This window comes from Micromonospora sp. AKA38 (assembly GCF_027925725.1).
Lineage (GTDB): Bacteria > Actinomycetota > Actinomycetes > Mycobacteriales > Micromonosporaceae > Micromonospora.
Genome location: NZ_BNEI01000005.1, coordinates 1,760,245 through 1,990,168 on the forward strand (window position 1 = coordinate 1,760,245; position 229,924 = coordinate 1,990,168).

Genomic DNA, 229,924 nt, shown 5'->3' on the forward strand with positions numbered 1-229,924 from the left:
TTCCAGGCCCGCATCCGCTCCGGGTAGCCGGTGCGGGCCGCCTCGTAGAGCGGCACCGCGTGCCGTTGGGCGATCTTGCCGGCGACCCGGGGCGAGCCGGTGCGGCGGCGGATCCACTCCCCGTCGTGGGCGATGGCGACCACCGTGGTGTCGGTGGCGGTGGTCTCCGGTTCCAGATAGAACTCGACCCCGCGCCGGCTGGCCACGAACGCCTCCAGCTGCGCCAGATCCTCCCGGTTCGCCTCGCGGTCGAGCTTCGTCGGCGTTGTCGGCTCGGCGGCCCGTCGGCTGAACCAGCCCATGCCCGCCTCCTCTCCTCGGCGTCGGAGTCCAGTGCAGCACGCGCGCCTGGAGGGGGCCTGGGAGCGCAGTGGGAGTCGGCTGAGCCGCTCAGCGGGCCGGCCGGTCCGCTCCGGCCGGCGCACGCAGCACCGGCACCAGCGCCAGCGTGGGCAGCAGGAGCAGCGGCACCAGGCCGAGCGCGTTCAGCACGCCGAGGTGGTCGCCGAGGAAGCCGAGCAGCGGCGGCCCGGCGAGGAACGCGGTGTAGCCGATCACCGCGACCACGCTGACCCGGGCCGGGGCCTTCTCCTCGTCGTCGGCGGCGGCGCTCATCCCGACCGGGAAGCCGAGCGACGCGCCGATCCCCCACAACGCCACGCCGACCACGGCCAGCGGACCGGAGCCGGCCAGCACGGCCAGGGCGGCGCCGACGGCGGCGAGCCCGATGGTGCCGAACAGCACCGGCACCCGTCCCCAACGGTCGATGGCGATCGTGCCGAGGGTCCGGCCCAGCGTCATACCGACCACGAACACGCCGAACACCGCGGCGCCGACCGCCTCGTCGACGCCGTACCCGTCGACGAACGCGACCGCCAGCCAGTCGTTGGCGCTGCCCTCGGTGAACGCCATGACCAGCACCAGCAGGCCGACCAGCAGGGTGCGCGGCTCCCGCCAGGCGGTCAGCAGCGCCCGCCGCCGGGCCGCCGGCTCACCCGCGCCCGTCGACTCGGCCGGCGCGGACAGGAACGCCCGCGCCCCGAGCAGCGTGCCGGTCAGGATCAGCACCGCCAGGACCGGCAAATGCACCTCGATCGGCACGCCGAGCCGGGCCGCCCCCGCGCCGAGCCCGGCCCCGGCCACCGAGCCGAGACTCCAGGCGGCGTGGAAGCGGGGCATGATCGTCCGGCCGATCCGCCTCTCCACGACCGCGCCCTCGACGTTCATCGCCACGTCGCACAGACCGGAGCCGAAGCCGAACGCGGCGATCCCGAGCCCGACGCCGACCGCCCAGCCGGCCAGGCCGGTGGCGAGACCGGCCACCGTCATGCCGAGCGCGACCAGCACGGTCGCCACGACCACCGTGCGGGCCGGGCCGATCCGCTGGGTGACCAGACCGGCGGCGGGCATGGCCAGCAGCGCGCCGACCGACATGCAGAGCAGCAGCAGGCCGAGCCGGCTCGGGCTGAGGCCGAGCGCCTCCCGGACCGCCGGCACCCGGGAGAACCAGCTGGCCATCGCGAGCCCGTTGAGGGCGAAGACGACGGCGACGCCGTTGCGGGCGGCCAGCACCGGCCGGAAGGCCGGTGGCCGTGACGCGGCCGGCGCGTCGAGGGCGTTGCTCACGGTGCGGTAGTCCCTTCCCCGAATGGTTCCCGACGACCATCGCACACCTGAGAGCGCTACCACCACAAGCGCTCCCACCCCTTACCATGCCCGGTCCGGACCGGGCATGATGCGCACATGGGTACGCCGACCGCACGACCCGCCACGCTCGACGACGTGGCCCGGGCCGCCGGGGTGTCCCGGGCCACCGCCTCGCGGGTGCTCGGTGGCTACGGGTTCGCCTCGGCGCAGGCCCGGGCCCGGGTGGGCGCCGCCGCCGACCAGCTCGGCTACGTGCCGGACGTCACCGCCCGGGCGCTGGTGCGCGGCGCCGGCGTCCGGCTGGTGGTGGCCGTGGTGGGCCGGACCGACGCGGTCTTCGACGACCCGTACGTGCACCGGGTGGTGAGCGCCGCGTCGCGGGTGTGCGCGCCGCACGGGATCGGGGTGGCGCTGGAGTGGCTGCCGCTCGGCGACCCGTCCGGCCTGGGCCGGCTCGGCGCGGACCGGGGCGTCTGCGGGGTGATCCTGGTCAACACCACGCGGGCGGCGCTGGACGCGGTGCCGGCCCGGCTGCGCGGCCGGGTCGTCTCGATCGGCCAGGGCTCGGCGACCGTGCCGTCGTTCGACGTGGACAACGCGGCCGGCGCCGGCGCGGTGCTGCGCCACCTGTACGCCACCGGCCGCCGCCGCATCGCCATGGTGACCGGCCCGCGCTGGTTGACCTGCGCGGAGCGGTCGGTGACCGCGTACCGGGAGCTGATGCGGGAGGCGGGGTCGCCGGAGCGGCTGGTGACCGGTGACTTCACCGCGGCGCGGGGCGGCGCGGCGGCGCTGGCGGCGCTACGCCGGTGGCCGGACCTGGACGCGGTCTTCGCGGCCAGCGACGCCACCGCGTTCGGGGTGATCGCCGCGTTGCGTGGGCACGGGTTGGGGGTGCCGCACGACGTGGCGGTCGGCGGTTTCGACGACCTGCCGTACGCGGCGATGAGCAGTCCGGCGCTGACCACCGCGACCCACCCGGTCGACCGGATCGCCACCGCCGCGGCCACCGCCGTGCTGACCCGGGCGCCGGTCGCGCCGAGCACCGCTTTCGCGTCCACGCTGGTGACCCGGGAGAGCGCCTGAGCGGCGACGGTCAGCGGCCGGTCCCGCCGTTCCGGGCCACCCGCCGCCGGCGGCACCCTCAGCGCTCCGGCCCGGTGACCGCCGCGTCGACCCGGCTGAGCACCGTCGCGTCGTCGTCCACGCCCACGCCGCGCAGCAGGTCGATGGCGGTGGCCCGGACCGGCCCGATGACCAGCGCGAGCGGCAGCGTCGGGCCGGCGGCGAAGAGCCGGCCGACCGACCGTACCGCCGCCAGCGCCGCCGCGTCCGCCCGGGCGGCGTGCCCGTCGGCGGTCTCCTCCGCACCGTTGAGGTCGGCGGCGAGCGCGTCGCCGGCCGCGCGGACGGCGGCGGCCAGCGTGCGTACGGCGGCGCCCAGGTCGGTCGGGACGGGCGCGTCGCCGCGGGTGACCGTGACCGCGGCCCGGGCCAGCACGCGCACGTTGCGCACCGCGTAGTCGATCTGCCGGATCGAACCGGTCACGGAGCGCAGTCGGCCGAGGTGCCGGCGACGCCGGACGTTGAGCCGGAGCGCCTCGCCGGCGGCCTGGACCGCGTCCCGCAGTCGTTCCACCCCGGCGTCGGCGTGCCGGGCCCGGTCCAGCGCGGCCAGGGCGGCCTCGTCGTCGGCGTGGTCGAGCGCGTCGGCGATCTCGTCGAGCACGCCGGCCAGCTCCGTGAACGTGTGCCGGAACTCGGCCACCAGCGGGGCGAGCGGCCGGCGGGCGTCGACGAGCTGACTGGCGACCACCGCCACCGCGCCGCCGATCAGCGCGTCGACGAACCGGAACGGGATCAGCGACTCGGTCGGGGGCGAGACCACCACCAGGTAGAGCGCGGAGACCGCGGCCTGCACCACGGTGACCGAGCTGGCGCCGACCGCCACCGCCAGCGCGACGGTGAGCAGGATGACGGTGAACACGGTCCAGGTGGTGCGCGGACCCAGCGCCTGGACCACCAGGTCGGCCACGAGCACGCCGGCGGCCACGCCGAGCACCACCTCCACCGCCCGGCGGATCCGCTGGCCCCGCGCCTGACCGAGCACGATCAGCGCGGCGGCGGGCGCGAAGAACGGCTGTGGGTGCCCGACCAGCCGGGTGGCGAGCATCCAGGCGACGGTGGCGGCGAGCGTCGCCTCGACCACCGGCAGCCAGCCCCGCCGCAGCCGCCCGGCCGCCGTCCGTACCGCCGGGCCGACCCGCCGCCGGCCCTCGCGTACCCCGCTCATCCCCGCCTCCCGTTCCACCCGGCCCTATCCTGCGGGACCGGCCCGCACCCCGCGCGCGATCTTGCGGTTCCGGCCCGCGCTTCGGGTGGTTCAGCCGCTTTGTCGGGGCAGGAACCGCAAGATCGGCGCGTCGGGTGCCGATCGACCCTGGTCGTCGCCGTCCGCGCCGGTCCGGTGGAGATGGACGGAGAGGAAGGGGACAGCTCATGCGTACGGGGCTGTGGCGACGGCACGTGCGGTGGATGTACCGGGGCGGCCGGCCGAACCGGCTCGCCCGGGTGTGGAACAGGCTCGCCGCCCGGCAGCACGCCGCCGGGCTCGGCCCCCCGGACCTGGGTGACGCTGGAAGTGGCCGCCGGCATTCCGGTCTTCCGGATCACGTCGGCGGAGCCGGTGCCGGGAAAGGCGGAGTGACAACCTTTCAGGATATCGATCGCGTACGTTCCCGGGGTCGTCCGAATGGGAGAGGTGGCCGGTAAGATCGGCGACAAAGCGGCGGCTGATCGCTGACTGCCGGCCACGGCGCGACCGCGCACACTGGGACCATGAATACGAGACTCCGCCGCAGCCGGGCATTCCGCCTCGCGGTGTGTCTCGCCCTTGTGGCGACGCTGAGCGGCTGCATGCAGCTCAACCTCGGGCTGACCGTGAACCCCGACGACACGGTCTCCGGCCAGCTCCTGCTGACCGCCCAGAAGTCCGTGCTCAAGCAGCGCAACCCGGACGTCGCGGCGGCCTTCGCCGAACTCCGGCAGAACATTCCCACGCTCCCCGTCGGCACCGAGAGCCGGTACGAGGACGCCACCTCCTACGGCATTCAGATCGCCTACCGAAAAACACCGCTGTCACAATTCACCAGCGAGAGTGTGAATCTTGTCCGGGATGGCGATCTCTATCGCTTCTCCCTTCCGCTGGACCCGAAGAAATACGGCGGAAAGGTGGCCGAGCAAGATCCCCGGAATCAGCAGGCGTTCATGACCCTGATGGCGTTCGAGATCTCCGTGACGTTCCCCGGCCGGGTGCTGGACAGCAACGGGACGGTCAACGGGCGCTCGGTGAGCTGGCAGGTCGTCGCCAATCAGCCCAAGCCGGCCGAGTTGCGGGCCGTCGCCGAGGCCCCACCCACGCCATCCGCCAGCGCGGTCGCCGCCGTGACCGGGGGTGGCTCCTTCCCCTGGCTGCCGGTCGTCGGCGGAGCGGTCGGGCTGCTGGTGGTCGCCGCGGTGGTGGTGGTCGTCCTGCTGCGGCGCCGCTCCCGGGGCGGCCCGGCCGGGGCGCCGCCCGCGTCCTCGACGACCCCCGCGCCCACCGCGACCCCCGCGCCGACGCCCCCGGCCGACCGGCCGACCTGAGTGCCACCGACCGCACCGGCCATCGACCTTCCGACCCCAGGCCACCGGCCACCGACGCCCCGCTTCGACCCCGGCCACCCGGCCTCTGCCCCGACCTGGGTCACCGACGCCCCGGCCCCGGCCACAGCTTTTCCGCCGCACCGGCGGCGAACCGCCGGTCCCCCACCGCGCACCGGGCGCAACCCGTGGACGCCATCCCCGGGCCGCCGCACCACCGAACCCCGACCGCACCACCGCACCGTCGAAAAGGGGGATCGCCGTGAACGATCTCTTCACCTGGGCCGCCCTGGGCAGCCTGACCGGCGCCAGCGCCGCCACCCTGCTCGCCACCAACGTCATCGGCGGCCTGATCGGGCCGAGCGGCGACAAGGCGCGCAAGTGGATCGCGCTGGGCGTCGCGCTCCTGCTGTCGTACCTGACCGCCGCGTTCGCCGACGACGCCGGTCCGGAGAAGTGGATCATCGCGTTCTTCAACGGCCTGGTCATCTTCTCCGCCGCGCTCGGCATCAACCAGTTGCCCCCGGGCAACCGGCAGGCGACGCAGGCGTCGCCGACCCAGCTCGCCCAGGGGCACGAGCCCCGCTTCGTCCGCTCCTGGGTCTGAGGGAGGTGTCCGCCATGGTCTTCGGCATTCTCAGCGCCGCCGCGCAGATCGTCCTCGGCGCGGTGCTCGGGCAGGCCGCCGCCGGCACCGTCGGCCTGCTGGTCGGCGCCGTCGTCGGGCTGCTCGTCGGCGCGCCCTTCGGCTGGGCGACCGCCTCGGCCGGCACCTACGGCGCCGACGCGAAGGGCATCCTCCGCTTCGTGGTCGACCACACGTGGAGCCTGCTCAACACGTTCGCCGGCGCGCTCTACCTGGCCCTGCACCTGGTCGTCGGCCACCAGCTCGACCGGGTCGTCTCGGCCGGCAGCGGCCGGGTCAACGTGGTCGAGGGCGTCTCACCCCGGTACGCCACCACCATCGGCACGGTCTGCGCCGGGTCCAGCCCCGGCATCCAACGGCACGAGGACGTGCACGTGTTCCAGGCCCGGCTGCTCGGCCCGTTCTACCTGCCGCTGGTCGCGCTCAACTACGTGCTGTTCACCGTCGCCCCGGTGTGGCTGCTCTGGCACGACCACACCAACGCGCCGATCAACAGGTTCACCCGCTACTTCGAGATCGGCGTCTACCCGCACGTCTGGAACGAGGCCATCGCGTACCGGATCCAGGGGACGCCGCCGCGATGACCGGCGCCATCGAGGCGGCCGTCGCGGACGTCGCGGCCTGGCTGACCGGGACGGCGGGTGAGCCCGTCCCGGTCGGCCCGCCCCGCGACGACCCGACCGGCGGGCTCACGGTCTGGCCGCTGGAGCTGCGGCCGGCCCGGCAGACCGCGGCCGGTGGCGCGGCGCGCGAGCCGTACCGCTTCGTGGTCCGGCTGCTGGTCAGCGGCGGCGGGCCGGCGGCGGTGCCGGCGCTGGACCGGGTGCTCGCCGCCGCCACGAGCGGGGGCGGCCGGGCGGAGCTGGTGCTGGCCGCCGGCGACCCGGCGCTGTGGCGGGCGTTCGGCGTGCCGCCCCGGCCGGCGCTGCTGCTCGACGTGCCGGCCCGGATCGACCGGCCGGCGCCGACCGCGCCGCCGGTGCGCCAGCCGCTGCGGCTACGGCAGCTCGGCATGCGCACGCTCGACGGCCGGGTGGTCGGGCCGCAGGACCAGCCGCTCGCCGCGATGCGGGTGGAGCTGGTCGGCACCGCGCAGGCCACCGAGACCGACGCCACCGGCCGGTTCCGGCTGGTCGGCGTGCCGCACGACCCCGACGCCCCGGACCGTCCGGTACGGATCCGGCTGGTCGGTCGGGGGCGCGTGCACACCGCCGAGCTCGACCCGGCCGCCGACGACCTGATCGTCGTGCCCGCCCCCGACTGACTCCCCGAGGAGGACCGATGCCCACCTACTTCTCCCCCGGCATCTACGTCGAGGAGGTGCCCTCCGGGGCCCGCCCCATCGGCCCGGTCGGCACCAGCACGGCCGCCTTCGTCGGGGTCGCGCCGGACCGCACCGCCCACGTCGACCGGCCGATGGCGGTCAACAGCTGGACCGAGTTCCTGCGTCTCTACGCCGACGGCGAGCACCTGGAGAGCACCCCGCTGGCCCGGGCCGTCTTCGGCTTCCTCGACAACGGCGGCACCCGGTGCTGGGTGGTCAACGTCGGCGAGGGCGGCCAACTCACCGGCACCGGTGGGCGGCGCGGGGGCCTGCAACTGCTGGAGGCGATCGACGAGATCGCCATCCTGGCCGCGCCCGGCTACCACGACCCGGTGTCGCACGAGGCGCTGATCAGCACCGCCGAGCGGCTGCGCACCATGGTGGCGATCTGCGACCCGCCGCCCGAGGTCACCGACGTCTCCCGGCTCACCCGGGTCGCCACACCCGGCAAGCCCACCACCGGCAAACCCGCCGAGGGTACGCCGAAGGACGGCGACGACGACGCGCCCGGCACCGGCGGCGACCGGCCCCGGCAGTCCGACTTCGCCACCTTCTACTTCCCCTGGATCCGGGTCCGCGACCCGCTCGGCGGCGACCTGGTGCTCACCCCGCCGAGCGGGCACGTGGCTGGCATCTGGGCCCGCACCGACGCGCTGCGCGGCGTGCACAAGGCGCCGGCCAACGAGCCGGTACGCGGCGCGGTCGACCTGGCGTACCGGGTCACCCGGCCGGAGCACGACGTGCTCAATCCCAAGGGCGTCAACGTGATCCGGTTCTTCGCCGGCGAGGGCATCCGGCTCTGGGGCGCCCGGACGCTCGCCGCCGAGGCCAGCGAGTGGCGCTACCTCAACGTACGGCGCCTCGCCATCTCCATCGAGCAGGCCATCGCCAACGGCACCCGGTGGATGGTGTTCGAGCCGAACGACTTCACGCTGTGGCGCTCGATCCGGCGCGACATCGGTGCGTTCCTGACCCGGGTGTGGCGTGACGGCGCGCTGCTCGGCCGTACGCCCGAGGAGGCGTTCTTCGTCAAGTGCGACGAGGAGACCAACCCGGCCGACGTGCGCGACGCCGGGATGGTGGTGGCGCACATCGGCATCGCGGTGGTCAAGCCCGCGGAGTTCGTGGTGTTCAAGCTGAGCCAGTGGGCCGGCGGCACCGAGACCGAGACGATCGGAGGCTGACATGCCGACCACGGCCACCCCGCAGCCGGGCGCGCCCGTCGACCCGTACCGGGCGTACCACTTCAAGCTGCTCATCAACGGCATCACCAACGGGCACTTCACCGAGGTCAGCGGCTTCGAGGTGGCGATACCGTCGCTGGCGTACCGGGAGGCCGGCAACGAACGCATCCGTGCCGTGCCCGGGCAGGTCGAGTACGCGCCGGTGACGCTCCACTTCGGCCTGACCAACGCCCGGGAGCTGTGGGACTGGGTGAACGCGGCGGCGAAGGGCACGGTCAACCGGCGCAACGTCTCGGTGGTGCTGCTCGACCCGGCCGGCACCGCCGAGGTGCTGCGCTGGAACATGATCAACGCCTGGCCGACCCGGTGGCGGGGCGCCCACCTGAACACCCTCTCCCAGGAGATCGCCATCGAGGCGCTGACCCTGGCGTACGAGGGGCTGGAGCTGGAGTCCGGCAGTGCGACCGCCCCGGCGACCGCGTGACCGGCTGGCCCGCGCGTTGCGGGCCACCGCCGACCGTCTGACGGACCCGTCACCCGACGCCCACCGGCCTCCCGGCGTGCCGTCGGCGGCCCTGCCGCCGCGTCGCCCCGGCGAACCTCCCGAACACTGGCTCCGCCTGGTGGCCGCCCACGCCCCCGGCCTCCTCCGGGACCTCCCCCACCCCGCGCCCGTCGGCGATGACCAAGGAGTGGGCGTCGGCTCTGACCCCGTCGCCGACACGAACTCCTTGATCACCGGGCGTTCCGCGCGGGCCGGGGCGGGATGGGGCCGGGTGGGACGGCTGTGGCGTGGGTGGAGAGCGCGCCCGACCGATGGCGTCGGCGGGGCCCGGCGGCTCGGCTCGCCGAGATCTTGGTACGAAAGGGCCCCCCAAGGGGCCGCTTCCTACCAAGATCTTCACCAGCGCCCGAGCGTTGGGACGAGTGTCCCGTCCAGTGGTAGCGAGGAGGGCGGTGGAGGGGGGCGGCCCGGCGGGCCGGATGCGGCGGCGGTGACCGGCTCCGACCTGGACGGCGGGGCGGCGTGGATCGACTCGGAGTGGCGCCCGGGTCCGAGGGAGGCGGGTGCCGGACCGACCCGGGTGCCGACAGGATGGGATCCGGGCGGCACGGCACCGGTAGGCCGGGGCATGCCGCCGGCCTGGGCCGACCCGACGGGGGCAGCATCCGGGGCGATGTCCCCCGGCCCTCGGACCAATGCCGGCTCCCGCTCTACCGGATCACCGACCGCCGGATCACCGACCGCCGGATCACCGACCGCCGGATCACCGGCTGCCGGATCACCGGCGCCTGACGCAGCGGCTTCCGGAGTCTCCGCGGCATCCGCTGGCGGCGCCACGAGGCACCACGGCACACCGAGGCGGAACGATCCCGCGGAACCGGCCGACACGGGGTGGCCGGCCGACACCGGACGGCCAGGCGACACCCGATCGCCGAGCGACACCCGACGGCCCGACCAGGGCGCGGACCGGGTGGACGTACCCGGTGGAGCCGGACCGGACCGGGCGGGGACGCCGGGCCGACACGCGGCGGCCGACTCCCGTCGTGGCGGCCGGGACGGGCGCCGGGCCGACGCCACCGCCGGGCCGACGCGCGCCGGGGCGGACGGGTGGTCGGTCCGGGAGTCCGTGCTTCCGCTCTCGTTCGGACCCGCGCCACGGGGATCGGTCGACGGGCCTGACCGGGCCGGGCCCGAACGGGCCGGACACGACGGACCCGACCGGGTGCAAGGCGGCGGGTTTGCGGTGCCGCCGTCGTGGCGGCGACCACTCCCGTCGGCGTCGACGGAGCACGACGGAGGCCGGCATCGTCCGGTCGAACCGTGGCCGGCCCTGCCCGATGAGACCGGCACGGGTCGGGCCTGCGGCGCGGGGCGACCGTTCGGAGCGGGACAACCGACGGGCGCGAACGGGACGACGGAGCCGGGCACGGCGCACCGGGACCCGTGGCCGGCGCTGCCGGACGAGCCGTCGCCCCGGGCGTCGGCCGCGCGGGGCGCCCGGTTCCGGGACGCCCTGCTGGACCGGGAACAGGCGGGTGGCTGATGGAACGCGTCGCCTTCCTCGTGGACGAGTCGGGCACCCGGGTCGACTGCCTGCTCAATCCGGAGACCGTGCAGGTCACCCGGCTGGCCGGGATACGCCCGCGCGGCGGACCGGACGGGTCGCTCACCGGCGCCGGCCTCGCCGACGACCCGTTGGTCTTCACCGGCGGCGGGCGCACCGAACTGGTGCTGGACCTGCTCTTCGACATCGACTTCGTGGAGTCCCCGGCCCGCCCCGACGACGTCCGCGCGCTGACCCGTCCGCTGTGGATGCTCGCCGAGAACTCGACCGTCGAGCACGGCTGGCCGCGTCCGCCGCTGGTCCGGCTGGTCTGGGGCAAGACCTGGAACGTGCCGGGCGTGATCGCGGCGATCGCGGAACGCTTCGACGCGTTCACGCTCACCGGCACGCCCCGGCGTTCCTGGCTGCGGCTACGGCTGGTCCGGGTGGCGGAGAGCGCCGAGGCGGCCCAGGCCGGCTTCGAGGCGGAGCTGGCCGCGGCGAGCACCCCGACCGTGACGCCCGGCTCGGCGGTGGTGGCCGCCGCGGACGGCGCGGCCGAGCCGGGCTGGTCGGGTGTGCGCTTCGACCTGCTCGCCCACGACGCGTTGGGTTCCCCGCTGCGCTGGCGGCTGCTCGCCGAACACAACCGGATCGCCGACCCGCTCACGGTTCCGGCCGGCACCGCGCTGGCGGTGCCGGCGTCCGTCCTCGCCACGCCTCCGCTCGACGCCACCACCACGACGGGAGGTACGCCGTGACCGCATCCGACCCGCCCGCGCCGGTGGCGCGCGGCGGCCACCCCGCCGGCCGCCTGCCGGGGGCGCACCACGCGACGACCGGAGACGTGCGGTGAACCGGGCGGCGGCGGTCCGCGTGGACGGCCGGCCGCTGGCCGACCCGACGCGGCTGCGCGGGGTCCGGGTCGCCGCCCGGCTGGACCGGCCGACGCAGTGCGAGCTGGCGCTGGCCACCGCGCCCGGCCCGGGTGCCCTCGACCCACCGGTACGCCCCGGCGCGGCGCTCGACGTCCGCCTCGACGGGCACCCGGACGCGTTGTTCACCGGCGAGGTGACCGCCGTCGAGGTGGAGTACGCGGGCGACGGCGCTGCGCTGCTGCGGATCCGGGCGTACGACCCGCTGCACCGGCTGCGCAAGCGGCAGGAACTGCGGGTGTTCGAGTCGGTGACGGCCGCCGAGCTGGCCGGGGAGCTGTGCGCCGGGCTGGGGCTGGCGGTGGTCGCCGAGGTCGACGGGCCGCGCCTGGACCGGCTGCTCCAGCACCGGCACACCGACCTGGAACTGCTGTGCGAGGTGGCCGGCCGGGCCGGGCTGCACCTGGGCGTGGACGGGGACCGGCTGCGGCTGCTCACCCTCGACGGGCACGGCGAGCCGGTGCCGTTGACGCTCGGCGGGACCGTGCACGCGCTGCGGATCGTCGAGAACCTGGACCGGGCCGGGGCGGAGTGCGCGGCGCTGGGCTGGCACCCGCAGCGCGCCGAGCCGCTCGGGCAGCGGGCCGGCGAGGCGCGCAGCGGGCGGCGGATCCCGCTGCGCCCGGAGCCGGGCGACGTCGGCGCGGACGGGGTGCGTACCGCGGTGGACCAGCCGGGGCGCAGCGACGACGAGCTGGCCGCGCTGGCCCAGGCCGGGCTGGACGCGCGGGTCGCCGCGCTGGTCACGGTCGAGGGCACGGCCGAGGGCGACCCGGCGTTGCGACCGGGCCGGCGGATCGCGCTGGCCGGCGTCCCGGAGCCGGTGGCCGGCGTGTACGTGCTGACCGAGGTGGTGCACACGGTGGACGCGGACGGCCACCTGACCCGGTTCTCCACCGCCCCGCCCGAGCCGCCGCCGGTCGCGGCGCCGCCGGCGGCGACCGTCACGCTCGGCACGGTCACCGCCGTCGACGACCCGGACGGGCTGGGCCGGGCCCGGGTGACGCTGCCGGCGTACGGGGACCTGGACGCCGGCTGGCTCGCCGTGCTGTGTCCGGGGGCGGGCCGGGGCAAGGGGATCGTCGCGCTGCCCGACCCGGAGGACACCGTGCTGGTGGCGTTGCCCGGCGGCGAGCCGACCTCGGGCGTGGTGCTCGGCTCGCTGTTCGGCGCCGTCGAGCCGTACGACGCGGGGATCGTCTCCGGCCGGTCCCGCCGCTGGTCGATGCGGACCGGCACCGGCCAGTCCATCGTGATCGACGACGACGGGCGCACGCTGCGGCTGGCCACCGACGCGGGCAGCTTCGTCGAGCTGCGTCCCGAACTGACCACCGTGCACGCCGCCGGTGACCTGGTGCTCTCCGCGCCCGGTCGGGCCATGGTGGTGCGCGCGAAGACCGTCGACTTCCTGCACGCCCCGGCGGCCGAGGACGCGCAGACCGCCGCCGCCCAGGCCCGTACGCTCGCCCGTTCCTCCGGAGGTGGCTGATGCGCTGGATCCACCGCGACTCGTTGATCACCTGCGGCCACGACGGGCGGGTGACGAACCGCCCGTCGCAGCACTGGGTCACCGTGCGGGGCGTGCCGGCGCTGGTGCGGCCCGACCCGGTGGGACGTGACGTCACCGCCTGCCCGAACTACGGCCCGACGGTCAAACCCTGCCTGCACACGATGACCGTGACGGTCGGCTACAGCGCCTGGGTGCGGGTGGACCGGCAGCCGGTGGTGCTGTCGCACCTGGACGGCCTCACCGACGGCACGCCGCCGGGCACCGTGCACCACCAGGTCCGCGACCCGCGGCAGATGTTCCTGGGGGCGGACCGATGAGGGCCTTCCGCTTCGTCGGCGCCGGCTTCGACGCCGGCCGCGCCGGCGGCCTGGCGTTGACCGCGGCCGGCGGGCTCGCCATGACCGAGGGCGACGAGACGGTACGCCAGGCGCTGTGCCTGCTGCTGTCCACCACGCCGGGCGAGCGGTTGATGCGTCCCGGGTACGGGTCGCGGCTGCACCGGTTGGTCTTCGCGCCGAACGACGACACCACCGCCGGGCTGGCCATCCACTATGTGCGGCAGGCGATCCGGCGCTGGGAGCCGCGGGTGGAGGTGCTCGACGTGGACGCCGGCCCGGACCCGGACGACCCGTGGCGCCTGGTGATCCGGCTGGACTACCGGGTGCGGGCCAGCCTCTCCCCCGGCCAGCTCGTCTTCTCCGTCGACCTGCTGCCGCCCGACGACGAGCCCGACGACCCGGGCGACGACCCGGGCGACCGGCCCGGCGGCAGCTCCGCCGGCCGGCCCGGTGAGGAGGCCACGCCATGACGCTGCCGGTGCCGCACCTGGACGACCGCGCCTTCCTCGACCTGGTCACCGAGGCCCGGGAACGGATCCGCCGCTCCTGCCCGGACTGGACGGACCTGTCCGCGCACGACCCGGGGATGGCGTTGCTGGAGGCGTTCGCCTACCTGACCGAGGTGATGATCTACCGGCTGAACCAGTTGCCGGAGAAGGCGTACGTGGCGTTCCTGAACCTGCTCGGCGCGACCCGGCACCCGCCGGCGGCGGCCTGGGCGGACGTGCGCCTGACCCGCACCGGCCCCGACCGCGGCCCGGTGCGGGTGCCGGCCGGCACCCGGATCGCCGCGGCCCGCGGCGCCGACCCCCGGCCGGTCGTCTTCGTGACCACCGAACCGGCCCTGCTGCCCGCCGGCGAGACCGAGACGACGGTACGCGTGCACCACTGCGAGCCGGTCGACGCGGAGCTGCTGGGCACCGGCACCGGCCAGCCCGGCCAGACGTTCCGGGCCGCCCGCGCGCCGCTGACCCGCACCACCGAGGCGCTGGACCTACTGCTCGGCGTGGAGGTGCCGGCCGGCTCGGTGGAGCTGGGCGCCGCGGCCCGCGAGCACGAGGGACGCACGTACGAGATCTGGCGGCCGGTGGACAGCTTCGCCGGCGTCGGCCCGCAGGCCAGGGTCTACCTGGTCGACCGCGCCTCCGGGGTGGTCACGTTCGCGCCCGCGCTGGACCTGCGCCCGGCCACCGGCGCCGGGAGCGGGCCGGACGCCGGGCGCGGCACCGGGAGCGCCCCGGCCGACGAGGGGACAGCCGGGGTGACCACGGTGGCGGCGGTGCCGCCGGCCGGGCGGCAGGTGCGGCTCTGGTACCGGTGCGGCGGCGGGCCGGCCGGGAACGTGGCCGCCGGCGTGCTGACCAGCCTGCGCGACCCGCTGCCGGGGTTGCGGGTGGCGAACCCGCTGCCGGCCACCGGCGGCCGGGAACTGGAGTCGCTGGAGTCGGTGCTGGCCCGCGGGCCGTACGAGTTCTTCGCCCAGCAGCGCGCGGTCACCGCCCGCGACTTCGAGGTCCTCGCCACCGGCTCCGGCGCGGTGGCGCGGGCGCGGGCGTTCACCCGGGCCGCCGTCTACAGCTTCGCCCGGCCGGGCGAGGTGGAGGTGGTGCTGGTGCCGTACGTGCCGGAGGCGGCCCGCCCCGGCGGCCGGCTGCCGGTGGCGGTGCTGCGCGAGCACGAGGTCGAGGAGGCGCGCCGCCGGGTCGAGGCCGACCTGGAACGCCGCCGCGCGCTGGGCACGGCGGTGCGGGCCGGCTGGGCCCGCTACAAGGCGGTCTCGGTCCGGGCCCGGGTGGTGGTGCGCCGCGAGGAGGACGTGGACGCGGTCCGCCGGCGCATCCACGACCGGCTGCACCAGACGCTCAGCCCGCTGCCCACGACGCTCAACCCGACCGGCTGGGCGTTCGGCGAGCCGCTGCGCGCGTCGAACGTCTACCGGATGCTGGAGCACGCCGAGCCGGGCGTGCGGTACGTCGAGTCGGTGCGGTTCGTGGTCGACGAGGCGCCGGACGCGCAGGTGCGGACCGTCGCGGTGGACCAGTACCAGCCGGACACCTGGTACGCCGGGCGCGGGCCGGTGCTGTTCCGCTCGACCGACGCGGGCGCGGGCTGGGAGCCGGCCGGCCGGTTCGACGACGAGACGGTGGTCCGGGTGGCGCCCGCGCCCGCCCCGACCCGCCCCGGCGTGGTGCCCCGGGCCGGTTCGGTGGCCGTGGTGACCGCCCGCGACGCCGGCGGCTCCCGGGTGCGGCTGAGCACCGACCTGGGCGAGACATGGACGCTGCTCACCGACCTCGACTCCGGCGTGCGGGACCTGGCCTGGATCGACCGGGACGGCACCGGCGCGCTGCTGCTGGCCACCGACGCCGGCCTGTACGAGGTGCCGCTGCTGCCCGGCGCGGTGCCGTTGCAGATCCTGGTCGACCCGGCCGACGCCGACCGCGGGTTCTACGCGGTGCGGTCGTTCGTCTCCGAGCGCGGCGCGCCCGGCGTGGCGGTCGCCGCGCAGGCCGGCTTCGGCGTCTACCTGTCCGTCGCGGCCGGCCGCCCCGGCACGTTCAGCCACGTCGGCCTGGCCAACGTGGACAACCGGGTCCTCGCGGTGCAGTACGACGGCCCGGCCACGCTGCTGTGGTGCGGCGCGGGCGAGCCGGACCCGAAGAAACCCGGCCAGGGCGCGCACCGCACCCGGCTGTTCGAGTCCGACGTGCAGTGGCAGTCGATGGCCGCCGGCTGGATCGGCGGCACCTGCCGGGACCTGGCGTTCAGCGGGCCGCTGGCGCTGGCGGCCACGCAGAGCGGCGGCGTGGTCCGGCTGGACACCCTCGCCGGGCAGCCGCAGTGGCGGCCGGTGATGGTCAACTGCGGGCTGCCGCTGCGGGACCGGACCCGGTTCTCGCCTGTCGACGCCATCGCCGCCACCGCGCCGGCCGACCCGTCCGGCGCCGGTCGGCTGGTGCTGGCCGGCGGCGAGCGCGGCGTGTACCGCAGCGGTGACGGCGAGGACTGGACGGCCAGCGCCAACCAGGCCACCGCCGACGTGGTCACCGTCCCCGGCACCTGGCTGCTCTGCTCCGGCGAGCACGACATCGAGGTGGTGCGGCAGGATGCGCCGAACCGCGATTGAGCGGCTGCTGCCGGCCGCGTACCAGCGGGCCGCCGGCCCGGGCAGCGTGCTGGGCGCGCTGCTGGACGTGATGGAGGCGCTGCACGAACCGGACGAGGCGGTGCTCGCCGACGTCGACGCGTTGTTCGGGCCGTACCGGACACCGGACGGGTTCGTGGCGTACCTGACCCGCTGGGTGGCGATGGACCACGTGGTCGCCGCGCCGCGCGCCGACGCGCCACCGCCGCTGCCGCTGGGCCGGCTGCGGGACCTGGTCGCGCACGGCGCGCTGCTGGCCCGCTGGCGCGGCACCCCGTACGGGATGCGCACCGCGCTGGAGCTGGCCACCGGGGTGACCGGGTTCGTGCTGGACGAACCGGCCGACCGGCCGTTCCACCTGGTGGTGCGCGTGCCGGCGGCCGCCGCGGACCGGCTGGCGCTGATCGGCCGGATCGTCGAGGCGGAGAAACCGGCAGCGGTCACCGTCGAGGTGGTCGCCGCCCCGGCCGGCCCGCCCCACGACCCACCCGCCGGCCCGGCCGACGACCCGCCCCCGCCCGGGCCGGTACGCGCGGTCGGCCGGGCGCCCGTGCCCCCACCCCTGCCCCACGAGCCGCCGGAGGAGTCGTCATGACCACCGAATGGACCGTCGTCGCCGCCGCCGAACAGTTCACCCTGGACGCCCGCAACGCCGGGGAGTTGACCTTCACCGTGTCCAACCCGGGCCCGGCGCCGGACACCGTGGTGTTCGACGTGGCGCCCGGCGAGGGCAGCCAGCGGGCCTGGTTCACGGTCACCGAACCGCAGCGGGTGGTGCCCGGCCAGGGCTCGGTGTCGGTGCTGGTCCGCCTCGCCGTGCCGGCCGGCACCCCGCCCCGGCGGTACGACATGACCGGGTTCGCGTACTCGGCGAACACCGCCCCGGAGGAGAGTTCCCGGTCCAGCGGCCGGGTGACGTACGACGTGCGGGCGGTCGCGCCGCCGAAGCGTACGCCGTGGCCGTGGCTGGCCGCCGCGGCGGTGCTGCTGCTGGTGGTGACCGGCGTGGCGGTCTGGCTGGTGACCCGCCCGGAGCAGCCGTCGCCGCCTCGGCCGGCGGCGGTGACCGTGGAGGCGGAGACGCTGGTGGCCGCCGCCGAGGTCCGGTCCACCACGGCCGCGAAGGCCGAGGTGGTGGCGCAGGACAACTGCTGCGACGTGACGTGGTCCGGCGACTCGCAACTGTTCTTCCTGGGCCGGGCGGTCGGTGACCGGGTGACCGTGCCGGTGGACGTGCCGGCGGACGGCGCCTGGCGGTTCTCCACCGTGCGCACCACCTCGTTCGACTACGCGAACACCATCTGGCTGGTCGACGGCCGGCAGGTGGGCGACACGTTCCTCGGCTTCACGCCGACCGTGGTGCGCACCGACGACGTGGAGGTGGGCACGCTGGAGCTGACCCGGGGCACGCACAGGCTGACGCTGGTGGTGGTGAGCCGGACCCAGGGCACCGACCGCTACTTCGCCGGCGTCGACCAGATCCGGTTCACCCCGGTCGGCCAACCATGAGTGGTCGGCAGAAGCTGCTGGTGGTCGCGCTGGCCGGGCTGCTGGTGGTGCTCTACGTGGTGGCGGTGGCCGGGCGGCACGACGGCCCGGGTGACCCGGCCGCCGGGCCGGGACCACTGGCCTGGCTGGGACGCGGCGTCGGCACGGTGGACCCGGCGACGGTGGGCGTGGCGTGCGTGCCGCCGGCCACCGCCCCGACCGCCACCGCCGACGGGGTGGTGGTCGCGTTCGGCGCCACCTGCCGGCTGCGCGTCGCCGACCCGGGTGCGCTGCGCACGCTGGTGCTGCGCGGCGCGACGCCGTTCGAGGTGACCGCCCGCGCGCCCGGCGACGCGGACGTCACGGTCACCGACGAGGTCACGCCCGGCCCGGACGGGGCGACGGTGGCGAAGGTGGCGGTGGACCGGGAGACCGAGGTGCTCCTGCGGTGCCCGGGAGGTGGCGGGTGCACGGTCACGCTCGCCCGGTCCTGACCGGGCCCGACTGCGGGGAGGCGCGACATGGGTGAGCTGCGGAAGCCGTTCCTGCTGCTGGCGCTGCTGGCGGTGGCGCTGGTGGTGGGCGTGGAGCTGGGCGCGGCGGCGCTGACCGGCGGCGGGGACGCGGGCGCCGCGCTGCGGGACAGCGCCGGCGGGCTCGGCGTCGAGCTGGGCGACGTCGGCGCGGTGGCCGAGCCGTCCGGTCGGGGCACCGGCTACCTGGCGCTGATCGACGTGGTGGCGCTCTGGACCACCGGGCTGTTCGCGCTGAGCCTGGTGCTGCCGGACCGGGTCCAGGGCCGGGTGCAGGGCGCGGCCACGCTGGTCTTCTCGGTGGTGCTGCTGGTGGTGTCGCTGGTGCTGCTGGTCGTCGCGTTCGTCGAGCTGACGGTGATGGTCTCGCTGTTCCTGGCGGTCCCGTTCGGCACGCTGGCGTACCTCGCGGTGTGGGGGTTCTTCCCGGTCGGCGACGCGGCCGTGCTGCTCGGGCTGGCGCTGCTGCTCAAGCTGGTCTGGGCCGGGCTGCTGCTGGCCGCGCAGCCGCGCTTCCTGCGCAACAAGGGGCTGGTGCTGCTGGCGTCGACCACGCTGCTGTGCACCGTGGTGTTGCAGTTCCTGCACGGCCTGGTGCCGGTGATCCTGGTCAGTGTCGTCGACGACCTGGGCGCGGTGGTCTTCGCGGTGGTCGCGGTCATCTGGGCGCTGGTGCTGCTGGTCGGCTCGATCCCGGCGATCGTCAAGGCGGTGCGGACCACCGCGACGACGTCCGGCCGCACCGTCAGCTGACCGGGTCGCCGGTGGCGAGCGCCGCCAGGCGCGGGAGCTGCGCCGGGTCGGTGAGCGCCGAGCCGACCGCCACCACGCGTACGCCGGCGGCCAGGAAGTCGCCCGCGTTGCCGGCGTCGATGCCGCCGGTGGCCACGAAGCGTGCCTCCGGCAACGGCCCGGCGACCGCCCGGAACCAGGCCGGGCCGAGACTGACCGCCGGGAACGCCTTGAGCCAGACCAGGCCGTGGTCGAGCGCCCGCTGCGCCTCGGTCGGGGTGGCCACGCCGGGCAGGTGCGGGATGCCGTAGCCGCGCGCCGTGTCCGCGACGACCAGGTCCAGGCCGGGGGCGACGGTGAACGCCGCGCCGGCGCTCATCGCCTGGCGGACCTGCGCCGGGGTGCGGACCGTGCCGGCGCCGACGAGCCGGTCCCGGCGACGTCCGGCGGTGACCGCGGCGCTCAGCGCGGGCACCGCCGCGGGGGTACGGATCGGGACCTCCACCACGTCGATCCCGAGATCCCAGGCCAGCTCCGCGAGCCGGACCGTCTCCTCCGGCGGCAGGTCGCGCAGGATCACCATGACCCGCCCGTCGCCGAACAGCGGGGCGAAGTCGTGCTCGGTCATGTGCCGCTCCCTTCGTCGCGGCGCCTCGCCGGCGCCGCCCATTCCCGGTCCGTCAGCGCCAGCGCCCGGGCGATCCCGGCCGGATCGGGCGGCGACGCGGTGTCGCCCGGCGTGGCCAGCACCGGCGCGGCGGTGAGATGCCCCATCCGCAGGCAGGCGCACAGGTCGAGGTCGCGCAGCAGCCCGGCGAGGAAGCCGGCGGCGAACGCGTCCCCGGCGCCGACCGGCTCCACCACGTCGACCGGGGGCGTCGGCACGAAGACCGCCGGCCCGCTACGCGGCAGCGCGGTCGCGCCGACCGGCCCGTCCTTGACCACCACCAGCTCCGGCCCGGGCAGCAAGTCGCGGACGGCGGCCGGGTCGGCGCTGCCCCACAGCGTCGCCGCCTCGTCCAGCCCGACGAGCACCACGTCGGCGCGGTCGGCCAGGTCGCGCAGCGCCGGCGCGGCCCGGTCGGCGGGCCAGAGCGCCGGACGGTGGTTCACGTCGAACGTGGTCCGGGCCCCGGGCAGCGCCCGCCCGGTCAGCGCGTGCGCGAGCAACTCCCGGCAGGAGTCGGAGAGCGCGGCGGTGATCCCGGACAGGTGCAGCAGCCGCACCCCGGCCAGCCGCGGGTCGGCCAGGTCCGACGCGCCGAGGCGGCTCGCCGCGGACCCGGCGCGGTGGTAGTGCACGCGGGTGCCGGCCGGGCCGGGGTCCTTGAGGTAGACGCCGGTCGGGGCGGCCGGGTCGACCGTGACCGTGCGGACGTCCACCCCGGCGGCGGCGATCTCGGCGACCACCCGGCGGCCGAACGGGTCGTCGCCGACCCGGCTGACCCAGGCGGCGCGGTGGCCGAGCCGGGCCAGGCCCATGGCCACGTTGGACTCCGCGCCGCCGACGCCGACCGCCAGCCGGTCGGCGTGCTCCAGCGGCCCGCCGTCGTCGGGCGCGAGCACCACCATGGTCTCCCCCACGCAGGCGACCTCCGGGCCGGTCAAGGTGTGTCCTTTGTGCGCGACTGCGGGGCTCGCAACCCCGGCTCACTCCTCGCGCTCACGGGAGCCGCCATCCGTTCCGCGACCTCGGCCCGGTCCAGGTGGCCGTCGACGACGAGGACCCGGTGCCGGTTGCGGCGCGGCCGGTCGGCGGCGACCACCGCCGGGCGGTCGAACGCGTACGCGACGCAGACGCCCGGGTACATCGCGGTGCGGACGAACCACCTGTCGCCCGGCCCGAGCCCGCTGAACACCAACGTGTACGCGGCGCCGCCGGGCGCGGTGCCGGACAGCGCCAGCCAGGGCGCGGCCGAGCCGTTGACCGCCTCCTCGCCGACCGCGTCCACGGTGCACACCCGGGGTTCCGGGCCGGCGACCGCCCGCCAGAAGAAGCCGCCGTAGCCGGCGCCGCCGGGGCGACCGTTGGTGGCCGGGCTGCCCAGGTGGACGTCGGCGCCGGTGGCGGACGTGAACGTGGCGGACAGGTCGAGCCACCAGGCGTCGTCCCCGGCCGGCGCGGCGGTGAGCCGGCGGTGCTCGCGCAGCAGCGTCCGGCCGTCGGCGTCCCGCCAGTCGAGGTCGTGGTCGAGCCGGTCGGCGGCCCGCTCCCGCCAGCCGGTGTGGGCGATGACGCCGTGGTCGTCCCGCCAGGTGTAGCCGGTGCCGCGCACGTACGTCCGGCCGCCCCAGAAGTTGGCGCCGGCCACGTCCGGCACGGTGAGGGACGCGCCGAGGTGCCAGAGGTGGTCGGCCGGGAGCGCGTCGGTGACCGGGGTGCCGGCGCGGGTGCGCACCGGATGCAGGTAGGGCCGGGGGCCGTGGCGCGGGTCGAGGTCGGGGCGGACCAGGTAGCGGGCCACCTCGACCCCGGCCACGACCAGCCGCTCCTCGCCGGGACCGGCGGTCACGACGCCTCCGGCCCGAGCGCGGCGGAGTGGGCGCGCGCCCGGCGTCGGGCGTCGACCGCGTGCAGCGCGGCGAGGGCGTACCCGCCGAGGATCGGCACCGCCACCGGGGTGACGAGCGCGGCGAGCAGCGCGGCGAGCCCGCCGATCCCGGCCGCGGCGGCCCAGCCGCCGGGGTGTCGGGTGCAGACGCGGGCCACCTCGCGGGCGGCGCGGCGCCAGCCCCGGCCTCCGGTGCGCCCGACCGCGACGGCGACCAGGCCGGCGTACCCGAGCAGGGCCGCGACCACGACGGCGGTGACCGCCAGGGCGGGCCCCCCGCCGGGGACCCGGCCGGTGGCCAGCGCCCACATGTCGACGGTGAGCAGCGCGGCGACCGCGAGCGCGACGGCGCTGACCGCCGTGCCGGCGGGCACGGCGCGGCCGAACCGGGTCAGGCTGGTCCGGGCCGGCGGCCAGCTCCCGGTGCCGGACCGGTCGTGCAGCGCGGCGGAGGCGGTGGCGACGGCCGGGGCGAGCGTGAGCACCGGCAGCGACGCCGCCGCCACCGCGAGCCCGAGCAGCGCCAGGTCGGCCGCCTCGGCCACGGTGTCCCGCCAGTCCCGGCGGGGGGCCTCGGCGCTCATCCCTTCAGCCCGCTGGTGTTGATGCCCTCGACCAGCATCCGCTGGAAGGCGAGGAAGAACAGGAACACCGGCAGCAGCGACAGCACCGACATGGCGAACATCGGGCCGACCGCGCTCTGGCTGGTCGAGTCGATGAACAGCGTCAGCGCCACCGGGACGGTGTAGTCCTCCAGCGTGGACAGGAAGACCAGTTGGCGGAAGAAGTCGTTCCAGGTCCAGATGAACGAGAAGATCGCGGTGGTGACCAGCGCGGGGCGGCTCAGCGGCAGGATCACGTGCCGGAAGACGCCGTACGGCGACGCGCCGTCGATCTTGGCGGCCTCGTCCAGTTCGCGGGGGATGCCGCGCATGAACTGCACCATGAGGAAGACGAAGAACGCCTCGGTGGCCAGGAAGTGCGGGATGAGCAGTGGCAGGTACGGCCAGTCGCCGCCGACCAGGTCGAGGCTGCGGAACAGGATGTACTGCGGCACGATCAGCACGTGCCCGGGCAGCAGCAGGGTGCCGATCATGACGGTGAACCACGCCTTGCGGAACCGGAACCGCAACCGCCCGAGGGCGTACGCGGCCAGCAGGCAGGACAGCGCGTTGCCGACCACGGTGAGCAGGCTGACCATGGCGCTGTTGAGGAAGAACCGGCCGAAGCTGACGTCGAAGTTCGTCCAGCCCTCGGCGTAGTTGCCGGGGGTGAACTCCTTCGGCAGCAGGCCGATGTTGTTGACGATCTCGGCCGGCGACTTGACCGAGGTGCCGAGCATCCAGATCAGCGGGTAGAGCACCACCGCCACGATCGCCACGAGCACCACCAGGCGCAGCGCCTGCCGGTTGCGCGGGCGGCGGCGGCCGGCGACGGCGGTCACCGCGGTCATGAGTCGTCCCCTCCGTCCGAGTAGTGCACCCAGAACCGGCCGGTGCTGAAGAACACGGCCGTGATGAGCGCGATGGCCAGCAGGAACACCCAGGCCATCGCCGAGGCGTAGCCCATCTCCAGGTCGGTGAAGCCGGAGATGTAGAGCTTGAGCGTGTACATCAGGGTGGAGTCGACCGGGCCGCCGGTGCCGTTGCTGAGCACGAACGCGGCGGTGAAGCCCTGGAAGCCGTGGATGGTCTCCAGCACCAGGTTGAAGAAGATCACCGGGGAGAGCATGGGCAGGGTGACCGCGCGGAACCGTCGCCAGGTGCCGGCGCCGTCCACGGCCGCCGCCTCGTACAGCTCGACCGGGACCTGCTTGAGCCCGGCCAGGAAGATCACCATGGGCGCGCCGAACTGCCAGATCGCCAGCACCATCAGCGTCTGGAGCGCCCAGTCCGGGTCGGCGACCCAGGGCAGCCCCTCGATGCCGAAGAGCGCGAGGAACGAGTTGAACGCGCCGTCCCGGTTGAACATGTTGACCCAGACGATGGCCAGCGCGACGCTGCCGCCGAGCAGCGACGGCAGGTAGAACAGGCCGCGGAACAGCCCGACGCCGCGCCAGGTGCGGTTGAGCAGCAGCGCCACGCCGAGCGCGGCGGCGAGCTTCAGCGGCACGGCGACCAGCGCGAACGTCAGCGTGACGCGCACCGCGTGCCAGTACGACGGGTCGGCGGTGAACATCCGCTCGTAGTTGGCCAGCCCGACCCAGCGCACCTCGGACAGCGGGGTGAGGATGTCGTAGTCGGTGAAGCTCAGCCAGAGCGAGAGCAGCATGGGGATCGCCGTGACGCCCATCAGTCCGATGAGCCAGGGCGAGAGGAAGACGTACCCTGCCAGGCCCTCGCCGAGCCGGGCCCGGCCGGCCCCGCGCCGCGTGGGGCGGGGGCCGACCGGTCCGGTTCGCGGGCTCCGGCCGGGCGCCGTGGTGAGGGCCACGGGTCCGGTTCCTTTCCGTCGAGGGGTCAGGCGATCGCGGCTTTGCAGGCGGTGACGAACTGCTCCGCCGCCTGGGCCGGGGTGGCGCGGCCGTACTGGGCGTTCTCGGCGGCCTTGGTCAGCTCCGACTTGACCTTGCTGTGGCCCTTGATCGGGACCTGCGGGGACGGCCCGAACTTCTGCGCCAGCTCGGACTCGACCTGGATGGACTGCTTCATGGCCGGGTCGGTGGCGGTCTCACTGACCTTGGCCCGCAGGTCCATGTTGGAGGGCAGGCCGCGGTCGGTGCCGAGCAGCGCCACCGCCTCCGGGTCGTTGTTCAGGAAGTTGATCACGTCGACCGCGACGTCGCGGTGCTTGCTGCCCTTGAACACCGACCAGTACATGGAGGCGCGGGCCCACTGGGCGCTCGGGTCACCGGGGTAGGCGACCACGCCCAGCTCGTCCTTGGTGTTCTTCTTCAGGTCCGGCATCTGGTTGGCCCAGACCCAGGAGGTGGCCGCCTTGCCGGTGACCACGAGCTGCTTGGTGATGTCGGTGGCGTTGCCCTGGTGGATGACGTCCGCGGTCGGGGTGGCGCCGGAGTCCCGGGCGCCCTTCCACAGCTCGAACCACTTCGTCACGTCCTCGACCGTGAAGCCGAGTTCCTTGCCCTTGTACAGGTCCTTGCCCTGCTGGCGCAGCCAGACCCAGAGCGCCTTGTAGTCGGCGCTGGGGTCCTGGGTGCCGGGCACCTTCGTCTTCTTCGCCACCTGCTCGGCCCAGGCGATGTGCTCCTCCCAGCTCATCCCGGTGGTCGGCTCCGGCAGCCCGTTCTTCGTCAGCAGCGTCTTGTTGTAGACCAGGCCCTGGGTGTTCTCCCCGGCGGCCACCCCGGCGAGCTTGCCGTCGACCACGCCGTACTCCAGCAGGCTCTTCGGGAACTTCGACACGTCGAGCTTGCCGGAGTCGCGGTAGCTGCCCAGGTCGAGCGTGGTGCTGCGGGCGGCGTACTCGGCCAGGTAGTTGTCGTCGATCTGGAACAGGTCGGGCGGGTTGCCGCCGGCGGTCAGCGTGGCGAGCTTGTCGAAGTAGCCCTGGTTGGCCTGCCAGGTCTTCTCGAACGTCACGTCGGGGTGCTTCTTCGTGTAGAGGGCCAGGGCGTCCTCGGTGAGCTTGGCCCGGGCCTCGCCGCCCCACCAGAAGACGGAGAGCTTGACCGGGCCGCCGTCGCCGGCGGCGTCGTCGTCGCCGCAGCCGGCCGCGCCCAGCGCGAGCGGCGCGGCCAACGCGACGACGGCCAGGCCGCGGACGAATCGACGTCGGGACAGGGGGGTACGGTGATCCCGCCCGGCGGGTGCGCCGGCGGTGGGGGGCGTTGCGGGGTGCATCTGCGCTCACTCCTCGGCTGTGGGAGGCGACGACGTCACCGGCGGCCGTCCACGGGTCGCCCGGGTCCGCACCGCTATGCGGGCCCGGGCCACCTGCTCAGGCCCCGGTGCCGTCCCGACCGGGAACGGGCCCGGTCGAGTCGCGGACGACCAGTACGGTCTGGAGCATTACCTGTGCGGTGGTGCGACGGTCGCCGGCCGACGCGCCCCGGCCCCGCACGCCACGCGGCGCGTCGGAGTCGAGTTGCAGCAGCATGTCGACGGCCGTCCGGCCGGCGGCCGCGGTCGGCGTGGCCACCGTCGTCAACTTGGGGCGGGTGAGCCGGCTCAGCGCGATGTCGTCGACGCCGACCACGCTGACGTCCTGCGGCACCCGCAGCCCCAGCGCGTCCAGCCCTTCGATCAGGCCGATCGCCATCAGGTCGTTGTAGGCGAGCACGGCGGTGACGCCGCTGCGGCGTACCTGGTCGGCGAGCGCGCCGCCGCCAGTCTCGGTGGGTTGGTTGGGCCCGAGCAGGGTCAGCTCGGCGCCGCCGCCCCGGGCGGCCGCCGAGGCGGCCCGGCGCATCTCCCGGGCGGTCCAGGAGCCGCGCGGGCCGCCGAGCAACGCGATCCGCCGGTGACCGAGGCCGAGCAGATGCTCGATCGCGGAACGGGCGCCCTGCCCGACGTCCATCATCACGCAGGGCAGGCCGGCGACCTGGCGGTTTATCACCACCACCGGGACCTCGCGGCTGACCTGCTCGATCAGGCTGTTGCTCATCCGGGGGCTGCACAGCAGCACGCCGTCGACCTGTTTGGCGAGCGCGTGGACCAGGTCCTCCTCGGCGGCCACGTCCTCGTTGGTGTCGGCCACGAACACGTGGTAGTCGCGGTGCCGGGCCTGTCCCTCCGCGGCCTTGATCAGCGGCGGGAAGAACGGGTTGGCGATGTCGGCCACGATCAGGCCGATGTTGTGGGTCCGGCCGGTGATCAGGGCCCGGGCGGCCCGGTTGGGCCGGTAGCCGAGGTCCTCCGCACAGGCCAGCACCCGGACCCGGGTCTCCGGGTTGACCAGGTGCGGGGCCGAGAACGTGCGGGAGACGGTGGAGATGTGCACGCCGGAGGCCCGGGCGACGTCCCGGATGGTGGCTGGCACGGCGGGCTCCCTCGTCCGATGTGGTGGGGGTCACGGGGTGTCGCCAATTAATGCAAACGGTTGCGCCGGTGTCAACGGTCCATTGTTACGTCTCGATTGCGGTACCGCTCCCGGTGGGCGCACAAAAACGTACTAATATGGATTCATAGGGCGGGATGTTCATCGACCGTTGACGACGTCTCGGCCGACGTGGTTTCTTCGGCTGCAAACCTTTGCAGAACCGCGGGAGGCCGACGTCATGTCACCACCGGCCCGGAAACGGGTCCGCCACGCCCTGGTCGGCGCCGGGGCGCGCGCCGAGATGTTCGTCCGCGCGCTCGCGCTCGACCACGCCGACACCGCCGAGCTGGTCGCCCTGGCCGACGTCAACCAGGCCCGGATGGACGCGCACAACCGCTGGCTCGCCGACCTCGGCCACCCGCCGGTGCCCACCTACGCCGCCGCCGACTTCGCCACCATGCTGGCGCAGGAGCGGGTCGACGTGGTGCTGGTGACAAGCGTCGACGTCACCCACGACGAGTACGTGACCGCCGCGCTGCGGGCCGGCTGCGACGTGGTCACCGAGAAGCCGATGACCGTCGACGCGCCGCGCTGCCGGCGCGTCCTGGACGCGGTCGCGGAGACCGGCCGGCAGGTCACCGTCGCGTTCAACTACCGCTACAACCCGCTGCACGAGCAGCTCCGCCGGCTGCTCGCCGACGGCGCGGTGGGCGAGATCGGCTCGGTGCACTTCGAGTGGCTGCTGGACGTGCGGCACGGCGCCGACTACTTCCGCCGCTGGCACCGGGACAAGGCCACCTCCGGCGGCCTGCTCGTGCACAAGGCCAGCCACCACTTCGACCTGGTCAACTGGTGGCTGGACGCCCGACCGGTCGAGGTGTACGCGGCCGGCCGGCTGTTCTTCTACGGCGAGACCGGCCGCCGGCACGGCTACGCCCGCGACTACGACCGGGCGCACGGCGCCCCCGCCGCCGCCGACGACCCGTTCGCGCTGCGACTGGCCGAGCACCCCCGGCTGCGTGAGCTGTACCTCGACGCCGAGGCCGAGGACGGCTACCACCGGGACCGCAACGTGTTCGCCCCCGGCGTGACCATCGAGGACGACCTCGCGGTGCTGGCCCGCTACTCCACCGGCGCGACCATGACCTACCACCTCACCGCGTACGCGCCCTGGGAGGGCTACCGGGTGATGGTGAACGGCAGCCGGGGCCGCCTCGAACTGGAGGTCACCGAGAGCGACCACGTCAGCCCCGGCGGCGCGTCCGCGCTCAAGGGCGCCGCGCTGCACGGCGACGAGGCCGCGGTGGAACGCGGCGCGGCCCGGCTCACGCTGCGCCCGTTCTGGGCGCCGCCGGTGGAGATCGCAGTGGAGGGCTGGACCCGGCGCGGGCACGGCGGCGCGGACGCCCGGATGACCCGGGTGCTGCTCGGCGGCGAACCCGACCCGCTCGGCCGCGCCGCCGCCGCGTACGACGGCGCGCTCGCGCTGCTCACCGGCCTGGCCGCCAACCGCTCGCTGGAGACCGGCGCGCCCGTCCGGGTCGCCGACCTGCTCACCCTGCCCTGACCGAGGAGACCGCTTCCGTGCCGATCATCTCCCCCAGCGATCTGCTGCTGCCCGCCGAGCCCGGCCAACGCGCGCTGGCCCGCGAGCTGTACGCCCTGGCGGCCACGCAGCCGATCATCTCCCCGCACGGGCACGTCGACCCGGCGCTGCTGGCCGAGGACCGCCCGTTTCCCGACCCGGCCCGGCTGCTGATCGTGCCCGACCACTACCTGACCCGGATGCTGCTCAGCCAGGGCGTGCCGCCGGCCGACCTGGGCGTGCCGAGCGTCGACGGCAGCCCGGTCGAGACGGACGGGCGGACCATCTGGCGGCGCTTCGCCGCGCACTGGCACCTGTTCCGGGGCACGCCGTCGCGGCTGTGGCTGGAACAGACGTTCCGGAACGTGTTCGACGTGCACACGCCGCTCTCCCCGGCCACGGCCGACACGGTCTACGACGCGCTCGCCGCCCGCCTCGCCGAGCCGGCGTTCCGGCCCCGGGAGCTGTTCACCCGCTTCGGCATCGAGGTGCTCGCCACCACCGAGTCGCCCCTGGACGACCTGGGCCGGCACGCCAAGCTCGCCGCCGACGGCTGGGGCGGGCCGGGCGGGCGGGTGGTCACCACGTTCCGCCCGGACGACGTGGTGGACATGGAGTTCGACGGCTGGGCGGCCAACGTGGACCGGCTCGCCGACGTCTCCGGCGAGGACACCGGCACGTACGCCGGCTACCTGGCCGCGCTGCGGCAGCGCCGGGCGGCGTTCGTCGCGGCCGGCGCGACCTCCACCGACCACGGGCACCCCACCGCCCGTACCCTCGATCTCGACCCGGCGCAGGCGGCGGCGCTGTACGACAAGGGCCGGCGCGGCCTCGCCGACCCGGGCGACGCGGAGGCGTTCCGGGCGCACATGCTGCTGGAGTTCGCCCGGATGTCACTCGACGACGGCCTGGTGATGCAACTGCACCCGGGCGCGGTGCGCAACCACAACCGCTGGCTGCACGCCCGGCACGGCCGCGACGTCGGCGGCGACGTGCCGCAGGCCACCGACTACGTGCACGGCCTGGCCCCGCTGCTGGACGCGCACGGCAACGACCCGCGGCTGACCGTGGTGCTGTACACGCTCGACGAGGACACCTTCACCCGGGAACTGGCACCCCTCGCGGGCGGCTACGCGGCGCTGCGGCTCGGCGCGCCGTGGTGGTTCCTCGACTCGCCGGAGGTGCTGCGCCGGTTCCGGGAGGCGGTCACCGAGACCGCCGGCTTCTACAACACCGCCGGGTTCGTCGACGACACCCGCGCGTTCTGCTCCATCCCGGTCCGCCACGACGTGGCCCGCCGGGTCGACGCCGGTTTCCTGGCCCGCCTGGTCGCCGAGCACCGCCTCGACGCCGACGAGGCCGCCGAGACCATCGTCGACCTGGCGTACCGGCTGCCCAAGCAGGTCTTCAAGTTCTCCGGAGGGCGCTCATGACCAGGATCGTCGACGTCGAGGTGCACGACGTGCGCTTCCCCACCGCCGCCAGCGGCGACGGCTCCGACGCGATCAACCGGGGCGACTACTCGGCCACCTACGTGGAGCTGACCACCGACGGCGGGCCGACCGGCACCGGGTTCACGTTCACCAACGGCCGGGGCAACGAGATCACCTGCGCGGCGGTCCGCGCGCTCGCCCACCACGTACGGGGGCGCACGGTCGCCGAGATCGCCGCCGAGCCGGTGGCGTTCTGGCGGTCGCTCACCGCCGACGTGCAACTGCGCTGGCTCGGGCCGGAGAAGGGAGTGATCCACATGGCCACCGGCGCGCTTGTCAACGCGGTCTGGGACCTGCGCGCGAAGCTGGCCGGCAAGCCGATGTGGCGGTTCCTCGCCGAGCTGCCCACCGACGAGCTGGTGGCCACCGTCGACTTCCACCACATCACCGACGCGCTCACCCCGGACGAGGCGGCGGCCATCCTGGACAAGGGACGCGACGGGCTCGGCGAGCGGCTGGCCGGGCTGGAACGCGACGGCTTCCCCTCGTACACCACGTCGGTGGGCTGGCTCGGCTACCCGGACGAGCAGGTGCGCGCGCTGACCCGCGACGCGTACGCGGCGGGGTGGCGGGCGATGAAGATGAAGGTCGGTGGGCGGCTCGACGACGACCTGCGCCGGGGGAGGATCATCCGGGCCGAGATCGGCCCGGACGCGTTGCTGATGATGGACGCCAACCAGGTATGGGACGTGGACGAGGCGATCGCCGCGATGAGCGTGCTGGTCGAGGTCGACCCGTACTGGATCGAGGAGCCCACCCACGCCGACGACGTGCTCGGGCACGCCCGGATCGCCCGCGCGGTGACCGAGCTGTCCGGCGGCCGGTGCCGGGTCGCCACCGGCGAGGTCGCGGCCAACCGGGTCATCTTCAAGCAGTTGCTCCAGGCCGAGGCGATCGGCGTGATGCAGGTCGACGCGTGCCGGGTCGGCGGCGTCGACGAGGTGCTCGCCGAGCTGCTGCTGGCCGCGAAGTTCGGGGTGCCGGTCTGCCCGCACGCCGGCGGCGTCGGGCTGTGTGAGTACGTCCAGCACCTCGCGGTCTTCGACCACCTGCGGGTGAGCACCGGCCTGGACGGCCGGATGGTCGAGTACGTGGACCACCTGCACGAGCACTTCGTCGACCCGGTCCGCACCCGCGGCGGGCGCTACCTGCTGCCCACCGCGCCCGGCTACAGCGCCACCATGCGGCCGGAGTCGATCGCGGAGTTCCGCTTCCCGGAGGGACCGGCATGGCGCTGACCGTCGACACCGACCGGCTCGGCCTGGCCACGCTGCGCCGGCTGCCCGAGGAGAGCCGGCCGCTGGTGCGCCCCGGCACCGTGCCGGCCGGCATCGTCCACCTCGGGCTCGGCGCGTTCCACCGCGCCCACCAGGCCGTGCACACCGAGGCGGCGGTCGGCGCCGCCGGCGGCGACTGGGGCATCGTCGGCATCGCGCCGCGCAGCACCGACGTGGTCGAGGCCCTCGCTGCGCAGGACGCGCTGTTCAGCGTCACCACGCTCGCCCCCGACGGCGCGTCGACCCGGGTCATCGGCGCGCTGGCCGGGGTGCGGCACGCCGCCGCCGACCCGGACGCGGTGGTACGCCTGCTCGCCGACCCGGCGATCCGGGTGGTCACGCTGACCGTCACCGAGAAGGCGTACCAGCTCGATCCGGTGACCGGCGCGCTGGCCGCCGACGCGGAACTGACCGCCGACCTGACCACCGACCGGCCGCCGCGCACCGTACCCGGGCTGCTGGTCCGCGGGCTGCTCGCCCGGGCCGCCGCCGACGCCGGGCCGCTGGCGCTGGTGAGCTGCGACAACCTGCCGGCCAACGGGCGCCGGCTGCGCAGCCTGGTCGACCAGTGCCTGGCGCTGGCCCGGGTGCCCGACGCGACGCTGGACCGGGTGACGGCGCAGGTCACCTGCCCCGGCACCATGGTCGACCGGATCGTGCCGGCCAGCACCGACGAGACCCGGGAGACCGCGCGGCGCGCGCTCGGCGTGACCGACCTGGCGGCGGTCGCGGCCGAACCGTGGTCGCAGTGGGTGATCGAGGACGACTTCCCGGGCGGCCGACCCGCCTGGGAGCGGGCCGGCGCGGTCCTCACCGACGACGCCGGCCCGTGGGAACGGCTGAAGCTGCGCGCGCTCAACGGCGTGCACTCCGCCACCGCGTACCTCGGCGCCCTCGCGGGCGCGGAGACGGTGCTCGACGCGCTGGCGCTGCCGCACCTGGACGCGGTGCTGCGCCGGCTGGTCGCCGAGGAGATCGCGCCGAGCTTCACCCCGCCGCCCGGCGTCTCCGTGCCGGACTACGGGGAGCAGGTGCTCGCCCGCTTCGCCAACCCGGCGATCCGCTACCGCACCGCGCAGGTCGCCTCGGACGGCTCGCAGAAGCTGCCGCAGCGGGTGCTGCACACGGCCGTCGACCTGCGGGCGGCCGGCCGGTCCGCGCGGTGGAGCGCGCTGGTGGTGGCCGCCTGGCTGCGGTTCCTGCACGGACACGCCGACGACGGCCGGCCGCTGCCGCTGGACGACCCGCTCGCCGACCGGCTGCGCGCGGCGCTGGCCGACGGCCGGCACACCCCGGCCGGCGTGGTCGACGCGGTGTTCGCGGTCCGCGAGGTCTTCCCCGCCGAGCTGGCCGCCGACGAGGAGTTCCGGACGACCGTGACCGGCTGGCTGACCGCACTGGACCGGCACGGCGTCCGGGCCACCCTGGCCGGCGCCCGGTGACCGTTGGTGCGCCGCCGCGGGTGGCGCTGGTCGGCGCGAACGGGCACGGCCGCTGGCACCGGCGGGTGATCGCCGCGCTGCACGGCGCCGGCCGGCTGCGGCTGGTCGCGCTTGTCGACGTGCGGCCCCCGGAGGAGGAACCGGACGCGCCGACGCCGCCCGGAACCGGGACCTTCACCGACCACCGGGCGATGCTGGCCGCGGCCCGGCCGGACGTGGTGGTGGTGTGCACGCCGCCGCACACCCACCTGCCGATCGCGCGCGACGTGCTCGCCGCCGGCGCGGACCTGCTGCTGGAGAAGCCGCCCGTGCTCGACCTGGCCGAGCACCGGGCGCTTGTCGACGCCGCCACCGCCGCCGGGCGGGCGGTGCAGGTCAACTTCCAGGCGCTCGGCTCGGCGGCGCTGGCCGAGCTGACCGCCGCGCTGGCCGCGGGGCGGCTCGGCCCGGTCACCGGCATCGCCACCGTCGCGGCCTGGCAGCGTCCCGACGCCTACTACGCCCGTTCCCCGTGGGCCGGCCGGCGCTCGATGGACGGCCGGCCGGCGCTGGACGGCGCGCTGGCCAACCCGCTCGCGCACGCGCTGATGCAGTGCCTGGCGGTGGCCGGGGCGGTGGCCGGCGAGCCGGTGCGACCGGCCCGGATCGAGGTGGAGCGCTACCGGGTCCGCCCGATCGAGGTGGACGACACCACGGTGCTGCGGCTGACCCCTGAGGTCGGGCCGCCGGTGCTGGCCGCGCTCACGCTGGCCGCCGAGGAGCACGTCGCCGGGGACGTGCTGGTCACCGGCGAACGGGGACGGGCGGTGCTGGAGTACCCGACCGACCGGCTGCGCCTGCCCGGTGACGCCCGCCCGCGCGCCGTGCCCGGCCGGGTCGGGCTGCTGGCGAACCTGCTGGACCACCGCGCCGCCGGCGTGCCGCTGATCGCGCCGCTGGCGCGTACCGGGCCGTTCACCGAGGTGCTGGACGCGTTGCGGGACGCGCCCGAACCGACGCTGCTCGACGGTGACCTGGTGCGCACCGTGGGCGACGGACCGGAGCGGGTCCGGGTGCTCCGGGGCGTCAACGCGGTGCTGCGGGACGCGGCGGAGACCGGCGTGCTGCCGTCCGAGGCGGGCGTGCCGTGGGCGGTCCGGCCGTACCTGGTGGACCTCGGCGTCGACATCCCCGACAGACAGGACGGAACACATCATGCGTAGACGAACGGTCACCGCCGCGATCCTCGCCGCCGCGCTCGCGGCCACCACCGCCGCCCCGGCGTCAGCCGCGCCGACCGGGCAGCGGTCGTCCCGCGCGGCTGAGCCGATCGGCCGCCAGGAGCCGGCGACGAAGCTGCTCGGCCGCCAGGCGCTGCCGGCGAACGACGGCTGGGCCGCCGAGGGCGTCGGCACCACCGGCGGCGGGGCCGCCACCATCGACCGGGTACGCGTGGTGCGGACCCGCGCCGAGCTGGTCGCCGCGCTCGGCGGCGACAACGCCACGAACGCGGCCGACGCCACCCCCAAGATCGTGTACGTCGCCGGCCCGATCGACGGCTTCGAGGGGCCCGACGGCACGCCGCTGGACTGCGCCGACCTGGCCGACCCGGAGTACTCGCTGCCGGCCTACCTGGCCGCGTACGATCCGGCGGTCTGGGGCCGGGTGGACCCGAGCGGCCCGCTGGAGGCGGCCCGGGTCCGGTCGGTGGCCGCCCAGACCCGGCAGACGCAGATCAACGTCGGTTCCAACACCACGATCGTCGGGCTGCGTGGCGCCCGGCTCACCGGGCTGACCCTGATGATCGACCGGGTCGCCAACGTGATCGTGCGCAACCTGGAACTGGCCGATGCCCGGGACTGCTTCCCGGCCTGGTCCCCCACCGACGGCGACGCCGGCAACTGGAACTCGCAGTACGACCAGATCTCGGTGCGGCGCAGCGAGCACGTCTGGGTGGACCACAACACGTTCACCGACGGCGACAACCCGGACCGCGCGCAGCCGAGCTACTTCGGCCGGCCCTACCAGGTGCACGACGGCTCGCTCGACGTCACGCACACCGCCAGCCTGGTCACCGCGTCCTGGAACCGGTTCGTCGGGCGGGACAAGCTGATGCTGATCGGCTCCTCCAACACGGTCGGCCCGGATGTCGACCGGCTGAAGGTCAGCGTGCACCACAACCTGTTCGACGGGGACCTCCAGCGGCTGCCCCGGGTGCGGTTCGGCCAGGTGGACGTGCACGAGAACCACTACCGGCTCGGCGGCCTCGGCTTCGAGTACGCGCTCGGCGTCGGCGTCCGGTCCGCCATCGTCGCGGAGCACAACTTCTTCACGCTCGCCGACGACGTCGACCCGGCGGACCTCATCCGCGACTGGGGCGGCACCGCGCTCACCGAGCGCGGAAGCTGGGTGCGGCAGGGCGACGGCCGGGCCCGGCCGGTGGACCTGCTGGCCGCGTACAACGCCGTGCACGACCCCGACCTCGGCGGCGACGCCGGCTGGACGCCCACGCTGCGCGCCGCGCCGCCGCTGCCGACGCCGCTGGTGCCGCTGGTCGTCGGCGCCTGGGCGGGAGCCGGCCGGCTCCCGCTCTGACCGCTGACCCACCGCGCTCCGGGCCGGCGTCCGCACCCGACGGACGCCGGCCCGGCGGCGTCCGTCGGGGTGTCGGCTGACACGCCGGCCCCGATGCGCGATGATCACCTTTGACGGGACCCGCCGTCGGTGGCATGAATCGGCGGTCACCGGGGACAAGAGGGTGAGAACCGGGCGGTGACAGCGCGAGTGGATGCCCAGGCCCGGAGACGGGCACGGGACGGAGGCCGGACGTGACGGGTGGGACATCCGGCCGGGTCCTCACCATCGACCTGCCCGCCGACCCCGGCCGGCTCGCGCCCACCCGGGAGCGGCTGCGCGGCTGGCTGCACGCGCACGGCATCGGCGAGTGGGACGTCGAGACGGTGCTGATCGCCACCGGGGAGGCCTGCGCCAACGCGATCGAGCACGGCTACCGCTTCGCCCCCGACGGGATCACCACGCTCCGGGTCGAACTGCGCGACGACCGGCTGGAGATCGAGGTACGCGACCACGGCGCCTGGCGGCCGGCCGACGGCGGCGACGAGAGCGACCGCGGCCGGGGGCGGCTGATCATGGCGCGGGTGATGGACGAGGCGACCATCGTCGGCACGCCGGAGGGCACCTGCGTACGCCTGGTCAAGCGGCTCACCCCGGCCGGCTGACGCCAACCGGGGTGCCTGTCGCCTGTCCCCGGCGAGCGAAGATCAGCTATAAGGGACGTATGGAGTTCCCCGCGCACCTCGCCACCATGCCGATGCACGCGATCACCGAGATCCATGGTGAACCCGGCCTGCTGGCCCGTTTCCGGCTGGAGGTCGCCGCGTTCGACGACGCGGCCCGCGACCGGTTGACCGAGGCGCTGGACCTCGCCGCCGAGCTGCACCGCGACGACCGGCGGGTCCGGGAGCCGTACCTGAACCACCTGCTGCGGGTGGCGATCCGGCTGATGCACCACTACCAGGTGCGGGACGTGGACGTGATCGTGGCGGGGCTGCTGCACGACGCGGTGGAGGACCATCCGGTCGAGCTGGCCGGACCAACGGTCGACGGGGACGGGGACGTGACGACGGCGGCGCTGGCCACGCTCGCCGCGCGGTTCGGCCCGCGGGTGGCGCGGCTGGTCGCGGCGGTCACCAACCCGGAGTACGACCCGGGTCGGGACCGGGACGCGCAGTACCGGGAGCACGTGGCGAGCAGTCTGGACCGGGAGCCCTGGGCGCGGGTGATCAAGGTCTCCGACTTCACCGACAACGGCGTCGGCGTGATCCACGCGGTGGGCCCGAAGGTGGCCCGCGCGGCCACCAAGTACCGCCCGCTGGTGCCGGTCTTCCGCGAGCTGGTCGCCCGCCCCGACACGCCCCTGTCGGCACCGGTCAAGCAGCACATCTTCGCCCAGCTCGACCTCGCCGAGGAGCGCTTCAGCGCCATCCTCGACCTTCCGAACTGACCCACCCCACCCCCACCCTTTCCACCCCAGGCGGCCGCTTTCCGTGCAACAGCGGCCAGGGGTGGGGCACGGAGGGGCGGCGGGTGTTCAGGCGGGGTCGGGGGCGCCCAGGGCGGCGGCGACCCTGGCGCGCAGCGCGGGCAGCCGTTCCGGGTGCTCGCGCAGCACCACCCGCAGGGTGGCGTGTCCGCCGGCGGCTGCCGCGCCGAGCACGTCGAGCAGCGTGCCGAGCTGGGCGGGCGGCTCGTCGGCGAGCAGGTTCGCCGCGTCGCGCACGACGAGGGTGAGCGGCCCTTCCAAGATCCGGTCGTTGAGGACGTCGGCGAGCGCGTCCCAGTTGCGGCCGTACCAGTCGGGCAGCGGCAGCGCCCCGGCCAGCGTCTCGTGCAGGGCCGCCCGGGTGCGGGTGGCCGGGCCGGGGACCGGCACGCCGGCCGGCTCGGGCGCCGAGTCGGCGTCGAGCGTGAGCCAGGCCGGCGGCTGGGGGGACGCTGCGCCCATGGGATCTGTCCTTTCCGACCGTCGGCGCCGGCCGGGGAGGCCGGCGCCGACAGAACTCAGAGCCGGTAGAAGTTGGCGTAGTGGTCGGGTGAGAACCAGGTCGCCCCGGTGCTCTTGTTCACCACGATCCGGTACGCGTCGCGGGCGGCGTTGCAGGCGCGCGGGTAGACGTCGTACTCGTAGTAGGTGGCGTTGGTGGGCAGTTGGCCCTCGCGGTTGTAGAACTGGCCGCCGGCGAAGTTGCACTGTCCGCCGCTCCACGAGTACCAGCCCCGGCTGGTCGGGAAGCTCTTCGCCGACCAGCCGGAGCGGGCCGTCCGGGCGTCCGCGCAGCGCGACAGCGTGCAGGAGCTGTAGACGGCCGCCTCGGCGGGCTCGGCGAGTCGGGTGGAGACCGTGGCGGGGGCCACCAGCGCGGCGGCGGCCACGGCGGTGACCAGGGCGGACGCGGCCAGGGCGCGGCGTACGCGGGTGACGACGGCGCGGAACGGGGTCAAGGGATCCTCCTTGAGCGAGCCGACAGAACATCGACCGACATCGTTGGCCGGTCGGCGCTCAGTCTGCCCAGGATCCTGCCCGGCGTACAGCCCTCACCCGGCGACCGTGCCCCGAATCCCGGGTGAACAGGCGGTGGCGGGTGCGGACGGACCGAGCCGCCCGCACCCGCCGTGTGCTCAGCGCGCGAACGCCTGGAACTCGGCGATCCGCACGTTCTGCGCCTGCGGGCTGGCCGTCGCGCAGTCGGTCGCCGCCCGGGGGTCGGCGTCCTGCTCACCGGCGTAGTCCGGCGCGCCGGTGCACTGGTTGGTCAACACCTCGACGCGCAGGTGGGTGGCCCGGGTCCGGGGGATGTCGAACGAGCGCAGGATCAGCTCCGGCGCCCGGGGGCGCGGCGCCACCGCCGGGAACGCGTCCGGCCGGCTCGTGAACACCGGCCGGAAGTCGGCCGCGTCGGCGCAGCTCACCGTGCCGCCGGCGGTGCACGCCAGGACCCGGAACTGCCGCACCGCGGAGTACCGGCTCTGGGTGCCGGCGTCCGGGTCCCCGGTCACCGGCGGGCGCAGCATCGCGCTGACCTGCACCCGGCGTACCTGCTGGGGGCCGCCGGCCAGGTCGACGGTGACCTGCCGCCCGGCCACCGGCGCGCCGAGCGAGGCCCAGTTGGTGGCCTCGTCGTCGTCCGCGACCGACGCCAGGTTGATGCCGTCGCCGGCGACCGTCGCGCCCGCCGTCGTCGACGCCAGGTTGGGCCGCAGCACCACCGGCAGCGTCCGGCTCTGGCCGGCCCGCACCGTCACCGGGCCGATCCGGGTGTGCCCGTACCCGGGCGCCCGGACCACGAACTCGTACGTGCCGGGCACCAGGTCCACCCGGTCGGTGAGCGGGGTGGCCGCGTCGGTGTCCGCGACCGGCACCGCCCGCGCCTGGTAGCGCCCGACGAACAGCTGCGCGCCGGCCACCGGCCCGCGGTCACCGAGCGGCAGCAGCCGCAGCGAGCCCTCCTCCGCGTACGGGGAGGTGAAGCCCGGCGTCGGATCGGGGTCGGCGTTGCCGACGCTGGCCGCGGTCTCGCCGAGGCCCCGCGCGGCGAACGCGTTCCAGAGCAGGTCCTGGTTGGCCCCGCCGAAGCGGATCCGGTCGGCGGCGAGCATCGCGTCCCGGGCGTCGACCATGCTGACCTGGCTGACCGCCATCAGCAGGAACGAGTCGACGACGAGCTGGATCCAGCGCCGGTTGCCCGGGCAGGCCGTCACGTCGCGGGCCCCGGTCGCGCACGCCTTCTGCACGGCCGGCGTGCCGGCGCCCCAGCGGCGCATCATGGCCGCCCGGATGTCGGTGTTGGTGGCGCTCCACACCTCGCCGGACGCGTGCACCTGGAGGCCTGTCACGTCGTAGTCGACCGACGAGTAGTTGAGCGGACTGTCGCTCATGTTGTAGTTGCGGATGCCCGCGTTCGGGTCCTGGGTGGTGTACTCGCCGATGGTGAAGCCACGCCGGCCGGGCGCGGCGTACCCGTGCTCGAACAGGTACTCCATGGCGAGCTGGTCGGACCAGCTCTCGCTCATGCCCTGCGGCGAGCTGACGCCCGCGCTCGGGCCGGCGATCATGCGGTTGGTGACCGCGTGGCCGTACTCGTGGGCGATCACCGACATGTCGAAGTCGCCGTCCACGCAGGGCGCGTAGAACGAGCCGGCGACCGGCTGCCACAGGTACATGTTGGTGGTCGGCGCGACGCCGTCCGGCGGGGTGATCTGGTTGGCGTTGTTGCGGGCCGGGAACGTCGGCGGGCCGCCGCTGACGCCGCCGGCCTGCGCGTTGCCCTGCTCGGCGTCGCCGCCGAGACCGCCCCGGCCGAGGTTGTCCTGTTGCAGGTTCCAGGTCTCCTCGGTGAAGCCCAGGTGGTAGGTCCAGTCGTGCATCCGGTTGTGCATCCCGAACAGGTTCGCGCGGGCCGCGTCGATGTCGTTGGCCTGCGGCGAGGTGAACACCTCCGGGTCGCAGCGCCGCTCCTGCCACTGGTTGGTCCACGGGTACGCGTAGCCGCGGTCCGGTCGCGGCGTGGCGGTCTCGGTGCCGACGCTGAACGGGTCGTTGCTGAACCAGTTCTGCACCGCGACCGCGTTGTTGCCCTTCGTGGTGGTGGTGGACACCCCGGTGGCCGGGTCCACGTCCCACGCCGGGTGCCCCGGCACGCCGACCACCTCGCGGCAGTCGGCCGCCGGCACGGCGCACCAGCGCACCCGGGTGTCGGCCGAGGACCTGTCGACGCGCGGCGAGTTCGGGAACACGTCCCAGGACGGATTGTCCTCCGCGTGGTCGATCAGGTCCTCGCGGACCAGCACGCCGCCGTCGCGGGCGTCCACGTAGGTGGAGTAGGCGGCCGGGTCCGCGCCGGTGGTGTCCGCGCCCAGCACCACCTCCCAGGCCGCGCGCGGCCCGCGGTCCGCGGTGGGCACCGCGACCAGCGAGGTACGCAGGACCTGCGCGTCGGCGCGGCCGGCGTCGGCGACGGCGACCTTGCGGGCCTGCGCGGCGTCGACCGTGGCCGGCGCCGGCGTGCCGGCGTCGCGGGCCAGTGACGAGCTGACGTGCCAGACCGCCCCGTCGCGTACGCCGATCGCCAGCATGCCGTCGACGGCGGCCGGCAGGTCCCCGAAGCGCTGCCGGAACAGCACTGTCGCGCCCGGCCCCATCGGCGCCACGGTCAGCTGTTCCAGCGCGGCGGCGCCCTCGGCGGTCAGCCCGAGCACGTCGGAGTTCGCCGTCACGTAGGCGCGCGCGGCGGCGGCCGGGTCGGCGGGCAGCCCGGTGGCGAGCGGCTTCCCGGTCGAGGTGAGCGTGGCCGGCGTACCGAAGTCGGTCCAGCGGACCCGCGCGCCCAGCGCGGCGACCCGGTCCCGCTGCCGCGCGCTGGCGGCGACGCGGCCCTTGCGGTTGTCCTTGGCCCGGGTGTCGTGCCGGTCCCCCGGCAGGTGGTCGGGTACGGCCCCGGTGCGGGCCTGATCCCGGGGTGCGGCCTGACCGCCGGCTCCGGCGGTCAGGACCATGCCGGCTGCCATGAGCAGCGCGGTGGTCCCCGTCAACGCACGGGATGGTGTGCGCACGGTCCCTCCTGTCATCGTCGAACGGCGATGTCCGTGCCGCCATCCGACCAGGATGATCGACCGGCCGACACCCGCCGAACATCCATTAATGACAGTGCGTCGATGCCTTGGGACGCCCGTCAGTGCGGCTGCTGGCCGATCAGGGCGCAGACCGCCAGGTACACCTCCCGACGGCGGATCTGGTCCTTCCGCTCGACCACGAACACGAGGTCGCCCCGGCGGGTGCGCAACAGGACACCCGGGAGCATGTTGGACGCCCCCAGGAGGCGGCTCACCGGATGCCGGACGTTGCGGTCGGCGACGGCTCCCGCGAGACCCGTCATGTGGAACTCGTCCTCGCGCGCCGACAGGATGTCGCCGGCGGCGAGCCGGTCGGTCACCAGCCGTCCGCCGGCCATCAGGCTGCGCGTCACGACGAGGTGGTCGGCGAAGACCCGCATCACCGCGTGGATCCGGCTGGCGTCGGCGCGAGCGCCGAGGCCGGCGGTGAACCCCTCGAACGTCACGAGCGGCGCGGCGTCCCCACCCGTGGGGGCGGTGCGCAGTCTCCGCTTGCCGCGACGGGCCGCCATGACGCCGAGCAGGAGCGGAGCACCCCCGATCAGCAGACACAGCAGGAAGCCGAGCGCGGGACTGTTCCGGCTCATGGGTGTTTCCTTCCCTCGACGGCGGAGCGGACCTTGATCCGACCACGAGGGACGGTCGGCGGGATCGGTTGCCGGGCCGCAATCAACGGCGCGGTCGCGGGCCACCGCGCCTGATCGGCCGAATCGACCGGCCTCGACGGCGACTCGGGCCGCCCGATCAGGCGGCCCTCACTTGGAACAGGTCCCGGCCCGGACGCCCGCGACCATCAGGCAGTCGGACGGGGTCGGTCGTTCGGGTCCGCCGTCCGGCCGGGGGTTCCATCCCGCGGGCTGCGGGGCGCCAGCGCCGCCGGTCCCGACCGGCCAGTCCCCGGGAGCAGATGTCTCACCTGCTCCACCGAACCGCCTCGCACCCCCAGGCTCTCCCGGGCGGCTCGGTAGAACCGGTCACGTCCCACGTCGGCCCGATGGACCATTCCGGGCACGTCCGTCGGCGGCCGGGGCAGGTCCCGGGCCGCCGACTCGATGTCGCGGACCGCGTGCCGCCACTCGGCGGCGGCCCGGACCGTCGCCTCGTCACCGAGCAGCAGCACCGACTCCCACGCCAACGTGTGCCGGACGTCCGCCTCGGCCAGTCGCGCCACTCCCTCGGTGTGGTCGAGCGCCGGCCGCCGCGCACCGGGACGGTGCTCGCCGAGCATCTGGGTCGCCACGGCGTGGATCTCCTTGACCGCCTTCGTCAGCTCCACGTACGCGTCGAGACGCCGCTCGTCCCACCGGACGGTCTGGCTCCGGCGCCACCGGGTCCGCTCGTTCAGGCCCGTGGCGAACATCGTGCCCACCGTCCCGATCAGGACGCCGAGCAGAGCCGGTAGTTGCGTCCCGAGGTTTCCCAGCACGCTCATCGACTCCACCTCACCCGTCCGTCCGCGCGGTCACACGCTATCGCGCGCCAGGAAGGCGGTCACCGCGTGGCGGAAGCCCTGCGGATCCCCGACCCAGGGCAGGTGACCGGCCGTTCAGAGCGCGGCACCGCGCGACCATGTCAGCGTCCCGCAATTCTCGCTTCACCCCGGCGTTGCTGTCCGGTTGCAGCCCCGGTTGACGCTCAGCCGCGGTCCGCGTCAACGAACGGGATGCTATACGCACGACTCCTCCTGTCATTGCCGAACAGCAATGTCCCTCGCAACCGCCGACCTAGAATGATAGGGCCGTCGGCGCCTCGAAGATCCGTTAGCGGCAGTACCTCGATGTGTCAGGTCGAGTCAGCCCAGGTGTGTCACGCGCACCCGCTCGCCGAGGACCGCCTCCGCGGCCGGGACGTCGGCGAGCCGGGTGGCCAGGGTCGCCACGGCAAGGCGGGGTGGCAGTGCGGCGCTGAACTTCAGACCGTTGACGGCGGCGTCGTCGACGACCGGCAGGCATACCCGTCCGGCGGTCGCGGCGAGCCCGGAACGGAGTTCGTCCCGGCTCAGGCCGGCCCGCAGCCGGATCGACGCGTCGTCGGGGCGCTGGGTCGGGTCCGTCAGCCCACTGAGTGTGGAGATCAGGGTGGCGTTGGCCCGGTAGCCCGCCCAGGTCCACCATCGCGCCTCGCCGTCACGATCTTGCACCACCAACGTGCCGCCCGGATGGACCAGCGACGAGTGTTCCTCGCGCAGACCGGCCAGCCGGCTCGCGGCCCGCCCGGTCATGGCGACCGGCGGGTCAACGCCGAGCAGGACATCCCGCATGGCGCGCAGCATCGGGAACGATCGCCCCGTCGGGGTTCCGCCGGTCATCCACAGCGCCTTGCCCCCGCTCTCCGCCGGCTCCACGAAGCATCGATGACGTTTCCAGTCGATGTGGGTGACCCGCCAACTGCGTCCGGCGAGCAGCAACAGTCGCGGTCCCTGCACCCTCGCGGTCAGCAGCGCCGGATCCGTGCGGCCGATCTCGGAGCGTCCCGACATCACCGTGAACTGGGGCGGCGCCGTGAACACCGCCAGCATGTCCATGAAGTGCCGCCGACCGAAACGCCGTTCCGCCTCCGGACCGACGAAGAGCATCCCGGAGTCGGAGTCGAGGTATCCGTGGTCGACGAGGTGCCGCACGATGACCTCGGCGTTCCCGTCGAACGGGGGCAGGTCGTTCCATCCGTGCCGCCAGAGCCGGTCGCCGATCCGGTGCTCCTGCAACGCGAGCGCGAGCACCTGCTGGGCGACGATGTGTCGAGGCTCGGGCGGCGGGACGACCTCCTCGACCCACCACTGGCCCCAGAGGTGGAGCAGCCCGGTCGCCTGAAGCAGCCCGTCGCCGTCGAGCGCCAGGAACAGGCAGTTCCGGTTGGTTCCCGGCCGACGACCGGTCCGACCCAGCCGTTGCAGGAAGGCGGCGACGCTGCGTGGCGCGTCGATCTGGACGACCCGGTCGAGGTCACCGACGTCGATGCCGAGTTCGAGTGTGCTGGTGGCGACGATGACGCAGTCGCGTTCCTGGGCGAACGCCTCCTCGGCGCGACGCCGCTCCTCCGCCGACAACGAGGCGTGCGACAGGAAGGTCGTCACCCCGAGCGCGCGGAGCCGCTGCCCGAACTCCTCGACCAACGCACGGGACTCACAGAACACCAAACGCTTCTCTCCCCGGTGCAACGCGGCCAGCACCTTGGCCGCGTTGTGCACCGAGCCCACATAGTCGACCTCCACGTCGCCCGGTGGCCGGCCGGTGAGCCCGGCGGAGGCCGGCCGCACGTCGGGCGCGACGACGCGACCGGGCTCGCGGTCCCGGCCGGCCCCCTGCAACCAGGTCAGCAGGGTCTCGGGATTGCCGACCGTGGCGGAGAGGCCAACGCGCTGCACGGGTCGACCGGCGACGCGGCTGAGCCGTTCCAGCAGGGCCAGCAGGTGCCAGCCCCGGTCGTCGCCGGCGAACGCGTGCACCTCGTCCACCACGACCGCCCGAAGCCCTCGGAAGAACTCGTCGTGATCGACAGTGACGCTGACCAGCATCGACTCCAGTGACTCCGGAGTGGTCAGCAGGACGTCCGGCCGCTCCCGGAGGATCCTGCGTCGTCTTCCCGCGGTCACGTCACCGTGCCAGAGCGCGGCCCGACGCCCCAACCAGCCGGTGTAGGTCTCGATGCGAGGCAGCAGATTGTTGAGCAGGGCCTTGAGCGGACAGACGTAGAGCACCGACGTGCCGGACCATTCCTCCCGCGCCATCCGGGACAGCAGCGGGAACATGGCCGCCTCCGTCTTGCCGCCGGCGGTGGGTGCGAGAAGCAGCGCATGCTCGCCGTCGAGAAGCGGTCGCACGGCTGCCTCCTGCATGGGTCGGAGGGCCGGCCACTGCAGCGAGTTCACCACGTGGTGCAGGACCACCGGGTGCAGCAGCTCGGCGTCCGTCGACATTCCGCTCCCTAGAGGTCCAGATCGACGTCGGCGGCGCTGGTGACGTTGCGTTCCACGTCGGTCATCTCCGCCGGCGACAGGGTCAGCGCGTAGTGGCGCCGTGGGTCGAACTCGGCGAACTGGTCCACCCGGTCGAGCACGTCGGCCACCAGTTTCTTGAGGAACAGCCGCGGTGCCACGCCCACCTTGCCGCCCAGCCCACCGGCGACGGCCCGGGCGAGGTCACCGAGGTAGGCGTCGTCCACACGGGTGCACAGCCGATCCGGCGCGGTCGACCCGTCCGCGTACAGATCCCGCACGCGACCGCCCAGTTCGACAAGCGAGTCGACGGTGAAGCCGGGCAGCCGGACCTGGACCGCGCGCGGGTTGTCGAAGCGCGGGTCCGTGGTGAAGTCGACCGCGAGCCGCTGCGCAAGGGGTGCGAGCCGCTGGACTCCCTGCGGGCCCTCGTAGAAGGCCGGGGTTCCGGTGATCACCAGATACAGGCCGGGAAATCGGCCTGAGTGCACCTCGTCGATGAGCTGACGCAGCGCGTTCAGGGCCTTGTCCCGCGCGTCCGATCGGACCCGCTGCAGCGTTTCGACCTCGTCCAGGACCAGGAGCAGACCCGGATGGCCGCTGTCGCGCAGCACGGTCAGCATCCCCTGAAGGAAGCTGAGCGCGGCGAAGTGGTCGAGGTCGCCCCGGACGCCCGCAACGCGGCGGGCCGACGCGGCGACGTGCGGCTGGCCACCGAGCCAGGCGAGCACTGCGTCAGCCGTGGCCGGGTCGTTGTCGAGACCGGCGCTGCGGTAGCCGCGTAGAGCGGCCGCGAAGGCGGGCGCGCCCCGGCTGACGGCGGCCAGTCGCTGCTCCAGCAGCGCCGTCACGGCCCGGTCGAACGCACCCCCGTCCTCCGGCGAGACCTCCCCGGTCGCGAGCACGTCCTCCTCGAGCGCGTAGAACCAGCTGTCGACCACCGGCCGCAGCGCGCTGGGCGGAAACGTAGCAGTGCTCAGGCGCTCGGTGAGCCGTCGGTAGACCGTCTCCAGCTTGTGCAGCGGTGTCTCGTTCTCGGAGATCTGCACTTCGGCGGCGGCCAGGTTGGCGCGTTTCGCCCGCTCGGCGATCCAGCGGGTGAAGAACGTCTTGCCGGAGCCGTACTCACCGCGGACCGCCTTGAACACCGATCCTCCGGCGGCGACCGTTTCCAGATCCTCGCTCACCGAGGTCAGGAAACGGTCCAGGCCGACAGCCAGAAGGTCCAGGCCGGCCGACGGCACGGCGCCACGCCGCAGGGCGTCGATCACCTCCCGCCGCCGGGCCGGGCTGACCGTGGTCACGGCGCACCTGGCGGCAGGCCGAACTGGGTCCGCAGCAACGAGATGTCCAGACGGACGGTGCGTCCCTCGTCGATCAGGGACAACACCGGATAGTTGTCGACGTTGAAGATCCGCTGCAGGGTGGCGAGGAAGCCGGACGCCCGTACGGGCAGTTCCCCCGCCCGCTGGGCCAGGACGGCCAGCGCCAGCACACCCCGGGCCTCGACGAGCGCCCGCAGTGCGGCCTCGACCTTGCGAAGGTCGAGCCTCCGTGGGGTCAGGCCATGCTGCGCACGGAAAATGTCCGAGCCCAGAAGGATCGTTACCAGGTCACTCTCGGCCGCCACAGGTGTCGACGCCACCTCCGGCAGGTCGAACAGCGCGGGCTCGCCCGACTTCGCCTGCGGCTTGCGGCGAGGTCTCGGTGCCGCCACCGGCGGCGGCGAGGTCTGCGCTGCCGAAGTTTCGTCCGTCTCCCACCAGTGAGGGCGGTCCGCGGCCAGGGGCACCCACCCGTCGGGGATCTCGTCGGCGTTGGGCAGCAGGAAGGTCAACAGCGGGATCGTCACCTCGCCCAGTGACGCTCCACCGTGGTAACCGGCCTTGGTGGGACGGTAGCGCCGCAGCGGATCCCAGAGCGCGATGATCCGGTTTCCCTCGGCCACGACCCGAGGACCGGTGAGTTCCACCTCCCCGTCGCCGGCGGGCCGGGCGCCCGTCCGGTGCCGGGCCGAGGCTGCATCATCGGCCTTGACCAGCTCGCCACCCCGCTCCAGCACGTGCCCGTGGTCGCTGGTGATCACGACGATCCGGCCAGACGACCGCGCGAGGTCGAGCAGGCTGCCGAGGAAGCCAAGGTCACTGAGTTGCCAACCTGCCTCGCTTCCTTCCCTGCCGTGGGACAGTGAATCGTCGACGGTATTGATCACCACGGCGACGAGGCGTGCGGTGCTCGCCAACGCGTCCGCCAGTTCGCCCGCGAGCACCTCTCCCGCGCCGCCACGAGCCGGCCCCTTGTGAAAGATCCGGGCATCGTCACCCCACCGGCGCTTGCCGAAGATCTGCTCCTCGGTGGATTGGGTGCCGGAACGAAGCGCGCCGGCGAACAGTGAGGTCCGGGACACCGCCGTCAGAGTGGGCAACGCCGCCGCGATGCCGCGCCGCCGGGCGGTACCACTGCCGGCGAGGGCGTCGTATTCCACCCACTGGTGCGACAGCACGGCGGCGAGATCGACCGAGACCGCCGCGCTCATGCCGTCGAGCACCACCAGGAGCACCTGCCGGTGCGCGCGGATCAGCGGATCGACGACCCGTGGCAGGAGGTTCTCGACCGTCAGGAGGTCACCGTCGTTGCTCGGGCCGGCGGTCGCCCACGCCGCGAGCCGGCTCGCGAACGCCCGGTCGAGATCACGGCGCCGCTGGTACGCCCGTTCATGGATGGCACCGAACGCACGTTGCAGCTCCGGGTGGACGTCCTCGCCGGCCCAGACATGGTTCAGCGCCAAGTCGACCCAGCCCCACTCCGCGACCTGCCGCTGCACGCCGTCAGCGACACTGGCTGGCGGCTCGACCGGAACGCCCAGCCATCGGACCAGCCGCTGGGCCATCCTTACCCGCCGGACGCGTTCCGTCTCCTCCCCAGCCAACCGGTGCGTGGCGAGCCGGTCCACCTGAGGCTCCAGATCAGGGGCGTCCGCATTTCCCAGCGCGGAAAGAAGGGCCGCGGCGACGTCTTCGATCCGCTTGGACAAACCGGTGCGGAGGATCTGACTGTGGCCGGCGCTGCCCACGGCGTTGAACTGGATGAGTAGCTGTTCGGCCCGGTCCAGGACGGCTTGCCCTTGCCGCCGCACCGCCGGATCCCGATCGGTCAGCATCCCGCCGACCACACCGACGGTGGCGTCGGCGACCCCGCGTACCGTGGCATCGTCGTCGAGACCGCCGAAGTACTGCTCGATCCGGCCCCGCGCGCGAAGCGCCTCGGGCGTGTCGACGGTCCACAGGGCATCACACACCAGGCCCAGTGGTAGCGCGTCCGTACCTCGCCCCACACCGACGAGGGCGAACAGGGCTTGGGCCGGACGCCGGAACTCGTCCACCAACCACTGGGTGAGGCCGGCCTGCTCGTCTCGGGTCAACAACGTGAACGCCTCCACCGCTGCGGGTTCGACGCTCCACCTCAACAGGGTTCGCACGTCGAGCGCGTCCGGGTCGTCCCCTCGCCGGGTCAGGCCGAGCCGCACCGCCGCGAGGTGCCGCAACGCGATGTCCCGGCTGAGCACCTTCGTGGCGACCCGGGGCCACCCGCCGGGCGGCATTGCGTCGAGCAACGCCTGCCCCGCCCACTCCTCCCGCTCCAACGCGGAGTCAGGCACGCGGGCACCGAACGCGTCGACCACGAGGTCCCACGGCTCGACGGTGAGCACCCGCTGCCGGAAGACCTGGCTGAGGATGCCCGGCCCGAGCTTCGACTCAGCAGCGGCGGTGAGCAGCACCAGCACCTCCGGCCCGCGCTCAGCGACGAGCTGCTCCCAGATCCCCAGCGGCGAGACGCACGGGACGACCCGGATCCGACGTCCGTCGGGCAGCGGCAACGTGGGATCGTGCGGCCAGTCCGGCTCCGCTGCCACCACCATGACCGGGTACGCGTCGCCGTTGCGATGCCGGCCGAGCTCCTGAGCCACCTTCTGGGCAAGAGCCGCCGGGCTGATCCGCAACACCAGGGAGGCAACGGTTGCCTGAGTCATCGCACGATTCTCCAGGTCACCTCGATGGTCGCCGCAGGGTGCGCGTCGGCGAACCGACGAAGATCAGCCAGTGCTCCATCGAGGCCGCTTGCCGGCACACGTCGGGCACCGGCTGCCGTGTCACCACCCGGATAACCCGAGGGGGTCCCGGCGGAGCCGCCTCCGCTGCCGGCGCCGGCTCCCGTGTCACCGCCAGTCCCGCCACCTGAGCCCGAGCCGACCGCAACCTCGCGGAGCAGCGCGGTGGCTTCGGTCTGCGCGCGACGGAGGGCCGGTGCCAGCGGGGCGGTGAGCTCATCAGCCTGCGCGACCCGGCGAAGTTCGGCCAGGATCGCGGTCGCCCTTGGGGCGTGCTTGCCGGTGAGACCGGCGACGATCTCGAAGTTGTCCCAGGGAGCAGACCTCAGGGCCAGCGACACGTCACTCGCGCTGCGGATGCTCCTGCCCAGGCGGTCCGCCGGGCCGGCCAGCTCCATCCGCGCCAGCCGCTCGACCGTTTCCTTAGCCGAGCCGACTCTCGTCAGTGCCTCGACGAGATCAGCCGCTGCGCGAGCCGTCCGCAGCCGGCCCGCCTCCCGGTGAAGCGTCAGCCGGTCCGCCCGCTGCTCGAGCTGACTCACCAGCGCACCGACGTCGTTCCCGTAACGAAGTGCCGCCGCCTTCAGGTCCCGGCCGAACAGGGCGACCAGGCGGCCTCGCCGCAGGGCGAGGGGCTGGAATCCGAAGATGGCAGCGGCCCGAGCGCGCGCCTGTTCCCAGTCTTCCTCGCTCGGCAGGCTCTCCTCGCGTAGGGAATGGTCGGCGGTGATCCGCCCGATCTCCGGTGCCGGCATGATCTGACTGCCGTGCAGATAGAACGCCCGGTCGGTCTGCTCGGCGAAGGCGGCCACCACGAGCTGCGCCACGATCGGGTCCAGGCCGCGTGGTTTTGGCTCGTCGATCCAGCGCAGCAGGTCGGCGACCCGAAGCTCGCCGGTGATGCCCTCGCTGGCGGCCTTCTGGTGGAAGTGCTGCGCCCACTCCCCCTCGGCGACGAAGGCGGCCTCGTGCATCGTGCCGAGCCGCAGCGGGTTGGCGATCCGCCGCACGGTCAGCCGGTGGGCACGCTCCACCTCTACCCGGCCTTCCGGGGACTCCACCGCCTGTTGGACGTAGCCGAACACCGTCCTGACCTCGGGAAGTCGCAGCGGTTCGCCCTTGCGGTCCGGGTCGAAGTCCGGGTGCCCCGGATACTGCTGGCTGAGCATCTGGTCGCCGAGGCTGCGCAGGGCGTCGTTGAAGGTGGCGCCCATCGGCAACGTGGGTTCCAACGCCCGGGTCAACGACTGGAGATGGTCGTCGAAGCCGAGCTGGACGTCGGACGACTGCTTGGTGGCCAGCCCGTAGGCCTGGCGCAGCACGCCCTGCATCTTGGCCAGCAGCGCGCTGCGCTGGTTGGTCAGCGCGCCGTGCGCGCGGCGGCGGTCGTCGGGGTTGAGGTGCTCGGCGTGACTGTCGAATCGTTGCCCCTCGAGCAGCTTGTCGATGATGACGAGCTTGCCCAGCTCGTTGCGCCGTTCCACGGTGAGGGCCGCCGGGATCCAGCAGATCGTCCGCGCGGTGGTGCGACTGAGCAGGTTCTGTACCCGCTGCCGATCGTCGGCCGGCCCGTGGGTGCCGTCGTCGAAGGGATAGTCGACGATCATCCGCCAGCCGGTCGGATCGTCCGGATGGAAGGCTTCGTCGCGGATGTCGTGGGGGTCGCGGACGTTGCCGTAGACCAGCTCGATCGCGCGCCGGCTGCCGCGCCAGGTCAGCCCGGCCTCGGCGAAGAACGAGTCGGTCCAGGGCACCCCGAGTTGCGTCCAGAGCAGCCGCTGGACGATGTGCTTGCGCGCGCCCTCGTTGTCGTAGTGCTTGGCGGTGGCGAGCACGCTGTCGACATCGACGCCGACCAGTTCCAGCGACACCACCGGGTCGTCGCCCTCCCCGATGCGGATTTCGGGGAACTGGCCGGCCCAGTCGGCGAGCTTCCGGTTGACCTGGGCCACCTCGCCGCCGGGGATGGGGCTGGTGATGCTGCCGTGGTTGAGCGCGGAGAGGCGCCGACCGGTGAGGTTGCGCAGCGCCGGGACGCTCGGCGCGAGGGCTGCCAGCAGCAGCGTCTTGATCAGGCGGTCGTCGCCGGTGAAGGCGCGGATCCGTCCGGCGACCTCCGGGCTCGGCCGGTCGCCGCGACGTGCGGCGTCGAGGTCCTCCTCGACGAGCCCGTGCTGGCTGAGCAGGTGTGGTCGCAGCTTCAGGTCGTAGAGCTTCTGGGCCATCTCGAACTCGGCCTTGAGCTTCTCGGTGAAGGGCTGGTCTCCGCCGCTGCTGATCACGTCATACAGGTCGCCGAGCGGCACCAACTGCCCGAGCCGGAGCGTCTCGCGCCGGTCGACCAAGAGCTGCCGCATGAGCTTGAGCGCGGTACGGGAGCGCTGCAGTGCGCTGGAGACGTGCACCAGGGTGGAGATGAAGGCGGGGCTGAACGGGTACGTCGACCGGAACGCGTCGATGTCGGCGCCGCTGCCGGAGTCGGTGCCGAGCAGGGTGTCGAACACCTCCCGCCGGACCTTCGTGGTGCTCTCGAACGCGCGCGTCATCGCCTCTCCGGCCTCGGCGGTCAGCGGCTTGAGCAGTCGGCGACGGGCGATCTCGGGGAGGTTTCGGTCCTCCAGCTTGATGACGTCGAAGCGACCGCTGGCCAGGTTGAGGGTGTCCTGATAGCTCAGCTCGTTCGCACCGACCACCTCCTCACCGACCAGTTCGCGCAGGTCGCGCTGCCGGGCGATGAAGCTGATCACCGGAATGGGCCGCCGGGTGTCGCCACCCTCGACGAAGTTGGTGATCTTCTGGATCTCCCGGGAGACGAACTGCTGGTCACCGATGGAGTTGGCCAACCACAGGATCAGTTCGTCGAGGAAGAGGATCAGGCCGTGGTAGCCGAGCTCCTTGGCGTGCCGGCTGATCTCGGTGAGCCCCGGGTCGAGCGAGATGAAGGCCTCGGCGTCCTCGCGGGCATTGCTGAAGAAGCCGACGTTCCAGCTGGTCAGCAGGTCGTTCACCAGCTTCCGGCGTAGGTCGTCGGAATAGGTCCCGCTGAACGCCTGGTCCAGCCGCTCCGGCGTCCAGAACGCCTCGGTGTCACCCCACTCGTCCTCGACGTCGCCGCCGGGCAGGCCGGCGACGAACTGCGCGTCGCCGATCTTCTCCCGCAGCGAGGCTGCCTGACCCAGCAGCGCGTCGGTGCGGTGCACCGCCGGGATGGGTGCCTCCGGGTGCAGGGCACGCACCCGATCGACGTATCCGCCGAGGACCCGCTGCTCCAGCGATCGGGCGTCGAGCAGGTGATAGGGGACGAGTAGGAACTTTCGCCCATCCAGCCAGACGCTGTGCTTGGCGACCAACGGCGCCAGTTCGTCCCGTCCGCGCGCCGCCGGCTCACCGCGCAGCAGCGCGTGCAGCACTGCCATGAAGTGCGACTTGCCGGAACCGAACGAGCCATGCAGGTAGGCGGCCTTTGAGGCATGGCCCTCGACGGCGGAGCGGATCAGTCCGAGCGCCTCGTCGAAGTTCGCCAGCAGCCGGTCCGTGACGACGTAGTCGCGAAGGGTTGCATCGGCATCAGCGACACTGTCGGCCAGCTTGAGCACGAAATCGCTTGTGCTCGTGCGCTCCGGGATCTCGATGAACTCTCGAAGCAGCGGCGCAGGCGTGGGCGAAGACATGCTGAACACCGTACCGATCACGGTCGGTTGCCTGAGCGTGGGCGCGCAGTGCCGGAAGCGACATGGACCGACGGCGGACCCAGGCGTAACCGGACAATCGTCCCGGGCGGCGTAGGGCTGGGATAGAACGGCTGATCATGGGGTGGACACCCGAAACCAGACAGGGTAGGACAACAGTCGGGGCCGTTCCGTACCGCCGCCGTCGGCGTCTCACCGTCGGAGAGCGGCCTGTCTCGTTCAACGTCGCGGCAGAGGCCCTGGCTCGGCTTTTACCTTCTCGGCAATGAAGAGGTTACTGACTGATGCACGTGGACAGGATCGAACGGTCCATCGGAAAGCTGATCGACGAGATCTCGAATGCCGAGATCCTGCTTCCCGAGATCCAGCGCGAATATGTCTGGAAGCCGACACAGGTGGCCAAGCTGATGGACTCCATCTACCGGGGCTATCCCTTCGGATCCCTGCTGTTCTGGGAGACCGACGAGGCACCGGAGACCCGCGAGATGTTCATCAGCGGACCGGAGGCGGTCCCGAGCAAGCCGCCGCTCTTCCTTCTCGACGGCCAGCAACGCCTGACGTCGCTGCACCGGGTGTTCACCGACCACCCGGAAGCACAGGTCGTCTTCCACGTGGAGAACCAGAAGTTCCAGAACCAGAGTGCGGCCACCCAACGCGATCCGAAGTGGGTCAAGGTGGCGGACGTGCTCGATCAGAAAACCTCGATGGTGCGCCTGACCCAGCGGCTGCTCGATGCCAAGTCGTCCCTGGAGGACCACGAGATCGAAGATCGACTCAGCCGGATCAAGGACCTGCGCAATCGTCGATTCGTCATGGAGGTACTGAAGGGCTTTCCGTACGAGGAGGTCGCGGAGATCTTCGTCCGGGTCAACAGCGGCGGTCGCCGCCTCGGCACTCTCGACCTGGCGATGGCCACCCTGTCGACGCGGTGGAAGGGGGTGCTGGCCGAACTGCAGAGCGAGTCGGAGCACTGGCTCCGCCACGGCTACGGACACATCGATGTCAATTTCCTGTCCCGGGCGTTGGCGGGGGTGGTCCTGGGACGGGGCCTGTCGGTGTGGTCCCACAGCAAGCTGCGGCAGACCAGTGACACCGATCTGGAGCGGGGGTGGGGGGTGGTCAAGTACGGCCTACGACGGCTGATCCCGCTGCTCCGGTCGCACCTCGGGCTGACCCGTTCCGACCCCCTGCCCTCGATGATCGTCCTGATCCCGTTGGTCGTACTCCTCGGCGAGCGCAAGGACGACACCATCGACCCGGAAACCTCGAACGGGATCATCTACTGGCTGCTGCTGGCCACCATCCGCACCCGCTACAGCGGATCCACCGACACCCGGCTGAGCCAGGACATCCGTGCCGCCCGACAGCCTGATCCGGTCCGCTCCCTGTTGGAGGGCCTCAACGTCGAGAACTCCCGGGCCGAGGTGACCGAACGAGCGCTGCGCGGACGGACGAAGGAAAGTCCCTACTTCTTCCTCAGCCTGCTGGTGGCGCTGGCCGGCGACGCCCATGACTGGTGGTATGGCGGTGACATCCTCCCGGATGCCGCAGACGCGCCGAAGCTCGAGCACCACCACGTTCACCCGCCTTCGACGCTTGACGACACCCGGTTCGACAAGGCGATGATCAATGACCTCGCCAACCTGGTGTTCATCTCCAGCCAGGCCAACAAGAAGATCAACGGGCGAAGCCCGGCTGACTACTTCCGCGAGCTGAGCAACGAGGAATTGCGGGCGCACCTCGTGCCGCTTGACGAGTCGCTGCGGGACCCGGACGGCTACCAACGATTCCTCAACGCGCGCCGCACCCTGCTCACGGATGCCATGAACTCGCTCCTGGACCGCTTCCGTCCTTCGTTCCTCGGCGAGGTGACCTCCGAGAGCGCCGACCCAAGTGCCGGCTATTCGCTCGATCTGGCGTTGTATGGCGGACTCCGTGACGGTGGCCAGATCGTGCTTACCGCCTCCGGCGACGGCATCTCCTGGGCCGGGTCGGCGAGCATGGCTGAGATGGACAGCGCGATCGAGTCGGCCCGGGTCTCCGGCATCGACAGCGACGTGACGATCGCCGGGGAGTCCGTTCCGGTCGAGATGATCGAGGACTCCTTGCAGGTGCGGATCGGGCCGTTCCTGGTCACCGGGACGCCGGACGAATGGCGGACCGTCTTCGACCGGGAGCTCGACACGTCGCAACCGCTCTCGACCCTGCCCGTCATCGAGACGAAGCCCTGGGACGGAAGCTCGGTGAAGTTCCCGATCACCAGCACGGACTGACCGCTCACGCACTCGCACAGAGGAACCTGATGGCACAAGCATGGATCGTCCGGGCCGGCCGTGACGACAACTACGATGCACTCGCCCTCGACAAGCACCTGATCGCGGTCGGCTGGTCGGCGGCGGGAGACCTGACCGGCACCGTGAGTCCCGTGGAGATCAAGGACCGGGTCCGAGCGGCCTATCCGGACGTCGAGGGGCGTGCGGTGGAGAACTTTGCGATCCAGTTGATCGCGTTCCGATCGCGGATGGCCGTGGGCGACGTTGTGCTCTTCCTCCGAGCGACGAGCCCCGATGTCGCCATCGGCAAGGTGGTGGGGCCCTACGAGTACCGGACGGACCTCCCGTCGGGGATCCGGCACGCGCGCGCGGTGAGCTGGTCGCGCACCGACGTGCCACGGGCGTCGGTGGAGCGAGAGGTGCTCGCGCTGCCGTCGCTCACTACCGTCTACCGAATCAACCAGGCCGACAGCATCGCGCGCCTCGAACGACTCCTGGGTTCGACGGCGCCGATGCTCGTCCTGCCCGAGGAGCCCGTCAACGCCGCCGAACGCGACCACGACGTCGCACCGTTCACCAACCTCAAGCGCAACCTCAACTACGCCCGCAGCCTTGCCACCGCTGGCCAGCATCTCGCTCAGCTCAAGGTGGGCGCCTTCGAGGTGTCCGACGTCTTCCGGGCCGCCTGGGTGCAGAGCGTGGCCGCGCTCGACCACTGGGTACGGCAGGAGGTCCGCGCCCGGATGCTCAAACTGGTCGCTCAGCCCTCGGTCCAGAAGCCCAAGGCGTTCGCCACTTTCCAGATGGCACTCGGGCTGGTCGAGCAGGTCCAGCTCGGCACGAAGACCCTCGTGGACGCCCTCGACCAGCAACTGCGGGACCAGGGCCACCTCGTCTACCAGAACCCGGACAAGATTCGGGAAGGCTTCGCCCTCGTCCACGACGTCAAGGGCTTCTGGGATCGCGTGGCACAGGTGCTCACCCAGCAGGGTGGCGACGGGGTCTCGTTCACCGGCAAGGAGGTGCAGGACCAGCTTCGGCAGATCGTGCAACGCCGGCACAAGATCGCCCACGAGTACGACGATGACCCCGACAACCCGACGGGAAAGCGGCCCATCGACGGTGCCGAAACCACCCGGACCATCGACTACATCGAGCAGGTTGCCGCCGCGATCCTGGATGTCCTGAACAGCGCTTCCGATCACCCGACCGGGTGAGGCCATGACCCGTCCTCGTCGGCCCGCGGGAGGGTCCTTGAGCCATGGTCGGCCGCGTGGCACTCTTCCCTCATGTCGGTGCCGATCTTCGCTCGTGAGGCTCCGTCATGACGCTGTTCCGTTCGCGGCGTCGCGTCAGTCGCGAGGAGAGCCTGGCGATCGTCTCGGCGGCCGCCTCGCTCTCCTCGATGTTCGGGGTCGCGTGGACGGTCGAGGATCGGGTCCCGCAGCGGAGCGCGACAGCGTGCGCCGACGCTCTACGTCGTGGTGGACGACGGGACGCCACGCTTCGCCTTCCACGGGAGGCTCGAGACTGGTTCGACCTGGATTTCGACGCCCCGGAGGCCGGCTACGCGTTGGCGTTCGTCCTGGTCTGGTCGCTTGCCGCGACCGACACGGCGGCCGAGACGTCGGGTCGAGATCATGTGCGGGTGGCAATGTGGCACCTCACCCACCTCCTGCCGGCGTCGGCGCACCGCGTACTGCCGGACATCGAGGACGCGCTGCGAAGTGCTGGCAGGCCGCCCCGACATGCGGTCGCCGGCCTCAGGTGAGCCGGCCAGGGGCGTGACCCGACTGCCGGAGGGACCTCTCCAGGTGCATCAGGAGCAGGAACGGCCTCGCCCGCTGCACGGCCTTCCGCCAGGTCAGGGCACGTAGTCCGTATTTGAGGACGACCGTCGACGGCACGGTGGCACCGAGGACGTCCCAGACAACCTCCTGGATTACCTGTCCGCCGATGCGCGGTCGAGCGAACTCGGCAACGGTCTCCCGGTATCGACGTGCCAGTTCACGAGCGGTCGCCTCCGGGGTCAGGACCGGGTCGTGCCCCCGTGCGACTGCCGACAGAGACTCGTCGAGCAGTGTTCGGAAGCCCGCGTTGTACCGCCGTGACTCGAGGATCTGGTCGACGTTGAGCTGGTCCAGCGTCCCGATCTGGAGTTGTGCAAGCACATCCCGCACCACCGCGGCCTCGAAGCGTTCGGGTTGCGGCCGGCCGAGATGCCGGGTCAGTTCGGTCCGCACCGCCGGGTTGGACAGCATGCCGTCCTGCCCCAGTTCGGAGGAGATGACGAGGGAAGCCATGTGGTTCCGCAGGCTCACGATCTCCGCCGCGCCCTGGCGTAGCGAGCCACGGTCGCCGTCGTGGCGGCGGTACGCCTCCTCCCGGATCGCACGCATCACCTCGTCCATGCGGGTCAGGCTCGTGCGCATCTGCCCCTGCGGGATGACCAGGTCGGCACGTCGCCGCCGCCCCGAGGACGGGCCGTAGCGCACCCGGCCGCCGTCATCGACCTCGTACTCGTGGCCCCACAGCCGCAGGAGCCCGGCCTCGTGCAGCTCGTCGACCCGACGGTTGATCTCGCCGGCACGCTCGCGGTAGACGGATGCGACCTCGAAGGACGCGCGCAGGACGACACGGTCGGAGAAGAACACCACCGACTGCAGGACCCGGTCGATGGTGTGCGGGTCGACCAGGCCGCTGTCCAGCAGCGTGAGCGAGCGGGTCATGACGCGCCTGCGAGATAGGTGAGGTAGTCAACCTCGTAGATGTGGGCGCTCCACGCGTGGTAGCAGACCTTGGCGCCCTTCGCGCCGAGAGCGAGCGCGGCGTCGGCCGCCAACTGCGCGAAGGTCAGCATCTCCGGCACGAACCCGATCCACACGTCGACGCTGCGTGCGGTCAGAAAGAGCACGAGGTCGTCGCCGACGATCCGGAGGGCGCCACCCACTGGTGAAACCGGGAAGCGGCCGCCCAGGTCCTCCTCCGGCCGCCACATCGAGAAGACCGCCGACCGGCTGTGTGCGTCCTGACGAAGCAGTTCCGTGGCGTGCGCGAACTGGTCGATCGGTGAATCGTCCGGGCCGATCCAGCCGCGCAGTCGCTGGTAGAGCAACGAGGACTCGCGCTGGTCGCCGAAGATCCGGTCCCGGTAGTCCTTGATGAGTTCCGGGTATAGGTAGCCGGACGGCGGTGTCAGATCCGCCGCATTGCGCAGCCGGACCGTGAGGCCGGGAATGTCGAAACAGATGCCGTGCCGGGTCGTGACCCGGGCGGGGCCGCCACGGGCGAAGATCGACAGGACGTCCGCCCAGCCGGCCGCGACGGTGGCCATCTCCATCTCCACTGCTCATCTCCCCGAGGTAAAGCTCGGCAGGGTGAGGGCCGTCAGATCGCCCGTCCCCGGCCATCTGACGGACTGGGACCGAGTCACGACGCACATGTCGGTGGCGAGAAGGGGTACGTCGATGTCCAGTCCATTCGCGGCAAGCGTCTCCCCCGACGTCACGAGCAACACGCCGGCACCATGGTCATCGGCGCGGATCACACCCTCGGTTGAGCCGTGCAGCCGTACGATACGCACTGGTCGCTGGTCGGCACGAGCGCTCAACCACGCCTCGGTGATGGCCGGGTATTCGGTGTAGATCGTCTCGACGTCCCGGCCCGCGACGGTGCAGTAGGTGACGAAGGAGGTGCGGGCCGCGGGCAACGCTCGCATGATCAGTGGCTCGCCGGTGGCGAGACAGAACTCGACACACACGTCATAACCGGTGATGCCCAGGTCGACGGCGCCCGAGGCCACCAGCTCGGGGATGTCGAAGCCACGACACCGGACGAGCACATCCGTGCCGGACCGCTGCCACAGTGAGCGTGGGTGCGATCCTTGCGGCGCGGCGAGGAGGTGACCGAACATGTCGGCGACCGGTTCGAACAGTCGGCTGGACGGCCCCGGGGCGGCGATGATCACGGTGACGTCCTCGCTACGCCTTGGGGATACCTCCCAGATCGGATGGTGTCGCTGATACCGTCGACCGGCACCACCGCGTCGACGAGTGCGCGCAACGCGAATTCGGCCGGCAGCTCGGAGAACAGGACGGTCTTCCCTTGCCCTGCGGCGTAGCCGACCTCGATGCAGACGCTCGCGCCCGCGTAGCCGCCGTTGGCGACCACGAACACGGCGTCCGACTTGGCGATCTTCGCGAGAAACTCGTGGGTGAGGCGAAACTTGTCTGCTTCGCCGACCGTGACCACTTGCTCGTTGTAGTCGTATCGCGGCGTGTAGACGATCATCCCGAGAGCACGGAAGGCCGCCTCCGCCTGGCGGGCCGTGTCATAGAACTTCGAGCTGCTGCAGATCGTGACGGACCTGAGCTCTGACATCGTTCCTCCGAGTGCGGGCGACATGTGATGGGCTCAGGTGAGCGGTACCAGATGTCGCGGCATCGCGAGGTACCCGACACCGGCGTGCCGCCGAAGAATTCCTTCCCAGGTGACTGAGGGAGCCTCGCCCGGGCCTGGTTGAGGCAGTCGCCGGCGATCGGCCAATGCCGGGTAGTCGAGATGAAAGGGCCGCACCGCCAGTCGTCGCGGAAGCCCGGTGCTGATCCGGACCAGTTCGGCGTAGAGCGATTCGAGTTGTGTGGCGGTCCAGTCACTCGCGCCGATCGCCGGGTACACGTCGAGGCCGATCTCGATCGCCAGGGCGAGCCCGTCGCGAATGGCTGGCCATTCCCGGCTGTCGGGTGGATGGTGCAGCGTGGTGTGCAGCTTGATGCCGCGGATCGCCGCCGGATCGCGCGCTGCGGGATGAGCGCCGCTCAGGCGCCAAGCGTACGCCAGCGTGGAGAGGTTCGACTCTACCTTGAGGACCACGGAGTCGAGCAGGTCACGCACGGCCAGCGCATGGTGAATCTCGAAGACGAGCGATGGCGCCAGCAACGGCTCTCCGCCACTGATTCGCAACAGGTTGAGCCTCCGGCCGGTCCGCAGGAGCGCCTCCCGGAGCGCGACGAACTCCGCGACGACAGCGTCGGCGCTCGCCACGAAGTGATCAGCGCCGGCCAAGTGCGTGTAGTCGACGTAGCAGTAGGAACACCGAAAATTGCAGGCGGCGACGTGGGTGATGGCCGCCAGGTTGTGATCGGTCCAGTGGCCGCCGAGATGGGCGGCCACCGTCACCGGGCTGTCCGACAGGTTGGCCATGTGGCGGAGTTCGGTGAACTCCGGCAGGGCGGTCGGAAGGCGCATCCGGGGGCGGCTGACCGGGGTGAAGAGGCGGAACTGCCGCGTCTGCACGTTGCCGAGCTTGGTCCGGCGAAGGTCCGTGAAGGCGTACTCACCCTCGCCGGCGTTGACGATGCGATGCGCCCGGCGCAGGAGCGGGCGCACATCCGGGGCGGCGTGGGAAACCTTCTTGACCATACGACCTCCCCGGCTCGCACGAACCACAGCGACGAGTGCCGTCGACAACCAACGAATCGTCCCGTTGGCCGTGAGCCAGGTCAAGGCGTCACACGCCGACGACATGCCAGCAACCCACTACCATCCGACTTATGGACGTTGATGGACTGCCATCGTCAGTCTTAGATGTGGTCGGCAGGATATTCCCGCTCCTCGGCGTGAGCGGGACTATTGTCGCCTTGTTCCTTTTTATCTCGTTCGTGTGGGGTTGGTACGAGCAGGTGAGATCGTTGATCTCGCTGACAAGGAAGGCCCGAGCGGCTGCCGGTCGCGGTACGGATTATTTGCAGAGGACCAGGCCCAAGCGCCTCCCAGTCCTCGTAATCACGACAGTTGTCGTGCCCGTGGCCCAGCTACTCACGGTGACGCTGTGCTTCATTACCGGCAACTACATATCAATCGCTCTTTTTCCGAACTCAGTCGACCCGCGCCCAAAGACCGCAGCCGAATACATCGCGTCTCTGCATGTCGATTGGATATCCGGCAGCTACACCGTGCTAGCTCTTTTTATTCTTGGTCGATCCTATCTTCTCGCGCGAAAATCTGAGCCGATACATGAAGCATCGGCGTCGAGCGCCGCCCTCCTCGCGTGGCCCGCGGTTCTACTCGGGCTCGCTGCGGCGGTGACACTGGCGGCTCTGGTCATCCTCTTGATGCTGAGCGTCGCACTTACACTGCTTGCTAAATTGTTCGGCGAGGACATCGCGGTCGTTTCTTTTGTTTCGGTCAACCATTCACTTCTCCTGCCGCCAGGCGCGATTCTGCTAATTTCCGCACTGTACTGGGCGGCTTGCTCCTTTGCGGTCCAAGGTTCGCAACTCTTGGTCACCGCTTGGCAAAATAGCCGAATTCTGGACGCAGAAGAGGTACTCAAGTCAATTTGATCGACAGGCCTCTTCTTGTGAGGATGGCAAGCATTCCTGCGGCGAATCGCCGGGCGACACGCTCGACATGGTCGGCATACCGCGCTTCAGCGACCAACGGGAAGAGGGGGACCACCTCGGTGGCGCTGTTTCGGTCGTCTATGAAGCGGGAGACGACCACCTTGGTGGGCAAGATGCGGCCGACCATTTCGGTTGCACTGAGGATGTCGTGGTTGTCGACGACCGCCTTGGGCTCGACGACAAAACGTCGGTCCGCGAGCATGCAAATGGCATCAGGAATCTTGACCTCTCCCCGCATCTCGCGATTATAGAAAGAATCTTCATGAGTATTCGGCGTGTAGCTGATGTACAGACTTTCCGACACTCTACTGGACCCACCAAACGCCACCCTGTCCTCGCTGTCGGATCTGCTTATATCAGACCAGGAAGGCATCTCCAGATTCCATCCCCACGCGGCTCGCTGGAATCGTCCGGGACGATCGAACAACCGCACCATCTTCGGATCCGGCACACGACCGAGAATTTCTTGAGTGTGATTGATTGCTGCCACAACGACTCGCACGGCATTGGCGTGGTGGGTCTTGTTTCGAGCAGCGAGAGAATTGCGCTCCTCCTCCTCCAGCCGCTGCTGCTGCAGAGATGCCTCCTGCGCCGCAGCCGCCTCCGCAAGATCCCCTACTGCCTTTTCGAGCCAATCGTCTTTCGCCATACCGAGAGGATGGCCACCCGTGGTGCGTGATCACAAGACACTCGCGTGTAGACATGACGCCTTCACGGCCATTCTTATCCTACAAGCGCCCGGTCGTGACTCCCAGCAGCTCCGCCCACCTCGACGACGGCTCGTCACCGGCGAGCAGGATGACGCCGTTCTCCGCGCAGATGTCCCACCACACAGATTCCGTGTCGCCGGACACAAGCAACACCGCGTGGACTGGCAGGTCACGAGTGACGAGGCGATGCCGGTATTCCAGCACCTGACCGAGGCCGAGCCTCAACTGCTCCACGTCGTTACCGCCGACGATGCTCTTCACCTCGGCGATGAACTGCCGTCCGTCGCTGTCCCGCCAGGCGAGGTCCACCGGCACTCCGCGCAGGCCGGTCCCGCACGGCACACCGATCGAGGCGAGATGATCGAGCAGCGAGCGGCACAGCCGATCGTGTTCGTCGACGCCGGCTCGATATCTCTCCGCGTCGAACGCGCGCTGCGCCGGCAAGCCGGCGGATGCCGCCGCCCGGGTGTAGGGCCGGTCAAAGCCCTGAGGATCGGTCGTCGTGGCTTCGGTGGCGTCGCCCGTCAGCCACTCCGCCGCCTGCCATGCCCGAGCCACCACGTCGGCGCGGTATCGCCCCCCGAAGGAAAATGGCCCGGCGGCCAACCAGCAGCTCAGCAGACGCAGACCGGCGACCACCGGCGGTTGGCGCAGCAGCCAAAGCGCCGTGTCCAGGTCGGGACAGCGGATGAGTAGCTTTTCCTCGGCAAGGGTCTTCGTATCGTCGTCGAGCACCTCGATGCCCCACCGCTGCCACTCTTCCAGGTCGATGCCCCCGGTCTCCACGACGAGGCCGATCGGCGCGGCGTGCAGGCGCAACCACAGCGCCGCCCCGGACTCGTACAGGCCCAGGATCTCCAGCACTCCGACCGTCAGCCGGAGCATCGGTGTGCCGCCGTCATCCAGGCGGGACAGAATCCAGTATCGGCCCGCGGTGCGGGCCGCCTCCGGGACGACGGTGCGGGCGACCCACCCGGCGATCGCCCAGGCACGACGGCGGGACTGGTCGAGGCCAGCGGCCCAGTCCTCCTCGGCATCAGCCGGTGCGGGCGCCAACGGGGCGACGACCGGCTCGGCGAAGACCCAGGCGGCCAGATCCGTCGGGTGGAGCATCTGCCAGAGGCGTGAGCGTCGGGCCGACAGCATCTCGGCCACGTCTTCCACGTCTGCCGCCGTCCACCAGGTCTTGGAATCGCTCACATTGGTCAAGACAGTTCCTCCCATCAACCGTCGCGTTCATGCCCGCTTACCAAAGTTTTGCCCCTGGGGAGACCACCACCTCTGTCCACGATCCTGGCGTCCCGGACCATCTCCAGGTACTCCTCTTCCTTCTCCGGTGACGCCTGGGCACCCGGTGGCAGGGTCCGCAGGTGCGGCGCGACCTTGTGGCGACGGCGCGTCCCCACATGCCCAGGTGGCTCATGCGGGGTCGGGGCAGGCTCCACCCGGGGAACGTAACGCAGCAGGGTCACCCGACGGTTACCGGAGCGTGGCGGATACCAGGGACGACCGTCGACATCGACGGAGCCGCCGACCCGCCGGAGCGCACCACTGGCGATGAGCCGCTTGACCGCCCGGGGAATGTCGCGGGCGCGGCGCGGCGGAAGTCCCAACCTCAAGCAGTTGTGCACGAGCGCGTCCTCGGCGAGGATCGCTTCCCCGTCCTCGGTCAGGTAGCCGAGTTTGCGCACGGTGTGCATCACCCAGCTCATGTCATTGAGATCGGGCACCCGTCCCGGCCTGCCGGCTCCTGGGGCGTGTTCCCGGGTCACCACCCGCGCGTCGTACCGGTGGGCGAAATGGACGCCGTCGATGCGCTCGGACGTCGTCAGCGGGGTGGCGCTGATCCTCACCCGGTCGCCGCCACGGGGCCAGGTCACGGCGACGATCGTGCCCGCCGGTAGCTCGGCCGGCCAAGGGATCCCGGCCAGTTCCCACCGGTCGCCCCGGGTCCGCAGGGCCGTCTGACAGTTCAGGTTGGCGGACGAACCCCGAACCTGATGGTCGATTCGCAAGTGAAGTCGACGGGCCTGCGACATGCCGAGCTGTGCGTCATCGGGCAGCGGGCACCAGCCGCCGTCGAGGTGCGCCTGGCGGAGGGCGACCGACCAGGTCAGCTCGCGTCCCTCGGTACGCAGCCAACTCGCCGCCGCGTCATCGTCCCCCGGCCCGGTCAGGCGGCTCCTGCCTCGCGGCGTCTCCGGGATGACGTCTACGTCGTCCGTCGCTTCCCCGTCTCGCACGGCATGCCGCGCCAGTCTCTCCGCCTGCACGAAACCCCGATGAAGCGTGGGGCAGGCACAGTGGAAGACGGAGACGCGATGGCTGAGCCGGACGAGCGCATCGAGGTGTTGTCCCGTAAGCGGCGAGAGTGGAGTGTCCATGGGCGGATAGGCCTGGCGGGCCGCGAGCGTCACCCGCAGTAGGTTGGCCGCCCGCTCGTGCCGCATGACCAGTAGGACACGCCTGGAAACCTGGGTGACCCGGAGCGCGGCATCGCACGCTGCCCCGAGCGCGGAGTCGAGCGCGTTCGCCGGACGGGCGACGCTTTGACCTTGCGGCCCGTTCGCGGTCGCCCATCCATAGCCGGACGGCCTGTCTTCTCGGTCGTGGGTCTCGACCGCGACGACTGTCGTGCCACTCGCCCCGGTGGGCGGGACACAGGTGAAGAGGGCGTCCACCTTCGGTGCGGCCTTCGTCTTCGGAGGCTCGACCTCCTTCTTCGGGGAAGGGGAATCCGTGATCGGCGCCGCCTTCCTCCGCTCACGAAGCACGTTCGCCAGCTCCGGCACACAGCCCGCGCAGGGTGGCGTCTCATCGACGTGCGCGCAGCCAGCAGAGTGCTCCCGGCAGAGGTCCGCGGCCAGCCCGCCCAGCACAGGATCTGCCTCGCCCACCAGCACCACCGCTTCGGCCAGGCACTCGGCACGGAGCTGGCGCAGCGGCGCCCCCACCCAGATGCGGGCGGCGCGAACATGGAACGCACCGACCATCAGTCGCGCTTCCAGACACCTGGCGCTCGCCCGGGCGTACGCCTCGGCGACCTCCCGCAGACGCTCCAGCAGTTTGCCTCTGGCCGGCGTCACCGCCGCTCGTATGTCGGTCTCCAACGCGTGACGGGCGCTCTTGAGCGGGGACAAGATCTCCTCGGCGCAGGCGACCCACCGCTCTGCCACCGCCGGGTGGAAGAGGTCGACGTCGCGTCGGTGGCCCTGAACGTCTGCCAACGCCTTTCGGATGAACTCCGCATCGGGAAGCCGACTCAGCTCCCGAACGGTGCCCGGCATTGATCCGTTCCTGGACGACTCGTGCGCGTTGAGCCACACAAACACGTCGCGGTCCGGCAGGGACAGCGCGTGCGGAGGTAGGCGTCGCCGGCGGAGTGCCCGCGTCAACGCCTTCTCGAACTCGTTCGGCGCAACGGCGCGAAGAAGCGCCGCCGGCAACGGCTCGACGATCGTCAAGGCGGCAGCCGTTTCGCGTTCGCGCTGGTAGGAGTCCTTGAACTCAAGGGCGGCGCGCTGGCAGGACGACGCGAGCACGTCCCGTACCCGGGATCGCTCAGCCGCGACCCCGTTGTTGCCGGACAGTGCGGCGATGCGCGCCTCGGTATCCACCGTCAACTCCGCGAAGCGCAGCGCGGCGACCGTGGTCGGTTCGCCGGTCCTGCGTTCGAGCAGCTTCCGTTCGGGCGGTGACAGCGGGCCGCCCTCGGCGATGGACCGGTGAAGTGAGGCCAGCCATGTCATGTCCCGGGGTAGCGGACTGATGCTGTCCGGCACGTCACGTCGGGCGGGTCGCGCAGCCTTCTGCATCTCCTGTGCCGAAGGGTGCGACTTCTGGCCATAGCATCTGCTGCACAGCAGCTTGGACCAGTTGCCGCCCACGGTGACCACAGAATTCGACATGGACGCGTGCCCACAACCGGAGCACTGCAGGGTGATCGACCGGTCGAGGGTGAACCGCTGCAACTTCCCCCGAGCCGGATAAGCCCGCATGATCCGGTACGCGGGCCCGTCCCGTTGTGCCATTCACCGTCCTTCCGAGACGAATCGGTGGGATGGAGTCAGCGTCGACTTCTATCTGCTCGCCGCCCGGGCGGCTCGGCCGCGGGTGGCCTTCGGCGGGCGCCACGAGGTGAGCGCCTCGTCGGTGAGGTGCAGCCGGTTGGTGGTCTCGGCGAGGAAACCGGCGTAGATGTCCGCCGGGGACGAGCCCCACATCGGGTCGAACTCGCCGTGCCACTGGCGTACCCAGGGCAGGATCTCGCGCAACCCCGCGACCAGCGGCAACAGCCGGTCGGCGGCCCAGCCGTCCTCCTGCTCGCGGGCGACGACCAGGGTGGCGAGGGCCTGGGCCTGCTCGCGGTGGTCCCAGCCGGCCCAGCCGACCAGCAGCGACGGGTCACCGTCGCGACTGGCACCGGGGTACGAGACGAAGCGTTCCTTGGGTACGTCGAGCTTGCCGCGGTGTTTCCAGTAGCTGCCCTTGAGGAAGTCCGCCGAGGTGTACTTCGGTGGCACCGGGATCCGCTTGCGGAACTCCCGCTTCGCCGCCTCGTCGGGCAACGCGTCCTCCTGCCGTTGCAGGTCCCACACCTGCTCCCAGTCGGCCCGCTTGGACAGGCCGGAATCCTTGTAGCGCAGCGCGGCCAGGTGCGGCACGTGCTCGTCGGCGACCAGGTCGGCGATCACCTTGCCGAGATCCTGACCAGGGGCGTAGATGCCGGCGACGGTGAGCACGTCGGCGTCGCGGCGCAACTCGTCAGCGAGCTGCGCGGTGGTCAGCGGGCGCGGCTGCTCCAGACCGTCGACGTGGTGGTACCACAGCTCCCGCGCCTCGCACCGGTCCAGCAGCCAGTCGCGCAGCGCCTTGCGCTGCATCGCTTCCCAGCCCTCGGTGGCCCACCGCCGCTTGCACTCCGGCCGCTCGATCAACCCGATGTTGCGGTTGCCCTCGATGACCGCGATCCGCCGCTCCACGACCGCCCGGTACTCAGGCGACCAGTGCGCCGGCAGCTCAGTGATCGGCTCCGACCCGTGCCGCACGAACCACTGGGTCTCGAGGCCCTCGTCGCGCATCTTCCGGGCGAGCACGATCTCGAACGCCCGCTCCCCCAGCTTCAACTCCTGCACTGCGTCGGCCGGAGCGGTCAACTCCTCGTCCAACAGTCCGTAGAGCGAGTAGACCTGCCAGTCCAACTCCTCCTGCAACGCGATCATGCGCGCCCGGACCGAGCGCCACTCGTCGGACGCGGCGGCCAGCCGTTCACGGGTGGGCACGCCAGAATCCGCGACCGCCGCCGGGCTCACCGCAGCGAGCCGCTGCGCCAGGCCATCGATCTCCCGGCTCAGTTCAAGGGGGTACGCGGACGGAAGCGGATACTCCTGCAGCTTGGTACCAGTGAACTCGTAGAACTCTTCCCACTCGTCGCCACGGTAGCCCTCGTTGACGCCGCCGTTGCCCTTGCCATGACTGACCTGCTTGAGCCAGAAGCAAGCGGTGGAACTGTTCAGAAGCCCCTCGAAACCCACTTCATCGGCAGGTAGTTCACCATAACTGAGCGCAAAGGTAGGGACATGTTGATTAGTGACATGATTGTCACGGTTCACGAAGGCGCGGTTATGTGTCGCAACCTTTGCGAAGCTGATAGCGATCGAGCCCTTGGTGCGAGCGGGGATCCATCGATACCACGCCCACCATGGCACGCCCGCCTGCGATCTTGTCTTACCAGAAAAATCTAGGGTGGCGCCGATGATCTGCCTTGCCGCCCAGATATGCCGAATCCAGGGATTGCACACATCCCCGATAGACATCAACTCGCCTGAGGAATCATAGGGCGCCAATGCGATCCACTGACCGAAGGCACCCCAATCACGAATATCCTCGCCAGCAACAATTGATCGCATTAGCTCCGACGGGGTGCTGAACCGCCGGTGCCAGCTGCGCGGGAGATAGAAGACGTCGTCACATCCAGAGAAGGCTGCAACCCCAATCGCGCCGTCTACGAAGTCGATCAAACGCCGCCCAGAATCTTCGAGCCTCGCCACTACGCCAGTTGCAACACTACCGCCAAGGCTCCACGGGTACTTAGAGAGTTCCAGCCGGGGAACCTCCAATACCTCGATCCACTCACTCTGCGAACCGGGCTTATCGATCTGATATTCGATGGCACTCCAAACGTTGCCCTCGCTTGCCACCAGTGGCTCACCCGGCTCTCCACGAAGACCCGCGAGCACCCGGATAGATGGACTTGCACCGTGATGACGTCCCCGACCGACGAGAATCACAGTGGGCGTGCCATGGCCCGGGACGTAGGCACCAGAGGTGTCGACGACATACGTAAGGCACGCCTGCTTTGGCAGCACTTCTTCAATCAACTGCTTCCCGAACTCGCGCTTCATGAACGAGTTGGACGTGATTTGACCGAAGTAGCCAGCACCTCGCCCGGGCCGTGCAGACATAGTCAACTGAGCAAGACGTTCAACGAAAGGAACCGAGAGGGGGTAGCGGCCAGCGCACGAGTCATAAATATCTCGGTATAGTTTGTTGAGTTTCTTGTCCTTGACAGTGATATACGGCGGGTTGCCTACAACCACATGATAGCGGCCGGCAGCGAGAATTTCAGGATACTCCTCGACATCTTCCGTTGCATAGAAAAAGGCGCTTGGATCATTAGCATCACTGCCAAAAAGAGCAAGTTGCCTATTCTTAACTAGAGCATCACCAACAGCTAAATGCAGCGGAAGGGTGAGATCGCCAATCTCGCGGAGGGTGTCTATCCGACAAGCTTTGAGCGCGGCAACAAGCAGACGGAAGCGGGCAATGGCAACAGCGAACGGGTTGATGTCGACGCCGTGGACGGCGTCGAGCGCGAGCCGCACCCGCTCCCGAGAGTCCCGGTTGGGGGCGTGCTGCTCCCACTCCTTCAACAGCCGGTGGAACGCGCCGAGGACGAAGTGGCCCGAGCCGCAGGTCGGGTCGATCATCTTGACCACGTCGTGGCCGAACTCGGCGATCGCCGGGGTGAGCGTCAGGTCGAGGATGAACTCCTCGACGAACTCCGGCGTCTGGAGCAGCGCATACGTCTTGCGGGCCGCCTCGGACAGGTCCTGGTAGAGGTCACCGAGGAAGCGGGTGTCCCACTCCGGATCGGTGAAGTCGTGCACCAGCCCGCCGGCCTCGCCGCGCCGACGCCAGAACGCGATCAGGTTCTTCGCCTCGTCGTGCGACAGCGGGATCTGGTAGAGCGGGTTGTGCCGCTCGTCGAACAGCGACTTACCGGCCTGCGTGCTGGCGATCGCGGCGAAGCCCTGCTTCAGCCAGCCGCGAAGCGTCTCGTTCGGCTGGTCGCGGAAGAACTGCGCCTCGGCCTCCTCGGCGAGGACCAGCCGGTCCCCCGGGCCGGACAGGTAGGGGTCGGGCAGCAGGCCGTTGTCCTCGCAGAAGCGCACGAAGACGGTGCCGAGCACCCAGGCGACGGCGGCCTGCGTCACGCGCTCGTCGCGCCAGGTTGTCCAGGTGGCGGCGGTGCGCCCGACCTTGAACGCGTGGTCGTACTCGCCGCGCAGCTTGAGGCGCACCTCCTCGACCGACTCGGCCTGCTCCCGCAGGTCTTTTTCCAGATTCTTGACCTGCTTCTGCAAGTCGGACAAGAGCAGCTTCCGGTCGATCACGCGAAGACTCTAGCCGTCCCGTGCACGGGACGGGGGTACCCGTAAGTACCGATCTGATCGACAGGCCGCTACCGAGTCAGGTTCGGACGACGGCTCACGCCGTCGCGGCGAGGAAGGTGGTCACCGCTCGGCGGAAGTCGCGCGGATTCTCGACCCACGGCAGATGACCGGATCCGGGGAGGCTCACCCGCTCGCAGTTCGGCAACGCCTGCTCCAACGAGTCGACGCCCCAGCGGGGACGGATGTCCTCGGGTCCATCGATGATCAGCACGGGCACCTCCAGCGTTCGGCACCGCGCGGCAATGTCGGCGTCCCTCAGCTCCCATTTCACCTCGGCGTTGATGGCCTGGTTGCAGTCCCGGTTGAGACCCAGCCACGGCGTGGCCATGTCCTCGGCGTGCCGCAGCGCGGTGTCCGGATCGGCGAAGTCGGCCGACCACTGGAGGACCGCCCGTTCGCGCTCCACGGCCGGGGTGAGGGCGCGTTCGTCCAGCGCCTCCCACCGATCCCGGTGGGGTTCGAGCCGCCGCCGGAGGTTCCGCTCGTAGTGCGGGTGCCAGCCTCGTTCGGGGTCGATGCCGGTGCCGGAGGCGTAGATCAGGTGACTGACCCGCTCGGGGTGGTCGAGCGCGTACCGCAGCGCCAGGTGCGCGCCCCACGAGTGTCCCAACAGCGCCGTTCGCGGTCCGGCCAGGCGCTCGCGCACCGCGTCGAGGTCGGCCACGAAGCGGTCGACCGTGTACGGCCCGCGCCGCTCGGAACGCCCACACCCACGCTGGTCCCACCGGATGACGCGGACGTGGTCGTCGAGCAGCCGGGCGACCGGGCCGAGGTAGTCCCACATGCCCGGACCGCCGTGACACACCACCAGCGGCGACCCGGCGCCGGCCTGGTCGGCCCACAGGCGACAACCGTCATCGGTACGCACGTCTGCGGTCATCGCGACAGTATGGCGACCCGTGCGCCGGCCGGCGGGGCCTGCGGCGCGACGGTCGATGTGGCACGTTGGGCGGATGAGTGCCGAGGAGGTCCCGCTCGCCGGCGGCAACGTGTCGGCGGGCGTGGTGCGGGTCGGAGACACCGTACGCCGGCAGGCCGGTCCCTGGACCCCGGCGGTGCACGCGCTGCTCGACCACCTCTGGTCGGTCGGCTTCCGGGGCGCGCCCCGGCCGCTCGGAATCGACGGGCACGGCCGGGAGGTGCTCGCCTACGCGGTGGGTGAGGTGCCCTGGCCGCACCGCTTCGACCTGCTCGAACCGCTGGAACAGCTCGCCCGGCTGGGTCGACTGGCGCGCGAGCTGCACGACGCGCTCGCCAAGTTCACGCCGCCGCCGGTACGCGCGGTGGAACGCCCTGATCCCGGCCGACCGGAACGAGATGATCGTGCACCACGACCTCGCGCCGTGGAACCTCGTGATCGGTGACCGCTGGGTCGTCATCGACTGGGACAATGCCGGGCCGGGCTCACGCCTGTGGGATCTCGCCTACGCGGCGCACGGCTTCGTCCCGCTGTCGGCGCACCCCGACTGGCAGCGCGCCGACGCGGGGCAGCGACTGCGCGCACTCGTGGACGCGTACGGGCTGGACGAGCGGCAGCGCCGCGACCTGGTGCCGCTGCTGACCGTGCGGGCCCTGGCGATGCACGACTTCCTGCGCGACCAGGCCGCGCTCGGCGTCGAGCCCTGGACGACGCACTGGCGGACCGGGCACGGCGACACGTGGCGAGCCGACGCCGAGTACACCGAGCGGCGCACCGACCAACGGATGAGGGCTCTGCTGGACTGACGCTGGTTACGGCTCTCTCATCCAGGTCTTCGGATCCGTCACGAAGACGCCCTTGCCCTGCTGCCGCCGGATCACCCGCAGCGCTTCGAGGCGAACGTAGGCCAGTTGCACTGTTCCGTAGCTGACGCCGTAGTCCGCGCGGGTCTGCGCGACCGACGGCAGTCGATCGCCGGGCTTGAACTTCCCTGACTTGACGTCAGACATCACGTCGTCAGCAATGCGGAGGTACTCGGCTGATTCGGGCATTGCACTCCTCGCGTGGCAACCCGAATTCGATCACAACCCAAATGTCTTAGCAATGCACTTTGACTTCCCTGTGTTCCCTAGTTATGTTGGAGCGGAGCCGGTCCTCGCGTGGCAACGAGTTCGGCTCATTCCCCCGGTCGGGGCGGGTGCGCGTGCCCGTCCCGACCCACCGACGCGCTTCGTCCCCGTACCGCCGATCCGGGCTGCGGCGGCGGAGCGGGCGGGCCGTCCGCACGCCGGCCGCGGACGGCCCGCCCTTCCAGACCCACCGCACCGACCCTCCGCGCTTCCGCCTGCCCTCAGAAGGGACCGATGTGACCGAGGTGTATCGCTCCGGCCAGCTCTACGGGACCGGACTGCCGGCCCGGATGACCCCGCACGAGGCGCGGAACCGCGCGTTCGACCCGCGCCGTCGAGGTGTCGACCAGGATCAGGTACGCGCGTTCCAGACCGAGGTCGCCGACGAGCTAACCGACCTGCACCGGCAGATCCGCCGGCTGACCGTGGAGAACGAGCGGCTGAAGCGGGCGGTGCGTGACTGGCAGGCCATGCACGCCCGCGAGTGCCGACCACCGAACCAGGGTCACTGGTAGCGGTGCGTCCGCAACCGGGTGACCTGCTGCGAATCGACGGCCGCGCCTCGGTGCAGTTCGGCGGCGACCGCGCCTTGACGCTCCGGGTCGTCTCGGTCGGCCCTGAGCTGACGCACCTCGGCTGGATCTGGCTCACCGGCTACGTCCTCGACCGTCATGGCCTCGCCACCGCGAAGCGCGAGATCTTCGTCCAACTTGCCGGCCTCCGTCCCGCCACACCCGCGCGACCTTCCCAGCGGTCGCCGAGTCTGCAACCCTCCGCAAAGCAAGACACGAAGGCCGTGAGCAGCGTCGGACAACTGCCCTCCGACAGGCCCGGCAATGAAATGTCGGTGGCACCCACGATGATCGTCGCGCTGGTATCGACTGAAGGCGTGAGGTGGAGGGTCCAATGGCAACCCGGTCCGACTACACCCTCCGTAAGTTGATCAAGAAGATCGTCTCCCTCGGCGTCTCTGACCACGTCGGGAGCGTCCTTCAGGACGTGCTCCGTCACATGGGCGAACGAAGCCCGTATCGCGGGGGCAAGGAGCTGGTGTCCCTGCTCCGCTATGCCGAGTCCGCCGCCCGCCAGGAACAGGATGCCCTCGTAAGCGAACGCATCGAGGATGCTCTGGCCTACGCCATGAACACCATGCTGCGACCGGACATCGAGATCAAGTATCAGCTCTTCGAGGGTGCCAGGTGGAGCACGCTCCGGTTCGTCCGAAACACCTTCGACGGCATGAGCAAGCTCGTTCTCAAGTCGGTCGAGGACTTCTTGTCGGACAATCCGACTGCCTCTGCTGCCGAAGTGCAGGCCCACCTCGTCGAGTTCTTCGATTCTGCGAAGGAAACGTCGGAGTCTGAGGAGCAGCCTGGGCACTACCGGATCCTGCGCGGCATGCGAGAGCATTCGGCGTGGTTCAGCGAGGTGCTGAGCAATCGCCTTGTCGTCGAGGGACCCAGCGAGCCAACCACGCACGCTGCCGGGCACAGGCCCGCTGAGGTCGAACGACTGAGCCTGGACGATCTTGTCCGGCTCGCCCAGATCAGAGCCCGGACCGCCGGCCTTCGAGAGCTGCGAGCTGTCGTGCACAACCCCCACAGCTCCGAACATGACCTGCAGAGCACTCTGGAGAGGAACCTCTGGATCTTCGGAGGATCCTTCTTGCCAGCTCTCGGCCGCCGTCGACTCGTCGCCGGGGACGAGCTGGACATCCCCTTGCTGCGGCCGGACGGCTCCCTGCACGTGGTCGAGCTGAAAAAGGCCAACCTGGCGATCATGACTCGTCAGCGTCGGGGGCTGATCCCCAACGCCGAGGTGCACCGCGCGGTCGGGCAGGTGATGAACTACCTCCTCGCTCTCGACGAGGACCGCTCACGCATCCTCGACCAACACGGAGTAGACGTGCGCAGGGCGAGTGCGACAGTGGTCATCGGCCACCCTCGTTTCCAGCCGAGCGTCGAGGAGGCGGACACGAACGAGGTCCTGCGGACGTACAGCAGCCACCTGGCGCGGATCGAGGTCGTCACGTACAAGCAGTTGTTGGATGGCGCCGAGAGGGCGTTGAGTCTCGCCTGAGCGCCGTCACGGGTGCTCGACGATCAGGCGCTCACCGTGCTGCGATGGGCGTTGACGACCCAGGCGTCCGGCAGGGCGATCCACTCGTTGTCGCCCACCCGCACCACCGAGCCGTCCAGCTTCGGCAGCAGCGCCGGGTCGTCCATCGGGCAGAGCACCCACACGCCGCCCGCCCCGGCGCGCGCCGCGTCCGCCAGCTCGTGCAGCCGCTCCATCGCCCGGTAGCGGGCCAGCACCGCCGCGTCGTGCAGCAGCACCGGCCCGGCGTCCACGCTCAACCGCGCGCGCAGGAGCGGCACGACGAGTTGCCACGCCTGCTCGACGTACTCGCCGAGCTTGATGGCGGCGCGCGAGTTCTCCGGCGCGTTGTCGGCGGCGACCACGGTCTCCCAGGTGGGTTTCGGTCGGGCGTCGACCAGACCGCGAAGCTCCCGCACGAACTCCTCGGCCACACTGACCGGGCGGGCGTCGAAGCGGCGGACCAGTTCCTCGCGGGCCGGCGCGTAGCGGTTGAGGCGTACCGTCAGGGCCCGGAACCCGCCGGCGGACCTGGCCCCGGTCAGGCGTTCCTCGGCCCGCATCGCCTCGGCCAGCTCGGGCGACTCGGCCGCCCACCGGCTCGGCACGGTGCTGGCGGACGCCTGTCGCTGGATGATCGACATGGATGACGAGCCGGCGCGCGGCGGCGGCGGGAGGAACCGGTCGCCGTCCCGTCGCAGCGCGAAGCCCGCCTCGTCCAGCAGGCGATCCAGCCTCCGGTCCGTCGGCAGGGGCGCCAGCTCGGGAAAACGCGCCGACACGCGCTGCTGCACCAGCTCCGGGCTCAGGGCCCGCTGGTTGTCCGACGCCGGGGGCACCACGCCGGCCTGGGCGAGCCGCAGCGCCCGCACCGGATCGAGGTCGCGCGGGTAGAGCTCCAGCCGCGCGGTGGCGGCAGCACGCTCCGAGGCCACCGCGGCGAGCAGGACCCGCCGCCGCTCGTCGATGACGTCGGCCGCGCCGCCGGGCGCGGTCACCGTGGCGAGGGTTCGCATCACCGTCGCGGCGCTGGGCAGCACCTCGCTGGCGGCGAGCCGGTCGGCGGCCTCGCCGAGCGCGTCGGCGTAGTCGAGCAGCGCCGGCGCGGCCGGGGTGTCCGGCGCGTCGTCCTCGCCGGCCTCCAGCGCGAGGAGCAGGCGGTCGCCGCGCGGGTGCGGCTTGCCGTCGATGTCGGCGCGGGCGTGCCGGCGCAGCAGCAGGCGCGGCTCCTCCTCGAGCGCGTCGATCTCGACGGCCGCCCGCACGGCGGCGACCGCGACCGCGAGCCGCAGCGCGTCGCCGGTGCGCACCGAGCCGCGGCTGGTCAGCAGCGCCGCGGCAAGCTCGGCGCCGCCCATCACCCGGCCGCCGTCGCGCAACAACTCGACGATCTGGGTACGCACGCTGCGCACCACCGACAGCTCGTGCCAGCGTTTGCGCTGCTTGCCGAGGACCTGCGCGATCCGGCCGGGGGTCACCCCGACGGCGGCGGCGACCAGCGGCTGCCGCGGCCACAGCGGCAGCGCGGGCAGCGCACCGGTGTCGTCGGGCAGGTTCAACAGCAGCCGCGTCGCCTCGGCCTCGGCGGTGTTGCGGCTGGTGCGGGCCGGTACGAGCAGCGTGGCGATGGCGTCCAGACCGACGCGCACCGGGTCGGTGTCACCGGCCGTGGTCTCGGTGGCGGCCTCGACGCTGGCGGCCCGGCGGGCGGCCGGCGAGGTCGGGATGGTTTCCCGCTCCCCCAGCCGGCTGCGCCACTCCTTGACCCGGCGCTGCAACTCCTTGCGCGTCTTGGCGCCCAGGCCGGGGAGCGTGGCGAAGGTGTTGTTGCCGACCGCGAGCAACTCGCCGACGGTCGTGGCGTCGACCCGGTGCGCGGCGGAGACCGCCCGCGGGGTGAGCCCGGCGGCCTCCAGCGCGGTCGCCCGGGTGGCCCGCGCCGCCGCCTCCTCGCGGATCTGCTCGGCGACCTGCTCGTCGGGCTCCTCGGCCTCGGTCTCCGGGTGCTCCGAGCCGACCGGGGTGCTGGCGTCGGACCGGCGGAACACCTGCTGCCAGGCGTCGCGCATGTCCTTCAGCGAGCCGAAGCGCCGGCGGTGGTCGCGGTGCAGGGCCTGGTGGAGGAACTCGACCAGGCCGTCGCGCACCGCCGGGTCGAACGCCTCCGCCGCCAGCACCGGAGGGCCCTCGGTGAGCTGCGGTTCGGTGCCGCCGTCACCCCAGACCGGCAGCTCGCCGGAGGCCATCTCGTGCAGCGTGACGGCGAGGGCGTACCACTCGGCGTGCTTGTCGTAGACCTGCCGGTTGGCGGTGCCAAGGAACGGGTCCAGGTAACGGGGGGTGCCGGCGGCGAGTTCCTTGACCGAGACCCCGGCCAGTGAGAAGTCGAAGAGCACGAGCTGGCGGGTCCGGTTGGGCCGGACCCGGACGGCGATGTTGTCCGGCTTGATGTCACGGTGGTAGACGCCCTCGCCCTCCAGGTAGTCGAGGGCGCCGAACAGGTATTCGCTGTAGGTCTCCAGCTCGTCGACGGTGAGCCGGCCCTCGTCGCGGAGCTTGCGGGCCAGGGTCAGCTCGCCGGCGTGCTCCAGCACGACCACGGTGCGGTCGGCGATCCGCAGCGGCTCCGGCCTCGCCAGCCGGATGATCCGGGAGTCGGTGAGCGGGCGAAGCACCTTCGCCTCGTGGGCGAGCCGAGCGGCCTTCTCGTCGGAGAGGCCGACCTTGAGCACCTCGTCCCGGCCGGTGCGCTCGTTGTGGGCGAGGAACGCGCGGCAGGTCGAGCCGGTGCCCAGCCGCTTCCTGATCGTCCACTCCCCGACCCGGTCCCCGCCGCGTGCCTCCAGCGGATCGGTCTCCGCCGGCTCCGGCTCGTCCGGATGCGTCGACGGCGGCGGGGCGGTCAGCTCGTTCTCGACCTCTTCGAGCATCTCGACGAAGTCGGCGACCGTGGTGAGGCGTTGCGCGGGCACCGGGGCGGTGGCCGCCTGGACCAGATCGTCGGCGAACTCGCTGATCCCGTCGGTCACCGACGAGGGACGCAGGCCGTTGTCACGGGCCAGCCGGGACAGCAGCTCCTGCCGCTTGGCGGCGGGCGGCTGGCCGGTGAGGATCAGGTAGGCGAGCGCGCCCAGACCGAACACGTCCATGGCGATCGGGTCCGGTCGCGGCGCGGTCAGCTCGGGCGCGAGGTACGCCTCCGCGGACAGCTCGATGTGCGCGGCGGCGTGCGAGGAGATGCTGACCGGGTCGCCACTGCTGCCGCCGCTGGTGTCCACCGCGCGGGTGGCGGCCTGCCAGTCGCTGAGCTGCAACTGCGGCGTGAGCCACGCCTCCTCCTCACTGCCTCCGCGCCGCCGCCGGCCGGGCGTCACCAGCACGCTGCGGGCCGACAACGCGCGGTGGTGGAGGTGACGCCGGTGCGCGTAGGCGACGGCGTCGGCGATCTGGCGGATCAGCGCCACCCGGGCCAGCGGGTCGAGCCGCTCACCGTACTGGGCGACGTAGTGGTCGAGCCGGACGGCTCGGGGATCGTGCCGGAAGATCAGCGCCGGTCCGGCCTCGTGCGACTCCATCGAGTCGACCCGCACGATGCCGGGGTGGTTGATGCCGTGCAGCACCGTCATTTCGCGCCGGGCCGCCCGCTCGATGCTGGCCCGGTCGGCTTGGACGGCGTTGCGCTCCACCAGGTAGATGCGGATGCGGCGGTGCTCCCGCTCCAACTCGCGGTGGCGGGCGTGATGGTCCTGCCAGGTGGGGCCGAGATCGTAGGGGCGCGATTCCAACTCCCACGACCCGACCTGGTAGTGCTTGCGGCTGCGGGCCACCCCCACGGCTTCGAGCAGGCCGGGCAGCGCTGCGGAGACCTCCTTGCCGACCCGCTGCCGTTCGTCCTGCGGTGGCCGTTGCAGCAGCGAGCCGATCGCGGGCAACGGGCCGGACTGGTGCCCGGGCGACGGCTCGGGCCCGTAGACCCCGTGCAGGTGGTGTTCGGAGAGCTCGACGTGCAGGCCCGGCTTGGACAGGAAGACCGCCGCCTGCACGAACGGCACCCTGATCGGCGTGCCCCTACGCCGGGCGGCGGCTGCCTGGAGGAGCCCCTTGAGCTTCTTGGCCTTCATGTCCGCGAGGTGCAGCGGGTTGTCGAACGTCCGGGTACGGCTCGGGCTGGTCTGGATCCAGTTGGAGCCGCTCGAGGTCAGCCGGCCGGTCAGGCTCTTGATCTCGATCAGGTAGAGCCCACCGGGGCCCGCCACCAGCAGGTCGACCTCGTAGGGATGCCCGGTCGGGGCGGTGAAGGTGAAGTTCGACCAGGCTCGGTAGGGCTCGGTGTCGGGCAGCAGCGCCTGGATGTACGCCAACGCCTCCCGCTCGTGCGCGAACTGCGACGGGGTGATCGTCGTCCACCGGCCTTCCTGCATGCAGGAGATGCTAGGCCGCCAGCCGGCGGACCCGGATCCGCCGGCTGACGGTGGCGAGCTTGCAGCCGCCGGCCCTGGGATCATCCGGTCAGTCCTGCGTGCAGGCGAACAGGGTCCAGGCGTCGACCTCGGTCGGGTTGAGTGGCCGGGCCCCCGGAAGGTAGGCGGACAGGTCCCGGAAGTCAGCGGTCGCGTTGTGGACGCACACCGCGAGCGCGCCGTCGAGCAGGTCGCGTACGGCCTGCGACTCGGGCGCGGTCACGTCCTCCAGCAGCGGACTCCACACGTCGAGCGTGAACACCACGTGGCAGGCGCTCTGGTCGGCCTTCACCACGCAGTAGTAGCGCCCGGTGTCGGCCAGCCGGTTGCGGATGTTCGCCCAGGTCATCGCGCCGGAGATGTCGGCGACGTCCGCGCCGGGCGCGCACGCCATCTGGAAGAACCAGCGGGTCGGGTCGCCCTGGACCACCGCGCCGTAGACCAGGACCAGCCCACCGTGGTGGTACACCACGAAACCCTGCACGTCGGGGGTGAGGGTGAGGAAGTCCGGGGTCCACACCCGGTCGTACTGCCGCTCCGCGAGCGACCTGAGGAATTCGATGGTCCGGCCGGCGGCCCGGCGAGCTTCCACGCCCATGCGTTCAGTCCCTCCCGCGCCCGGCCCGGCGGACGTCGGCTTGTCGGCACGCAACCACGCCATGACGGTCGTGACCGGCACGGCTCCGGCGATCAGCATTCGCCCCCCACGGGAACGACCGCGGCCATCGGTGGCGCCCCACCACCCGAGGGGTTCGCGGAAGCCTCACGCTACGAAGCGCGACGTAGCGGAATCAAGACATCACCCTGAGATCAGGGTCCGGTCTGGACGGTCGGTCCCGTTGACGGGACCGACCGCACTGAGCACGTTAACAGACCCGGCGGCAAGTCCCGTCGATCGGACTACCCGACACGTCGTCCGATCGGCCGAACGCGAGCGACGGGCCGCCCGCGCGGCTGCCCACCCCGGCCGTACCCGGTTGTTAGGTTGACTCCGGGACACCCCTCACCCGACCGACCCGCCGCCCCACGACGGCCGGGCGGCCGGCTGCCGTCCGGCGGAGAGGGGTGCGATGACGGCGATGCCACCGGATCCCGGCCCGACCGGCCGGCGACCGGGCCCCGGCGCACCTGTCGACGGCCGGCGGCGACGCTGGGCCGGACGGGCCCGGGCGGTCGGTGACGCGGCGCGCCGGCGCGCCCGGCGGTTCTGGGCCGGCGCGCAGCCCACGCTGCGAGGCCTGTGGTGGACCGAGGAGCCGGCGACGCCGGTGACCACCGTCGACCGGCGACAACCGGAGCAGTTGGTGGTGCCGGCCCAGGGCCAGGTCTACGTGTTCGGCGTCCGGGCCACCTACACCTGGTCGTCGGAGACCGCCCGGCCGGAACTGTTCGGCTGGTACGTCGACTATTTTCAGCCGCAGGCGACGCAGCGGCTGCACCGGCTGGCGGTCCGCTGCGCGGCGGAGGTGCCGCCGCACCGTCCGCGCGACCTGCTCGCCGCGCTGACCGCGGCGCTCGCCGAGCACGATCCACCACCCTGGGCGTACGCGCGGGGCGACGTGACATTCACCTGCGAGCCCGACGTGACGGTGCACCTGGACGAACGGGTCCGCCGGCTGCTCCAGCCGTACTGGGAGCAGCGCATCGCGCTGGAGTGCGAACGCGACCTGGCCCGCCGACGCGCCGAGTACGCCGAGGAACGCCACCGGCGCGACCCGCCGTCCACCCCGTCCGGGCCGCACCCGGACGCGAGCCGCCCACCCAGGGATCCGGCGGACCGGACGGACCCGACGCGGCCGACCAGACAAGCGAGCCGTCCCGCGACTCGGGGCGGACCACGCCCCGGCACTCCGGTGGAGGCGTTCACCCCGCTGGAGCCGCTGCTGCCTCCACCAACCCCACGCCCAACTCCCCACCAGCGGCCCTATCCGTCCTCACCGAACGACCCGAACCCGCCCACCCCCTGAACCACCACCCACCACTCCCGCGCCCATTCCCGCGCCCGCGCCCGCCGATCTTGGACTTGTGGTGCCATGGAATGTTCTTTCTGATGGGAATTCGGAGGTGCCACAACTCCAAGATCGACGCGCCGGGCACGCGCGGGGCGCGCGGGGTACGCCGGGTGGCGGGGCGGGGCGGGGGTCAGCCGACCAGGGTGGCGTAGCGGCCCCGGTGGTCGAGCAGGGTGGTGTGGGTGCCGGACTCGACGATGCGGCCGTGGTCGAGCACGGCGATCCGGTCGGCGTCGCGCACGGTGGAGAGGCGGTGCGCGATGGTCACCACGGTCCGGCCCCGGGCCAGCTCGTCCAGGGCCCGCTGCACCGCGCGTTCGGTCTCGGTGTCCAGCGCGCTGGTCGCCTCGTCGAGCACCAGGATCCGCGGGTCGCGCAGCAGCGTCCGGGCGATGGCCAGGCGCTGCTGTTCGCCGCCGGAGAAGCGGTGGCCACGGGAGCCGACCATGGTGTCGTACCCGTCGGGCAGCGCGGCGATCAGGTCGTGGATCCGGGCGGCGCGGGCGGCGGCCTCGATCTCGGCGTCGGTGGCGTCCGGCCGGGCGTACCGGAGGTTGTCGCGCACCGTGGCGTGCAGCAGGTACGTCTCCTGGCTGACCACGCCGACGACGGCGGCCAGGTCGGCCAGGCGCAGGTCGCGCAGGTCGACGCCGTCGATGGTGATCCGGCCGGCGTCCGGGTCGTGCAGGCGGCTGATCAGGGCCGCGAGCGTGCTCTTGCCGGAGCCGGTCTCACCGACCAGGGCCAGGCTGGTGCCGGCCGGCACGTCCAGGGTGACGCCGGCCAGCGCGGCGGTGTCGCTGCCCGGATAGCTGAACGTGACGTCCTCGACGCGCAGGTGGCCGCGGACCGTGGCCGGGTCCAGCGGCGTCGGGCGGGCCGGCTCGGCGACCTCGACCGGCAGGTCGAGGTACTCGAAGATGCGGGCGAACAACGCGAGCGAGGCGGTCAGCGTGACGCCGACGTTGAGCAGGCCCATCAGCGGGCGGAACAGGTTGCCCTGCAACGCGGTGAACGCGACCAGCGTGCCGATGGTGAGCGTGCCGGCGGTGCCGGGCAGGCCGGCGCCGAGGTAGATCACGGCGGGGATGGCGGCGAAGACCACCGTCATGGCGGCCATCCGCCAGCGGCCGGCCAGTTCGGAGCGCAGCTCCAGGTCGACCAGGCGGGCCGAGGAGGCGGTGAACCGGTCGACAAGCGCCGCGCCGGTGCCGAGCGTCTTGGCCAGCCGGACGCCGCTGACCGACAGCCCCTCCTCGATGGTGACGGTGAGGTCGGCCAGCTCGCGCTGGCGCCGGGCGGTGATCTCCCGGCGCAGCCGGGCGACGCGGCGGGTGAGCCACAGCGCGGGCGGCAGCACGATCACCGAGACGAGCGTGAGTCGCCAGCTCAGCGCCACCATGGCGACGGTGGTGGCGACGACCGTGGTGAGGTTGGCGGCGATGGAGGTGGCGGTGGAGGTGACCACCGACTGCATGCCGCCGATGTCGTTGGTGATGCGTGACTGCACCTCGCCGGTGCGGGTGCGCACGAAGAAGCCGATCGACTGCCGTTGGAGGTGGGCGAAGACGTCGGTGCGCAGCCGGTGCATGACCTCCTGGCCGACGCGGGTGGAGATCCAGGTCTGGACGACGCCGAGCACGGCGGTGACGGCGGCCACCGCGATCATGGCCGCGACCAGCCAGGCCAGCAGCGTCAGGTCGCGGTCGGGCAGGGCCCGGTCGATCACGGTACGCAGCAGGAACGGCGAGGCCATCGCGATGATCGACGACGCCACGATGATCGCCACCACGGCGGCGAGCGGGCCGCGGTGGGCGGTGAAGAGGCCACCGATGCGGCGTAGCGACACGTCGCGGGCCTGGGCCTTCTCGGTGGGGGACACGGTTCGGCCGGCTCCGCGGCCGTCGGGGATGCGATCCAAGGGGGCGCTCCTTCGTCGAGGGTAATACTGAGGTTACCTCATCATGAGGGAACAACAGGATCGGCTGCTACCGTATTCCGGGTGAGCGGCAGCGACGAGGAGAGCCCGGCCGAGACGTTCTGGGCGGTGGCCCGACGGCTGCGCCACCAGACGAAGCGCGCGCTGGAGCCGTGGGAGGTCAGCCCGGGGCAGGCGCGGGCACTCGGCGTCCTGCTGCGGCACGGCGCGTTACGCCCCGGCGCGCTCGCCGAGCACCTGCACATCGCGCCCCGCTCGGCCACCGAGGTGGTCGACGGCCTCCAGGAGCGCGGCCTGGTCGAGCGGCGGCCCGACCCGGGCGACCGGCGGGCCACGCTCGTCGCGCCCACCGCCGAGGGCGAACGGGTCGGCGCCGCCATCCGGGCGGCCCGGGCCACCGAGGCGGAACGGTTCTTCGGCGCGCTCGACCCGGGCGACCGGGCGGAGCTGACCCGGATCCTGCGCCGGCTGCGCGACGAGTAGCCCCACCCGGCCAACCGGCCGGCCGTGGCGCTACCCGGCCAACCGGTCCCGGCGGCGGCGCAGGAACGTCCGCTCCGCCTCGTTGCCGGTGCCGGCGATCGCCTCGTCGTACGCGGCCCGCGCCTCGGCCGGCCGGTCGAGGCGGCGCAGCAGGTCGGCCCGGACCACGTGCCACACGTGGTACCGGGCCAGGTCGAGCCGGTCCACCTCGGCCAGGGCGACGGCCGGTCCGCGTACCTCGGCCAGCGCGACCGCCCGGTTGAGCGCCACCACCGGCCCCGGCGCGCAGGCTGCCAGCCGGTCGTAGAGCGCGAGGACCTGACCCCAGTCGGTGGCGGCGGCGGTGGCCGCGTCCGCGTGCACCGCGTTGATCGCGGCCTGGATCTGGTACGGGCCGGGCCGGTCCCGCCGCAGGCAGCGGCGCACCAGGTCCTGACCCTCGACCACAAGCGTCCGGTCCCAGCGGCTGCGGTCCTGTTCCGGCAGCGTCACCGGCACCCCGTCCGGGCCGGTCCGGGCGGCCCGCCGCGCCTCGGTGAGCAGCATCAACGCGAGCAGTCCGAGCGCCTCCGGCTCGTCCGGCATCAGGGTCACCAGCAGCCGGCCCAACCGGATCGCCTCGGCGCCCAGCTCGACACGGCCCAGGCGCTCCCCCGCGCTGGCCGTGTGCCCCTCGTTGAAGATCAGGTAGACCACGGCCAGCACCGCGCGCAGCCGGTCCGGCAGGTCGGCGTCGCGGGGCACCCGGTACGGGATCCCGGCGTTCCGGATCTTGGCCTTGGCCCGGACCAGGCGGCTCGCCATGGTCGACTCCGGCACCAGGAAGGCCCGCGCGATCTCGGCGGTGCTCAGGCCGCCGAGCAGGCGCAACGTCAACGCCACCCGGGCGGCCGGGCCGAGCGCCGGGTGGCAGCAGGTGAAGATCAGACGCAGCCGGTCGTCGGTCACGGGCCCCTCCTCTGCGGGCGGGTCGGCGGCGTACAGCAGGGCGGCCTGGGCGTGCCGGGCGGCGCGGGTGGACTCGCGACGCAGCCGGTCGATCGCCCGGTTGCGGGCGGTGGTGACGATCCAGCCGGCCGGGCTCGCCGGCGGCCCGTCGACGGCCCAGCGGCGCACCGCGACGGCGAACGCCTCCTGGACCGCCTCCTCGGCGAGGTCGATGTCGCCGAGCAGGCGGACCAGGATGGCCACCACGCGGCCGTACTCGGCCCGGAAGACGCGTTCGACAGCGGTCATCCCTCGCCCTGGAACGGCCGGACCTCGATCGGCAGCGTGGTGGCGCGGGCGTAGCGGCGGCCCCAGTCCAGCGCCGCGTCCAGGTCGGGGGCGCGGATGATGGTGACGCCGCCCAGGTACTCCTTGCCCTCGGCGAACGGCCCGTCGGTGACCAGCACGTCGTCGCCGGCCGCCCGCAGCACGGTCGCGGTCTCCGGCGCGTGCAGGCCGTCGCCGAACACCCAGCAGTCGGCCTCCCGCAGCTCCCGGCCGATGGCCTCCACCTCGCGCATCACCCCGGCCAGGAACGCCGGGTCCGGCCGCTGCGCGCCGGCCGGCTGGTACATGCTGATCAGGTACTGCTTCACGGTTCCTCCTCGACACCACGGGCGACCCCCTGCCGCCCTCCACCCTTCACACGAACGGCGGACGCCGGTCTCGACACGCCGGGCGGGCGAGATTCCCGCCGGGATCCGGGTATGCCCGGCCGTGGGCGACGGCCGGGTGATCGTGGTGGGAGCGGGGTTCTCCGGGTTGGCCTGCGCGCTCGCGGTCGAGGCGGCCGGCGCGCGGTCGCTGCTGCTGGAGGCCCGGGACCGGGTGGGCGGCCGGACGCTGAGCCGACCGCTGCCCGGCGGTGGCTGGCTCGACCTCGGCGCGCAGTGGATCGGCCCCACCCAGGACCGGATGTACGCGCTGGTCGCCGCGTACGGCCTGGAGACGTTCCCCTCGCCGGCCCGGGGCGCGGCGACGCTGGTGCTCGACGGTGCGCCGGTGGCCGGGCCGCCGGCCGGGCTGGCCGGGCTGCTCGACACGCTGGACGCGCTGGCGGCCGGGGTCGACCCGGTCGCGCCCTGGCGGGCCGCCGGGGCGGCGGAGTGGGACCGGACCACGCTCGGCGGGTGGCTCGCCGTCACCGCGCCCGACCCGGCCACCGCCCGGTACGCCGGCCGGCTGCTGGCCGGTGGGCTGCTGGCCGCCTCGCCGGCCGAGGTGTCGCTGTTGCAGATGCTGTTCTACCTGCGCAGCGGCGGCGGCGTCGGGTCGCTGCTCGGCATGGCCGGCGGCGCCCAGCAGGACCGGATCGTCGGCGGGCCGGCGGCGCTGGCGCAGCGGATGGCCGACGCGCTGCCGCCGGATCGGCTGCGCCTCGACACGCCGGTGGACGCGATCGCCCAGGACGCCACCGGCGTCCGGGTCCTCGCCGGCGGTCAGGCGCACCACGGCGACGCGGTGGTGGTCGCGGTGGCCCCGGCGCTGGCCGGCCGGATCCGGTACGACCCGCCACTGCCGGCGCTGCGCGACGGCCTGACCCAGCGGATGCCGATGGGCGCGGCGGTCAAGGTGCACGCGCGCTATCCGGAGCCGTTCTGGCGGGCCGACGGCCGCTCCGGGGTGGCCACCACCGACACCGGGCCGCTCACCGAGACGGTGGACAACTCGCTGCCCGGCTCGCCGGGCGGGGTGCTCACCGCGTTCAGCTACGGCGCGCAGGCGCGGGCGCTGCGCCGGCTGTCGGACGGGGCGCGCCGAGCCGCGTTGCGGGACGCGCTGGCCACGCTGTTCGGCCCGACCGCCGCCGACCCGGTGGACCTCGTCGAGTACGACTGGTCGGCCGACCCGTGGACCCGGGGCTGCTTCTGCGGCATGGTGTCGCCCGGCTCCTGGTGTGACTACGGCCCGGAGCTGCGCGCGCCGGTGGGCCGGGTGCACTGGGCCGGGACGGAGACCGCGACCCGGTGGAGCGGCTACCTGGAGGGCGCGGTGACCGCCGGCGAGCGCGCCGCCGCCGAGGCCCTCGGCAGCCTCGGCTGACCCGAATTCAAAGAAAATCTTCGATGCGTCTCTTGAAAAGTTTCTCCACCCTGTGACCTAATGTTGACAGTTCCTTTCGGTACTCCCGCCGCCGCGAGGCGGCAACCCCCAGGGAGGAAAGATGCACCGTCACCTGCGATCGGCGCTGCGCGCGGCCGGCGCCGCCCTGCTCGCCACCGTCACCGCCGCCGCCGCGGCCCTGGCCGGCGCCGCGCCCGCCCAGGCCGCCCCGGCCGGACTGCCCGGCATGGACGTCTCCAGCTACCAGGGCAACGTGAACTGGTCCGGCGCCTGGGCCAACGGCGCCCGGTTCGCGTACGTCAAGGCGACCGAGGGCACGTACTACACCAACGCCTACTTCGCCCAGCAGTACAACGGCTCCTACAACGTCGGGATGATCCGCGGGGCCTACCACTTCGCCCGCCCGGACACCACCACCGGCGCGACCCAGGCGAACTACTTCGTCGACCACGGCGGCGGCTGGTCGCGGGACGGCCGGACGCTGCCCGGCGCGCTCGACATCGAGTACAACCCGTACGGCGCCACCTGCTACGGGCTGAGCCAGGCGTCGATGCGGAGCTGGATCGCCTCGTTCGTCAACCAGTACTACGCCCGCACCGGCCGGTGGGCCACCATCTACACCACCACCGACTGGTGGAGCACCTGCACCGGCAACACGTCGCAGTTCGCGGCCAACAACCCGCTGTGGATCGCGCGGTACTCCAGCAGCGTCGGCACGCTGCCGGCCGGCTGGGGCACGTACTCGTTCTGGCAGTGGTCCTCCTCCGGCGTGTTCCCGGGTGACCAGAACGTCTGGAACGGCACGCTGGACCGGCTCCGCGTGCTGGCCTGCAACGGCACCTGCTGACCCTGCGGCGGGGCGGGTCGCTGCGGCCCGCCCCGCCGCCGTGTCCGAACCCGACGAGGAGGCCCCGATGTCCGTTCCTCTCCCCCGGCGGGCCGTGCTGCGCGGCGCGGTCCTGCTCGGCGCCGCCGCCGGCGCCGGCGCGCTGACCCAGGTCGGCGCCGGCCACGACGCCCGGGCCGCCGCCACCCGGGTCGACCAGCCGACCATCGCCAACTGCGCGACCTGGGGCGCCCGTCCCCCGTCGTCGCCGGTGAGCGTGGTGCAGAGCCGACCCAACAAGATCATCATTCATCACACCGCGTTCCCGAACACCACCGACTACAGCCTCACCCAGGCCTACCGGAACTCCCGCGACATCCAGAACCTGCACATGGACAGCAACGGCTGGCTCGACTCCGGGCAGCACTTCACCAACAGCCGGGGCGGTTACCTGACCGAGGGCCGGCACGGCAGCCTGTACGGGCTGCTGCACGGGCAGAGCATGGTGCAGGGCGCCCACTGCGTCGGGCAGAACAGCCAGGCCATCGGCATCGAGAACGACGGCATCTACCTCGACGTGCAGCCGCCGCAGGCGCTCTGGGACAGCCTGGTCTGGTTCTGCGCGTTCACCTGCCAGCAGTACGGCATCGCGCCCACCGAGATCTACGGGCACAAGGACTTCAACTCCACGCAGTGTCCGGGTCTGCTGCACGACCGGCTGCCCGAGCTGCGGCGTACCGTCGCCGGCCGGCTCGGCGCCTGACGGTCCCCGCGGGACGCCCCCGGCGAGCGGGTCGCCGCCTTCCACACCCACCCCTGAGGTAAGGCGGGGCCCCTTCCTCACGTATTCGGTAGAGGAAGGGCCCCCGCTCGACTCGACGGGCCCGCCCGGAAAGCGGCGTGCGGAACGTCGGTGGGGGCAGGCAGGATGCGGGGCATGCCGATCCGATCCGTCGCCGACCTGACCGCCGCCCTCGACGCCGGCCAGTCGGTGAGATACCTGCACTTCTGGGGGCACCGGCCGCAACGGGACGGCGGCGTCGGCGCCGGCTGCCTGAGCCAGTGGTGGCCGGCGGCGTTCACCGTGGACGGTCGGGAGTTCGCCACCGCCGAGCACTGGATGATGTGGCACAAGGCCACCCTCTTCGACGACCACGCGATCGCCGAGCGGGTGCTCGCCGCCACGCACCCGCACCGGGCCAAGGCGCTCGGCCGGCAGGTGCGCGACTTCGACGAGGCCGTATGGGTGGCCCGCCGCCGGGAGATCGTCGTGGCCGGCAGCGTGGCCAAGTTCGGCCAGGACGAGCCGTTGCGGCGGTTCCTGCTCGGCACCGGTGACCGGGTGCTGGTCGAGGCGAGTCCGACGGACCGCGTCTGGGGCATCGGTCTGACCGCCGACGATCCGCGTGCCGCCGACCCGGCGACGTGGCGGGGCGAGAACCTGCTCGGTTTCGCCCTCATGGAGGCACGCGAGCAGTTGGCGGGCCGGGCGTGAAGGCGGCCGGCCCGGTTCCGGCACCGGGTTCCGCGCCGGGTGCGCCACCCGACGGGGCAACTTGGCGGCCGGTGGGCCGGGTAACGTGCGCGACGTGACCGCGTACTCGCACTGTTCCTTCTGCGGCGCGGCCTACCCGGCGGACGCCGGGTGGCCCCGCGTCTGCCCGGCCTGCGGCGAGACGGTGTGGCGCAACCCGCTGCCGGTGGCGGTGGCGGTGCTGCCGGTCCGCACGCCCGACGGGCTCGGCGTGGTGGTCGTCCGCCGCGACATCGAGCCGGCCCGCGGCCAGCTCGCGCTGCCCGGCGGCTACATCGAGCTCGGTGAGGAGTGGGAAGAGGCGCTGGTGCGGGAGCTGCGCGAGGAGACCGGGCTGCTCGCCGAGGCCGGCGAGGCGCGGCTGTTCGCGGTGCACGGCACGCCGGCCGGCGGCACCATGATGGTCTTCGGCGTGCTGCCCGAGCGGCCGGTCGGCGACCTGCCGCCGTCCGCGCCGACCGAGGAGGCCACCGAGTGGCTGGTGCTCACCGAGCCGGTCGAGCTGGCGTTCTCCACGCACACCCGGGTGCTCGCCGACTTCCTGGCCGGCCGGCGCCCGCGCTGACCACGGTGGCGGCTCAGCCCCGGGCCGGCACCGGCCGGGGTGCGAACGGCACCCCGACCGACGCCTCGACGGCCGGCTCGCCGGCCGGGTGCCGCCACAGGCCACGCCGGCGCAGGATCGGCAGCACGCCCTCGCCGAACCAGTACGCCTCCTCCAGGTGCGGGTGGCCGGAGAGGATGAACTCGTCGATGCCGAGCGCGTGGTAGTCAGCGATCCGGTCGGCGACCTCGGTGTGGCTGCCGACCAGCGCGGTGCCCGCGCCGCCCCGGACCAGCCCCACCCCGGCCCACAGGTTGGGCGCGATCTCCAGCCCGTCCCGGGAGCCGCCGTGCAGGTCCAGCATCCGCCGCTGGCCCTCGGACTCGCTGCGCCGCAGCCCCTCCTGCACGGCCCGGATGTCGTCCTCGGCGATGCCGTCGAGCAGCCGGCGGGCCTGCGCCCACGCCTCGTCGGCGGTGTCCCGGCTGATCACGTGCAGCCGGATGCCGTAGCGCAGCTCGCGGCCGGCCGCGGTGGCCAAGCCACGGATCCGGTCCAGCTTGTCGGCCACCTGCGCGGGCGGCTCGCCCCAGGTCAGGTAGACGTCGCTGTGCCGGGCGGCCACCGGCCCGGCGGCGGCGGACGACCCGCCGAAGTAGACCGGCGGCACCGGGTCGGGCAGCCGGCCCAGCCGGGCGCCGGAGACGCGCAGGTGGGCGCCGTCGTGGTCGACCGTCTCGCCGCGCCACAGCGCACGCACCACGTGCAGGAACTCGTCGGTACGCGCGTACCGGGCGTCCTTGTCGAGGTAGTCGCCGTACGCCCGCTGTTCGGTGGACTCGCCGCCGGTGACCACGTTGAGCAGCAGCCGGCCGCCGGAGAGCCGCTGGAAGGTGGACGCCATCTGCGCGGCGAGCGTGGGTGAGAGCAGGCCGGGTCGGAACGCCACGAGGAACCTCAGCCGCTCGGTCACCTGGGTGAGCATGGCGGTGGTCAGCCAGGCGTCCTCGCACCAGGCGCCGGTGGGGGTCAGCGCGCCGACGAAGCCGAGCTGTTCGGCGCTGCGGGCGATCTGGCCGAGGTAGGCCACGTCGGCCGGGCGGGCGCCCCCGGCGGTGCCCACCGGCACACCGTGCCCGCCGCCCACGATGTCCCGGCTGTCGCCGTACGTCGGCAGGAACCAGTGGAAGGTGAGCGACATGGGGGCCTCCGGCGCGGGTCGGGCGGGCCGCCTCCTGAGGGGTGGGACGACCGCGCCGACAGACTACCCATAAAACCTATCGGGTTGGTAGGTTGCTGACGCCCGCCGAGGTGCCGGGCCCCACCCCTTCCGAGGAGTCGTCATGCGTACCCCGTCGAGACCCCGCCGCCGGGTGACCGCGCTGCTCACCACGCTCGTGCTGCTCGCCGCCGCGACGCTGACCGGCTGTGGCGGCGAGGCCGCCGACGCCCGCGACGGCGACGGCGGACCGCTGCGGATCGGCTACCAACGCTTCGGCGGGCTCAGCCTGGTCAAGGCGCGCGGCACCGCGAAGAACGTCACCTGGTCGCTGTTCGAGAGCGGCCCCGCGCTCACCGAGGCGCTCAAGGCCGGCTCCATCGACATCGGACAGGTGGGCGAGGCCCCACCGGTCTTCGCCGCCGCCGGGAAGATCCCGTTCTCCGTGATCGGCACGTCCGAGCCCATCCCGCAGGGCGAGGCGGTGCTGGTCAGGGCGGACAGCCCGTACCGGAGCTTCGCCGACCTGCGCGGGCGGACGGTCGCGCTGAACAAGGGCTCCAACGTGCACTGGCTGCTGGTGAAGCTGCTGGAGGCGAACCGGATGACGCTCGCCGACCTCAACGTGAAGTACCTCAAGCCGGCCGAGGGACGACCCGCGTTCGACAACGGGCAGGTCGACGCGTGGATCATCTGGGACCCCTACTTCGCGCTGGCCGAGCGGCCCGGCGTACGGGTGCTCGCCGACGCCACCGGCCTGGCCGGCAACCGGGAGTACGTGCTGGCCGCGCCCGGCGCGGTGAAGAACCGCACCGACGACGTCCGGGCCTTCCTGGACACCTACCGCGAGACCACCGACTGGGGCATCGCCCACCCGGCGGAACGGGCCGCCGTGCTCGCCCCGGAGCTGAAGATCCCGCTGGACGTGACCACCCGGGCACTGGCCCGCAGCGCCCGGCCGCTCGCCCCGGTCACCCCGGACATCGGCCGGGAGTTGCAGGCCATCGCGGACAGCTTCGTGGCGCTGAAGCTGGTGCCGGGACCGGTGGACATCGCCGGCCGGGTGGACGACCGGTTCACCGAGGCGTTCCGGTGACCAGCCCGGCGCTGGCCGAGGCGCCCACCCCGGCCGTACCGTCGCCGGCGCCCCGACGACCGCGGGCCCGCACCGGCCGGCGGTGGTGGCGGCTGGTCAGCCCGGTCGCGCTGGTGGTCGCCTGGGAGGCCGCCGCGCGGGTCGGCCTGCTCTCCGCGGAGAAGCTGCCGGCGCCGAGCACGGTGCTGGCCACCGGGGCGCGGCTGGCCGCCGACGGCACGCTCGGCACGCACCTGCTCGACTCGCTCACCCGCGCCGCGCTCGGCCTGCTCATCGGCGGCGGCCTGGCGGTGGCGCTCGGCGCCGCGGCCGGGCTGCTGCGCCTCGGCGACGACCTGGTCGACCCGCCGGTGCAGATGGCCCGGATGCTGCCGCACCTGGGCCTGGTCCCGCTGCTCATCATCTGGGTCGGCATCGGCGAGTCGCTGAAGGTCACGCTCGTCGCGCTCGGCGCGTTCTTCCCGATCTACTTCAACCTGTACGCCGGCATCCGCGACATCGACGAGCGGCTCGTCGAGGCGGCCCGCACCTGCGGACTCGGTGCGGCGGCGCGGCTGCGGCACGTGGTGCTGCCCGGCGCGCTGCCCGCGCTCTTCCTCGGGCTGCGGCTGGCCATCGGCGCGGCCTGGCTGAGCCTGGTCGTCGGCGAGCAGGTCAACGCCCAGACCGGCGTCGGTTTCCTGATGATGGAGGCCCGCGAGTTCAGCCAGACCGACGTGGTGGTGCTCGGCCTGCTCGTCTACGCGTTGCTGGGCCTGGCCTCGGACCTGCTCATCCGGTACGCGGAACGGAGGACGCTGACGTGGCGACGCGGGCTGCGCGCGACCTGACGCCACCGGTGCTCACCGCCCACGCGGTGACCCGGTCCTTCGGCCCCGCCGTGGTGCTGGCCGGGGTCGACCTCACCGTCGCCGCCGGGGAGACGGTGGCGCTGCTCGGCGGCAGCGGCTCCGGCAAGAGCACGCTGCTGCGGGTGCTGGCCGGGCTGGACGACGACGCGGGCGGCGAGCACGCGGTGCACGGCACCGCCGCGGTGGTGTTCCAGGAGCACCGGCTGCTGCCCTGGAAGCGGGTGGCCGACAACGTGGCGCTCGGCCTCACCGGGCCGGGCGTGGGCGACCGGGTCGGCCGCGCGCTGGCCGAGGTCGGGCTCGCCGACCGGGGCCGGGCCTGGCCGGCCGAGCTGTCCGGCGGGCAGGCGCAGCGCGTCGCGGTGGCGCGCGCGCTGGTCCGGGAGCCGGACCTGCTGCTGCTCGACGAGCCGTTCGGCGCGCTGGACGCGCTGACCCGGCTGCGCATGCAGGGGCTGCTGCGCCGGCTGCGCGCCCAGCACGGCTTCGCGGCGCTGCTGGTCACCCACGACGTGGAGGAGGCGCTGCTGCTCGCCGACCGCGTCCTGCTGCTCGACGGGGGCGTGATCGCCGAGGAGGTCCCGGTGGGCCTCGGCCCCGCCCCGAGCCCCGACGACCCGGCCCTCGGCGCGCTGCGCCGTCGGCTGCTCGACCGCCTCGGCGTACCCACCTCGTGACCATGATGGAGCACCGATGACCCGCTGGACCCCGGACCCGACGTTCTACCCCTCCCCCACGCTGGCCGCCGCCGCGCCGGCCGAGAAGCTGGCGTACGTGGCCGCGTTCGACCGCGCCGGGCGGCAACCGGACGCGATCGCGGTGCTGGACACCGACCCGGACTCGGACACGTACGGCCGGGTGGTGGGCTGGACCGAGCTGCCGCACACCGGCGACGAGCTGCACCACTTCGGCTGGAACGCGTGCAGCAGCGCGCTCTGCCCGACCGCGCCGCACCCGCACGTGGAACGCCGCTACCTGATCGTGCCCGGCCTGCGCTCGTCCCGCATCCACGTGCTGGACACCAAGCCCGACCCGCGCCGGCCCGAGCTGGTGAAGGTGATCGAGGCGAAAGAGCTGGGCGAGCGCGCCGGGTACTCCCGCCCGCACACCGTGCACTGCGGGCCGGACGGCATCTACGTCTCCGCGCTCGGCGGCGCCGACGGCGAGGAGGGGCCGGGCGGAATCGCGGTGCTCGACCACACCACGTTCGAGGTACGCGGCGCGTGGGAGGCCGACCGGGGACCGCAGTTCCTGGCGTACGACTTCTGGTGGCACTACACGCAGGACGTGCTGGTCACCAGCGAGTGGGGCACCCCGTCGATGATCGAGGACGGCATCGTCGGCGAGCTGCTGCTCGGTCGCCGCTACGGGCACGCGCTGCACTTCTGGGACCTGGCGAAGCGTCGGCACGTGCAACGCGTCGACCTCGGCGACGCGTACCAGATGGCGCTGGAGCTGCGCCCCGCGCACGACCCGACGAAGTCGTACGGCTTCGTCGGCGTGGTGATCAGCGTCGAGGACCTGTCCGCCTCGGTCTGGCTGTGGCACCGCGACGGCGACGCCTGGGCGGTGACCAAGGTGATCGACATCCCGGCCGAGCCGGCCGACGCGGCGGACCTGCCCGAGCTGCTCAAACCGTTCGGGGCGGTGCCGCCGCTGGTCACCGACATCGACCTGTCGGTGGACGACAGGTTCCTGCACGTCTCCTGCTGGGGCACCGGCGAGCTGATCCGCTACGACGTCAGCGACCCGTTCCACCCGGTGCGGGTCGGCTCGGTGCGCCTCGGTGGCATCGTCGACCGCACCCCGCACCCGGCGTTCCCGGACGAGCCGCTGGCCGGCGGCCCGCAGATGGTGGAGATCAGCCGCGACGGCCGCCGCGTCTACGTCAGCAACTCGCTCTACGGGGCCTGGGACGACCAGTTCTATCCCGACGGCGTGGGCGCCTGGGTGGCGAAGCTGGACGTCGACGAGGAGCACGGTGGCCTCGTGCCGGACCCGCGGTTCTTCCCGCGCGGGGACGAGTTCCGCGGCCGGCGGGTGCACCAGACCCGGTTGCAGGGCGGCGACGCCTCGTCCGACTCGTACTGCTTCCCGTGACCGGCGCGACCTGGGCGGCGCTTGTCGGCCTCGGCGCGTTCCACGGCCTGAACCCGGCGATGGGCTGGCTGTTCGCGGTGGCCCGGGGCCTGCAGGAACGCCGTCGGGCCGCGCTGCTGGCCGCTCTGCCGCCGATCGCGGCCGGGCACCTGGCGTCGGTGGCGGTGGTCGCCGCGCTGGTCAGCGCCACCCGCTCGGTGACGGCCGGCACGGCGGTCGCGGTCGGCGGCGGGGTGCTGCTGGTCGGGTTCGGGCTGTGGCGGCTGCTGTCCGACCGGCACTTCCGCTGGGCCGGGATGCGGCTGTCGGCGGCCCAGCTCACCGCCTGGTCGTTCCTGATGTCGGCGGCGCACGGCGCGGGGCTGATGCTGCTGCCGGTGCTGCTCGCCGAGCCGGCGGTCGGCGCCGGGCCGCACGCCGGGCACCTGGCCGCCGCGCCGGCCGGCGCGCTGACCGGGCTCGCCGCGGCGGCCGTGCACACCGGGGCCATGCTCGGTGTCGCGCTGACGGTCGCGCTGCTGGTGTACGAGGTGCTCGGCGTCGGCGTGCTGCGCCGGGCCTGGTTCAACGTCGACCGGCTGTGGGCCGGCGTGCTGGTGGCCGCCGGTGTGGTGACCCTGCTCGGCGCCACCTGAGCGCCGGACCGCCCGTCGCCGTCATCCGACGGTGGCGGGCGATCCGGTGTTCAGCATCGCGGGACGGCGGCCCGCACCGCGTCGCGGCGTACGACCCGGTCAGCGGCCCGGCAGGGTGGCCAGCACCAGGTTCGGGTCGACGCCTGTGGTGTACGCGGCGCTGAGCACCACGACGGTGCGACCCCGCACGGCCACCGAGGTCGGGTTCTGGAGCCCGTCAGCGGCGGTCAGCAGCGTTCGTGACCGGCCGGCCGCGTCGATGCCCACCACCGTGTTCGGCCCGTTCAACGCGGCGACGACCTGCCGGTCACCGGCACCGACGAACGCGAAGTCGTCGATGCCGACCAGGCCGGCCGCCGCCACCCGGACCGGACCGGGCCGACCGTGCCGCACCGGAATGCGCAGGAGCGTGCCCTGGTCGAGGTTGGTCGCCCACACCGCGCCGGCGCGCACCTTGATGCCGTTGGCGCCGAGGAAACCCGTCGCGGCGAGTTCGGGCGCCGAGGACCAGACCTCGACCCGGCCGCCGTCCAGAGCGACTGTCGAGATCGTGCCGAGCACCGAGTCGGTGAGGTAGAACCGCTTCGCCGTCGCGTCGAACGCCAGGCCGTTGGGCAGTCCGTCGGCCGGCAGGGCCGCGATGCGGTGCGGGGCCTGGCCGGGGCGTAGCCGGTACAGACCGGTCGAGGCGGCGTCGCCACTCGCGTACAGGAAGAAGAGCGTGCCTTCGGCCGTTCGGACGATGCCCGTGGTCAGCGCGAACGAGAGCACCGGCGTGCGGACGCCCCCGTCGGCGGGGGCCGGCAGGGTCGCCAGGATCCGCGTCCCCCCGGCGGGGGTGACCGCGGCGACCTGTCGGGAGGCCGCGAAGGTGACGTAGGCCGTGCCGTCCGGGCCGGTCGCGACGTTCTCCGGCATCTGCCCCTTCGTCAGGTCGAAGTGGACCGCGATCCGCGAGGTCACCGACGGGTCGGACGGTCGGTCCGAACCGACGGTCAGGGCCCGTGCGGTGGCGGCCGGTGCGGCGTTCGGCGGCACGGCGGTCACGACGCCGATCCCCGCCGCGGCGAGCGCGACGGCGAGGGTCATCATTCTCTTACGCATTCTTGTTCCTTACTGACGGTCTGCTTGGTGGGCGTGAAACGGGCGCGACGGGTCCGGCGCTCCTCGCGGAGCACCTCGCGTCGCACGATCGGGGTGGTGCTATTCGCGCCGGACAGGCGGGCGCGCAGCGTCGGCACGGGCGGTGGTGACGCTGTGCACGAGCAACGTCATCGCCGCGTGCGATGCCGAGCCGGGCTCGGTGGTGGCGACGACGACGGTCTGACCACCCTCGGTCCGCAGGACCTGCTGCGTCACGTCCATGGCACCGACCAGCGGGTGACGCATCCGGTAAACGGTGTCGCCGCCGGCCTTCACCCGGTGGTCGGCCCACATGGCGGCGAACTCCGGGCTCCGCAGGCTCAACTCGCCGACCAACGCGGCCATCAGCGGGTCGTCCGGATCCTGCCCGGAGGCCATCCGCAACGTCGCCACCACCGCGCGGGCCTTGGTGGGCCAGTCCGCGTACAGGTCGCGGGTGTGCGCGTCCAGGAACACCAGCCGTGCCATGTTCGGGGACCGGTCCGGCCGTTCCGGGATCTCCGGAGTCAGGTGGCCGGCGAACAGCGCATGCCCCGGGGTGTTCCACGCCAGCACGTCGGCGCGACGACCGAGCACCACCACCGGCACGTCGCCGAGCGTCGCGACGAGCTGGCGGACCGCCGGGCTCACCCGCTCCGGGGCCGGGCGGCGCACGGCGGGCCGCCGACGGGTCCCGGCCGCCAACTCGGTCAGGTGCCGGCGTTCCGCGTCGTCGAGCCGCAGTGCCCGGGCGAGCGCGTCGAGCACCTCGGGTGAGGCGTTCCCGGCCTGCCCCTGCTCCAACCGGGAGTAGTACGACGCGCTCACCCCGGCCAGCAGCGCGAGTTCCTCGCGGCGCAGGCCGCGAACCCGGCGCCGCTCCCCGTACGTCGGCACGCCGGTGTCTTCCGGCCGTAGCTGGGAGCGCCGGGCCCGGAGGAAGTCACCGAGCTGTCCTCTCGCGTTCATGACTCGAAGTATCGCCAGCCCCGCCCTGCGCCAACCACTCCCTGTCGGGGATAGGCACCGCGGGGCGAGGCAGGCCCACGTCGACGACAGTCAACTCCTACTGATTCAATAGGAAAGGCAGTGTCGCCGAGCCCGGAGGTCCCCGTGAGCCTGTCCCCCACCGAAGCCGCCCACGATGCCGAACGGAGCCGGCAGTGGCTCGCCGGTGCGGCACGCGGCGACGGCGTCGACCGTGACGCGTTGCGGGAGCTGGGCGCCGCCATGGCCGCGGTCACCGCCGCCGCCGCGGAACGCGAGCCGGTCGCGGTGACCGCCGTCCCGGTCGGCGTCGACCCGCCGATCGCCAAGCCGCTGCCGCCGGAGCTGCTGCGTCGACTGGACACCAACGCCGAGATGCACTGGTCGGCGATGGCCGGTCAGGGATACGTGGTCCCGACCGACCGCTTCTTCGTCCGCAACCACACCGTCACCCCGCGACTCGACCCGGCAACCTGGCGACTGTCGCTGTTCGGCGACGGGCTGCACGGCGCGCCGACCCGGACCGCGCCGGTGGAGTTCAGCCTCGACGAGCTGCGCCGGCTGCCGGCCGAGGAGAGCACCGCGCTTGTCGAGTGTGCCGGCAACGGGCGGCGGTTCTTCGCCGCGCAGCAGGGCGAGCCGGCCCCGGGCGTGGCCTGGGGGCTGGGCGGTGTGGGCGTGGCCCGCTGGCGCGGCGTCCGGCTCGGCGCCGTGCTGCGCCGGGCCGGCCTGCGCGACGACGCGGTCGACGTGATGCCCGAGGGCCTGGACCCGCACTACGTCACCGGCGGGATCGACCTGGGCCGGGTCCGCCGGCCGCTGCCGGTCGCCAAGGCGCTCGACGACGTGCTGCTGGCGTACGAGATGAACGGCGCGCCGTTGCCGGCCGACCACGGCTTCCCGGTGCGGGTGGTGGTGCCCGGCTGGATCGGCATCTCCTCGATCAAGTGGGTGGGGCCGGTGGAGGTCTCCACCACGCCGCTGTTCTCACCCTGGAACACCCGGTTCTACCGGCTGTTCGGCCCCGGTCACCCGGACGGCGGCGCGGTGCTCGGCGCACAGCCGGTGAAGAGCGCGTTCGAGCTGGCCTGGGACGCCCGGGTGCCGGCCGGCGAGGAACTGCTGCTGCGCGGCCGGTCCTGGTCCGGCAACGGCCCGATCGAACGGGTCGAGGTGGACACCGGCGACGGGTGGCGCGCGGCCGACCTGGTGGCCGCCGACCGGGGCGGCCCCTGGCAGCGCTGGACCGCGCGCTGGCGCCCACCGGTCGCCGGCCGGCACACGCTGCGGGCCCGCGCCACCGACCGCACCGGCGCCGGCCAGCCCGACCGGGCCGAGCCGAACACGCTGGCCTACGCCTTCGACGCCGTGGTGGCGCACCCGGTCACGGCGTGCTGACGGTCAGGTAGCCGGGCGGGACGGTGTCGGTCAGCCACACCCCGTTCGCCGACCGGTAGAACAGGTAGCCGTGGTCGGCCATGGTGGCGGCGTCGACCGCGAGCACGACCACCGCGCCGGAGCGCCGCGCGCCGACCCGCCGGGCCGTCGCCACGTCCGACGACAGGTGTACGTGGTGCCGGCGTCCCCGCCGCAGTCCTTCGGCCCGGATCGCGTCCAGCACCTCGTCGGCGGTGCCGTGGTAGAGCCGGCCGGGCGGCGACGCCGGCGTCAGACCGAGGTCGACCGGGACCGAGTGGCCCTGGTTGGCGCGGATCCGGTCGGCCCCGTCCGGGCCGGGCTCCACCGCGAAGCGTTGCTTGTCGTTGCCGGCGACCACGGCGTCCAGCTCGACGCGGCTGATCCGCATCGCGGCGAGCAGGTCGGTGACCGGCGCCCAGCCGGCCCGGTCGAGCGTCAGGCCGAACCGGTCGGGACGGTGCCGCAACGCCAGCGACATCCGTCTGCTCACCCGGACCAGGTCACGGTGTTCCATCCGGACAGTGTGGGCGTTCGGCCGCGCCGCGTCGACCGGGTTCGGTAGCCGGCGGGGTTCAGCGGACGGCGGCCGACTTCGGGTCGGCCATCAGGCCGGCGACGTCCACCACCTCGAAGTCGCTGCCGCGCAGGCGGTCCAGCGCATGCAACGCGTCGTTGTCCCAGCGCGGATCCGGTGCGCCGGAGACGTACCAGGCCGAGCCGTGGTCGGCCACGATCAGCCCGTGGCGGCGCATCGCCTCGGCCACGATCCGGGCCTGCCGGGGCAGCCCGGACAGGTCGACCGAGCGCTTGAGCCGCAGCCGTTGACCGAGCTGCGGCAGGGCGGGGTCGGTGGCCGACGAGGCGGAGTGACCGGCCGGCCACGTCCAACCGGTCCGGGTACGCGGCACGGTCACCCGGATCGCGTGGTCGATCCGACCGGCGGCCACCTCCTCGTAGCGGACCAGCCCGGCGAGCACGGACAGCCCGGCGGCGTCGGCGGAGGTCCAGCCGGCCGGCCGCATCCGATTTGCCCGCAGGTCGAAGACCGCGCCAGAGCCGGCCCGCCAGCCGGCGCCGGAGCGGTGCGCGTCGAACAGCTCGTACGCGCGGCAGGCGGCCCGGTCCCAGACGATCACGTGCCGGTCGCCGGTGCCGGCCGGGCCGCCCTCGACCTTCGCGTCGGGCGGGATCGGGTACGGCCCCGGGTCGCTCTCGTCGGCGTACCCGAAGGTGACCGGGACCTTCCGTTGCCCGGCCGCGACGACGGTGACCGGGATGCCGATCGGCGCGCCCGCCCACTGCCCGGAGCCGAAGTCGGCGTGCACGGTCGCGCCGGCCCCGATCGCGCCGATCATCGCGCTGGACCGGGTGTGCACGGGCAGCCGGGAGACGTCGGCGTGCCAGACGTTGTCGGCCGGGAACACGGTGCACGGGTGGGCCGGGGCGCTCGGCCGGGCGCCGATCCCGGCCCGGGCGGCCGGCACGGGCGACGGCGCTGTCGTGGCGGACGGCGCACCCGGCGTCACGCCGGCGGACCCGGGCGCGGCGGTGGACGCGGCGGGATCGGCCCCGGACGCGGAGCAGCCGGCGGTCAACAGGGCCAGCACGACGACGGCGGCGCGGCGGGGGCGGGGCATCCCGGCGATCCTGCCCCACGCGTGAGCTGGCGGTCAACGCTCGGCGGCCGGCTCGCCGGTGCCGGCCAGGTAACCGGCCGCCTGTAGTTCGAACAGCTGCCGGTAGGGGCCGTCGGAGGCCATCAGCGTGCCGTGGTCGCCCTGCTGGACGAGGCGACCGTGGTCCAGCACGAAGATCCGGTCGGCGTGCCGCACGTTGGCCAGCCGGTGGGTGATCAGCACGACGGCCCGTTGCGGGTGCCGCCGCAGGTGCGCGAAGAGGGCGTGCTCGGCGCGCGCGTCCAGCGCGGCGGAGGGCTCGTCGCAGATCAGCAGCCGGGCGTCGCGGTAGAGGCTGCGGGCGGCCACCAGCCGCTGCCACTGCCCGCCCGACAGGTCCTGACCGTCCTTGAACTGCCGGTCCAGCAGCGTGTCGTACCCGAACGGCAGCTCGCTGATCATGTCGTGCGCGGCGGCGTCCCGGGCGGCGGCCTCCACGGTCGGGCCGGGCCGCCCGCCCCGGTCGTGGCGACCGACCCGGATGTTCTGCCGGGCGGTGAACGGGAACTTCCACCAGTCCTGGCTCATCACCGCGACCTGGGCGGCGACCTGGCGCGGGTCCAGCTCGGCGATGTCCACCCCGTCCCAGCGGATCGTGCCGTCGGTGGGCCGGTAGAGGCCGGCGATCAGCTTGGCCAGCGTGGTCTTGCCGGAGCCGTTCTCCCCCACCAGCGCGACCACCTCGCCGCGCCGGACCGTGAGGCTGACCTCGTCGACGGCGACGCCCTCGGTGTCCGGGTACCGCAGGCTGACCCGGTCGAGCTCCATGCGGTCGAACCCGTCGACCGGCCGCTCGCCACCGGCCGGGACCCGCCGGTCGGCCCGGTCGAGGAAGTCCCGGTAGTCCTGGTAGTAGAGGGCGTCCTCGTAGAGCGAGTTGGTGGCGAAGATCGCGGTGCGCAGGCTGCCACGCGCGGACTGGAGGGCGAGCAGCGCGGTGGCCGCCGCCGCGAGCGCCACCACGCCTCCCATGAGCAACGCGCCCAGCACCAGGTAGAGCCCGAACGTGGCGATCCCGGTGACGGACAGGCCGACACCCCGGGTGATCGTCTGAGCCCGGGCCAGGCGCAGTTCGGCCCGGGTCTCCAGGCGCGTCATCAGGCGGTACTCCGAGAGCAGGAAGTCGCGCATCTGGTAGGCGCGGATCTCGGCCGCCGTGTGCCGGTTGGCCATCAGGTCGGCGAGCATCCACTTGCGGCGGCGCCGGGTGATCCGGGCGAGCCAGTCGACGTGCTGCCGGCGGGCCATCCGCACCGCCGTCACCGCCTCCGGGGCGGCGGCGACGAGCAGACAGGGCAGCAGCGACGGGTGAACGACGGCCACCGCGACGGCGGTGGCCACCACCCCCACCACGCCGGTGACCAGGTTGACCGTGTCGTCGACCAGGGACCCGGCCTCGGCCAGCCCGCGGTCGCGGGCACGGTCCATCTCCTCGGCGAAACCGGCGTCGTCGAAAGCGGCCAGCTCGACCGCGGAGGTGGTCTCGAACAGCCGCCGCTCCACCGCGTAGTTGATCTGTGGGATGAGCCGGGCCTGCGCCCATCCCGCCGCGACGGTCAGCGCGCCCCGCGTGGTGACGGCCGCCGCGGCCAGCACCAGGGCGGGCAGCGCCGCCCGGATCCGAGCCGGCGTCGGACCGGCCGCGAAAAGCTGCTGGAGCACACCCGTGGTGGCGAGCAGGCCGAGCGTGGTGAGCACGCCGGCGGCCATGTTGAGGCCGAGCGACGCCGCGGTGTCCCGGCGGCTGGTCGCCCAGGCCAGGCCGACCGCCTCGCGGACCAGCGCGGGCAGCCGACGGGCCACCGACCAGAAGCCGGTGTGGGCCAGCTCGGTGGCCCGGTGCATCCAGTGCGGATCGACCAGCTCCGGCAGCGCCGACTCACCGGCCGGCTCGTCCGGGTCGGACGGGGGACGAGGGTGGACCACTCGGGGCATGGCACCTCCCACACGGGGACCGGGCAGCAGGATATTACGTTCGGCAATCGACCGGTGTCAGCCGGTGACCGGCGTGTCGAACGGACGCGCCAGGCTCGTGTCGGGCTCGACGCCGCGTGGGACGCGCCCACCAGGTGGGGCGATGCCGGGTCGCGTCGCGGTGACCGGCCCCGGATGGCAGGCTGGTGGGGTCGCCGGCGAAGGCCCGCCGACCGCCCCGTCGTGAAGGAGAAGATCGACCCGATGGCTGTGGACGTCACCACCACCGACGAATGGCAGGCGCTGCGCAAGCACGCCGAGGCGATGCGCGCCACCCACCTGCGCGACCTCTTCGCCGCCGACGGGCAGCGGGGCGAGCGGCTCATCGGCGAGGTCGCCGACCTGCACGTGGACTACAGCAAGAACCTGGTCACCGACGAGACGGTCGCGCTGCTCACCGCGCTCGCCGAGCGGGTCGGCCTCGCCGAGCGGATCGCGGCCATGTTCGCCGGCCGGCACATCAACGTCACCGAGGACCGCGCCGTGCTGCACACCGCGCTGCGCCTGCCCCGGGACGCCACGCTGCACGTGGACGGCCAGGACGTCGTCGCCGACGTGCACGCCGTGCTGGACCGGATGTCGGCGTTCGCCGACCGGGTGCGCTCCGGCGGGTGGCGCGGCCACACCGGTGAGCGGATCACCACCGTGGTCAACATCGGCATCGGCGGCTCCGACCTGGGTCCGGTGATGGCGTACGAGGCGTTGAAGGCGTACCGGGACGCGGGGATCTCCTGCCGGTTCGTGTCCAACATCGACCCGACCGACATCCACGACAAGACCGCCGACCTGGATCCGGCGCGCACGCTGTTCGTGGTGGTCTCGAAGACGTTCTCCACCCAGGAGACGCTGGCCAACGCCGACCAGGCACGACGCTGGCTGCTCGCCGGGCTGGACGCGGACGACGACGCGGTCGCCCGGCACTTCGTCGCGGTCAGCACCAACGAGCAGCGGGTGCGCGACTTCGGCATCGATCCGGAGAACATGTTCGGCTTCTGGGACTGGGTGGGCGGGCGGTACTCGCTGCCCTCGGCGGTCGGGTTGTCGGTGATGCTGGCGATCGGCCCGGACCGGTTCCGCGAGATGCTGGCCGGTTACCACGCCGTCGACGAGCACTTCCGCTCGACTCCGGTGGAGCGCAACGTGCCGGCGCTGCTCGGGCTGCTCAACGTGTGGTATTCGGACTTCCTCGGCGCGGAGACCCACGCCGTGCTCCCGTACGCGCAGTACCTGCACCGGTTTCCGGCCTACCTCCAGCAGCTCACCATGGAGAGCAACGGCAAGTCGGTACGCGTCGACGGCTCCCCGGTGACGTACCCGACCGGGGAGATCTTCTGGGGCGAGCCCGGCACCAACGGTCAGCACGCCTTCTACCAGCTCATCCACCAGGGCACCCGGCTGATCCCGGCGGACTTCATCGCGTTCAGCCGGCCCAACCACGACCTGGGCGACATGCACGACCTGTTCATGTCGAACTTCTTCGCCCAGACCGCCGCGCTGGCGTTCGGGCGCACCCGGGAGCAGGTGGAGGCCGAGGGCACCGCGGCCGACGTGGTGCCGCACCGGGTGATGGCGGGCAACCACCCGACCACCTCGATCCTGGCCCCGAAGCTCACCCCGGCGACCCTGGGCCAGCTCATCGCGCTCTACGAGCACATCGTCTTCACCGAGGCGGCGGTCTGGGACATCAACGCCTTCGACCAGTGGGGCGTGGAACTGGGCAAGGTGATGGCCAACCAGCTCGCCCCGAAGCTCACCGGAGCGGCCCCGGACCTGGCCGAGGTGGACACCTCGACCGCGGAACTGATCCGCCGCTACCGCGCCGAGCGCGGCCGGAGCTGACCTCCGCCGACGACGCCCGGGTGACCTGACCGCCCGGGCGTCGTCGTGACCTGCGGTGACGTGAACCCGCCATTCGGTTGCACGAATTGCTCGACTGCTTACTCCCCGACAGTCGCCACATTTACCCGCGCCTCACCTTGACCCCGCGCGTCGGCCGCCGCAACCATGGATGAGCCGACGTCGATTCACATTTCGACGACGGCGCGGCGGACCACCTGAGCAGTGGGGCGTCGGTTCGCAACGGGGGCTCGACGGGGAAACGGCTTTCCGCACGTCACCGATCCGGACGGCATTCCGGATGCGCTGGCGCGCGCCTATTCTCCCGCACCCGTGATCCGTTGCGGAAACGGCATTGCCGCCGCCATTCGACAGCGGATCACGACGGGGGAAATCGTGGATCAGATCCTGTACTGGAACGAGGTGGCCCTGGAGGCGAACCGGGTCACCCACACCACCGGCGACGTCACCGAGGCACAGTCGCAGGGGCCGGTGGGCAGCGCCCGCGCGCTGGCCATCGTCCACCTGGCCATGCACGACGCGTACGTCGGTCTCACCGGGGCGTACGAGCCGTGGCTGGGCGACCGGCTGCCGGAGGCACCCGCCGACGCGGACCCGGACAGCGCCGTGGCGGCCGCCGCCCGGACCACGCTGGCCGTGCTGCACCCGGCACAGCGGGCGTTCTTCGAGGCCCGGCACCTCGCCGCGGGCCTGGTCGCCGGCAAGCACGACGCGGCCGGGCACGCCTACGGCCGACAGGTCGCCGAGGAGGTGCTGCGGCTGCGGGCCGGCGACCCCGGCCTCGGTGACGACGGCTACGTGCCGTCCCTGGCGCGCCCGCACCACCGCGTCGACCCGGACAACCCGGGGCAGGGCTACCACGCGCCCTTCTACGGCGCGCGGTCACGCTGCTTCGCGGTGACCACCCGGCACCAGCTCGACGCACCGCCGCGCCCGGGCGACCGGGCGTACGAGCGGGCGCTGCGCCAGGTGCGGGGCAAGGGCGTCGCGCCGCACCTGGCCGGCACGCTGCCGGACCGGCTGCCGCGCCGGACCGCCGCCGAGACCGCCGTCGGGCTGTTCTGGGCCTACGACGGCGCGCGTGGCGTCGGCACCCCGCCCCGGTTCTACAACCAGATCGTCCGGGCCGTGGCCCGGGCCCAGGGCCACGACACGGCCCGCAACGCGCGACTCTTCGCGCTCGTCAACGCCGCGATGGCCGATGCCGGCATCCTCTGCTGGGCGGAGAAGTACCGCCACGACCTGTGGCGACCGGTGCTCGGCATCCGGGAGCACGACAGCTCGCTGGGGCCGACCGGCACCGGTGAGGCCGCGCTCGACCCGGCCGGCGACGTCGGCTGGCTGCCGTTGGGCGCGCCGAACACCAACAGCGTCGGGCAGAAGAACCGGACGCCGAACTTCCCGGCGTACCCCTCCGGCCACGCCACGTTCGGCGCGGCGGCGTTGCAGACGGTGCGCCAGTTCCACGGGCGCGGCGGGCGCGGCCCGGACGACCTCGCCGACGGGCTGGAGTTCGTCTCCGACGAGCTGAACGGCGTCAGCGTGGACAACACCGGCACGGTCCGGCCGCGCTGGGCCCGCCGCTTCCCGGACGGGTTGTGGCAGATGATCGAGGAGAACGGCCTGAGCCGCGTCTATCTGGGCGTGCACTGGTCGTTCGACGCGTTCGCGCTCGACGACGACGGCCGGGTCGACCTCGGGCAGAACGTCGGCGGCGTGCGCCTCGGCCTGGAGGTGGCCGACGACCTGGCCACGCACGGTTTGCGCGCCGACGCCGCCGCCGGCCCGGTCGAGCCGTGAACGGCAGCGGCCCGGTCACGCCGAGACACGGCAGCGGCCCGGTCGAGCCGTGAACGGCAGCGGCCCGGTCAGGCCGCGAGACGGCAGCGGCCCGGTCGAGCCGTGAACGGCAGCGGCCCGGTCGAGCCGTGAACGGCAGCGGCCCGGTCGAGCCGTGAACGGCAGCGGCCCGGTCGAGCCGTGAACGGCGGCGGCCGGGACCCGCCCGGAAGCGGCGGCGGTCGCTCGGGCCGCCGCTCGGACGGCCGTCGTGCCGCGCGCCACGGGGGTGCGCGCGGCACGGCGGCGCCGGCGGGGTCGGGCCGGGCGGCTCCCGGGGTCGGGCGCGTGGTGCGGACGACCCACGCCACGGGGCCGGTGGCACCTGGCCCTCGGCCGAGGCACGGGCGGCGCTTGCCGCCGGGCGTCGGTCGGCCCGGCCGGTCAGGGGCGCAGCAGGTCGGCGTGGGCGGCACGGAGCCGGGTGAGGGCCGCGTCGCCGGCCGGCGCGCGCCGGTCCAGCTCGGCCCACGCCTCGGCGAGCGCGTCGGTGAGGGCCCGCAACTCGGCGGCGTGCCGCCGGCTGGACTGCCGGTGCAGCTCCTCCAGGCGGCGGGCCCAGCCGGCGCTGATCGCGGCGATCCGCTCCGCGTCGGCCCGGGCCTGGGCCCCGGTGCGGGCGGCCGGGGCGGGCACGATCGCGGCGATCGGGCGGGGGTCGCCGTCACGCGTGACGACGGTGACCGTGTCGGTCAGCTCGGCGAGGGAGACGAGTTGGGTGAGCCGGGTGCGGACCTCGCGCAGCGGCAGGGCGCGCGGCTGGGGGGACCGGTCGGCCAGTGCGGGGACAGCCATGGACACATGTTGACGTCCGGGTACGACAAGAACCCTTCTCAGGCCGTCCATTCCGGCGCCAGCACCGACCAGACCTCCATGTCCGCCCGGCCCTCCGGCACCGGCGCGGCGTCCCGGAGCACCCCGTCGCGGCGCATGCCGAGCCGGCGGGCGACCGCGATGCTGCGCTCGTTGCCGGCCCGGGTCACCCACTCGACGCGGTGGATGCCGCGCTCCCGGACCGCCCAGTCGATGACGACCCGGGCGGCCCGGGTGACCAGGCCCTGGCCCTCCGCGTCGGCCTCCAGCCAGCAGCCGGCCTCGCAGACGCCGCGCGCGGTGCTCAGCGACACCAGCAGCACGCCACCGACGAGCGTGCCGCGCTGCCAGATGCCCCAGATCCCGCCGTCGTCGCGGGCCCACCGGTCCGCGTACGCCTGGAGGACCCGGCGGGCCGACTCGGCGTCGGTGGCCACGAAGGACGCGCCGACCCAGGGCGCGATGTGCTCCCGGCAGCGGTCGAGGTTGGCGAGGAACTCGTCGGCGTGCCAGGGCTGCAACGGGCGCAGCTCGGCGTCGTCGGTCAGGGCAAGCGCGAACATCCGTGCAACCTACCGGCCCACCGTGCGGTCCCGCCCGCCGATTTCGCCGCTCACTGTCGCATCTCGTACGCGCCGGCCAGGTCGGCCACCCGCTGCCACGTGCGGGCGCTGCGATCGGCGTCGACCACCGGGCGGCGGATGTGGGCGAGCGCCCAGGCGGCCTGCTCGTCGGTGGTGGCCGGTTTGCCGTGCAGCTCGGTGGCGTAGCCGGAGAAGTCCCGGACCAGCAGGTCGAAGATCTCGTCGAGCAGGTCCGGGTCGAGGCCGGTCAGCTCCGCCTGCTCCAGGACGAGCTGACCGTAGACCACGAGCGCGAAGAGCTGGCCGATGGTGAGCAGGAAGTCCAGGTCGCGCTGCTGCGTCTCGTCCGGCGCGTGCGCGGCGAGCAGCGTGACCAGCCCGTCGGCCTGTTCCCGGAACCGGGCCACGTTGGGCAGGTGGGCGTGCGCGTCGTAGGCGGCGCGCCAGTCGTGGAACCGGATCGCGCCGAGGCCGCGCGCCGGGCCCTGCCGGAACAGGAACGTGTCGTCGGCCGCGTCCCGCCGGGTCGGCACCGCCGGGTGCTCGGTGGGCCGGAACAGGTAGTTGGGCATGAACTTGAGGATCAGCGCCAGGTTGACGTGGACGGTGCCCTCCAGCTTCGGCAGGCCGCGGATGTCCTTGGCGGCCTTGTCGAAGTAGGTGTCGGCCTCGAAGCCCTTGGCGGCGATGACGTCCCAGAGCAGGTCGATCACCTTCTCGCCCTCGGTGGTGACCTTCATCTTGGTCATCGGGTTAAACAGCAGGTAGCGGCGGTCGTCCGGGCCGGCCGAGCGGAAGTAGTCGACCGCCCGGTCGCTGAACAGCTTCATCGCCACCAGCCGGGCGTACGCGTCGGTCAGCTCGCGGCGCACGTGCGGGAAGTCGGTGACCCGCCGGCCGTACAGCACCCGGCCGTGGGCGTGGCTGACCGCCTCGTACATGGCGTGCTCGCAGATGCCGACGGACGCGGTGCAGAGGTTGAACTTGCCGACGTTGACCGTGTTCAGCGCGGCGTCGAACGCGGCCGGCCCGGTGTGCAGCACGTCCTCGGCGCGCACCGGGTAGTCCTCCAGCCGGAACTCGGAGACGTACATCTGGGCGGCGACCACGTTGCGGACCAGCCGGTACGCCGGGTGCCGGCTGTCGGCGGCGAAGAACACGTACCCCTCGGGGCCCTCGACGTCGGCGCGCCGGCCGAAGACCGAGACCAGCCCGGCGACGTTGCCGTTGCCGATGTAGTACTTGCCGCCGGTGGCCCGGAACCCACCCGCGCCGTCGGGGGTGAGCAGCATGTCGGTGGCGTAGATGTCGGCGCCGTGCGGACGCTCGGAGAGGCCGAACGCCATCACGTGCCCCTGGTCGAGCAGCTCGGCGGCGCGGGCCCGGGCGGCGGCGTTGCCGCTCTGCCACACCGGCCCGAGGCCGAGCACGGTGACCTGCCAGGTGTACCAGTAGCCGAGCCCGTAGAAGCCGAGGATCTCGCTGAGCGCGGCGTTGCGGGCGGTGTCCCAGCGCTTGTCGGCGTCGTCGCCGCCGTCGGCGGACGGGGTGAGGAACGTGGCGAAGAGGCGTTCCCGGGCGGCGAAGTCGAGGAAGTCGCCATACCACTCGCGGGCGTGGTAGCTGTCGACCAGGGCGCGCTTGCCCCGGGTCTCGAACCAGTCGATGGTGGCGCGCAGCAGCCGCCGCGAGGTCTCGTCGAGGTCGGCGGGGTCGTAGTGGTGCGGGTGGAACAGCAGCGGGTCGCTCACGCGGGGGGCCTTTCCGGGTCGAGGTCGCGGAGGGTGGCCAGGACGTCGTCCAGCCAGGCCAGCACCATCCGCTCGTACGCGATGCCGCCGCGCAGCACCACGTGCTGCAACGCCGCCCGGGCGTCGGGTGCGGCGGAGCCGAAGTCGCGGCGCTCGCCGGCCAGGTAGCCGGCGAGGACGGTCTGGTGGTCGGCGCGATAGCGCTCGACCTCGGCGACCAGGAGCGCGCGCCCGGCCGCGTCGTCGAACGCGGCGCCCCGGATCTTGACCGCCAGTTCGTGCCGGACCGCCTCCGGGCGCACCGGGGCGTGCAGCCAGCCGACAAGCGCGGCCCGGCCGGTCGGGGTGACCGACCAGAGCTTCTTGTCCGGCAGGCTCTCCTGACCGATCTCCTCACCGGTGATCCGGTCGTCCTCGGCGAGCTGCTTGAGGACCCGGTAGATCTGCTGGTGCGTGGCGGTCCAGAAGCGCCCGATCGAGCGGTCGAAGCGACGGGCCAGCTCGTAGCCGGAGGCGGGTTGCTCCAGCAGCGAGACGAGGATGGCGTGCTCCAGCGACATGCCGGTCATCTTGCTATGCACTTTGTTGCATAGCAAGACCCCGCCCGGTAAGGCACGGCCGTGAGGGTGGTCATAACGGCTGGACGACCGGCGCACCGGTGCTGCTAGCCTTTCGGCAGGTCATGAGCGCCAGCGTCAAGCCCCGGCTCGCTGGCCGGCAACCCTCCGCCACGGTGGGGTGCTCCGGGTGAGGACCAGGCGTCGGCCGCAGCCGGCGCAAGCGTGGCCTGGCACCCAGGTCAGCACCAACCGGCCAGGGAGACCCGATGTTCGCACCGCCCCTCGTTCCGACCCGCCTCATGCTGGTCACGCGTCGCCACGTCGACCTGATGCGGGTGTGCAGCGACCGCTGTCGCGACGCGCGCTGAGCGACCGCTCCACCCTTTCCCGATCCACCCTTCCGGCTTCGCCGTGCCCGGCGGCGCCGGCACCGGCACGCGTCCCGCGTGTCCGTCCACTCTGGAGAGACATCGTGCGTATCCGTACCGCCCTGACCCGCGTGGCCGCGCTCGGCGCCGCCGCCGTGCTCGCCGCCACCGCGCTGACCGCCTGCGGCGGGTCGGCCGACGACGCGGCCGACAACCCGTACGGCCTGCTGCAACCCGGTGTGATCCGGGCCGGCACGCTCACCGACGCCCCGCCGAACGTCTTCCTCAAGGACGGCGAGTTCACCGGCTTCGACAACGACCTGCTGCGGGCCGTCGCCGGGAAGGTCGGTCTGCGGGTGGAGTTCGTCGGCACCGACTTCTCCGCGCTGCTCGCCCAGGTCAACAAACGCAAGTTCGACGTGGGCAGCTCCTCGATCACGGTCACCGAGGCGCGGAAGAAGACCGTCGACTTCGGCAACGGCTACGACTTCGGCTACTTCGGCCTGGACGTGCCGGCCGGCTCCGCGATCACCGGCTTCGACCAGCTCGCCGGCAAGCGCGTGGTGGTGGTCCAGGGCACCGTGCAGGACGACTTCGCCACGAGGGAGAAGCTGAACCCGGTGCGGGTGCCCGACTACAACGGCGCGGTCAACCAGCTCAAGGCCGGCACCGCCGACGCCTGGATCGCCCCGGCCGAGATCGGCGACAAGTCCGCGGCCGACAGCACCGGCAAGATCAAGGTCGCGGCGAAGCAGCTCAGCCCCGCGCCGACGGCGTACGCGGTGGCGAAGGGCAACGACAGGCTGCGCGAGGCGCTGGACAAGGGCCTCGACCAGGTGATCGCCGACGGCACCTGGAGCCGCCTCCAGGCGCGGTACTACCCGGGCCGGCCGATCCCGGCCGACTTCACCCCCGGCAGCGGATCGGTCGCCGTGCCGTCGCCGTCGGCGGCCTCTGCGAACCGGTAACCGGGCACGAGCGGGACGGACGGAGCGGACATGGATCCACTGAGCACCCTCTGGGAGACGTTCTTCGACTGGGGGTCGATGCGCGAGGCGCTGCCCGAGATGCTGACCGTCGGGCTGCCGAACACGCTGATCCTGGCCGCCTCCGCCGCCCTGCTCGGCTCGGTGCTGGGCATGCTGCTGGCGGTCGCCGGCATCTCGCGTACCCGCTGGTTGCGGTGGCCGGCCCGGGTCTACACCGACGTGTTCCGCGGCCTGCCGGCCGCGGCCACCATCCTGCTCATCGGCGTCGGCCTGGCGCCGCTGGGCATGGAGGTCTGGGGCCCGAACCCCTACCCGCTGGGCGTGCTGGCGCTGTCGCTCATCGCCGCCGCCTACCTCGGCGAGATCTTCCGGGCCGGCATCCTGAGCGTGGAGGCCGCCCAGTTGGAGGGCGCCCGGGCGCTCGGCTTCTCCTGGGCCGAGTCGATGCGACTGGTGATCATCCCGCAGGGCGTACGCCGGGTGCTGCCCGCCTGGGTCAACCAGCTCATCGCGTTGATCAAGGACTCCAGCCTGGTCTACTTCCTCGGCCTGCTGGCCAGCCAGCGGGAGCTGTTCCGGATCGGCCAGGACTACGCGGCGAACACCGGCAACCAGTCCGCGCTGCTGCTGGCCGGCCTCTGCTACCTGCTGCTGACCGTGCCGCTGACGCACGCGGTCAACTGGCTGGACCGGCGGCTGCGCCAGGGCCGCCCGGCCACCCCGCCGTCCGAGCCCGACACCGACCTGACGCCGGCCGGCGTCACCCCGACCGGAAGGGACCCGCGATGAGCACCAGCACCGTCACCTCGGTCAGCCTCGCCGTCCGCGACGTGCACCTGGCGTTCGGCGCGCACCGGGTGCTGCGCGGCGCGGACCTGGACGTGGCCCGGGGCGGCACCGCCTGCGTGATCGGACCGTCCGGCTCCGGAAAGTCCACGCTGCTGCGCACGATCAACCGGCTGATCGAGCCGGACCGGGGCGACGTGCTGTTGGACGGGCGCAGCGTGCTGCGCGACGACCCGGACGCGCTGCGGCAACGCGTCGGCATGGTGTTCCAGCAGTTCAACCTCTTCCCGCACCTGAGCGTGCTGCGCAACGTCACGCTCGCGCTGCGGAAGCTGAAGAAGCTCGACCGGGACGAGGCGGAGGCGGTGGCCCGCGCCCAACTCGACCTGGTCGGGCTCGCCGCGAAGGCCGACGCCCGGCCGGCGCAGCTCTCCGGCGGCCAGCAGCAACGCGTCGCCATCGCCCGCGCGCTCGCGCTGCGCCCGCAGGTGATGCTCTTCGACGAGGCCACCTCGGCGCTGGACCCGGAGCTGGTCAAGGGCGTGCTCGCGGTGATGGCCGACCTCGCCGCCGCCGGCATGACCATGGTGGTGGTCACGCACGAGATGGGCTTCGCCCGCACCGTCGCCGACACGGTCGCGTTCATGGACGCCGGCAGGGTGCTGGAGGCCGGGCCGCCGGCCGCCGTGTTCGAGGCCCCCGAACACCCCCGGTTGCGGCGGTTCCTGTCCCAGGTGCTCTGATCAGCCCTTGACGGCGCCGATCAGCACCCCCTTGATGAAGTGCCGCTGGATGAACGGGTAGACCGCGACGATCGGCGCGACGGTCAGCACCACCACCGCCATCTTGATCGCCTCGGTCGGCGGCATGGTCACCCCGCTGGCCGCGCCGGAGGTGTGCGGCGCCTGCCCGGCCAGCAGGTAGCTCTGCAACACCCGCTGGATCGGGTACATGTCGTTGCGGTCGATGAACAGCAGCGCGTCGAACCACACGTTCCAGTAGCTGACCGCGTAGAAGAGACCGACCACGGCGATCACCGCGCGGGACAACGGCAGCACGATGCGGCCCAGCGTCCGGAAGTCGCTGGCGCCGTCGATGCGCGCGCTGTCCAGCAGCTCCTGCGGGATGCCCTGGAAGAAGCCGCGCACCACCACCAGGTTGAACACGCTGATCGCGGACGGCAGCACCAGCGCCCAGATGGTGTCCTTGAGCCCGAGCCCGGTGACCACCAGGTAGCGGGGCACGAGCGGCGGGTAGACCAGGAACGGGATCAGGAAGTACGCCAGCAGCCAGCGGTGCCCCACCGTGCCCGGCCGGGACAACCCGTACGCGGCCAGCACGGTGACGGTCAGCGCGATCGCGGTGCCGCAGACGGTGACCAGCGTGCTGATCCACAGCGCCCGGGTGACCGCGCCGCCGGCGAAGATGGTGGCGTACGCCGAGGTGTCGATGCCCTTCGGCACCACCACCAGGCCGCCCGCGTCGGCGATCGTCCGGCGCGACGAGAGGCTGGTCACCAGGACCACCCAGAGCGGGAAGAGGACGCCGAGCACCAGCAGGGTGAGCAGGGTGGCCTTGAGCGCCTGGCCGACGCGGGTGGGGGGTTCCTCCCACACCGGGCGGTGGGGCCGCGCGCGCGGCGGCCGTCGGATGATCACGGTCATGACTTCGAGTAGATCCCTCGTTCGCCGAGCAGGTGCGCCACCCGGTTCGCGGCCAGGATCAGCACCAGGCCGACGACGGCCTTGAACAGGCCGGCCGCCGCGCCGTAGCCGTAGTTTCCGGTGGCGATGGAGAAGTGGTAGACGAAGGTGTCGAGCACCTCGGCGGCCTGCCGGCCGACCGCGTCGCGTTGCAGCAGGAACTGTTCGAAGCCGACCGAGAGCGCGTCACCGAGGCGCAGGATCAGCAGCAGCACGATCACCGGACGCAGCCCGGGCAGCGTGATGTGCCAGAGCCGCCGCCACCGGCCGGCGCCGTCCGCCGCGGCGGCCTCGTAGAGGCTCTGGTCGATGGTGGACAGCGCGGCGAGGAACACGATGGTGCCCCAGCCCACGTCCTTCCAGACCGCCTCGGCGGTGACCAGGACGATGAACGTGTCCGGGTTGGTCATCACGTTCCACGGCTGCATGCCGGCGTCGCGCATGGTCTGGGCCAGCAGCCCCGCGCCACCGAGCATGGCGACGAAGAAACTGATCACCAACACCCAGCTGAAGAAGTGCGGCAGGTAGACGATGGTCTGGACGAGGCCGCGCAGCCGGCTGGAGAGCAGGTTGTGCAGCATCACCGCGAGCAGGATCGGCAGCGGGAAGAAGAACACGAGCTGGAACGCGGTGATGGCGAGCGTGTTGCGGAACGCGTCCCAGAACGCCGGGTCGTCGAAGAGGAGCTGGAACTGGCCGAAGCCGATCCAGTTGCTGTGCGTGAACGCCTGCCACGGATTGTCGCCCAGGTACGGGTTGTAGTCCTGGAACGCGATGACGTTGCCGGCGATCGGCAGGTAGCTGAAGATCAGCAGCACCAGGAAGCCGGGCGCCACCATGGCCAGCAACTGCCAGTCGCGGCGCAGCCGGCTGCGCAGCGGCACCCGGCGACGGCGGGGCGGCCGGCGGCGGGCCGGTGGGGCCGGCTCGTCGGGTCGGGCCCGCCCGGGCCCGACCGCGACGGCCGGCTCGCTCACTTGGCCGCCTTGGGCAGCGAGTCGGCGAGCAGCTTGCGGGCTTCCTCCCCGCCGTTGGCCTTCCACTCCGCGACGATGGCGTCCGCGTCGCTCAGTGGACGCCGGCCGCGCAGGACGTCGGTGAACTTGTCCTCGGTCGGCACCTGGTTGGCCTTGTAGGCGGCCGGCATCTCCAGCTTGACCCCGGCCCAGGGGTTCTTCTCCAGGAACTTGACCATCTGGTTGGAGTAGTTCAGCACGTCCGGCACGTAGCGGGGGGTGTCCGGGTACGGCCCGATGGTGGGGTTGCGACCGCTGATGAAGAAGTACTGGTTGGCGATCTCCTTGAACGCCAGGTCGGTCTTGACCGGCCCGTTCGGCGACTTCGTGTGGTGCTTGCCCTCGACGCCGAAGTCCCGGAGTTGGGCCTCCTGGCTGCCCAGCGGCGCGGAGCACCAGTTGATGACGCGCAGCAGTTCCTGGACCCGGTCCTTGCCGAGGCCCTTCCTGACGAAGGTGAAGGAGATCGGCTTGTCCTCGCCCCAGACCAGCGGGTCGCCGCCGGTGGCGGAGAAGACCGGCACCGGCTGGATGTTCAACGTCGGGTTGGTCTTCTGGTGCTCGGCCTGGGCGCCCTGCCAGAAGCCGATGCCGTCCTGCTTGAACACGATCGCGCCGTTCTTGGCGAACAGCTGCTTCGCGTCCGCGCCCCGGCTGGCCACGATGTCCGGGTGGACCAGGCCGTCCTTGTAGATCTTGGCCATCACCTCGAGCGCCTGGCGGAACTCCGGCGTCTCGTACTTGAACTCCGGCGTCCCGTCGGAGCGCAGCCGCCACCCCTGGTTGGCGCCGGGCACCCGGTGGAACATCTGGATCATGGCGAAGACGTCGTCGAACGCCCACACCTTGCGAGCCGGGTCGGTGACCTGCCTGGCCGCGGTCAGCAGCTCGTCGAGGTTGGTCGGCACCCCCAGGCCGCGCGCGTCGAGCAGGTCCTTGCGGGCGAACAGCGCCCAGGGGAACGGCCCGTCGGTGGGATTGGGCACGGACATCAGCCGCTCGTTCCACACCGCCTGGCGCCAGGCCCCGGTCGGGAAGCTGGCCAGCATCGGGTACGCGTTCGCGGCGTCGCCCCGGAGGTGGTCGGTGAGGTCCTCGAAGAGCGCCTTGATCGCCTCGGCGAAGCGCGGGATCTTCTCCACCTCCCAGCCCGGCACACAGAGCAGCTCCGGCACGTCGCGGGCGCTGAGCATGGCGTTGAGCTTGTCGGCGTACGTGTTGCCGTCCTGGATGGTGAAGTTGACAGGCGTGCCCAGCTCGGCGTTGACGGCCTGGAGGTAGGCGCTCTGCGCGATGCCGGGCGGCGCCGCGCCCCAGGCGGGCGTCATCGCGGTGATCTGCTTGCCGCTGGTGCCGGGCTTGTCGGTGATGGCGTCGACAAGGGTCGCCGGGTAGCTGGTGTAGCCGTCGGGCACCGGGCGGGTGCCGACGATGTCGGGCTTGACGGCGCCGGGCAGGTCCTTTCGCGTGGGCAGCAGGCCGGAGACGGCGTCGAGCTGCTGGGCGGCGCCGGAGCCGGCGGGCTTCTCGGAGCATCCGGCGAGCAGCGGGCCGCCGGCGGTGGCGGCCACGCCGAGGCCGACCAGGCCGAGGAAACGGCGACGGGTGGCGCCCGGATCGGGGTGGTGCACGCTCATCGATACCCCTTCGGGAGGGATGCATTCGTATGGATGAGCAACAAACTAATCTCGACCGTGAGCTTGCACAAGAGCGAACCGGAGCGGCGTTGGTCAGGCCCGGCAGCGGTCGGAGAGCGCGTAGCGCGTCAACACCACGTCGCCGATCTGGCGCACCTCGACCACCCGGGCCCGGCGACCCGGGTGCCACGGGAAGCGGCCCTCCCCGACGAACCGGGGGGCCCGGCCGTCCCCCACGAAGAACGGCGCGACCACCAGGTGCAGCTCGTCGGCGAGCCCGGCGGTGAGGAACTGGCAGTGCATGGTGCCGCCGCCCTCCACCATCAACCGGCCGACCCCGCGCCCGGCCAGGTCGGCGACGACCGCCTCCGGGGTGACCGGCTCGCCGGCGTCCACCACGGTGGCCACCGCGCCGACCTGCTCCCGGGCCTTGTCGACCACCCCGCTCGGGCAGTAGACCAGCTTGACGCCGTCGCCGACGGTGAAGAAGCGGGCCACCGGGTCGAGGTCGCCGCTGCCGGTGACCGTCACCTTCACCGGGGACGGGGGCAGGCCCCGGGCCACCCGGTCGGCACGCCGCCGATCGCTGCGTACCAGCAAGCGGGGGTCGTCGCGGCGGACCGTGGCCGCGCCCACCATGATCGCGTCGCACCCTGCCCGCGTCGCGTCGACCCGGTCCAGGTCGTCGTCGTTGGAGAGCAGCAGCCGCTCGGTGGTCGCGTCGTCGATGTAACCGTCGATCGACATCGCGCAGCTCAGCAGCACGTACGGGCGGGTGGTCACGGCACGAACGGCAGGTCGAGGGCGTGGTCGGCGCGGGTGACCTTGGCCGCCAGGTAGTCGGCGTTCGCCGGGGACAGGTGCACGCCGGTGACCACCCGGTCGGCCACCGCGACGCCCAGCCCTTCGAGTTGTGCCGCCTTGTCCGGGTTGTTGCTCAGCAGGGCCACCCGGTCCACGCCCAGCGCGGTGAGCATCTGCGCGGCCACCGTGTAGTCCCGCTCGTCGGCGCCCCGGCCGAGCGCCAGGTTCGCCTCGTACGTGTCCAGGCCGTCGTCCTGGAGGGCGTACGCGTCGAGCTTGGCGTACAGGCCGATGCCCCGCCCCTCCTGACGCAGGTAGAGCAGGTAGCCACCGGCCTCGGCGATCCGCTCGACCGCCTCGCGCAACTGCGGGCCGCAGTCGCAGCGCTGGCTGCCGAACACGTCACCGGTCAGGCACTCGCTGTGCGGGCGGACCAGCGGCGGGTCGGCGTCGGCGTACCCGCCGAGCCCGAACGCCAGGTGCTCCCGGCCGTCCACCAGGCCGTGGAACGTGTGCACCAGGGCGGTGGTGGCGTATCCGTCGGGGAACCGAAGCGGGACCGTGACCCGGGTCCGGACCGTCGCGCTGGGCAGGGATTCGTCCATGGTTCTCCTCCGTCCGGTCGCCGGGCTGACCGACGACTCACACCTCGCACCTCACCGTATGCGGGATCACCGACAGTTGCCGGTCGGGTGCAACAGCAGCACCACGGCACCGGGCAGGCTGGCCACCAGGACCAGCGCGCCGTAGACGGTGCCGGTGGCGACGCCCTGGGCCGCGGTCAGGCCGGCCGCCGCGAACGCCCAGGCGGCGACGCCCTCGCGCGGCCCGAAGCCGCCCACGTTGAGCGGCAGGGCCATGGCCAGCAGGGCGAGCAGGGTCAGCGGCAGCAGGCGGGACAGTGGCGCGTCCGCCCCGGCGGTGCGGGCGGCCACCACGAACGTGGCCAGGTGGCCGGCGAACACCACGGTCGAGGCGATCACCACGCCGGCCCAGGTCCGCCGCGCCAGCAGCCCGGCGCGGACGTCGGCCAGCGCGGTACGCGCCAGCCGGGCGAGACGGGACGCCCCGGAACGCGGCACCGCACGGGCCACCAGCACCAGCGCCACCACGGTCACCGCCCCGACAGCGGCCAACGCCGGCAGGTACCGGCGGACCGGGGACGGGAACGCGGCCAGCACCGCCACCGCGATGACCACCTGCACCACCTGGCCGGCGGCACGCTCCCAGACCACCGCGCGGACCCCCCGGGCCACGTCCCCGGCGTCCCGGCCGTGCCGGACCGCCCGGTGCACGTCGCCGAGCACACCGCCGGGCAGCGTGGAGTTGAGGAAGATCGCCCGGTAGCAGTGCGCCACCGCGGCGCGCATCGGCAGCCGTACGCCCAGCCCGCCGGCCACCAGCGACCAGCGCCAGGCGCCGCTCACGGTGGTGACCACGCCGATGCCGAGCGCGGCGGCCAGCGCCGGCGCGTCGATCAGCCGCAGCCCGGCCAGGAACGGACCGGTGCCGACGAAGGCGACCAGCGCGGCGAGCACGGCCAGCCCGGCGGCCGGCCGCAACCAGGCCCGGCGGGTCCAGGCCCAGCGCACCCGGGCCGGACGCGGCCGGACCGGTACGGGCACGGGCGCGGCGACGGCGACATGTGACAAACGGTCCTCCCTCGTTCCCACCGGATGTCACGTGTCGGCGGGCCGTACGGTTCAGCCGGCGAGCAGGTCGGCGTGGTGCAGCACCACCTCGACCCGGCCGGCGGCGGCCTCGGCGAGCCGCCACTCGGTATACGTCCGCGCGGGGCCGTTCAGATGCGGTCGCTCCTCGACGGCCGCGTCCACCCAGCCGGTCAGCCACTCGGCGGTCAGCGCGGCCTGCTCCGGCCCGAGCCGCCACGGGGTGGACCGCACCGCCACCTCGACGCCGTGCCGACCGAACGCGGCCACCGTGGCGGCCACCGCGTCCGGCCCGAGCAGGGCCCGCCCGTCGACGGTCCGCCGCTGGTGGGCGTTGAACGCGTCGGCCAGCTCGGCGTCGAGCGGATCCGCCGGGGTGAACTCCGCACGGCCGGACACGGTGAGCGCGAACAGCGTCGGGTGACCGGCGCAGGCGGCCACCATCCGGTCGACCTCCTCGGCGGTGAGCATGTCCAGCAGCGCCGACGCGGTGACCAGGTGGGCGTCGGCCAGGTCGGCGCGGGTCAGCCGGGTGATGTCCGAGCCGCGGGTGGTCACCGTGACCGCCGCGCCGTCGGCGGCGGTGAGCCCGCCGCCGGTGGCCAGCGCCAGCAGGTGCGGGTCACGTTCGTGCAGCACCCAGCGCTGCGGGCCGGGCAGCCGGGGGGCGAGCCAGCGGGCCATCGACCCGGTGCCGCTGCCCAGGTCGTGCACCACCAGCGGGCGTCCGGCGGGCAGCCGGTCGCGGACCGCGTCGGCCAGCTCGACCGAGCGGGCGGCCGCGTCGGCGGGCTCGCGCAGTCGCAGCCAGTCCGCGAAGTCGGGCGGGAGTGAGGTGGTCATGCCGCGGTCGCCTCCTTGAGCGCCGTCGCCAGCCGGTCCACGGTGACCGGCCAGCCGGTGAGGGTGTGCCGCCGCTGCCGGGCGGCGCGGCGCAGCCGGTCCCGCAGGGCGGGGTCGGTGAGCCAGCGGCGCAACGCGTCGGCGGTCGGAACCGGGTCGTCCGGTGGCACCAGCAGGCCGGGCCGGTCGCCGCCGGGGGCGTGCCCGAGCGTGGCCGGCAGGCCGCCGGTGTCGCTGGCCAGCACCGGTACGCCCCGGGCCAACGCCTCGGTCACCACCATGCCGTACGTCTCCCGCCGGGAGGGCTGGACCAGCAGATCGGCGGCGGCGTACGCGGCGGCCAGCTCCGGTGCGGCGCGCGGGCCGGTCAGCCGGACCCGGTCGGCCAGCCCGGCCCCGGTGAGCCACCGGCGCAGCCGGGTCACGAACGCCGGGTCCCGGTCGAGCGGGCCGATCCAGTCGCAGGTCCAGTCCAGGTCGGCGACCCCGGCGAGCGCGCAGGCCAGCACGTCGTGGCCCTTGACCGGGGTGACCGCCGCGACGCAGAGCAGGCGCCCGCCGGCGGGCGTGCCGGGGGCGACCGGCGCCGGCTCGACGCCGGGCGGCGCGACCGTCACCCGAGCGGGGTCGAGGGGGTAGCGGTCGAGCAGCCGCCGGCGGGTCCACTCGCTGGTGGCGACCACCCCGGTCGCCGCGCCGAGGGCCCGCCGTTCGGCCTCGTCCTCGATCGGCAGGTGCACCAGCACCACCAGGCGCAGTCGCGCGGCGTGCGGGGCGAGCACGTCCGGCACGGTCGAGGCGACCAGGCCGTCGAGCAGCACGGTCGCGCCGCCGGGCAGCCCGGCGAGCAGCCCGGCCAGCGCGGATCGTTCCCGGTCCCCCGGGTGCGGCCAGCGGCCCGGCACCTGGTGCTCGCGCACGGTCCAGCCGAGCGCCGCCAGCCCACGGCAGACATGCCGGTCATAGGCGTTGCCGCCGCTGGGGTTCGCCGGGTCGTCGATGTCGCCCGGCAGCACCACGTGGACGGCGGTCATCCGGTCACAGCGGCCGTTCGTAGCTCGCCCAGGCGACGTGCGACTCGTGCAGCGTGACGGTGATCCCGGCCAGACCCCGCGCCCCCTCCCCCAGCCGGCCGGCGTGCACCGCGTCGGCGAGCCGGTCGGCGACGGTGCGGGCCAGCACCTCGGTGGTGGTGTTCACCCCGGCGAAGGCCGGCTCGTCGTCCAGGTTGCGGTAGGTCAGCTCGCCGAGCACGGCCTTGAGCTGCTCGGTGGACAGACCGATGTCGACCACGATCCCGTCGGCGTCCAGCTCCGCCCGGCGGAACGTGGCGTCGACGACGAAGGTGGCGCCGTGCAGCCGCTGGGCCGGGCCGAACACCTCGCCGCGGAAGCTGTGGGCGACCATCATGTGGTCCCGGACGGTCACGCTGAACACGTTCACTCCTCGCCGTAGGTGATGAGATGACAGAGCGCCGGGAGCCGGCCCGAGGCGAGCCGGTCCAGCACGTCGGGCAGGTCGGTGAAGCGGGACCGGCCGGTGAGCAGCGCGTCGAAGGCCGGGTCGGTCAGCAGGTCCAGGGCGACGGCGAGCCGGTCGGCGTAGCTGCGGTCGGCCCGCCGGGGCGAGACGGTGCCGACCTGGCTGCTGCGGATCGCGAGCCGCCGGGAGTGGAACGCGCCGCCCAGGGCGAGGGTGACCGGGCGGTCGCCGTACCAGCTCAGCTCCAGCACGGTGCCCTCCGGGCGGAGCAGCTCCAGGCCGCGTTGCAGCCCGTCGGCGCTGGCGCTGGCGTGCACCACCAGGTCGCGCCCCCCGGTCGCGTCGGCGGGCAGGGCGAAGTCGACCCCGAGCGCCTCGGCGACCCCGGCCTTGCCCGGGTCGGCGTCGACCAGCTCGACCCGGACGCCCGGGAAGCGGGCCAGCAGCGCGGTCACGCTGCACCCGACCATGCCACCGCCGATCACGGTGACCCGGTCCCCGACCAGCGGCGCGGCGTCCCAGAGCGCGTTCACCGCGGTCTCCACGGTGCCGGCCAGCACCGCCCGGGCCGCCGGCACGCCGTCCGGCACGACCACCACCGATCCGGCCGGGACCACGTACGCGCTCTGGTGCGGGTACAGGCAGAACACGGTGCGCCCGCGCAGCTCCGCCGGGCCGGCCTCGACCGTGCCGACGTTGAGGTAGCCGTACTTGACCGGCGCCGGGAAGTCGCCGGACTGGAACGGCGCGCGCATGGCGGCGTGCTGGTCGGCGGGGACCCGGCCGGTGAAGACCAGCGTCTCGGTGCCCCGGCTGACGCCGGTGAACCGGGTGCGGACCAGCACCTCACCGTCGCCGGGCGGGTCGAGGCGGACCGGCCGGATCTCGCCCTCGCCAGGTGTGCGGAGCCAGAACGCGTGGGCGTCGACGGTCACGAATCCTCCTCGTTCTCCGCATTCCGGCCGGGTTGTCGATCATAGACACGGAAGCGGGACGACCCGGGTTCGAACCGCCCGGCCCACCGGCCGTTCAGGCGGCCCGCCGCCGCTCCCCGGCCGGCCGGGTGTCCGACTCGGCGCGGCGGCCGGCGTCCCCGGCCAGGCGCATCGCCCGGCGGGCGGCGTTCAGCGGCTCGCAGGGTGCCGGCGCACCGGCGCAGAGCAGGCTGGCGCACCGGCCGTCGGCGTCCGACCGGTGCGCGGCGGCCACGTCGTACGCGCTGCGCCACAGCAACGGGTCGGTGACGCCGCGTGGCAGGACGGCGTCCTGACTGGACCTGGTCCGGATCGTGTCGGGCACCGGTGTTCCCCTTCCCTCGTCACTCCCGGTGTCAGTGACCCGGTGAGTCGACATCAAACCTCTCACCCGTGCGCAGGTGCCGGCCAGCAATACATCTCACGTCCCGGTCGGCACGAGCCGGACCCGGCGCAGCAGTTGGGCGTTGAGCGCCACCACGATGGTGGAGGCGGACATCAGCACCGCGCCGACCGCCGGGCTGAGCGCCACACCGGCCCCGGCCAGCACGCCGGCGGCGAGTGGAATGGCGATCACGTTGTAGCCGGCCGCCCACGCCAGGTTCTGCCGCATCTTGCGGTACGACGCCCGGGACAGCCGGATGACCCCGCCGACGCCGCGCGGGTCGGAGCCGGCGAGCACCACCCCGGCGGACTCGATCGCCACGTCGGTGCCGGCGCCGATGGCCACCCCGACGTCGGCGCGGGCCAGGGCCGGGGCATCGTTGACGCCGTCGCCGACCATGGCCACGGTCAGCCCGCGCGCCTGCAGGTCGGCGACCGCCTTGTCCTTGTCGGCCGGCAGCACCTCGGCGAAGACCTCGTCGACGCCGGGCCGGAAGCCGAGATCGGCGGCGACCGCCCCGGCCACCGGGCGGGCGTCGCCGGTGATCATCACGATCTTGCGTACGCCCAGCTCACGCAGCTCGGCCACGGCGGCCCGCGCCTCCGGTCGGACCCGGTCCTCAAGCGCGAACGCGGCGGTCACCTCGGGGCCGTGTCCGGCCGGCAGCCGGACCAGGTGCAGCACCGCCGCGCCCCGCCGGGACCAGTCCGCCGCGGCCCGGGCCAGGTCGTCGGGCACCGCGGCGTCCAGCTCGCGCAGCAGCGCCGGACCGCCCACCGCCCAGTCGACGCCGTCCACCGTGGCTCGCACGCCGCGACCGGCGAGCGCGCGGAAGCCGTGCGCGGCCGGGCGCCCCGGACCCGGATCGGCGGCGTCCGGACCGGGCGGGCCCGCGTCCCCGGCGGCCGGACCGGGTGGGCCCGCGTCGGCGGCGGCCGGGCGGATGGACCGCGCGTCGGCGGCGGCGACGAGCGCCCGGGCGAGCGGGTGCTCGCTGTCGGCCTCCACCGCGCCGGCGAGGCCCAGCGCGGCGTCGCGGTCCAGACCGCCGGTGGCGACCACCCCGGTGACGGTGTGCCGACCGGTGGTGAGCGTGCCGGTCTTGTCGAACAGGACGGTGTCGACGGTGCGCATCCGCTCCAGCGCCAGCCGGTCCTTCACCAGGATGCCGGCGCGCGCGGAGAGCGCGGTGGAGAGCGCCACCACCAGCGGAATGGCCAGCCCGAGGGCGTGCGGGCAGGCGATCACCAGCACGGTCACGGTCCGCACCACGGCCTGGTCGGTGTCGCCGAGCAGGAGCCAGACCACGAAGGTGACCAGGCCGGCGGTCGCCGCCAGGTAGAACAGCAGCGCGGCGAACCGGTCGGCGAGCACCTGCGCGCGCCCGCCGGAGGACTGCGCCTCGGCGACCAGCCGGCCGATGCCGGCCAGCGCGGTGTCCGCGCCAACCGCGTCGACGCGTACCCGCAGGGTGGCGTCGGTGGCCACGGTGCCGGCGACCACCCGGTCCCCGGCGGCGCGGGGCACCGGCCGGGACTCCCCCGTGATCATCGACTCGTCCAGCTCGGCCGCGCCCTCGACGATCCGGCCGTCGGCCGGCACCCGACCGCCGGGGCGGACCAGCACCAGGTCACCCACCCGCAGCTCGGCGACGGGCACCGGCTGCGGCCGGCCGGTCCCGTCCAGGCGCTCGGCGTCGTCGGGCAGCAGGGCGGCCAGCGCGCCCAGCGCGCCGCGCGCCTGCCCGACCGCCCGCATCTCCTGCCAGTGGCCGAGCAGCATGATGGTGACCAGCGCGGCCAGCTCCCACCAGAAGTCCAGGTCGAACACGCCGAGGCTGGTGGCCACCGAGGCGAGGTACGCCACCACGATCGCCATGGAGATCAGCAGCATCATGCCGGGCGCGCGGTCGCGCAGCTCGCGCAGACCGCCGGCCAGGAACGGCCAGCCGCCGTAGCCGAAGACGACCGTGCCGAGCACCGGGCCCACCCAGCGCACGCCCGGGACGGCCAGCGAGTAGCCGAACCAGTCCATCACCATGTGGCTGGTGAGGACGATCGGCACGGTCAACGCCAGGCTCAGCCAGAACCGGTGGCGGAACTGCTCCGGGTCGTGCCCGGCGTGGTGCGCGTGGCCCATCAGTCGGCACCCGCCTGCCCGGCCCGCGGGAGCTTGCCCTGCCAGGGCCAGCGGCCGTCCAGCTCCACCTCCAGCGAGAAGCTGAGGAACGTGCGGACCGCCACGATCAACGCCAGCACGCCCACGCTGGTGAAGGTGGGCGACACCGCGACCGTACGGATGATGTCGCCGCCGACCAGGAACTCCAGGCCGAGCAGGATGGCCCGGCCGACCCCCTGCCGGTACGCCCGGTAGTGCGCCACCACCTGCCGGGTGCGACCGCAGCGCGCCGCGAACACCACCGTGGCGACAGTGACGCCCACCGCGATGACCAGCACCCCGGTCAGGTCCAGCAACGCGCCGATGTGCTGGATGATCTCCTTGGTCGGCACCCGACACCTCCGTCCGCCTCAGCCTGGCGTATCCGGCGGGGGCGGCGAGCGGGTTTGCGCGACCCGGCAGCCGGTGGGGGACGTCGGCCGGGGCGGTGGGTCCGGTGGACCGCACCGCCCCGGCCGGCGGCCCTCACTGGCCGATGGCGGCCTGGGGTCCGGCGTAGGTCCGGACGAGGTTCGGGACCTGGTCGGCGGCGTCGAGCCGGTAGCTGTAGAAGCTCGACGGGGTGAAGGCCGACCCACCGGTCTCCCGCTGGCCGGTGCAGCTCACGCAGACGCTGCCGGTCTGGCGCAGCTCGGCGGTGTCGTCGCGGTAGTAGGGATCCTTGACGGTGTCGTAGTAGGTGTTCTCGATGACCATCCTGGTGGCGCCGCGGGAGTAGTTGCCGTAGCCGCGGACGTTCTGCATGTAGTTGTTGTAGAGGTGGGCGTACCGCACGTTGTCGGTGCTGGGGTTGCGCACGTTGGTGTCGTGGATCCAGTTGTGGTGGATGGTGATGCGGGCGGTGACGTTGGTGGTCCAGCCGATGCCGAACGCCTTGTTGCCCTCGGCGATGACGTTCCAGGACACGGTCAGGTTGGTGGTGTCCTTACGGCTGTCGATGAGGCCGTCGTTCATCCGCACGATCTGGTTGTGGTCGATCCAGATCCGGTCGGCGGTGTCCATCTGGATGCCGTCGTAGTCGAAGTCCTTGTCGTCCGGGTCGTCGGAGGTCATCCGGGTGTCGCGGATGGTGAGGTTGCGGATGATGACGTTGCTGGTGCCGGTGCCGAGGTTGAAGCCGCCGTTGACGATCTGGCCGTTCCTGCCGACGCCGACGATGGTCTTGTCGGACCTGACCGGGATCTCCCTGCCGTACGGGGTGATCGTGACGGCCGCGCCGACCCGGATCACGTACGGCGTGCTGGCGGCGGCGTAGCGCTCCAGGTCGGCCTGGTTGGTGACGGTGACCGTGGTGCCACCGGCCCCACCGGTGGTGCCGGCCGCCCCGGCGAACCCGTCCGGCGCGTTCGGGTACGGCCCACTCGACGGCGGTGTGGTCGACGGTGGCGCGGTGGGGGTCGGGCCGGGCACGCCGGTCGTCGGGGTGACCCCGCCGGTGCAGGCGGTGCCGTTGAGCGTGAACGCCGTCGGCGCCGGGTTGGTGGCGCCGCGCGAGCCGGTGAAGCCGAACGAGACGCTGCCGCCGGTCGGCACCGCGGCGTTGTAGCCGACATCGGTCGCGGTGACGCTCGACGTACCGGTCGGGATCGTCGCGTTCCATGCCTGGCTCACCTGCTGGCCGGCGGGGAACGTCCAGGCCAGCCGCCAGCCGGTGAGCGCGTCGCCCAGGTTGGTGACCGTCACGTCGGCGTTGAAGCCACCGCTCCACTCGCTGGACACCCGGTAGTCGACCCGGCAGCCGGCCGCCGCCTGCGCGGTGACCGCGGTGACCGCGCCGGCCACGGCGAGCGCCGCGGTGGCGCCCAGCACCAGGCCGGTACGCCAGGACCGGCGCGGCATCGGGTGCGTCATGTCCCTCCCCCGGGTGGTGCTCACAGCGGGTTCCAGCCGTCGGTGCCGGCCAGGTACTTCTGCGGCGTGTAGTTCGCCGCCTGGGCGTCGCTGAGCTGGGGGCGGTTGCTGTTGACGGTCGCGCCGGCGCCGGTGTTGCGGTATTCGGAGAAGCGGGCGTTCTGCCAGGTGGCGTCGCCCATGTTGGTCCACGGCTGGCTGATCTTGATGGTGTTGCTGAGCGTGGACTCGCGGTAGAGGACCTGCGCGCCCTGGCCCCAGGGGCGGCCGAGCGTGGTGTTGTTGGTGCCGGTGCCGGTGACGGTGGACCGGTAGATCAGGAAGCCGTAGGTCTTGGCGGGGTCGGTTCGGGCGGCGGTGATGGCGCTGCCGGTGGAGCGCTTCTCGTGGATGGTGGAGGCGTTGATGACGACGGTGCCGTCGCCGAAGATGAAGTCGGTGGTGCCCTCGATGTAGGAGTTGACCACGTAGGCGCGGGTGCGCGCGTTGACCAGGAAGGTGTCCTGGTCACCGAGGAGCCGCACGTTGCGCAGCACGGCCCGGTCGGCGTTGAGGTGCAACGCGACGGCCTGCTGGTTGACGGTCGAGGAGTTCTCGTCGAAGTCGTTGGCGACGGTCAGGTTCTCCGCGACGAAGTTGGCGCCGTCGACGAACATGCTGGCGCTGGCGAAGGTGCCGTTGCTGGCGGCCGAGTTGTTGTAGACGATCGTGGTGTTCGACGGGGACGAGCCGAGCCCCTGGAAGGTGATGTTCGGCTTGTTCGCCGGCACGCGTACCACCTGCCGGTAGGTGCCGGGCTTGATGGTGATGACCCGGCGGGTGGTGTTGTTCGCCGGCACCGCGTCCACCGCCTCCTGCACGGTGCGGTAGCTGCCGCTGCCGTCCGCGGCCACCGTCGGCGTGCCGGCCGGCGGCGGGGTGGTCGGCGGCGGGGTGGTCGGCGGCGGGGTGGTCGGCCCGGAGGTCGGCGTCGGGGTCGGGGTCGGCGTGGGGGTGGACGAGCCGGCACAGGCGACGCCGTTGAGCGTGAACGCGGTCGGGCTCGGGTTGGTGGTGCCGGTCGAGGCGCCGTTGAAGCCGACCTCGACGCTCGCGCCGGCGGCGATGGTCGCGTTCCAGTCGACGTTGGTGGCGACGACGGCCGCGCCGGACGAACCGGCGGTGAAGCCCCACGCCTGTGTGACGGTCTGCCCGGCCGGGAACGTCCAGCCGAGACGCCAGCCGGTGAGCGTGTCACCGAGGTTACGGATGGTGATGGCCGCGCTGAAGCCGCCGGACCACTGCGCGGTGACCCGGTAGTCGACCTGGCAGCCCGCGGCAGCCTGGGACGGGCCGGCGGTGGCGACGCCCACGGCGGCGATGGCGGTGGTGACGAGCACGGCGAGCACGGTGGCCGTCCGTCGTCGGAGGAGGATTCTCACGGTTCTCCCGGGGGGGTTCGGTGCGGATGCGGTGTGGTCTCCCCGACCGTCACCGCCAGCGGCTGGCGGCGGCCCGCACGGCAGGGAGCGGTGCCCGGAACGGGTGCTGCCCGGCGACCCCGTCAGCACACAGACGGGCCACCACGACCGCGGCAACGGTTTTCCGGCGGATTTCTCAGGAGGCGGTCAGGTCGGCGCCGATGCCGGTGCCGGTGCCGAGGTAGCGGGTGGACGGCAGCGTCCCGTCCGGCCGGCGCGGTCCCTCGGCCGCACCCGGGTCGGTCGACCGCAGCCGTACGGCGGTCCCGCCGTCCCAGGAGTTGCCGGCGGTGTCCGCGGCGCCACGCGCCGGTGCGGCGTTCCCCACGGCCAGGTTCCGGCGCGCGGTGGCCCCGCCGTCGGCCAGGTCGAAGCCGACACCGCCGTTACCGAACGCGGTGTTGCCGGTGAGGTCGATCGGACCGGTGTTGGCCTCCACGCCGAACCCGTGTCCCCGGTTGCCCCAGGCCGCGTTCCCCCGCACCCGGTGCCCGACCGGGATCGACTCACCGCCGCCGAGGGTGAAGCCACATCCGTTGCTGTCCCAGTCGGCCACGTCCCAGCGGTCCTGCCCGTTGCCGTAGGACCAGTTCCGCTCCACCGTCACCGGGTCCGCGAACCCGCCCAGGTCGACGCCGTCGTCGGCGTTGTGGAAGGCCCGGTTGCCGCGCAGCACGTTCCCGGCGCCGGCCCCGAACTTGACCGCCAGCCCGATCCCGGAGCCGCCCGGGTCCGCCGGGTCGTAGCTGCGGAAGAAGTCGCTGTCGAGCACCTGGTTGTCGACCGTCCCCGGGTCGCGCAGCGTCAGACCGGAGCGGACGTTGTCGTGCATGGAGAGCCGGCGGAACACGGTGTGGGCGCAGGACCGGCAGACCCAGGCGTGGCTGCGGGAGCCGCGTACCTCGAGATCCTGCACGGTCCACCACGCGGTCCGCTGGGTGACCGCCCACCTGTCCGCGGGGATCGCGGCGGCGTCGAGCACCGGCTGTTCCGCCCGGTAGGCGCCGAGCACGATGCGCCGGTCCGCGGTGCCGTCGGTGGTGATGGTCACCGGCTCGGTCATCCGGTAGGTGCCGCCGCGCAGCGCGATGGTCTGGCCGGGCCGGACCGCTTCGACCGCCCGGCCCAGCGTGGCGAACGGACGGCGGAGACTGCCGTCGCCGTCGTCGTGGCCGTCCGGGGCGACGACGATGTCGGCGTCGGTGACGCCGGTGAGCGCCCGCGACGGCCGAGGCGTCGGGGTGCCGCCCGGCGGTCCCGACGGCGCGGGCGGGGCCGACGGGCCGCCGTACCCCGGGATCGTCGGCGCGGCGGCGACCACGCCGTCGCGCCCGTCCGGGGTGTGGCGCACGGCGGGCACGAGGCCACCGACCGCCAGGATCGCGACCGTGCCCGCCGCCACCGCGGCCTTGTGCGACAGCAGGCTCCGCAGGCCGCCCGTCACGCCGGACACGGCGGCCGACGCCGTCGGCGCGACCGCCCGGGCCTCGACCGCCAGGCGCAGCCCGGCCGGCACCGCCAGCCCGGCCAGGACGGGCAGCACCTGCTCCGGCGTGGTCCGACGGCCGCCGGCCGCGAGGCACGCCGGGCAGGCGAACACGTGCCGGCCCAGCCGCTTGCGCCACAGCGGGACGAGCACCCCGTCCCAGCCCCGCGCGGTGCGGGCCAGGTCGGGACAGCGCGGCCGGGCCCGCCACGCGGCCAGCACCGTGTACGCCTGCGCGAGCCGGGTGCGCATCCGCTGGATCCGGACCGCCGCGTGTGCCGGGCCGACCGCCAGCGCCTCGGCCAGGTCGGCCCGGCTCAGCTCGCCGTTGAGCTCCTGCCACCACAGCGTGAGCACCTCGCGGTCGTCGCTGTCGAGCCAGGCGACGGCGGCGAGCACGTCCCGCCGCTCGGCGTCCCGCTCCGCCCCGGCCAGCACCTCGCCGGCCACGTCCACGGCCGGGTCCGGCGCGTCCGCGTACGGGTTCAACGGCACCTGCCGGGCGACGACTCGCCGGCGGGTGTGCTCCCGCACCTGGCGGATGGCGATGGTGACCAGCCAGGCCCGGAAGCGTTCCGGTTCGCGCAGCGCGGGCAGCCGCTCGACCACCCGCAGCATGACCTCCTGCACCACGTCGTCGACGTCGGCGTGCCCGGCCAACGCGCGGCCGACCACGTTGTAGACGAGCGGCAGGTGGGCGGCGAGCAACGCGGTGAGCGCGCCCCGGTCACCTCGACGCGCGGCCGTCACCAGGTCGACGTCCGCCTCCGCGGTCACCGCGCACCGCCCTCCGGCCCCCGCGGGATCCCGACCGTCGGCGATCGTGGGAGCGCGCCCAAGAGGCTGGCACAGCGTTACCGGCTTGTAAACTCCACCCGGCTCAGTCCTGCGCGCGCCAGCGGTAGAAGACGGTGGCCACCTGGTCCTGCGGGCCGTGGCAGAGGTCCGGCCGGTACGGCTCGACGTACGGGCCGAGCTCCCGCCGCACCCTGTCGAACGTCGGCGTGTCGGCGTGCTGGTCGCGGGTGGCCTCGGCGGCCGAGGACTCCTGCTCCAGCAGGTGCACGTAGACGTCGTCGATCGAGTAGAGCCAGCGCCCGGTGACGCCCAGCTCGGCCGGGAGCGACCCGGCGTCGGACTCGGCGAACACCCGGGCCACGTCCGGCTCGGCGCCCGGCTTGATCCGTCCGACGATCACGGTCAGCGTGGTGTCGTCCGGCGGCTCCCCCTCCGGCGCCCAGTGGTAGAACTCCTTGGCCACCGAGTCCGACGGGTTCTTCCAGTACCGCGGGTACGGCGTCACGTACGGGCCGATCTCCTCGGCGATCTTCTGGAACGCGGGCAGCCCGCGGGTCTGCCCGGAGATCCTCGGGTCCTGCTCGCGCTCGATCACGTGCAGGTACAGGTCGTGGTGCGACAGCAGGTACCGGCCGACGACGCCGAGGTCCTGCGGTCGGGTGATCTGGTCGTAGTGGCCGAAGACGTTGCCGACGATCTCGTCGCTGCCGGGGACCATGTGGCAGACGATCACGTTCCGGAAGACCATGACGTGCTCCTTGGCTGGGTGGGCGGGCTAGGCGGGCTAGGCGGAGAAGGTGACCGGCAGTTCCAGCAGGCCACGGAAGGGCGAGGCGGCGGGCAGTCGGCGTACCTCGGCGAGCGGCACGGCGAGCCGCAGCCCGGGCAGCCGCCGCAGCAGCGCGGAGAGCGCGAGCAGCGCCTCCATCCGGGCCAGCGAGACGCCCAGGCAGTAGTGCACGCCGTGGCCGAAGCCGAGGTGCGGCCCCCGGACCCGGCGCAGGTCGAGCCGGTCCGGGTCGGCGAAGTGGGCCGGGTCGTGGTTCGCCGCGTTGATCGCCACCCCGACGATCGAGCCGCGCGGGATGCGTACCCCCTGGTACTCGACGTCCTCGGTGGTGACGCGCGGGCTGGCCACCGGCAGCGGGCCGTCGAACCGCAGCAGCTCCTCGATCGCGGTGGGCAGCAGGCGCGGCGTGCTGCGCAGCAGCGCCAACTGCTCCGGGTGGGTGAGCAGGGCAAGCACCGCGTTGCCGAGGAAGTCGGCGGTGGTCTGGTGGCCGGCGAACAGCAGCAGGAACGTGGTGGTCACCAGCTCCGCCTCGGACAGCGTCCGGTCCCGGTCGACGGCCCGCGCCAGCGCGCCGATGATGTCGTCGGCCGGGTCGCCCCGCTTGGCCCGGACCAGCTCGGTCAGGTAGTCGTGCAGCCGCGCCTGGGCCTCCTGCACCGCCGCGCGTTCCTCCTCCGGCGGCCGGCGGGTCGAGCCGGAGGTGCGGATGACCTGCGTCCAGTCGAGCACCCGGTCGTGGTCGGCCGGTGGCACGCCGAGCAGCTCGCAGATGACCGTCATCGGCAGCGGGATGGCGAAGTCCCGCATCAGGTCCGCCTCGCCGCGCGGCACGATCTTGTCGAGCAGGGAGTCGACGACGGTGGCCACCCGGGGTCGCAGCGCCTCGATCCGCCGGGGCGCGAACGCCTGCGACACCACGCGGCGCAGCCGGGTGTGCTCGGGCGGGTCGGAGTTGAGCATGTTGCGGTTCAGCCCCTCCGAGTTCGGGCCGAAGATCCGCAGGAAGTGCCGGTCCGGTCCGTAGAGGTCCTTGGACAGCCGCGGGTCGGTCAACGCCGCACGCGCGTCGTCGAAGCGGGTGATCAACCACGAGTCGAAGCGCGGCGACCCCACCGGGCAGACCGGCCGCTGCGCGCGCAGCCGGGCGAAGGTGGGATAGGGGTCGGCCGCGAACGCGTCCGTGTACAGCTCGCCGGCGGGCACCACGTCGTCGGTCATCGGGCCTCCCCCGTCTCGCCGGCCACGCTGTGCAGCACCTGGTAGGTGTGCCGCTCCGCGGACTCGCGCAGCTCCCGGACCACGCGCAGCAGCCGGTCCCGGTGCGCGCTGCGGCCGAACGCGTCCAGCCGCTCCCGGTCGGCCCAGTCGCTGATCACCAGATAGACCCGCGGGTCGTCGGCGTCGCGGACCAGGTCCTGGTGCAGGCAGCCGTCGAGCGTGCGGATCTCCTCGGCGGCGGTCCGCCACTCCGCCTCGAACCGCTCCTCGCAGCCCTCCCGGGTGCGCATCGCCAGCACCGTCCGGACCCGGCTCATCGGACACCGCCGAACACCAGGCACAGGTGCTTGCGGAGCGTGTCGGCGTCGACCGGGGCGCCCCGGAACCCGACGTGCCCGTCCGGGCGGATCAGATAGAGCCCGGTGCCGGCCAGGCCGTACCCGGCGCGGAACCGCCGGTCGGCGTCGCGCAGCACCGGCGGGTCGGCCAGGTGCGGCTCGGCGACGTCCGGGTCGAGCAACAGGTACGCGTCCAGCTCCCCGCCGGCCTGCCGCCGCGCGTCGGCGCAGAGGTCGGCGAACCCGGCCAGCTCCGCCGCGTCGGCCGTGGCATCGGCGTAGAGCAGCAGCGTGTGCCCGGTGCCCCGGGTCAGGTCCCGCAACCGCAGCGGGTGCCCGACGCCGCGCCGCCGCAGCCCCTCGACGTCCGGCGCGCGGTCGCCGGGGCGGGGCGCGTCGCCGAGCGCGGCCGGGTCGGCGACGGTCTCCCCGACCAGCGGGCTGCCGGCGTAGCTGAGCAGCAGGGACATCTCCTGGAGGAACTGCCGTTCCAGGTCGGCGCGGTCCACCTCCTCGGTGCCCGCCATCCGCACCGCGCGGCCGACGATCTCCTCGCCCTCCGGCCGCCGCTCCGCCTCGTAGCTGTCCAGCAGCCCGGGGGCGGCGCGCCCGCGTACCGCCAGGGCCAGCTTCCAGGCCAGGTTCCAGGCGTCCTGGATGCCGGTGTTCATGCCCTGGCCGCCGGCCGGTGGGTGCAGGTGGGCGGCGTCGCCGGCGACGAAGACCCGACCCTGCCGGTAGCGGTCGACGATGCCGTGACTGATCCGGAACACCGACGACCAGCGCAGGTTCGACGCCCGGGTCCCGGGCGGGGCGAGCCGGTCGAGGGCGGCCTGCACGTCGTCGAGCGTCGGCGAGGCGAGTTCCTCGCTGAACCCGGGCGGGGCGTCCCGACCGCCGGTCTGCGCGAAGAACCGGGGCGGGGCGAGGGTGGCGATCCGGTACCGGCGCTCGCCGCGCAGCGGGACGCAGACCAGCATTCCGTCCATCTGTCCGTCGGTGGTGTGCAGGAACCGCAGCAGGTGCCCGTCCGGCATGTCCCAGTCCACGTCGACGTCGACGAGCATGAACAGTTGCGGGAAGCGGCCGAGCCCGCCGGTGAAGGTGAGGCCGAGCCGTTCCCGGACCCGGCTGTGCGCGCCGTCGCAGCCGATCAGGTACGCCGCGCGGACGGACTCGGTGCCGCCGTCGGCGGTGCGGACGGTGGCGGTGACGCCGTCCGCGTCCTGGGTGAAGTCGACCAGTTCGGCGCCGCGCCGGGGGCGCACCCCGAGCGTGGCCAGCCGCTCGGTGAGGATCCGCTCGGTCTCGTACTGCGGCAGGCCGAGGTGGGCGTACGGCAGGCCGGGCAGCTCCCAGCTCATCCGGTGCGTCTGCACGCCGTTGACGAAGACCATGTTGCCGGTGAGCCAGATGCCGGCGTCCATCGCCTCCCGGACGACGCCCTGCTCCTCCCAGATCTCCATGGTGCGGCAGTGCACGCCGATCGCCTTGTCGGCCTGGTCGGGCGGGGTAGCCAGCCGGTCGATCACCCGGCAGTCGAGGCCGCGCCGGGCCAGCTCGACGGCGGCGGTGAGCCCGGTGGGGCCTGCCCCGACCACCAGTACGTCAGTTGTCCTCTGCACGTCGGCCTCCCTGACCGTGGTGTGGTGTCGCCGGTCGTCCGCGTCGGGCACGACGTGGAAGAGACGGCGTCGGATGTCGAGGAGGAACGGGGCGATCGGCCCGGCCTGCGCCGAGGCGTGCGCCGGGTCGGCGATCCAGTCGAGGAACTCGGCCGCGCCGTCCCATTCGGCGAAGATGTGGTGCACGTCCGACCCGGGTTCGCGGAACAGCCGTTCCCGCCGGTAGCCCGGCACGGCCGCCATCCGCCGCACCACCTCGGGGTAGCCCCGGTGGAACTCGGCGAGGCGGGCGCTCGGCACGATCAGCTCCACGTCGACGTAGACCGGCCCGGCCCCGTCGACGTCCTCGGTCATCGTCGGGTAGGCGGGCGGGCCGGCCGGCTCGGTCAGCGGCCGGAGCAGCTCGGTCAGGCGCGCCGCCACCGGCCCGTCCCGGTACGCGCGCAGCGCCGCCTCGTCGACCCACTCGGTGACCACGACGAACCCGTACGGGTCCAGGGCGTCGCGCAGCAGCTCGCGCCGGAGGCTGCCGGACGCTGCGCTGACCTGGCCGGCGACGGTCTCCCAGGCCGGCCCGACGGCGGGTTCGCAGCCGGGGCGCGCGCGTCTGAAGAGCATCGTCCTGACCATGCCGCCCCCTCGCGCCGTGCCGCCTCGTGCCGCGACCCTGCCGGAGTCCGCGTCACCCGGTCGTCACCGGCGCACCGGGCGGTGTCTGCGTGCGGTGACGCCGTCGGGACGCCACCCTCCCCCGGCGCGGGCCGGGCTCAGGGCCCGGCGCGTGGCCGCGACAAGGGCGACCAGGTCACGTCGTACCGGTCGGTGGCGACCGCCTCGGCGAACGCCGCCGCAGCAGCCGGCGAACCGGCGATCCGCCAGTCCTGTTCCTTGTCCACCTCGAACCAGATCAGCCCGATCAGGTTCGGGTAGCGCGGCAGCGAGGCGAACGTCTCCCGGATCCACCGGGCCTTGTGTCCGCTGCTCTCGGCGGCAGCGGTCTCGGTGACGACGAGCGGCTTGCGGGTCATCGCGCGGATCTCCGCGACGGTAGGCCCGAAGATCTGGTCGAAGGACGAGTAGGTCTTCGTGAAGGCGCCCATGCCGTAGTAGCCGGTGACGCCCACCCAGTCGACGTAGTCGTCGCCGGGGTAGAGACCGGTCAGCCCGGCGGTCGTCTTGTCCCACCTGGCGTTCGGGCTCCACACCCAGGTGACGTTCGTGGCGCCGGCCGCGGCGAAGACGTCGTGCACGTGCCGCCAGGCGCGCACGTAGTCGCCCGGGTGGTTGCCGTTGGCCCGCTCGCTCCACGGGTACCAGTCGCCGTTCATCTCGTGCGCGAACCGGATGGCGATCGGGTAGCCCAGCGTCCGCACCCCCTCGGCCCAGGAGCGCAGATAGCCGTCGAAGTGGCCGGCGGTGATGCGGGCCAGCCGGTAGGCCGGTTGGGTGGACCGCAGCCGGTCGACCTGGCGGGCCGGCAGGCCGGTGTCCCGGGCCGCCTCGTCGACGGCGTGGTCCCAGGGCTCCCAGCCCAGCATCGGCATCATGCCCCGGTCGGCGATCCGGTCGAACAGGGCGCGGTCGAAGGTGGCCGACGCCCAGGACGTGCCGAAGAGCATCACCTGCGGCGCCCGTCCCACGGCGGTGGTGTACCGGTCCACGGCGGTGAGGTCGTAGGGGCCCTTGTCGGTCATCACCCCGACGAACGCCCGGCCGGCCGGCGGGAACACCCCGGTGGCGGAAGGGGACGCGGTGGTCGCGGGGGCGTCGGCCAGCGACGCGGCCCGGGGCGGGGCCGGCGCGGGGCCCGGCGCCGTGTCGTGCCGGAGGCCGGGCGCCACCACGAAGGCGTACGCCAGCAGGAGCACGCCGGCCAGCGCCAGGCCGACCCGGGGCACGGTCAACCTCAGCACGGCGCTCCCTCGCGGACCGGCCTCGGCCGCTCGGGCGCCGGCGCCGGCTCGTCCCGGCGGGCGCGCGCGTTCTCCGCCCAGGCGATCAGCGGCGGCGCGAGCCCGGTGACCAGCGTCAGCGCCGGCCAGACCCGCAGCAGCGGGTGGTCGTGGTCCAGCACGAAGCTGGCCCCGAGCAGGCCGGCGGCGGCCGCCGCCCAGCAGAGGTGCAGCCGGAAGGTACGCGGCGACTCGGCGGTGCGCAGTGTCCCCTTGGCGGTCACCACGAAGCCGAGCCGACGGCGCAGCACCGTGCCCACGGCCGCGGCCAGGTAGACCGGCCCGGCGAACAACGCGAGCGCCATGCCGACCATGCCCACCTCCTCCCGCTCGTGCGGGGCGATGTTGAAGCGGCGCAGCCAGAGCCAGAGCAGGAACCAGGTGCCGATCGTCGAGCCCCACAGCGTGCCCCACACCTGCGGGTCGAGCCGGCCCGCGTCGATGCCGGTGAGCAGGTACAGCGCGGTGGCCGCGTTGCCCAGCAGCAGGCTGACCGCCACGCTCGGGTAGTAGAACTGGAGCAGGCGGTACTGCCAGCGGCGGCGTGACGGCAGCTCGCGCGGCGCGCGCAGCTCGCGGCGGAGCAGGATCTCGCAGATGCCGGCCGCCCAGCGGCGCTGCTGGTTGAAGTAGTCGGCCCAGGAGGTCGGCCCCTCCCCCAGCGCCACCACGTCCGGGGTGTAGACGCCCTTCCACCGACGGCCGGTGGTCGGGTTGACGGCGGCGTGGATCCGGATGCTGGTGAGGTGGTCCTCGATGATCGAGTCCTGGTAGCCGCCGATGGTCCGCCACGCCGCCGGCCGGTAGAGGTGCCCGGTGCCGGTGAGCAGCGGCGCGTCCAGCCCGTTGCCGCCCCGGGCGATCAGGCCGTTGTAGAGGTACTGCTGCACCGACGCGCCGTGGGCGACGAAGTTCTGGTGCATGTTGCCGTACACCTGGGGGGTCACCACGAACGCGACGTCGGGGTCGCGGAAGTAGCCGAGCGTCCGTTCCAGGAAGTGCGGCAGCGGCACGTGGTCCGGGTCCACGTTGGCCACCACGTCGTAGCGGTGCTCGTGCTCGGCCCGCCAGGCGTTGTGGTTGCCGGACTTGGTCCGGGCCCGGAACTCGCCGCGCGGCTGGTTGTACTCCGGCCGCCCCCGGCGGGTGAAGTGCCGGACGCCCAGCCGCGCCGCCATCGCCCGCACCGCCGGGTCGTCGCCCTCGTCGAGGATCCACACGTCGACCCGCCCGCAGTAGACGATCTCCCGGAGCCGGCGCAGCGTCCGCTCCGCGACGTCGAGCGGCTCCTTGCTCGGCACGATCGTGGTGAGCAGCGCCACCCGCAGGCCGACCGGCGGATCGACCGGCACCGGATCCTTGGCGTGGAAGGCGAACACCCACACCACCACGTTCTGCGCCAGCCGGATCAGCTCGACGCCGACGACCACGCAGAACGCGAGCCGGGCGGCGAGCGTCGACCAGCCGCCCGGCCCGACGACGCCCGCTCCGGGCACGTGCTGCGGCAGCAGCAGCCAGCCGACGAGGAGCAGGCCGGCGGCGCTGTTGACGAGCACCAGCAGGGTGAGCACCGCCCGCGCGGCGACCGAGGCGGCGGGACGGAGTTCGACGGGCGCGTCGGGGCGTCGAGGTGGGCGCAGCGGGCCGGCGGTGGCGCCGCAGCGCGCGTACGCCAGGCGGGCCCGGATGTTGCGCTGCCGGCGGTCGGTCCCCGGCGGGACGGGCCGCCCGGGCGGGACGCCCGACCGAGCGCGGTCACCCGACGGCGCCGGCCGGGTGGCGCGGGACAGGCGTGTATCAGCGGCGACAGCCACATTTCCCCCATGGTCTGCATCGGGCTCGCCAGGAACCCGGACCGATGCTAAGCAGACAAACAGGTGGAAAAGGCGCGAATCAGGGCGATGTCCGCCGTTGGTCGGTCAGCAGGACCACCGTGAACCCGGCGGGCCGCCAGACCTGCGCCGGCCGGTACCCGGCCCGCAGGGCCCGCGCCGCCGCGCCGTCACCGTTCCCGGGCGCCCACCCGACGGTCGGGTGACCGGGCTGGATCAGCCACAGCCGGCGCGGGGCCACGTCGCACCCGCCACAGTCGGGACCCGGCCGGGTGGCGAACACGTCGACCGACCGGGTGGCGAGCACGTCGACCGGGCGGCGGTCGGCGGGCACGTACCGGGCCACCAGCGTCCGCGCCGCCGGGTCGCCGTAGAGCACGCCGTCCCCGCGCCGCCCCAGCCCGTCGACGATCGCCGCGACCCGGCGGGGGTCCTGGCCGTGCCCGTCCGGCCCCCGCACGGCCACCTGGGCCGGCGCGCCCACCAGCGCGACCGCCGCCAGCCCCGCGACCGCCCCGTGGGCCCGCAGCCGGGACAGCGCCACCGCGGCGAGCACCGCCCAGGCCGGCACCGTGAAGAGCAGGCCGGCCGGCGACCAGACCGGGACCACCCGCGCCACCAGCAGCAGCCCGAGCGCCGGGACCAACGCCCACGCGGTGCAGATCGCGGCGGCGTACCGGAGCGGGAGACTGAACAGCGCCAACCCGGCCAGCACCGCACCCAGCACGGTGACGCCGAACAGCTCCCGGGGGGTGGCCGCCAGCGCGCCCGGATCGACGCGGACGCCGGGCGGCAGCAACCCGCCGTCGACCCGCGCGCCGGACCGGAGCAACGCCGCGACGACGAGCGGGCCCGGCAGCACCGCGGCCAGCCAGCGACCGGCCGTCGCGCGCCGGAACGCCAGCACCACCCAACCGTGGCCGGCGAGCAGCAGCACCGCCCCGGCCTGACACAGGCCGAGCAGGACCACCGCGCCGGCGTACGCCGCGAGCCGCCGCGCGGTCGGCCGGTCCAGGACCGGCAGCAGCAGCCAGGTGGCGAGCACGGCGGCGAACAGCGCCGACGCGTGCGGTTGGGCCTCCTGCGCGTACCGGGTCGCGGACGGCAGCACCGCGAACAGCGCGCCGGCCAGCACCCCCGTACCGGGCGCGAACATCCGCGCGGCCAGCGCGCCGACCAGCGCCGCGGCCGCGGTCATCGCCAGCAGCGACGGTACGCGCAGCGCGACGTCGCCCGCGCCGAACAGCTCCGCCCAGCCGCGCATCAGCAGGTGGTACGGCGCCAGCGTCCGGTCCCCGGCCCACACGTCACGCCACGGGGAGGTGGCGGCGCGCCAGGTCGCCAGCTCCTCGGTCCGCAGCCCCGGCGTCCCGAGCCCGGCCCCGCCGAGCCCGCCGGTCAGCAGCGCCGGCAGCAGCCAGGCGGCGATCCGCCACCGGGTGGCGCCGGCCGTCACGCGGGCGGCGGCCCGGCGCGGGCGTGGTGACCGGTCCTCTCCCCACGGGTCCTCGACGCCGCCGTCGGCCGGCCCGAGCCGGGGCAGGACCATGGTGTCCGCGTCCATCATCGTGACTCACGCATCCCCTGCGGCCCGGCACCAGGAGCCCACCTTGCGAGGGCTGAACGACGTCCGGAGCCTACGGAGTGCAAAACCGACGTAGGGTCGTTTTCCGGCGAATTACCCCACCGCGGGGACGTGCGGTGGGCCGGGCCGCCGGTCGTCCCCGTGGACGACCGGCGGCCCGGAGGTCAGCTCAGTTCCGTGGTCGTCCAGCGCGCGGACGCGTTGGTCACCGGGACCGTGGGCCCGGTGAGCGTGGTGGACGCCCCCGCGTCCCGCCGCACGCTCGTGCCGACCCACACCTCGACCTCGCCGGGCTCCACCACCCGGGTGAGCGTGCGGTCGGAGAACGCCAGGCGGGTGGTGGGCACCGTCAACGCGACGGTGACCGACTCCCCCGGCTCCAGACGGACCCGCCGGTAGCCCAGCAACTGCGCCACCGGCCGGGTCACCGAGGCCACCACGTCGCGGCCGTAGAGCTGGACCACGTCGTCGCCGGCGACCGCGCCGGTGTTGGTCACCCGCACCGTGACGCGCAGCGCGCCGTCGGTCGGCACGGTGGCCGGCACGGCGAGATCGGTGTACGCGAACGTGGTGTACGACAGGCCGTGCCCGAACGGCGCCACCGGCGTCGCCGGCAGGTTGGTGCCGTTGCTGCCCTCACCCAGCGTCGGGTGCAGATAGGAGTACGGCTGCGCGCCGGCCGAGCCGGGCAGGCTGACCGGGAGCCGGCCCGACGGGTTGACCCGCCCGGAGAGCACGGCGGCGATCGCGCCGGCGCCCTCCTCGCCGGGGAAGAACGCCTGCACCACGGCCGCGCAGCGGGACAGCGCCCAGCCGACCGCGTACGGCCGGCCGGTGAGCAGCACCAGGACCACCGGCGTCCCGGTCGCCAGGACCGCCTCGACCAGTTCCCGCTGGACGCCGGGCAGCTCCAGGTCGTCCCGGTCGCAGCCCTCCCCGACCGTGCCACGCCCGAAGAGACCGGCGTGGTCGCCGACGACCAGGACGGCGACGTCGGCAGCGGACGCGGTGGCGACCGCCTCGTCGAAACCGGACCGGTCGTCGCTGTCCACGTCGCAACCGCCGGCCCAGGTGACGAGGTCCGGGCCGAACTCGCCGCGCACCGCGTCGAGGACGGTCGGCACCTCGATGCCGGTCTCCACGCCGGCATGCTGGACGAGCACGTGGTTGAGGAAGGAGTAACACCCGAAGAGCGCGCCCTGCCGGTCCGCGTTCGGGCCCACGACCGCCACCCGCCGGCCCGGAGCCAACGGAAGCACGCCCTGGTTGGCGACCAGGACGACCGACTCCTCGGCGAGTCGGCGGGCGATCGACCGGTGCTCCGGCGGATCGAGGTCGATCACGCGGGGCGGCTCGTCGTCGAACGTGGCGTCGAGCAGCCCGAGGTCCCGCTTCTGGCGCAGGACGCGCAGCACCGCACGGTCGACGAGCGCCTCGTCGACGGCGCCGGTCCGCACCGACTCCCGCAGCGTCAGGTAGGCGTCGCCGGTGGGCAGCTCGATGTCGAGGCCGGCGGCGAGCGCCTGCGCGGCCGCGTCCGCGTTGTCGGCCGCCACGTGGTGCAGGAGGTTCAGGAAGGCGACCGCGTAGTAGTCGGCGACCACGGTGCCGTCGAAACCCCAGCGGTCCCGCAGCACGCCGGTCAGCATCGTCGGATCGGCGGCCACCGGCACGCCGTCGATCTCGGCGTACGAGTGCATGACGCTGCGCGCGTCGCCGTCGAGGATCGCCATCTCGAACGGCGGCAGCAGCACGTCGGCCAGCTCCCGGGGGCCGGCGTGCACCGGCGCGAAGTTCCGCCCGGCGCGCGACGCGGAATAGCCGGCGAAGTGCTTCAACGTGGCGTGCACGCCCTGCGACTGCAACCCCCGCACGTACGACGTGCCGATGGTGCCGACCAGGTAGGGGTCCTCGGCGATGCACTCGTCGACCCGCCCCCACCGCGGGTCCCGGATCACGTCCAGTACCGGGGACAGGCCCTGGTGGATGCCGAGCGCCCGCATCGAGGCCCCGATCGCCGCCGCCATCTCGGTGACAAGATCGGGATCACACGCGGCGCCCCAGGCCAGCGGCGTCGGGAAGGTCGCCGCCTTCCACGCCGCCAGGCCGGTCAGGCACTCCTCGTGCACCAGCGCCGGGATGCCCAGCCGGGTGCCGGTCACCAGGTCCCGCTGGAACTTCCACAGCCAGGCCGCGCGGGCCACGGCGTCGACCGGGCGGGTGCCGTAGGCGCGGGTGAGGTGACCCAGCCCGTGTCGGGAGAAGTCCTCCAGCCGGCCGGTGTCGGCGAACTCGCCCTGCAGGGGCGCGACCGCCTCGCCGTCCTCCTTCTCCCAGAACCCGACGAGCTGCGCGATCTTCTCGTCGAGCGTCATCCGGCCGAGCAGCTCGCGTACGCGTGTCTCGCCGGCCTGCCCGTCCCGGCGCTGCTGGGCCGGCGCCGGCCCGTCCACCACCGCGTGGACCTCTGTCATGGTGTGCCTTTCCCTCGGTTGTGCTCGTACCGCTGCCGCTCAGCCCTTGACCGCACCCTGCAGGCCACCGACGATCTGCTTCTCGGCGAGCGTGAAGAAGAGCAGTGCCGGCAGCATCGCCAGCGAGGTGAAGGCGAGGACGCCCGCGGTGTCGGTGGTGTACTGGCTGGAGAAGTTCTGCACCCCCAGCGGCAGGGTGTGCAGGCTGACGTCGCCGAGGACGAGCAGCGGCAGCAGGAACGCGTTCCAACTCGCGACGAACGCGAGGATCCCGACGGTGACGAGCGCGGGCCGCGACAACGGCAGCACGATGCGCCAGAGGAAGCCGAGCCGGTCCGCGCCGTCGATCGAGGCCGCGTCCTCCAACTCCCGGGGGATGGCCGCCAGGAAGGGCCGCAGGATGACGATCGTGATCGGCAGCGAGAAGGCGACCTGCGGGAGGATCACCGCGTAGTACGAGTTGATCAGGTTCAGGTCCCGCAGCATCAGGTAGAGCGGCAGGATGGCCGCGCCGGCCGGGAAGAGCAGGCCGAGCGTGAAGAACGTGTTGAGCGCCTCCCGGCCGCGGAACGTGTAGCGGGCGATCACGAACGCGGCGCACAGGCCGAGCACCACCACGCCGAGCGTGGTGCCGAACGCGATCACCGCGCTGTTGAACGCCTGCCGCCAGAAGTCGCTCTGGGTCAGCACCCGCGCGTAGTTGTCCCACACCCACGGGTCGGGCAACCCGGCCGGGTCGGCGACGATCTGCGGCGTGGTGCGGAAACCGCCGACGATGACGTAGACGATCGGGGCGATCGACACGGCCGCGACCGCGAGCGCGAGCGCGTACGTCAGCGGCGTGCCCCAGGAGATCGGCCGGCGCCCGGCGGACGGGGGCAGGACGGAATTCGCGGTCACGGTCAGTTCGCCCTTCTGGTGATGGCGCCCTCGATGTCGCGGCGGAGCAGGAAGCGCTGGAACAGCAGCGCCGCCACGAAGGAGATGACGAACAGGATCACGGCCACCGCGTTGCCGTAGCCCCACAGCCGGGCGAAGAAGCCGTTGTCCACCATGTAGGTGGCCATGGTGGCCGACGCGCCGAGGGAGCGCACCGCGGGCACCGAGGTCACCCAGACCACGTCGAAGACCTGGAGCGAGCCGATCACCGACAGGAACATCCAGATCCGGATCGTCGGGCCGAGCAGCGGCAGCGTGATGTGGCGTTGGGTCTGCCACCAGCTCGCGCCGTCGATCGCGGCGGCCTCGGTCAGCTCCTCCGGCACGTTGGACAGGCCGGCGAGCAGCAGGATGATGGCGAAGCCGACGTACTTCCAGGTGAGGACGAACAGCAGGGTCCAGATGACCACGTCGAGGTCGGCGAGCCACGCCTGGACCAGGCCGCCCAGGCCCAGCGCCCGCAGCAGTTCGTCGGCCGTGCCGTCGCCGGTCAGGATCAGCTTCCACATGATGCCGACGGTGACCTCGGCGAGCACGTACGGCACGAACGCCAGCAGGCGGAACGCGCCGCGCCCGCGGAAGCGGCGGTTGAGCAGCAGCGCGACGCCGAGCGCGAGCGGACCCTGGACCAGCAGCGACCCGAACACGACGATCGCGTTGTTGCGCAGCGCGTCGAGGAAGATCGGGTCCTGGAAGGCGAGGACGTAGTTCTTGAAGCCGACGAACTCGGTGGGTGGGCCCACCCCGCGCCACCGGAACAGGCTGTAGTAGAACGCGAAGCCCATCGGCACCAGCACGAACGTCACGTAGACGACGAGCGCCGGCGTGGTGAGCCCGACGATCTCGTACCACTTGCGGCGGGTCTCGGCCCGACGGGAGGAGGCGCGTCCGGTGGGCCGGGAGCCCGCCGGCGGCGCGGTGACGCCGCCGGCGGGGAACCGGGTCTGGTCGGTGGAGGTCACTTGCTCGCGGCCGCCTTCATGGCGGAGACGACCTTCTCCGGCGTGCCGTTGCCGGCGAAGATGGCGACGATGGCGTCGTTCATCGCGCTGCCGACGGTGCTGCCGTAGGCGGTGTCCAGCCAGAGCTGCACGTAGGTGGCCTCGGACGTGGCCGTCAGGATGGACTTCAGCGCGGGGTCGGTCACGCCGTCCGCCGCGCCCTTGACGACCGGGAGGCCGGTGCCGGTGGCGGCGTAGCCCTTCTGCACCTCGGGGCTCACGAGGTACTTGAGGAACTCGACGCACTCCGCCGGAGCCTGCTTGGCGCAGGCGAAGCCGTCGCCACCGCCGAGGGCCGCCTTCGGGTCACCGGCGGACCCGGAGATCGCCGGCACCGGGAACCAGCCGAGGAACTTGCCGAGCTTCGCCTTGTCGGTGGCGACCGTGTCCAGCGTGCCCCGGTTCCAGTCGCCCATCAGCTCCATCGCGGCCTTGCCGTTGGCGAGCAGGCCGTTGGCGCTGGTCGGGTCGTTCTGACCGGGCGTGGCGATGAAGTTGTTCTGGAACGGCTTGGTGTCGATGAAGGTCTTGAGGTCCTGGCCGGCCTTCACGAAGCACGGGTCGTCGAAGTTCCGGTCGGTGGAGGCCTTCTTCAGCGTGTCCACCGAGCAGGCGCGCAGCGCGAAGTTGTACCACCAGTGCGCGGCCGGCCACTTGTCACCGGCGCCGAGGGCGATCGGGATGACGTTGGTGGCCTTGAGCTTGGTGACCGCGGCGTTGAGTTCCTCGAAGGTGGTCGGCGGCGCCGAGATGCCCGCCCTCGCGAACATGTCCTTGTTGTACCAGACGCCCTCGATGCCCATCCGGTACGGCAGGCCGTACTGCTTGCCGTTGACCTGCCAGATCTCGGCGGCGGAGCCGATGTCGGCGACCTCGGTCTTGACCTGGTCGGTGATGTCCTTGAGGTAGTCGGCCTCCACCTGCTCCCGCATCTCGCCGCCGCCCCAGGCCTGGAAGACGTCCGGCGGGTCGTTGCTCAGCAGCGCGGCCGGGAGCCGGGTGCGCTGGAGCTGGTTGGTCTCGATCGCCTCGATCTCGATCTTGACGGTCGGGTGGGCGGTGGAGAAGTCCTTGGCGACCTTCTCCCAGTACGTCTTGCCGGGGCCGTCCTGGGAGGCGTTGTGCCACCAGGTCAGCGTCACCGGGTTCTTGTACAGCTCACTCTCCGGAGCCGCCTTGTCGTCGTCGCCACCGCCGCTGCATCCGGCGGCGACGAGGGCGCTGGTCATCAACAGTGCCAGCACGGCACCGGCGCGGCGTTTCATCGCCATTAGATGTCTCCTCGACCACTCAGTCGGGTTACCTGTCGGGGAGTGTTACAGCCACGTAACTCGATGTCAATCGGTATCGATAACGTTTTCGAACCGTCGCGCCAGAGCCCTCCGAGACCTCTATCATCGTCGTCGTGACCTTCCCGCAGCGCGTCAAGATGTCGGACGTGGCCCGTACCGCCGGCGTCTCGGTGGCGACCGTATCAAAGGTCGTCAATGGGAGGTACGGCGTCGCGCAGGCCACCGTCGAGCGCGTCCGGCAGGTCATCCACGACCTCGGGTACGAGGCCGACCTGGGCGCGCAGAGCCTGCGTAGCCACCGGACGAACGTGCTGGGCATCCTGGTCGCCGAGTTCGAGCCGTTCTCGACCGAGCTGCTCAAGGGCGCCTCCCGCGAGGTGGCCGGCAGCGGCTACCAGTTGCTGGCCTACTCCAGCGGCGACGGCGAGGGCGCCGCCATCGGGTGGGAACGTCGGTCACTGGCCCGCCTGTCCGGGACGCTCATCGACGGCGCGGTGATCGTGACGCCGACCGTGGTCGAGACCAAGCACGGCTTCCACGTCGTGGCCGTCGACCCACACACCGGCCCGTCCGGGCTGCCCACCGTCGACTCGGACAACTTCGCCGGCGCGGTGCTCGCCACCAACTACCTGCTGTCGCTCGGCCACCGCCGGATCGGGCACATCAGCGGTCGGCCCGACCTGGAGTCGGCGCGCCTGCGGGAGGCCGGGTTCCGCCAGGCCATGGCCGACGCCGGCGTGGCGGTGGACGAGCGGCTGGTCCGCGTCGGCGGCTTCCGGATCGAGGGCGCGGCCGGCACGGCGGCGGAACTGCTCGCGCTCCCCGACCGGCCGACCGCGATCTTCGCCGGCAACGACCTCTCGGCGATCTCCACGCTGGACGTGGCCCGGAGCATGGGCATCCCGGTGCCGGACGACCTGTCGGTGATCGGCTTCGACAACGTCCCCGAGTCGGCGCTCGTCGACCCGCCGCTGACCACGATCCGGCAGCCGCTGCAACGGATGGGCGCGGAGTCGCTGCGCCTGCTGATCGACCTGATCGCCGGCGTCGAACGCGACGCGCACATCCGGCTGCCCACCGAGCTGGTGGTGCGGGCCTCCTGCCGCCCGCTCGACTAGACCACGGTCAGACGGGCGTGCGCGACCACTGCTGGTTCGCGCCGGTGTTGCACGGATACTGCTTGAGGACCACGCCGTCCGCGGTCGACAGGGCCGGCACGTCCACGCACTTGCCGCTGTGTCGGGCCCGGAGCTGGAACCAGGTGCCGTTGGCGACCATCTGGAACTGCTGGTTCGCGCCGCTGCCGCAGGTGTACTGGATGAGTTCCGCGCCGTCGGCGGTCGAGGCGCCCGTCACGTCGAGGCACTTGCCGCTGTGCCGGCTGACGAGGCGCCACCAGCCGCTGCCGGCGTCGACGAACTGCCACTGCTGCCACGCGTTGCCGCCGTACGTGTACTGGCCGACGCGCGCGCCGTTGTCGGTGTTCGGCGCCTGGACGTCCATCGCCTTGCCGCTGTGGCGCACCGTGACCCGGTAGAACGTCCCGGTCGACGGGGGCGGCGTGGTGGGTCCGCCGCCGACCGTGTCGCCCCACCCGTAACGGATCCGGTCCGCGCCGGAGGGGTTGCGGACGGTCAGGTCGAGGTTCGTGCCGCTGCCGCTGAGCGAGAACATCGAGTACCAGTCGTACCCGATGGTGCCGGGCTTGCCGCCGAGGGCCGGCCAGTAGGTGCCGCCCATCCGGTTGTCGCGCATGACCTGGGCCATGGCGCGGATGTGGCGGACGAAGTTGTCGGTGCTGGCGGCGTCGGCGTAGTCGCGGCCGTCGTTCATCGGCGCGCCGAACTCGGTGGCCACCGCGCGGGAGGCGCAGTTGCCGAGGCGGGTCTGGATGTGGCTCCGGAAGGCGTCGTAGCTCATCGCCTCGTAGAAGAACGCGTAGTGGTGGAAGGAGAACAGCGTCGCGGCGAAGCGGGGGTCGTTGCAGACGTCGCGCAGGTCCTGGCTGAAGCCGGTGCCGCCGACGAGCACCCGGCCCGGCACCGCCGAGTAGTGGTAGCTGAGCCAGTTGGCCGCGACGTCGCGCCACTCCGCCGAGCTGTAGCCGTGCGGCTCGTTCATCGGCTCGAAGTAGACGTTGGGGTTCGCGCCGTACGTGTTGGTCACCGTGGACCACATCGCGTTCCAGGCGGCGAGGTTCGTGATCCGGCCGCCGGAGGCGGCGCCGTCCTCCCAGTAGGCGAGGATGACCTTGAAGCCCCGTGCGGTGGCGGCGTCGATCGCGCCCCGGTACGCCTCCCACCACGCCGTGCCCACGGTGTGCGTGTTGATCGGCAGCCGGACGGTGTTGACGCCCATGGTGGCCGCCATGTCGTCGTAGAGGGCGTTGGCCTTGGCCCGCACGGTCGCGTTGCTGTCGGACATGCTCAGGCCCTGCACGACGAGCGGGCCGGTGCTGAAGTTGTCCCCCAGGACCGCCCAGTTCATGCCCCGGAACCCGTCGGTGGCGGCGGCGGCCGGCGTCGGGGCGACCGCCACGCCACCCACCAGCGCGATCAGCGCGCCCACCAGCGCGATCAGCAACCGACTACGCCGCACCTCGTTCACGCGAAGACCTCCTCATACAGACAACCATCTATGTTTACGTTCACAACGGCAGGTGTCAAGACACCGGCGCGCCGGGCGATTGACGACGCCACATCGACGGCCGTAATGTTCCGGCCGAGTTTCGGAAAAGTTCCCGGAAGTTTCGCCCGCTGCCGGAAGGACACCTGTGAAGCCGAGCCGTTGGATCGCCGCCGGCCTGGTCGCCGTCGCGACCGCCGCCGCCCTCAACGCCGTACCCGCCACCGCCGGACGCCCCTACGACCCGACCGCGCAGAGCCTGCGGGCCCTGGCCCAACGGCACGGCCTGTACGTGGGCACCGCGGTCGACATGGCCGCGCTCGACAACGCCGCCGAACCCCGCTACCGCGAGCTGGTCGGGTCCGAGTTCTCCACCGTCACCGCCGAGAACGTGATGAAGTGGGAGAGCCTGGAACCCACCCGCGGCACCTACGACTGGGGGCCGGCCGACGAGCTGGTCACGTTCGCCCGCCAGCACCACCAGCGGGTCCGCGGTCACGTGCTGGTCTGGCACAACCAGTTGCCGGCGTGGCTGACCAGCGGCGTCGCGGACGGCTCCATCGACACCGCCGAGCTGCGCCGCATCCTGCGTGACCACATCACCGCCGTGGTCCGCCACTTCAAGGGCCGGATCTGGCAGTGGGACGTGGTGAACGAGGCGGTCAGCGACCCCTGGGACACCCCGTCCACGCTGCACTACAAGGGCTTCTGGGCCGAGCACCTCGGCCCCGGCTACATCGCCGACGCGTTCCGCTGGGCGCGCGCCGCCGACCCGAACGCGCTGCTGTTCTACAACGACTACAACATCGAGGCGTTCGGCTCCGGCAACCCGGCCGACGACAAGACGCAGTTCGTCTACGAGATGGCGCGGGACCTGCGGGCCCGGGGCGTGCCGATCGACGGCGTCGGCAGCCAGGGCCACCTGGGCACCCAGTACGGCAACTACGACACGCTCCAGGTCGCCGCCGCGCTGCGGAAGTTCGCCGGCCTGGGCCTGGCCACCGCGTTCACCGAGGTGGACGTGCGCAGCCAGCTGACCGCCGGGGTGCGGGCCGGCGACTCCGCCGAGATCAACCCCCGGTTGCAGGCGTCCGCGGCCAACTTCAGCACGCTGCTGCGCGCCTGCCTGGCCGAGCGGCACTGCCTGTCGTTCACGCTCTGGGGCTTCACCGACAAGCACTCCTGGGTGCCGGGCGCGTTCTCGGACCCGCCGGAGGGCCTGGCCACCGTGTACGACGAGAACTACCAGCCGAAGCGGTCGTACCAGGAGCTGAAGGCCGACCTCATCTTCTCCGGGCCGCCGTTCGTGCTGCCCCGCGTCCCGCAGCAGCCGCGCCGGTAGTCGGTGCTCACGCGGTCCGGCGGCGGAGTTCCGACTCCAGCCGCCGGATCAGCGTGCTGCGGGCCTTGCCACCACGTTCCCGGCGCAACGCCGCGTCGAGCTGGCGCTTGTCGAGATCGCGCACCAGCTTCGCCGCCTCCGCCACCGGCAGCTCGTTGACCTGCTCGGCCGCGGTCGCGTCCCGGCGGGCCCGCTTGGCCGGGCCGGTGTTGGGCACGTACTGCCGACCGGTGCGCGACGCGCGCCGCTTGCGGCGGTCGGTTTCCCGCCGGTCCTGCTCCGACAGCTCATCCCAGGCCTGTTTCGGCAGGTAACGGTCGGTTTCACCGTTGTGTCGGGCACGGGTGTCACCGGACCGGGTCTGCCACTGCTCGCCGCCCCAGCGTTGCAGGGAACGCTGCCGTGCGTCCTTCGGGCCCGCGAAGCCCCCGCCGCGCTTCTTGTACTCGTTGGTCAGCAACTGCGACTTGCGGGCCGACCACTGCCCCGGCCGGCCGCCCTTGTCGGAGGCCTTGATCTCCTCCTTCAGCCGCTCCCGCAGTTCCGGCTTCGTGTACTTCGCCATGACCCGGCGTTACCCGGACCGGACCGGCCCATGCCCCGCCGCCGGGGCACGAACCCGTCGCCGACCCCGGCCTCAGCCGGCGGCCCGGTAGCCGAGGTCCATCGCGTCGGACCGGCCGGACCAGGCCAGCCGCAGGTGCCAGCAGCCGGCCGCCGGCAGGTCGACGGTGGACGGTGGACGGTCCGGCGCACTTCCCTGACACCGCTCGCGCCGCTCGGGTTCCCGCCCGAGTTTGATCGGTGGCCCGGGCGGAAAGAGTGGCGTGATGAGCTGGGCCAGAAGAGCCGTACCCGCCGCCGTCGCCGCCGTCGCCGCGCTCGCCGCACGGGACCTGCTGCAACGTGACCACGCGCTGCGCCGCAACTTTCCCGTCCTCGGCCGCGCCCGCTACCTGATCGAGGCGATCGGGCCCGAGCTGCGCCAGTACGTGGTGGCCGGCAACGACGAGGAGCGGCCGTTCACCCGCGACCAGCGGCGCTGGGTGTACGCCTCGGCGAAGCAGGAGAACAACTACTTCGGGTTCGGCACCGACAACGACATCGAGCACACCCGCGGCTACCCGATCATCAAGCACCGCACGTTCGGGCGGGCCGTGCCGCCGTCCGCGCCGGGCGCCGGGCACGACGTGGCGTTGCCCTGCGCCAAGGTGCTGGGCGCGGCACGCGGGCGGGCGCGGGCGTTCCGGCCGGAGTCGGTGGTCAACATCTCCGGGATGAGCTTCGGCTCGCTCTCCGGCAACGCGATCGAGGCGTTGAACCGGGGCGCCGCGCTGGCCGGCTGCCTCCAGAACACCGGTGAGGGCGGCCTGTCGCCGTACCACCGCAAGGGCGGTGAGCTGCTCTTCCAGCTCGGCACCGCGTACTTCGGCTGCCGCGACGCCCACGGCCGGTTCAGCCTGGACCGGCTCAAGGAACTGGTGGCGGGCGCGCCGGTGCGGGCGTTGGAGATCAAGCTCAGCCAGGGCGCCAAGCCCAGCCTGGGCGGTCTGCTGCCGGCGGCGAAGGTCTCCGCCGAGATCGCCGCCACCCGGGGCATCCCGGCCGGGCAGGACTGCGTCAGCCCGTCGCGGCACGCCGAGTTCTCCGACTGCGACAGCCTGCTGGACTGGGTGGAGCTGCTCGCGGCCGAGACCGGCCTGCCGGTCGGCATCAAGTCGGCGGTCGGCGACCTGGGCTTCTGGGAGGACCTCGCCACGCTGATGCGGGACACCGGCCGGGGCGTCGACTTCGTCACCGTCGACGGCGGTGAGGGCGGCACCGGCGCCGCCCCGCTCATCTTCAGCGACTCGGTGTCGCTGCCGTTCCAGCAGGGCTTCTCCCGCGTCTACCGGACGTTCGCCGAGCGCGGCCTGCACGAGCAGGTGGTCTTCGTCGGCGCGGGCAAGCTCGGCCTGCCGGACAACGCGGTGGTCGCGTTCGCGCTCGGCGCCGACATGGTCAACGTCGGCCGGGAGGCGATGCTGGCGATCGGCTGCATCCAGGCGCAGAAGTGCCACACCGACACCTGCCCGACCGGCGTCGCGACCCAGAACGCCTGGCTGGCCCGGGGCCTTGACCCGGCCCGCAAGTCGGTGCGGGCCGCCAACTACGTGCGGACGCTGCGCCGGGACCTGGTCAAGGTCGCGGAGGCGTGCGGCGTGGAGCATCCCGGCCTGATCGGCACCGACTCGGTCGAGATCGTCGACGGCCGGACCGCCGCCACCCCGCTGGATGAGGTGTACGGCTACCGGCCGGAGTGGGGGCTGCCGTCGGAAGCCGACCGGGCGGAGATCATCCGGCTGATGACGGCCGAGGCGCCGCGCGGCGGCAGCGCGCCGCCGTCGGCCACCGCGGTCGGCTGACCGGGGTCGCCGGCTCAGAGCGCGTCGGCGAGCCGCCCCCGCCAGCCCCCGAGGACCGCCCCGGCATCGGTGTCCAGCACCCGCTCCAACAGCGTGGCGTAGACGTCCCGGAAGTCGGTGGTGAACTTCAGGTCGCCGTCGTCGAGGTCGGTGAGGCTGGGCGGCTCGCCGTACAGGCCGCCGTCGACCGGCGCGCCCAGCAGCAGCACGTTCGAGGCGGTGCCGTGATCGGTGCCGTCGGAGGCGTTGGCCCGGACCCGGCGGCCGAACTCCGAGTAGACCGCCACCACCACCTTGCGGCCGGCCTCGGTGCGCGACATCCGGTCGGTGAAGCGGCTCAACGCGCCGTCGAGCTGCCCGAGCAGCACCTCCTGGAGCTGCTTCTCGTCGGCGTGCGTGTCGAAGCCGCCGAGCGAGACGGAGAAGACCCGGGTGACGACCCCCGCCTCGACACAGCGGGCGACCAGGTCGAGTTGCGCGTCCAGGGAGGCCCGGGCGCCGCCGGTCGCGGTGGCCGACGCGGTCTCCCCGTCGTCCTCGGCGTCCTCCCCCGCCGGCGTGGCCCGGACCTGCCGGACCATCGCGTCCACCGCGCCCAGGTCGGCGAAGCAGGCCGCCGCGCGGGCCCGGGCCGGTGAGTCGTCCGGCGCGACGGCCGCGAGCGCGGTGAGCGTCTCGGCGGCGAGCCGGGGCGGGCCCTCCCGCTCGGTCACCGGCACCGACGCCCCCGCCCCCCGTTCCCCGGCCAGCAGTGGCGGCAGGGCCGGTTCGAACGACACCGCCAGCCGGGGGTCCGCGCCGGCCCGGTCGAGCCAGCGGCCCAGCCAACCCGTGGTGCCGGGCCGGTCCGGCTGGGCGGTGTGCCAGATGTCCATGGACCGGAAGTGACTACGGTCCGGCTTCGGGTAGCCGACGCCGCGCACCACCGCGAGCCGTCCCGCGCCGTACGCCCGGTGCAGCCCGCCGAGCGCCGGGTTGAGACCGGTGCCGTCGTCGAGCCGCAGCACCTCCTCGGCCGAGTACGCCAGGTCGGGCCGGGCGTTCCGGTAGGCGGGGTCGGCGTGGGGCACGACGGTGTTCAGGCCGTCGTTGCCGCCGTACAGCGTGACCAGGACGAGCGTGCGGGCCTGCGGATCCCGGTCCCCGGCGGTGGCGAGCAGGTCGTTCAGGCGGTACGCGGCGGCGCCGCCGGCCAGGGCGCTCGCGCCGACCACGCCACTGGCCACCAGGAACCGCCGTCGGGTCAGGACGTCCACGGATCGCTCCTCTCAACTGACCGCGTACTCGGGGCTGACCAGGCCGGCGACCAACAGCCGGCGGGGTTGTCCGGCCAGCGGGGCCAGGGCGGCCCGGGTGCGATCGCTCCACCGGTCGACGACCAGCAGCCGCGCCAACGCGTCGGGCCGACCCGCCGGCGGCGCGGCGGCGAGCCGGGCCAGCACCGCCGGATCGGCCGCGCCGGCCACCTGGTCGGCGACCCTCATCCGGGCCTGCAACGACGAGGTGGTCAGCCAGGCCGTGCCGGCCGGCCAGCCGCCGACACTCGGTGGCCGCAACGGCACCTGGTCCAGGGCGTTGAGCCCGGCCAGCAGCCGGCGCCGGCCCGCCTCCGACAACGCCGCCGGGCGCACACCGAGCTGCCGGACCGCGCCGACCAGCCATTCGACGGGTTGCTTGACGAGCGTGTCGCGGGTCTGCGCGAACGCCGGCGCGGTGAAGATCCGGCGCAGCGTGCCGACGGTGTCCGGGCCGGCGAGGTCCGCCGGCGGCGGCACCTGCGCGCCGGCGTAGCGGAACCACAGCCGGCCGGCGACGAACCGGGCGGTCTCCGGGCGGCCGGCGAGCAGCGCCGCGTACGAGCCGGCGTCGAACGAGGCACGGCTGCCGAGGATCGTCTTCGGCCCGGGATCGTGCCGCCGGGCGACGAACCGGGCGACGCCGGTACGCCGGTCCACCGTCCAGCCGGTGAGCGCCCGCGCGCCCTCCTTGACGTCGGCCTCGCCGTAGCCGCCGCCGATGCCGAGCGTGAACAGTTCCAGCAGCTCACGGGCCAGGTTCTCGTTCGGCGCCCGCCGGGTGTTCTGCTGGCCGTCGAGCCAGAGGATGAGCGCCGGGTCCCGGACCATGGCGTCGAGCAGCGGCGCCAGCGGGCCTCGACCGAACCGTCGAAGCGTCTCCAACTGACGCAGCATCAGCGGCGCCGACCGGACCTTGCGCACGCTCGTGGCCCAGTGCCCGTGCCAGAAGAACAGCAGCTTCTCGTCGCCCTGGTGCTCGGCGGCGATCATCCGCGCCAGCCACCAGGCGGTCAGCGTGCTCACCTGCTCACGACGTTCGCGGTTGACCTGTTGGCGCTGCTCACGGGTGGCGTCCTGGCCGAGCGCCGCCGCCGGGTCGGGGCCGAGCGCGGGCGTCGGGGTGGCCGCCGCGCCCCGGTCCGGCCCGGCGGGGTCGAGCAGCCGGTCGAGGGTGGCGGCGAGCCCGGCCCGCTCGGCGTCGTCCACCTCGTCGGCGGTCGGCCCGAACGTCGCCCGGCGCAACAGGTGCGCCACCGCTTCCCGTTCCCTCATGCCGCCGACGTTAGCGGCGTGGTGTTCGAGGACGGTAAGAATCACGTCCGGGCCGGGTTTGTCACCGGTAGGGCGTACCGTGCGCCGCATGGCTGTCGACACCAGGCCGGCGGTGCGCGCCGGCCGCTTCCGGCTGCTTCCGCTGGCCCTGCTGTTCCTGACCGTCGGCACCTCCGTCTCCGTGGTGATGCCCTTCCTGTCGCTGTTCCTGGACACCGAGGTGCGGGCCGATCCGGTGCGGGTCACCGTCTTCCTGGTCGTCACGCCGCTGTCCGGGGTGGCCGTGGCGGTGCTGGTGGGGCGGCTGTCGGACCGGTGGCCGATCCGGCGTCGGCTGCTGATCGGCGCGTCGCTGGCCGGGATGGTGGGCGCCGGCCTGATCGCGTTCGTCCGCGACTACTGGGTCCTGATGGTGCTGACCGCGACCGTCATGGCGCTGGCCAACTCGCTGTTCCCGCAGTCGTTCGCCTACACCCGCCAACTGCTCGACCGGGACAGTCCCGGGCGGGCCGCGCTCGGCGTCAGCGTGATGCGTACCATCTTCTCGCTGTCCTGGGTGGCCGGGCCGCCGCTGGCCGCGATCCTGCTCTCCGTCGGCGGCTTCCGGCTGGTCTACGGCGCGGCCGCGGTCATGTACGCGCTGGCCGCGCTGATCGCCGTGCTCCGGCTGGAGGAGCTGCCGGTGCCGCCGCGGCCGGCCCCGGACGAGCCGGCCGCCGGCCCGCCGGGCGCGTCGCGGTGGCGGTTGGCGCTGACGGTGGCCGCCTTCACCATGTTGCAGTGCCCGCTGACGCTCGGCGTGCAGGTGCTGCCGCTGTTCATCGGCCGGGTGCTGCGCGGCGACCCGGCGGACGCGGGCCTCGTGCTTGGCCTCTGCGCCGCACTGGAGATCCCGCTCATGCTGGGGCTGGGCGCGCTCACCGCGCGGGTCCGGCTCCGGCCGTTGATCCTGGTCGGGGCCGGCTGCGGCATCGCCTACTACGCGGTCGCCGCCGGGGCGACGAGCGTGCCGGTGCTGCTCCTCGCGCAGCCGGTCAACGCGCTGTTCATCGCCGCGGTCTCCGGGGTCGGCATCTCGTACGTGCAGGATCTGCTGCCCGGTCAGCCCGGCCGGGCCACCACGCTGTTCACCAACACGTTCCCGATCGGCGCGGTGCTCGCCGGCCCGCTGCTGGGGCTCTCCGCGCAGGTCGGCTTCCGCTGGGCGTACGCCATGGCGGCGACGTTGTGCGCGGCCGGCACGCTGGTGCTGCTGTTGACCCGGCCCGGGGCGGACGGTCAGCGGCGGTGGGCCAGGACCACGTGGTCGACCAGCTCTCCCGGGTGACCGTCCGGCCCGGTGGCGGTGCGGCGTGCCGCGCCGAGCCGCTCGATCCGCCAGCCGTCCGGGTCGAGGTCGATCGCGGCGAGGATCCGCTCCGGGCTGGCGAACCGCGGGTCGTCGGCGTCGAGCCCGGACCACGGCGGCGGCGCGCCGTGCTCGACGACGAGCAGCCGGCCGCCGGGCGCCACCGCCCCGGCCGCCCGGGGCAGCACCTGGTCCCGGGGCAGCACCAGCGGGGACTGGAAGAACTGCGCCGACACCAGGTCGAAGCGGCCGGCCGGGAAGTCCCGGGTCACGTCGTGCCGGGCGGTGGTGATCCGGTCCGCCACGCCGGCGCGCGCGGCCTCGACCGCGAGCCGCTCCAGCGCCACGGTCGAGATGTCCACGGCGGTGACGTGCCAGCCCCGGGTCGCCAGCCAGACCGCGTCGCCGCCCTCCCCGCTGCCCAGGTCGAGCACGGTGCCCGGGGGCAGGTCGGCGGCCACCTCGGCGAGCACCGGGTTGACCCGGCCGCTCCAGATCCGCTCCGCCTGTCCGTACCGCTCGTCCCAGAACCGGGCCGGGTCGGTGTCCGCCGGCGGGTCCTGGTGGTGCTGGTGGTGGTGCCCGGTCATGCCTGCCTCCTTCGCCGCCGGGCACGTCGGCGGCCCGGCTCCGCCATCGTGCGCGGGGGCCGGGCCGGCAGCAAGGATCCTTGCCGTTCCGGCAAAGGAGGCCGGAAGGGGCCGCCGGTTTCCCGACGACCCCTTCCCGTACGCGGACGTGCTCAGGCGATGCTCACGCCGTAGACGCTGAGCGCCTCGGTCACCGGCTGGAAGTAGGTGGTTCCGCCGGAGGAGCAGTCACCGTTGCCGCCGGAGGTCAGGCCGATGGCGCTGCTGCCGCTGAACAGCGAGCCGCCGCTGTCGCCCGGCTCGGCGCAGACGTTCGTGCGGATCAGGCCGGAGACGCTGCCCTCGGCGTAGTTCACCGTGGCGTCGAGCGCCTCGACCGTGCCGCCGTGCAGGCCGGTGGTGCTGCCGGAGCGCTGCACCGACTGCCCGACGAACGCGTCGGCCGCGCCGGTGATGGCCTGCGTGCTGCCGTTGTAGAGCGAGACGCTGCTCTCGGCCGCGCCGGCGTTCGTGTGCTGCACGATGCCGTAGTCGTTGCCGGGGAAGCTGCCGGTGCCACCGGTGCCGAGCTGGCTGCTCTGCCCGGAGTCGGCGTACCAGTTGGCGGCGATCGCGGTGCAGTGCCCGGCGGTCAGGAAGTAGTAGGTGCTGCCGCTGCGCACGTTGAAGCCGAGCGAGCAGCGTCCGCCGCCCTGGGCGTAGATGGCCTCGCCGCCGGCCGTCCGGGTGCCGAGCGTGCCGGCCTCGCGCTCGATCCGGATCGTGCCGTCGAGTTGCTTCGCGACGGCCTTGACCCGGTCCAGCTTCGCGCCGGTGACGGTGCTGTCGACCGAGACGACCACCTGGTTGGTCGCCGGGTCGGTCCACCAGGCGGTGCCCGGGATGCGGGCGGACTTGTCGAGCGCCGAGGTGGCGCGGGCGAGGTCGTCCGCGCCCCGGGTGACGAGCTTCGGGGTGGCGCCGGCCGCGCGGACCTTCTGGGCGGCGGCGGCGTCGGTCACCGTGACGACCATGGCGCCGGCGGCGTCGGCGTACGTCCCGGCGGAGCGGTCGCCGAGTGCGGCGGCGAGCGCGGTGGCCTTCTCGGGGGTGGCGGACGTCTCGGGTGCGGCGTTTGCGGGAGCGCCGGCCAGTGAGCCGACGATCAGCGCGCCGGCCACGGTGAGGGCGGTGGCGGTACGCCGCGATGACCCGGAGAGTCGCATATGGATACCTCCTGGAGCTGAGCACGGGCGGCCTTTCGGCAGCCCCGGGCAGCCGTTCGGCCGGTGAGGCTCGGCCGATCGGGCTTCGTCGAAGTTGTCACACGTTTGTCATTGATGGCAAGAGTTCCGCTTGCGTCGACTGGCCCCGATCTCAGCACTTGGGTCGGGTAGGACCGATCGACGGCGACTCGGGCGGTTGGCGGCATTCACGCGCGTCCTTACTGGTCAGTAACACGCTCCGCACCACCCCCGCCGACCCCCCGGCGCGGCTCCCCGACCAGATACCGGGACGAGATCGAAACCCACAAAATCGCGCCGCCCCGGCGCGCCCATCCACCCACCCGACGCCTGTTTCACGGAAAGAGTGGCTGTTGCCACCGGAATGGCCACTCTTTCCGTGAATCTGCGCGCGGTGGGAGGGGGCGGAAGGATTAGGGGGGCGGGGGTGGGGGCAGACATTCGTCATCGACCACGGATCCGAGGGGGCTGACGACATGGCGAAGGGTGACATCGACACCTACCAGCAGGACGGGCAGTGGAAGAACCGTCCGGAGGGCAACGAGCGCGCCAGCAGCCGGCACGACACGAAGGCCGAGGCGGAGGCCGCCGGCCGGGAGATGGCGGCCGAGCGCGGCACCGAGCACGTGATCAAGAAGCAGGACGGCACGATCGGAGAGAAGAACACCTACCCGCGCAGCCGCGACCCGCGCGAGATCCCGGGCTGAACCGCCCACGTCACCGCTGGACAGCGCCGGACCCGCTCGGGGACGGCGCTGTCCAGCGTATTGGCATAAAAACTTTTGTGTGGTTCCTACAACGGTCGCCGCTCAGGGTTCGGCGATTACGACATGGCGCGGCCCGCCGGCAGACGGAAGGGTGAGGCAAGCCGGGGGCACCGCCGCCACCCGGCGCAACACCGTGGGTCTACCGAAGGGGACGGTCACGTGTTCACCCGTGTCGCCATCGTCAACCGTGGTGAGGCCGCCATGCGGCTCATCCACGCGGTCCGGGAACTGGCCGCGGAGACCGGCAGCCGGATCGAGACCGTCGCGCTGTACACCGACGTCGACCGCACCGCCACCTTCGTCCGCGAGGCGGACGTCGCGTACGACCTCGGGCCCGCGTCCGCCCGCCCGTACCTCGACCTCAAGGCGCTGGAACGCGCGCTGGTGGAGACCCGCGCGGACGCCGCGTGGGTGGGTTGGGGTTTCGTGGCCGAGGACCCGGCCTTCGCCGAGCTGTGCGAGAAGGTCGGTGTCACGTTCGTCGGGCCGAGCGCGGACGCGATGCGCAAGCTCGGCGACAAGATCGGCGCCAAGCTGATCGCCGAGGAGGTCGGCGTGCCGGTCGCGCCGTGGAGCCGCGGCGCGGTGGAGAGCCTGGAGGCGGCGGTGGCCGCGGCGGCGCAGATCGGCTACCCGCTGATGCTGAAGGCGACCGCCGGCGGCGGCGGGCGCGGCATCCGGGTGGTCCGCAGCGACGCGGAGCTGGCCGACGCGTACGAGCGCACCAGCCAGGAGGCGGCCCGGGCGTTCGGCAGCGGCGTGGTGTTCCTGGAGCGCCTGGTCACCGGCGCCCGCCACGTCGAGGTGCAGGTGATCGCGGACGGGCAGGGCACCGCGTGGGCGCTCGGCGTCCGGGACTGCTCGGTGCAGCGGCGCAACCAGAAGGTGATCGAGGAGTCGGCCTCGCCGCTGCTCGACGCGGCGCAGGTCGCCGAGCTGAAGACGTCGGCGGAACGGCTGGCGGTCGCGGTCGGCTACCGCGGCGCGGCCACGGTGGAGTTCCTCTACCACCCCGGCGACCGGCTCTTCGCCTTCCTGGAGGTGAACACCCGGCTCCAGGTCGAACACCCGATCACCGAGTCGACCACCGGCTTCGACCTGGTCAAGGCGCAGCTGCACGTGGCCGGCGGGGGCCGGCTCACCGGCGCCCCGCCGGCCGAGCGCGGGCACGCCATCGAGGCGCGACTCAACGCGGAGGACCCGGACCGGGACTTCGCCCCCTCCCCCGGGCGGATCACCCGCCTGGACCTCCCGGCCGGCCCCGGCATCCGGGTGGACACCGGAGTCAGCGAAGGCGACACCATCCCCGCCGACTTCGACTCCATGATCGCCAAGATCATCGCGTACGGCCGGGACCGGGACGAGGCGCTCGGCCGGCTGCGCCGCGCCATGGCGGACACCACCGTGGTCATCGAGGGCGGGGCGACCAACAAGAGCTTCGTGCTCGACCTGCTCGACCAGCCCGAGGTGATCGACGCCAGCGCGGACACCGGCTGGATCGACCGGGTCCGCGGCGAGGGCCGGCTGGTCGGGCACCGGCACTCCGCGGTGGCGCTGGCCGCCGCCGCGATCGAGGCGTACGAGGAGGACGAGAGCGCCGAGCGGCAGCGGCTGCTCTCCACCGCGGCCGGCGGCCGGCCCCAGGTGCAGCACCGCAGCGGCCGGCCGCTGGACCTGAAGCTGCGCGGCGCGAGCTACCGGATGCGGGTGGCCCGGGTCGGCGCGCACCGGTTCCGGGTCGGCATCGAGGCCGGCGGCGACGCGCTTACCGCCGACGTCGAACTGGACCGCTTCGACCGGCACACCGGGCAGATCGCCGTCAACGGCGTCCGCTACCGCCTGCTCACCGGCACCCACGGGCCGGTCCACCTGGTCGAGGTGGACGGCGTCACGCACCGGATCAGCCGCGACGAGGGCGGCGTGCTGCGCTCCCCGATGCCGGCGCTCGTCGTCGCCACGCCGCTGGAGGTCGGCGCGGAGGTCGAGGCCGGCGCGCCGGTGCTGGTGCTGGAGGCGATGAAGATGGAGACGGTGCTGCGGGCGCCGTTCCGGGCCCGCCTGAAGGAGTGCGCCGTCGCGGTCGGCACCCAGGTGGAGGCCGGCGCGCCGCTGCTGCGCCTGGAGCCGGTCGCCGAGGAGGGCGCCGAGGCCGCCGCCCCGGCCGAGGCGGCCGTGGAGCTGGATCTGCCGGACCCGCCCGCGGACGTCCCGGCGCGGACCCGGGTCGAGCGTGGCCAGGAGGACCTGCGCGGGCTGCTGCTCGGCTTCGACGTGGACCCGCACGACGAGCGCCGCGTCCTCGACGACTACCTCGACGCGCGCCGGGCGGCCACCGAGGCCGGGCACCGGCCACTGGCCGAGGAGTTGGAACTTGTCGACGTCTTCGCCGACCTGGCCGAGCTGAGCCGCAACCGGCCGGGCGGGGACGACGGTCCCGGCGGGCACCTGCACAGCGCCCGCGAGCACTTCCACATCTACCTCCAGAGCCTCGACGTGGAGCGGGCCGGTTCGCCGGAGGCGTTCCGGGCCCGGCTGGCCAAGGCGCTCGGTCACTACGGCGTGCGCGAGCTGGACCGCTCCCCCGCGCTCGAGGCCGCGGTGTTCCGGATCTTCCTGGCCCAGCAGCGGGCCACCGTCGACGCCGCCGTGATCGCCGCGCTGCTCCGCTCCTGGCTGCGGGAGCTGCCGCCGGACGAGGCACTGCGCGAGCCCGCCGGCCTCGCGTTGGAGCGGCTGATCGCGGCCACCCAGGTCCGCTTCCCGGTCGTCGCGGACCTGGCCCGGGGCGTGGTGTTCGCCTGGTTCGCCCAGCCGCTGCTGCGCCGCAACCGGGCCCGGGTGTACGCGCGGGTCCGGTCGCACCTGCGTCACCTCGACCGCCAGCCGGACGCGCCGGACCGCGACGAGCGGGTCGCCGAGATGGTCCGCAGCACCGAGCCGCTGGTCCGGCTGCTCGGTCAGCGGCTGGTCCGGGACAACCTGGACAACGCGACCATGCTGGAGGTGCTGACCCGCCGCTACTACGGCAACAAGGCGCTCACCGGCGTCCGCACCCGTACGGCCGGGGGTTGCGTGTTCGTGGTGGCCGACCGCGCCGAGTCGAGCGTGGTGTCGGCCGCGGTGCGGTTCGACGCGCTCGGCGACGCGCTGCGCGGGCTGGCCGAGGTCGCCGCGGACTGCGCGGCCGTCGACGCGGACGTCTACCTGGCCTGGGAGAACCAGCCCGAGGAGTTCGACGCCACCGCCGCCGCGCTGCTCGACGTGATCAACGCGCATCCGCTGCCGGACCGGGTGCGCCGGCTCACCACCACGGTGGCCGGGCGCGGCGGCGCGGTGATGCACCACCACTTCACGTTCCGTCCGGACGGCACCGCGATGGTCGAGGAGCGGCTGATCCGGGGCCTGCACCCGTACATCGCGCAGCGGATGCAGTTGGAGCGGCTGCACCGGTTCGACCTGACCCGGCTGCCGTCGCTGGACGAGGAGGTCTACCTCTTCCAGGCGGTCGCCCAGGAGAACCCGACGGACCAGCGGCTCGTCGCGTTCGCCCAGGTCCGGGACCTGACCGAGCTGCGCGAGCAGGACGGCCGGCTGGTGGCGCTGCCGACCACCGAGGACGCGGTCACCGCCTGCATCGACTCGATCCGTCGGGCGCAGTCCCGGCGACCGTCGAAGGTCCGGTTCCCGACCAACCGGATCGTCATCTACGTCTGGCCGCCGAGCGAGCTGACCCGCGAGGAGATGGAGCGGATCGCGGCCCGGGTGCGCCCGACCACGGTCGGCGCGGATCTGGAGGAGATCCTGTTCATCGGGCGGCAGCGGGACCGCCGCACCGGGGAGCTGACCAAGGTCGGCGTGCGGATCGCGTTCGACGTCACCGGGCAGGCCCGGCTCTCCGTCGGGGAGCCGCCGACCGAGCCGGTCGAGCCGCTCGACGACTACCGGCTCAAGGTGCTGCGGGCGGCCAGCCGCAACACGGTCTACCCGTACGAGCTGACCGGGCTGCTCGGCGAGTTCACCGAGCACGACCTGGACGCCGAGCACACGCTGGTGCCGGTGGACCGGCCGAAGGGGCGCAACACCGCCGCGATCGTGGCCGGCGTGGTCCGTACGCCGACGCCACGGCACCCGGACGGGGTGACGCGGGTGGTGCTGCTGGGCGACCCGACCAAGTCGCTCGGCGCGCTCTCCGAGCCGGAGTGCCGGCGGGTGATCGCCGCGCTGGACCTGGCGCAGCGGATGGGCGTGCCGCTGGAGTGGTACGCGCTCTCCGCCGGTGCCCGGATCTCGATGACCTCGGGCACCGAGAACATGGACTGGGTGGCCGCCGCGCTCAAGCGGATCGTCGAGTTCACCCAGGACGGCGGCGAGATCAACATCGTGGTGGCGGGCATCACCGTCGGCGCCCAGCCGTACTGGAACGCCGAGGCGACGATGCTCATGCACACCAAGGGTGTGCTGGTGATGACGCCGGACTCGGCGATGGTGCTGACCGGCAAGCAGTCGCTGGACTTCTCCGGCGGCGTGTCCGCCGAGGACAACTTCGGCATCGGCGGCTACGACCGGGTGATGGGCCCGAACGGGCAGGCGCAGTACTGGGCGCCTAACCTGCCGGCCGCGCACGAGGTGCTGATGGCGCACTACGACCACACGTACGTGGCGCCGGGTGAGGACGCGCCGCGCCGGGCCACCACCACCGACCCGGTGGACCGGGACGTGTCGACGTTCCCGCACACGGTGGCCGGCAGCGACTTCACCACGGTCGGGGAGATCTTCTCCGCCACCGCGAACCCGGACCGGAAGAAGCCGTTCGACATCCGTACCGTGATGCGGGCCCTCGCGGACCAGGACCACCCGGTGCTGGAGCGGTGGGCGGGCATGGCCGACGCGGAGACCGCGGTGGTGCAGGACGTGCACCTCGGCGGCATCCCGGTGTGCCTGCTCGGCATCGAGTCCCGGTCGGTGCCCCGGCACGGTTTCCCGCCCACCGACGGCCCGGACACCTACACCGCCGGCACGCTGTTCCCCCGGTCGTCGAAGAAGGCCGCGCGGGCGATCAACGCGGCCAGCGGCAACCGGCCCCTCGTCGTGCTGGCCAACCTGTCCGGCTTCGACGGCTCGCCGGAGTCGATGCGCAAGCTGCAACTGGAGTACGGCGCGGAGATCGGCCGGGCGATCGTGAACTTCCGCGGCCCGATCGTGTTCTGCGTGATCTCGCGCTACCACGGCGGCGCGTTCGTGGTGTTCTCCAAGGCGCTCAACCCGGCCATGACGGTGCTGGCGATCGAGGGCTCGTTCGCCTCGGTGCTCGGTGGCGCGCCGGCCGCCGCCGTGGTCTTCGCCGGCGAGGTCGCCGCGCGCACCGCCGCCGATCCGCGGGTACGCGAGCTGGAGAGCCGGGTCGGGGCCGCCACCGGCACCGAGCGCGCGACGCTCACCGGGGAGCTGGACGAGCTGCGGTCGTCGGTGCGGGCCGAGAAGCTGGGCGAGGTGGCCACCGAGTTCGACCGGGTGCACAGCATCCAGCGTGCCGTCGAGGTCGGTTCCGTGGACGCGGTGATCCGCGCCGCCGAGCTGCGGCCCCGGATCATCGAGGCGATCGAGGCGCGCCTGGGCTGACCCCACGACGCGTCGACGGCGGCGGACGGGCCACGGGGCCCGTCCGCCGCTTCGCGTGTGGCGGTGCTTGACCGGTGGTGACCCGCCGTGATGTGCTCACCACATCATCTTAATGGAAACGATTGTCGTTTCCGGAAGTGGAGGAGACATGTCGCTCACCGTGCCGCCCGCCCTGCTCCGCGCCGCCGAGTCCGGCCCCGTCGACGAGGAGGCGTTCGTCGCCTGCGTCCGCGACTCCCTGCCGTACGCCTGGGAGACCGTCAGCCGGGTGGTCGCCGACCTGGCGACGTCCGACGCCGACTTCACCGACAACGTCGTCCCGCCGCCGGGCGAGACCGAGCGCGGGCAACTGCTGCGCGCGCTGGCCAGCGACGCGATCCGCGCCGGCCTGGAGCGTCACTTCGGGGTGCGGCTGGCGTTCCAGAACTGTCACCGGGTGGCCGCGTTCCGGCCGTCCGCCGCCGGCTCCGACGCGTACCGCCGGTTCACCTCCAGCCGCGGCCAACTGCTGAACCAGTCCCCGACGCTGCGCAACTGCTGAGCCGCGCGCGGCGAGCCGGCATGCCCTGCCGGCTCGCCGCCGGCCGACGTGACCGGTCACACCGGCCGGAACTATCTCCCCCGGCGTCCCGACCAACGGTTCGAACACCGATCGTCGAGGGGACACTGTCATGCCCAGCACCACCATCGACCGGCTTCGACGCCCGGCGGCCCTGATCGGCGCGACCCTGCTGGCCGTGACTGTCGCCGCCTGCGGCTCCGCCGACGGCTCGACGACGGCCGCGCCGTCGGCCTCGGTGACCACTTCCGCGAGCGCGGCGGCCGGGGTGCTCGGCGTCAGCGACCCGTGGGTGAAGGCCGCCGACAAGGGCATGACCGCCGCGTTCGGCACCCTGGTCAACGACGGCGACGCGGACGTGACGATCACCAGGGCGACCACCGAGGTCTCCCCGATGGAGCTGCACGAGATGACCATGAAGGACGGGAAGATGGTCATGCAGCCCAAGGCGGGCGGCATCGTGGTCAAGGCGCACTCCCGCACCACGCTGGAGCCCGGCGGCGACCACCTGATGCTGATGAACATCGCCAAGCCCGTGAAGGCCGGCGACGAACTCAGCTTCACACTCACCTTCACCGACGGCCGCACCCAGACGTTCACCGCCGTCGCGAAGCCGTTCACCGGCGCCCAGGAGTCCTATGCCCCGGGCCACGGCGACTCCCCAATGCCGGAGATGAGCATGAGCCCGACCTCATGACGGAGGATGACGCCACGGGCCGTGCGGTGAGTCGGCGTGGCCTGCTCACCGGCGGCGCGCTCACCGTCGGGGGCGCGCTGGCCGGCGGCGCCGCGACCGCCGCCGCCCGTCCCGCCGACCCGGGGATACGCCGCGACCAGCCGGTACCGGTGGCGCAGCTCGGCAGCGCGGTCGAGCCTTTCCACGGCGCGCGGCAGTCCGGGGTGACCACCGAGCCGCAGGCGCACGCCGCGTTCGTCGCGCTCACCCTGAAACCAGGCATCGACCGGGCCGCGCTCGGCCGGATGCTGCGCCTGCTCTCCGACGACGCCGCCCGGCTCACCCAGGGTCGGCCGTCGCTGGCCGACACGGAGCCGGAACTCGGCCTGCTGCCCGCCCGGCTGACCGTCACGTTCGGCTTCGGCCCCGGCCTCTACGCCGCCGCCGGGCGCACCGACCGCCGCCCGGCCTCGGTGGCCGACCTGCCCGCCTTCCGCATCGACCGGCTGCAACCCCGCTGGACCGGCGGGGACCTGCTGCTGCAGATCTGCGCCGACGACCCGCTCACCGTCGCCCACGCCCAGCGCGTCCTGGTCAAGGACAGCCGACCGTTCGCCACCGTCCGCTGGGTGCAGCAGGGCTTCCGGCGGGCCGCCGGCGCCGAACCGGGACGCACCCAACGCAACCTGTTCGGCCAGCTCGACGGCACCGCCAACCCGAAACCCGGCGCCCCCGCGGACACCGCCGTGTGGGTCACCGACGGGCCGGCCTGGCTGCGCGACTCCACCACCCTCGTGGTGCGGCGGATCAGCATGAACCTGGAGACCTGGGACCTGCTCGGCCGCACCGACCGGGAGATCGCGGTGGGTCGACGACTGGACACCGGCGCGCCGCTGACCGGCACCGCCGAGCATGACGAGCCGGACTTCGCCGCCCTCGGACCGGATGGGCTCACCGTCATCCCCGACTTCTCCCACCTGACCCGCGCCCACATCACCGACGACCGGCTCAAGCTCCTGCGCCGGCCCTACAACTACGACGGCGTACCGACCGCCGAGGGGCACGCCGACAGCGGCCTCGTCTTCGCCGCGTACCAGGCCGACATCACCCGCCAGTTCCTGCCCATCCAGCGCCGCCTCGCCGAACGGGACCTGCTCAACGAGTGGACCACCCCGATCGGCTCCGCCGTGTTCGCCGTACCACCCGGCTGCCCCGACGGCGGCTGGCTCGGCCAGCAGGTGCTGGACTGACCACCACCAGGAAGGCTCCTACCCTGATGCGCACCCGATCCGCCGCCGTCGTGGCCCTGGTGATCGCCGCGCTGCTGCTGCCCGCCACGCCGGCCTCGGCGCACAACGCGCTCCAGACGGCCACGCCGGCCCCGGACGCCCGACTCACCACCGCGCCGGCCTCGGTCACGCTGCGCTTCCTCCAGCGACTCAACCCGGAGTTCACCACCATCGTCCTCAGCGACGCCGACCGACGGAAGATCCCCACCGGCGCACCCGCCGTCGACGGCACCACCGGCACGATCACCGTCGACCAGGCGCTGCCCGACGGCACCTACACCGTCGCCTACCGGGTGGTCTCCGCCGACGGTCACCCCGTGCAGGGCTCGTACCGGTTCACCGTCGCCGACCCGACCGCCGGGTCGACCGCACCCGACGCGGCCGGCACGCCCCGCGGCGACACCGCGGCGAGCCCGGTGGCCATCACCGGCGGCGCCGACGACGGCCCGCCGATGGCGCTCCTGGCCGGCGGGGCGGTCGCCGGCCTGTCCGTGTTGTGCGCGTTCGCGCTGCTGATGCGGCGCCGCCGCGCCTCCTGAGTCACCGGCCGGAGCCGTCCCGGCACCCCGATTCGAAACCAGGTTCCGCACCGTGCACCAGCCCACGTCGCCCTCGTCCCACCACCGGTCCGATCCCGCCGTGGCCGTCCCGGCCGCGACGGGCGTCGCCGCGTCCGCAGCCGGCCCAGCGGCGACCGCCGACGCGCCCGGGGCCAGCCGTCCCGGGGCCGGAGCCGGACCGCTGGGAGATGGTCCGCATGGCTGGCTCGTCGGGCTGGTGGCGGCCGGTTCGGCGGTGGCCGTGCTGCTGCTCGCGCTGCGGGCCGGTGGCGCGCTCGCCGCCGCGATCCCCGGCCTGCCCGATCCCGGCCCGGTGACCACCTGGGCGCTACCGGCGGTACGGCTGTCAGTCGACGGGCTGGCCACGCTCACCGTCGGCTTCGCGGTGACCGCCGCGTTCCTGCTGCCCGGCGACGGCACAAGCGTCTCCGCGCACGGCTGGTTGCTGCTGCGCCGCGCCGGCCTGGCCGCGGCCGGCTGGGCCGTGGCCGCCCTGACGCTGCTGGTGCTCACCGTGTCCGACCTTCTCGGCGTGCCGCTCGACCGGCTCGGCGCGGTGAGCGTGGTCAGCTTCGGCGTCGACATCACGCAGGGGCGGTCGTTGCTGGTGCAGGCCGGACTGGCGGCGGTCGTGGCGGTGGCGGCCCGGGTCGGCGTGTCCCGTCGCACGGCCGCGGTCGCCGCCGGGTTGGCGCTGGTCGGTCTGCTCCCTCCGGCGCTGACCGGCCACGCCGCCGGCGCGGGCAACCACCAGATCGCGGTGTCCAGCCTCGCGCTGCACGTGCTCGCCGCCGCGCTGTGGGCCGGCGGCCTGGCCGCGCTCCTGACCGTCCGCCGCAGCCGGCACCTGCCCGGCGCCGCCGGGCGCTACAGCCGGCTCGCCCTCGCCTGCTTCGTCGCCGTCACGGTCAGCGGCCTGGCCAACGCCGCGGTCCGCCTCGGCGCGGTGGACCAGCTCTGGCAGTCCCGGTACGGGTGGCTGGTGCTCGGCAAGCTGGCCGCGCTCGTGCTGCTCGGCCTGCTCGGCGCCGCCCACCGCACGCGCACCCTGCCGGACCTCAGCGCCGGGCGGCGCGGTGCGTTCGCTCGGCTCGCCGCCGGGGAACTGGTGGTCTTCGCCGCCACGGTCGGCCTGGCCGTGGCGCTGTCACGCAGCCCGACCCCGGTTGCCGAACCAGTCGACGCCGACCCGGTGACCGAGGTGCTCGGCTTCCCGATGCCGGCCGCGCCCACCGCGGCACACCTGCTCGGGCAGCCGCTGCCCGACCTGTTCCTCCTGACCGTGACCGTGGTCGGTGTCGGCGGCTACCTGGCCGGGGTGCGCCGGCTGCGCCGGGGCGGGCACCACTGGCCGGTGGCCCGCACCGCGAGCTGGGTCGGCGGGCTGCTGGTGCTGGCCGCCGCCACCGGCCTCGGCTTCGCCCGCTACGCCTACGTGCTGTTCAGCGCGCACATGGCGCAGCACATGGTGCTGTCCATGGTGGTGCCGATCCTGCTGGTCGGCGGCGCCCCGGTCACGCTCGCGCTGCGGGCGCTGCGCCGTCCGACCGAACCAGGCGTACGCGGCGCCCGGGAGTGGCTGCTGCGCGCCCTGCACAGCCGGGCCACCCGGCTGCTCACGAACCCGCTGGTGGCGCTCGGCAGCTACACCGCCGGCCTGTTCGGGCTCTACTTCAGCGACCTGCTCGGCACGCTGATGCGGTCCCACCTCGGGCACCTGGCCATGCTGGGGCACTTCGTGGTCTCCGGCTACCTGCTGTTCTGGGTGCTCGTCGGCACCGATCCGGGCCGACCCCGGCTCCCCCACCCGATCCTGGTGCTCATCCACCTGGCCTCGATGATGGCGCACGGCTTCTTCGGGCTCGCGCTGATGCAGACCACCACCGTCATCGCCCCGGACTGGTACCTCGGTGTGCACCCCGGCTGGGCCGCATCACCACTGGAGGACCAGAGGCTGGGCGCCGGCATCGCCTGGGCGTTCGGCGAGATTCCGGCCGCCGTCGTCATGGTCCTGCTGGTCCGGCAGTGGATCCGAGCCGACCAGCGCGAGCAGCGCCGCCTCGACCGGGCCGCGGACCGGGCCGAGGCCACCGGGGAGGACGACGACCTGGCCCGCTACAACGCGTTCCTCGCCGCCGCCGCACGCGAGCCCGACCGGAACTGATCGGCACATCGGCGGGAACTTCCGCGCGACCCGGCCCGACCATCCACCCGGGAGGCGGCAACCGCGCACCACGGCACGGCTCGACGGGCAGCGGGCCGGCCATTCCCCGTTCCTCGTTCCGATCGGAGTTGCCCACGTGTCCGTGACCGAACTGCCCGGCGACCGCGCGCCGGCTTCCCCCACCGCGCCGGCCGACCCGGCCCGGCCGGCGCGTCGGCCCACGCCGCTGACCGCGCTGCTGACCCGCCTGCACTTCTACGCCGGCATCCTCGTCGCGCCGTTCCTGCTGGTCGCCGCGCTCACCGGGCTGGCCTACACGCTCACCCCGCAGCTCGACGACGCGCTCTACGGCGACAAGCTCACCGTCTCCACCGTCGGCGAGCAGCCCCGACCGCTCGCCGAGCAGATCGCCGCCGCCCGTGCTGCGCACCCCGACGGCACGCTCACCGGGGTGCAGCCCGGCGACGGCGACCGGACGACCCGGGTGGTGTTCGCCCGCGACGACCTCGGCGACCGGCAGCACACCGTCTACGTCGACCCGTACACCGCCCGGGTGTCCGGGCAGCTGACCACCTGGTTCGGCTCGACGCCGGCCACCACCTGGCTGGACGACCTGCACCGTAACCTGCACCTGGGCGATGTCGGCCGGCACTACTCGGAGATCGCGGCGAGCTGGCTGTGGGTGCTGGCGCTGGGCGGCGTGGTGCTGTGGTGGCGTCGGCGCGCCGCCGGCCGGGCCCGCGTCCGGCACCTGCTGGTACCCGATCTGTCCGCCGGTCGGGGCGTGCGGCGCACCCGGGGCTGGCACGCCACGACCGGCGTCTGGCTCTCCGTCGGCCTGCTGTTCCTCTCCGCCACCGGCCTGACCTGGTCGCGCTACGCCGGGGCGAACTTCGGCGCCGGCCTGGACGCGCTGCGCGCCGGTGCCCCCGCGATCTCCACCGCACTCGCCGGCCCGCCACCGGCCGCCGGTGGCGGACACCAGCACGGCGGGTCGTCCGTCGCCCCGGCGGCGGACCCGGCGACCTACGACCGGGTGCTGGGCAGTGCCCGCGCCGCCGGCCTGTCCGGGCCGGTCGCGATCACCCCCGCGGCTGAGGACGGCACCGCGTGGACGGTCGCGCAGACCGACGACGTGTGGCCGGTCGGGTACGACCGGGTCGCCGTCGACCCGGTCGCCGGCACGGTCACCGCCCGCAGCGACTTCGCCGACTGGCCGGTCCTGGCGAAGCTCAGCAAACTCGGCATCCAGGCCCACATGGGCCGGCTCTTCGGACCGGTCAACCAGGCCCTGCTCGCCGCGCTCGCGCTCGGTCTGCTCTGCGTCGTCGTCTGGGGGTACCGGATGTGGTGGCAGCGCCGCCCCACCCGCACCGACCGCCGGACCCCGCTGGGCGCGCCGCCGACCCGTGGGGCGGTACGCGGGGTGCGCCGGGGGGTGCTGCTGGTCGGGGTGCCGGTGGTGGTGGCGCTCGGCTGGGCGCTGCCCTGGTTCGGCGGCCCGTTGCTCGGCTTCCTCGTGCTCGACGGCGTGCTCGGGCTGCTCCGCCGGAAGCGCCCGGCCCCGGTGCCGAGCGGGTCCTGAGGCCGCGCGACCGCCGATCCGCGAACCGTCCGGCGGGCCGGTGCCACTGCCGGTCCAGCCGGGGCCGCCGTGCGGGTCGGCGCCGGGTCAGCCGTGGCCGCGCACCAGGGGCAGGAACACCTCGTCCACGATCTCGACAAGCACCTCGTCGGGGACCGAGGGGATGCCGCGCATCGCGTACTCGGCGCGGAGCAGCATCATCGGCGCCGTCGCCACCCGGGGCCGGGCGGCCGCCGCCGGCGCCTCGCCCCGGGCCGCGGCCCGCTCCAGCATCCCGAGCCACGCGCGGTCCATGGTGTCCGCACCGGACCGCTCCCGCATCAGGGTGAGCAGCTCCGGGTCGTCGGCCGCGGCGGCGAGCAGGCCGCGCAGGATCGTCCCGTGCGGCGAGGACCACGTCTCGTTGGCCCGCCGGAGCATCTCCAGCGCGTCGCCGCGCAACGTTCCGGTGTCCGGGTTCGGCATGGCGGCGTCGGACAGGTGGCGGTACGCCGCGATGCCCAGCGCCGCCCGGTGCGGCCACCGGCGGTAGATGGCGTTCTTGTTGGTGCCGGCACGGGCGGCGACCCGGTCCATCGTCATCCCCGAATATCCGGATTCGCGCAGCTCCGCCGCGGCGGCGTGCAGGATCGCCCGTTCCAGTTCCTCGCCCCGGCGCCTCGTGCCCATGGCTTGCAGGGTACTCGACGTACCCTGTAGGGTACGCGGCGTACCTTACGAACGGGGAGGAACGCGAGATGCGCGTCTTCGGCATGAACTACGACACCGGCTTCGTGAGCGCCGGGTCCACCACCCACGAACCCTTCGACCCGGCGACCGTACGGCGCGACCTGCGGGTCATCCGGGACGAGCTGCACTGCGACGCGGTGCGGATCACCGGCGGCGTCCAGGACCGGCTGGAGCTGACCGCGCGCCTGGCGGCCGAGACGGGGCTGGAGGTGTGGTACTGCCCGTTCACCAACGGCCTGGACCGCGCCGGGCTCATGGCGTTCCTGCTCGACGGCGCCGAACGGGCCGAGCGGCTGCGACGCGAGGGCGCCTCGGTCGTCTACCTCACCGGCTCCGAGATCTCCATGTTCACCGAGGGCTTCCTGCCCGGCCGCGACCTGACCGAGCGCCTGACGCTGTTCACCGATCCGATGCGGATGCGGGAGGCGGTCCCGGTCGCGCGGGCCGCGGTGCGCGACTTCTTCGCCGACGCGGTTCCCGCGGTGCGCGAGCGGTTCGGTGGCCCGGTCGGATACGCCTCGATCCCCCTCGAAGGCGTCGACTGGACTCCGTTCGACATCATCGCCAGCGACGCCGGCTACCGCGACGCCACGAACGCGGCAGCGTTTCCGCAGAGCCTCGCGGCGGCGGTCGGCCAGGGCAAGCCGTACGCCGCCACGGAGTTCGGCTGCTGCACGTATCGGGGCGCCGCCGACGTCGCGGGCGCGACGGAACCGGTGACCTACGACGAGCACGGCCGGGCGGAGAAGCTCACCGCGACGCTGGAGCGCGACGAGGAGGGCCAGGCCCGCTACCTCGTCGACCTGCTGCGCGACTACGAGGCGGGCGGGGTGGAGGCGGCGTTCGTCTACACGTTCGCGAACCGGCACCTGCCCACCACCGGGGACCCGGAGCACGACTACGACCTGGCGGCCCGGGGCATCGTGCGCGTGCTGCCGGACGGCTCGTGGACACCCAAGGCCGCCTTCCACGCCCTCGCCGAGTACGGCCGCGCCCGCGCGTCGAGCCGGTCGGCCGGCTAGGCGTCCGACCCCGACGGCGGGGCCCCCGCCGTCGGGACCGAGCTGGCACTGTGGACGGATGACGGACACCGACGCCCGCCGGCCCCACCCCTTCTACCAGGACGCCGACGGCGTCAACCGGCCGCCCGGCCCGCGCAAGCACCCCGACTACGCCCGGTTCGCCGCCGGCTCTCCGGTGGTGCCGATCGTGCGCCGGGTCCGCGGCGAGCCGGTTCCGGCGCTGCTGATCTGCCGGTACGCCGACGTACGCGAGGTGCTGCGCCGGCAGGACGTCTTCTCCCGGGCCGCCGCCGCGTACGCCGACGAGGTCGACGTGTCCGGCACCATGCTCGGCATGGACGGGGCCGAGCATGCCCGGGTGCGCGGCACCGTGAAGGACGCGTTCACCCGACCGGCCGTCGACGGGCTGCGCGACGCGGTCCGCACCGCGGCGCAGGAGCGGCTCACCGCCATGGTGGGCCGGGGCGCACCGGCGGACCTGGTCCGCGACTTCGCCGTCCCGTTCGCGCTGGACGTGATCTGCGACCTGCTCGGCCTGCCGGCCGACGACCGGATGCGGTTCCGCCGGTGGGGCGACATGTTCCTCGGCGCCGGCGACCTGAGCCGCGAGGAGGCGGCCCGGTCCGCCGAGGAGATGGGCGGCTACCTGTGGGAGCAACTCGAACAGCGACGCCGCCGACCCGGCGACGACCTGCTCGGCCGGATCGCGACCGCCGCCGCCGACCAGCCGGTGGACGTCCAGATCAAGCTGCCGATCTCACTCGTGGTGGGTGGCTGGGAGACCACGGCCAGCTCGATCGCCACGTTCTTCCACGTGCTCCAGACCGAGCCGTACGGGCCGGCCGGCACCGGTTGGGCGTACCTTGTCGCGCACCCCGAGCGGCTGGACGGCGCGGTCGCCGAGCTGGAGCGGCTGCACTCCACCGCCAACGGCGACGAGATGCCGCGGCGGGTGATGACGGACGTGACGCTGCCCAGCGGCGCCCGACTGGCGGCGGGCGACATCGTGGTCCCCTCGCACGACGCCGCCAACCGCGACCCGGCGGTGTTCCCGGACCCGGAGCGGATGGACTTCGACCGCGCGCCCACCCCGCACCTGTCCTTCGGGCACGGCGCGCACTACTGCATCGGGGCCCACCTGGGCGCGCTGGAGGTCCGCACCGCGCTCGCCCTGCTGCTGCGGGAGCTGCCCGGCCTGCGCCTCGCGGTGCCGCCGGACGAGGTGCCGTGGAAGCCGGGCCATGCCATCCTCGGCCCGGTCGGGCTGCCGGTCACCTGGTAGGCGCGGCACCCGGCCGTGGACCGGGGCACGCACTTGCATCTATACACTCGGTATATATACTGAGTGAATAAGCTGCCGAGGAGGATCACTGATGACCGAGACATCCGTCCCCGAACACGGCATGACCCGCCGCACCCTGGTCCGGGCCGCGTTGGCGGTGGGAGCCGGCGCGTCGATCGGCGTCGCCGGCGGCACGCCGGCGGCCACGGCCCAACCGGGGCCGGCCCGGCTCACACTGCCCACACCGACCGGACCCCACCCGGTCGGCACCGTTGCGCTGCACCTGGTCGACCGGTCACAACCGGACCCCCTCGCCGGGCCGGGACGGTATCGAGAGCTGATGGTCAACGTCTGGTATCCCGCCCGGGACGTGTGGCGGCACCCGCGCGCCCCGTGGATGACCGCCGCGTCACTCCGCGCGCTGCTGGGGTCCACCGGGTTCGATCCCGACGCGGTGCGGGCGCCGCTGACGGCCGGACACGAGGGCGCGCCGGTGCGACGTGCCGCCCGTCGGCTGCCGGTGGTGGTCTACTCGCACGGCGCGGGCAGCCACCGCTCGGACACCACCATCGCGGTCCAGGAACTCGCCAGCCACGGATACGCGGTGGTCACCGTGGACCACACGTACGACGGGCCCGTCGAGTTCCCGGACGGCCGGGTGACCGTGCGGGAGGACGCGTACGACTCGACGCCCTGGACCTACACACGGGACGTTCGGTTCGTGCTGGACCAGATCGGCGTCCTCGCCGCCGGGGGCAACCCCGACGTCGACCGCCGGCCGCTCCCGGTCGGGCTGGGCGCGGCGCTGGACCCGCACCGGATCGGCATGTTCGGCTGGTCGAAGGGGGGCACCGCGACCGCGCTCACCATGGGCACCGACCCGCGGGTACGCGCCGGACTGAGCTTCGACGGGCCGATGCTGTCACAGCCGCGGCCCACCATCGACCTGGACCGGCCGTTCATGCTGATGACGGCGGAGTACACGCGCGTCACCGAGCCCGCCGTCGCCGAGTTCTGGTCGCACCTGCGCGGCTGGCGGCTCAACGTTCAGGCCGCCGGCGCGCTCCACCAGTCGTACGGCGACAACCAGTGGCTGGTGCCGCAACTGGCGCGGGTGATCGGGATGAGCGACGAGGAGCTCACCGGCTGGATCGGCACCCTCGACCCCGCCCGCGCGGTACGCATCCAACAGGCGTACCCGTTGGCCTTCTTCGACAGGCACCTGCGGCACCGGGGTCACCTGCTGCGCGGCCCGAGCCGCTCCTTCCCCGAGGTGTCGTTCGTGGCCTGAGCCGATCGGTGGGCGGCGGTGTTAAGCGGGGCCCCCTCCTCTACCGGAGGCGTTAACAAGGGGCCCCGCCTTCACCTCCAGCGGTGAGACGCAGCCGACACGCCCGACGCGACATCTGGTGTTGCCCACCGGCCATCGCCGCCATATATGGTGTCCCCGCAGCTGGTTCGGCCGCGCCTGAACGGCGCGGCCGAGGCAAGAGGGAACCCGGTGGAAGTCCGGGACTGCCCCGCAGCGGTGAGTGGGAACGACCGCCGTCATCAGCACTGGGCCACCGGCCTGGGAAGCGACGGCCAGTAGGCGACCTCGTGTCACGCCCGCGAGTCCGAAGACCTGCCAGCGCGCCGTGCGCTGCCGCGCGCGGCGGTCGAAGGTCGCGCGGGACGACCGACGCCAGCAGCCGGGCCGGTCCTGCGTGCCGTGCCCGTTGGCGTTCTCCCGCCGGCCGAGACCATCGGTGACAGCGAGGGAGAGGTCATGACGGTCGTGCGGGAGAGTCAGCGGTCCGGTGCCACCGGGCCGGAGCAGCGCCGGCTGGCGATGCGGGTCCGCAAGCGGGACGGCGACACCGAACCGGTCGACGTCAACCGGATCGTCCGGGCGGTCGAGCGCTGGGTCGCCGACCTGGACGAGGTCGATCCGCTGCGGGTCGCCACCAGGACCATCAGCGGGCTCTACGACGGGGCGAGCACCGCGGAGCTGGACCGGTTGTCGATCCGGACCGCGGCGGAGCTGATCGGCGAGGAGCCGCAATATTCCAGGTTGGCGGCCCGGCTGCTGGCCGCGTACGTGGCCGAGGAGGTCCGCGGGCAGCAGGTGACGCGCTTCAGCGAGTCGATCGGGTACGCGCACGGGCTGGGGCTGATCGGTGACGACACCGCCGCGTTCGTGGCCCGCCACGCCGGTGAGCTGGACGACGCCGTGGACCCGGCCGGTGACCTGCGGTTCGAGTACTTCGGACTGCGGACCGTGGCGGACCGTTACCTGCTGCGGCACCCGGAGTCGCGGCTGGTGGTGGAGACGCCGCAGTACTGGCTGTTGCGGGTGGCCTGCGGGCTGTCGCACACCCCCGCCGAGGCGGTCGGTCTCTACCGGCTGATGTCCAGCCTGGCCTACCTGCCCAGCTCCCCCACGCTGTTCAACTCGGGCACCCGGCACACCCAGATGTCGTCGTGCTTCCTGGTGGACTCGCCCCGCGACGAGCTGGACTCCATCTACGAGCGCTACCACCAGGTGGCGAAGCTGTCGAAGTTCTCCGGCGGCATCGGCATCTCCTGGTCCCGGGTGCGCGGCCGGGGCGCGCTGATCCGGGGCACGAACGGGCGGTCGAACGGCATCGTGCCGTTCCTCAAGACGCTCGACGCCGGGGTGGCGGCGGTGAACCAGGGCGGCCGGCGCAAGGGCGCGGCCTGCGTCTACCTGGAGCCGTGGCACCCGGACGTGGAGGAGTTCCTGGAGCTGCGGGACAACACCGGCGAGGAGTCCCGGCGGACCCACAACCTCAACCTGGCCAACTGGATCCCGGACGAGTTCATGCGCCGGGTCGAGGCGGACGAGGACTGGTCGCTGATCGACCCGTCCGACGCGCCGGAACTGCCCGACCTGTACGGCGAGGCGTTCGACGCCGCGTACCGGGCGGCCGAGAAGAAGGCGGTCCGCACGGTCCGGGCCCGTGACCTGTACGGGCGGATGATGCGCACGCTCGCGCAGACCGGCAACGGGTGGATGACGTTCAAGGACGCCGCGAACCGGCTGTCCAACCAGACCGGCGAGCCGGGCAACGTGATCCACCTGTCCAACCTGTGCACCGAGATCCTGGAGGTCAACGACGACGCCGAGACCGCGGTGTGCAACCTCGGTTCGGTGAACCTCGGCGCGCACGTCACCGCCGACGGGGTCGACTGGGAGAAGCTGCGGGCCACGGTGCGTACCGCGGTGGTGTTCCTGGACCGGGTGATCGACATCAACTACTACCCGGCCGCGCAGGCGGCGGCGTCGAATCCGCGCTGGCGGCCGGTCGGGCTGGGACTGATGGGCCTCCAGGACGCGTTGTTCACGCTGCGCCTGCCGTTCGACTCACCGGCGGCGCGGGAGCTGTCCACCCGGGTGCAGGAGGAGATCCTGCTGACCGCGTTGGAGACCTCCGCCGGGCTGGCCGAGCGGTTCGGGCCGCATCCCGCGTACCCGCGGACCCGGGCCGCGAAGGGCGACCTGCACCCGGACCTGTGGGGCGCGACGCCGACCCAGGTCGACAGGTGGGCGGCGTTGCGGGCGCGGATCGCCGCGTACGGGCTGCGCAACTCGCTGCTGGTGGCCATCGCGCCGACGGCCACCATCGCCTCGATCGCCGGCTGCTACGAGTGCGTCGAGCCGCAGGTGTCGAACCTGTTCAAACGGGAGACCATGTCCGGCGAGTTCCTCCAGGTCAACACGTACCTGGTGCGGGAGCTGAAGGCGCGTGGCCTGTGGACGCCGCAGGTCCGCGACCGGATCAAGCGGGCCGAGGGCTCGGTGCAGGGCATCACCGAGCTGCCCGCCGAGGTGCGGGAACTGTTCCGGACCGCGTGGGAGCTGCCGCAGCGGGCGCTGATCGACCTGGCCGCCGCGCGGGCGCCCTACGTCGACCAGTCGCAGTCGCTGAACCTGTTCCTGAGCGCGCCGACCATCGGCAAGCTCTCCTCGATGTACCGGTACGCCTGGCGGGCCGGGCTGAAGACCACGTACTACCTGCGGTCGCGTCCGGCGACCCGGATCCAGCAGGCCACCGTGGCCCCGGTGCTCACCCCGGTGCCCGCCCGCGACGACGAGGCGCTCGCCTGCTCCCTGGAGAACCCCGAGAGCTGCGAGGCCTGCCAGTGACCACCGTGCCCGAGAACCGCCCGATGCTGCTCGACCCGGGCATGGACCTGACCCTGCGGCCGATGCGCTACCCGCACTTCTTCGACCGGTTCCGCGACGCCATCCGCAACACCTGGACCGTCGAGGAGGTGGACCTGCACGCCGACCTGGCCGACCTGGAGCGGCTCTCGCCGGCCGAACGGCACCTGGTGTCCCGGCTGGTCGCGTTCTTCGCCACCGGCGACACCATCGTCGCCAACAACCTGGTGCTCAACCTCTACCAGCACGTCAACTCGCCGGAGGGGCGGCTCTACCTGTCACGCCAGCTCTTCGAGGAGGCGGTGCACGTCCAGTTCTACCTGAACCTGCTGGACACGTACGTGCCGGACGAGCGGGAGCGGTTCGCCGCGTTCGCGGCGGTGGAAAACATCCCGTCGATCGCCCGCAAGGCGGAGTTCTGCTTCCGCTGGATCGACTCGATCCACGAGCTGCGGGAGCTGCGCACCCGGTCCGACCGGCGGGCGTTCCTGCTCAACCTCATCTGCTTCGCCGCGTGCATCGAAGGGCTGTTCTTCTACGGCGCGTTCGCCTACGTCTACTTCCTGCGGTCCCGGGGGTTGCTCAACGGGTTGGCCTCCGGCACCAACTGGGTGTTCCGGGACGAGTCGATGCACATGGCGTTCGCGTTCGACGTGGTGGAGACCGTCCGCGCCGAGGAGCCGGAGCTGTTCGACGCCGAGCTGGAGCAGCAGGTCCGGGACATGCTCGCCGAGGCGGTGGAGTGCGAGGCGCAGTTCGCCGAGGACCTGCTCGACCAGGGCGTCTCCGGGATGTCGCCGGCCGACATGCGGCAGTACCTGCAACACGTGGCGGACCGGCGGCTGGCGGCGCTGGGCCTCGCGCCGAGGTACGGCAGCGGCAACCCGTTCGCGTTCATGGAGTTGCAGGACGTGCAGGAGCTGTCGAACTTCTTCGAGCGGCGGGTGTCGGCGTACCAGGTCGGGGTGACCGGCAGCGTCACGTTCGACGACGACTTCTGACCCCGCGTCCCCGTCCCGGCCGCCGTTCACGGCCGGGACGGGACCGTCCCCGGATACGCGCATGCGCGTATCGCCCGCGGCGCCTCCGATCCGCACAGTTGTCTGCGCCGATCCCCACCCGGGCGTCGGCGGACGAGGGGGGAACCGCACCATGAAACGGATACGTCGACGGCTGCGGCCGTTGCTGGCGGCGGCACTGGCCACGGTGGTCGGGGTGGCGTTCGCCGCCGCGCTGCCGGCCGCGCCGGCCGCGGCGAGTTACGGCTCCACGGTCACCGTCACGGCGAACGAGATGCACACCACGGAGTGCCTGGACCGGGTCTGGCTGGTCGTCTGCGACCCGCCGGAGCTGTTCGGCGTCGCGATCATCACGCAGGACGACGGCCAGCAGCAACGCTGTGAGATGGCGCTGCCGGCGGCCTCCGGCACGGACATCGTCGGCGACCGCACGGTCTGCGCCGGGCGGTCGGTCACCGGCAACTTCCGGGTCAACTTCGAGCTGTGGGAGGACGACTCCACCGAGGGCGGCAGCCGTGAGCAGGCCGACCTCAACCCGGGCACGGCGAAGGACTGGGCGACCACGAACCTGCTCGGCGGCCGGGCCGGGGTGTCCCGGTGGACCACCAGCGGCGGGCCGTCCCGGGCGATCTTCACGGTGACGGTCGCGGCCCGACCGACGAGCATCGCCATCTCGTCGCCGTCGCCGACCGGCACGCCGCGCGAGTTCGACCCGCGGCTCGGCGAGCGGCTGATGATCAGCGGATCGCTGTCGGTGCCGTCGGCGCTGCGGTTCACCGTCACCTCGCAGGCCACCGGGGCATCGATCGTGCTGGCCGAGGCGCCGTTCTACGGCGGCGCGTTCAACATCGACTGGGACGGCCGCTGGTCCGACGGGTCGTACGCGGCCGTGGGCGGGTACACGATCACGGTGGTCGACCCGGTCGACGCCGGCTCGGCACGGACCACCCAGGCCCGGGTCATCCAGCGGGTCGGGCTGGCGTTCACCGGCATGACCAGCCAGCCGGCCACGAACTGGCAGTACCGCAGCGGCCCGATCGTGGTGAGCGCGGTGGCGACGGCCGCCGGCACGTTCCGGATGCGGGTGACGCGCGGCGGCGTCGAGGTGTTCCGCAGCGCCGACCAGCGCCGCGCCGCCGGCCCGATCTCGTTCTCCTGGACCGGCCGGCACGCCGACGGCTCCTGGGCCACGCCCGGCAGCTACGTGTTCACGCTGGAGGGCACCGCCGACGACGGGCGGGCGTTCCCGGCCGCCTCCCGTACCGTGCCGGTCAGCGACCCGCCGCCCGGCCTGGAGGTGTACGCGCTGGCCGAGCCGGGCGTCCCGGCGGTCAACCCGCAGGCGGTGCCCGGCACGTCGATCCGCGCCAAGGTGGTCGCCACCGACCACACCGCCCGGCCGGCGGCCCGGATCACCGTGGAGATGAGCCCGGCCGGCTGGATCGGACGCCCGGTGACGCTCGCGCCCCGCGTGTTGAAGACCTGCGAGCAGACCAGCGAGTGCCAGGCGGTGATCCCGGCGGACATCCTGGCCGGCGCGGCGGTCGCCTACCGGGTGACCGCCAGCGAGGCGGACGGGGTGCCGGAGGCACGCACCGCGACGGCGGACTGGCGGATCACCGACCTGAACCCGCCGGCGCCGTCGCAGACGCCGGAGGTGACCCTGGTGCCGCTGTGGCGGGCCAGCGTGCCGGCGGTGGTGGACGGGAACGGGCGGGTGAACACCCGGCCGCTGAACCAGAGCATCGACGTGGCGTACGCGCCGGGCACCGGCTACGACACCACCACGCTGGACGGCGCGCGGCAGTTCGGCAACGCGGTGGACGACAACGCGTGGCAGTTGCTGGGCATCCGGTCGCGGGTGTTCCCCAGCTCGATCGGCACGCACTGGTCGCAGGTGGGGATCTGGGTGCAGAACGTGCCGGTCGAGGTGACGGTCAGCCCGGACGGCGACGCGTTGTGCCGGCGCGGCGCCTTCAGCCCGGTCAGCTTCGCCGAGACCAACGGCGTGCTGCACACCGTCAACTGCCGGGACAACGCCTCCGGCTCGGTGTTCAGCGCCGACTCGCCGACCGTGGGCTGGCACGAGCTGCACCACAGCGCCTACCACGAGGGCGACGAGTACTGCTGCGACGGCGGCTACTGGTACGGCGAGGGGAAGAACACCTACCACTCGTTGACGGACTGCCGGCGGGGCGGGTCGGACGCGGGCACCTGCAACGAGATCACCGACGGCGTGACCCCAACCGGCTGGTGGCGCAGCGACGGCCCGATGGCCGACGTCATGATCGACAACTCGGTCGAGCGGGCCGACGACATCCGGGCCGCCGAGGCGACCTTCGCACGATGCGGGAGAGGGCAATGCTGAACCGACGTCTCCGTACCCTGGTGGTGGCCGCACTGGCGCTGCCGTTCCTCGGGGCCGTGGCGGTCGCCTCGCAGGCCGCGCCGACGGCGGCCGGCGCGGCGCCGGTGGTGCCGGCGCCGACCGTCGACCCGGCGAACCCGACCACCGGCACCCACCTGCGGCTCGGGCTGCGCGTGTCGGCGCGGGCCGCCACCCCGACCCTGCTGGAGATCGACCGGGGCTTCCCCTCGTCGCTGCGCGACTCCGGCGGGCCGTTCCAGCTCGTGGTACGCGACGCCGCCGGGGCGGTGCTGGACACGCTGGCGCTCGACGACCCGCTCGCGGTCCGGGTGTACGACAGCAAGCGCAACGCGCACGACACGCCCCGGGTCAAGGAGGCGGACGTGGTGGTGGACCTGCCGGTCGCCGACACCGCGGCCGTGGTGGACGTGATCCTGGCCGACCGGCGGGTCGGCCAGGTCGAGATCGGGTCGCTGATCCGGGCCTGCCAGGGCGCGCCGCTGCCCTGCGCCACCATCTAGGACCGCCGGCCGGGCACCTCCAGGATGCCGAGTTCGACCGCCTTCATGACGGTGGCGACCGGCCCGGAGGTGCCCAGCTTGCGGTGCACGTGTTCCAGGTGCTTGCGGACCGTGCCGGCGGCCAGGCCCAGCCGGCGGGCGGTGGCCGGCACGGTCAGCCCGTCGGCGATGCCGCGCAGCACCTCCACCTCCCGCCCGGTGAGCGTCGCGCCGCCGGGGAGGGCGACGCCGGCGGGCAGGCAGGCCCGCCGGTGCACCGGGATCAGCGCCGGTTGCAGGCGGGTGAGCAGGTCCATCTCACGCGCGTCGAAGGCGCGGTCGCGGTTGAACTGGTACCAGCTCAGCACCGGGGTGGGCGCGACCACCAGGGTGACGGTGTGCGCGCCGATGCCACGCGGGGCGAGCACCTCGCGGTAGAGCGCGTGCTGCCGCCACTGCCGCTCCGACAGCACGTCGGTCACCTGCGCCGGCTCCCCCGGGTACCGGTGCGAGCGGCGGACCGTCGGCGCGAACAGCGGATGGTCGGTCACCTGGTGGTGCATCCGGTGGACCAGCGCCCGGTCCACCGGCCGGTCGGCGGCGAGGTCGGGCAGGCGCAGCGTGGCCAGGTCGAGTTCGGCGTAGGTGGACAGCTCGCTGTCGAGCCGGCGGGCGACGGCGGCGAGCACGGTGTCGACGAGCGCGGCGCCGCGCAGCGCCCCGATCCCGGTCGCCATCTCGCGTATCCACGCCTGGTCCGCCGCGGCGGTGGGAAGCGTCACGAGCGGACCCTAGGAGTCGGCACGGGATTCCCACGTCGGCAAGCCGACACCGGTCGCCTTCCCAACAGGAAAGGAGGGGGCCCCGCCCAACGCATTACGCATGAGCGGGGCCCCCGGTTAACACCTGCCTACTTGAGGAAGCGGTCGAGCGCCGCCTCCATGGTGCCGCTGTCCGGCGCCGCGTACGACCTCATCGTCACCTTGTTGTAGGAGATGAAGCTCGGGCAGCGGGCGGCCGGCGCGGTCACGGTGCCGCCGTCGCCGATCTTCTCGCCGGTCTTCGCCGCGTGGAACGTCAGCGTGTACCGCGAGGAGATGTAGTCGACCGTGACGGCCTTGCCGTCGCTGGCCTTGTACTGGCACTTCTTCGGCGTGCCCTCGCTGCCGTCGACCATCTTGAGGCAACCGATCACCGAGACGGTGGCGAAGTCCGCCGACTTGGCGTAGTACGGCTTCTCCGAGCTGAAGGACTTCTGCGACCAGTACGACGGCCGGTCCGGGGAGTTCGAGAAGACGTATGCCTTCGCGTTCGCCGGGGTGGTGTACGGGGCGGCGTTGAGGATCGCCCCGCCGTCGCAGACCGCGGACATCTCGCTGGAGTAGCGGGCGGTCAGCGCGTCGTTGTTGGACGGCTCGTCCGGCCCGGTCGACTCCGGCCCGGACTGGCTCGGGACGGGCGTCGAGGTGTCGGGCCCGGGAGTCGTGCTGCCGGACGCGATCGGCGTCGGGTCGTCCTTGTCGTCCCCACCGAACGCGACGTAGGCGAGCCCACCGCCGCAGCACAGCAGCGTGAGCGTCACCGCGCCGGCGGCGAGGCCGACGATCAGCCCCTTCTTCGACTTGGCCGGCGGCGGGACCGGCGCGAACGGCGCCGGCGGGGGATAGCCGGGCTGCCCCTGGTACGGCGCACCCGGCTGGGCGCCGAACGGCGCACCGGAGGCCGGCTGCGTGCCGTAGGGCGCGCCGGACGCGGGCGGCGTGCCGTACGGGGCACCCGACGCCGGCTGCTGGCCGTAGGGCGCACCGGAGGCCGGCTGCTGGCCGTACGGCGCGTTGGGGTCGGGCTGGTTGCCCCACGCTCCGGCGTTCGGGTCCGGATAACCTCCGTAGGGAGGGTGATTGTCACTCATCTGAGGTTCTTCCACCTGTCGTCCGTGGTTCCGGCGATCAACCACCCCGCAGCGTAATGACGGGTGCAAATCCGCGATCACCGAAGTTCGATCGGTCTTCACCACCGGTGCCGGGTCGGTTCCGGTGCGTGCCCGGCGCGGCGCGTGGCCCGCCCGGCGACCGCACCCCACCAGGCCGGATCCGTTGCGGCACAACGGATGTCGACGTCGGGGCCGGTCACCGGGGGTATACAAAACTGTGACACACGCTACATCGGTAAAGCGCTCAGTATGGGACGGGCACCGTGTCCCGGGCCAGCGCCAGCGCGCCGTACAACGCCGAGTCGTCGGCGAAACGGGAACGCACCACGTCGGGCGGGTGCGGCAGCGCCTCGGTCAGCCGGTCGACGAGCATCCGCCGGATCACCGCGCTGCGCGTCACGCCGCCGACCAGCACGATCCGCTGCGGATCGAGCAGCAGGCAGCAGGTCACCAGCGTCCGGGCCGCCTCGTCGACGCGGGCGGCCAGCGCGTCGCGCGCCGCGCCCGGCGCCTCGGCGGCGGCGGTGAGGCCGGCCGCCCCGTCCGGCACGCCGAGGTCGGCGGCGAGCCGGTCCAGCGCCCGGCCGGAGAAGTCCAGCTCCAGCATCGTCCCCGGCCAGGGCGCGCCGGCCACCGCGTACCCGATCTCGCCGGCCGCGCCGCGATGGCCCGGCAGCACCGCGCCGCCGACCGTCACGGCCGCCGCGATCCCGGTGCCGATGCCCACCACCAGCCCGGGGTCGACGCCGCGCAGCGCGCCCAGCCGCAGCTCGGCCAGCGCGGCGGCGTTCAGGTCGTTGTCCACCGCGACCCGGGGCACGTCCAGCGCGTCACGGACCGCGTCGGCCAGTCGCAGCCGTTCCCAGCCGGGCACGTTGGGCGCCAGGTCGATGCCGTCCGGGCGGACCACGCCGGGCGACGCCACGCCCGCGGCGGCGAGCGGGCCGCCGACCTCACCGACCAGGTCACCGGCGAGCTTCAGCGCCCGGGACAGCGCCTGCGGCGCACCCTGCTCGGCGTGCGTGGGCACCCGCCGGTGGGCCAGCAGCCGGCCGTCGGCGTCGGACACCCCGACCGCCATCTTCGTGCCGCCGAAGTCGATGCCGAGCAGCAGCCCCGGCGTGCGCGTGCCGGTGACGGACGGATCGGACAGCCGCACGGTCACCGCGCCCCCAGCTCGGCGGCCACGGCGTCCAGCAGGTCGTCCGCCTGGCGCAGCAACCCCCGGACGGCGCTCAGCCGGTCGGCGACCGGGTCGAGCGCGGCGGAGAGCACCCCCACCTGGGTACGGACCGCGCGGGCGCCCGGCCCGTCGGCCTGCGCCCGCTGGAGCACCAGCTCCGGCCGGACCGCGGCGGCGATGAGGTCGGCGACCGCCGTGTCGTCGAGCGCACCGGTGATCCCGTCGGCGGCGGCGCGGACACCGTCCGGGGTCCAGGTGTCCGGCCCGCCGTCGCGCACCAGCCGGCCGACCAGCGAGTGCGCGGCCCGGAACGGCACGCCGTGGCGGGTCAACGCGTCCGCCGCCGCGGTGGTGGTCGCGCCGGAGGCGACGATCTCCTCCCGGCTGGGCGGGCTCAGCGGCGCGATCTCGGCGAGGAAGCCGCCGACCAGCGCGAAGAACCGCTCGGCCCGGTCGTTGCTCTCCCAGAGCCGCACCTGCACGTCGGTGGTGGCGTTGTTGGAGTCCTCCCACCAGGCGGCGCCCACGTTGTTGAGCACCGACGCGGCGTCCGCCGCGGCCTGCCCGGCGTACGAGACGAGGTGCTCCAGCACCACCGGGTTGCGCTTCTGCGGCATGATGCTGCTGCCCTGGGTGAAGTCCCCCGGCGTGGTGACCCACTGCCAGCTCAGCCAGTCCATCAGCGTGCGGGCCAGCCGGGCGCCGGTGGCCAGCGCCCGCGCGTTGAGCGTGCCGACCCGGACCAGGTGGTCGGCGCCGGCCACCGCCTCGTACGAGTTGGTGACCAGGCCGGCGAAGCCGAGCAGCTCGGCCACCCGGGCCGGGTCGATGTCCAGGTCGGTGCCGGCGAACGCGCAGGAGCCCAGCGGCGAGACGTTGAGCTGGTCGATCACGTCGGCGTACGCGGCGGCCTGGTTGACAAGCGCCTCGGCGTAGCCGGCCAGCGCGTGCCCGATGGTGGTGGGCTGGGCCGGCCGGCGATGGGTGTAGCCGGTGATGACCACGTCGGCGTACCGGTCGGCCTGGGCCAGCGCGGTGCGGCCGGTGTCCAGCACCCGCTGGAGCACCTCGACGAGCTGGTCGCGCAGCAGCATCCGGAACACGCCGGCGTCCAGGTCGTTGCGGCTGCGGGCGAGCTGCACGTCCAGTTCCGAGGTGGGAATGCCGCACGCCGCGGCGAGCCGCTTCTCCAGCAGGTAGTAGGTGTCCTCGAAGCTGCCGTCGTACGCCGGCAGAGCGGTGGTGTCGGCGCGCAGCTCGGCCAGGCCGCGCAGCAGCCGGGCCCCGCGGTCGGCGGGGATCAGCCGCTGCTCGGTCAGCATCACCACGTGCGCCTGGCTGGCGCGCACCATGGCCGGGTAGAGGTGCCCGACGTGGTGGTCGTAGGTCGGGGCCAGGTGGTGGCGCTGGTAGGTGGTCAGCGTGCTCATCGGGTTTCCTTCCGGTTCGCGGTCAGGCCGAGCAGCCGCTCGGCGTTCCCGGCGAAGATCGCGCGCAGGTGGTCCTCGGGCAGGCCCAGCTCGTGGCAGACGCGGAGCTGGTCGTCGAGGTAGCGGGTGACGTAGCCGCGCGGGAACCAGGACGAGTCGCTGCCGTAGACGATGCGGTGCGGGCCGATCGTCTCGTAGCAGCGGCGGAACAGGTCCTCCAGCGTGAGCCGGTACGGCATCCAGCGCACCCACTGGTTCGAGCCGGACGTGTCGATGGAGATGTTGGGGCAGCCCCAGGCGGCGAAGAACAGCTCCTGCACGTGCTGGACGCCGAAGTGCGGCACCACCACGTTCAGCTCGGGGAACCGGCGGGCCATCCGGACCAGCTCGTCCGGGCCGCCGTACCGGCCGACGGACAAGCCGCCGGCGCTGCCGTAGTGACCGATGTGGATCAGCACCGGCACGCCGAGACGCTGGGCGGTGGCCCAGAGCGGATCGAGGTCGGCGTGGTCGAGCGGGCCGCGCAGCAGCGGCGCGAACAGCTTCAACCCGCGCAGCCCCCGCTCGGTGACCGCGCGCTCCAGCTCGGCCGCCGCGGCTGCGCCGTAGGGGTCGTGGTGGGCGAGGCCGAGCAGCAGGTCGGGGTGGCGGTCGACCACGTCGGCGAGCGCGTCGTTGCCGCCGCCGGTGACGAAGACCGCCCGGCGCACCCGTACCGCGCGCAGTTCCTCGGCCCACCGGTCCGCCTCGTCCTGCCAGCGCTCGGCGGGCGGCTCCGGGTCGGGGAAGCTCCAGGCCCGACGCCACTGCCGGGCGTACGGCGCGGACCCGGCGGCCCGCACCTCGCGTTCGTGCGTGCCGCCCGGGTGCATCCCGGCCGCGTCCTCGCAGGCGTGGATCGTCTCGTCGGCGCCGATGCGGAAGTGCAGGTGGAAGTCGACGACGTCCAGTCCCCGGTCGACGGTCACACGTCCTCCTGAGGTAGCGGGTCGGCGGTGGGCGGGGCCGGCAGCGGGGCGGCCACCCAGGCGGCCACGATCTCGCGCAGCCGCGCGCCGGCCGTGGCGCGCACCGTCCGGCCGGCCTCCTCGGTGGCCCGCGACACGTGCCCGGACCAGCCCTGCCACGGGTCGGGGCGCGACTCGACGAGCACGTACGGGTGGGTCACCGGCAGCTTGGGGCGCGGCGGCAGGTCGGTGGCGGCGTCCAGGCGTACCGTCTGCGGCGCGAAGCCGAGCACGCCGGACGTCTCGTACGCGCCGCCGTGCCCGCGGGCGACCACGTCGCCGTAGAGCGCGCCGGTCTCCGCCGGGGTGACCAGTTGGAACCAGTTGACCAGCAGCAGGCTGGCGGTGCGCCGCCCGGAGACCCACTCCATGGCGGCCCGCACGGTGGACATGTTGGCGTCGTGGCCGTTGACCACCAGCAGTCGGGGGAAACCGGCCGCCACGATGCCCTCGATCACGTCGGCGAGGTAGCCGACCGCGATCTCCGGCCGGATCGCCACCGTGCCGGGCCAGGGGCGGGTCTGGCCGGGGCAGGCCGCGTACGCGACCGGCGGGAACAGCACGCCGCGCGGGCCGGGCCCGGGCGCGGCGCTCTCGCCGGCGAAGCCCTCGGCCAGGATGAGGTCGGCGCCGAGCGGCAGGTGCGGCCCGTGCCACTCGACGGCGCCGACCGGCAGCACCGCGAAGTCGGCCGCCGCCACGACGTCGGCCAGTTCGCCGCCGGGGACCTCGGCGGCGGGCAGCAGCCCACCGCCGGCCGGCCACAGGTTCGTCACGCCGTCCACTTCGTCGCCTCCCGGGCGGCCCGGCCGCCGTTCTGCAAACGGCCGGAGACCACCATCACCACGAAGATCAACACAACCTGGAGCATGCCGTACGCGGCGGCGGTGCCGACCTCGAACGAGTACATCCGGTTGTTGATCTCCACCGAGATCGGCGCGGTCTCCGAGGTGTAGATGAGCACCGAGGCGACGAACTCGCCGACCCCGTTGACGAACGCGAGCAGCGCGCCGGCCAGCACGCCCGGCAGCATCAGCCGCAGCGTGACCGTGCCGAACGCCCGCGCCCAGGACGCGCCGAGGTTGCGGGCGGCCTCCTCCAGCGACGGGTCGAGCTGGGCCAGCGTGGCCGAGCTGGACCGGAACACCAGCGGCAGGAACCGCACGAAGTACGCCAGCGGCATGATCCAGAACGTGCCGATCAGCACCTGACCGAAACTGAACGCGTTACCGGTGCTGAACGCCGAGATCAGGTTGATCGCCACCACCGTGCCGGGCAGCGCCCAGGCCAGCATGACCGCGACGTCGAGCAGGCCACGCCCGCGGAAGTCGAGCCGGCGCACCGCGTACGCGATGAGCACGCCGACCACGACGCAGCCGACGGTGGCCAGCAGGCTCATCTGGAGCGAGTTGACGATCGGCCGGTACGCGTCCGGGTCGGAGAAGATGGTGACGAAGTTCTGCGTGGTGTAGCCGGACGGGATCACCTCGGTGGTCCACGTCCCGTCCTCGGAGAACGCCACCAGCGCGATGGTCGCCACCGGGGCCAGCAGCACCACCACGGCGAGCAGCGAGGCGGCCAGCGCCAGCCAGCGGGCGAACGGGTTGGTCAGCTCGCGGCGGTGGCTGGCCACGCCCTTGGACTGGGAGCGGTAGCTGCGCCGCCCCTCGTACCAGCGCATGCCGAGCAGGAACAGCACCGAGACGACCGCCAGCACCGACGCGTAGGTCGAGGCCATCGGCAGGTCACCGTTGGTGCGGTTGATGTAGATCTGCATGGTCATGGTGCGGTCCACCCCGAACAGCAGCGGAGCGGTGTACGACGCCAGCGACGTCATGAAGACCAGCAGCGAGGCGGAGACCAGCGCCGGGGTGAGCATCGGCAGCAGCACGGTCCGCCACACCCGCACCCGGCCGGCGCCCAGGTTGTAGGCGGCCTCCTCCACCGACGGGTCCATGCCCATCAGCGCGGCGGACGTGGCCAGGTAGAAGAACGGGTACATGGTGAACGTGTGCACCACCAGCACGCCGGCGATGCCGCTGAACGGCAGCACCGGGTTCTCGGTGCCGAGGAGCTGTTGCAGCGCCCGGGGCAGGATGCCGGTCTCGCTGTAGAGGAGCTGGAACGAGATCGCCCCGATCAGCGGCGGCAGCGCCGCCGGCACCAGGATGATCGCCTCGATGAGCCGCCGGCCGGGAAACGAGAACCGCTTCAGCAGGAACGCCATGGCCACGCCGACGACGCCGCACAGGAACACGCTCGCGGCGCTGATCATCAGCGAGGTGAGCAGCGCGGAGCGGGCCACGCCGTCGCCGGTGAGGAAGCTGGCCCAGTTCTCCGGGCCGTCCACGCCGACGCTCTCGCCGAACGTGGCGAGCATCGGCTGCACCACGTAACCGAAGAGGATCAGGACCAGCGGGAACACCAGCAGGTACGGGAACCAGCGCGAGTTGGCGTTGAGCTGCGGGCGGCGGGACCGCCGGCCGCCCGGGGGCGTCGGGTCCTCGGTGATCGGCGGGACGGTGGCCGCGCTCGGGGTCGCGGGGATGGTGCTCACAGCGTCACCTCAGTTCGCGACTGCGGGGCTCGCAAAACCGGCTCACTCCTCGCGCTCACGCCCCCACCACCCACATCCGCTCCGGCGGCAGACGCAGCCCGACCTGGTCGCCCACGGCCAGCCCGGCCGGGACGTCGATCGCGGCCACCTGCACCGGCTCGCCGGCGACGTCGACCAGCAGGTTGGTGGCCATGCCGGTGAACTCCAGCTCGGTGACCCGGCCGGGCAGCGCGCCCTCGTCGGTGGCCGAACCGAGCGTGATGTGCTCGGGCCGCACGCTGACCAGCGCGGTGCCGCCCTCGCGGAGCCCGTGGTCGACAGGCGCGGCGACCGGGACCTCCCAGCCGCCGGGCAGCGACACCGTCAGGCGCTCCGGGCCGGCGGTCACCACCGGCAGGCTGAGCACGTTGCTGCGGCCGATGAACCGGGCCACGAACGAGGTGGCCGGCCGGTGGTAGATCTCCTGCGGCGTGCCGACCTGCCGGACCCGGCCGGACTCCATCACGGCGATCCGGTCGGACATGGCCATCGCCTCGGCCTGGTCGTGGGTGACGTAGAGCGCGGTGGTGCCGGACTCCTTCTGGATCCGGCGGATCTCGACCCGGGTCTCCTCGCGCAGCTTGGCGTCGAGGTTGGACAGCGGCTCGTCGAGCAGCAGCGTGCGCGGCCGGATCACCAGCGCCCGGGCCAGCGCGACGCGCTGCTGCTGGCCGCCGGAGAGCTGGTCGATGCGGCGGTCGCCGTACCCGGCGAGGTGGACCTGCCCGAGCGCCTCGTCGATGCGGCGCTTCGCCTCGGCCCGACCGACCTTGCGGATCTTCAGGCCGTACGCGACGTTCTGGGCGACGCTCAGGTGCGGGAAGAGCGCGTAGTTCTGGAACACCATGCCGGTGTCGCGCTTGTTCGGCGGGCGGTTGGTGACGTCCTCGGCGCCGAACCGGATCCGGCCCGAGCTGGGGAAGTAGAAGCCGGCGACCATGCGCAGGGTGGTGGTCTTGCCGCAGCCACTCGGGCCGAGCAGGGTGAAGAACTCCCCCGCGCCGATGCGGAGGTCGACGTCGTCGACCGCCGCGGTGTCGCCGGCACGCGGGAAGCGCTTGCTCACCGACTCCAGCGTGACATCGATCATGATGTCTCTCCTTGCGTCCGGTAACCGGATCGGACCGGTGACGGGGTGGGTGGTGCGGGACGGCGACGGCGGGACGCCGGGCGCGCGTGGCACCCGGCGTCCCGGCCGGTCAGCCCTTGTTCTTGATCTGGCTGTTCCAGTGGTTGATCCACTCGGTCTCGTTCTTGCCGATCACGTCCCAGTCGACGTCCAGCGGCTTGAGGTTGAGCTGGGCCAGCCACTCCGGCTTCTCCGCGATGTCCACGGCCGGGATCTGGTAGTAGTCCTTGGCCAGCTCGGCGCGGAGCGAGTCGTCGAAGAGGAACTCCAGGAACTTCTGCGCGCCCTCGCTGTTGCCGCCCTTGACCTGGGCCAGACCGTCGACCAGCACCGGGGCGCCGGAGGTCGGCATCACGTAGCCGAACGGCATGTTGGCCTGGTTGGCCTGGAGCAGGATGTCCTGGAGGTTCCAGGCGCTCAGCGTGCCCTGCTGGCGGGACAGCTTCAGGTAGAGGTCGGTGGGGTTGGCGGCGTACGCGCCGGTGTTGGCGTCGAGCTTCTTCAGCCAGTCGTAGCCGGGCTGCGGGTTGCTGCCGTCCGGTGACTGCCGCACGATCATCGAGGCGTAGATCGACCGCATGGTGCCGGACGCGGCCACGTCCCGGATGATGATCTTGTCCTTGAACTCCGGCTTCAGCAGGTCGTCCCAGTCCTTCGGGGCCTGCTCCGGGGTGAGCGCCTTGTTGTTGTACATGATGACCTCGGGCAGCAGGATCTCGCCGAACCACCGGCCCTGCGGGTCCTTGTACTTCTCGTCCATCTTGTCGGCGAACGACGGCTTCCAGCTCGTGAGCAGGTCCTCGGAGGCGCCCGACGCGAGGCCCTGCTGGGTGCCGCCCCACCAGACGTCGGCCTGCGGGTTGGCCTTCTCCGCCCGGACCCGCTCCAGGATCTCCTGGGCGCCCAGGTTGAGCACCTCGACCTTGCCCTTGTACTCGGGGTACTTGGCGGTGAACTTGTCGACGACGAAGGTGGTGACCTTCTTGTCGCGGGCCGTGTAGATCGTCAGCTTCTCGGCCTCGCCGGAGCCGGAGCCGGAGTCACCGGAGCCGCCGCCGCAGGCGGTGCCGGCGGCGAGGACGGTGGCGAGCGCACCGGCGAGCAGGAGTCGACGTCTCATGGGGTACCTCCGAGGGGTGTTGTGGGGGGTGGAGCGGTCAGGGAGCGGGTAGCAGGGTGGACAGGCCGGACGCGGCGGCCGACAGCGCGTAGCTGACCGCGCCGTGCAGCACCGCCTGGTCGCCGAGGACCGCGCGGCGGACCTCGGTCGGGCTGGGCGCGCCGGCGGACACCAGCGCCTGGAGCCGGTCCACGGCGGCGTCGTCGAGGTCGGCCGCGGCGCCGCTGAGCAGCACCCGGCCCGGGTCGATCACGCAGGCGCAGGAGACGATGAGCCGGGCCCAGGCGGCGAGCACCTCGGCCAGGTACGCGCCGGCCCGCTCGTCGGCGGCGGCCAGCTCGACGAGCGCCCGTACCGGCGCGGCCGGCCGTCGGCCCGGGGCCAGGGCCACCACCCGCTCGGCGATGGCGCCGGCGGACCAGCGGGCCTCGAACGGGCCGATGCCGTCGTGCCCCCGGTCGGCCGGGTCGAGCGGCAGGAAGCCGACCTCGCCGGCCGCGCCGCCGGAGCCGCGACGGACCTGCCCGTCCAGCACCAGCCCGGCGCCGATGCCGTCGGCGACGTGCAGCAGGAGCAGGTCGGCGACGTCGGTCCCGGCGCCGGCCGCGTGCTCACCGGCGGCCATCAGGTTCACGTCGTTGTCGACCACCACCGGCACGCCGAGCCGCCGCTGCACCGACTCCCCCACCGGGCGCGCCTCGACCAGCCCGACCGAGGGGGCGAGCCGGACCGCGCCGCCGGTGGAGACGCCGGGCGCGGCGATGGCCACGCCCCGCAGCGCGGGCAGCCCGTCGCCGGCCAGTTCCGGCACGGCGGTGCAGATCAGGTCGACGATGTCGCCGGTACGCCGCACCGTGCGGTGGGCGATGACGGCGCCGTCGCTGTCGGCGATCTCGCAGCTGATCCGGGCCGGTTCCAGCGCGACGGCGGCGACCAGCTCGGCGCGGGGGTTGAACTCGAGGATGGCGCGGGGGCGGCCGGCCCGGGAGGCGCCGGGGCCGCGCTCGATCAGGTAGCCCTCGGCAATCAGGTCCCGGACCAGCGGGGTGAGCGTGGCGGGGCTCAGCCCGGTCAGCTCGGTCAGCTCGGCACGGGACAGCACCCGGGCGGAGCGGGCGGCGGAGATCACGCTGCTGCGCTTGATCTCCTTCGACCGCTCCCGGCTGACCGGGCTCGTCGGTGGGGTCACCACGTCTGTCACACTTCCTTCCTACGGCGAACGAACTATTGCGTCAAGTCACGATCTGGTCTCGCGGGCGCGGCACCCCGAGCCGCGAACTGGACAAATGGCAGTGTTGGACGCGTCCGGACAGGGCTGGTTCCGTCGATGCCACCACCTCGGCACCCACGATCAACCCGCCTTTAGTTCGCGTCACGAAGAAATACCGTCGCGCCCTTCTCCTGAGCGCCGTGATGACCCTGCCATTGAGGACAGTCACCCTTCCGGCCGGGGCGTCGGCCAGCCGCCGGCAACCCTCCGACGCCCGGCGCCTGTCGAGCTGAGAGCAGAAACGACTCACCGGCCGCACCTTCGACCGGCCCCTGCCTCGCTCCGGCCGATCATCAGGCCGGGACGCCGGCCACCTACAGTCGGGCCATGCGGACCGACACGGCCGGGACAGCCGAACCAGCGGCAGGTTCACATCCGGCGCGGGCGATTGCGGGGCGCGCGCCTGTCCGGGCCGTCTATCCCGGCACCTTCGATCCCGTCACGCCCGGACACCTGGACGTGGTGGACCGGGCGCGCGGCCTCTTCGACGAGGTGGTCGTGCTCGTCGCGGTCAACGGCGACAAACAGCCGGGCACCGGCGAGGAGCAGCGGGCAGCCGCCGTCCGGACCGCCCTGCCGGCCGGGTGGACCACCGTCACCGTGGCGGCGTGGCGCGGGTTGACCGCCGACTACTGCCGTCGCCACGGTGCGGGAGTGATCATCCGTGGCGTGCGGAACACCACCGACCTCCAGGCCGAACAGCGGCTCGCCGCGATGAACCAGTCGTTGGGCGTCCCCACCGTCTTCCTACCGGCGCGGCCCGAACTGGCCGCGACGTCGTCCACGGCAGCGCGCACGCGAGGAAAGGCACCCGCGTAGCCAACCCCGCGCCACGCCTCCCCAGCCGCTCAACACGTTCCACCGCACGGGGCGTGTAGACCTTGGAAGAAAAGGGCCCTCACAGGGGCCAATTCCTACCAAGATCTATGAGAGCGGGGACCGCTGCTTCAGGTTGTCGACGAACGCGCTCCAGGCTGCGGCGTCGAAGCTCAACACCCCGGTCGCGGGGGCCTTGGAGTCGCGCACGTCGACCATGACGCCCCGATCGCGCACCTCGACGCACTGCCCGTTGCTCCCGGAGCGGCTCGACTTGCGCCAGGCGTCACGTTCCATGCTTGCTCAACTCCTTGATGAATGCGGCGGCTCGCTGATCGAGTCGCTTGGCGAAGGAGGGCAGCCGCTGGCCGAGGCTGCCAAGGCGCGTCCGAATGTTCGTCACCGCTGCGGATGCCCGCCCGGACCGAACCCCCGCCATCGCGTCCATCGCATGGTTCCAGTTCTCGGCGGCGTCCCGTAGCCGTCCCTGAGCGCATTGGACGTCGGCGAGGTTGGCAAGCGTCAGCGTGTGAGTGCGGCGGTACGCCTCGGTGTCCCGCGTGGCGATCGACCGCTGGAGCTGAGTTTCGGCCGCAGGAAGGTCACCGAGGTCCCGCAACGCCTGGCCGGCCTGGCTGGCGAGGGAGGTTTCGGTGAAACCGCTGGTCCTGATCCAGGTCGGCTCGTCGTCGGGCGAGGCGTCCGCGAGATGTGCCTCCGCCGCGCGGATCGCCGCTGACGCGCGTGCGCGGTCACCCGTCGCACCGTGCCCCCGGGCGGCAAGGATGGTGAAGAGCGCGGTCGCGGCGGGGGTCGTTCTTCCCTTCGACCATTCGAGGGAGGAGGTGGCGAGTCTTAGTGCCTCCTGCCCGTGGCCGAGGTCCACCGCCTGGTGTGCCATCGCGCGCAGCGTGAAGCCGGCGAGGGCCCGATCGTCTGCTTCGTTCGCGAGGCGCAGCGACTGGACGTAGTAGCGCTGGGCCAGCCCGTGCAGGGATGAGTCGAAGGCTTTCCAGCCGGCGAGGTAGGTCATTTCGGCGGCAGCACTGAACATCGCCACCCGGTCGCGATCGGTAGAGAAACGCCCCTGAAGAAGACCGGCCACATCGGAGGTGAGGTACTGGACCACGGCGAGACGGGCGTGCCCTCCCCCAAACCGTTCGTCAGCCGTGCTGAACACCGTCAGCATGTCCCGCACGGCGTCGATCTCTCGACGGCCGACGGCAGCGTCGCCACCCTGCGCACGCCGGCCCCGATCCGCAATCTCCTGCCAGGATTCGAGTGGGACGGCGAGTGCCGCCAGCGAGTACAGGGCGGTGCGCCCGAACGCTCGTCGCTCCAAGTCGGCCCTCCCGACTGTCAGGAGATCGATGGCCGGTGCACGTCCCCACCAATCCAGGCCGCCTAGGTCGGCCTCAAGACTACCGCCTGTGAGAAGCCCCAGACAGGCCGGATCAACCACCCGACCGAGTCGGCGGGAGATCGCTTCGGCCAGATATCGGGCGGTGCCACCGAGGGGCTTCACGCCGGCGATCCAATGTCCGACATGGGATCGGTCGCACGAGAATTGCGCCTCGCCGTTCTCGCGGGCGACGGTGCGTACGGCCGAAGCGCACGACTCGTACGACCATCTGCACTCCGAGATCGCGTTCCGCAACCGCTCGTTGCGCTGCTTCGGTGCCCGCGTCATTCGCCGGCCTTCCGTGCCACTGGTCTCTGTTCAACGCGTTCAACATGCCCGATGGCTAGCCGGTCTACCGACCATCAGCGCACCGGATTTCACTCTAAGTAGAACCTACGACACAGGAGGTGAGGGAACTGGCTTCGGTAGTCGTGTCGATCGTCCTCGGTGGGCTGGTGCCGGGCTTTCTGCTCGGGTTGCTCGCGTTCCGGGTGAAGTCCCGCTGGTGTCCGCGCTGTGGAGCGTCCACCGAGGCCATGCGCCCGCCAATGGGGCGGCAGCGGTGACCGGGCCACGTCTGCGGGAGACCGACGAGGCGCCGATCGGGCGGCGGGTGTCCCGCTGGCGGGTGCGGCGGCGGATGACCCAGCAGATGCTGGCCGACCGGCTCGGCAAGTCGAAGAGCTGGGTCGACAAGGTCGAACGCGGCGTACGCGCACTGGACCGCTACTCGGTCATCCAGGAGATCGCCGAGGTGCTCCGCGTGGACCCGGCGGTCCTGCTCGATCCGCGCCGATCCGTGCCGACGGCGGCGTCCGGGTTGGACGGTGTGGAGGCGGTCCGCGCCGCGCTCGCCCGCTACCACCGACCGCCCTCCCCGACAGCAGAGGCGGAGCAGGTGCGCCGGCACGTCGCGCACGCCTGGCTGACCTACCAGCACGCCCACTACGCCCAGCTTCTGCGCGCGCTGCCCGCCCTGCTCGACGCCGCCCACGGCACCCCGGAGCTGTTGCTGCCGGCGTACCGGATCACCGCCTCGGTGCTCGTCAAGCTCGGCGAGGCCGATCTGGCCTGGCTGGCCGCGGACCGGGCCGTCGCCACCGCCAACGACGACCCGACCCGCGCCGCCACCGCGAGCATCGCCGTCGCGCAGGCGCTGCGCGCGCTGGGCCGCCACCGCCTCGCCCGCACCGCCGCCCTCGCGGCCGTCGACACCACCACCGATCCGGGGGTACGCGGCACGCTGCTGGTGCAGGCCGGCATCGCCGCCGCCGGTGCCGACGACCGCCACCACGCCGACGACCTGCTCGGCCGCGCCGCCGCACTGGCCGACCGGGGTACGCCCGACAACGACCCGCACCACGTCGGGTTCTGCCCCACCGTCGTGCTGCTGGGCCGCTTCCTCGCCGCACTCGCCCTGGGCGACGACGCCGAGGCGGTGCGCCGGCACCAGCACGCCGTCCGCACCGACGGGTGGCGGCGGCTTCCGGCCGAGCACCGAGCAGCCCATCTGGTCGACGCCGCCGGCGCCCAGGTCGCCACCGGCGATCTCACCGCCGCCGGGCGGGCGCTCGTCGACGCCGATCGGATCGCGCCCGCCGAGGTCCGGTGCCGCCCGGTCGCGCGTACCCTGCTCGCCGACATCGCCCGGCTCGACCCGGCGGCGGCCGACGTCGCCCGGATCGCGGCGCTCGTCGGCCTGACCCGCTGAGTATCGTCGCGCGGCGGTGACCGAGCGTGTACCGAGTTCCGGAACCGTCCGATTTCATTGACTCCGGTCACTCTCACGCGGTTACGTGGCGGTAGCACCCCCACCCCACCACCCCCACGGCACACGTGCCGCCCGCGCCGCGTGCCGGCGACGAAAGGTGCCCGAAATGATGCGATTCGGAGCGGCGTACCGACGATGGCCCGGCCGGCTCACCGCGTGCGGCGGGGTCGCCGCCGTGCTCGGCGCGGTCGGCGCGGTCGCCGTCCTCGCCCCGACCGGGGCGTACGCCGCCAGCACCGGCTCGCTGGTGAGCGCCGCGAACGGCAAGTGCCTCGACGTGGCGAACAACTCCACCGCCGACGGCGCGACCGTGCACATGTGGACCTGCTACCCGACCGTCGCCAGCCAGAAGTGGACGCTCGCCGACGACGGCTCGGTGCGGTCCCAGGGCAAGTGCCTGGACGTCGCGAACAACGGAACCGCCAACGGCGCCGCCGTGCACATCTGGACCTGCTACGCCACGGTCACCACCCAGCGCTGGACGCTCACCGCCGCCGGGGACCTGGTCAACACCGCGTCCGGCAAGTGCCTCGACATCCGCGACAACAACCAGGCCGACGGCGCGACCATGCAGATCTGGTCGTGCGCCGGCTCGGCCAACCAGAAGTGGACACTCACCGGCGTGAGCACCCCGACCACCCCGCCGCCGACCGGCACCCCCACCGGGCCACCCCCCTCGGACACGCCGGTGACCAATCCGGACCTCGGCCCGAACGTCAGCGTCTTCGACCCGTCGATGTCGACCTCGACCATCCAGAACCGGCTGAACACGGTCTTCGCCCAGCAGGAGACCAACCAGTTCGGCAACGCCCGGTACGCGTTGCTGTTCAAGCCCGGCAGCTACGCGGTGGACGCCAACGTCGGCTTCTTCACCCAGGTCGCCGGCCTGGGCCTCACCCCCGGCCAGACCACCGTCAACGGCCGGGTGCACGTCGAGGCGGACTGGTGGCCGGACGGCTCGCAGAACGCCACCCAGAACTTCTGGCGCTCGGCGGAGGGGCTGACCGTCAACCCGACCGGTGGGCTGGAGCGGTGGTCGGTGTCGCAGGCCGCGCCGTACCGCCGGATGCACGTGCGCGGCAACCTGGCGCTCTCCGACGGCGGCTGGTCCTCCGGGGGTTGGATCTCCGACACCAAGGTCGACGGGCAGATCCAGTCCGGCTCGCAGCAGCAGTGGATCACCCGCAGCTCGCAGATCGGCGGCTGGACCGGGTCCAACTGGAACCAGGTCTTCGTGGGGGTGCAGGGCGCGCCGGGCAACAGCTTCCCGACCCCGCCGTACACCACGATCAGCACCGCGCCGGTGGTGGCCGAGAAGCCCTACCTGTACGTGGACGCGGCCGGCGCGTACCGCGTGTTCGTGCCCGCGAAGCGCACCGACACCGCCGGCACCACCTGGGCCGCCGGCACCCCGGCCGGCCGGTCGATCTCGCTGAGCCAGTTCCAGATCGTGCGGCCCGGCGACACCGCGGCGAGCATCAACGCGGCGCTGGCCGCCGGGCGGCACCTGCTGGTCACCCCCGGCGTCTACCAGCTCGACCAGACGCTGAACGTGACCCGGCCGGGCACCGTCGTGCTCGGCCTGGGCCTGGCCACGTTCGTGCCGCGTAACGGGGTCACCGCGATGACGATCGCCGACGTCGACGGGGTGCGGCTGGCCGGCGTGCTCTTCGACGCCGGCACCACGAACTCGAACGTGCTGCTCCAGGTCGGTCCGCCCGGGTCGAGCGCCGACCACGCCGCCGACCCGACCGTGCTCTCCGACGTCTTCGTCCGGGTCGGCGGCGCGATCGCCGGCCGGGCGACCGTGAGCATGCAGATCAACAGCGACGACGTGATCGGTGACCACGCGTGGATCTGGCGGGCCGACCACGGCAACAGCGGCACGGTCGGCTGGACCGTCAACACCGGCCGCAACGGGCTGGTCGTCGACGGCGACGACGTCACGTTCTACGGCCTGTTCGTGGAGCACTACCAGCAGTACCAGACCATCTGGAACGGCGAGAACGGGCGGACCTACTTCTATCAGAACGAGATGCCCTACGACCCGCCGAACCAGGCCGCCTGGATGAACGGGTCGACCCGGGGCTGGGCCGCGTACAAGGTGGCCGACTCGGTCACCAACCACCAGGCGTGGGGGTTGGGCAGCTACTGCTTCTTCAACGTCAACCCCGCCGTGGTGAGCGCCCGCGCGTTCGAGGTGCCGGCGCGCCCGGGGGTGCGGTTCCGCAACATGGTGACGGTCTCGCTGGGCGGTGTCGGCACCATCAGCCACGTCATCAACGACACCGGGGCCGCCGTCGACAGCGGTCACCAGGTGACAAGCATCGTCAGCGGTCCCTGACGGGATCGGCGTGGGCCGGCCCCTCCTCGGGGCCGGCCCACCACCCCGACCACCCCTTAATGGCGTTCGTACATATTGACGGATATCACCGGCAGCGGCAGACTCTCGGACCACCACCACCCCCGATCCCGCTCCCGGGAGGGCGCCATGAACCGTCCCCACCTGCCGCTGAGGCGTACGGCCGCACGACTGGCCGCGCTCGCCGCGGCCACCGCCGGCGTGCTGCTCGCCGTCACCGCGCCCGCCAACGCCGCCGTGCCCGCCGGGCGCTACGTGGCGCTCGGCGACTCGTACACCGCCGGCCCACTGATCCCCACGCAGGTCGACCTGAACTGCCTGCGGTCCAACCGCAACTACCCGACGCTTGTCGCCGCGTCGGCCGGGTCGTCGTCGTTCGCGGACGTGAGCTGCTCCGGCGCCACCACCGACGACATCCTGTACGGCGGCGACGGCCAGCTCGGCATCAACCTGCCGCCGCAGCTCAACGCCGTCACCTCGGCCACGGCGCTGGTGACGGTGCAGATCGGCGGCAACGACATCGGGTTCTCCGGGATCATCAGCGACTGCGCGGAGGCGAGCGTCAGCAGCCCGCTCGGCTCGCCGTGCAAGGACCGGTTCACCGCCGGCGGCACGGACCAGCTCCGGGCCCGGATCGCGGCCACCGTGCCGAAGGTGACCACCGTGCTGCGCTCGGTCCGGCAGGCCGCGCCGAACGCGCGGGTCGTGGTGCTCGGCTACCCGGCGATCCTGCCGGACAGCGGGTACGGCTGCTGGCCGGTGGTGCCGATCGCCTACCAGGACGTGCCGTACCTGCGCGGGGTGGAGAAGGCGCTGAACAGCATGCTGGCCGACACCGCGGCGGCCAACGGCGCGAGCTACGCCGACGTCTACACCCCGTCGATCGGCAAGGACGCGTGCAAGAGCAGCGGCACCCGCTGGGTGGAGGGCCTGGTGCCGCAGAACTCGGCCGCGCCGTTCCACCCGAACGCCCGGGGCGAGCAGGGCATGGCCACCGCACTGCTGGCGCACCTGAACTGAGTCGATCCCCCGGTCGAGCCGGTCCCGCCGAGCGGCGGGGCCGGCTCGTCGCCGTTCGGCGCACCCCGATCGCCGGCAGATATTTTCGCTCGGAAGAGTAGGGGTGAAGGGTATCGACAGAGGGGCCCGCGTCGGGATAGCGTGCCCGCACTCACATCCGTCGATTGATCGGATGCCGAGCGTCGTCGCCGAAGGAGCGCCATGCCCACGTCCCGATCCGTCCGTCTGCGGCGCCGAGGTCTGCTCGGCATCCCGGCCCTGGTGGCCGCCGCGCTGACCGTGGTCGCCCGTCCCGGCGCGGCCGTCGCCGCGCCGAAGGCGGAGTGCCTGGCCGACCTGCTCCAGGAGCGGTGATGGCCACGATTCCCTGGCTGGTGGACGTGCTGCGGGCCGCCGGCGTGCAGGTCGTCGTGGAGGGCGACTGGCTCAACCGGGCCCGCCCCGGCTCGTTCGACCCGATCGGCGTGCTGTGGCACCACACCGCGGCCACCTCCAGCGCCACCAACCCGCACCCGGCGTTGAACATCTGCATCAACGGTCGCCCCGACCTGGCCGGCCCGCTCTGCCAGGCGCTCGTCGACTACCACGGCGTGTTCCACGTGATCTCCGCCGGCCGGTGCAACCACGCCGGTGTCAGCGGCGGCAGCGGGCCGATCCCGGCCGGCGACGGCAACACCCTGATGATCGGGTGGGAGATCGACTACAACGGCGTGGACCAGCGGATGACCACCGCGCAGTACACCGCCAGCATCGCCGCCACCGCCGCCGTGCTCACCCGGCTCGGCAAGGACTCCAGCTATGCCCGTGGGCACCGGGAGACCAGCACCACCGGCAAGATCGACCCGTCCTTCATCGACCTGAACACGATGCGGGCCGACGTCGCGGCGAAGATGTCCGGCGCTGGCGGCGGCTGGTCCTCGATCGTGGACAACGCGACCGCCGGCCGCTTCTCCGCCAGCGGCAACTGGGGCGTCTCGTCCTTCTCCGGGCAGCGCTACGGCGCCGACTACCGCTACGCCGACCCGGTCGCCGCCAGCGACGCCGCCTGGTACAGGTTCAACGTCCCGCGCACCGGCAACTACCGGGTCGAGGCGTGGTGGCCGGCGAACGCGGGCTACAACGCCTCGACGCCGTACGTCGTGGCCACCACCACCGGCAACCGGACCGTCTACGTCGACCAGCGGGCGACCGGCGGGCAGTGGCGCACCCTCGGCACGTTCACGCTGGCCGCCGGCGACGCCGACCGGGTGGCGGTGAGCCGGTGGAGTTCCGCCGCCGGCCTGATCATCGCCGACGCGGTCCGGCTCACCGAGGTCTGACCGGGTCGTCTGCCGGGGCGGCGGCCTCGAACCGTTCGCGGGTGAGGAACGCCAACTGGGCTCGCTTGCCCGGCAGGTCGATCTCGGCGGCCGGCTCGAAGCCCTCGGTCCGCAGACGACGCAGTGCGGCCTCGTTGCGTACGTCCGGCTCGACCACCACCCGCCGCGCCGCCGGGTCGCGCAGCAGGAACCGGATCAGCGCGGGCACCACCGCCGAGGTGAGGCCGCGCGCGTACCGTCGGGGCGGGTTGAGCAGCAGGTGCATGCCGACGTCACCGGGCCGGACCGGGTACCGCTCCCCCACCGGGTCCGCCTCCGGCCGGTAGGTCTGGAACAGGCCGACCGGCTCGTCGTCCAGCATGATCAGGTAGGCGTGGTGGGTGTCCAGCCCGTCCAGGAAGGCGTAGACCTCGCGCACCTCGTCGCGGGTGTGCGCGCCCATGCCCCAGAACCGGTTGCGGGGCAACGTGACCCAGCCGTGCAGCAGCTCGGCGTGCCGGTCCGGGCGCACCGGCGCCAGCGCCAGCTCACCGAGGTCGGGGTCGCGCTCCAGGGGAATCGTCATGGTGTCGTCCTTCGGAAGAGGGTCGGCGGGCACCGGGATCAGCGTCCCGGCGGCCCAGTGCGGAAACTGGTCGGTGAAGTGCGGGTCGCCGGGCCGCCCGGACGCGCCGAACGGGACGATCCAGCGGCTGGCCGCCCGGTCGGTCAGGTCCCAGACGTAGCGGGCGACCGGGCCCCGCCAGCAGGTGTCGGAGACGCCGGGAACACCGGACGTGGCCAGCACGCAGTCGGTGTCCCCGCCGAGCGCCGCCCGCTCCCGCATCGCGGCGACGGCGGCCGAGGTCCCGGCGGCCACGCCCAGGTGCAGTGGGTGCGGCAGGTGCCGGCGACCCCACGGCTCGGGCGGCGGCCCGGCGGCCACCTCGACCAGCGCGTCGACGCCGAGCGACACGACGTCGACGCCGGGCTCCTCGACGAGGTGTTCCAGGGCCAGGCCGATCCGGGTCGCCGGGTCGGTCCAGGGGGTGAACAGCTCGTCGTACCCGGACGGCTCGTGCAACGCCCGCAGCGACGGATGGGTGATCAACCGGCGGGCGAGCGCGGCACGCCAGGCCGCGTACGCCCCGGCGTCGGGCGATTCGGCCACCATCTCGCGGTCCCAGGCCAGCAGCCTGTCGCACAGCGCGCGGGCCGGCGCGCCGAGCCCGACGGCGTCGAGCCGGCGCAGCAGCCGGTACGTCGGGGTCGCGGGGAGGCGGGCGTCGGTGTGTACGGTGGACGCCTCGACGCCGTCGGCGAGCAGGGCGCGGATCCGCCGGGCGCGGTGCGGCGGCGCGAAGTCGACGCCGTGCGCGGCGACGTCCGGGCGACGGTCGTTGGCGCAGACCGCGACCCCTTCGACCTTGTCGTCCACCATCGGCAGGTAGTCGCCGCGCCAGTGGTGGCGCGGGTCCCAGCCGGGCACCGGCTCGCGGCGGCAGCGGTCGTCGCGTACCGGGACCAGGCCGGCGACCAGGCGCCGGACCGTGCCGCCGGGGTCGGCGACGAGCACGCTGTTGACCGGCTCGACCCAGTCGCGCAGCGCGTCCGCGACGTCGCCGGCGTGTCGGGCGCGCAGCAGCGGCAGCAGCGCCTCGAAGCCGAGCCGGGCCTCGACACGGCTCGGCGTGCGCAGGCTGAGCGCCTCGCCGGTGACCCGGTCGTGGTCGACGACCGGGCCGCGCGCCGTCTCCACGATCTCGACGCGTTCGACCGGGCCGCCGCGCACCTCGATCTCCTCGACGTGCCGCGCGACCGGCACCCAGCCGGCGGCGTCGCGCGCCAGCAGCCGGTCACCGTCGCGGCGGAGCTGTTCGCGGTAGACGTCCTGGTAGTCGGCCATCGCGTTGGTGACGGCCCAGGCGACCCCGCCGGCATGACCGAAGTGCGGCAACCCGGGTACGCCGGGAAAGGCCAGCCCGACCACGTCGAACTCCGGGCAGGCGAGCCGGATCTGCTGGTAGACGCCGGGTAGTTCGAGCAGCCGGTGCGGGTCACCGGCGATCAGCGGGCCGCGTCCGGTGGCCGGGTCGGCGGGCAGCGCCCAGGCGTTGCTGCCGGCGGACGCCGGCCCCTCCACCGCGAACCGGCCGACCGCGTCGGGGCCGAGCGTGCGGGCGACGTGCGCGTGCCAGAGCTTGTTCGGGAACGTGGAGAACAGCGCGTGCTGGACCAGGAACACGCCGAGCGGCGTCCACGGCCGCCATGGCTCCGGCGCGCTGCCGGTGGCGGCGAACTCGGGCGTGGCGGCGGCACCCTCGGCGAGCCCGTCGTTGACGCCGTCGACGTACGCCGCGACCCACCGGCGGGTGGCCGGGTCGAGTCGGTCGTGGCAGCGGCGGGCGGTGTCGTCCAGGCGGGCGCGCCTGGCGAACCGGTCCCACGGCAGCTCCGTGGCGCCGACGTGGGCGGCGAGTCGCCCCTCCGCCCGCCACCGTTCGACGCTGAGCTGCCAGGCCCGGTCGCCCGCGGTGACGCGGCCCTGGAGGTACGCGAGCGCGTCCACGTCGTCGGCCCACAGCTGCGGTACGCCCCACCGGTCGCGTTCGACACGCATCCGACCACCCCTCCTTGATAGTTAGGTGAGCCTAACCTAATCTGACTGCCGCGTGGCCGTCGCCGCGCCCCTGTCCGCACGACCACCGGGAAGCCGCATGAGTTCGACCGTCAGCGCCGCGCGCGCCCACCTGTTCCACACCGGATCCGTCGAGCGGTACCGGGACGTGCTGACCCGCGGCGTCGAACGGGTCGCCCGCCGGGTCGCCGACGTGGACCGACCGGGCACCGGCGTCCGGCCCGAGGCGCTCGCGCCGCTGGTCGGCGGCATCGACCTGGACCGGCCGCTGGGCGACACCGACGCCGCCCTGGACGAGCTGCACGACATCTGGCTACGCGACGCGATCTGGTTCCACCACCCGCGCTACCTGGCCCACCTGAACTGCCCGGTGGTCATCCCGGCGCTGCTCGGCGAAGCGGTGCTCAGCGCCGTCAACTCCTCGCTGGACACCTGGGACCAGAGCGCCGGCGCGACGCTGATGGAACGCCGGCTGATCGACTGGACGGCCGAACGGATCGGCCTCGGCGCCACCGCCGACGGCGTGTTCACCAGCGGGGGCACCCAGTCGAACCTCCAGGCGATGCTGCTGGCCCGGGAGGAGGCGTACCGGCGGGAGGTGGGCTCGGCCGCCACCCGGCCGGCCCGGCCGGAGGTGCTGGCCCGGCTGCGCGTCGTCACCTCGGCGGCCGGTCACTTCAGCGTGCAGAAGGCCGCCAAGCTGCTCGGCCTCGCCGCCGACGCGGTGCTCACCGTGCCCACCGACGCCGGCCGGCGGATGCGCACCGACGAGCTGGCCCGCACCATCGACCGCTGCCGGCGCGACGGTCAGGTGGTGATGGCGGTCGTCGCCACCGCCGGCACCACCGACTTCGGCACCATCGACCCACTGCCGGAGATCGCCGACATCTGCACCGCCGCCGGCGTCTGGCTGCACGTGGACGCCGCGTACGGGTGCGGGTTGCTGGTCTCCCCCACCCGCCGGCACCTGCTCGACGGCATCGAGCGGGCCGCCTCGGTGACCGTCGACTACCACAAGTCGTTCTTCCAGCCGGTCAGCTCCAGCGCGCTGCTGGTGCGCGACGGCCGGACGCTGCGGCACGCCACCTGGCACGCCGACTACCTCAACCCGGCCCGCGCGGCCGAGCAGGGCATCCCGAACCAGGTGGACAAGAGCCTCCAGACCACCCGACGCTTCGACGCGGGCAAGCTGTGGCTGACGCTGCGGATCATGGGACCGGACGCGATCGGCGCGCTGTTCGACCGCGTCGTCGACCTCGCCGCCGACGCCTGGCGGCACCTCGACGCCGATCCCCGCTTCGAGGTGGCGGCCCCCGCCCAGTTGAGCACCGTGGTCTTCCGGTACGTGCCACCCGACGCGCCGCCGCACCTGGTGGACGAGGCGAACCTGCACGCCCGGGAGGCGCTCGCCGCCTCCGGCGCGGCGCTTGTCGCCGGCACGAAGGTGGACGGCGCGCACTGGCTGAAGCTGACGCTGCTCAACCCGGAGACCACCGTGGACGACGTGCTCGCGGTGCGCGACCTGATCGCCGAGCACGCCGCCTGGTACGCCCGCACCGCGGCCACGCTGTCCCCGGTCGGTTGAGGAGCACCATGTCGACGTACGACTTCATCGCCGTCGGGCTGGGCCCGTACAACCTCGGTCTGGCCTGCCTGACCGCGCCGATCGACGACCTGGACGGGCTGTTCCTGGAGACCCGCGACGACGTCGACTGGCATCCCGGGATGCTGCTCGAATCGGCGCGGTTGCAGACGCCGTTCCTGGCCGACCTGGTCACGCTCGCGGACCCGACCTCGCCGTACTCGTTCCTGAGCTACCTCAAGGAGACCGGTCGGCTCTACCCGTTCTACATCCGGGAGAGCTTCTTCCCACTGCGCGCCGAGTACAGCGCCTACTGCCGCTGGGCCGCCGCCAAGCTGGCGAACCTGCGCTTCCGGCACACCGTCACCCGGGTCGAGTACGACGACACCGACGACCGCTATGTGGTGCACGCGGACACGCCGGACGGGCCGGTCACCCACCGGGCCCGGCACCTGGTGCTGGGCACCGGCACCCCGCCGCACCTGCCGCCGGCGTGCGCGGGCCTGGGCGGCGACCTGATCCACACCTCGCGCTACCGGGAGCACCGGGCGGCGTTGCGGGCCAAGCGCAGCATCACCGTCGTCGGCAGCGGGCAGAGCGCCGCCGAGATCTACCACGAGCTGCTCAACGACATCGACACCTACGGCTACCAGCTCAACTGGGTGACCCGCTCGCCGCGGTTCTTCCCGCTGGAGTACACCAAGCTGACGCTGGAGATGACGTCACCGGACTACGTGGACTACTTCCACGCGCTGCCGGAGGAGACCCGCTACCGGCTGGAGGCCGCGCAGAAGCCGCTGTTCAAGGGCGTCAACGCCGACCTGATCAACGACATCTACGACACGCTCTACGCCAGGAGCCTGACCGGCCCGGCCCCGACCCGGCTGCTCACCAACACCGAACTGGTCGACGCCGCGTACGCCGACGGGCGCTACCGGCTGGAGCTGCGCCACACCGAGCAGGACCGCCCGTTCACGCTGGACACCGAAGGTCTGGTGCTGGCCACCGGCTACCGCCACCGGCTGCCGGATTTCCTCGCGCCGGTGCGCGACCGGCTGCGCTTCGACACGCACGGCCGCCTCGACGTGGCCCGCAACTACAGCGTCGACCGCACCGGGCGGGGCGTGTTCCTCCAGAACGGCGGCACCCACACGCACAGCATCACCTCGCCCGACCTGGGCATGGGCGCGTACCGCAACTCGTGGATCATCCGGGAGCTGACCGGCCGGGAGCACTACCCGATCGAGAAGGCCATCGCGTTCCAGGAGTTCGGGGTGCCGGCATGAGCGAATGCACCGAGCGCAGCGAGGGCCGTGAGCGCATGCCCAGCCGGCACAGCATGAGCGAATGCACCGAGCGCAGCGAGGGCCGTGAGCGCATGCCCAGCCGGCACAGCATGAGCGTGTTCACGCGGATCGACGCGCGACTCGGACTGTTCGCGCTGCGCCCGCTGGACCCGGACGCCGACGCGCCGCTGCTGCACCGCTGGGTCACCCACCCGAAGTCGGCGTTCTGGCTGATGCAGGACGCCGACGTGGCCGGCGTCGCCGAGGAGTACCGGCGGATCGCCGCCCACCCGCACCACGACGCGTACCTCGGATCCTGGCGCGGCCGACCGGCGTTCCTGGCCGAACGCTACGACCCGGCCCGGGTGGAACTGGTCGGCCTCTACCCGCCGGAGCCCGGCGACGTCGGCATGCACTTCCTCTGCGCGCCCACCGACGCGCCCGCGCACGGCTTCACCCGTGCCGTCATCACCACGGTCCTGGCGTGGCTCTTCGCCGACCCGGCCACCCGCCGGGTGGTGGTGGAGCCGGACGTGCGCAACCACGCCGTGCACGCGCTCAACGCTGCCGTCGGCTTCACCGTCGTCGGCGAGATCCGCAAGCCGGAGAAGGACGCGCTGCTCAGCGTCGTCACCCGGGACCAGTTCCGCGACGCCACCGAAGGAGACAAGCCGGCGTGAACCCCCTCGCATCCGTCGACCACCTGACCCCCGAGGCGTGGGCGACCGCCAACCGGCTGCTGGTCCGCAAGGCGCTCGCCGAGTTCGCCCACGAACGTCTGATCACCCCCGAGCCGGCCGGCGACGGGTGGTGGCTGGTGCGCGGCGACGCGGTGGAATACCGCTTCGCGGCGCAGCGCCTCGCGCTGGACCACTGGCACGTCGACGCGGCCAGCATCACGCGGCGCCGCGACGGCCGGGAGCTGCCTCCCGACGCGGTCGACCTCTGCCTGGAGCTGCGCGGCCAGCTCGGCCTCACCGACGCGGTCCTGCCGGTCTACCTGGAGGAGATCACCTCCACGCTCGCGGGCACCGCGTACAAGCTGGGCCGGCCGGCGGTCACCGCCGCCGAGCTGGCCGCCGCCGACTTCCAGGCCGTCGAGACCGGCATGACCGAGGGACACCCGTGCTTCGTGGCCAACAACGGCCGGCTCGGCTTCGGCGTCCACGACCATCACCGGTACGCCCCGGAGGCCGCCGCACCGGTCCGGCTGCTCTGGCTCGCCGCGCACCGCGACCACACCACGTTCACCAGCGCCGACGACCTGGACTACGACACGCTGGTCCGGGCCGAGCTGGGCGCGGAGACGCTCGCCCGGTTCGCCGCCACGCTGGCCGGGCTCGGTCTCGACCCGACCGACTACCTGCTCGTCCCGGTGCACCCGTGGCAGTGGTGGCACAAGCTCGCCGTCACGTTCGCCGGTGAGGTCGCCGCGCGGCGGCTGGTCTGCCTGGGCGAGGGGCCCGACGAGTATCTCGCCCAGCAGTCCGTCCGGACCTTCTTCAACGTCACCGACCCGGCGAAGCACTACGTCAAGACCGCGCTGTCGGTGCTGAACATGGGCTTCATGCGCGGGCTGTCCGCCGCGTACATGGAGGCGACGCCGGCCATCAACGACTGGCTGGCCGCGCTGGTCGCCGACGACCCGGTGTTCACCCGCGCCGGGCTGACCATCCTGCGGGAGCGGGCCGCGATCGGCTACCGGCACCGGCAGTACGAGGCGGCTACCGCGCCCGGGTCGCCGTACCGGAAGATGCTGGCCGCGCTCTGGCGGGAGAGCCCGGTGCCCGGCCTGGCGCCGGGCCGGCGCCTGGCCACCATGGCGTCGCTGCTGCACGCCGACCGGGACGGCCGCCCGTTGGCCGGCGCGCTGATCGCGGCCTCCGGGCTGACGCCGGTGGACTGGCTGCGCCGCTACCTGGACGCCTACCTGGTGCCGCTGCTGCACAGCCTGTACGCCTACGACCTGGCGTTCATGCCGCACGGCGAGAACGTCATCCTGGTGCTGGACGGCGGCATCGTGGAGCGGGTGGTGTTCAAGGACATCGCCGAGGAGATCGTGGTCATGGACCCGGACGCCGACCTGCCGGAGCGGGTCCGCCGGGTACGGGCGACGGTGCCGGACGACGAGAAGATCCTGGCCATCTTCACCGACGTGTTCGACTGCTTCCTGCGGCACCTGAGCGCCACCCTGCACACCGCCGGCGTGCTCGATCAGGACGACTTCTGGCGCACGGTCGCCGAGTGCGCCGCCGGCTACGCCGCGACGGTGCCGCACCTGGCCGAGCGGATGCGGCGGCACGACCTGTTCGCGCCGGAGTTCCCGCTGTCCTGCCTCAACCGGCTCCAGCTCCGGAACAACCAGCAGATGGTGGACCTGACCGACCCGTCCGCCGCGCTCCAGTTCGCCGGCACGCTGACAAACCCGATCGCCCGCTTCGCGCCGCCACGCTAGGCGCCCCCGCCGTGGAGATCTTGGTAGGAAAAGGCCCCTATGGGGGCCGTTCCTTTCCAAGATCTCGCCCGCCACCCCGGAAGCCGGGGGGGTGGCACGGTGGCCGGTCAACCGTCAGGCGGCGGACCCAGCCGAGCCTCGTGCAGCAGCTCGGCCATGTCGACGGCGAGCCCCGCAGCTAGCCGGATGCCAAAATCTCTGCTCGTCACGGCGGGCAGGGCAGGTCCGATGACGACAACGGACCGGCCGGCGTTTGACGTCCACGCCGTTCCACTCATGGCGCGCAGGCCGAGTGGGTGGAACGGCATGGCTGTCTCCGCGCCCGTTTGACGTTCATGCCGTTCCACCCACCGCTTGCACTGCACCCCGCGCTCCGGGCCGGTGGTGGCGACAGCACTCCGGTTCACCTTCGGGGAGGTGTGGCGTGCGGCGGTCAGTGGTGGATCGGCATGGCCAGGGTCCGGTCGCAGTGGGACCGGTCCTCGGGCAGGTGCGAGGCGAGCACGACCGTCGACTCCGGACGGCGGTCCAGCGCGGCCCAGAACAGCGCCCGCGTCTGCGCGTCGAGGGACCGGCCGGGCTCGTCCAACAGGATCACCGGCGGGTCCCCGAGCAGGGCGCGGGCGACGCTGACCCGGGCCCGCATGCCGGCCGAGCAGCGGCTCGCCGGCTGCCGGGCGTACGAGGCGATGGCGAACTCCTGCTCGACCCGGGCGACCGCGTCGGCGGCACGGCGGGTGGGCAGGCGCATCCGGGCCACCAGCATCAGGTTGTCGTGCGCGGAGAGCCCGCCGCAGAGCGTCTGCTCCGGGGCGAGCGCGACGCCGACCAGGCGGCGGGCGGCGGCGGAGCCGGCCGGGTGACCGGCGACGGTGGCCCGGCCGCGGCTCAGCGTGAGGACGCCGGCCAGGCAGCGCAGCAGCGTGGTCTTGCCCGTGCCGTTGCCGCCGGCGAGCAGCAGCCGGGTGCCGGGCGCGACCTCCAGATCGAGGCCCGAGAAGATCGCGCGCCGTCCGAAGGCGCGCCCGGCATCGTGCAGTCGCAGCATGACCTGCCGATCCTAGCGAGCCGGGCCGGCCGAAGTGGTATATCGGAGGTAGCACAGTATCGATTTATGTGAATCCGACTCGGAAGGCGCGCTCGATGTCACCGCTGCTCCGTCTCCGCGACCGGACCGCACCGGGCGCCACCCCGGCGGCTCCTGGACGCCACCCCGGGTCCGTCGGGGCACGGTCGTGACCGCCGGCCTCGCGATGCGCTGCCTGGCCCTGGACGCCCTCGCGGTGGCCACCAGCGACCTGCTGCGCCGGCACGGCGTCGACTGCCTGCTGCTCAAGGGCGCCGGCCTGGCCCGCCGGCTCGGCGTCGACCGGGTCTACGGGGACGTGGACCTGCTCGTCGCGCCAGCGACCGTGCCCGCCGTGCGGGACGCCCTGCACGCCGCCGGCTACCGACCGACGCTGCCGCCCGAGCCGTACGACGTCGCGGCGCGCTGGCACGAACAGCCCTTCACCGCCCCCGGCGCGCTGCCGTTGACCGTGGACCTGCACCGCGGCTTCGCCGGCGTCGGCGACCCGGACGCGCTGTGGCGGTCGCTGCGCGACCCGGCGGAACCGCTCGACCTGGCCGGCGGACGGGTCCTCGTCCCCGACGAGGCCGGGACCGCGCTGCTGGCCGCGCTGCACGCCGCCTGCCCGGGCGGCAGCGACAAACCCGCGCTCGATCTGGACCGCGCGCTCGCGGTGCTGCCGCCGTCCGCCTGGGCCGTCGCCGGTCGACTGGCCACCCGCTGCGACGCCGTCCCGGCGTTCACCGTCGGAATGCGGCTGCGGCCGGCCGGCGCGACGGTCGCCGACCGGCTCGGTCTGTCCGCCACGGCCGAGCCGGCGTCGGCGTGGCTCGCCGCCCGACGCGCCACCCCCACCACGGTCGGGCTGGCCGGCGCGGTGGAAGTGCCCGGCCCGTGGCCCCGCCGGCTGCGCCTGCTCGCCCGGCTGGCGCTGCCGGCACCGGCGTACCTCCGGCAGGTCGACCCGGCGGCGCGCGGCGGCCGGTGGCGCCTGGTGCGGGCGTACGCCCGCCGGACCTGGCGGCACGTCCGGTGGCTGCCCCGGGGGGTGCGGGAGCTGCGGACCGCGCGGCGGCGTCATGGCTGACCCGGTACGCGCGCTGCGCGCGCTGGCCCGGGTGACGCGCCGGCACGGGCCGCTCGGCCTGGCGCTGGTGGCGTGGACGCTGCTGGCCTGCCGACGGGTGCGCCGGCAACTCGCCCGCGGCGGGCTGGGCGCGGTGCGTCTGCCCGCGCCGCCGCCCGGCGGCACCGACGCGCTGGTCCGGCAGGCGTTGCGACGCGGCGGCGGCAACTGCCTGGAGAGCGCGCTGGTGCGCCAGCGTTTCCTGGCCCGGCGGCGGGTGCTGCGGACCGTGGTGATCGGAGTCAGCGCGCCGGGCACCGGCTTCCACGCGCACGCCTGGCTCGACGGCGACCCCGACCCGCACCGGCACGAGCTGGCGGAGATCCTGCGCCGGCCCGTGCCGCCCGCCTGGCTGCCCTGACCGGAGTCAGAGCCGTTCGAGCAGCCCGGCGGCCTCCAGGTCGGCCAGGAACGAGCGCACATCGGCGACCGCTCGCTCCCGCTCGACCTCGGCCTGGCCGACCAGCACCTCGGCCAGTTGGGCGGTGGAGGCGCCGGCCACGAGATACGGCCACAGCGCGGTGGCGGCGCGGTCCAGCGCGAAGTAGACGGACTGCCCGACGTCCAGCAGCACCGTCTCGTCGCCGTTGGTCCGCCACGCCACCCGGTCGCCGCGGACCCGGTACAACACGGACGGTTCACTGGTCATCTCGGCGCCTCCAGATCGGGTCGTCCCTCGGTGGCCGACAGGCCGGCCAGCCACACCTGCTGCACCAGCGCCGCCGTGCGTGAGTCGAACCGCCAGCGCGACCACTCCCGACGCAGTGCCGCCACGTCGACGAGCGAGTCGTCGACACCGCTGCCGTCCCAGGCGCTCACCAGCTCGCGGGTGGCCGCCCGGAGGAACACCTCGTCGAAGGTGGCCTTGCGGCGCGGCGTGATGATCACCGGGGGCAGCGCGGCGTCGGCGATCACCGCGAGCAGCTCCCGACGCGACGGGGACCGCAGCCGGCCGTGGCGGGCGGCCAGCGCGGCGGCGAACCGCTCGTCCAGCAGCGGCGCCACGGCCAGCACGTCGTGGTCGGCGGCGATCGCGGCCAGGCCGACCCGGGTCATGGTGAGGTCCCGGCGGCGCAGGTGCCAGGCGATCCGGGCGGCCAGCCGGTGCGGCTCGGCGCGCTGCTCGGCGACGAACGCGCGGCGCGCCTGCCGGGCCACCTCCGGGCGCAGCCAGGGCAGCGGATCCGGCGGCCGGCGTCGCAGCCCGGCCCGGAGCCGGCCGAGCCGGGCCCGCAGCGAGGCCGGACGCCGCCGCCAACCGTCGAGAATCTGGTCGCCGCCGACGCCGGTGAGCAGCGCGCCGCCGCGGGCCAGCTCCACGATCGGCAGGTGTAGGTGCCGGCTCGGCGGGTGCACCTGGCCGTACCGGGTCAGCAGCCGGCGGGCGACCGGCCCGACCAGGTCCAGGTCGTCACCGGCCTGGAGGATCTGCCACTGCCGGGTCAGGTCCAGCTCCGCGATGATCTTGGCTTGCCAGGGCGTCTCCTGCGCACGGGGCGCGTCGGTGAACCGCCAGGTGACCGGCACCGGGTCGGGCAGCCCCTCCCGCCGCGCCACCCGGGCGGCGATGGCCAGCACCAGCGAGGAGTCCAGCCCGCCGGAGAAGCTGACCAGGCAGGGCGGCCGGCGCAGCGCCGGCAGCACGGCCCGTTCCAGGGCCACCAGCGGCGACAGCGCCGGACCGGACCGGGCAGCCGGCGTGGGCGCGGCCGGGTCCAGGCCGAGCACGACGCCGTACGCCACGTCGCGGGCGGTGGGACGCGGGATCAGGTCAGTCACGGGTGAGCACCCCTCTGCGCCGGGCCAGCCACAGCGCACGGTCGAAGATCCAGGCGGCGAGCGGCAGCAGCACCGCGGCGGCGACGGCCAGCGTCCCGGCGGCCCGGCCCCAGTCGCCGCCGGCGAGCGCGGCCCGCAGCCCGTCCAGCGCGACCCGGGTGGGCAGCACCGCGCACACCGGGTGCAGGACGCCGGGCAGCGCCGAGATCGGGAAGTAGGTACCGGACAGGAACGACAGCGCCACCACCAGCAGCCGGGCCGCCGGGTCGCCGTACCCGACCGCCACGGTGAGGCCCATCAGCGCCATTCCGAACGGCAGCGCGCCCAGCACGGCGAGGACCAGCATCACCACCGCCCCGGGCCAGGACGTGTCGGCGACGTGCAGGCCCAGGACGCCGGCCAGCAGGCCCAGGTAGAGGCCGGCGCGCAGCAGCGCGAACGCGAACGGGTACGCCACCAGCCCCAGCGCCAGCGACCAGCCCGGCGCCGGCTGCGCCGCCCACAGCTCCAGCATCCCGTCCCGCTGCTCGGCGGCCACCCGCGTGACCACCTGCACGATCGCGGACTGGAGCACCAGCAGGAACACGATGCCCACCGCGACGAAGTCGAAGTAGCCGCCAGGGCCGGTGAAGCCGGCGCCCGGGTGCGGGACGAGCACCCGGGAGACGAACAGGAACGCCAGCAGGTTCAGCACGCCGAACACCAGGTCCAGCAGGAACGGCACACGCAGCCCACGGCGCTCGGTGAGGTCCCGGCGCAGCAGCGCCGCCACCGCGCGCCCGGCGAGCCGCCACCGAGACGGCACGCCGCGGGCAGCCGGAGTCCCGGGTACGGCGACCGATGCCTCGACGCCCCTCATCCGCATCTCCTCCCGGCGGTGAGCACCCGACCGGACCGCGACCCTTGCGGGGCGGGGACCGGCCGACCGGGGTCGGCATCGTCGCGTGACTCCGATCGGCCGGCCGTCTGCGCCGGGCCGGGTGCAACGGCTCGGACAGGGCAGACGTTAGAACCGGGCGACGACGCCCGCCGGAACGTCCGAACAGTCAGCTACCCGACAATCTCGCCCGTCGCACTGCGTAACCACATTGTCGTTTTCTCCCGTCCTGATCGGCCCTGCTACGGGAACGTGGAGTGTGGAGCGGATATCGTGTTGCCGGCCGAAGAATCGATCCGACCCGTCGCATCGCGCCCGTGTTCGCAAATCGGTCGGTGAATTGCGGAAAGTGGATCGGCTGTTCTATTCGGCGTGTCTGAGGCGGTGCATCCGTTCGTGTCGGGCCGTTGCCCTCCGGCAAGTGACCCGTTCAATGAGGCGTACGAGCGCCGGAACGGTGCAGCGGGAGGTGACACGTGACCGGGCAGGGGACGGGCCGACCGGAGTCGGCCGACCGCGACGTGGTGGAGACGGACGACCCCGAGCACGCGCACCACCTGATGGCCCGCCGGTTCGGTGCCCACCGGGCCCGGATCTCCGGTTCCCGTGATCGCTTCCGCTACCGTCGGGAGACCCGGGGCGCGGACGAACTCCACCTCGACGAGGTGTGGTACACGCTCTCCGCCCGATCCGAGAACTCGCCCTATCCCGGCTTCGCGGCGCTCACCGTGGCACGCGGCCGGTACGGCTTCCTGCACCGGGGTGACGAGCTGCACCTCGGCCCGGGCACCACCGGCCGCTATCCCGACGTGTCCTTCACGCTGCTCGCCGACGACGTGGCGGCCTCCGTCGTCCGGTTGCCGACGCCCCGGATCGCGGCGGTCGCCGCCACCCGCACCGGGTTGCCCGCCGCCGCGTTCCGCTTCACCGCGCTCGCGCCGCTGTCCCCCACCATGGCGACGCTGTGGCAGTCGACCGCGGCGTTCCTCCGGCACCAGCTCGTCGACGACGCCGTGACGGCCAGCCCGCTGACCCGCGCCGGCCTGGTGGACCTGGCCGTCGCCACCGCGCTGGCGGTGTTCCCGAACACCACCATGACGCTGCCCTACCTGGCCGCCCCACCGGCCGTACGTCCGGCGTCGGTGCGCCGGGCCGCCGAGTTCATCGAGGCGCACGCCGCCCGACCACTGACCGTCGCGCAGATCGCGACGGCCTGCGACGTCAGCCCGCGCGCGTTGCAGGCCGCGTTCCAGCGACACCACGGGCAGAGCCCGATGGCGTTCCTGCGCGCGGTCCGGCTCCGCCGGGCACACCAGGACCTCACCCGTGCCCGAGCGGGGCAGACCGTGGCCGGCACCGCCCGCGACTGGGGCTGGACCCACGCCGGGCGGTTCGCCCAGGCGTACCGCGAGACCTACGGCTGCCACCCCGGCGACACGCTGCGCGCGGCGGGAGTGCTGGCGCCGACGGAGCGGGAGCGGTGACCGACGGCCGCTCGGCGCGGCGGTTCGAGCTGTCCACCCGGGACCCGGAGGTCGCCCGTCGGGCCATCGCCGGGATGTGCGGCGAGCACCGCCCGCACTTCCGGGGCACCCGACGCGAGTTCCACTTCGCGTGGCGGGGCGTGCAGGCCGGACCGCTCGGCCTCACCCGGGCCGCGCACTCCATGGACGCCCGGGCGGAGGCCGGGCCGTACCCCGACTTCCTGGCCGTGCACGTGGTCCGGGGCCGGTGCCGGTTCGCCGACGGCGACGAGGATCTGCAGGTGCCGGCCGGTGGCGTCGGCCGGTATCCGCTGCGCCGGTTCGTGCTGTACTGGACCGACCCGGTGGCCACCATGGTCCGGCTGCCGATGGACCTGGTGGCGCACGTCGCGGCCAGTCGGGTGGATGCGGCCCCGCACACGTTCCGCTTCCTCGGCCTCGCGCCGGTGTCGCCGGCCATGGCCCGGGCCTGGGCGCACCTGTCCGCGTTCCTGTACCGGATGTCCGCCGTCGGCGACGACGGCCTGGACCAGCCGCTGATCCAGGCGTCGCTGGCCGACCTGACCGCGGCCACCTCGCTCACCGTCTTCCCGAACACCACCATGACCAGCAGTTACGTGCCGCAACCCCGCCGGGTCGCGCCCTCGGTCGTCCGACGCGCGCAGGCGTACCTGGACGAGCACGCCGCCGCACCGGTCACCGTGGCCCAGGTCGCCGCCGCCTGCGGCGTCGGACCGCGCGGACTCCAGGCCGCCTTCCAACGGCACCTCGGCTACAGCCCGCTCACCTACCTCCGTCAGGTGCGGCTGGACCGGGCACACCGGGACCTGCTCACCGCCGACCCGGCCGGCGGCGAGACGGTCGCCGGCATCGCCCGCCGCTGGGGCTGGACCAGCCCCGGCCGCTTCGCCGCCGCCTACCGCGAGGCGTACGGCCGGCCGCCGCACGAGACGCTGCGCGGGTGACCGGTCAGCACTCGGCCCGACCGGCCCGCCAGTAGCCCATGAACGCCACCGCCCGACGGTCGAGCCCACGGTCGGTGACCAGGTGCCGGCGCAGGCCCCGGATCACCGCCGCCTCGCCGGCCAGCCAGGCGTAGAGCGCGGCGTCGGCCGGCCGCTCCGGCACCTCCCAGAGGACGTCCCGGTCGACGTCCACCTCGGCCGGCGGCGGGCCGGCCGGCGACCCGGTCGGCGGCGGCAACAGCCGGGCGGCGAGGGCGGTCACCGCCTCGGTGAGCCGGCTGCCGTGCGGGGCGCCGCCCCGGGGCAGCCAGGTCACCGTCACGCCGGCCGGAACGCGGCACGGCAGTTCGTCCCCCACCGCCGGCACCTCCACCACGGCGTGGCCGTGCGCGTCAGCCGGCAGCCGGTCCAGGATCGCGCAGATCGCCGGCGCGGCGGTCTCGTCGCCGGCCAGCAGCAGCGTGGCACCGGCCGGCGGCCGGAACTCGACGCCGCCGTGCCCGCCCGGCCAGCCGGCGTCCGGGCCGACAAGCGCGAGCCGGTCGCCGAGGCGGGCGCGGCGGGCCCACCGGGTGGCCGGGCCGCCGTCGCCGTGCAGCGCCACGTCCACGTCGATCTCGTACGCCGCCGGCCGGGCCGCCCGGACCGTGTAGGTGCGGATCGGGCTGCGTTCCTCCGCCGGCAGGTCCCGCCACCGCTGGTACCAGTCCGGTCCGTCGGGCAGTTCCGCCGCGCCGCCGTCGACCAGCGGCAGCGCCAGCTTGATCCGCTGGTCGTAGCCGTTGTCGGCGAACCGGTCCAGGTCCGGTCCGGTGAACGTGACGCGCAGGAACGACGGGCCGAGCCGGCGCAGCGCGCGGACCTCGACGGTGAACACGCGCCACGGCGCGGCGGCCAGGGTGCTGGTCATGGTGATTTCCTCTCGGGCTCAGCGGGTGCCGGCGGCGGTGCGGGAGCGCCACAGCAGCCAGACGAAGTAGGGGGTGCCGATCAGTGCGGTGACCAGGCCGGCGGGGACCTGCGCCGGGGCGATGACGGTGCGGCCGAGCGTGTCGGCGAGGCTGACCAGCGTGGCGCCGAGCAGCACCGCCACCGGCAGCACGCGGGTGTGCCGGCCGCCGACCAGCGCCCGCGCGGCGTGCGGCGCGACCAGGCCGACGAAGCCGATCACGCCGACCGCCGACACGGCGGTGGCGGTGAGCAGCGCGGCCAGGCCGAGCGCGACCAGCCGGGCGCGTTCCAGCCGGACGCCGAGCACCCGGGGCGTGTCGTCGTCGAGCGACAGCAGGTCCAGTTCCCGGCGTACCGCGGCCACCACCGGCACGGCGACCAGCAGCGCCAGCGCCACCGGCAGCACCTGCGGTGCGGTGCGCCCGTAGGTGGAGCCGGACAGCCAGGTCAGCGCCTTGCCGGTGTTCCACGGGTCGGAGGAGACCACGATGAACGTGATGACCGCGGCGCCGCCCTGCCAGACCGCGAAGCCGATCAGGACGAGCCGGTCGGAGTTCAGCCCGCGCCGCCGCGCCAGCCCGTAGACCAGCGCGAACGCGGCCACCGCGCCGAGCCCGGCCGCGCCGGAGAGCATGAGCACGCCGGCCGTCGGGGCGAACGTCAGCAGCGCCACCGCGCCGATCCCCGCGCCGCCGGTGATGCCGAGGATGCCCGGCTCCGCGAGGGGGTTGCGGCAGACCGCCTGCACGGTGGTGCCGGCCAGGGCGAGGGCCGCGCCGGCCAGCAGCGCCGCCGCGACGCGCGGCCAGCGGGCGTCCAGCACGAAGGTGTACGCCGGCCCGGTGCGCCCCTGGAGCCAGTTGACGATGTCGCCGAGCAGCACCCACGTGTCCCCGGCGAGCATGCCCACCACCAGCGCCGCGACGACCGCCACCGCGCAGACCGTGACGACCGAGGTGTGCACGGCGCGGGAGCGGACGGCGGCGTGGCCGCCCGGGGGTTGCCGGGTGGGCCCGGCGTCGCGGTGCCGGCGGGCCAGCCAGACCAGCAGCACCGCGCCGAACAGCGTGGTGACCACGCCGGTGGGCACCTCCACCCCGGCCTGGCCGCCGAGCACGGCGCGCAGCAGCACATCGGAGCCGAGCACGATGATCACGCCGACCAGGCCGGCCAGCGGCAGCAGCACCCGGTGCCGGTGCACCTCGGGCACCCACCGGCCGAGCAGCCGGACGATCACCGGCGCGCCGAGTCCGACGAACCCGATCGGGCCGGCGAGGGTGACCGCCGCGGCGGAGAGCAGCACCGCGAGCAGCACCACGACGAGCCGGGTCCGGCGTACGTCCAGCCCGAGCACGGTGGCGGTGTCGTCGCCGAGGGCGAGCAGGTCCAGCCGGTGCCCGAGCGCGACCAGCAGCAGCGCGGCGAGCACGATCACCGGGCCGAGCTGGGTGACCGCCACCAGGTCGCCCTGCACGAGCGAGCCGTTGCCCCAGGCGAACAGCCCGATGGTGGCCTGCTCGAACAGCAGCAGGAGCAACATGGTGAGCGAGGCGAGCGCCATCGCGGTGGCCGAGCCGGCGAGGATCAGCCGGGTGGTCGCGGCCTGGCCGCCGGCCGACAGCAGCATCACCAGCGCGGCGGCGGCCAGCCCGCCGCAGAACGCCAGTCCGCCGGCGGGCAGCGCCGGCAGCGCGATGCCGAACGCGGCGGTGGTCACGATCGCCAGGTGGGCGCCGGCGTTCACGGCGAGCGTGTCCGGCGAGGCGAGCGGGTTGCGGGTGGTGGACTGGAGCGCCGCGCCGGCGAACCCGAGCGCCACGCCGACCGCCAGGCCGGTGAGCAGGCGCGGCAGCCGGGAGGCGACAAGCACCCGGGCGGTCTCGTCGTCCGCGCCGGTGAGCAGCCGGAGCAGGTCGAGCGCGCCCACCGACGACGTGCCCTGAGTGAGGTGCACCGCGGTGACCGCAACCAGCAGCGCGGCGGCGAGCAGGAACGCGCCGGCGACCCGGCGGCGGCGGGCCGGTGGCGGCCCGACCGGGGCCGGCCGGGTGGCCGGCTCCGGTACGGCGGTGGCGATCATCGGGCTCAGGCCGTGTAGACGGCGACGAGCTGGTCGACGTACTGCTTCGCGGACAGGGTGCCGCCGAACGTCCAGATGCCGTTCGGCATCTTGTGCAGCTTGTTCTGCTGCACGAACGGCAGGGAGCGCCAGATCGCGTTGCCGGCGAGGCCGTCGGCGAAGACGTCCTGACCGTCCGAGGCGTTGTAGAAGAAGTGCAGGTCCTGTCCCTTGAGGACGCCGAGCCCCTCGACGTCGGTCTGGCCCAGGCCCCACATGGCGTCGGTCTTGCCGGTCCAGGCGTTCTTCAGGCCGAGCTGGATGCCGAGCTGGGAGACGAGCGCGCCCTGGCCGAACATCCGGATGGAGACCGTGCTGCCCTCCTTCCAGCCGTCGGCGAAGGCGAACTGCCGGCCGGCCGCGCCGGCGTCGGCGATCTTCTTCCGCCCGTCGGCGAGCGCGGCGTCGAAGTCGGCGAGCAGCTTCTCGGCCTGCGCGGTGCGGCCGGTGGCGGTGGCGATCATGGTGAGGTCGGACCGCATCCGGGCGAGGTTGTCGGCGGCGTCGCTGCCCTTGGTGACCAGCACCGGGACGTACTTCTCCAGTTGGGTGACGATCGCGGCGCCGCGCTCGGCCTCCATCACCACCAGGTCCGGCTGGAGCGCCACGATGGCGTCGACGCTCGGCTCGCCCCGGGTGCCGACGTCCTTGACGCCCGGGTCGAGCGGGGCGGCGGTGACCCAGGTGGCGTACCCCTTGGGGTCGGCCACGCCGACCGGCATCACGCCGAGGCCGACGAGCATCTCCACCTCGCCCCACTCCAGGCCGACCACCTTGGCGGCCGGGTTCTTCAGCGTGATCGCCTTGCCGCGGCTGTCGGTGACGGTGACCGGGCCGGTGGCGGTGGTGTCGGAGGGGGACGGCGCGGCGGCGGGCGTCTCGGTGGTGCCGCAGCCGGCGATCAGCAGCGCGGTCGCGGCGGCGGCCAGCAGGGTCAGGCGGGTACGCAACATGGGTTTCTCTTCTGTCGTCAGGACGTGGATCAGCGGACGTTGTGCCGGCCGACGGGACGGGTGGAGAGCAGGCCGGTGACCGGGTCGGCGGTCACCTCGACGCGGATGCCGTACGCCTCGGTGAGCGCCGCCTCGGTGAACACCTCGCGCGGGGTCCCGGTGCCGCGCACCCGACCCTCGTGCAGCAGCACGACGTGGTCCGCGACGGCGGCGGCCTGGTTGAGGTCGTGCAGCACCACGCCGACGGCCACGCCGGCGGTGTCGGCGAGGTCGCGCACCAGGTCGAGGATCTCCACCTGGTAGCGCAGGTCGAGGAAGGTGGTCGGCTCGTCCAGCAGCAGCACGGCGGTGTCCTGGGCCAGGCAGGTGGCCAGCCAGACCCGCTGGAGTTCACCGCCGGACAACGCGTCGACGGGTCGGGCGGCCATGGCGGCCACGCCGGTGACCGTCATGGCCCGGTCGATCGCGGCCGGGCCGTCCGGGTCGCCGGCCCGCCACCGCTGCCGGTACGGGTGCCGGCCGTAGCCGACCACGTCCCGGACGGTGACACCGCTCGGGGTGGGGCGGCTCTGCGCCAGCAGCGTGACCCGGCGGGCGAAGTCGCGCGCCGACAGCGCCCGGGCCGGGGTGCCGTCGGCGAGCACGATCTCGCCGTGCTGGAGCGGGTGCAGCCGGGCCAGCCCGCGCAGCAGCGTGGACTTGCCGCTGCCGTTCGGCCCGACCAACGCGGTCACCGCCGCCGGTCGCAGCGTGATGGCCGCGTCGTGCACCACGGTGGTGCCGTGGTAGCCCAGGCGCAGCTCACTGCCCCGCAGGCCGTCGGCCCGCATCGTTCCGCTCGTCACGAAGGTTAGGCTAACCTAACCCACGATCATCCTGTCAAGCCGGTCCCGACATCCGTCCGGGTGCGTTCGCTGCCGCCGGGACGACAACGAACGCACCCGGATCGCGCCGGCGGCGGAACGGATCAGAGGGAGACGACCCGGCCGCCGAGCGTGACGATCAGGCGACCGTCGGCGGCGAAGGACCAGCCCAGGGCGCCGGCGTAGGTGGCGCAGCGGGAGCCGTTGGCGCCGGACCAGAACTGGTTCGAGCCGTCCACGTTGCCGACCGTCTTGTCGTTCGACCCGCTGCCGCTGCGGCAGGACGTGTTGGTGCGGAAGACCGAGGTGCCCGCGTCGAACGAGAAGTTGCGCTCGGTGTTGTCGATGCTCAGGTTGTTGGAGATCGTCATCGAGCCCGGGTTCCGGTTGTAGGTGAACCCGTGCTTGCCGTTGCGGTACGCGATGGTGCGCCGGACGGTGTGGTTGACCGCGATGTCCTCGCCGCCGAGCTTGAAGCCGTTGCGGTCACCGTTGCCGTTCTGCGTGCCGTTGCTCAGCGTGCCGTTGCCGTAGGAGAGGGAGTCCTCGATGGTCACCGGGCCGATCGCGCCGGTGTCGGTCTTGGTGTACAGGTCCCAGCCGTCGTCGATGTTGTGGTGGGACACCGCGTACCGGAAGACGTTGCCGGTGCCGACGGTGAGCTTGGCGGCGAACCCGTCGGCGTCCTCGCCGTCGGAGTCGGCGTTGTCGTGCGACTCGACGCTGACCATGAGGTTGTTCGCCGGCCACTGGTCACGCGGGGTGCTGGAGGCGATCCGGGACAGTTGCAGGCCGCTGTCGCGGTTGAACCGGGTCACCGTGCGCTCGATGACGTTGTTGCTGCCGCCGACGAAGATGCCGTTGTCACCGGCGCGTTCCACCACGATGCCCCGCACGTGCCACCAGGACGCGTTCAACGCGAGGCCCCGGTTGGCGGGGTCCTCCCCCATCGCGGAGAAGTTGAGGATCGGCGTCTCGCCCGGGTACGCGTACAGGCTCTTGCGCGCGCTCGCGGTGCCGTTGTTGCCGGCGGCGATGGTGACGGTCTGGGCCAGGTTGTAGGTGCCGCCCCGCAGGTAGACGGTGCCGCCCGCGCCGACCCGGGTGATCGCGGCGGCGATCGTGGTGGGGTTGGCCTGGGTGCCGGCCGCGCCGGCGGTGCCGTTCGGCGCGGCGTACACCGCGCCGCTGGTCGGCGGCGGCGTGGTGGGCGACGGTGGCGGGGTGGTGGGCGAGGGCGGCGGGGTCGTCGGCCCGGGCGGCGGGGTGAGGGTCCCCCCGGGGTCGGTGGGGATGGCCCCGCCGCAGAGGACGCCGTTGACCGCGAACGAGGCGGGGACCGGGTTGCTGGTGTTGTTCCAGCCGCCGTTGAAGCCGAACGACGTGGTCGCGTTCGTGCCGAGACTGCCGTTGTAGCTGACGTTGGCGGCCCGGACCGACGCGCCGGTCTGGGTGATGTCGGCGCCCCAGGCCTGGCTGACGGTCTGGCCGCCGCTGAAGTTCCAGGTGACGGTCCAGCCGTTCAGCGGGTCACCGAGGTTGGTGAGGTTGACGTTCGCGGTGAAGCCGCCGGACCACTGCGCGGTCACCGCGTAGTCGACCCGGCAGCCGGCGGCGGCCTGGGCGGGGTTCGCGCCCATCGCCAGGCCGGCGGCGGCGAGCGTGGCCGCCGCGAGCGTGGACGTCCACAACGCCGCACGGCGGTGTCGGTTGATCATGGGAATTCTCCTGCGGGTGGTGGGTTCGGTGCCGCGCCGGCGTCGACACCGATGCCCGGTCGGTGCCGCCGGCGGGCCTTCCTGCTGCCCGGACGCCGTGTGCTCGACGGGCCCGTCACGCCTCCCGCTGTGAAAGCGCTTTCAGCGCAGTCTACTGACGCACGTCGATGCGGTCAATCTCCGACCTGACGGTGAACGATCCGGCCGCGCCGACCGTACCCATCCCCGACCGGGACATCGTCCGGAACCGCGATGCCGGAGCGGGCACGAGAGGCGATTCCTGCGTCTCACTTCGCACCGCGGAGCGGCGGCGCGGCACACGCCGCGCCGGCCCTCCAGGTCAACCAAAGGAGAGGTGCATGGCCAGGGGTACGCGCAACAACGCGGTCCTGAAGCTCGGTGGGGTGGGCGCTCTCGCGGCGCTCCTGCTCGCCGGCGGACTGCAACTGGCGTCCGCCGACGAGAACGGCGGCTCGGCCGCACCGTCCGCCGCGGCACAGACCGTGAACTGCCCGACGGTACGCGACAAGCTGCCCCCGGTGCCGGCGGCGGCGAACGCCGAGGTGGAACGGGAACTGGCCAACCTGGACCAGGAGATCGCCCGGCAGAACGAGCGGCTGGCCCGGCTCGCGGTCAAGCCCGAGGGCGGCCCGAACTTCGTCGACAACGCCATCCTCGGCCCGCTGAGGAACAAGCGCACCGCCGCGCTCGACCGGATCGAGATCGCCTTCAACCGGATCGGCGCGCAGCGCCCGAACCTGGACGCGCTGGCCGGCTGCGGGCTCAACGCCGCAGGCGTGCCGAGCGCCGTCAACGGCGGCGCCGGCCAGGGCGGCGCGACCGGCGGACAGAACGGGGCCGGCGGACAGAACGGCGGGGCGGTGGCCGGGGCGGCCCGGACGGTGAACTGCCCCGGGGTGCGGCTCCCCGCCGTCCCCGCGGCGGCGGCGGCCCAGGTGCGGGCCGAACTGGCCACACTGGACAACCAGATCGCCGAGGCGAACGCCCGCCTGGCCCGGCTCGCGGTCCGGCCCGAGGGCGGGCCGGCGTTCATCGACAACGCCATCCTCGGCCCGCTGAAGAGCAAGCGTGGCGCCGCGCTCGACCGCATCGAGATCGCCTTCAACCGCGTCGGCGCGCAGCGCCCGAACCTGGACGCGCTGGCCGCCTGCGGCCTGAACTGAGGTGATTGCCGGGGCCCCTTCCTATCGCCTGGGCGATAGGAAGGGGCCCCGGCAAACCCGCGGAGCGGGGCCGGCGGCTAGCCCTCGGCGGGGGCGTCGTGCGCCCGGAGCGTCGAGCGCACCACGGCGCGGACCCCGCCGGCGACCAACAGGCCGAAGCCGGTGGCCATCAGCGGTAGCCCGACCCCGAACGGCAGGTCCGCGATCCAGTTGATGCTGCCGCGCTCCCGAAACTCGGCGAAGCTCGCCGCGACCACGGCCAGCGCGAACGTCAGCGCGCCGACGGCCGCCGTCAACGCGGTCAACGCGGCGCCCGGGTACGCCCGCGCCCAACCGCCGGCCACCAGCGCCACCAGCAGCCAGCCCAGCGTCAACAGGGTCCAGCCGCCGCCGGTGCTCAACGACGCGTACGCCCAGCCGGAGAAGGACCAGGAGTAGCCGGCCGAGACGCGGAACCACGGCGACAGATAGCCCACGGTGGCCACCAGCGCGCCGAGCACGACCACGGCGTCCGGCGCGAACGATGGCCTGATGTCCTGCGTCGTCACGCCGGCCACCGTAGCCGACGCCGGCCACCACCGCTGACGGCCCGGGGTGGTGCCTGCGGTACCCGGACCGGGCAGCAGGCGGGATTCCGGACCGGCCGCGACCGGCCGAGGCTGGAAGCCGTAAACGAAGCCGGGACGAGGAGTTCCCACGACCCGCCGAACCGTTCCGCTCGCCGCCGGCGCGCTGGCCGTGCTGACCGCCACCGCCCTGGGCGTGCCCGCCGCGTCCGCCGCGCCCACCCGGGCCGAGCGACCCGACGTCGTCCAGCAGCACCTCTGCGGCCGGCAGCGCCGGCGGCGGAAGGTAGCGCCTGCTGTACCGCTCAGGTCGCGTCGTGCAGACGGCCGTCGCGCATCGCCACGATCCGGTCGGCGGCGGCGAGGTGGTCGCGGTCGTGGGTGACAAGCACCGTGGCGGTGCCCCGCTCGCGGGTGAGCCGGCCGATCAGGTCGATGACGGCGGCGCCCCGCTCGTGGTCGAGCGCGCTTGTCGGCTCGTCGACGAGCAGGACGACCGGGTCGTTCATCAGGGCGCGGGCGATGTTGACCCGCTGGCGCTGGCCGCCGGAGAGCTGGTGCGGGCGCCGGCCGGCCTGGGCGGCGAGCCCGACCGCGTCGAGCAGCTCCCGCGCCTGGTCCCGGGCCCCGGCCGGCGACCGGCCGGCGAGGGTGGCCATCACCTGGAGCTGCTCGGCGGCGGTCAGCGACGGCAGCAGGTTGGGCTGCTGGAAGACGATGCCGATCGCGCGCCGGCGCAGCGCGGCGAGCGCGCCGCGGCCCATCCCGGTGGTGGCGACGCCGTCGACGTGGACGGCGCCGGCGTCCGGGGTGACGAGCGTGGCGGCGACCGCGAGCAGGCTGGACTTGCCCGAGCCCGACGGGCCGACCACGGCGGCCAGGTCGCCCTTCGCGACCGAGAGCGTCACGTGGTCGAGCGCGGTGAGCCGGTTCTCGCCGTCCGGGTAGGTGAGCGTGACGTCGGCCAGGTCGAGGCTCATCGGGCGCTCCCCAGTGCGGTGAGCGGGTCGACGGCGGTGATGCGGCGCACGGACAGGGCGGCGCCGAGCATGCCGAGGACGACCATCACGGTGGCCGGGACGGCGACGGTGGCGGGCGTCAGCACGAACGGCACGTCCGAGCCGGAGACCAGCACGCCGAGCCCGGCGGCCAGGCCGGTGCCGAGCGCGGTGCCGCCGACCAGCAGGACGCCGGCCTGCCCGAGCGCGTCGACGAGCAGGGCGGTGGTGGAGGCGCCGAGGGCCTTCAGGACCGCGACGTCGCCGCCGCGCTGGATCGTCCACACCGTGAAGAAGGCGCCGATGACCAGGGCGGAGATGGCGAACAGGAAGCCGCGCATGAGTTGGAGTGAACCGTTCTCCGAGCGGTAGGAGCCGATCGCGGCCAGCGAGTCGCCGGTGCGGACGGTCCGGGTGCCGGCGGCCCGGTCGATGGCGGCCACGTCCACGTCGGCGGCGGTGCGCAGCGCGATCACGGTGGCGGTGTCCGCGTCGGCGTTGCCGGTCCGCCGCCACGAGTCGAGGCTGGTCCACACCACCGGGGTGTGGCTGAAGGAGGCGTCGCCGCGGACCGCCGCCACGGTCAGCTCCCGGCCGGCCACGGTGAGGCGGTCGCCGACGCGCAGGCCCAGGTCGGTGGCGGCCGGGGTGGACAGCACCGCGGTGCGGTCGTCGAGGTCGCCGGGGGCGAGCCGGGAGCCGGCCCGGACGCCGAACACGGAGACGGCGGCGCTGCGGCCACCGGCGGTGACCCGGGTGGTGCCGATGCCCAGCGGCTCGGCGGCGGTGACGCCGGGCGTGTCGGCCCAGCGCTGCCACTGCCGGCGCGTGACCGTCGAGTCGGCGTACGACGGCTGCGGGCCGCCGAAGGCGATCCGGTCGGCGGGCAGACCGGTGATCGCGGAGGTGTTCTGCCGGCCCAGCCCGGCGGTCAGCCCGGACAGCAGGCCGACCAGCAGGGTGATCAGCACGATGACGGTTCCCATCAGGGCGAAGCGCCCCTTGGCGAACCTGAGGTCTCTCCAGGCGACGAACACGGGCGACGCGGTCCTTTCGACGGCGGGGTGGTCGCTCCCACGGTCGTCGCCGGAGGCCGGCCCGGGCATCCGGCGGCGGACGGCACTTCCCGGGCGGAACGGCGGTGGGCCGGTTACAACTTTCGACAGATCCCCGCCGACCTGCGCCTCCTCTACGCTGGGAGGGCCGTGACCGCCGTTCCCGCCCTGACCTCCACCGCCCGCGTGCTGGCCTGGTGCCTGCACCTGCTGGTGGGTGTCCTCTTCGCGCTCGCCGGCCTCCGGGCCGTCGTCACCGGGCAGCCGCACGCGCCGGTGATCGCCGCGGTGGCGGCGGCGGGCCTGCTGACGTACGCGGCCGGGGCGCTGCGGCCCGGCGTCCACCGCTCCCGACGGGCCGCCGGCTGGTGGCTGGCGGCGGTCGGCGTCGGGTGGCTGGCGCTGACCGTGCTCACCGTGGACGGGCTGTGGCTCGCGTTCCCGCTCTACCTGCTGCAACTGCACCTGCTGTCCCGGCGCGCCGGACCGGTCGCCGTCGCGGTGACCGCCGTGGTGGCCGTCGTCGCCTTCGCCGCCCATCGCGGCGCGGTCAGCGTGGCCGGCACGGTCGGGCCGGTGCTCGGCGCCGCGGTCGCGGTGGCGGTGGTCCGGGGCTACCAGGCGCTCTACCGGGAGAGCGAGCGCCGCCGCCGGCTGATCGAGGAGCTGACCGCCACCCGCGCCGACCTGGCCCGGGCGCAGCACGAGGCGGGGGTGGCGGCGGAACGCGAGCGGCTGGCCGCCGAGATCCACGACACGCTGGCGCAGGGCCTGACCAGCATCCAGTTGCTGCTGCGCGCCGCCGGCCGGGTGCTGCCGGACCGGCCGGACACCGCCGCCCGCCACGTCGAGCAGGCCCGGCAGGCGGCGGCGGACAACCTCGCCGAGGCCCGGCGCTTCGTCGCCGCGCTCACCCCACCGGCGTTGGACGACACCACGCTGGCCGACGCGCTGCGACGCCTCTGCGCCACCACCGCCGCCCGGCACCGGCTCGCCGCCCGGTTCGCGGTCACCGGGGACCCGGTCCCGCTGCCGACCGGGTACGAGGTCGCGCTGCTGCGCGTCGCCCAGGCGGCGCTGGCCAACACCGTGCGCCACGCCCGGGCCACCACCGTCGAGGTGACGCTCGGCTACCGCGCCGACCGGGTGACCCTGGACGTGACCGACGACGGCGGCGGTTTCGACCCGGAGCGGCTGCCCGGTCCGGGGCCCGACGGCGGTGGGTTCGGCCTCGCCGCCATGCGGGCGCGGACCCGCGCGCTCGGCGGCGCCCTGACCGTCGCCGCCGCGCCCGGCCGCGGCGCCACCGTGTCGGCAAGGCTCCCCCGCACCCCGCCCGGCGGGCGGCCGTGACCGGCGCGCCGGTCCGGCTGCTGATCGCCGACGACCACCCGGTCGTCCGGGCCGGGCTGCGCGCGGTGCTGGAGACCGAGCCGGGCCTGGTCGTGGTGGCCGAGGCGGCCACCGCCGAGGCGGCGGTGGCCCGCGCCGCCGGCGGCGACGTCGACGTGGTGCTGATGGACCTGCGCTTCGGCGCCGGCCTGAGCGGGGTCGACGCGACCGCCGCCATCACCGCCCGACCGCACGCGCCCCGGGTGCTGATCGTCACGACCTACGACAGCGACGCGGACACGTTGCCCGCGATCGAGGCCGGCGCGACCGGCTACCTGCTCAAGGACGCCTCGACGGACGAGCTGGCCGCCGCCGTGCGGGCCGCCGCCGCCGGCCGTACCGCGCTGGCTCCGGCCGTCGCGGACCGGCTGGTGAACCGGCTGCGCACGCCGGACACGGCGCTGACCCGGCGGGAGACGGAGGTGCTCGGCCTGGTCGCGGACGGGCTGTCCAACCAGGCCGTCGGCCGCCGCCTGCACCTGACCGAGGGCACGGTCAAGTCGCACCTGTCGCGCATCTACACCAAGCTGCGCGTCGACTCCCGCACCGCGGCGGTCGCCGCCGCCATCGACCTCGGCATCCTCCGCCGCTGACCGGCCGCGCGGTTCCGCGACCGGCCGGCGGCGCCGGTCAGGCGTCCCGGCGGCGCAGCAGGACCAGGGCGGCGCCGAGCAGGACGACCAGCCAGGCCGCGAGGACGGCCGCGCCGGCGCCCGGGGAGAGCAGGTCACCGCCCCCGCCCACGCTCGTGAACGCCTGCCCGGCGTTGGACGGCAGGTACGGCGAGATCCGCTCCGACCAGCTCTCCGGCAGCAGCGACACCACTCCCGGCACGACCAGCAGCAGCGCGACCACGCTGGTCAGCGCGCCGGCGGTGGTGCGCAGCAGCGAGCCGAGCGCCGCGCCGAGCACACCGACGGCCGCGAGGTAGCCGGCCGTGCCGAGCACCGCGCGCAGCACGCCGTCGTCGGAGAGAGAGATGCCCTGGTCGCCCAGGATCGCCTGCCCGCCGAGGAAGGTGAGCAGCGTGGTCGGCACCAGCACGGCCAGCACGACGCCGGCCAGCACGGCGACCTTGCCGGCGAGCACCGGCCAGCGGGTCGGCACCGCGGCGAGGGACGAGCGGATCATGCCGGTGCCGTACTCGCCGGCGGCCAGCAGCACGCCGAGCGTGCCGACGAGCAGTTGGGCGAGGTTGACGCCGCCGAGGCTGGCGCCGAGCGGGTCGAGCGACGACGGCCCGCCGGGCGGCGCCGGGGTGCCCGGCTCGATCGTGGCGTCGGCCAGGAACGCCGAGAAGCCGAGCCCCAGCGCGGCGAACACCACCACGGTCGCGGCCAGCATGATCAGCGACGAGCGCAGGGAACGGAACTTGATCCATTCGCTTCGGACCACCCGGGGGACGGTGATCCGGGCGTCGGTCGGCACGGTCGTGGCGGGTGGGGCCGCGGTGGTCATCGGTCAGCTCCTTCGGTGGCGCCGACGTACTCGACGGCGTCGCGGGTCATGGTCATGAACGCCTCTTCGAGCGACGCCTCGGTGGGGGTCAGCTCGTGCAGGGTGAGCCCGGCGGCGGCGGCCCGGTCGCCGATCGCCTCGGGGCGCAGTCCGCTGACGTCCAGCACGCCGGGCTCGCCGCCGGTGATGGTGACGTCCGGGCCGGCCAGCAGGTCGC

At 73.3% G+C, this 229,924-nt stretch carries 194 protein-coding genes, 1 pseudogene and 2 riboswitches (2 of these 197 running past the window's edge); of the genes and pseudogenes, 86 read left to right on the top strand and 109 right to left on the bottom strand.

The features are described 5' to 3' along the window. Together TPA0908_RS24815 and TPA0908_RS24820 are read right to left on the bottom strand one after the other, a co-directional pair. Nucleotides 1-302: the 5' portion of a hypothetical protein gene (locus TPA0908_RS24815; RefSeq protein ID WP_281941778.1), read on the bottom strand. 31 nt of this gene lie to the left of the window's left edge; the window shows 302 of its 333 coding nt (coding positions 1-302); its start codon is at nt 300-302; its stop codon lies off the left edge, out of view. Nucleotides 303-390: 88 nt separating this feature from the next. Continuing rightward, the gene (locus TPA0908_RS24820; RefSeq protein ID WP_281941779.1) at nt 391-1,626 is read right to left on the bottom strand and encodes an MFS transporter; all 1,236 of its coding nucleotides are present in this window, start codon (nt 1,624-1,626) and stop codon (nt 391-393) included. Between the two features lie 117 nt (nt 1,627-1,743). Between TPA0908_RS24820 and TPA0908_RS24825 the strand changes: the two genes are divergently transcribed. Then, nucleotides 1,744-2,733 carry a LacI family DNA-binding transcriptional regulator gene (locus TPA0908_RS24825; RefSeq protein ID WP_281941781.1) on the top strand — a complete coding sequence of 330 codons (990 nt, stop codon included), beginning with the start codon at nt 1,744-1,746 and terminating at the stop codon, nt 2,731-2,733. Between the two features lie 58 nt (nt 2,734-2,791). Here TPA0908_RS24825 and TPA0908_RS24830 read toward each other — a convergent pair whose 3' ends face one another. Further along, nucleotides 2,792-3,940, bottom strand: coding sequence for an FUSC family protein (locus tag TPA0908_RS24830; protein ID WP_281941783.1), 1,149 nt, complete (start codon nt 3,938-3,940; stop codon nt 2,792-2,794). A 545-nt stretch (nt 3,941-4,485) separates the two neighbouring features. On the opposite strand from TPA0908_RS24830, the gene TPA0908_RS24835 reads away from it, so the two are divergent. The 15 genes from TPA0908_RS24835 to TPA0908_RS24905 all read left to right on the top strand — a co-directional run bounded on the left by TPA0908_RS24835 (nt 4,486) and on the right by TPA0908_RS24905 (nt 19,193). Then, on the top strand, nt 4,486-5,292 hold the full coding sequence (locus tag TPA0908_RS24835; RefSeq protein WP_281941785.1) for an LppM family (lipo)protein: 807 nt from the start codon (nt 4,486-4,488) through the stop codon (nt 5,290-5,292). 259 nt (nt 5,293-5,551) lie between these two features. Then, a complete protein-coding gene (locus TPA0908_RS24840) occupies nt 5,552-5,896 on the top strand; it encodes a hypothetical protein (protein WP_107159812.1) in 345 nt (114 codons plus the stop codon). A gap of 14 nt (nt 5,897-5,910) precedes the next feature. Continuing rightward, nucleotides 5,911-6,519: a glycine zipper family protein gene (locus TPA0908_RS24845; protein WP_281941788.1), complete on the top strand. Its 609-nt coding sequence runs from the start codon at nt 5,911-5,913 to the stop codon at nt 6,517-6,519. Continuing rightward, nucleotides 6,516-7,199, top strand: a complete 684-nt coding sequence (locus tag TPA0908_RS24850) for a carboxypeptidase-like regulatory domain-containing protein (RefSeq protein WP_281941790.1) — start codon at nt 6,516-6,518, stop codon at nt 7,197-7,199. The genes TPA0908_RS24845 and TPA0908_RS24850 overlap by 4 nt, the downstream gene beginning before the upstream one ends. Nucleotides 7,200-7,216: 17 nt before the next feature. Then, a complete protein-coding gene (locus TPA0908_RS24855; RefSeq protein ID WP_281941792.1) occupies nt 7,217-8,443 on the top strand; it encodes a phage tail sheath family protein in 1,227 nt (408 codons plus the stop codon). A gap of 1 nt (nt 8,444) precedes the next feature. Further along, a complete protein-coding gene (locus TPA0908_RS24860) occupies nt 8,445-8,927 on the top strand; it encodes a phage tail protein (protein WP_281941795.1) in 483 nt (160 codons plus the stop codon). Nucleotides 8,928-10,490: 1,563 nt separating this feature from the next. Then, nucleotides 10,491-11,252: a CIS tube protein gene (locus TPA0908_RS24865; protein ID WP_281941797.1), complete on the top strand. Its 762-nt coding sequence runs from the start codon at nt 10,491-10,493 to the stop codon at nt 11,250-11,252. Nucleotides 11,253-11,343: 91 nt separating this feature from the next. Next, nucleotides 11,344-12,915: a phage baseplate assembly protein V gene (locus TPA0908_RS24870; protein WP_281941799.1), complete on the top strand. Its 1,572-nt coding sequence runs from the start codon at nt 11,344-11,346 to the stop codon at nt 12,913-12,915. Further along, complete coding sequence (locus tag TPA0908_RS24875; protein ID WP_281941801.1) at nt 12,915-13,253, top strand: hypothetical protein; 339 nt, start codon at nt 12,915-12,917, stop codon at nt 13,251-13,253. The genes TPA0908_RS24870 and TPA0908_RS24875 overlap by 1 nt, the downstream gene beginning before the upstream one ends. Next, the gene (locus tag TPA0908_RS24880) at nt 13,250-13,744 is read left to right on the top strand and encodes a GPW/gp25 family protein (protein WP_281941804.1); all 495 of its coding nucleotides are present in this window, start codon (nt 13,250-13,252) and stop codon (nt 13,742-13,744) included. The genes TPA0908_RS24875 and TPA0908_RS24880 overlap by 4 nt, the downstream gene beginning before the upstream one ends. Next, entirely contained in the window at nt 13,741-16,401 is a 2,661-nt protein-coding gene (locus TPA0908_RS24885) for a putative baseplate assembly protein (RefSeq protein WP_281941806.1), read from the top strand. The genes TPA0908_RS24880 and TPA0908_RS24885 overlap by 4 nt, the downstream gene beginning before the upstream one ends. After that, nucleotides 16,382-17,014 (top strand): phage tail protein, encoded by a 633-nt coding sequence (locus tag TPA0908_RS24890; RefSeq protein WP_281941808.1) that lies wholly within the window; start codon nt 16,382-16,384, stop codon nt 17,012-17,014. The genes TPA0908_RS24885 and TPA0908_RS24890 overlap by 20 nt, the downstream gene beginning before the upstream one ends. Continuing rightward, the gene (locus tag TPA0908_RS24895; RefSeq protein WP_281941810.1) at nt 17,011-17,928 is read left to right on the top strand and encodes a carbohydrate-binding protein; all 918 of its coding nucleotides are present in this window, start codon (nt 17,011-17,013) and stop codon (nt 17,926-17,928) included. Before TPA0908_RS24890 ends, TPA0908_RS24895 begins: the two co-directional genes overlap by 4 nt. Beyond that, nucleotides 17,925-18,401, top strand: coding sequence for a hypothetical protein (locus tag TPA0908_RS24900; RefSeq protein WP_281941811.1), 477 nt, complete (start codon nt 17,925-17,927; stop codon nt 18,399-18,401). Before TPA0908_RS24895 ends, TPA0908_RS24900 begins: the two co-directional genes overlap by 4 nt. 27 nt (nt 18,402-18,428) lie before the next feature. After that, the gene (locus TPA0908_RS24905) at nt 18,429-19,193 is read left to right on the top strand and encodes a hypothetical protein (protein ID WP_281941812.1); all 765 of its coding nucleotides are present in this window, start codon (nt 18,429-18,431) and stop codon (nt 19,191-19,193) included. On the opposite strand, the gene TPA0908_RS24910 is transcribed toward TPA0908_RS24905, so the two are convergent. The 8 genes from TPA0908_RS24910 to TPA0908_RS24945 form a co-directional block, all read right to left on the bottom strand. Then, nucleotides 19,186-19,800, bottom strand: coding sequence for a bifunctional 4-hydroxy-2-oxoglutarate aldolase/2-dehydro-3-deoxy-phosphogluconate aldolase (locus tag TPA0908_RS24910; protein ID WP_281941813.1), 615 nt, complete (start codon nt 19,798-19,800; stop codon nt 19,186-19,188). The two genes, TPA0908_RS24905 and TPA0908_RS24910, sit on opposite strands and share 8 nt — an antisense overlap. After that, a complete protein-coding gene (locus TPA0908_RS24915; RefSeq protein WP_281941815.1) occupies nt 19,797-20,780 on the bottom strand; it encodes a sugar kinase in 984 nt (327 codons plus the stop codon). Before TPA0908_RS24915 ends, TPA0908_RS24910 begins: the two co-directional genes overlap by 4 nt. Further along, nucleotides 20,777-21,685 carry a DUF6807 domain-containing protein gene (locus tag TPA0908_RS24920; RefSeq protein WP_281941818.1) on the bottom strand — a complete coding sequence of 303 codons (909 nt, stop codon included), beginning with the start codon at nt 21,683-21,685 and terminating at the stop codon, nt 20,777-20,779. Before TPA0908_RS24920 ends, TPA0908_RS24915 begins: the two co-directional genes overlap by 4 nt. Beyond that, nucleotides 21,682-22,308, bottom strand: a complete 627-nt coding sequence (locus TPA0908_RS24925) for a hypothetical protein (protein WP_281941820.1) — start codon at nt 22,306-22,308, stop codon at nt 21,682-21,684. Before TPA0908_RS24925 ends, TPA0908_RS24920 begins: the two co-directional genes overlap by 4 nt. Beyond that, complete coding sequence (locus tag TPA0908_RS24930) at nt 22,305-23,177, bottom strand: carbohydrate ABC transporter permease (RefSeq protein WP_281941821.1); 873 nt, start codon at nt 23,175-23,177, stop codon at nt 22,305-22,307. The genes TPA0908_RS24925 and TPA0908_RS24930 overlap by 4 nt, the downstream gene beginning before the upstream one ends. Continuing rightward, entirely contained in the window at nt 23,174-24,157 is a 984-nt protein-coding gene (locus TPA0908_RS24935) for a carbohydrate ABC transporter permease (RefSeq protein ID WP_281941823.1), read from the bottom strand. The genes TPA0908_RS24930 and TPA0908_RS24935 overlap by 4 nt, the downstream gene beginning before the upstream one ends. 26 nt (nt 24,158-24,183) lie before the next feature. Then, complete coding sequence (locus TPA0908_RS24940) at nt 24,184-25,527, bottom strand: ABC transporter substrate-binding protein (protein WP_281941824.1); 1,344 nt, start codon at nt 25,525-25,527, stop codon at nt 24,184-24,186. Between the two features lie 97 nt (nt 25,528-25,624). Then, nucleotides 25,625-26,665, bottom strand: a complete 1,041-nt coding sequence (locus TPA0908_RS24945) for a LacI family DNA-binding transcriptional regulator (protein ID WP_281941826.1) — start codon at nt 26,663-26,665, stop codon at nt 25,625-25,627. Between the two features lie 238 nt (nt 26,666-26,903). Between TPA0908_RS24945 and TPA0908_RS24950 the strand changes: the two genes are divergently transcribed. The 8 genes from TPA0908_RS24950 to TPA0908_RS24985 all read left to right on the top strand — a co-directional run bounded on the left by TPA0908_RS24950 (nt 26,904) and on the right by TPA0908_RS24985 (nt 36,465). Next, nucleotides 26,904-28,232 (top strand): Gfo/Idh/MocA family protein, encoded by a 1,329-nt coding sequence (locus TPA0908_RS24950; protein WP_281941828.1) that lies wholly within the window; start codon nt 26,904-26,906, stop codon nt 28,230-28,232. Between the two features lie 17 nt (nt 28,233-28,249). Beyond that, a complete protein-coding gene (gene uxaC / locus TPA0908_RS24955; protein ID WP_281941830.1) occupies nt 28,250-29,683 on the top strand; it encodes a glucuronate isomerase in 1,434 nt (477 codons plus the stop codon). Then, nucleotides 29,680-30,981: an enolase C-terminal domain-like protein gene (locus tag TPA0908_RS24960; RefSeq protein WP_281941831.1), complete on the top strand. Its 1,302-nt coding sequence runs from the start codon at nt 29,680-29,682 to the stop codon at nt 30,979-30,981. Before uxaC ends, TPA0908_RS24960 begins: the two co-directional genes overlap by 4 nt. After that, nucleotides 30,972-32,462 (top strand): mannitol dehydrogenase family protein, encoded by a 1,491-nt coding sequence (locus TPA0908_RS24965; protein ID WP_281941833.1) that lies wholly within the window; start codon nt 30,972-30,974, stop codon nt 32,460-32,462. Before TPA0908_RS24960 ends, TPA0908_RS24965 begins: the two co-directional genes overlap by 10 nt. After that, a complete protein-coding gene (locus TPA0908_RS24970; protein ID WP_281941834.1) occupies nt 32,459-33,664 on the top strand; it encodes a Gfo/Idh/MocA family protein in 1,206 nt (401 codons plus the stop codon). The genes TPA0908_RS24965 and TPA0908_RS24970 overlap by 4 nt, the downstream gene beginning before the upstream one ends. After that, entirely contained in the window at nt 33,657-35,036 is a 1,380-nt protein-coding gene (locus tag TPA0908_RS24975) for a pectate lyase family protein (protein ID WP_281941835.1), read from the top strand. The genes TPA0908_RS24970 and TPA0908_RS24975 overlap by 8 nt, the downstream gene beginning before the upstream one ends. Before the next feature lie 233 nt (nt 35,037-35,269). After that, nucleotides 35,270-35,680 (top strand): ATP-binding protein, encoded by a 411-nt coding sequence (locus TPA0908_RS24980; RefSeq protein ID WP_281941837.1) that lies wholly within the window; start codon nt 35,270-35,272, stop codon nt 35,678-35,680. 59 nt (nt 35,681-35,739) lie between these two features. Continuing rightward, nucleotides 35,740-36,465, top strand: coding sequence for an HD domain-containing protein (locus TPA0908_RS24985; protein WP_281941839.1), 726 nt, complete (start codon nt 35,740-35,742; stop codon nt 36,463-36,465). 87 nt (nt 36,466-36,552) lie between these two features. Here TPA0908_RS24985 and TPA0908_RS24990 read toward each other — a convergent pair whose 3' ends face one another. The 9 genes from TPA0908_RS24990 to pglY all read right to left on the bottom strand — a co-directional run bounded on the left by TPA0908_RS24990 (nt 36,553) and on the right by pglY (nt 52,344). Next, on the bottom strand, nt 36,553-36,966 hold the full coding sequence (locus TPA0908_RS24990; protein ID WP_281941842.1) for a barstar family protein: 414 nt from the start codon (nt 36,964-36,966) through the stop codon (nt 36,553-36,555). Nucleotides 36,967-37,022: 56 nt separating this feature from the next. Continuing rightward, nucleotides 37,023-37,463, bottom strand: a complete 441-nt coding sequence (locus TPA0908_RS24995; RefSeq protein ID WP_281941844.1) for a ribonuclease domain-containing protein — start codon at nt 37,461-37,463, stop codon at nt 37,023-37,025. Between the two features lie 177 nt (nt 37,464-37,640). Then, nucleotides 37,641-40,571 (bottom strand): M36 family metallopeptidase, encoded by a 2,931-nt coding sequence (locus tag TPA0908_RS25000; RefSeq protein ID WP_281941845.1) that lies wholly within the window; start codon nt 40,569-40,571, stop codon nt 37,641-37,643. Between the two features lie 119 nt (nt 40,572-40,690). Further along, the gene (locus TPA0908_RS25005) at nt 40,691-41,218 is read right to left on the bottom strand and encodes a hypothetical protein (RefSeq protein WP_281941847.1); all 528 of its coding nucleotides are present in this window, start codon (nt 41,216-41,218) and stop codon (nt 40,691-40,693) included. 206 nt (nt 41,219-41,424) lie between these two features. Further along, nucleotides 41,425-42,063 carry a hypothetical protein gene (locus TPA0908_RS25010; RefSeq protein WP_281941849.1) on the bottom strand — a complete coding sequence of 213 codons (639 nt, stop codon included), beginning with the start codon at nt 42,061-42,063 and terminating at the stop codon, nt 41,425-41,427. Between the two features lie 360 nt (nt 42,064-42,423). Continuing rightward, nucleotides 42,424-44,547 (bottom strand): DEAD/DEAH box helicase, encoded by a 2,124-nt coding sequence (locus tag TPA0908_RS25015; protein WP_281941851.1) that lies wholly within the window; start codon nt 44,545-44,547, stop codon nt 42,424-42,426. Nucleotides 44,548-44,555: 8 nt separating this feature from the next. Then, nucleotides 44,556-45,869 (bottom strand): BREX system ATP-binding protein BrxD, encoded by a 1,314-nt coding sequence (brxD, locus tag TPA0908_RS25020; RefSeq protein ID WP_281941852.1) that lies wholly within the window; start codon nt 45,867-45,869, stop codon nt 44,556-44,558. Then, nucleotides 45,866-48,595 (bottom strand): BREX-2 system phosphatase PglZ, encoded by a 2,730-nt coding sequence (gene pglZ / locus TPA0908_RS25025; protein WP_281941854.1) that lies wholly within the window; start codon nt 48,593-48,595, stop codon nt 45,866-45,868. Before pglZ ends, brxD begins: the two co-directional genes overlap by 4 nt. Continuing rightward, entirely contained in the window at nt 48,592-52,344 is a 3,753-nt protein-coding gene (gene pglY / locus TPA0908_RS25030; protein WP_281941856.1) for a BREX-2 system ATPase PglY, read from the bottom strand. Before pglY ends, pglZ begins: the two co-directional genes overlap by 4 nt. A gap of 302 nt (nt 52,345-52,646) precedes the next feature. Between pglY and TPA0908_RS25035 the strand changes: the two genes are divergently transcribed. The 3 genes from TPA0908_RS25035 (at nt 52,647) to TPA0908_RS25045 (ending at nt 56,406) form a co-directional block, all read left to right on the top strand. Then, entirely contained in the window at nt 52,647-54,635 is a 1,989-nt protein-coding gene (locus TPA0908_RS25035; RefSeq protein ID WP_281941859.1) for a GmrSD restriction endonuclease domain-containing protein, read from the top strand. 29 nt (nt 54,636-54,664) lie between these two features. Beyond that, entirely contained in the window at nt 54,665-55,852 is a 1,188-nt protein-coding gene (locus TPA0908_RS25040; protein WP_281941861.1) for a restriction endonuclease, read from the top strand. Nucleotides 55,853-55,959: 107 nt separating this feature from the next. Next, nucleotides 55,960-56,406 carry a hypothetical protein gene (locus TPA0908_RS25045; RefSeq protein WP_281941864.1) on the top strand — a complete coding sequence of 149 codons (447 nt, stop codon included), beginning with the start codon at nt 55,960-55,962 and terminating at the stop codon, nt 56,404-56,406. Here the strand turns inward: TPA0908_RS25045 and TPA0908_RS25050 are convergent. From TPA0908_RS25050 to TPA0908_RS25070, 5 genes are read right to left on the bottom strand one after another with little or no spacing between them, the layout of a single operon-like run. After that, on the bottom strand, nt 56,399-57,364 hold the full coding sequence (locus TPA0908_RS25050) for a hypothetical protein (protein WP_281941866.1): 966 nt from the start codon (nt 57,362-57,364) through the stop codon (nt 56,399-56,401). The two genes, TPA0908_RS25045 and TPA0908_RS25050, sit on opposite strands and share 8 nt — an antisense overlap. Next, the gene (locus TPA0908_RS25055; RefSeq protein ID WP_281942694.1) at nt 57,361-57,975 is read right to left on the bottom strand and encodes a thymidylate synthase; all 615 of its coding nucleotides are present in this window, start codon (nt 57,973-57,975) and stop codon (nt 57,361-57,363) included. The genes TPA0908_RS25050 and TPA0908_RS25055 overlap by 4 nt, the downstream gene beginning before the upstream one ends. Nucleotides 57,976-57,984: 9 nt before the next feature. Beyond that, nucleotides 57,985-58,602 carry a type 2 periplasmic-binding domain-containing protein gene (locus TPA0908_RS25060; RefSeq protein WP_281941867.1) on the bottom strand — a complete coding sequence of 206 codons (618 nt, stop codon included), beginning with the start codon at nt 58,600-58,602 and terminating at the stop codon, nt 57,985-57,987. Further along, entirely contained in the window at nt 58,599-59,015 is a 417-nt protein-coding gene (locus TPA0908_RS25065) for a TIR domain-containing protein (protein WP_281941868.1), read from the bottom strand. Before TPA0908_RS25065 ends, TPA0908_RS25060 begins: the two co-directional genes overlap by 4 nt. A 33-nt stretch (nt 59,016-59,048) precedes the next feature. Further along, on the bottom strand, nt 59,049-60,056 hold the full coding sequence (locus TPA0908_RS25070) for a hypothetical protein (RefSeq protein WP_281941869.1): 1,008 nt from the start codon (nt 60,054-60,056) through the stop codon (nt 59,049-59,051). A gap of 131 nt (nt 60,057-60,187) precedes the next feature. On the opposite strand from TPA0908_RS25070, the gene TPA0908_RS25075 reads away from it, so the two are divergent. Continuing rightward, nucleotides 60,188-60,979, top strand: a complete 792-nt coding sequence (locus tag TPA0908_RS25075; RefSeq protein ID WP_281941871.1) for a hypothetical protein — start codon at nt 60,188-60,190, stop codon at nt 60,977-60,979. On the opposite strand, the gene TPA0908_RS25080 is transcribed toward TPA0908_RS25075, so the two are convergent. The 5 genes from TPA0908_RS25080 to TPA0908_RS25100 all read right to left on the bottom strand — a co-directional run bounded on the left by TPA0908_RS25080 (nt 60,966) and on the right by TPA0908_RS25100 (nt 70,365). Beyond that, nucleotides 60,966-61,688 carry a hypothetical protein gene (locus tag TPA0908_RS25080; RefSeq protein WP_281941873.1) on the bottom strand — a complete coding sequence of 241 codons (723 nt, stop codon included), beginning with the start codon at nt 61,686-61,688 and terminating at the stop codon, nt 60,966-60,968. The two genes, TPA0908_RS25075 and TPA0908_RS25080, sit on opposite strands and share 14 nt — an antisense overlap. Before the next feature lie 79 nt (nt 61,689-61,767). Further along, complete coding sequence (locus TPA0908_RS25085; protein WP_281941874.1) at nt 61,768-62,958, bottom strand: hypothetical protein; 1,191 nt, start codon at nt 62,956-62,958, stop codon at nt 61,768-61,770. 14 nt (nt 62,959-62,972) lie between these two features. Then, nucleotides 62,973-65,780, bottom strand: a complete 2,808-nt coding sequence (locus TPA0908_RS25090) for a hypothetical protein (protein ID WP_281941876.1) — start codon at nt 65,778-65,780, stop codon at nt 62,973-62,975. Nucleotides 65,781-65,828: 48 nt separating this feature from the next. Then, nucleotides 65,829-69,425: a BREX-2 system adenine-specific DNA-methyltransferase PglX gene (gene pglX / locus TPA0908_RS25095; protein WP_281941878.1), complete on the bottom strand. Its 3,597-nt coding sequence runs from the start codon at nt 69,423-69,425 to the stop codon at nt 65,829-65,831. A gap of 94 nt (nt 69,426-69,519) precedes the next feature. Further along, nucleotides 69,520-70,365, bottom strand: coding sequence for an alpha/beta fold hydrolase (locus TPA0908_RS25100; RefSeq protein ID WP_281941880.1), 846 nt, complete (start codon nt 70,363-70,365; stop codon nt 69,520-69,522). Nucleotides 70,366-70,438: 73 nt separating this feature from the next. On the opposite strand from TPA0908_RS25100, the gene TPA0908_RS25105 reads away from it, so the two are divergent. Then, nucleotides 70,439-70,849, top strand: a complete 411-nt coding sequence (locus TPA0908_RS25105; RefSeq protein ID WP_281941883.1) for an aminoglycoside phosphotransferase/kinase family protein — start codon at nt 70,439-70,441, stop codon at nt 70,847-70,849. After that, nucleotides 70,809-71,210 (top strand): phosphotransferase, encoded by a 402-nt coding sequence (locus TPA0908_RS25110; protein WP_281941886.1) that lies wholly within the window; start codon nt 70,809-70,811, stop codon nt 71,208-71,210. The genes TPA0908_RS25105 and TPA0908_RS25110 overlap by 41 nt, the downstream gene beginning before the upstream one ends. Before the next feature lie 6 nt (nt 71,211-71,216). On the opposite strand, the gene TPA0908_RS25115 is transcribed toward TPA0908_RS25110, so the two are convergent. After that, nucleotides 71,217-71,456 carry a winged helix-turn-helix domain-containing protein gene (locus tag TPA0908_RS25115; protein WP_281941888.1) on the bottom strand — a complete coding sequence of 80 codons (240 nt, stop codon included), beginning with the start codon at nt 71,454-71,456 and terminating at the stop codon, nt 71,217-71,219. A 314-nt stretch (nt 71,457-71,770) separates the two neighbouring features. Here TPA0908_RS25115 and TPA0908_RS25120 point away from each other — a divergent pair, with 314 nt between their 5' ends. Further along, nucleotides 71,771-72,049 (top strand): DivIVA domain-containing protein, encoded by a 279-nt coding sequence (locus tag TPA0908_RS25120; protein ID WP_281941890.1) that lies wholly within the window; start codon nt 71,771-71,773, stop codon nt 72,047-72,049. On the opposite strand, the gene TPA0908_RS25125 is transcribed toward TPA0908_RS25120, so the two are convergent. Then, the gene (locus TPA0908_RS25125) at nt 72,040-72,243 is read right to left on the bottom strand and encodes a hypothetical protein (protein ID WP_281941892.1); all 204 of its coding nucleotides are present in this window, start codon (nt 72,241-72,243) and stop codon (nt 72,040-72,042) included. The genes TPA0908_RS25120 and TPA0908_RS25125 overlap by 10 nt on opposite strands. Before the next feature lie 230 nt (nt 72,244-72,473). Between TPA0908_RS25125 and TPA0908_RS25130 the strand changes: the two genes are divergently transcribed. Then, a complete protein-coding gene (locus tag TPA0908_RS25130) occupies nt 72,474-73,613 on the top strand; it encodes a Shedu anti-phage system protein SduA domain-containing protein (protein ID WP_281941894.1) in 1,140 nt (379 codons plus the stop codon). 23 nt (nt 73,614-73,636) lie between these two features. Here TPA0908_RS25130 and pglW read toward each other — a convergent pair whose 3' ends face one another. Together pglW and TPA0908_RS25140 are read right to left on the bottom strand one after the other, a co-directional pair. Further along, nucleotides 73,637-78,052 carry a BREX system serine/threonine kinase PglW gene (pglW, locus tag TPA0908_RS25135; RefSeq protein WP_281941896.1) on the bottom strand — a complete coding sequence of 1,472 codons (4,416 nt, stop codon included), beginning with the start codon at nt 78,050-78,052 and terminating at the stop codon, nt 73,637-73,639. Nucleotides 78,053-78,140: 88 nt separating this feature from the next. Beyond that, nucleotides 78,141-78,689 (bottom strand): hypothetical protein, encoded by a 549-nt coding sequence (locus TPA0908_RS25140; RefSeq protein ID WP_281941899.1) that lies wholly within the window; start codon nt 78,687-78,689, stop codon nt 78,141-78,143. A gap of 472 nt (nt 78,690-79,161) precedes the next feature. Between TPA0908_RS25140 and TPA0908_RS25145 the strand changes: the two genes are divergently transcribed. After that, nucleotides 79,162-80,058 carry a hypothetical protein gene (locus tag TPA0908_RS25145; RefSeq protein ID WP_281941902.1) on the top strand — a complete coding sequence of 299 codons (897 nt, stop codon included), beginning with the start codon at nt 79,162-79,164 and terminating at the stop codon, nt 80,056-80,058. 175 nt (nt 80,059-80,233) lie between these two features. On the opposite strand, the gene TPA0908_RS25150 is transcribed toward TPA0908_RS25145, so the two are convergent. Then, nucleotides 80,234-81,985 (bottom strand): ABC transporter ATP-binding protein, encoded by a 1,752-nt coding sequence (locus TPA0908_RS25150; protein WP_281941904.1) that lies wholly within the window; start codon nt 81,983-81,985, stop codon nt 80,234-80,236. A gap of 120 nt (nt 81,986-82,105) precedes the next feature. Between TPA0908_RS25150 and TPA0908_RS25155 the strand changes: the two genes are divergently transcribed. After that, on the top strand, nt 82,106-82,525 hold the full coding sequence (locus TPA0908_RS25155; RefSeq protein ID WP_281941906.1) for a MarR family winged helix-turn-helix transcriptional regulator: 420 nt from the start codon (nt 82,106-82,108) through the stop codon (nt 82,523-82,525). Nucleotides 82,526-82,555: 30 nt separating this feature from the next. Here TPA0908_RS25155 and TPA0908_RS25160 read toward each other — a convergent pair whose 3' ends face one another. Both TPA0908_RS25160 and TPA0908_RS25165 read right to left on the bottom strand, forming a co-directional pair. Beyond that, nucleotides 82,556-83,761, bottom strand: coding sequence for an RNA polymerase sigma factor (locus TPA0908_RS25160; protein WP_281941908.1), 1,206 nt, complete (start codon nt 83,759-83,761; stop codon nt 82,556-82,558). Next, nucleotides 83,758-84,108 carry a YciI family protein gene (locus tag TPA0908_RS25165; RefSeq protein WP_281941910.1) on the bottom strand — a complete coding sequence of 117 codons (351 nt, stop codon included), beginning with the start codon at nt 84,106-84,108 and terminating at the stop codon, nt 83,758-83,760. The genes TPA0908_RS25160 and TPA0908_RS25165 overlap by 4 nt, the downstream gene beginning before the upstream one ends. Before the next feature lie 121 nt (nt 84,109-84,229). Between TPA0908_RS25165 and TPA0908_RS25170 the strand changes: the two genes are divergently transcribed. From TPA0908_RS25170 to TPA0908_RS25190, 5 genes are all read left to right on the top strand, one after another. Then, nucleotides 84,230-85,555: a flavin monoamine oxidase family protein gene (locus TPA0908_RS25170; protein WP_281941911.1), complete on the top strand. Its 1,326-nt coding sequence runs from the start codon at nt 84,230-84,232 to the stop codon at nt 85,553-85,555. 121 nt (nt 85,556-85,676) lie between these two features. Continuing rightward, nucleotides 85,677-86,423, top strand: a complete 747-nt coding sequence (locus tag TPA0908_RS25175; protein WP_281941912.1) for a lysozyme — start codon at nt 85,677-85,679, stop codon at nt 86,421-86,423. Between the two features lie 67 nt (nt 86,424-86,490). Further along, complete coding sequence (locus TPA0908_RS25180) at nt 86,491-87,165, top strand: peptidoglycan recognition protein family protein (protein ID WP_281941913.1); 675 nt, start codon at nt 86,491-86,493, stop codon at nt 87,163-87,165. 174 nt (nt 87,166-87,339) lie between these two features. Continuing rightward, complete coding sequence (locus TPA0908_RS25185) at nt 87,340-87,897, top strand: NADAR family protein (RefSeq protein WP_281941914.1); 558 nt, start codon at nt 87,340-87,342, stop codon at nt 87,895-87,897. A gap of 94 nt (nt 87,898-87,991) precedes the next feature. After that, nucleotides 87,992-88,501 (top strand): NUDIX domain-containing protein, encoded by a 510-nt coding sequence (locus tag TPA0908_RS25190; RefSeq protein WP_281941916.1) that lies wholly within the window; start codon nt 87,992-87,994, stop codon nt 88,499-88,501. A 13-nt stretch (nt 88,502-88,514) separates the two neighbouring features. On the opposite strand, the gene TPA0908_RS25195 is transcribed toward TPA0908_RS25190, so the two are convergent. Then, nucleotides 88,515-89,681, bottom strand: a complete 1,167-nt coding sequence (locus TPA0908_RS25195) for an LLM class flavin-dependent oxidoreductase (protein ID WP_281941918.1) — start codon at nt 89,679-89,681, stop codon at nt 88,515-88,517. Nucleotides 89,682-89,823: 142 nt separating this feature from the next. Here TPA0908_RS25195 and TPA0908_RS25200 point away from each other — a divergent pair, with 142 nt between their 5' ends. The 5 genes from TPA0908_RS25200 to TPA0908_RS25220 are packed head-to-tail and all read left to right on the top strand — an operon-like array spanning nt 89,824 to nt 94,381. Beyond that, complete coding sequence (locus TPA0908_RS25200; RefSeq protein WP_281941920.1) at nt 89,824-90,795, top strand: sulfonate ABC transporter substrate-binding protein; 972 nt, start codon at nt 89,824-89,826, stop codon at nt 90,793-90,795. Then, nucleotides 90,792-91,625, top strand: a complete 834-nt coding sequence (locus tag TPA0908_RS25205; protein ID WP_281941921.1) for an ABC transporter permease — start codon at nt 90,792-90,794, stop codon at nt 91,623-91,625. The genes TPA0908_RS25200 and TPA0908_RS25205 overlap by 4 nt, the downstream gene beginning before the upstream one ends. Beyond that, the gene (locus tag TPA0908_RS25210; protein ID WP_281941922.1) at nt 91,598-92,323 is read left to right on the top strand and encodes an ABC transporter ATP-binding protein; all 726 of its coding nucleotides are present in this window, start codon (nt 91,598-91,600) and stop codon (nt 92,321-92,323) included. Before TPA0908_RS25205 ends, TPA0908_RS25210 begins: the two co-directional genes overlap by 28 nt. 16 nt (nt 92,324-92,339) lie before the next feature. After that, nucleotides 92,340-93,746 (top strand): selenium-binding protein SBP56-related protein, encoded by a 1,407-nt coding sequence (locus TPA0908_RS25215; protein WP_281941924.1) that lies wholly within the window; start codon nt 92,340-92,342, stop codon nt 93,744-93,746. Continuing rightward, nucleotides 93,743-94,381, top strand: a complete 639-nt coding sequence (locus TPA0908_RS25220) for a hypothetical protein (protein ID WP_281941926.1) — start codon at nt 93,743-93,745, stop codon at nt 94,379-94,381. Before TPA0908_RS25215 ends, TPA0908_RS25220 begins: the two co-directional genes overlap by 4 nt. A 99-nt stretch (nt 94,382-94,480) precedes the next feature. On the opposite strand, the gene TPA0908_RS25225 is transcribed toward TPA0908_RS25220, so the two are convergent. Together TPA0908_RS25225 and TPA0908_RS25230 are read right to left on the bottom strand one after the other, a co-directional pair. Continuing rightward, nucleotides 94,481-95,485 carry an SMP-30/gluconolactonase/LRE family protein gene (locus TPA0908_RS25225; RefSeq protein WP_281941927.1) on the bottom strand — a complete coding sequence of 335 codons (1,005 nt, stop codon included), beginning with the start codon at nt 95,483-95,485 and terminating at the stop codon, nt 94,481-94,483. Nucleotides 95,486-95,584: 99 nt separating this feature from the next. Further along, nucleotides 95,585-96,472 (bottom strand): helix-turn-helix transcriptional regulator, encoded by an 888-nt coding sequence (locus TPA0908_RS25230; protein ID WP_281941929.1) that lies wholly within the window; start codon nt 96,470-96,472, stop codon nt 95,585-95,587. Between the two features lie 144 nt (nt 96,473-96,616). Here TPA0908_RS25230 and TPA0908_RS25235 point away from each other — a divergent pair, with 144 nt between their 5' ends. After that, nucleotides 96,617-97,888, top strand: coding sequence for a sulfite oxidase (locus tag TPA0908_RS25235; RefSeq protein ID WP_281941931.1), 1,272 nt, complete (start codon nt 96,617-96,619; stop codon nt 97,886-97,888). Here the strand turns inward: TPA0908_RS25235 and TPA0908_RS25240 are convergent. From TPA0908_RS25240 to TPA0908_RS25250, 3 genes are read right to left on the bottom strand one after another with little or no spacing between them, the layout of a single operon-like run. Next, nucleotides 97,875-98,423: an RNA 2'-phosphotransferase gene (locus TPA0908_RS25240; RefSeq protein ID WP_281941933.1), complete on the bottom strand. Its 549-nt coding sequence runs from the start codon at nt 98,421-98,423 to the stop codon at nt 97,875-97,877. The two genes, TPA0908_RS25235 and TPA0908_RS25240, sit on opposite strands and share 14 nt — an antisense overlap. Nucleotides 98,424-98,481: 58 nt before the next feature. Beyond that, the gene (locus TPA0908_RS25245; protein WP_281941935.1) at nt 98,482-99,546 is read right to left on the bottom strand and encodes a hypothetical protein; all 1,065 of its coding nucleotides are present in this window, start codon (nt 99,544-99,546) and stop codon (nt 98,482-98,484) included. A gap of 33 nt (nt 99,547-99,579) precedes the next feature. Further along, the gene (locus TPA0908_RS25250) at nt 99,580-101,520 is read right to left on the bottom strand and encodes an ABC transporter ATP-binding protein (protein WP_281941937.1); all 1,941 of its coding nucleotides are present in this window, start codon (nt 101,518-101,520) and stop codon (nt 99,580-99,582) included. 243 nt (nt 101,521-101,763) lie between these two features. Here TPA0908_RS25250 and pgi point away from each other — a divergent pair, with 243 nt between their 5' ends. Next, on the top strand, nt 101,764-103,398 hold the full coding sequence (gene pgi / locus TPA0908_RS25255; RefSeq protein WP_281941939.1) for a glucose-6-phosphate isomerase: 1,635 nt from the start codon (nt 101,764-101,766) through the stop codon (nt 103,396-103,398). Nucleotides 103,399-103,791: 393 nt separating this feature from the next. Further along, entirely contained in the window at nt 103,792-105,216 is a 1,425-nt protein-coding gene (locus TPA0908_RS25260; RefSeq protein WP_281941941.1) for a vanadium-dependent haloperoxidase, read from the top strand. A gap of 423 nt (nt 105,217-105,639) precedes the next feature. Here the strand turns inward: TPA0908_RS25260 and TPA0908_RS25265 are convergent, their stop codons facing one another. From TPA0908_RS25265 to TPA0908_RS25280, 4 genes are read right to left on the bottom strand one after another with little or no spacing between them, the layout of a single operon-like run. Then, a complete protein-coding gene (locus tag TPA0908_RS25265) occupies nt 105,640-106,050 on the bottom strand; it encodes a type II toxin-antitoxin system Phd/YefM family antitoxin (RefSeq protein WP_281941943.1) in 411 nt (136 codons plus the stop codon). Nucleotides 106,051-106,088: 38 nt separating this feature from the next. Continuing rightward, complete coding sequence (locus TPA0908_RS25270; protein ID WP_107157374.1) at nt 106,089-106,631, bottom strand: GNAT family N-acetyltransferase; 543 nt, start codon at nt 106,629-106,631, stop codon at nt 106,089-106,091. 50 nt (nt 106,632-106,681) lie between these two features. Continuing rightward, nucleotides 106,682-108,403 (bottom strand): acyl-CoA dehydrogenase family protein, encoded by a 1,722-nt coding sequence (locus TPA0908_RS25275; protein WP_281941946.1) that lies wholly within the window; start codon nt 108,401-108,403, stop codon nt 106,682-106,684. Further along, nucleotides 108,400-108,963: a PadR family transcriptional regulator gene (locus TPA0908_RS25280; protein ID WP_281941948.1), complete on the bottom strand. Its 564-nt coding sequence runs from the start codon at nt 108,961-108,963 to the stop codon at nt 108,400-108,402. Before TPA0908_RS25280 ends, TPA0908_RS25275 begins: the two co-directional genes overlap by 4 nt. A gap of 118 nt (nt 108,964-109,081) precedes the next feature. Further along, a riboswitch (SAM riboswitch) is annotated at nt 109,082-109,192 on the top strand. 243 nt (nt 109,193-109,435) lie between these two features. On the opposite strand from TPA0908_RS25280, the gene TPA0908_RS25285 reads away from it, so the two are divergent. Genes TPA0908_RS25285 through TPA0908_RS25295 form a run of 3 tightly spaced genes read left to right on the top strand, consistent with a single transcriptional unit; the run spans nt 109,436 to nt 111,849 of the window. Then, entirely contained in the window at nt 109,436-110,299 is an 864-nt protein-coding gene (locus TPA0908_RS25285; protein WP_281941950.1) for an ABC transporter substrate-binding protein, read from the top strand. A gap of 30 nt (nt 110,300-110,329) precedes the next feature. After that, nucleotides 110,330-111,109, top strand: coding sequence for an amino acid ABC transporter permease (locus TPA0908_RS25290; protein ID WP_281941953.1), 780 nt, complete (start codon nt 110,330-110,332; stop codon nt 111,107-111,109). Beyond that, complete coding sequence (locus TPA0908_RS25295; protein ID WP_281941955.1) at nt 111,106-111,849, top strand: amino acid ABC transporter ATP-binding protein; 744 nt, start codon at nt 111,106-111,108, stop codon at nt 111,847-111,849. Before TPA0908_RS25290 ends, TPA0908_RS25295 begins: the two co-directional genes overlap by 4 nt. On the opposite strand, the gene TPA0908_RS25300 is transcribed toward TPA0908_RS25295, so the two are convergent. From TPA0908_RS25300 to TPA0908_RS25430, 27 genes are all read right to left on the bottom strand, one after another. Next, nucleotides 111,850-112,770 carry a carbohydrate ABC transporter permease gene (locus TPA0908_RS25300; RefSeq protein WP_281941957.1) on the bottom strand — a complete coding sequence of 307 codons (921 nt, stop codon included), beginning with the start codon at nt 112,768-112,770 and terminating at the stop codon, nt 111,850-111,852. Further along, nucleotides 112,767-113,786 (bottom strand): ABC transporter permease, encoded by a 1,020-nt coding sequence (locus TPA0908_RS25305; protein WP_281941959.1) that lies wholly within the window; start codon nt 113,784-113,786, stop codon nt 112,767-112,769. The genes TPA0908_RS25300 and TPA0908_RS25305 overlap by 4 nt, the downstream gene beginning before the upstream one ends. Further along, nucleotides 113,783-115,462 carry an extracellular solute-binding protein gene (locus TPA0908_RS25310; RefSeq protein WP_281941961.1) on the bottom strand — a complete coding sequence of 560 codons (1,680 nt, stop codon included), beginning with the start codon at nt 115,460-115,462 and terminating at the stop codon, nt 113,783-113,785. The genes TPA0908_RS25305 and TPA0908_RS25310 overlap by 4 nt, the downstream gene beginning before the upstream one ends. 93 nt (nt 115,463-115,555) lie before the next feature. Further along, nucleotides 115,556-116,245, bottom strand: a complete 690-nt coding sequence (locus TPA0908_RS25315; RefSeq protein ID WP_281941963.1) for a RibD family protein — start codon at nt 116,243-116,245, stop codon at nt 115,556-115,558. After that, nucleotides 116,242-116,871, bottom strand: coding sequence for a GTP cyclohydrolase II (locus TPA0908_RS25320; RefSeq protein WP_281941965.1), 630 nt, complete (start codon nt 116,869-116,871; stop codon nt 116,242-116,244). The genes TPA0908_RS25315 and TPA0908_RS25320 overlap by 4 nt, the downstream gene beginning before the upstream one ends. A gap of 66 nt (nt 116,872-116,937) precedes the next feature. Then, nucleotides 116,938-117,858 carry a lysylphosphatidylglycerol synthase domain-containing protein gene (locus tag TPA0908_RS25325; protein WP_281942697.1) on the bottom strand — a complete coding sequence of 307 codons (921 nt, stop codon included), beginning with the start codon at nt 117,856-117,858 and terminating at the stop codon, nt 116,938-116,940. 111 nt (nt 117,859-117,969) lie between these two features. Then, nucleotides 117,970-118,779 carry a class I SAM-dependent methyltransferase gene (locus TPA0908_RS25330; protein WP_281941967.1) on the bottom strand — a complete coding sequence of 270 codons (810 nt, stop codon included), beginning with the start codon at nt 118,777-118,779 and terminating at the stop codon, nt 117,970-117,972. Then, nucleotides 118,776-119,813 carry a glycosyltransferase family 4 protein gene (locus TPA0908_RS25335; RefSeq protein ID WP_281941970.1) on the bottom strand — a complete coding sequence of 346 codons (1,038 nt, stop codon included), beginning with the start codon at nt 119,811-119,813 and terminating at the stop codon, nt 118,776-118,778. Before TPA0908_RS25335 ends, TPA0908_RS25330 begins: the two co-directional genes overlap by 4 nt. Before the next feature lie 4 nt (nt 119,814-119,817). Continuing rightward, nucleotides 119,818-120,216 (bottom strand): 6-pyruvoyl trahydropterin synthase family protein, encoded by a 399-nt coding sequence (locus TPA0908_RS25340; RefSeq protein ID WP_281941971.1) that lies wholly within the window; start codon nt 120,214-120,216, stop codon nt 119,818-119,820. 2 nt (nt 120,217-120,218) lie between these two features. Next, nucleotides 120,219-121,196, bottom strand: coding sequence for a zinc-dependent alcohol dehydrogenase (locus TPA0908_RS25345; protein WP_281941973.1), 978 nt, complete (start codon nt 121,194-121,196; stop codon nt 120,219-120,221). A 94-nt stretch (nt 121,197-121,290) separates the two neighbouring features. After that, complete coding sequence (locus TPA0908_RS25350; RefSeq protein WP_281941975.1) at nt 121,291-121,560, bottom strand: hypothetical protein; 270 nt, start codon at nt 121,558-121,560, stop codon at nt 121,291-121,293. A 96-nt stretch (nt 121,561-121,656) separates the two neighbouring features. Further along, nucleotides 121,657-123,759 (bottom strand): heavy metal translocating P-type ATPase, encoded by a 2,103-nt coding sequence (locus TPA0908_RS25355; protein WP_281941977.1) that lies wholly within the window; start codon nt 123,757-123,759, stop codon nt 121,657-121,659. Beyond that, entirely contained in the window at nt 123,759-124,130 is a 372-nt protein-coding gene (locus TPA0908_RS25360) for a DUF1622 domain-containing protein (RefSeq protein ID WP_281941979.1), read from the bottom strand. Before TPA0908_RS25360 ends, TPA0908_RS25355 begins: the two co-directional genes overlap by 1 nt. A 133-nt stretch (nt 124,131-124,263) precedes the next feature. Next, nucleotides 124,264-125,649: a cellulose binding domain-containing protein gene (locus tag TPA0908_RS25365; protein ID WP_281941981.1), complete on the bottom strand. Its 1,386-nt coding sequence runs from the start codon at nt 125,647-125,649 to the stop codon at nt 124,264-124,266. Between the two features lie 20 nt (nt 125,650-125,669). Beyond that, entirely contained in the window at nt 125,670-127,070 is a 1,401-nt protein-coding gene (locus tag TPA0908_RS25370; RefSeq protein WP_281941983.1) for a pectinesterase family protein, read from the bottom strand. Between the two features lie 175 nt (nt 127,071-127,245). Beyond that, nucleotides 127,246-129,372, bottom strand: a complete 2,127-nt coding sequence (locus TPA0908_RS25375) for a sigma-70 family RNA polymerase sigma factor (protein WP_281941984.1) — start codon at nt 129,370-129,372, stop codon at nt 127,246-127,248. Between the two features lie 103 nt (nt 129,373-129,475). Further along, complete coding sequence (locus TPA0908_RS25380) at nt 129,476-130,141, bottom strand: TcmI family type II polyketide cyclase (protein WP_281941985.1); 666 nt, start codon at nt 130,139-130,141, stop codon at nt 129,476-129,478. Between the two features lie 36 nt (nt 130,142-130,177). Continuing rightward, nucleotides 130,178-131,404, bottom strand: a complete 1,227-nt coding sequence (locus TPA0908_RS25385; protein ID WP_281941987.1) for a cytochrome P450 family protein — start codon at nt 131,402-131,404, stop codon at nt 130,178-130,180. Then, entirely contained in the window at nt 131,401-131,721 is a 321-nt protein-coding gene (locus tag TPA0908_RS25390) for a putative quinol monooxygenase (RefSeq protein ID WP_281941988.1), read from the bottom strand. Before TPA0908_RS25390 ends, TPA0908_RS25385 begins: the two co-directional genes overlap by 4 nt. After that, complete coding sequence (locus tag TPA0908_RS25395) at nt 131,718-133,985, bottom strand: FAD-dependent monooxygenase (RefSeq protein ID WP_281941990.1); 2,268 nt, start codon at nt 133,983-133,985, stop codon at nt 131,718-131,720. Before TPA0908_RS25395 ends, TPA0908_RS25390 begins: the two co-directional genes overlap by 4 nt. A gap of 149 nt (nt 133,986-134,134) precedes the next feature. Next, nucleotides 134,135-135,280 carry a glycoside hydrolase family 26 protein gene (locus TPA0908_RS25400; RefSeq protein WP_281941991.1) on the bottom strand — a complete coding sequence of 382 codons (1,146 nt, stop codon included), beginning with the start codon at nt 135,278-135,280 and terminating at the stop codon, nt 134,135-134,137. After that, nucleotides 135,274-137,133: a glycosyltransferase family 2 protein gene (locus tag TPA0908_RS25405; protein ID WP_281941992.1), complete on the bottom strand. Its 1,860-nt coding sequence runs from the start codon at nt 137,131-137,133 to the stop codon at nt 135,274-135,276. Before TPA0908_RS25405 ends, TPA0908_RS25400 begins: the two co-directional genes overlap by 7 nt. Before the next feature lie 79 nt (nt 137,134-137,212). After that, nucleotides 137,213-138,718 carry a glycosyltransferase family 39 protein gene (locus TPA0908_RS25410; protein ID WP_281941993.1) on the bottom strand — a complete coding sequence of 502 codons (1,506 nt, stop codon included), beginning with the start codon at nt 138,716-138,718 and terminating at the stop codon, nt 137,213-137,215. A gap of 182 nt (nt 138,719-138,900) precedes the next feature. After that, complete coding sequence (locus TPA0908_RS25415; protein WP_281941994.1) at nt 138,901-141,210, bottom strand: beta-xylosidase/alpha-l-arabinosidase; 2,310 nt, start codon at nt 141,208-141,210, stop codon at nt 138,901-138,903. A 39-nt stretch (nt 141,211-141,249) separates the two neighbouring features. Further along, a complete protein-coding gene (locus tag TPA0908_RS25420; protein ID WP_281942699.1) occupies nt 141,250-142,116 on the bottom strand; it encodes a carbohydrate ABC transporter permease in 867 nt (288 codons plus the stop codon). Further along, nucleotides 142,113-143,111, bottom strand: coding sequence for a carbohydrate ABC transporter permease (locus TPA0908_RS25425; protein ID WP_107157348.1), 999 nt, complete (start codon nt 143,109-143,111; stop codon nt 142,113-142,115). Before TPA0908_RS25425 ends, TPA0908_RS25420 begins: the two co-directional genes overlap by 4 nt. Next, on the bottom strand, nt 143,108-144,421 hold the full coding sequence (locus TPA0908_RS25430; RefSeq protein ID WP_281941995.1) for an ABC transporter substrate-binding protein: 1,314 nt from the start codon (nt 144,419-144,421) through the stop codon (nt 143,108-143,110). The genes TPA0908_RS25425 and TPA0908_RS25430 overlap by 4 nt, the downstream gene beginning before the upstream one ends. Nucleotides 144,422-144,555: 134 nt before the next feature. Here TPA0908_RS25430 and TPA0908_RS25435 point away from each other — a divergent pair, with 134 nt between their 5' ends. After that, entirely contained in the window at nt 144,556-145,560 is a 1,005-nt protein-coding gene (locus TPA0908_RS25435) for a LacI family DNA-binding transcriptional regulator (protein WP_107157346.1), read from the top strand. A gap of 7 nt (nt 145,561-145,567) precedes the next feature. Here the strand turns inward: TPA0908_RS25435 and TPA0908_RS25440 are convergent, their stop codons facing one another. Beyond that, the gene (locus tag TPA0908_RS25440; RefSeq protein WP_281941997.1) at nt 145,568-147,049 is read right to left on the bottom strand and encodes an RICIN domain-containing protein; all 1,482 of its coding nucleotides are present in this window, start codon (nt 147,047-147,049) and stop codon (nt 145,568-145,570) included. 166 nt (nt 147,050-147,215) lie between these two features. Here TPA0908_RS25440 and TPA0908_RS25445 point away from each other — a divergent pair, with 166 nt between their 5' ends. Then, the gene (locus TPA0908_RS25445; RefSeq protein ID WP_281941999.1) at nt 147,216-148,409 is read left to right on the top strand and encodes an endo-1,4-beta-xylanase; all 1,194 of its coding nucleotides are present in this window, start codon (nt 147,216-147,218) and stop codon (nt 148,407-148,409) included. A 7-nt stretch (nt 148,410-148,416) separates the two neighbouring features. Here the strand turns inward: TPA0908_RS25445 and TPA0908_RS25450 are convergent, their stop codons facing one another. Beyond that, nucleotides 148,417-148,974: a DUF5872 domain-containing protein gene (locus TPA0908_RS25450; RefSeq protein ID WP_281942001.1), complete on the bottom strand. Its 558-nt coding sequence runs from the start codon at nt 148,972-148,974 to the stop codon at nt 148,417-148,419. Between the two features lie 265 nt (nt 148,975-149,239). Here TPA0908_RS25450 and TPA0908_RS25455 point away from each other — a divergent pair, with 265 nt between their 5' ends. Beyond that, on the top strand, nt 149,240-150,814 hold the full coding sequence (locus TPA0908_RS25455; RefSeq protein WP_281942002.1) for an FMN-binding glutamate synthase family protein: 1,575 nt from the start codon (nt 149,240-149,242) through the stop codon (nt 150,812-150,814). Nucleotides 150,815-150,828: 14 nt separating this feature from the next. Here TPA0908_RS25455 and TPA0908_RS25460 read toward each other — a convergent pair whose 3' ends face one another. Next, nucleotides 150,829-152,070, bottom strand: coding sequence for a DUF1501 domain-containing protein (locus TPA0908_RS25460; RefSeq protein ID WP_281942003.1), 1,242 nt, complete (start codon nt 152,068-152,070; stop codon nt 150,829-150,831). A gap of 12 nt (nt 152,071-152,082) precedes the next feature. Continuing rightward, nucleotides 152,083-153,384, bottom strand: coding sequence for a DUF1800 domain-containing protein (locus tag TPA0908_RS25465; protein ID WP_281942005.1), 1,302 nt, complete (start codon nt 153,382-153,384; stop codon nt 152,083-152,085). An 88-nt stretch (nt 153,385-153,472) separates the two neighbouring features. On the opposite strand from TPA0908_RS25465, the gene TPA0908_RS25470 reads away from it, so the two are divergent. Beyond that, entirely contained in the window at nt 153,473-154,711 is a 1,239-nt protein-coding gene (locus TPA0908_RS25470; RefSeq protein WP_281942007.1) for a sugar efflux transporter, read from the top strand. On the opposite strand, the gene TPA0908_RS25475 is transcribed toward TPA0908_RS25470, so the two are convergent. Next, the gene (locus tag TPA0908_RS25475; RefSeq protein WP_281942009.1) at nt 154,663-155,322 is read right to left on the bottom strand and encodes an SAM-dependent methyltransferase; all 660 of its coding nucleotides are present in this window, start codon (nt 155,320-155,322) and stop codon (nt 154,663-154,665) included. The genes TPA0908_RS25470 and TPA0908_RS25475 overlap by 49 nt on opposite strands. A 152-nt stretch (nt 155,323-155,474) precedes the next feature. Beyond that, nucleotides 155,475-156,527 carry a S1 family peptidase gene (locus tag TPA0908_RS25480; protein WP_281942011.1) on the bottom strand — a complete coding sequence of 351 codons (1,053 nt, stop codon included), beginning with the start codon at nt 156,525-156,527 and terminating at the stop codon, nt 155,475-155,477. Between the two features lie 494 nt (nt 156,528-157,021). On the opposite strand from TPA0908_RS25480, the gene TPA0908_RS25485 reads away from it, so the two are divergent. The 8 genes from TPA0908_RS25485 to TPA0908_RS25520 all read left to right on the top strand — a co-directional run bounded on the left by TPA0908_RS25485 (nt 157,022) and on the right by TPA0908_RS25520 (nt 169,764). Then, nucleotides 157,022-157,252, top strand: coding sequence for a DUF2188 domain-containing protein (locus TPA0908_RS25485; RefSeq protein WP_089154306.1), 231 nt, complete (start codon nt 157,022-157,024; stop codon nt 157,250-157,252). 219 nt (nt 157,253-157,471) lie between these two features. Beyond that, the gene (locus TPA0908_RS25490) at nt 157,472-162,931 is read left to right on the top strand and encodes an ATP-binding protein (protein WP_281942014.1); all 5,460 of its coding nucleotides are present in this window, start codon (nt 157,472-157,474) and stop codon (nt 162,929-162,931) included. Nucleotides 162,932-163,079: 148 nt separating this feature from the next. Beyond that, nucleotides 163,080-163,472 (top strand): SCO5389 family protein, encoded by a 393-nt coding sequence (locus TPA0908_RS25495; RefSeq protein ID WP_281942016.1) that lies wholly within the window; start codon nt 163,080-163,082, stop codon nt 163,470-163,472. A 130-nt stretch (nt 163,473-163,602) separates the two neighbouring features. After that, on the top strand, nt 163,603-164,187 hold the full coding sequence (locus TPA0908_RS25500; RefSeq protein WP_281942018.1) for a copper chaperone PCu(A)C: 585 nt from the start codon (nt 163,603-163,605) through the stop codon (nt 164,185-164,187). Beyond that, the gene (locus TPA0908_RS25505) at nt 164,184-165,416 is read left to right on the top strand and encodes a Dyp-type peroxidase (protein ID WP_281942020.1); all 1,233 of its coding nucleotides are present in this window, start codon (nt 164,184-164,186) and stop codon (nt 165,414-165,416) included. Before TPA0908_RS25500 ends, TPA0908_RS25505 begins: the two co-directional genes overlap by 4 nt. 26 nt (nt 165,417-165,442) lie before the next feature. After that, nucleotides 165,443-165,994 carry a copper resistance CopC family protein gene (locus TPA0908_RS25510; RefSeq protein WP_281942022.1) on the top strand — a complete coding sequence of 184 codons (552 nt, stop codon included), beginning with the start codon at nt 165,443-165,445 and terminating at the stop codon, nt 165,992-165,994. A gap of 238 nt (nt 165,995-166,232) precedes the next feature. Further along, nucleotides 166,233-168,179: a bifunctional copper resistance protein CopD/cytochrome c oxidase assembly protein gene (locus TPA0908_RS25515; protein ID WP_281942023.1), complete on the top strand. Its 1,947-nt coding sequence runs from the start codon at nt 166,233-166,235 to the stop codon at nt 168,177-168,179. Nucleotides 168,180-168,315: 136 nt separating this feature from the next. Beyond that, nucleotides 168,316-169,764: a PepSY-associated TM helix domain-containing protein gene (locus TPA0908_RS25520; RefSeq protein ID WP_281942025.1), complete on the top strand. Its 1,449-nt coding sequence runs from the start codon at nt 168,316-168,318 to the stop codon at nt 169,762-169,764. A gap of 87 nt (nt 169,765-169,851) precedes the next feature. Here TPA0908_RS25520 and TPA0908_RS25525 read toward each other — a convergent pair whose 3' ends face one another. Further along, entirely contained in the window at nt 169,852-170,433 is a 582-nt protein-coding gene (locus tag TPA0908_RS25525) for a TetR/AcrR family transcriptional regulator (RefSeq protein WP_281942027.1), read from the bottom strand. 68 nt (nt 170,434-170,501) lie between these two features. On the opposite strand from TPA0908_RS25525, the gene TPA0908_RS25530 reads away from it, so the two are divergent. The 7 genes from TPA0908_RS25530 (at nt 170,502) to TPA0908_RS25560 (ending at nt 180,873) form a co-directional block, all read left to right on the top strand. After that, nucleotides 170,502-171,515: a hypothetical protein gene (locus tag TPA0908_RS25530; protein WP_281942029.1), complete on the top strand. Its 1,014-nt coding sequence runs from the start codon at nt 170,502-170,504 to the stop codon at nt 171,513-171,515. A gap of 58 nt (nt 171,516-171,573) precedes the next feature. Then, entirely contained in the window at nt 171,574-172,797 is a 1,224-nt protein-coding gene (locus TPA0908_RS25535) for a cytochrome P450 (protein ID WP_281942030.1), read from the top strand. A gap of 91 nt (nt 172,798-172,888) precedes the next feature. Continuing rightward, nucleotides 172,889-174,088, top strand: a complete 1,200-nt coding sequence (locus TPA0908_RS25540; protein WP_281942032.1) for an alpha/beta hydrolase family protein — start codon at nt 172,889-172,891, stop codon at nt 174,086-174,088. A gap of 146 nt (nt 174,089-174,234) precedes the next feature. Beyond that, nucleotides 174,235-174,443, top strand: a riboswitch (cobalamin riboswitch). A 122-nt stretch (nt 174,444-174,565) separates the two neighbouring features. After that, on the top strand, nt 174,566-176,947 hold the full coding sequence (locus TPA0908_RS25545) for a ribonucleoside-diphosphate reductase subunit alpha (protein ID WP_281942034.1): 2,382 nt from the start codon (nt 174,566-174,568) through the stop codon (nt 176,945-176,947). A gap of 23 nt (nt 176,948-176,970) precedes the next feature. After that, nucleotides 176,971-177,966 carry a ribonucleotide-diphosphate reductase subunit beta gene (locus TPA0908_RS25550; RefSeq protein ID WP_281942700.1) on the top strand — a complete coding sequence of 332 codons (996 nt, stop codon included), beginning with the start codon at nt 176,971-176,973 and terminating at the stop codon, nt 177,964-177,966. A 151-nt stretch (nt 177,967-178,117) separates the two neighbouring features. After that, nucleotides 178,118-180,352 carry a hypothetical protein gene (locus tag TPA0908_RS25555; protein ID WP_281942036.1) on the top strand — a complete coding sequence of 745 codons (2,235 nt, stop codon included), beginning with the start codon at nt 178,118-178,120 and terminating at the stop codon, nt 180,350-180,352. Continuing rightward, nucleotides 180,346-180,873, top strand: coding sequence for a hypothetical protein (locus TPA0908_RS25560; protein WP_281942037.1), 528 nt, complete (start codon nt 180,346-180,348; stop codon nt 180,871-180,873). Before TPA0908_RS25555 ends, TPA0908_RS25560 begins: the two co-directional genes overlap by 7 nt. Here the strand turns inward: TPA0908_RS25560 and TPA0908_RS25565 are convergent. From TPA0908_RS25565 to TPA0908_RS25610, 10 genes are all read right to left on the bottom strand, one after another. Continuing rightward, complete coding sequence (locus tag TPA0908_RS25565) at nt 180,870-181,634, bottom strand: helix-turn-helix transcriptional regulator (RefSeq protein ID WP_281942039.1); 765 nt, start codon at nt 181,632-181,634, stop codon at nt 180,870-180,872. The genes TPA0908_RS25560 and TPA0908_RS25565 overlap by 4 nt on opposite strands. Before the next feature lie 128 nt (nt 181,635-181,762). Continuing rightward, on the bottom strand, nt 181,763-182,764 hold the full coding sequence (locus tag TPA0908_RS25570; protein ID WP_281942042.1) for a hypothetical protein: 1,002 nt from the start codon (nt 182,762-182,764) through the stop codon (nt 181,763-181,765). 265 nt (nt 182,765-183,029) lie between these two features. Further along, nucleotides 183,030-183,950: an ROK family protein gene (locus tag TPA0908_RS25575; protein WP_281942043.1), complete on the bottom strand. Its 921-nt coding sequence runs from the start codon at nt 183,948-183,950 to the stop codon at nt 183,030-183,032. Then, on the bottom strand, nt 183,947-185,398 hold the full coding sequence (locus tag TPA0908_RS25580) for an argininosuccinate lyase (RefSeq protein WP_281942045.1): 1,452 nt from the start codon (nt 185,396-185,398) through the stop codon (nt 183,947-183,949). Before TPA0908_RS25580 ends, TPA0908_RS25575 begins: the two co-directional genes overlap by 4 nt. After that, nucleotides 185,395-186,366 carry an amidohydrolase family protein gene (locus tag TPA0908_RS25585; protein WP_281942047.1) on the bottom strand — a complete coding sequence of 324 codons (972 nt, stop codon included), beginning with the start codon at nt 186,364-186,366 and terminating at the stop codon, nt 185,395-185,397. The genes TPA0908_RS25580 and TPA0908_RS25585 overlap by 4 nt, the downstream gene beginning before the upstream one ends. Beyond that, nucleotides 186,363-187,181, bottom strand: a complete 819-nt coding sequence (locus TPA0908_RS25590) for a creatininase family protein (RefSeq protein ID WP_281942050.1) — start codon at nt 187,179-187,181, stop codon at nt 186,363-186,365. The genes TPA0908_RS25585 and TPA0908_RS25590 overlap by 4 nt, the downstream gene beginning before the upstream one ends. Then, nucleotides 187,178-188,962 carry an ABC transporter permease gene (locus TPA0908_RS25595; protein WP_281942051.1) on the bottom strand — a complete coding sequence of 595 codons (1,785 nt, stop codon included), beginning with the start codon at nt 188,960-188,962 and terminating at the stop codon, nt 187,178-187,180. The genes TPA0908_RS25590 and TPA0908_RS25595 overlap by 4 nt, the downstream gene beginning before the upstream one ends. A 55-nt stretch (nt 188,963-189,017) precedes the next feature. Continuing rightward, a complete protein-coding gene (locus TPA0908_RS25600; RefSeq protein WP_281942052.1) occupies nt 189,018-190,091 on the bottom strand; it encodes an ABC transporter ATP-binding protein in 1,074 nt (357 codons plus the stop codon). A gap of 109 nt (nt 190,092-190,200) precedes the next feature. Next, the gene (locus TPA0908_RS25605) at nt 190,201-191,250 is read right to left on the bottom strand and encodes an extracellular solute-binding protein (protein ID WP_281942054.1); all 1,050 of its coding nucleotides are present in this window, start codon (nt 191,248-191,250) and stop codon (nt 190,201-190,203) included. A 37-nt stretch (nt 191,251-191,287) separates the two neighbouring features. Then, a complete protein-coding gene (locus tag TPA0908_RS25610) occupies nt 191,288-192,451 on the bottom strand; it encodes an ROK family protein (RefSeq protein ID WP_281942055.1) in 1,164 nt (387 codons plus the stop codon). A gap of 396 nt (nt 192,452-192,847) precedes the next feature. Here TPA0908_RS25610 and coaD point away from each other — a divergent pair, with 396 nt between their 5' ends. Further along, nucleotides 192,848-193,339, top strand: a complete 492-nt coding sequence (coaD, locus tag TPA0908_RS25615) for a pantetheine-phosphate adenylyltransferase (protein ID WP_281942057.1) — start codon at nt 192,848-192,850, stop codon at nt 193,337-193,339. A gap of 105 nt (nt 193,340-193,444) precedes the next feature. Here coaD and TPA0908_RS25620 read toward each other — a convergent pair whose 3' ends face one another. Next, a complete protein-coding gene (locus tag TPA0908_RS25620) occupies nt 193,445-193,633 on the bottom strand; it encodes a DUF397 domain-containing protein (RefSeq protein WP_281942059.1) in 189 nt (62 codons plus the stop codon). Next, complete coding sequence (locus TPA0908_RS25625; protein ID WP_281942061.1) at nt 193,623-195,026, bottom strand: Tat pathway signal protein; 1,404 nt, start codon at nt 195,024-195,026, stop codon at nt 193,623-193,625. The genes TPA0908_RS25620 and TPA0908_RS25625 overlap by 11 nt, the downstream gene beginning before the upstream one ends. 274 nt (nt 195,027-195,300) lie before the next feature. On the opposite strand from TPA0908_RS25625, the gene TPA0908_RS25630 reads away from it, so the two are divergent. The 5 genes from TPA0908_RS25630 (at nt 195,301) to TPA0908_RS25650 (ending at nt 201,210) form a co-directional block, all read left to right on the top strand. Further along, a complete protein-coding gene (locus TPA0908_RS25630; RefSeq protein WP_281942063.1) occupies nt 195,301-196,449 on the top strand; it encodes a helix-turn-helix domain-containing protein in 1,149 nt (382 codons plus the stop codon). A gap of 166 nt (nt 196,450-196,615) precedes the next feature. After that, a complete protein-coding gene (locus TPA0908_RS25635; protein WP_281942065.1) occupies nt 196,616-198,853 on the top strand; it encodes a ricin-type beta-trefoil lectin domain protein in 2,238 nt (745 codons plus the stop codon). A 147-nt stretch (nt 198,854-199,000) separates the two neighbouring features. Beyond that, nucleotides 199,001-199,891, top strand: coding sequence for an SGNH/GDSL hydrolase family protein (locus tag TPA0908_RS25640; RefSeq protein ID WP_281942067.1), 891 nt, complete (start codon nt 199,001-199,003; stop codon nt 199,889-199,891). A 201-nt stretch (nt 199,892-200,092) separates the two neighbouring features. Further along, entirely contained in the window at nt 200,093-200,245 is a 153-nt protein-coding gene (locus TPA0908_RS25645) for a hypothetical protein (protein ID WP_281942069.1), read from the top strand. Further along, nucleotides 200,245-201,210 (top strand): golvesin C-terminal-like domain-containing protein, encoded by a 966-nt coding sequence (locus TPA0908_RS25650; RefSeq protein ID WP_281942071.1) that lies wholly within the window; start codon nt 200,245-200,247, stop codon nt 201,208-201,210. Before TPA0908_RS25645 ends, TPA0908_RS25650 begins: the two co-directional genes overlap by 1 nt. Here the strand turns inward: TPA0908_RS25650 and TPA0908_RS25655 are convergent. Together TPA0908_RS25655 and TPA0908_RS25660 are read right to left on the bottom strand one after the other, a co-directional pair. After that, nucleotides 201,197-201,775: a GNAT family N-acetyltransferase gene (locus TPA0908_RS25655; RefSeq protein WP_281942701.1), complete on the bottom strand. Its 579-nt coding sequence runs from the start codon at nt 201,773-201,775 to the stop codon at nt 201,197-201,199. The genes TPA0908_RS25650 and TPA0908_RS25655 overlap by 14 nt on opposite strands. Before the next feature lie 21 nt (nt 201,776-201,796). Further along, nucleotides 201,797-203,809: pseudogene (locus TPA0908_RS25660) on the bottom strand (penicillin acylase family protein); the annotation flags it as partial. A 97-nt stretch (nt 203,810-203,906) separates the two neighbouring features. Between TPA0908_RS25660 and TPA0908_RS25665 the strand changes: the two are divergent. The 4 genes from TPA0908_RS25665 (at nt 203,907) to TPA0908_RS25680 (ending at nt 209,150) form a co-directional block, all read left to right on the top strand. Beyond that, nucleotides 203,907-205,412 (top strand): pyridoxal phosphate-dependent decarboxylase family protein, encoded by a 1,506-nt coding sequence (locus tag TPA0908_RS25665; RefSeq protein ID WP_281942073.1) that lies wholly within the window; start codon nt 203,907-203,909, stop codon nt 205,410-205,412. Nucleotides 205,413-205,420: 8 nt separating this feature from the next. Next, nucleotides 205,421-206,695 (top strand): lysine N(6)-hydroxylase/L-ornithine N(5)-oxygenase family protein, encoded by a 1,275-nt coding sequence (locus TPA0908_RS25670; RefSeq protein ID WP_281942074.1) that lies wholly within the window; start codon nt 205,421-205,423, stop codon nt 206,693-206,695. 110 nt (nt 206,696-206,805) lie between these two features. Next, nucleotides 206,806-207,375: a GNAT family N-acetyltransferase gene (locus TPA0908_RS25675; RefSeq protein WP_281942703.1), complete on the top strand. Its 570-nt coding sequence runs from the start codon at nt 206,806-206,808 to the stop codon at nt 207,373-207,375. Further along, nucleotides 207,372-209,150 carry an IucA/IucC family protein gene (locus tag TPA0908_RS25680; RefSeq protein ID WP_281942075.1) on the top strand — a complete coding sequence of 593 codons (1,779 nt, stop codon included), beginning with the start codon at nt 207,372-207,374 and terminating at the stop codon, nt 209,148-209,150. The genes TPA0908_RS25675 and TPA0908_RS25680 overlap by 4 nt, the downstream gene beginning before the upstream one ends. Before the next feature lie 433 nt (nt 209,151-209,583). Here the strand turns inward: TPA0908_RS25680 and TPA0908_RS25685 are convergent, their stop codons facing one another. After that, nucleotides 209,584-210,198: an ABC transporter ATP-binding protein gene (locus TPA0908_RS25685; protein WP_281942076.1), complete on the bottom strand. Its 615-nt coding sequence runs from the start codon at nt 210,196-210,198 to the stop codon at nt 209,584-209,586. Nucleotides 210,199-210,385: 187 nt separating this feature from the next. Here TPA0908_RS25685 and TPA0908_RS25690 point away from each other — a divergent pair, with 187 nt between their 5' ends. Both TPA0908_RS25690 and TPA0908_RS25695 read left to right on the top strand, forming a co-directional pair. Then, nucleotides 210,386-211,306, top strand: coding sequence for a nucleotidyltransferase family protein (locus tag TPA0908_RS25690; RefSeq protein WP_281942077.1), 921 nt, complete (start codon nt 210,386-210,388; stop codon nt 211,304-211,306). Then, on the top strand, nt 211,299-211,706 hold the full coding sequence (locus TPA0908_RS25695; protein WP_281942079.1) for a lasso peptide biosynthesis protein: 408 nt from the start codon (nt 211,299-211,301) through the stop codon (nt 211,704-211,706). The genes TPA0908_RS25690 and TPA0908_RS25695 overlap by 8 nt, the downstream gene beginning before the upstream one ends. A 6-nt stretch (nt 211,707-211,712) precedes the next feature. Here TPA0908_RS25695 and TPA0908_RS25700 read toward each other — a convergent pair whose 3' ends face one another. Genes TPA0908_RS25700 through TPA0908_RS25710 form a run of 3 tightly spaced genes read right to left on the bottom strand, consistent with a single transcriptional unit; the run spans nt 211,713 to nt 213,983 of the window. Next, nucleotides 211,713-211,994 (bottom strand): PqqD family protein, encoded by a 282-nt coding sequence (locus TPA0908_RS25700; RefSeq protein ID WP_281942081.1) that lies wholly within the window; start codon nt 211,992-211,994, stop codon nt 211,713-211,715. Further along, nucleotides 211,991-213,124 carry an asparagine synthase-related protein gene (locus TPA0908_RS25705; RefSeq protein WP_281942082.1) on the bottom strand — a complete coding sequence of 378 codons (1,134 nt, stop codon included), beginning with the start codon at nt 213,122-213,124 and terminating at the stop codon, nt 211,991-211,993. Before TPA0908_RS25705 ends, TPA0908_RS25700 begins: the two co-directional genes overlap by 4 nt. Beyond that, nucleotides 213,117-213,983 carry an ABC transporter permease gene (locus tag TPA0908_RS25710; protein ID WP_281942083.1) on the bottom strand — a complete coding sequence of 289 codons (867 nt, stop codon included), beginning with the start codon at nt 213,981-213,983 and terminating at the stop codon, nt 213,117-213,119. Before TPA0908_RS25710 ends, TPA0908_RS25705 begins: the two co-directional genes overlap by 8 nt. A 494-nt stretch (nt 213,984-214,477) precedes the next feature. On the opposite strand from TPA0908_RS25710, the gene TPA0908_RS25715 reads away from it, so the two are divergent. Continuing rightward, the gene (locus TPA0908_RS25715) at nt 214,478-215,485 is read left to right on the top strand and encodes a helix-turn-helix transcriptional regulator (RefSeq protein WP_281942084.1); all 1,008 of its coding nucleotides are present in this window, start codon (nt 214,478-214,480) and stop codon (nt 215,483-215,485) included. Beyond that, a complete protein-coding gene (locus TPA0908_RS25720; protein WP_281942087.1) occupies nt 215,482-216,450 on the top strand; it encodes an AraC family transcriptional regulator in 969 nt (322 codons plus the stop codon). The genes TPA0908_RS25715 and TPA0908_RS25720 overlap by 4 nt, the downstream gene beginning before the upstream one ends. Nucleotides 216,451-216,454: 4 nt before the next feature. On the opposite strand, the gene TPA0908_RS25725 is transcribed toward TPA0908_RS25720, so the two are convergent. The 5 genes from TPA0908_RS25725 to TPA0908_RS25745 all read right to left on the bottom strand — a co-directional run bounded on the left by TPA0908_RS25725 (nt 216,455) and on the right by TPA0908_RS25745 (nt 223,054). Continuing rightward, nucleotides 216,455-217,360: a siderophore-interacting protein gene (locus TPA0908_RS25725; RefSeq protein WP_281942089.1), complete on the bottom strand. Its 906-nt coding sequence runs from the start codon at nt 217,358-217,360 to the stop codon at nt 216,455-216,457. Nucleotides 217,361-217,378: 18 nt separating this feature from the next. Next, a complete protein-coding gene (locus tag TPA0908_RS25730; protein WP_281942091.1) occupies nt 217,379-219,481 on the bottom strand; it encodes an iron ABC transporter permease in 2,103 nt (700 codons plus the stop codon). Between the two features lie 5 nt (nt 219,482-219,486). Further along, on the bottom strand, nt 219,487-220,473 hold the full coding sequence (locus TPA0908_RS25735; protein ID WP_281942093.1) for an ABC transporter substrate-binding protein: 987 nt from the start codon (nt 220,471-220,473) through the stop codon (nt 219,487-219,489). Nucleotides 220,474-220,502: 29 nt separating this feature from the next. Continuing rightward, on the bottom strand, nt 220,503-221,303 hold the full coding sequence (locus tag TPA0908_RS25740; RefSeq protein WP_281942705.1) for an ABC transporter ATP-binding protein: 801 nt from the start codon (nt 221,301-221,303) through the stop codon (nt 220,503-220,505). Nucleotides 221,304-221,440: 137 nt separating this feature from the next. Further along, nucleotides 221,441-223,054, bottom strand: a complete 1,614-nt coding sequence (locus TPA0908_RS25745; protein WP_281942095.1) for a cellulose-binding domain-containing protein — start codon at nt 223,052-223,054, stop codon at nt 221,441-221,443. A 359-nt stretch (nt 223,055-223,413) separates the two neighbouring features. Between TPA0908_RS25745 and TPA0908_RS25750 the strand changes: the two genes are divergently transcribed. After that, nucleotides 223,414-224,238, top strand: coding sequence for a hypothetical protein (locus tag TPA0908_RS25750; RefSeq protein WP_281942097.1), 825 nt, complete (start codon nt 223,414-223,416; stop codon nt 224,236-224,238). 77 nt (nt 224,239-224,315) lie between these two features. On the opposite strand, the gene TPA0908_RS25755 is transcribed toward TPA0908_RS25750, so the two are convergent. From TPA0908_RS25755 to TPA0908_RS25765, 3 genes are all read right to left on the bottom strand, one after another. Continuing rightward, nucleotides 224,316-224,786 (bottom strand): hypothetical protein, encoded by a 471-nt coding sequence (locus tag TPA0908_RS25755; RefSeq protein ID WP_281942099.1) that lies wholly within the window; start codon nt 224,784-224,786, stop codon nt 224,316-224,318. A 323-nt stretch (nt 224,787-225,109) separates the two neighbouring features. After that, nucleotides 225,110-225,784, bottom strand: a complete 675-nt coding sequence (locus tag TPA0908_RS25760) for an ABC transporter ATP-binding protein (protein ID WP_281942100.1) — start codon at nt 225,782-225,784, stop codon at nt 225,110-225,112. Continuing rightward, nucleotides 225,781-226,788, bottom strand: coding sequence for an ABC transporter permease (locus tag TPA0908_RS25765; RefSeq protein WP_281942102.1), 1,008 nt, complete (start codon nt 226,786-226,788; stop codon nt 225,781-225,783). Before TPA0908_RS25765 ends, TPA0908_RS25760 begins: the two co-directional genes overlap by 4 nt. Before the next feature lie 219 nt (nt 226,789-227,007). Between TPA0908_RS25765 and TPA0908_RS25770 the strand changes: the two genes are divergently transcribed. Together TPA0908_RS25770 and TPA0908_RS25775 are read left to right on the top strand one after the other, a co-directional pair. Continuing rightward, nucleotides 227,008-228,210 (top strand): sensor histidine kinase, encoded by a 1,203-nt coding sequence (locus tag TPA0908_RS25770; protein ID WP_281942104.1) that lies wholly within the window; start codon nt 227,008-227,010, stop codon nt 228,208-228,210. Further along, complete coding sequence (locus TPA0908_RS25775; protein WP_281942105.1) at nt 228,207-228,842, top strand: response regulator; 636 nt, start codon at nt 228,207-228,209, stop codon at nt 228,840-228,842. The genes TPA0908_RS25770 and TPA0908_RS25775 overlap by 4 nt, the downstream gene beginning before the upstream one ends. Before the next feature lie 37 nt (nt 228,843-228,879). Here the strand turns inward: TPA0908_RS25775 and TPA0908_RS25780 are convergent, their stop codons facing one another. Further along, nucleotides 228,880-229,707: an ABC transporter permease subunit gene (locus TPA0908_RS25780; protein WP_281942106.1), complete on the bottom strand. Its 828-nt coding sequence runs from the start codon at nt 229,705-229,707 to the stop codon at nt 228,880-228,882. Continuing rightward, nucleotides 229,704-229,924 carry the final stretch of an ABC transporter ATP-binding protein gene (locus tag TPA0908_RS25785; protein ID WP_281942107.1) on the bottom strand. It continues 700 nt past the right edge of the window, so the window shows 221 of its 921 coding nt (coding positions 701-921); the start codon falls outside the window, past its right edge; it ends in the stop codon at nt 229,704-229,706. The genes TPA0908_RS25780 and TPA0908_RS25785 overlap by 4 nt, the downstream gene beginning before the upstream one ends.

Excerpts from the sequence above, each read along its gene's own strand:
- TPA0908_RS24825 (WP_281941781.1), top strand. The coding sequence starts at position 1,744 with ATGGGTACGCCGACCGCACGACCCGCCACGCTCGACGACGTGGCCCGG.
- TPA0908_RS24830 (WP_281941783.1), bottom strand. The coding sequence starts at position 3,940 with ATGAGCGGGGTACGCGAGGGCCGGCGGCGGGTCGGCCCGGCGGTACGG.
- TPA0908_RS24835 (WP_281941785.1), top strand. The coding sequence starts at position 4,486 with ATGAATACGAGACTCCGCCGCAGCCGGGCATTCCGCCTCGCGGTGTGT.
- TPA0908_RS24845 (WP_281941788.1), top strand. The coding sequence starts at position 5,911 with ATGGTCTTCGGCATTCTCAGCGCCGCCGCGCAGATCGTCCTCGGCGCG.
- TPA0908_RS24850 (WP_281941790.1), top strand. The coding sequence starts at position 6,516 with ATGACCGGCGCCATCGAGGCGGCCGTCGCGGACGTCGCGGCCTGGCTG.
- TPA0908_RS24855 (WP_281941792.1), top strand. The coding sequence starts at position 7,217 with ATGCCCACCTACTTCTCCCCCGGCATCTACGTCGAGGAGGTGCCCTCC.
- TPA0908_RS24860 (WP_281941795.1), top strand. The coding sequence starts at position 8,445 with ATGCCGACCACGGCCACCCCGCAGCCGGGCGCGCCCGTCGACCCGTAC.
- TPA0908_RS24865 (WP_281941797.1), top strand. The coding sequence starts at position 10,491 with ATGGAACGCGTCGCCTTCCTCGTGGACGAGTCGGGCACCCGGGTCGAC.
- TPA0908_RS24875 (WP_281941801.1), top strand. The coding sequence starts at position 12,915 with ATGCGCTGGATCCACCGCGACTCGTTGATCACCTGCGGCCACGACGGG.
- TPA0908_RS24880 (WP_281941804.1), top strand. The coding sequence starts at position 13,250 with ATGAGGGCCTTCCGCTTCGTCGGCGCCGGCTTCGACGCCGGCCGCGCC.
- TPA0908_RS24885 (WP_281941806.1), top strand. The coding sequence starts at position 13,741 with ATGACGCTGCCGGTGCCGCACCTGGACGACCGCGCCTTCCTCGACCTG.
- TPA0908_RS24890 (WP_281941808.1), top strand. The coding sequence starts at position 16,382 with ATGCGCCGAACCGCGATTGAGCGGCTGCTGCCGGCCGCGTACCAGCGG.
- TPA0908_RS24895 (WP_281941810.1), top strand. The coding sequence starts at position 17,011 with ATGACCACCGAATGGACCGTCGTCGCCGCCGCCGAACAGTTCACCCTG.
- TPA0908_RS24900 (WP_281941811.1), top strand. The coding sequence starts at position 17,925 with ATGAGTGGTCGGCAGAAGCTGCTGGTGGTCGCGCTGGCCGGGCTGCTG.
- TPA0908_RS24905 (WP_281941812.1), top strand. The coding sequence starts at position 18,429 with ATGGGTGAGCTGCGGAAGCCGTTCCTGCTGCTGGCGCTGCTGGCGGTG.
- TPA0908_RS24910 (WP_281941813.1), bottom strand. The coding sequence starts at position 19,800 with ATGACCGAGCACGACTTCGCCCCGCTGTTCGGCGACGGGCGGGTCATG.
- TPA0908_RS24925 (WP_281941820.1), bottom strand. The coding sequence starts at position 22,308 with ATGAGCGCCGAGGCCCCCCGCCGGGACTGGCGGGACACCGTGGCCGAG.
- TPA0908_RS24930 (WP_281941821.1), bottom strand. The coding sequence starts at position 23,177 with ATGACCGCGGTGACCGCCGTCGCCGGCCGCCGCCGCCCGCGCAACCGG.
- TPA0908_RS24940 (WP_281941824.1), bottom strand. The coding sequence starts at position 25,527 with ATGCACCCCGCAACGCCCCCCACCGCCGGCGCACCCGCCGGGCGGGAT.
- TPA0908_RS24950 (WP_281941828.1), top strand. The coding sequence starts at position 26,904 with ATGTCACCACCGGCCCGGAAACGGGTCCGCCACGCCCTGGTCGGCGCC.
- TPA0908_RS24960 (WP_281941831.1), top strand. The coding sequence starts at position 29,680 with ATGACCAGGATCGTCGACGTCGAGGTGCACGACGTGCGCTTCCCCACC.
- TPA0908_RS24965 (WP_281941833.1), top strand. The coding sequence starts at position 30,972 with ATGGCGCTGACCGTCGACACCGACCGGCTCGGCCTGGCCACGCTGCGC.
- TPA0908_RS24975 (WP_281941835.1), top strand. The coding sequence starts at position 33,657 with ATGCGTAGACGAACGGTCACCGCCGCGATCCTCGCCGCCGCGCTCGCG.
- TPA0908_RS24985 (WP_281941839.1), top strand. The coding sequence starts at position 35,740 with ATGGAGTTCCCCGCGCACCTCGCCACCATGCCGATGCACGCGATCACC.
- TPA0908_RS24990 (WP_281941842.1), bottom strand. The coding sequence starts at position 36,966 with ATGGGCGCAGCGTCCCCCCAGCCGCCGGCCTGGCTCACGCTCGACGCC.
- TPA0908_RS25005 (WP_281941847.1), bottom strand. The coding sequence starts at position 41,218 with ATGAGCCGGAACAGTCCCGCGCTCGGCTTCCTGCTGTGTCTGCTGATC.
- TPA0908_RS25010 (WP_281941849.1), bottom strand. The coding sequence starts at position 42,063 with ATGAGCGTGCTGGGAAACCTCGGGACGCAACTACCGGCTCTGCTCGGC.
- TPA0908_RS25015 (WP_281941851.1), bottom strand. The coding sequence starts at position 44,547 with ATGTCGACGGACGCCGAGCTGCTGCACCCGGTGGTCCTGCACCACGTG.
- pglZ (WP_281941854.1), bottom strand. The coding sequence starts at position 48,595 with ATGACTCAGGCAACCGTTGCCTCCCTGGTGTTGCGGATCAGCCCGGCG.
- pglY (WP_281941856.1), bottom strand. The coding sequence starts at position 52,344 with ATGTCTTCGCCCACGCCTGCGCCGCTGCTTCGAGAGTTCATCGAGATC.
- TPA0908_RS25035 (WP_281941859.1), top strand. The coding sequence starts at position 52,647 with ATGCACGTGGACAGGATCGAACGGTCCATCGGAAAGCTGATCGACGAG.
- TPA0908_RS25040 (WP_281941861.1), top strand. The coding sequence starts at position 54,665 with ATGGCACAAGCATGGATCGTCCGGGCCGGCCGTGACGACAACTACGAT.
- TPA0908_RS25045 (WP_281941864.1), top strand. The coding sequence starts at position 55,960 with ATGACGCTGTTCCGTTCGCGGCGTCGCGTCAGTCGCGAGGAGAGCCTG.
- TPA0908_RS25050 (WP_281941866.1), bottom strand. The coding sequence starts at position 57,364 with ATGACCCGCTCGCTCACGCTGCTGGACAGCGGCCTGGTCGACCCGCAC.
- TPA0908_RS25055 (WP_281942694.1), bottom strand. The coding sequence starts at position 57,975 with ATGGAGATGGCCACCGTCGCGGCCGGCTGGGCGGACGTCCTGTCGATC.
- TPA0908_RS25065 (WP_281941868.1), bottom strand. The coding sequence starts at position 59,015 with ATGTCAGAGCTCAGGTCCGTCACGATCTGCAGCAGCTCGAAGTTCTAT.
- TPA0908_RS25070 (WP_281941869.1), bottom strand. The coding sequence starts at position 60,056 with ATGGTCAAGAAGGTTTCCCACGCCGCCCCGGATGTGCGCCCGCTCCTG.
- TPA0908_RS25075 (WP_281941871.1), top strand. The coding sequence starts at position 60,188 with ATGGACGTTGATGGACTGCCATCGTCAGTCTTAGATGTGGTCGGCAGG.
- TPA0908_RS25080 (WP_281941873.1), bottom strand. The coding sequence starts at position 61,688 with ATGGCGAAAGACGATTGGCTCGAAAAGGCAGTAGGGGATCTTGCGGAG.
- TPA0908_RS25090 (WP_281941876.1), bottom strand. The coding sequence starts at position 65,780 with ATGGCACAACGGGACGGGCCCGCGTACCGGATCATGCGGGCTTATCCG.
- TPA0908_RS25100 (WP_281941880.1), bottom strand. The coding sequence starts at position 70,365 with ATGACCGCAGACGTGCGTACCGATGACGGTTGTCGCCTGTGGGCCGAC.
- TPA0908_RS25105 (WP_281941883.1), top strand. The coding sequence starts at position 70,439 with ATGAGTGCCGAGGAGGTCCCGCTCGCCGGCGGCAACGTGTCGGCGGGC.
- TPA0908_RS25115 (WP_281941888.1), bottom strand. The coding sequence starts at position 71,456 with ATGCCCGAATCAGCCGAGTACCTCCGCATTGCTGACGACGTGATGTCT.
- pglW (WP_281941896.1), bottom strand. The coding sequence starts at position 78,052 with ATGCAGGAAGGCCGGTGGACGACGATCACCCCGTCGCAGTTCGCGCAC.
- TPA0908_RS25140 (WP_281941899.1), bottom strand. The coding sequence starts at position 78,689 with ATGGGCGTGGAAGCTCGCCGGGCCGCCGGCCGGACCATCGAATTCCTC.
- TPA0908_RS25145 (WP_281941902.1), top strand. The coding sequence starts at position 79,162 with ATGACGGCGATGCCACCGGATCCCGGCCCGACCGGCCGGCGACCGGGC.
- TPA0908_RS25160 (WP_281941908.1), bottom strand. The coding sequence starts at position 83,761 with ATGACCGCTGTCGAACGCGTCTTCCGGGCCGAGTACGGCCGCGTGGTG.
- TPA0908_RS25175 (WP_281941912.1), top strand. The coding sequence starts at position 85,677 with ATGCACCGTCACCTGCGATCGGCGCTGCGCGCGGCCGGCGCCGCCCTG.
- TPA0908_RS25180 (WP_281941913.1), top strand. The coding sequence starts at position 86,491 with ATGTCCGTTCCTCTCCCCCGGCGGGCCGTGCTGCGCGGCGCGGTCCTG.
- TPA0908_RS25185 (WP_281941914.1), top strand. The coding sequence starts at position 87,340 with ATGCCGATCCGATCCGTCGCCGACCTGACCGCCGCCCTCGACGCCGGC.
- TPA0908_RS25195 (WP_281941918.1), bottom strand. The coding sequence starts at position 89,681 with ATGTCGCTCACCTTCCACTGGTTCCTGCCGACGTACGGCGACAGCCGG.
- TPA0908_RS25200 (WP_281941920.1), top strand. The coding sequence starts at position 89,824 with ATGCGTACCCCGTCGAGACCCCGCCGCCGGGTGACCGCGCTGCTCACC.
- TPA0908_RS25215 (WP_281941924.1), top strand. The coding sequence starts at position 92,340 with ATGACCCGCTGGACCCCGGACCCGACGTTCTACCCCTCCCCCACGCTG.
- TPA0908_RS25225 (WP_281941927.1), bottom strand. The coding sequence starts at position 95,485 with ATGCGTAAGAGAATGATGACCCTCGCCGTCGCGCTCGCCGCGGCGGGG.
- TPA0908_RS25230 (WP_281941929.1), bottom strand. The coding sequence starts at position 96,472 with ATGAACGCGAGAGGACAGCTCGGTGACTTCCTCCGGGCCCGGCGCTCC.
- TPA0908_RS25240 (WP_281941933.1), bottom strand. The coding sequence starts at position 98,423 with ATGGAACACCGTGACCTGGTCCGGGTGAGCAGACGGATGTCGCTGGCG.
- TPA0908_RS25245 (WP_281941935.1), bottom strand. The coding sequence starts at position 99,546 with ATGCCCCGCCCCCGCCGCGCCGCCGTCGTCGTGCTGGCCCTGTTGACC.
- TPA0908_RS25250 (WP_281941937.1), bottom strand. The coding sequence starts at position 101,520 with ATGCCCCGAGTGGTCCACCCTCGTCCCCCGTCCGACCCGGACGAGCCG.
- pgi (WP_281941939.1), top strand. The coding sequence starts at position 101,764 with ATGGCTGTGGACGTCACCACCACCGACGAATGGCAGGCGCTGCGCAAG.
- TPA0908_RS25265 (WP_281941943.1), bottom strand. The coding sequence starts at position 106,050 with ATGGCTGTCCCCGCACTGGCCGACCGGTCCCCCCAGCCGCGCGCCCTG.
- TPA0908_RS25270 (WP_107157374.1), bottom strand. The coding sequence starts at position 106,631 with ATGTTCGCGCTTGCCCTGACCGACGACGCCGAGCTGCGCCCGTTGCAG.
- TPA0908_RS25280 (WP_281941948.1), bottom strand. The coding sequence starts at position 108,963 with ATGTCGCTGGAGCACGCCATCCTCGTCTCGCTGCTGGAGCAACCCGCC.
- TPA0908_RS25290 (WP_281941953.1), top strand. The coding sequence starts at position 110,330 with ATGGATCCACTGAGCACCCTCTGGGAGACGTTCTTCGACTGGGGGTCG.
- TPA0908_RS25295 (WP_281941955.1), top strand. The coding sequence starts at position 111,106 with ATGAGCACCAGCACCGTCACCTCGGTCAGCCTCGCCGTCCGCGACGTG.
- TPA0908_RS25300 (WP_281941957.1), bottom strand. The coding sequence starts at position 112,770 with ATGACCGTGATCATCCGACGGCCGCCGCGCGCGCGGCCCCACCGCCCG.
- TPA0908_RS25310 (WP_281941961.1), bottom strand. The coding sequence starts at position 115,462 with ATGAGCGTGCACCACCCCGATCCGGGCGCCACCCGTCGCCGTTTCCTC.
- TPA0908_RS25320 (WP_281941965.1), bottom strand. The coding sequence starts at position 116,871 with ATGGACGAATCCCTGCCCAGCGCGACGGTCCGGACCCGGGTCACGGTC.
- TPA0908_RS25330 (WP_281941967.1), bottom strand. The coding sequence starts at position 118,779 with ATGACCACCTCACTCCCGCCCGACTTCGCGGACTGGCTGCGACTGCGC.
- TPA0908_RS25335 (WP_281941970.1), bottom strand. The coding sequence starts at position 119,813 with ATGACCGCCGTCCACGTGGTGCTGCCGGGCGACATCGACGACCCGGCG.
- TPA0908_RS25355 (WP_281941977.1), bottom strand. The coding sequence starts at position 123,759 with ATGGGCCACGCGCACCACGCCGGGCACGACCCGGAGCAGTTCCGCCAC.
- TPA0908_RS25365 (WP_281941981.1), bottom strand. The coding sequence starts at position 125,649 with ATGACGCACCCGATGCCGCGCCGGTCCTGGCGTACCGGCCTGGTGCTG.
- TPA0908_RS25380 (WP_281941985.1), bottom strand. The coding sequence starts at position 130,141 with ATGGTCTTCCGGAACGTGATCGTCTGCCACATGGTCCCCGGCAGCGAC.
- TPA0908_RS25385 (WP_281941987.1), bottom strand. The coding sequence starts at position 131,404 with ATGACCGACGACGTGGTGCCCGCCGGCGAGCTGTACACGGACGCGTTC.
- TPA0908_RS25390 (WP_281941988.1), bottom strand. The coding sequence starts at position 131,721 with ATGAGCCGGGTCCGGACGGTGCTGGCGATGCGCACCCGGGAGGGCTGC.
- TPA0908_RS25395 (WP_281941990.1), bottom strand. The coding sequence starts at position 133,985 with ATGCTCTTCAGACGCGCGCGCCCCGGCTGCGAACCCGCCGTCGGGCCG.
- TPA0908_RS25410 (WP_281941993.1), bottom strand. The coding sequence starts at position 138,718 with ATGATGGACGCGGACACCATGGTCCTGCCCCGGCTCGGGCCGGCCGAC.
- TPA0908_RS25415 (WP_281941994.1), bottom strand. The coding sequence starts at position 141,210 with ATGACAGAGGTCCACGCGGTGGTGGACGGGCCGGCGCCGGCCCAGCAG.
- TPA0908_RS25430 (WP_281941995.1), bottom strand. The coding sequence starts at position 144,421 with ATGGCGATGAAACGCCGCGCCGGTGCCGTGCTGGCACTGTTGATGACC.
- TPA0908_RS25450 (WP_281942001.1), bottom strand. The coding sequence starts at position 148,974 with ATGGCGAAGTACACGAAGCCGGAACTGCGGGAGCGGCTGAAGGAGGAG.
- TPA0908_RS25455 (WP_281942002.1), top strand. The coding sequence starts at position 149,240 with ATGAGCTGGGCCAGAAGAGCCGTACCCGCCGCCGTCGCCGCCGTCGCC.
- TPA0908_RS25465 (WP_281942005.1), bottom strand. The coding sequence starts at position 153,384 with ATGAGGGAACGGGAAGCGGTGGCGCACCTGTTGCGCCGGGCGACGTTC.
- TPA0908_RS25470 (WP_281942007.1), top strand. The coding sequence starts at position 153,473 with ATGGCTGTCGACACCAGGCCGGCGGTGCGCGCCGGCCGCTTCCGGCTG.
- TPA0908_RS25475 (WP_281942009.1), bottom strand. The coding sequence starts at position 155,322 with ATGACCGGGCACCACCACCAGCACCACCAGGACCCGCCGGCGGACACC.
- TPA0908_RS25480 (WP_281942011.1), bottom strand. The coding sequence starts at position 156,527 with ATGCGACTCTCCGGGTCATCGCGGCGTACCGCCACCGCCCTCACCGTG.
- TPA0908_RS25485 (WP_089154306.1), top strand. The coding sequence starts at position 157,022 with ATGGCGAAGGGTGACATCGACACCTACCAGCAGGACGGGCAGTGGAAG.
- TPA0908_RS25495 (WP_281942016.1), top strand. The coding sequence starts at position 163,080 with ATGTCGCTCACCGTGCCGCCCGCCCTGCTCCGCGCCGCCGAGTCCGGC.
- TPA0908_RS25500 (WP_281942018.1), top strand. The coding sequence starts at position 163,603 with ATGCCCAGCACCACCATCGACCGGCTTCGACGCCCGGCGGCCCTGATC.
- TPA0908_RS25505 (WP_281942020.1), top strand. The coding sequence starts at position 164,184 with ATGACGGAGGATGACGCCACGGGCCGTGCGGTGAGTCGGCGTGGCCTG.
- TPA0908_RS25510 (WP_281942022.1), top strand. The coding sequence starts at position 165,443 with ATGCGCACCCGATCCGCCGCCGTCGTGGCCCTGGTGATCGCCGCGCTG.
- TPA0908_RS25525 (WP_281942027.1), bottom strand. The coding sequence starts at position 170,433 with ATGGGCACGAGGCGCCGGGGCGAGGAACTGGAACGGGCGATCCTGCAC.
- TPA0908_RS25530 (WP_281942029.1), top strand. The coding sequence starts at position 170,502 with ATGCGCGTCTTCGGCATGAACTACGACACCGGCTTCGTGAGCGCCGGG.
- TPA0908_RS25535 (WP_281942030.1), top strand. The coding sequence starts at position 171,574 with ATGACGGACACCGACGCCCGCCGGCCCCACCCCTTCTACCAGGACGCC.
- TPA0908_RS25540 (WP_281942032.1), top strand. The coding sequence starts at position 172,889 with ATGACCGAGACATCCGTCCCCGAACACGGCATGACCCGCCGCACCCTG.
- TPA0908_RS25545 (WP_281942034.1), top strand. The coding sequence starts at position 174,566 with ATGACGGTCGTGCGGGAGAGTCAGCGGTCCGGTGCCACCGGGCCGGAG.
- TPA0908_RS25550 (WP_281942700.1), top strand. The coding sequence starts at position 176,971 with ATGCTGCTCGACCCGGGCATGGACCTGACCCTGCGGCCGATGCGCTAC.
- TPA0908_RS25555 (WP_281942036.1), top strand. The coding sequence starts at position 178,118 with ATGAAACGGATACGTCGACGGCTGCGGCCGTTGCTGGCGGCGGCACTG.
- TPA0908_RS25560 (WP_281942037.1), top strand. The coding sequence starts at position 180,346 with ATGCTGAACCGACGTCTCCGTACCCTGGTGGTGGCCGCACTGGCGCTG.
- TPA0908_RS25570 (WP_281942042.1), bottom strand. The coding sequence starts at position 182,764 with ATGAGTGACAATCACCCTCCCTACGGAGGTTATCCGGACCCGAACGCC.
- TPA0908_RS25580 (WP_281942045.1), bottom strand. The coding sequence starts at position 185,398 with ATGAGCACGCTGACCACCTACCAGCGCCACCACCTGGCCCCGACCTAC.
- TPA0908_RS25600 (WP_281942052.1), bottom strand. The coding sequence starts at position 190,091 with ATGATCGATGTCACGCTGGAGTCGGTGAGCAAGCGCTTCCCGCGTGCC.
- TPA0908_RS25605 (WP_281942054.1), bottom strand. The coding sequence starts at position 191,250 with ATGAGACGTCGACTCCTGCTCGCCGGTGCGCTCGCCACCGTCCTCGCC.
- coaD (WP_281942057.1), top strand. The coding sequence starts at position 192,848 with ATGCGGACCGACACGGCCGGGACAGCCGAACCAGCGGCAGGTTCACAT.
- TPA0908_RS25620 (WP_281942059.1), bottom strand. The coding sequence starts at position 193,633 with ATGGAACGTGACGCCTGGCGCAAGTCGAGCCGCTCCGGGAGCAACGGG.
- TPA0908_RS25625 (WP_281942061.1), bottom strand. The coding sequence starts at position 195,026 with ATGACGCGGGCACCGAAGCAGCGCAACGAGCGGTTGCGGAACGCGATC.
- TPA0908_RS25635 (WP_281942065.1), top strand. The coding sequence starts at position 196,616 with ATGATGCGATTCGGAGCGGCGTACCGACGATGGCCCGGCCGGCTCACC.
- TPA0908_RS25640 (WP_281942067.1), top strand. The coding sequence starts at position 199,001 with ATGAACCGTCCCCACCTGCCGCTGAGGCGTACGGCCGCACGACTGGCC.
- TPA0908_RS25645 (WP_281942069.1), top strand. The coding sequence starts at position 200,093 with ATGCCCACGTCCCGATCCGTCCGTCTGCGGCGCCGAGGTCTGCTCGGC.
- TPA0908_RS25650 (WP_281942071.1), top strand. The coding sequence starts at position 200,245 with ATGGCCACGATTCCCTGGCTGGTGGACGTGCTGCGGGCCGCCGGCGTG.
- TPA0908_RS25655 (WP_281942701.1), bottom strand. The coding sequence starts at position 201,775 with ATGACGATTCCCCTGGAGCGCGACCCCGACCTCGGTGAGCTGGCGCTG.
- TPA0908_RS25665 (WP_281942073.1), top strand. The coding sequence starts at position 203,907 with ATGAGTTCGACCGTCAGCGCCGCGCGCGCCCACCTGTTCCACACCGGA.
- TPA0908_RS25670 (WP_281942074.1), top strand. The coding sequence starts at position 205,421 with ATGTCGACGTACGACTTCATCGCCGTCGGGCTGGGCCCGTACAACCTC.
- TPA0908_RS25675 (WP_281942703.1), top strand. The coding sequence starts at position 206,806 with ATGAGCGTGTTCACGCGGATCGACGCGCGACTCGGACTGTTCGCGCTG.
- TPA0908_RS25685 (WP_281942076.1), bottom strand. The coding sequence starts at position 210,198 with ATGCTGCGACTGCACGATGCCGGGCGCGCCTTCGGACGGCGCGCGATC.
- TPA0908_RS25695 (WP_281942079.1), top strand. The coding sequence starts at position 211,299 with ATGGCTGACCCGGTACGCGCGCTGCGCGCGCTGGCCCGGGTGACGCGC.
- TPA0908_RS25700 (WP_281942081.1), bottom strand. The coding sequence starts at position 211,994 with ATGACCAGTGAACCGTCCGTGTTGTACCGGGTCCGCGGCGACCGGGTG.
- TPA0908_RS25710 (WP_281942083.1), bottom strand. The coding sequence starts at position 213,983 with ATGAGGGGCGTCGAGGCATCGGTCGCCGTACCCGGGACTCCGGCTGCC.
- TPA0908_RS25725 (WP_281942089.1), bottom strand. The coding sequence starts at position 217,360 with ATGACCAGCACCCTGGCCGCCGCGCCGTGGCGCGTGTTCACCGTCGAG.
- TPA0908_RS25730 (WP_281942091.1), bottom strand. The coding sequence starts at position 219,481 with ATGATCGCCACCGCCGTACCGGAGCCGGCCACCCGGCCGGCCCCGGTC.
- TPA0908_RS25735 (WP_281942093.1), bottom strand. The coding sequence starts at position 220,473 with ATGTTGCGTACCCGCCTGACCCTGCTGGCCGCCGCCGCGACCGCGCTG.
- TPA0908_RS25740 (WP_281942705.1), bottom strand. The coding sequence starts at position 221,303 with ATGCGGGCCGACGGCCTGCGGGGCAGTGAGCTGCGCCTGGGCTACCAC.
- TPA0908_RS25745 (WP_281942095.1), bottom strand. The coding sequence starts at position 223,054 with ATGATCAACCGACACCGCCGTGCGGCGTTGTGGACGTCCACGCTCGCG.
- TPA0908_RS25750 (WP_281942097.1), top strand. The coding sequence starts at position 223,414 with ATGGCCAGGGGTACGCGCAACAACGCGGTCCTGAAGCTCGGTGGGGTG.
- TPA0908_RS25760 (WP_281942100.1), bottom strand. The coding sequence starts at position 225,784 with ATGAGCCTCGACCTGGCCGACGTCACGCTCACCTACCCGGACGGCGAG.
- TPA0908_RS25765 (WP_281942102.1), bottom strand. The coding sequence starts at position 226,788 with ATGGGAACCGTCATCGTGCTGATCACCCTGCTGGTCGGCCTGCTGTCC.
- TPA0908_RS25780 (WP_281942106.1), bottom strand. The coding sequence starts at position 229,707 with ATGACCACCGCGGCCCCACCCGCCACGACCGTGCCGACCGACGCCCGG.